Raw genomic sequence first — 222940 nt, forward strand, 5'->3', positions numbered from 1 at the left:
CCGCAGGAACGACGCCCGGCCCTACGGGCCGGAACCGAATTCCTCCGGAATTCGGTCCTGAATTCCTCCGGAATTCAGGAGCAATTCCTCCGGAATTGCTGAATGTAATTGCTCCGCAATTACATTTCTCATCTGCGGGTTGATTTCGTGTTGTTCGGGTGTGTGACTGTATCGCCTGGGTTGGCACCTCGTCAGGGGCTGGCGGTCGGGCACCTGACGGGGTGCCGATCGGAATTCTTAATGCGTCTTTGTGTGTTTCTTCCGAGTTTTCACGGCTTATTGTCTTTTGCTGTTTGTGTCTACGGGGGTTTCCGGTTGAGTGGAGGTTTCGTGGCGCGGGGTCACGCGTAGGCGCATGCGCCGGGGCAGCAGGGTTGTTGCCAGCGTCTTGGGGCGGGGGTCGGTTTGCGGCTCGGGGGTGAGTCGCCAGCGGCTGGCGACGGTGGCGAGTGTGAGGGTGGCTTCGGTCATGGCGAATTCGTCGCCGATGCATTTGCGGCCGCCGTTGCTGAAGGCGGCGAAGGAGCCGCGCGGCAGGGCTGAGGCGTGTTCGGGTAGCCACCGGTCGGGGCTGAACTCGTCGGGTTGGGCGTAGACATCCGGCCGGTGCTGGACGGTGCAGGGGCTGATGAGGATGAGGGAGCCGGGCTCCAGCACTTGGCCCGCGATGGTGGTGCGTGTGGTGGTGGCCCGGGTGAACACCCAGCCTGGCGGGCGCATCCGTAGGGCCTCGGTCACTACACGTCGGGTGTAGGGCAGTTGGGGAAGGTCGGCGAAGTCTGCGGGGCGGCCGTGGAGGACTTGGTCGACTTCGTCTTCCAGTTGTCGCTGGGCCGTGGTGTTTCCGGCAAGTAGCAGGAACATCCAGGTTAGGGCGGCTGCGGTGGTGTCCGTGCCGGCGCTTAGGAAGGCGATCGCTTGTTCGCGCAGCTGGTCGTTGGTCAGGGGGCGGCCGTCCTCGCCGTGGGCGTCGAGCAGCAGCGCTAGCAGGGAGGCGGGGTGGGGGCGGACGCGGTGTTCTGCCACGAGGCGGTCCATGGCGGTCAGGAAGGTTTCGCGGGCCTTGGTTTGCCGGCGTATGACGGGCAGGGGGAGGGTTTGGATGACTTTGGGAAGCAGGAGGTCTACGGCCAGGCCGCGGGTGAGGGTGGCGATCGACTGTTGCACGGTGGTGGCTGCCTCGTTTGTGCAGCCGGCGCCGAAGATCATGCGCATTGCTGTGTTCGCGCTCAGGCGGAAGAAGGTCGGGAATGCTTCGAAGGTGTGTCCGCTGTGCCAGGAGGCGGTGAGTGCGGTGATCTGCTGTTCCATGATGGCGCCGTAGGCTGCGATGTTGTCTGCGCCGAAGGCGGGTTGCAGCATGCGGCGTTGGTGGCGGTGTCGGGCGTGCGGGCAGAGACCTAGGCTTTCTCCGAAAACTTCTCGGGCTCGATCGTAGAGTGGGCCGCCCTTGTCGAAGGTGCGGTAATCGACAAGCATGTGGCGCAGGATCTCGGGGTGGCAGGGTACGTGGGCCTGTCGGGGGCCGAGGCGGATGGTGACCAGGTCGCCATGCCTGGACAAGGAGCCGAGGAACTTCAGGGGGTTGCGCATCAGGTGGGGGGCGTGTCCTAGCATGGGCAGGGCGCCGGGGGCTGTGGCATGGGTGAATTCGGTGCTGGTGTTCATTGTGTGACCTGTCTTTCACGGGCGCTGGCGGCGGATGGAGCGCGGGTCTTTCCTGTTTCCCGGCCGATCGAGTGAGCGGGCTGGGGCACCAGTGTTTGGAGGTCATCTCCGCGGCCGGTGGATGTGGATGCTCATTTCGTGGGCGGTGGGGGTGGCCGGGGGCGCCACGAGTGGTGTATTTCTCAGGAGTTGTTGGCTCGCAAGAAGATGGCAGGGAGCTGTGGCGGGGTTTTTGTGGGGAGAGGCTCGGTGAGGATGGCAACGGGCTGTTGTGGTTTCGTGCCGCCGCGGATTCTGGGTACCGGCATCAGGTTGGGCCGGCTCGGGGGTTGAGGCCGTAGGTGGGGTTTGCTGCGCGCATGTCACACTGCTTCGCCTTGTCCGCTGCTCTGGCCCGGTCGGAACCGGGCGGCCGCGCGTTTGTAGTGCTGTACGAACAGTGGATCGGCGACGCCGCCTTTGGTGAAGCGGTCACCGAATCGTTCGGCGTATGCGTGGAAGCATCTGGCATCGTGGTGCAGGAATAGGATGTCGTGGAGTGCCATGTTTCTGATCGCGATGAGTGGTACCGGCGACTGGGACACGGGGAAGGTGTGGTTTCGCGCTGCGGATTCCGCGCAGTGTTCGTGGAATTGGCCCATCATCACGCCGCGGGTGGCGAGTTCGGGTTTCAGGTCCGCCTGTGTCTGGTCGAGCTGTTGGCAGCCAGCGCGGCTCAGCTGCGGGAGCACGAGGACGAGGGAGTGCAGCGATTTGTTCCCGTGGTCCCATGTTCTGTTGCGGAACTTCGCGACTGCGCCGAGGATCAGGCGGCGTAGTTCGGCGGGGTTTTCGCCGTCGATGTCTTCTGCGTGTTCGAAGGCGATCGTGCCGGCCCGGTGCGCTGGTTCGACGAATGGGCAGACGGGTCCGGTGCGGCCGAGTTCGGGGTGGTCGCGCATCAGGTAGGTGCGGAACCATTCTGCGACGAGTTCCTCGGCTTTGTGTGGTCGGCCGAGGGTCAGTACGGCGCCGCCGGGCAGGGGGGTGTGGTTCGCCACGTCGAGGCCGCTGGAGTGGAGCAGCTCGGTCATTTCCTGTGTGTTGCGCTCGCGTCCCCCGGCGAACAGGCACATCATGTAGAGGTCCATCACGGCCGCGTCCCAGGCCCGTTCGTCCTGGTGTGCGCCCGTTTCCGGTGCGGCCATTTCGATGAGGGCGAGTCTGCCGTCGGCTCGCAGGGCGCGCCGGCATGCACGGAGGACGGTGGCCGCGTCGTCGTCTCCGAGGTCGTGCACGATGTGGCGGAGCAGTACCAGGTCCCCGGTGGGCACGTCGTCGGTGAGGAAGTCCCCCGCGTGGAAGGTGAATCGGTCGGCGAGCCCGGCGCGTTTCATTCGTGCGGTGGCGGGTTCGCGGGATTCCGGGCGGTCCACGAGGACTCCGCGGGTGCCGGGGTGGTGGGTGAGTATGTGTTCGAGCAGTGCGCCGTCGCCGCCGCCGACGTCCACGGCGACTCCGGGCGGGGTGGGGCCGAGGGCGGTGAGGATTCCGGGTAGTTCGGCGTGGAGTCCGGCGGCTTGGGAGGCGTCGAATACCGATCTGAGGGGCTGGTTGTCGCTGAGGTAGGGGAAGAACGGGGTGCCGGTGATCTCCTCGAACGCGGGCTTGCCGGTGCGGACGGCGTGGGTCATCCCGTCCCATGCCTGGCCTACGACGTTCGCGGCCAGCAGTGCGGTCGGGTGTGCTGTGCGGGGGGTGTCCGAGCGCAGTTGGTGGCCGAGTGGTTCGAGGGCGAAGGTGTCGTGGGCGGTTTCCTGGACGACTCGGAAGGCGGCCAGTGCTCGCAGCAGGCGGCGCAGTGAGGTGGGGTTGGCGCCGACGGACTGCGTCAACTGTTCGAGGGGGTGTTCCGCGTCCCGCATCAGGTTGGGCAGGTCGAGGAGGACGAATGTCTGCACGGCCTTGGACACGATTTGCCCGTAGATCAGGTGTCGGACGTCCTCAGCCGTCATCGGTCGCCCGCCTGGTCGGCGAGCAGGCGCTGGAGCTCCTCGATCCGCTCGGCGAGTTCGCGGTTGCGTCCGGTGACCATCATCCAGATCATGCGGAGGTCGCCGGAGAATGCGGCTTTGGAGTCGGTGAATCCGACCGGCATGTTGCGTTCGAAGATGAAGTGGCTGGGCCAGGCGATGGAGAAGAACACCGGCACGCCCAGCAGTGTCCGGCGCAGGCGCTTGCCTTTCGGGGCTGTCACCGGGGTTGCGAGGGCGGCGCCCATGGCGACGACGTGGCCCCACCGCGTGCTGGCCTTGGTGTGTGCCAGGAGGTAGCGGTCGAAGCTCGACAGTTCCAGCGGGGCGGTTGTGGGCGTGGTGGTGTTGTTGTTGTCCACGGCCGGCTTCGGCTGGTTGATCGTTGTCATCGTCGTGTCCTTCTGTTTCGTTGTTTGGTGTCGGTTCGCAGTCGGCGTTTCGTGTTCTGGTGCGGCTCAGTGGGGTTGGTGGACGCGGACGGGGAGTCCGGCTTTGGGCCGCAGTGCCGCGAATCCGTCGAGTCGGGGTGGGCGGTTGTCGGCCAGGGTGATGTCTCCTGCCTGTAGCACGGCCGCGAGTACTGCGGGCACGATGACTGCGGCCATGCCGCTGCCGGGGCACCTGCGGCGTGGGGAGCCGTAGGGGAAGTAGGCGGCGGGCGGGACGGCGGCGGTTGCGGTGCCGGTCCTGTCCCACCGGTCGGGGTCGAATCGTTCGGGGTCGGGCCAGGAGTCGGGCGAGCGGTGGGAGGTGAACTGGCTGAGCATGAGGCGGCTGCCGGCGGGGATGTGGTGGCCGTGGATTTCGAATCCTTTGACGCAGTGGCGGGCGCTTGCCACGACTGGTGGGTGGACGCGGATGGCTTCCGCGACTACGTGGCCGAGGTACTTGAGCCGGCGCGCGGTGGCGGCCCGTACTGGTTCGTCGCCGAGTTCGCGGGCGACTTCGCGCTTTGCCTCGGCCAGGACTTCCGGGTTGGCCAGCAGGCCGTACAGTGACCAGCCGAGCGCGGAGCTGGTTGGGTCGTAGCTGGCGATGAGGAGGCTGACGACCGTGTCGCGGACTGTGTGGTCTCCGGCCGGCAGCTCGGGGTAGATGCCGGGGCGCAGCAGGAAGCCGATGGGGTCGATCGGGTCCGGTGTGGGTGTGGCCCCGGCGCGCCTGCGGGTGATTTCGGCGTGCACGACCCGGTCGATGCGGCTTAGGGGCTTTCGTAGCCGCAGTCGGCCCAGGCGGGGGGCGTTCCACACCAGCAGGGTCAGGATGGAGGAGCGGTTCAGTACGGTGTGGAGTTGTTCGAGGGTGGTGTCGAGGGCGTTGCCTTCGCGGTTGAGGACGCCGGGGCCGATGAAGGAGTCGACGGATGCCAGCCGTACTGCGAGCCGTAGTTCGGCGTAGGCGTCCACTGTCGTGCGTTGGGGCCAGGCTGCGAGGCGGTCGCGTACTCGGTCGAGGACGCGGTCCGCGTAGGCGTCCACGTGTTCGCGGTCGAACAGTGGGCGCAGGAGTTGTCGCATGATGCGGTTTTCGGCGTTTGGCAGGGCCACCAGGGCGGTGTCGCCGGCGATGGCTTGGAGGCCGCCGTAGGAGAATTCGAAGTTTTCGGTGTTGCCCAGTACCAGGTCGTTGGCGTCGGTGCCGAACAGGAAGGTCCAGCGCAGTGGTCCGACGCCGAGGGCCGCGACGGGTCCGTAGGTGTGGTGCAGGTGGCTCATTCCGGCGGCCACGGAGTCCCGGAAGTTGTCGAGGGCCGCTGCGACTTCCCGCGGCGTCCGTGGGCCCGGTAGGCGCGGGCGTCGGCCGCCGGGCGCGGTCACCGGACCTGACAGGTGTGAAGTCACGGCATTCTCCCATCGGTTGGGGTGGGGCGGGGGGGCGGCCGCCCGGGGTTCAGCCCGCGGTTGTGCGGGTGAGGTTGTTTTCGCGGGAGTCGACTCGGAGGGCGTCGACGGCGACCATGAGCAGTGCCGTGGCGGCGAGCGCCGGTGCGGTGACCGCGGCGGGTGCGGAGAGCGCGAGGACCAGGGCGATGAACAGGAAGGTGAACCACATGTCCTGTTTCAGGACGCTGTTGGCGTGTGTGCCGACGGCTCGGGCCATTCGGATGGCCTGGAGTAGGGCGAACGGCACGGCCGGTACCAGCAGCAGCCATCTGAGGCTGCCCGTGCCTTCGTTTCCGTGGGCGAGGAAGGTGAACAGCGGGGCGACCAGGTGCACGCCGACTGTTGCGGTGCCGGCTGCGATCGCGGCGGCCCGTCGGGTGGGGAACACGGTGGCCGAGGTGCGCAGTCCGGTGCGCTTGTCACCGTCGTAGTCGGGCACGTTTTTCACCAGGCCTTTTGCCACGAACCACAGTGTGATGAGGGCGAGCAGCCATAGGAGCGCGGCGGGGTTGGGTGGCGGGTCGACCTGGCCGGTGGCGGTGCAGGCCACGGCGTATCCGAATATGAGAGGGCCGTAGCCGGCGAGGGCGAAGCCGAGCAGGCCGGCGACGGGCTTGGCTTTGAGTCGCAGCGGCCGGTAGGAGTACTGGTGGGAGCCTGCCAGTACGAGCAGGAAGATGCCGAGGGGGCCGGGTCCGAGCGGTATCGACGACAGCACCACTGCCGCGCTCCAGATGGCCAGGGTGGTGCGGTAGCGGCGCCAGCCGATCTCGCCGACCAGGCCGAGCCGGCCGGGCATGTTGACGCTGTCCTCGTCGAGGTCGGTGTGGACGTTGTAGAGGTTGGCCAGCATTCCGGTTGTCAGCATCAGGAAGGCGCCGAGCCAGAACTGCCAGCGGACTTCGCTGGCGACGATGCCGTAGCCGAGCGCGAAGATGGTCAGGCTGGGCGTGCATGTCCGCGGTCTGCTCAGGGCGATCAGCAGGCGTGCTGTCCGCGCGGGGCCCACGGTTCCTGGGCTGCTGCGGACGAGGATCACCAGTTCGTGTGGCGGCAGCGTTGTCCAGTTCTGGGGGGGCTGCCGGTGCGTCGGCTCGGCCTCGGACAGGGTTTCGCCGTCACGCGGCGCCATGGCCGCTCTCCTGCTCCGCGGCGAGCCGGGTGTGCGGTGGGTCGAGTTGGCCGGGGGGCCGTGCGGGTGCGAGGTATCGGCCGAGGGCGATGACGGGCATTGCCTGGACGATCGCCGGATAGCCGAAGTAGATTTCGCCCGGCTGGCCGGTTGCGGTGAAGACTTCTTCGTCCCATGAGCCGTCGGGGCGCTGGTGGTCGGCCAGCCAGGTGAACGCCGCTCGCACCTGCTTGTCGTCGGCGCCGACGCCGGCGGCGTGCAGGGCGAGCAGGGCCCAGGCGGTCTGCGAGGGGGTGCTTCGGCCGCGGCCGCGGTGGGCTGGGTCGTCGTAGGACCGGCAGTCCTCGCCCCAGCCGCCGTCCGCGTTCTGGTGTTGGCGCAGCCAGTCCACTGCCCGTCGGATGTGCGGGTCGCCTGGGCCGATTCCGGCGGCCGCGAGGCCGGGGACGGCGCTTCCGGTTCCGTAGATGTGGTTGACGCCCCAGCGGCCGAACCAGGAGCCGTCCGGTTCTTGCTGGGCGAGGAGCCATTCGGCCGCGGCCGACGGCCTTCGCGCTCCGCCTTCTGGTGCGGCGGCGGTGAGGGCTTCGAGGACGTGGCCGGTGACGTCGGCGGTGGGTACGTCGAGCATCGGGCCGTGGTCGTTGTAGGGGAGGCGTTGCGAGAGTTCGGTGAGCGGCGACAGGTCGCCGGATTCGTAGGCGGCCCATCCTCCCTTGCGGGACTGGAGGCCGGCGAGCCAGCCGCGGCCGCGTTCGACCGCTGGTGCCACGGCGGGCGGGAGTTGTCCGTTGCTGTCGCGGAGCCGGGTGAGCGCGGTGATGGCGATGGCGGTGTCGTCCAGGTCCGGGTAGTTGTTCAGGCCCGGGGAGAACGGCCAGCCGCCGGGAGGTACCCGGGGCCGGTCGCGTTGCCAGTCGCCGCCGCTGGTGGACTGCTGGGCGATGAGCCAGGTGCAGGCGCGTTCGATCGCCGGGTGGGTGGGCTCCACCCCGGCGTCCAGCAGGGCGAGCAGTGAGTAGGCCGTGTCCCATACGGGTCCGGGGCAGGGGACGATCCGGCGCGCGGCCCCGTCCGGGGTTTCGACGGGTGCGCCGAAGCCGTCCAGCGCGGCGAGTGCGGAGCGGTAGGCGTTGTTGTCGGTGGTGTAGCCGAGGGCTTTGAGGGCCAGTGTTCCCAGCGCGGTGAAGAGGAAGACGTGGAACCAGGAGCCGTTCGCCTGCTGGTTGCGCAGCAGCCATAGTTCCGCCCGTGCCAGTGCCCGGCCTCGCAGTGGGCGCAGCGGGTGTTTGTGGTAGGCGCGCATGACCCGTTCGGCTTTGCCGGGTGGTGTGGTCTCGGCGGGGGATGCGGGGTCGTACAGTTCTGGCAGGTCGAATCCGGCGGGCCAGGTGGGTCGCTGGGCTGCGATGACCGATAGTGGTGTGAGCAGGTGCCGTGACCATACGCCCAGCGAGCGCACTGCGACCGGGGTGCCGGCCGGGAACAGGATCTGTTCGGGCAGGATGGGCGGAACGCGGTCCCACGCGTGGATGCCGAGCACCGCGAGCCAGAAGTGGGTTTCGGTGCGTGCTGCGCCGAGCCCGCCGTGGCGGCGGCAGTATTGCGCGGCGGACTGCATGTGCGGCTTGTCGGGCGGGTCGCCGGCCAGCCGTAGCGCGAGGTATGCCTCGGCGGTGACGGACAGGTGCCCCGGCCCGCCGGGGAACATGGGCCAGGATCCGTCGTCGTGCTGTCCTCGGCGTACTCGCAGGGCGGTGCGTTCGAGGGCGGCCGTGTCGGTGATGCCCAGGCAGTGCCGGGCGATGATGTCGGCCGATTCGGCGCTGACGTTGGTGTGCGGTCCTTCGTACCAGTGTCCGTCGTCGAGTTGGCGCGCCAGGAGGTTGTCGATTCCGCGGGCGAGGGTGTCGTCGGCGTGGATGTCGTTCATGGGGCGACCGGGCCCCCTTTCCGGTGGGCCGGTCGGTGCACGCACCGTTGTGGTGCTCGTTGCGGTACCAAGAGCCTTTGCGGAATGAGCGCCAAGATCGCTTCCTTCTGCTGGGGCAGACTTGTGCACCGGGGTAACGCGCCACGGGCGGCTTTCCGCCACGTGCGCGGCCAGGTACCCCTTGCTTGTCTGCCGTCTCGGGCAACGGCTCTCAGGTGTAGCGCAGGCCGGTCGGGACCGGTCGCGCCTGCGGAGTGGTAGCCGCGTCCGGCGGGCGGGAGCGCGGAGACTGCCGGACTTGGCCGAACTGCCTTGCTTGTCAGGGTCGTTCGGGGTGGGGGCGGGAGGGCTGGAGGGGCGTCCGCATGGTGGGATGGGGCCGAATCCGCTGATGTAGAGGAGCGTGAGCATGAGCGAGAGCGCGTCGCGGCCCATCGACACGTCGGTACCGCACTCGGCCCGCATCTGGAACTACTTACTGGGAGGCAAGGACTACTACGAGGTCGACCGGGTGGCCGGCGAGGCCTATCGGGAGGCGTTCCCGGGCATTGTGGACATCGCCCGTGGGCAGCGGTATTTCCTGGATCGGGCGGTGCAGTTCCTGGCCGGTGAGGCGGGGATACGGCAGTTCCTCGACATCGGGACGGGCCTGCCCACCCAGGACAACACTCATGAGCTCGCGCAGCGCGTCGCGCCAGAGGCGCACATCGTGTACGTGGACAACGATCCGCTGGTGCTCGCCCACGCGGGGGCGCTGCTGACGAGCTCGCCGGAGGGCCGCACGTATTACGTGGAGGCCGATGTGCGTGATCCCGACGTGATCCTGGCCGCCGCGGCCGAGCGGCTGGACTTCTCGCGCCCGGTCGCGTTGACCATGCTCGGCGTGCTGGGGCACATCGGTGATGAGGAGCAGCCGCACGCCATCGTTCGTCGCCTGGTCGAGGGGCTGCCCGTGGGCAGTTATGTGGCGCTGGCCGACGGGACGGACACGAACCGGGAGTTCGCCGAGGCGCAGCGCCGGTACAACGAGGGTGGTTCGGTGCCGTACACGCTGCGCAGCCCGGACCGGATGGTGGCGTTCTTCGACGGTCTGGAACTCGTCGAGCCGGGGGTGGTTCCGCTGCCGCAGTGGCGTCCCCAGTTCGCCGAGGTGGGGGCGGCGACGGACATCACCCATGAGTTGTGCGGGGTGGGCCGGAAGCTCGCGTAGGCGCGGGTGGTGTCCGGGGGCGTTCGGTAACGGCCGTGCGCCCCCGGGGGCCGCTGTCCGGCGGCGATCCTTCGGCGTCAAGGGCGGGGAGGGGCGGGGTCGTTGGCGCGGGGGGAGCCGGTGGGCGGGGCCGTCGCCGGTCTCGGTGGCGGCGGGCCGCCTGGGGGTGCAGCACGGTGTTCCGCACCGCTGTACGATGGGGCGCCCGTCTCGGGCCGGATTCCGGACGGGCGTTCGGGGGCGGGGGCGTCTTGTGAAACGTGCGCGTCGTCGGAGGGCCGGGATCGTTCCCGGGGCGGTCGCCGTGGCCGTGGCCGTGCTGGGCGGGTGTGGCGGCGAGGGGGAGCCGCCGGCCGACGGGGTGCCCGCGGTGCCGACCAGCCCGAAGCCCCGCGAGATCCCGACGCCGCCCAGGCCGCCGGAGACCAGGGACGGCTACGACGCCTGTGGCGGTGACCCGTTCGACGCCGGGGCGGTGGTGGCCTACTCTCCGGACGGCCCGGCCTGGAGCGGGCCCGGGCCGCATCCGGCCGTGCTGTTCCGGCCGGGTTCTATTCCCGAGGTGGAGGTGCCGCAGCTTCCGCAGGAGTGGTCGCCGTCGGCGCCCTACGACTTCACCCAGCTGGTGGTGTGCGAGTACGCGGACGACGAGTTCGAGGGCGAGAAGGTCGGCGACTGCAGTTACCTGGGGGGCGCCCCGTACGGGGATCGCAATCCGGAGGTGTTTTCCGAGCGGTACGTCTACCGGGTGTTCGAGGCGAAGACGGGCGAGCTGGTCGCCGAGTTCAGCCTGGACGGTACGACCAGCCCGGACGAGAGCTGCCCGGAGACGTCGTACGCTCCCCCGTCGACGTATTGGCAGCGCGTCGAGAGTGACGCGCTGGAGGAGGAGCTGCGGCCGCTGGTCGAGGGGAACGCGCCCTGAGCGGTCGGCTCGGGTGCGCGATGCGGTGCCGGGCCCGCGTCAATCCGGTGGCGCTGTTCCGCCCGTCCGCGTCATGATCCGGTGATGGTCGAGAGCCTGAACGACGACGGCCGCGCGGGGATCGACGCGGCGCTGGTGAAGCGGCTGATCGCCGTGCAGTTCCCGCAGTGGAGCGGTCTGCCGGTCGAGCCCGTGCCGGTCGACGGCTGGGACAACCGGACCTACCGTCTCGGCTCCGGGATGACGGTGCGGCTGCCCACCGCGGCGGGGTATGCCCCGGCCGTGGAAAAGGAACACCGGTGGCTGCCCGTTCTGGCGCCGGCGCTGCCCGTGCCGATCCCGCCGGTGCTGGCGTTGGGCGAGCCGGGAGAGGGGTATCCGTTCCGCTGGTCGGTCCGCGGGTGGCTGGCGGGCGACACGGCGCGGCCGGACCGTATCGGCGATATGGCGGGCTTCGCGACGTCGGTCGCCGAGTTCGTGCTGGCGCTCCAGCGCATCGACGCGACGGGCGGCCCTGCGGCCGGTGCGCACAGCTTCTACCGCGGCACGCCGCCCGGCCACTACGACGGGGAGACCCGCCGGGCGCTGGCGGCGCTTGCGGGCCGCATCGACACCCGGCGGGCGGCGGCCGTGTGGGAGGCGGCCCTCGCGGCGGGCTGGCGGGGCGCGCCGCTGTGGTTCCACGGGGATATCGCGGGCGGCAATCTGCTGGTCAGGGAGGGGCGGCTGGCTGCGGTCATCGACTTCGGCACGTCGGGGGTGGGCGACCCGGCCTGCGATCTGGTGATCGCGTGGACGATGTTCCGTGGGGAGAGCCGGGAGGCGTTCCGCGCGGCCGTCGGGCAGGGCCGGGGGATGTGGGCGCGGGCCCGGGGGTGGGCGCTGTGGAAGGCGTTGATCTGCCTGGCGGCCGACATCGATGCCCGTCCGGCTCCGGCGGCGGAGCACCGCCGTGTCATCGGTGAAGTCCTCGACGACCACGACGAGTTCGGCTGAGTGGGGCGTTCGACCGGCTGGGGCGGGCAATATCGCGTGCGGCCTGGCGTGGTGGTGGGGGAGCCGGTACGGTCCCGCCAGGCGCGTCAGATCATGGAACGTGACGGAATCCGGGCCGGAGCGCGGTGCCGCGGACGTGATGTCACGGGCCGGGCGCGCCCGTGCACTCCCAGGAACCACCCCTCGCCCCTGGAGCCGACATGTCGAAAAGACGCTGGGCAGGTCCTGCCCTGCTCGCTTTGTCGCTGACGCTGATCGCCCCCCTGACGGCGTCCGCCTCCCCACCCGTCGCCCCCTCCGCGGTCTCCCCGTCCGCCGCCGGTTCGGACGGCGCCGGGCCGGCGGCGGAGGCCGCCGCGGTGCCCCTGGAAGAGGTGACCGCAAGCGCCACCCAGGTGGCGTCCGGCCTGCGGCGCCCGACCGCGCTGGTCGGGCCCGACGACGGAACGGGCCGGCTCTTCATCGTGGAGAAGAGCGGAACGGTCCGCGTCTACCACCCGGACACCGGTCTTGAGCAGACGCCGCTTCTGGACATCACGTCCGCGGTGGACGAGTCGGGGAACGAGCGCGGGCTGCTCGGCATCGCGCTCGCGCCCGACTTCAACGAGAGCCAGGAACTGTACCTGGCGTACACGGCGTTGCCGGACGGTGCGGTGACGCTGGCGCGGTACGGGCTGGAGGACGCGAGCCTGGAGCCGCTGCTGTCGCAGGAACACGCGGAGTACAACAACCACAACGGCGGCCAGTTGGCGTTCGGCCCCGACGGGTACCTGTACTGGGCCATCGGGGACGGCGGCGGCTCCGGTGACCCGTTCGACACCGGGCAGCGGCTGGACACGCTGCTGGGCAAGATTCTGCGCATCGACGTCGGCGGGGACTGCGGCGGCCTCGGCTACTGCGTTCCCGAGGACAACCCGTTCGTGGGCGTGGCGGGCGCCCGGGAGGAGATCTGGATATGGGGGGTGCGCAACCCCTGGCGGTTCTCCTTCGACCCGGCGGACGGCTCGCTGTGGATCGGCGACGTGGGTCAGGGCCGCTGGGAGGAGATCGACCACCTCGGGCCCGCCGAGCAGGCGGGGGCGAACCTCGGCTGGTCCTGCTACGAGGGCTCGGAGGTATTCGACGAGGCGCAGTGCGACCCCGGCACCGAGTACACCGACCCGGTCTTCACCTACTCCCCGCAGACCGGCGGCTGCGCCGTCATCGGCGGACGCGTGTACCGCGGTGAGGAGTTCGCGGATCTGGTCGGCGGCACCTACATCGCCACCGACTACTGCTCGTCCACGGTGTGGGCGCTGCGCGAGGACGGCGCGGGCGGCTATCTCCAGGCGGAGATCGGGGAGATGCCCACGCAGGTGACGGCGTTCGGCACCACGGCGGAGGGCGAGTTCTACGTCGTGAACGACCTGCCGGGCGGCCTGCACCGGGTGTCGTTCGAGCGGACGGAGCCGACCTGCCGGGTCGAGGCCACGGCGAATGCCTGGGGCGGCGGCATGACGGTCGACCTGACCATCACCAACTCCGGTACCGAGCCGGTCGACGGGTGGTCGCTCACCTTCCCGTTGCCCGCGGGGCAGACGGTTCTGTCGGACTGGAACACCACGATCACCCAGAACGGCGACATCGTCACCGCGACGAACGCCTCGCACAACGGCGCGATCGCGCCGGGCGCGAGCGTGAGCATCGGCTACCTCGTCAGCCATTCTGGGGAGACGGCGGTGCCGGGCAGGTTTGCCCTCAACGGGGCGAACTGCGGCGTCGGCGGCTGACCCGGGGACAGGAGAGGAGGTGCCCTCACCTGCCGGTACGGCGGGTGAGGGCACCGGGCCGTTCGGCGGGCCCCGGGCGGGACCGGCGGTCGCGGCAGGCTTCGAGGAAGGCCAGGACGCGCAGGTGGTACTGGCGGGCGGCGTGCCCGAGGCTGATGTTGTGACCGGCACCGGCGAGGCGCCCGGTGTGGACGAAGGGGGCGGCCAGACGCGCGGCCATGGCGTGCACGGCATCGTGGTCGCAGGTCCAGAAGTGTTCGTGCTCGGCGAAGGTGAGGCTGACCGGTATCCGGATGCGGCGGGCCAGCCGGGGGTATTGCCGCGGCCAGCGGAGCATCTCGCCGGCTTCCCTGGGTGGGATGGGGCCGACGAGGTGCTGGGCCAGGCGGAAGGTGCCGGGCGGGTAGAGCGCGAGCGGACCCCAGTGGAGACGGTGGGTGTTCCGGGGGCGGGCGAGGCGGTCGGGGGGCAGCGCCCACCGTTCGCCGACGCCGGAGACGTCGACGCCGAGGAGGTCATCCTCGGCGGCGCCGGCCGCCGTGGTGAGGGCGAGTTTGCCGCCGAGCGAGTGGCCGACCAGCAGGAAACCGGCGCCGGTCGGGCGGGTCGCGGCGTAGCCGCGCAGGGCGGCCCGCAGGCAGGTCGCCTGTTCGGCGAGCGTCGCGCCGTCGGGGAAGGCCGCAGCGGAGGCGCCGTAGCCGGGGCGGTCGATGGCGAGGGCCGCGTATCCGGCGGCGGCGGCCAGGGTCAGCAGGGAGGTTGCGGGATCGGCCCGGCCGTGGAAGTAGCCGGCCCGCATGCCGCCGCCGTGGAGGGCGACGAGGACGGCACGCGGCTCGTGTGTGGCGGGCTCGGCGAGCAGGGCCGACAGGCGTGCCCTTCCGGCAGGTAACTCGACCTCGCGGGCCGTGGCCGGCTGCGGCATGGAGGACTCCGTCCTTCAAAGGCGTGGTCGCGTCGGGTGGCAGGACACGGGAGCCGCCCGGGGGGCCGGCCGCCCGCGGCGGCCCCCGGGCGGTGCGGTCAGGGCAGGTAGGGGCTGCTCGCGCGGGCCCGGCGCAGGGCCTCGGCCCACCAGGCCAGTTGGTCGAAGAACTTCTTTGCCGCGGCCTCGGCGTCCGGCAGCGCCTCGTCCCCGTCGAAGGCTCCCCAGGCGTTGTGGAAGGAGAGCATCTCCCTGATAGTCATGGCGTGCACCTCGGGAAAGACCTGCCGCAGGTGCTCGGCAGCCCGCAGGCCGCCGCCCATTCCGCCGTAGGAGACCAGGCCGACGGGCTTGGCCGACCACTCCGTGAGATGCCAGTCGATAGCGTTCTTCAGTGACGCGGGGAAGGAGTGGTTGTACTCGGGCGTGACGACGACGAATGCCTCCGCGGCGACGAGCCGCGGGGTGATGGCGTCTTTGACGCGCTGCACCTCCTCCGCCACCGGCTGGCCCATGCCCGCCACGGCGAGCGGCAGGGGGTGGTCGGCGAGGTCCACGACGTCCACGTCCCACTTCGCGTGCAGGGCGGCCTGAGCGGTGACCCAGCCGGCCACCTTCTCCCCCATGCGGCCCTCGCGCACGCTCCCGACCACCACCGCCAACTTCAACGGCTCGTTGCTCACGCCGGTTTCCTCTCTGAAGGGCTGCCCGGGGCAGCCGTCGGCCGATACCCGTACTGCGTCTCGTGCGGGAATTGTTGCAGTCGGCGGCGCTCGCGGATACCGAGCATGGCCGGGCCCGCGGCCCGCTGCCGACGTGAATCTCCCGGCCAAGATGCCTGTCAGCAAGGGCGGTTGAGGCACATGGTCAACCAAGGTGTCATCAACCCCTCGGCGCGCGCCGTTCCTGTGAAAGGGTCTCGGTGAACGGCAATGCGCCAGTGAATCCCCGTTCTTCTGACGGCAAAATTGCAGGAGGATTTCCGTGCGGCACCAGACGCAGCACGATTCCACGCAGTTCATGGTCGCGGGACCATTGCAGGATGCGCATTCGTGGCAGATCCTCGTGGTCGAATCCGACGAGCGCGCCGCGCGCAGTCTGTGCAGGCGCCTGGAGGAACACGGACACCGCGTGCGCTGCGTGCGGACGGGCATGGAGGCGCTGCGGGCCCGTCAGGGCGCGGACGTCATCCTGATGGACTTCGAACTTCCCGATGTGGACGGGCTGGACATGTGCCGGTCGCTCACGGCGACGTCCCAAGTGCCGCTGCTCGCCGTGACCGGGCGGTCCGACGAAGCGGACCGGGTGCTCGGTCTGCGGGCCGGCGCCGATGACTACCTGGTCAAGCCATACGGATTTCAGGAGCTGCTGGCCCGTATGGAGGCGGTGATGCGCCGTTCCTCCCCCACGCGCAGGGAGCAGCGAGTCGTGCGGATGGGGCCGTTGAGCGTGAATCCCGCCGTCAGGACCGCGGTGCTGTCCGGGCAGCCGCTGCGGCTCACCCGCAAGGAGTTCGACCTGCTGCACGTGCTGATGGCGCGGCCCGGTGCCGTGGTGAGCAGGGAACAGCTCATGCAATGCGTGTGGCAGGAATCCGACACCGTTCACAGCCGCACGCTCGACACGCATGTGTCCGGGCTGAGGAGAAAGCTCGGATCGACCGGCTGGATCGTGACCGTGCGCGGTGTGGGATTCCGGCTCGCGCAGCCATGACGGGGCCCGTCGTTCTCGGAAAGGACCGCTATGCCGGTACAGCACGCGGAATGGGAATGCGTGGGGTTTTCCTGTTCGAGCCGTAAGGCGGCCGGGCGGGCGCCGCGAAGGGCCGCGGCGGAACTCCGCCTGTGCCGCTCCTGCCGCGAGGGGCTGACGATGCACCTGTCGGAGGCGGCGCACCTGTATGCCGAGTGCGGTGAACTGCTGGCGCGTCAGGCCCCGCGGCAGCTGCGGGAGAGAACCAGCGGCGGTGGCGCGTCCACCGGTATCCGGCTCAACGAGGCCGCGGCGCGGGTGCGCGGTGAGCTGCTGGCGCTGGCCGGCTCCTGGAGCGCGCTGGTGGCGCAGGAGCGGTCCGTCGGGGCGCCGCCGCGCGACATGGCCGCTCGGGCCGCTTTCCTGCGGGCGCACGTGGGGTGGCTGGCCGGCCATGCGGCGGCGGCCGAGGTGTGCGGGGAGTTCGCCCTGGGCGTGCTGGCGGCGCGGCGCGTCGCCAGGCCGGGTGAGGGTCCCGGCCGGCTGCATCTGGGCGCGTGCCCGGAGGCGGGGTGCGGCGGGGAACTGGTCGCCACGGCGCACCCCGCGGCCGAGGCGGTGCCCGATCTGGTGACGTGTACGGCGGATGCGGGCCACCGGTGGCCGAGCGAGCAGTGGACGCGGCTCGCCCGGCGGCTGCCGGCCGCGGCCGGGGCGGGCGGTGCGCGCCGCGAAGGGCCCGAGCGCTGGCTGAGCGTGGAGCACGTCACCCGGCTCTTCCGCATTCCGTCGGGGTCGGTCTACCGGCTCGCTTCCGAGCACGGGTGGAGCAGGCGGCGCCGAGCGGGCCGGGTGTACTACCGGGAGGCCGAGGTGCACGACAGCTTCGCCCGGCGCGCCGGGGAGGCCGGCGGGGGCTTGCCGGCCCCCGGCGATGCGGCCGGACGGGGGCTCAGTTGATGCCGCGCACGATGTGCGACTCGGCCGCTTCGGAATCGTCCTCTCCGGCAAGGAGCGGCTGTGGCGGCCCGGGAACGGCCGCGGGCTGCGCGGTGCGGCCCGGCCGCGAGGCGGTCGCCCCGCGGCGGCGCGGCGTGCCTGCGACGGCGGCGAGCCAGCCGAGGGCCGCGACGGCCAGGACGGCGGTGAGGGCAGGGGCGCGGCCGGGCAGGGGGTGGGCGGGGGCGGTGGGCAGCAGTGCGGCCGTGCCGGCCACGGTCAGGGCGGCACCGATCTGGACCGCCGTCTGGTAGGCGGCGCCGGCCCTGCCCTTGTCGCGATCGGGGATGCCGGCGGTGGCCTGGGTGTTCAGGGCGGCGAACGCGAGGACGAAGCCGGCGCCGACGGCGAGCAGCGCGGGCAGCAGCCCTGTCGCGTAGGGGCCGTCGAGGCCCTGCTGCCACAGCAGCGCGAAGCCGGCGAGTGCCGAGGTGAGGCCGCAGGCGATGAGACGGCGCGGGCCGAAGCGTTCGACCATGCGGCCGGAGTGGAGGGCGCAGAGGGCGAGGGGCGCGGCGGCCGGCAGGAAGGCCAGGGCGGTCGGCAGCGGGCCGAGGTCCCGCTGGGTCTGGAGGTGCAGGGAGGCGGTGAGCAGGGCACCGAGATGGGCGCCGTTGAGCGCCGCGGCCACGAGGGCGGCGCGGACGAGACCCGGGCTGCGCAGGACGTGGGCGGGCCACAGCGGTCGGGCGGCGGTGCGTTCGCGCAGTACGAGAAGGCCGGATGATACGGCGCACAGCAGCAGGAGGGCGGTGCCGCGGCGGCCCGCCCAGCCTTCGGCGGGGACGTGGGAGAGCGCGCCGATCAGCGCGGCGATGGCGGCGGTGAGCAGGAGGGCACCGGGGATGTCGGGGCGGCCGGGGGCGCGGTGCCGCCGGGGGCCGTCGCGGGGGATCAGGCGGGTGCCGGCGGCGAACAGCGCGGCGACGACGGGGGCGGGGAAGGCGAGGGTCAGGCGCCAGTGGGCCTCGGTGAGCAGGCCGGACAGCAGCAGGCCCGTGGTGAAGCCGACGGCGCCGAAGAGGACGTACACGGAGACGGCCCGGCGGCGGGGCGCGCCGTCGCGGAAGGACGAGGTGATGATGGCCAGCCCCATGGGGGCGGTGAGCGCGGCGCAGCAGCCCTTGACGAAGCGGGTTGCGACCAGGAGGGCTGGGTCGCTCGTCGCGGCGGCGGCCAGCGAGGCCGCGGCGAAGACGGCCAGGGCCGCCAGGTATACGGGGCGGCGTCCGAAGCGGTCCGCGAGTTGAGGGCCGAGCAGGAGCAGGCCGGCGAAGCCGAGCGCGAACCCGCTGAGCATCCACTGGACGCCGGCGGGTGCCAGGTGGGACTCGGCGCCGATGGCCGGCGCGGCGATCAGGAGGGCGGAGACCTCCAGGGCGTCGATCAGCATGTTTCCCGCAAGGACGGCGAGCAGGGCCCACGGCCGCGGCGCGGCGGCGGGCCCTGGGGCCGCGGAAGTCGTCATGGTCCTTCTCTCCTCGGGTCGTGCGGCGGGCCCGGGCCGGCGGCGCGTCGCCGGCCCGGGCCCCGGGGTTCAGCCCAGCAGCGTGCCGCCGCTGGCGTCGACGAAGGAGCCGGTGATCCAGCGGGCGTCCTCGCCGGCGAGGAACGCGACGACGTCGGCGATGTCCTCGGGCTCGCCGACGCGGTTGAACGCCGAGAGTCCCGCCATCTGTTCGACGGCCGCCGGGATGTCGAACGCCGGGTTGCTGTTGCGGGTGATGCCGGGCGCCACGGTGTTGACGGTGATGCCGCGTGGTCCGAGGAGCTTGGCGAAGTGCAGGGCGAGCTGTTCGACCGCGCCCTTGGTCATGGCGTAGGCGATCTCGTCCGGGTTGGCGAAGTGGGTCAGCCCGGAGGAGATGTTGATGATGCGTCCGCCGTCGGGCATGTTGGCCAGGGCGCGCTGGATGAGGAAGAAGGGCGCTTTGGCGTTGACGGCCATGAGCGTGTCGAACGCTTCCGGCGTGGTGTCCTCGACGGAGAGGCCGCCCATGCGGCCCGCGTTGTTGATCAGGATGTGGAGGTCGGTGCTGCCGGTGCGCTCCTTGAGTCCTGCTTCGAGGCCGAGGAAGAGTTCGTGCACGTCGCCGGGCATGCCCAGCTCGGCTTGGATCGTGAACGCGCTGCCGCCCTCCCCCTCGATGGTCGTGACGGTCTCCTCGGCCGCGTCCCGGCCGGTGGCGTAGTGGACGGCGACGAGCGCGCCCTCGCGGGCCAGGCGGACGGCCGTGGCGCGTCCCATGCCGCGGCTTGATCCGGTGACAAGCGCGGTCTTTCCGGTGAGTTTGCCCATCGGGTTCCTCCCGTTCGTGCGGTCGGTGTGGCGGGTCGGGTTCGCGCTGTGCCTGCGGGGTGCGGTCCGCGGGGCGGCCGGGCCGAACCAGCGGTTCAGGGCCTCGGCCAGCCCGTGCGTCCCGTCGCCGGCCCATGCCACGTGCCCGTCGGGACGTACCAGGACGGCGGGGGCGGCGGGCGGCGGGCCGGTTGCCGGGCCGCGGGCGGGGGTGATCCGGTCGGTGCGGCCGGCGGCGGCCCGGTGCAGGGCCGCGGCCCGTTCCTCGTCGCCGTCGAGGCTGAGCAGCAGCCCGCGGCCGGTGCGGAGCAGTTCCGCGGACGTGGTCGGCCGGCCGTCCGCGGCGAGGAGCGGGGTGGGCGGCAGGCGGGCGCCGAGCAGGGGGTGGCCGGGGCCGAGGTCGTAGCGGACGCCGAGGCCGGAGATCATTCCGGCCAGGTGGGCCCGGGCGGCCTCGTGCGCGGTGAGCTCGGCCATGACGGCTCGTACGGGCGCAACCTGCGGCCCGTCGAGCAGCAGCGTCGCCTGGGCGCGGATGTTGGCCAGGACGTGGGCGCCGACGGGGTGCCGTTCGGCGTGGTAGGTGTCCAGGAGTCCGTCGGGGGCGTGGCCGCGCAGGTGCGCGGCGAGCTTCCAGCCGAGGTTGACGGCGTCCTGGAGGCCGAGGTTGAGGGCTTGTCCGCCGATCGGCATTTGCCGGTGTGCGGCGTCGCCCGCGAGGAAGATGCGGCCGCTGCGGTAGGCGGCGGCCTGGCGGGAGGCGTCCCCGAACGAGTTGACCCACAGCGGGGTGCCTTCGGAGATGTCCTCGCCGGTGACGCGCCGCCAGGCGTCGGCCAGTTCGGCGAACGCCGGTTGTGCGGTGCGGGTGCGGGCCGGGGCGCCGAACTCGTGGACCATGACGCGGGTGACGCCGTCGCCGCGGCGGGCAGCGATGGCCAGGCCCCGTGCGAGGCGCTGGAAGCGGCGGTCGGGCACGTCGATGCCGGTCACGTCGGCCCGCAGGAGTTCGCGGGCGGCGTCCCGGCCGGGGAAGGCGATGCCGGCCAGGCTCCGCACGGTGCTTCGTTCGCCGTCGCAGCCCACGACGTAGCGGGCGCGCAGGCGCACCGGGCCGCGGGCGGTTGCGATCTCGGCCTGGACGTGGTCGCGGTGCGGATGCAGGCTCCGCAGCCGGTGCCCGCGGTGCGGCCGGGCTCCGAGCCCGGCCGCCCAGGTGCCGAGCAGTTCCTCGGTGCGGGTCTGGGGCACCTTCCACTGCCCGGGGTGGGAGCCGGGCAGGGTCAGGTCGAGGGGAATTCCGCCGAAGTGGCCGCGTGGCTCGGCCGGGACGGGGCCGAGCGGCGCGAGCAGGCCGCGGGCGTCCAGGATCTCCATGGTGCGCGCGTGGAGGGTGGAGGCCCGGGATTCGGTGGTGGGCCGCTCGCGCCGCTCGACGACGACGATGTCGGCGCCGCCCAGCCGGAGTTCGCCTGCGAGCATGAGGCCGACCGGGCCCGCGCCGACGACGAGGACGTCGGTATCGGGTGCGGCGCCCATCTCAGCGCTTGGCCTCGGCGTATTCCTTGGCGTGTCGGAGGGTGGCGCGGCTGTTGGTGCCGAGCGCGCCGCGCACGTACTCCTTCGCACGGGCGGCGTCCGCGTCCGGGCCGAGGACTGTGACGATGGCGTCGGTGTTGATGACGACGGTGTGCCGGGAGGTGGCGGCCACGCCCCGCGCGGTGTCCTCGAACGTCCACAGGCCGGTGTGCAGGGCCATCAGCGCGGGGAGCGTGACCTGCTTGTAGGCGATTTTGCGGTGGGGGAAGCACACGCGGTGGGATTCGGTGGTGTGCGTGGAGCCGTCCTTGGCTCGGGTCTCCATCCGCAGGGTCTGCAGGCCGGGGGACGGCTCCGCCAGGTGGACCTGTGCGACGTGCGGCAGCCGCTCGGACCAGCGGTCGGCCTCGTTGACGAAGTCGTAGACGTCCTTGGCCGCTCCGTCGATGTGCACGGTGTCCTCGAAGGAGAAGGTGAGGTCCCGGGCCGCGTGGGCGAATTCGATGGTCTTCTTCAGCGCCGCCAGCTCGGAGCGCGAGTTGCGGTCGACGGCCCGGTCGATCCACTCGAGCGAGGCCGGGTCGTCGTCGATGGCCCGGTAGTCGTGCAGGAGGCGGATGCGGCTGGTGCCGGCGGGCAGTTCCTCGATGATCCATGTGCCGCCCATCGCGGCGACGGGCGGGGCGGAGACCTCCTGGCGGAAGCCGATGCGGCGGGTTGACTCGTCCAGGGTGCGGTGGGAGGTCCAGTTCTTGGGTTCGCCGTTGGCCGTGGCCCAGATTCGGATTCGTTCGTTCCGTTCGCTGCGCTCCACGTGGTCGACGAAGATGGCGGGGGGAAAGATTGCCGGCCAGTTCGCCACGTCGGCGATCAGGCGGTAGACGGCGGCGGCCGGGGCAGAAACGGTGATCTCGTGCTCGACCTCGCGCAGTGCGGACAGCGGCATGCTCGGTGCTCCTCGGTCGGTGGGGCTCAGAAATTGCCCAGGCCGCCGCAGACGTTCAGCGCCTGGGAGGTGAGGGACGCGGCGGTGTCGGAGGCCAGGTAGCCGACGAGGCCGGCGACTTCCTCGGGTGTGGAGTAGCGGCCCAGCGGGATCTTGGCGCGGAACCTGGTGAGGACCGCCGCCTCGTCGGTGTCCCAGGCCGCGGCGTAGCCCGCGCGCACGCGCTGGGCCATGGGGGTTTCGACGTATCCCGGACAGACCGCGTTGACCGTGATGCCGGTGGGGGCCAGCTCGTTGCCGAGCGCTTTGGTGAAGCCGACGACTCCGTGCTTGGAGGCGGAGTAGGGGGCGCCGAGTACCACGCCCTGCTTGCCGGCGGTGGAGGCGATGTTGATGATGCGGCCGCGGCTCTTGAAGCGCATGCGGCCGGTGTTGAGGACTTCCCTGGTCATGCGGAAGACGCTGTTGAGGTTGGTGTCGATGACGTCGTGCCACAGGTCGTCGGCGAGGTCGGCCGTGACTCCCCCGCCGCTGCGGCCCGCGTTGTTGACGAGTACGTCGACGCTTCCGTGGCGGCCGACGGCCGCGCGGACGAACGCGTGGACGCTGTCGTCGTCGCGGACGTCGAGTTCCGAGCCGTCGGCGTCGATCCCCTCGGCGCGCAGCTGTTTGACGGTCGCGGTGACATTCTCGGCGGTGCGGGCGCCGAGGAAGACGGTGTGGGCCTGCCTGCCGAGGATGCGGGCGGTGGCCAGGCCGATGCCGCTGGTGGCACCGGTGACCAGGGCGAGGCGCGGGGCTTGGGGCATGGGAACTCCCAACGTCGGGGGCGGTGTTCTGCGTCCGGTCGCGGTCAGGCCGCGGCCGTGCCGATGTGCGTGTTGACGGCGTCGATGAGGCCGCGGGGGGTGGCGGCGTCGGCGAGGGCGGAGTCGTCCAGGGTGATGTCCCACTCCCGTTCGATGCGTCCCCCGGTCTCCAGGAGCGCCAGCGACTCGTAGCCGAGATCGGTGAACGGCGTGTCGAGGATGTCGGCGTCGAGGTCGACGCCCTCTTCGGTGCCGGCTCCTTCCAGGAGGATGCGTTTGAGGTCGTCCAGGGTGAATGCGGCAGGCACGTGTCTTCCTCCGTGGTGTGTGGTGGGGCGGGCGGCGGCCGTCAGCGCGGGGCGCGCAGTACGGCGGCGGAGTTGAATCCGCCGTGGCCGCGGGCGACGACCAGCGCGCAGCGCAGCTCGGCGGCGCGGGGGCGGCCGGTGACCAGGTCCAGGCCGTGGGCCGGGTCGGGACCGGTGTTGACGGTGGGCGGGATGACTCCCTCGGTCAGGGCCAGCAGGGCGGTGGCGACATCGAGGGGCGCGGCGCCGGAGTAGAGGCGGCCGGTCATGGTCTTGGGCGCGGTGACCGGAACGCCGCGCTGGCCGAAGACGGCGCGCAGGGTCCGTGCCTCGTCCCGGTCGAGTGCGGGCACGGCGGCGGCGTCGGCGAAGACGACGTCCACCTCGGCGGGCTCGGCGCCCGCATCGTCGAGGGCCAGTTCAATGGCGCGGCGCAGGCCGCTCTCCGCACCGCGGCCCGGGGCCGGGGCCGGGTCGAACGTGGCGGCACAGCCGTCGAGGGTGCCGTAGACGCGGGCGCCGCGGGCTTGTGCGGCCCGCGCGTCCTCAAGGATGAGGATGGCCCCGCCCTCGCCGGGGACGTGCCCCGCGGCGTGCCGGTCGAAGGGGAGGTAGGCGCGTTCCGGCCGGTCGCTGCTGCTCAGGCGGCCGCTGGTCAGCAGGGCGGCCCAGCCCCAGGGGCAGATCGAGGCGTCGACGGCGCCGGAGACGACGAGCCCGGTGCCCTTGCGGACGGCGCGGCGGGCCTGCGCGAGGACGTCGAGTCCGCCGGCACCGTCGGCGACGAGTACGCCGCTGGGCCCTTTCATTCCGTTGCGTATGGAGATCTGGCCGCTGTTGACCGCGTAGAACCAGGCGAACGACTGGTAGGCGCTCACATGCTGGCTGCCCAGGCTCCAGAGTTTGCGCAGTTCGTTCTGGCCGAATTCGAAGCCGCCGGAGGAGGCCGCGGTGATCACTCCCATGCCGAACGCGTCCCGCCGGGCCGGGTCGACGTCCGCGTCGGCGAGCGCCCAGTCCGCGGCGGCCAGGGCCAGGCGTGTCATGTGGTCGGTCTGCGGCAGCAGCCGGCTCGGCAGGTGCCGCGCCGCGTCGAACCCGGGCACCTCGCCGGCCAGCACGGCCGGGTAGCCCTCGGCGCGGAAGCGGGTGACCGGGCCGATGCCGCTGGTCCCGGTGCGGATGGCGGCCCAGTAGGCGTCCTTGCCGAGGCCGTTGGGTGCGGCCACCCCGAGTCCGGTGACGGCGACGGTTTGTGTGGCGGCACTCACGCCGCGCTCCGCCGGGGGCGGGTCAGCACCATCGCGGACTGGAAGCCGCCGAAGCCGCTGCCGACGGTCAGCACGGTGTCGGTGCGGTGTCCGCGCGCGGTCAGCGGGACGTAGTCCAGGTCGCACTCCGGATCGGCGGCGTGCAGATTGGCGGTGGGGGGCACGGTGTGGTGCTCCATGGCCAGGGCGCAGGCGGCGATCTCGATGGAGCCGATGGCGCCGAGCGAATGCCCCACCATGGACTTGATGGAGCTGACCGGCACCCGGTGGGCGTGCTCCCCGAGGCTCCGCTTGAACGCGGCGGTCTCGTGCCGGTCGTTCTGCTTGGTGCCGGAGCCGTGGGCGTTGACGTAGTCGATGTCGCCGGGCGCGAGCCGCGCCTCGGCGAGGGCGGCACGGATGGCCTCGGCCATTTCGGCGCCGTCGGAGCGCAGTCCCGTCATGTGGTAGGCGTTGGACCGCGTGGCGTAGCCGGCGATCTCGGCGTAGACGTGGGCCCGGCGGCGGTCGGCCGACGCCAGCTCCTCCAGCACGAAGAACGCGGCGCCCTCGCCGAGCACGAAACCGTTACGGGAGGCGTCGAAGGGGCGCGAGGCGCGCCCCGGTTCCTCGGTGCGCGGCGTGGTCGCCTTGATCGCGTCGAAGCAGGCGAGGGTGATCGGGGAGATCGGCGCGTCGGAGGCGCCGGCCACCATCACGTCGGCGCTGCCCTCCCGGATCAGCTCGACGGCGTGGCCGACCGCGTCGATGCCGGAGGTGCAGCCGGTGGAGACGACGGCCACCGGGCCCTGGGCGCCGGAGGTCCAGGCGACCTCGGCCGCGAAGGAACTGGGCACCAGAGCGTCGTAGAGGTGGGGCGGCGCGTAGCTGTGGTCCACCAGTTCCAGACGCCCGCCGTCGCTGACGACGCGGTACTCCCGGTCCAGGGTCATGGTGGCGCCGACGGCCGTGCCGACGACGGCGCCGGTGCGGCAGGGGTCGGTGCCGGCGTCGGCGATCCTGCTGTCGGTGAGCGCTTCCCTGGCGGCGACGACGGCCAGTTGGGCGGCCCGGTCCATGCGCCTGATCTCCTGGGGGCCGAGGCCGTGCTCCTCCGGGTCGAAGTCGATTTCGGCGGCCACCCGGGAGCGGAACGGCGACGGGTCGAAGAAGGTGATGCCGCGGGTCGCGGTGCGGCCCTCGCTCAGCAGGCTCCAGAACGGTTTCACGCCCACGCCGCCTGGGGCGACGACGCCGATGCCGGTGATGGCCACGCGCCGTCCGGTCACTGTCCGGCCTCCCAGGCGTAGAAGCGGGTGGCCATCGCGTCCTTGGGGGAACGCCAGGTCGCCGGGTCGTACGCCTGGACGTACGGCTTGAGGTCTTCGCTGATGCCGACGAATCGGGGGTCGGTCCTGGCGTCCTGGATGCGTTCCCCGCCGTCGTTCTCGTCGAAGTCCTGGAGGTGGAAGTACAGGCCGCGGTAGAAGAACAGCTGGCGGCGGCGGGTGCCCATGCGGTGGGGCATCTCGGTGCCGTCGAAGGCGTCGAACAGCTCCGCGATCTGCCCGGCGGAGTCGGGTGCCAGCCGCGCCACGATGAGAGTGCTGTGCATGAGTGGTCTCCTGGGGTTGCGGGTCAGGCGGCGGCCCGTGCGGGGCCGAACCACCGGGCGAGGGACGTAGGGAGGTCCTGATGGCTGCCGGGCGCGACCCAGGCGACGTGGCCGTCGGGCCGCAGCAGGACGGCGGAGGTGCGGGGGGCGCCGGCTGCGGGCTGCCGCGGCGCGGCCGTCACGACGTCGACACGGTCGTCCCAGCCGGCGGCGCGCCGGCGCAGGTGGGCGTTGTCCTCCAGGTCGAGGAGCACGCCACGGCCGCGGCGCAGGAGCGCGGTGCTGCGGGTGTCCCCGCGCGGCCCGGACAGTGGCAGGTCGGGCATGCGGCGGCCGAGGAGCGGGTGGCTGCCGCCGCCGACGTCGTAGCGGATCTCCAGGCCGGAGACCATGGCGGCCAGGTGCCGGGAGACGTCCGGGTAGCGGATCAGTTCGGACAGGACGTCGCGCAGCGGCTGGACCTCGGCGCCGGAAAGGAAGAGGAGCCCTTGGGCGCGGGTGTTCATCAGCAGCCGCTCCCCGACCGGGTGCCGCTCGCCGTGGTAGGTGTCCAGGAGCCGTTCTTTGGCGCGTCCCCGCACGACGGCGGCGAGCTTCCACCCGAGGTTGACGGCGTCCTGGATGCTGACGTTCATGCCCTGGCCGCCGGCGGGCAGGTGGATGTGCGCGGCGTCGCCCGCGAGGAGGACCCGGCCGCGCCGGTACTCGGTGACCTGCCGGGTGGCGTCGCCGAAGGAGCTGACCCAGACCGGTTCGCCGTGGGAGATGTCCTGGCCGGTGACGCGCTTCCAGCCGGCCACGACCTCCTCGTAGGAAGGGGAGTCCGTGCGGCGCTGCGGCGGGGTGCCGCGTTCGCACAGGATGAGGCGGGTGACGCCGCCCGGCAAGGGGCCGACCATCACCATGCCGGCCTCGTAACTCCTGCCGATCATGCGGGGTTCGAGGTCGAGGCCCTTGACGTCGGCGAGGAACATCTCAAGCGTGGCCGGGCTGCCGGGGAAGTCGAAACCTGCCGCTTTGCGCACCGTGCTGCGCCCGCCGTCGCACCCCACGAGGTAGCGGGTCGTCAGGCTGCGGGGGGTGTCTTCCGGGGTCTTGACCCGGAGGGTGACGTGGTCGTCGCCGTCGTCGAGGGAGAGCAGTTCGTGTCCGCGGCGCAGGTCGGCGCCCAGCTCACCCGCCCATGCTTCGAGGACGGCCTCGGTGGCCGACTGCGGAACGGACTTGGCCGCCTGGTGCGCGCCCGCCAGGACACCGAAGTCGACGGGCAGGCCGCCGAAGTGGCCGACGTTGCTCGTCTCCACCTCGCCGAAGCGGCTCAGCAGGCCGCGCTGGTCGAAGACCTCCATGGTGCGGGCGGTGAAGCCGAGGCCGCGGGACTCGCCGGTGCGGTCGGGAAGCTTCTCCAGTACGACGACGTCCACGCCGGCCAGGCGCAGTTCGCCGGCGAGCATCAGCCCGGCGGGGCCGGCGCCCACGATTGTCACGTCAGCGTCCATCTGCTTGGTCCTCCTCGGGATGCGGGGCGCCCGTGCGGGGCGGCGCGGGAGCACGCACAGGGCCCCCGGTGCCCGGAGCGCGTGCTGCTCGCGTCCGGCCGGGGGCCATGGCTGTCGTTCGGGGTTGGTGGTTTCTGTTGTCGCGTCGCGGGCGGGGCCCGCCCGGGGGTCAGCGCGACACGGCGTCCGCCAGGAGGTACCGCTTGCCGCCTATTCCGCGCACACCGGGCATCGACAGGGCTTCGAAGCACTCCTTGGGCCGCTCGCTCTGCATGAAGCGTTCGTGGGCCTCCTCGTCGACCCACTCGGCCCAGTTGAGGACGCGCGTGCCGTCCTGGCTGAGGTGGAAGTGGGAGCCGACGAGGCCGGGGAACGGCGTGCCGAGCGGGCCGTCGAGCAGATTGTCCGCGGAGCGCCGCTGCCGGTCGCGGCCGTCCACGTCGAAGACGGGCGGAACGAGCAGGCCCGGGGTGCTGCCCGGTTCGAGAACGCGCCCGCGGTACAGCGTGTAGCGCACGGGCTCGGTCGCGTCCGGGTCCTCCGCGCCGCGCCCGGCGTCGTGCGCGAAGGTGCGGTAGGCCGCGTCGGAGGTCCACTGCGCGTACGTCAGCACGTTCTCCGCCTCGGTGCAGGTGAAGACGTTGACGGACAGCATGCCCTCGGGGAGGGCACCGCGCCGGTAGGGGGCCAGGACGCGCTCGGTCTCGGCGCGCTGTGCCTCGGCGGAGCCGACGTACAGGGGGGTGACCAGCACGATCCCGGCGTCGGGGCGGCTGACGTCGGGGAAGGGGACCTTCGGGTGCGCCATATGCGGAATCTCCTTGTGAGACTGACTGATTGACGCGACGTCAGAACTTGGGTGCGGCGAAGTGCCTGGCGTCTTCCCGAGGTTAACAACCGTGGGTGACGGTTTGGTGGCTCGGCGCCGGGTCAGCGGCCGAGGCCGCGGTACAGGTGGTAGCGCTTGAATCCGATCGGTCTGACCCCCGGCGTCTCGTGGGTGGCCTTGAGGTTGCCGTGCCGGCTGGCGCCGTCGAGGAACGCCAGATGCGCCTCGTCCGTCGTCCACTCGGCGAAATTGGTCACGCGGCTGCCGTCGAGGCTGAGGTGGAAATGGGAGGCGATCAGGCCGCGGCACTCGTCCGCCGGCGCGCGCCGGAGCCGGGCGGCGATGGAGTCCGCGATGTGCCGTTGGCGTTCGGCACCGTCCACGTCGAACATGGCGGTGACGAGTGCGCCGGGCGGCGCTGCCGAAGGGGCGAGCACCACGCTGCGGTACAGCCGGTACTCGACGGGCTCGGTGCGGGCCGGTCCGGGCGGAAGCGCGCGCAGGAACGGCCGGTAGGCCGCCGGGTCGGCGCACTGCGCGTACGTCAGTACGTTCTTCCCGTCCGCGTCGAGGTAGCAGGCGAGGCCGAGGACGCCCGTCGGCCAGGGCCCGGCCGCCCACGCGGCCAGGACCTCGTCGAGCTCGGCGCGGCCGCGTTCCGCGTCCCCCGCGTACCAGTGGGCGGTGAACACCGCGTGCGCGTCGGGGCGCGGGATGTCCGGCGGCGTGGTGCCGGCCGGGGCGGGCAGCGACGTGGGGGCGCCGAGGTGGCGGCCCAGCGCCGCTTCCAGCACGTCCCCGGAACCGGCCGTCCAGGCCACGTAGCCGTCCGGTCGCAGGAGGAGCGCCGCGGTGCCGGGCGCGGGGCCCGCGGGCCGGGCGCGCACCACGTCCAGTCGGTCGGCCCAGCGGCGCGCGGTACGCCGGGGCCCGTCGTCGCCGTCGTCGCCGTCGAGGAGGAGGAGCACGCCGCGGGCGGTGTGGAGCAGGTCCGTGGTGGTGGTCCTCGAGCCGTCGGGCAGAACGAGTCCGGTCTTCGGCATGCGCCGGCCGAGCAGCGGGTGCTCGCCCGGGCCCACGTCGTAGCGGATGTCGAGTCCGCTGATCAGTCCGGCCAGCCGGCGGGCGGCCTCCCGGCCGGCGAACACGCCGGTGAGCACCTCGCGCAGCGGCTGCATCTCCTCGCCGCCGAGGAACAGTGTCGCCTGGGCGCGGGTGGTGCGGACCAGTTCGGCGCCGACGGGGTGTCGTTCGGCGTGGTAGGCATCGAGCACGCCGTCGGCGGCGCGGCCCGTCGCGACGGCGCCCAGCCGCCAGCCGAGGGCGACGGCGTCCTGGATGCTGACGTTCATGCCCTGGCCGCCGGCCGGAAGGTGCACGTGCGCGGCGTCGCCGGCCAGCAGGACGCGTCCGCGGCGGTAGGTGTCGGCCTGCCGCGCCGCGTCGCCGAAGGAGCTGACCCACAGTGGGGTGGCCGAGGAGATGTCGTCGCCGCTGACCCGCTTCCAGGCGTCGGCAACCTCGGCGTAGTCGGGCGGGCCGGAGCGCGGGCGGGGGGCCCGGCCGTGCTCGTGCACGACGATGCGCATCACGCCGTCGCCGAGCGGGGCGGCCAGGAGCATGCCCCGCGGGCGGCGCGCGCCCGACCACAGCGGGCCGAGGTCAAGGCCCCGCACGTCGGCGAGCAGCAGTTCGGCGGTGGCGTCCGTGCCGGGGAAGCCGAAGCCGCAGGAGCGGCGCACCAGGCTGCGGCCGCCGTCGCAGCCCACCAGGTAGGGAGCGGTCAGCCGCACGGTGCCGTCCGGGGTACGGACGGTGGCCCCGACGCACTCGCCGTCGTCGACGTCGACGGAGAGGACGCGGTGCCCGTGGCGGATGTCCGCGCCCAGCTCCCGGGCCCACTGCGCCAGCACCTGGACGGTGCGCGCCTGCGATACGCCGGTGACGGCGGCGTGCGTGCCGTCGCCGACCGCGAAGTCGACGGGGACGCTTCCGAAGTGGCCGCCCGGCGCCCGTTCCAACGTCCCGAACCGCTCCAGCAGTCCGCGCTGGTCGAAGACTTCGAGCGTGCGGGCGGTGAAGCCCATACCGCGGGACTCCGTGCTCGGCCCGTCCTCCTTCTCGAGAACGGTGACACGTGCGCCGGCCAGCCGCAGTTCCGCGGCGAGCACGAGTCCCGCGGGGCCCGCGCCGACGACGATCACGTCGCTGTCCATGCCTGTCTCCACCTCCGTGGCGTGCGGTGTTCAGGTGGTGCCGGCTCCGGGGCCGGTCACGGTGATGGCACCGGCCGGGCAGCACTCCGCTATCTCCCTGAGCCGTTCCGGTCCGGCCGCCCGGTCGCCCGCGGGGCGGGCGACGGCGTAACCCTCGTCGGTCAGCGAGAACACGGCGGGCGCCATGGCCTCGCACAGTCCCGTGCCGTAGCAGAGGGTCCGGTCCACGCGGACGGCGGCCCGCATCACGCGTGCCGGGAGGTCGACGTGGTGACCGGCAGTGAGGTGAGGCGCCTGATGGCCCAGTTCTCGATGTACCGCACCCTGTCCCTGGGCACGGCGAGCGCCAGGGTGGGGAACCGGGCGACCAGGGCGGGAATGGCGATCTCGCCCTCCATCCTGGCCAGCGCCGCGCCGATGCAGTTGTGCAGTCCGTGGCCGAAGGCGACGTGCCGCGGGCTCTCGGCGGTGATGTTGAGGCGGTCGGGCTCGGTGAAGCGCCGCGGGTCGCGGTTGGCCGCCAGCAGCCCGGCGATGACGGGGGCGCCCGCGGGCAGCCGGGCGCCCGCGAGCTCGACCGGCTCCGTGGTGACGCGGAACAGGGCGGTGCTGAGGGCGCCCTCGTAGCGCAGCAGTTCTTCGACGGCGCTCCTGGCGAGTTCCGGCTGGGCACGGAGCCGGTCGCCCTGCCCTGGGTTGTCCAGCAGCGCGAGGGCGGCGTTCCCGATGAAGCCGCGCACGGTGTCGCTGCCGCCCATGATGAACGCGGCGACCAGGCCGGTCAGTTCGTCGCCGTCCAGGCGCGTTCCCTCGTCGGTGGCGTCGATGAGTGCCGAGGTGAGGTCGTCGGCCGGGCGGCTGCGCTTGTCGTCGATGAGCTCGGCGGCGTAGGCGCAGATCCTGCCGAACGCGGCGGGCACGCGGTCCATCAGCGCGGGGTCGGAGGGGAACGCCTCGTTGAGCGCGGTGACCAGCTCACGGTGCCGCTCGATGCGGAAGCCGAGGATGGCGCCCAGCACGCCCGCGGAGACCTCGCCGGCGTAGTCGTCCATCACGTCGAAGGCGCCGCGGCGCTCGCAGTCGTCCAGCGCGCGTTCGACGACCGCGTGTACGGTGCCGCGCCACTGTTCCACCCGGCGGGTGGTGAACGCGCTCATCGCGAGGCGGCGCAGCCGGGGGTGGTCCGGCGGGTCGATGACGGCGATGCCGCGTTCGAGGATGGTGCCCGCGGCACTGACCAGCCCTGCCGCGCGGAACTCGGCGTTGCCCCAGGTGGCGCCTTCGGCGCTGAACCTGGAGTCGGCGAGCACGGCCCTGACGTCCTCGTAGCGGGTCACCATCCAGGTGCGGACGTCGCCCACGGGGAAGGGGAATTCGTGCACGGGGGCGTGGTCCCGCAGCCAGGCGAGGGTGGGGAAAGGATCTTGATAGTACGCGGGGGTGAAGAGCGCCGGGATGTCCGGTGCCACGGTTGACGTCATGTCCTGTCCTTTCTCGTTGCGGTGCCCAGACGGTTCCACCGCTCGGTGGCGGGCGCGAAGAAGCCGCGCAGCGGGCCGGGGAACGCTCCGGCATCCGCCGCCCTGTTGACCAGGCCGTGGACGAAGGCCGCCAGTTCGCCGGTGCGGGCGGTGCCGAGGGCCGCGTAGGGCCCCCGGTCGAGCCGGCCGGTTTCGCGTTCGACGGTGTCCCGCAGTGCGGTGCCGCGTGCGGTCAGGCGCCCGTCGACGTCGACGAGACCCCGGTCCGCCAGCCGTTCGGCGGCGGCCGACCACTCTTCCTGCCGCCAGCCCCGCTGGGGCATGACGATGTCCTTGGACATGCCGTGCCCGCTCGCGCAGTCGATGACCAGGGCCTCGATGCCGGTGAGTTCGGCGTGGCCGAGGACGGCGATGTGCCCGTCGCCGCGGTGCTCCCGCAGCAGCGTGGCGGCGTGCCAGAGGGCTGTGTGGGGTTCCTCCGGTGCTTCGACGGCGGTGTTCGCGGCGTACAGGGGCCGGCCGGGCAGGGCGCCGGCGGTGGCGGCCGCGGCGGCGAGCCGGGCTGCGTCCGCCATGGCGCGGGAGGTGGTGATCTCCTTGCCGATCAGGCGTTCCAGTGCCCGGCCGATGGCCTTCTGGCGTGCCGCGACCGCCTGCCGCGGGGTGATGTGCCCCCACAGGGCGGGCAGGCGGGCGGCGATGAGGCCGGGCGCGAAGGCGTTGAACGCCGCGGTCACCAGCTCGGGCCCGGCCGCGCCCAGGGGGGAGGCCCGGCCGGCGAGGTAGATGCTCGTGTGGTCGTCGATGCCGAAGGTTTCGAGTTCGCCGGCGAGGTCGGGGGTGAAGTAGAGGAGTGAGTGCAGGGAGTTGAGTGCCTGCGCGCAGCGGCGTGCGGCGGCGGTGGCGTCGTTCGGCGTCGGATGCATGGCGGCCTCGGGCGTGCGCGTGTCGGGTCCTGGACGGTGGTGCGGTGGGGCGTCCGAGCCGGGCGTGCCTTCCCGGGGGACGGCTCGGTGCCGGGTCGTGCCCGGTCCCGGACGCCCGGCGCCTCAGTGGTTCTGCGCGGTGCGGTGATGCGCGGTCAGCCGCTCCAGTGCGGGCACGATCTCCGGCGGCGAGGGAGCGGCCAGCCGGTCGGCCTTGAGTCGGGCGGCGCCCTCGCCGAAGGCGGGCTCGTCGAGGACGCGGACGAGCTGGCGGCGCAGCTCGCGCGGGGTGAGGCCCTGCGGGTCGACCAGCGGTCCGGCGCCGCGCAGGGCCGCGTAGCGGGCCGCGACCCGCTCGTCCCAGGTGGGGACGGGCAGGATGACCTGGGGGACCCCGTGGGTGGCCGCGACGGAGAAGGTGCCCCAGCCGCCGTGGTGGACGATGGCGGCGCACGAGGGCAGCAGCTGGTTGAGGGGGACGAAGTCCACCGCGCGCACGTTCTCGGGCAGCGGGCCGATGCCGGTGAGCTGGGCCCGGTTGAGCGTGGCGACGACCTCGATGTCGAGACCGGCGGCGGTCTCCAGCGTCTCTTCGAGGGGGAAGCCCGTGTCCTTCCCGAACAGGGCGCGCGAGCTGACGCCGAGAGTGAGGCAGACGCGGGGGCGGGCCGGCGGTTCGCGCAGCCAGTCCGGCAGGACGGCGGCCTCGTTGTAGGGGACCCACCGCAGGGGAACGGTGCGGGTGTCCAGTGGCAGCCGGGCGGCCTGCGGGACCAGGTCGAGGCTCCACTGGCCGAGGATCAGGTCTTCGCCGAAGTCGAGGTGGTGGCGTTCGAGCAGCGGGGTCAGCCACCGCGCCATGGGGTCGCGGGCGGCGGACCGGCCGCTCACCTTCTCCCAGCCCCAGCCCATCTTGTCCTGGCCCCACAGGATGCGGGCGTGGGCGGCTCCGGTCACCCTGGCGGCCACCGCGGCGGGCAGGCACAGCGGGTCCCACAGCACGAGGTCGGGCCGCCAGGAGCGGGTGAACCCGATCAGCTCGGCGACCATGCCCTTGTCCGGGTCCCCGAGCGGGTAGCACTGGCCGATGATCGCCATGAGGCGGGCCTGTAACTGCTCCCAGTCCCCCGGACCGCTGCCCACGACGTCGAGGGCGAAGGCGTCGGGCGGGATGTCGAGCCGGCTGCCCTCCTCCTCGGTCCGGTCCTCCTGCTGGGCGACCACCGTGTCCCCCACCGGGACGGCGATGAGACCGGCGCCGGTGACCGTTGCGGCCATGTCGTCCGACCCCATGCCGGGGTGACCCACCACGCACACCTCGTGGCCCGCGCTCTGCAGAGCCCAGGCGAGCGGTATGACGGGGTACAGGTGCGACGTCGACGGGAACGTCGCGATCATCACGCGCATGTCGTCTCCTCCTCTGCCCACGGGCGGACGTGCCTCACCCGCGGGTCCCGATGAACATGCCGCGGCCGTTGGGGCCGCCCTCCTGGAACTCGGCTTCGACGCCCGCGCGCGCGAATCCGGCAAGGTACTCCTCGCGCGAGAACAACGAATGGATCTCGGTCTCGGTGAAGTCCCGGATGCCCTGCGCATTGGCGACGGTGTAACGGACGGTCATCCGGCTCCTCCCGCCCTCCCTGACGGAGTGGGACACGCGGCTGATGACGTGGCCCCGTTCGTGGGTCACGGCTCCGGAGACGAATCCGTCGAGGAATTTCTCGGGGAACCACCAGGGCTCCGCAATGACGACTCCGCCCGGATTGACGTGCCGCACGAGGCTCGCGATGGCCTCGTGGAGCTGCCCGACCGACGTCATGTAGCCGAGCGAGAAGCACATGCACGTGACGACGTCGAAGCGCTGCCCCAGGTCGAAGTCGCGCATGTCACCGGCGTGAATGGTGACGCCCGGAAGTTTCCGTTGCGCCAGCTCCCGCATTCCGGCGGAGAGTTCGAGGCCCGCGACCGTGGTGAAGCGTTCACGGAAACGCCGCAGATGCTCCCCCGTTCCGCAGGCCACGTCGAGCACGGAGTCGGCTCCGGGGCGTTTTGCCACGGCGATGTCCGCGATCGAGTCGGCTTCCGCGGCCCAGTCACGGCCTCGTCCGGAGTGGATCATGTCGTAGATGTCGGCGTGCTCTCGGCTGTAGGCCATTGATTCCACGGCCGGGTCGACGGTCATCAGGGATCTCCTTCTGCCACTCGGGACTTTCCCGTTCGGGCGAGCAGCCTGGGCGGTGAACGTTCGGGCCGTAGCCGTGGCGGACCGGCGCCGCCGGCCACCCCCGCCTGGTCATCCGGCGGTAATCGGGCGGGAATTCCGAATCCACGCAGGACTCATTCGCGCCCACTTCCCGAGTAACCGCTCTGGCGTTCAGGAACGACCCTTTCCTCCGCATGCACACGTGTTACCGGCTACGGGCGCACCGGGTGGTGCGCACAGCCCTGCACGTGAATTCAGCGGTCGATCCCGCCGCTGCCCAGGGCACAATACCCGCCTGGCGTACGGCACATGCCGGGGAATTCTTCCGGGCCGGGAACGCCTGCCGTCCGACGGCCCGCATTCCGCACGGCTCACGGCGCATTCCTGCCCGCCTGAGGGGCCGGCGCCGGCCCGGCCCCTCAGGCGGGCACCTTGACCCGGGTGTGGTCGCCGACGAACAGCCGGTGGTGAACGGCCCGTTCCGGGGCGGGGCCGACCGTGGCCCCGCGCCCGATCAGCGAGCCGTGCAGGCCGGTGACGTGGGAGATCCGGGCACCGTCGAGGACGATCGAGTAGTCGATGTGGGTGCGGCGCAGCTCGCAGCCCTTGCCGAGGGAGGTGTGCGGTCCGATGTGGCTGTCCTCCACCACGGTCTGGGCGCCGATGGCCGGACCTTCGATACAGGAACGGGTCACGCGGGCGCCGGCCTCGATCACGACCGGCCCGCTGAGGCGGCTGGCGCCGTCCACGCTGCCGTTCAGCGAGGTGCGCAGGCCGCCCAGCAGGTGCCGGTCGCACTCCAGCACGTCCTGGACGCGCCCGGTCTCGCGCCAGTAGCCGGTGTACCGGCTGACCTCGACGCGGGCGCCGCCGTCGAGCAGCCGCTGAACGGCATCGGTGATCTCCAGTTCACCGCGCGCTGGGGCCGATGGCGGCGACGGCCTCGTGGATGGCGGGCGTGAAGAAGTACACGCCGACGAGCGCGAGATCGCTGCGCGGGGGTGCGCGGCTTCTCGACCAGCCGCAGCAGGGTGCCGTCCCCGTTCAGCTCGGCGATGCCGAACGCCTCAGGATTCCGCACCGGGTGGACGACCAGTTGGGCGTCCGGCCGCCCGGCGCGGAAGGCGTCCGCGACGCTCTTGACGCCCTCGGGCAGCATGTTGTCGCCGAGGTGGAGCACGAAGTCGTCGTCGCCCAGGAAGTTCCGGACGAGCCGCACGCAGTGCGCGAGCCCGAGGGGCGCGTCCTGGCGGATGTACTCGACCTTCAGGCCGAAACGGCGGCCGTCGCCGATGGCGGCCATGATCTCCGGGGCCCGGTCGCCGACGACGATCCCGGCTTCCGTGACGGACAGGTCTGCGATGTTGGCGAGGACGTGTTCGAGGACGGACTTGTTGGCAACCGGAATCAGCTGCTTGGGCATCGAGTAGCTGAAGGGGCGCAGGCGCGTGCCCGCGCCCCCGGACAGCACGAGGGCCTTCATGGCGTTCCTCTCCGCCGCACGCGCGGCGTGCGGCGGGCCGCGGCGGCTCGGGGACAGCAGGGGCTGCCGCCCGCATGCGGCGGGTGGCAGCCCCTGCGAAGGACAGACGTCGGGTTCAGCTCTTGGCCGGCTCTTCTTGCAGGCCGGGGGCCGCGGGTGACGTCTCGGCGCCCGCGGCCGGCTCGGCCGCCGCCTCCTCCTCGGCCGCCGCCGGCCTGATCTGACGCAGCAGGAACGACACGGCCAGTGCCATCAGCAGCATCAGCGGCGCGGCGACGAACGAGTTGACCTGGAGGCCGCGGGCGAAAGCCTCGCGCGCCGCGGCGGCCAGCGTCTCACCGGCCTGGTCGGGCAGCCGGGCGGCGGCCTCCAGGGCGGAGGCGAGGGTGTCCTCGGCTCCCGCCGGTACGCCGTCGGGGTAGTCCTGGTCCATCTGGCCCCGGTACACCGCGGTACCGATGCTGCCGATGACGGCGATGCCGAGCGCGCCGCCGAACTCGTTGGACGTCTCGGAGATCGCGGCCGCGGGTCCGGCCTGGTCGGGTGGTGCGGCGCCGACGATCATGTCGATACCGAGGGCGGAGACGGGGGCGAGCCCGGCGAACATCAGTACCGAGGCGAACATCACGAGGCCGGGCCCGGAGGATGCGGAAACGCCCCACAGCACGGCGAAGCCGGCGGCCGCGAGCACCATTCCGGCGCCGAACACGTACGCCGGGCGCACCTTGCCCACGATGGCGGAGGCGGCGAGGGCCGCCACCATGCCGGAGAGCACGGCGGGCAGCAGCCACAGGCCGGCCCGGAGCGGCGAGAGTTCCAGGACGCTCTGGAGGAACTGCGCCACGACGAACTGGACGCCCATCAGGAACATGACGGTCAGCAGGAGCGTCGACAGCGAGGCGCTGAACGCCCGGTTGGCGAAGAGGCGGACGTCCAGCAGCGGGTGTTCCAGAGTGCGCTGGCGGCGGATGAACACGTAGCCGACGAGCACCCCGGCCAGGATGGCCGCGCTGGGCACGGGCTGGAGGCCGTGCTTGGCGACTTCCTTGAGGCCGTAGATCGCGGCCAGGACGGCGGCCAGCGACAGCAGAGAACTGGCGAGGTCGACGCGCCCGCCCTCGGGGTTGCGGTACTCGGGCAGCAGGAAGGGGCCGAGGGCGAGCAGCAGCACCATCACGGGCACCGCGAGCAGGAAGGCCGAGCCCCACCAGAAGTATTCGAGGAGCACGCCGCCGACGACGGGGCCGAGCGCCCCGCCCAGCATGAAGCTGGTCGACCACACGGTGATCGCGGTGGTGCGCTGGGCGGGCGAGGGGAACATGTTGCGGATCAAGGACAGGGTGGAGGGCGCGAGGCAGGCCCCGGCGATGCCCAGGATGGCGCGGGTCACGATCAGCATTTCCGGCGTCTGGGCATACGCGGTGAGGACCGAGGCAATGCCGAACGCCCCCGCGCCCCACATCAGCAGCCGTCGCCGCCCCACCCGGTCGCCCAGGGTTCCCATGGTGACGAGGAACCCGGCGATGAGGAAGCCGTAGATGTCGGTGATCCATAACAGCTGCGAGCTGGAGGGGTTCAGATCTGCGCTCATCTGCGGCACGGCCAGGTGCAGCAGGGTCAGGTCCATCGTGACCAGCATGGACGGAAGCGCGAGAACGGCGAGGCCGATCCATTCGCGTTTCGTGGCCCGCGGCGGGCTCTCGGACATCAGCAGTGTCTTCCTCTCCTCGACGGCCGAACGGGCTCGGCCAGGTGGACGCTCAAGACCCTAGAACTTCAAGGCGAGTTGAGGTCAAGTGCGGGTCCCTGGAGAGGCGGTGGGCCTGCCCGGCACGCCTCCTGCGTCCCGCTCCGCCGCCGGGATACCGGCCGTGCCGCGGGCTGTGGAGCGCCCCGACGCCGTGCCGTTCCATTCGGGAACAACACACCGGAACGTACTCACCACTTTCTTCGCCGCGGTGCAGGGATTCAATCCCCGCTATGTCAGGTCTTCGCGAAGTTGTGCAATGTCTCGGCCGGATACGCCACGCGCCGTCAGTTCTGCGCGCCGCCGAGGGCCGAGGGCACATGACGCGGCAGCAGCCCGACCGATGCGGCTTTCGACACCGCGTCCAGCCGGGAGACAGCCCCGAGTTTGCGGAACACGACGTGCAGGTGCCGTTTGACCGTTCCGATGCTGATGTCCAGGCTCCGGGCTATCTGCTTGTTCGACAGCGCCTCGGCGGCGAGGGCGAGCACTTCCTGCTGACGCGGAGAGAGCGTCACCCCCTGGTGGCGGGACGGCTCCGGCGCGGGCGAAAGCTCGCGCACGGCACTGAGCAGGGCGGCCTGGCCGGCGCCCGCCGGCAGGCACCGGTGGGCCCCCGCCGCGAGGAGGTGCCCGCGATTGACCCCGCGCGTCGCCAGGACCAGCAGCGCGGCACGCGGGACGCGGGCACGCAGGGCACGGATGACGCGAACGGCCGCCAGCGGTGGCGGCCACGGTTCGAGAAGGATGACGTGGGGTCGCAGCTCGGCGGCACGGCGCAACATCTCGGCCTCGCCGGCGACCGCTCCCAGCACGTGCATGTCCTGATGCGCGGCGAGAAGCTGGAATACCGCTTCTTGGAGCAATTTGTTCTCGCCGGCGAGAAGCACACGGATGACGGGCATGGCTTCGCCTTCCTCGTGAATGTTCCCGGTGCGTGTCGTGGGAATCGGCCGGGCGGCCGGCTCGGGTGACCGGGGGGCGCGGGTCGGCCGGAGGCGCCCGTTCCTCATGGGCGGGGAGTGGAGTCACGCAACAAGCCGGATAAGGCGGACCGCCGTGGTGTGCGCATTGCTTCGCCCCGCGCCGCGCCGTTCGAAGTCCCGGGCGGCGCGCCATCCGCTTGCGCCCTGCCGCAGGAAGCGGTGTCAGATTCCGGCACCGCCGACCGGTCGGCGGGCGGCTTCCCGGAATCTCTTCGCACCGGACGTGGCCCGGCCGCGAGAAGTCGTCCTTCGCGTCATGGCATCTCTCCCCCGTGCCCCCGTAGCAGTTCCCCCTGCGTCCGCTGTGCCGACGGCCCCCGAGGGCTTCCCGGTGCCTTCCGGACCGACGGCGCGGTCACCCGTGCACGACACCGGATATCGAACACAGGTACACGCCCAGTCATGGTGGGGCAAAGACATGAGTGCTGCAACGCCGTTGAACAAGCCAACTTCACCAGCAGGTCATGGCAGCCCAGTGCGGATTACTGCCGATAAAAGCGCCGATATCGCCTTCAGGGGCTTTTTCTTGCACAGGAACGGTCACCGCGCGGCCCTTCCGCGGCCCGTCCGGCGCGCCCCGGCCCGCCCGGTGACCGCGTCTGAGGAGTCGGTTCTCCGCATGCCGCACGCGGTGGCCGGAGCGGGCGCCGCCGCTCCGGCCACCGCGGCAGCGGCGGGTGGACGGGCGGCGCGCCGGTGTCCGCAGCACGTTGCCTTTCCGTACGCGACCGCATGCCGGGCAGGTCAGTGGCGTGGATGCCCGCAAACGGGCGCACGAGCGGCGCGAATCGTATACGTGGCCGGTTGGTGCCCGTCCCCGTGCGGTCCCGGATGCCCGTCAACACCGGGACCGCGCGGGGACGGACCACCGACCGCCACCGGATTCGCGCGCTAGCGACGCCCGCGCAGCCGACCGAGCAGGCGCCTGGCCTGCGCACGCTTCCTCGGGTCCGATGCCGCCCGGCGCGCAGAGGCGATCGCCCTGCGCCCCTGGGGCGTGCGGCTGAACTGCCTGATCCGCTGTATCAGTCGGGGCATCGTGCCCTCCGGTCCTTCCGTCGTGAAGCAGCCGTACTTCCCGGACGCTTACCCGTTGATGAGCCGACGATGCCTGCCCGATGGGCGCACGGTCAGCAGCGGGCACCCATCGCCCGGGCCACCACCGCGGGCGAGGACGCCCGAACCGCACACGGGCCGGGCCCTCCCGGCGTCAGATGTGGGCGAGGGCGTCGATCTCGACGAGCATCGCCTCGTTCGGCAGCTCGACGAACACCGTCGTCCGGGAGGGCAGCACCCCGCTCGGGCAGTGCTCCCCGACGAAGGCGCCGTACGCCTCGTTCATCGCGGCGAAGTCCTCGCGCCTGGTCAGGTAGACGCGGAACATCAGCACGTCCTCGATGCTTGCGCCGCCCGCGTCGAGGACGGCCTTCACGTTCTCCAGCGTCCTGCGGGTCTGCGCGCCCACGTCCCCCGGGTGCAGGTACGCGCCGGTGGCCGGGTCCTGCGGGCCCTGGCCCGAGACCTGCACCAAAGGCCCCTTCCGCAGGCCCTGGGAGAAGTTCCAGGCAGGTGCGGGAGCTGCGTCGGTGTGGATCTGCACCTTGTCGGCCATCGTTGTGCCTCTCTGGTTCCCCGGCAGGTACTGCCGTCCGGTCACGCGTGCGGGGCCGGGAACGACGGGCCGCCGCACCCCCGTTGACCTGCGCAAGTCGGCGATGCTACAACCGCTGCGTTGCGCGGCGCAATCGCCGCCGCGCGGGCGCGGCGCGGGAAGGCGGAGGCATGGGCGGCGGGGCACCAGAACCGGCGCGGCGCTGATGGCCGACCTCGTCATCCGCGGCGCCACGGTCGTCGACGGCACGGGAGCCCCCGGTCGGGTCGCCGATGTGAGCGTCACCGACGGTCTGATCGAGTCCGTCGGCGGCCCGCTCCCCACCGGCCGCCGGGTCGTCGACGCGGCCGGGCTCGTGCTCTGCCCCGGATTCATCGACATGCACGCCCACTCCGACCTCGCCCTGCTGACGGACCCGGCGCACGAGGCGAAGGTGAGCCAGGGCGTGACGTGCGAGGTCCTGGGGCAGGACGGTCTCTCCTACGCCCCGGCCGACGACGTCACGCTGCCGCAGATCCGCCGGGCCGTCGCCGGATGGAACGGCGACCCGCCCGGCTTCGACTGGAACTGGCGGAGCGTCGCCGACTACCTGGAGCGGCTCGGCCGCGGCACGGCCGTCAACGCCTGCTACCTGGTGCCCCAGGGATCGGTGAGGATGCTGGCGATGGGCTGGGCGGACCGCGCGCCGACCGGGGCGGAGCTGGACCGGCAGCGCGAACTGGTGGCCGCCGCCCTGCGCGAAGGGGCGGTCGGCATGTCCAGCGGGCTGACCTACGCCCCCGGCATGTATGCCGGTAAGGACGAGCTGGTCGAACTGTGCCGCGTCGTCGCCGCGTTCGGCGGCCTGTACGTGCCGCACCACCGCTCGTACGGCGCGAGGGCGCTGCCGGCGTACGCGGAGATGATCGATGTCGCCCGCAGGTCCGGCTGCCGCCTGCATCTCGCACACGCCACCATGAACTTCCGCGTCAACGAAGGGCGTGCGCCGGAGCTGCTCGCGCTGCTCGACGCCGCGATCGACGCCGGCGCCGACCTGTCTCTGGACACCTACCCCTACCTGCCCGGCTCGACCACGCTCGCCGCGCTGCTGCCGAGCTGGGCGGCCGAGGGCGGACCGGCCGCCACCCTGGACCGGCTGCGCGACCGGGCCGCACGGGAACGCATCCGGCACGGTCTCGAGGTGGTGGGCTCCGACGGCTGCCACGGCGTCCCCGTCGAGTGGGAAACGATCCGGATCTCCGGCTCCCGCGACCCGGCCGCGGTGGGCAGAACCGTGGCCGAGATGGCCGCCGCGTCGGGACGTCCGCCGTTCGAGGTCTGCCGCACCCTGCTGATCGCGGACGAGCTGTCCACGACGGTCCTCCAGCTCGTCGGGAACGAGGAGAACGTCCGCGCGATCATGCGGCATCCCGCGCACACCGGCGGCAGCGACGGGCTGCTCGGCGTGGCCCGGCCGCACCCGCGGGCCTGGGGAACCTTCCCGCGCTACCTCGGCCATTACGTCCGGGAGCAGGGCGTGCTCGGGCTGGAGGAGTGCGTCGCCCACCTGACGGGGCGCGCCGCGCGGCGGCTGCGGCTCAGGGGCCGCGGGTTCGTGGCGCCCGGATACCACGCCGACCTGGTGCTGTTCGATCCCGGGACGGTGCGCGACACGGCGACGTTCGAGGAGCCGCGGCGCCTCCCCGAGGGCATCCCGCACGTCCTCGTCAGCGGGGTGTCCGTCGTGCAGAACGGCCGGCACACCGGCGCGCTCCCCGGCCGCGCGCTGCGCCGCGCACCGGATGGCACCACCCGTTGAGCAACGCCCCGCGCCGCACCCGGAATGCGCCGGTACTACGCCGCCGCGCCCGTGGCCTCCTCGCAGGCCGCCGCACCCGCGGAATCGTCCGGCACGGCCGAGATGAGGGTGTCCAGCGCGTTACGTGCCGCCAAAAGATCGGACATCGCGTCGTCGATGCGCTCCCGTTCCCGTTGCAGGTCGGGGCCCATGCCGGCGCAGACGGGAACGAGCCGCCCGTCGTCGTCGGCCATGCACGGAAGCAGCTGGGCGATCGTCGCGGTGTTGAGCCCGGCGGCGAGCAGGGTCCTGATGCCGCGCACGGTCCTGACGTCCTCCTCGGCATACGTGCGGTATCCGCTCGGCAGCCGCTTCGGGCTCAGCAAGCCCTGCTCCTCGTAGTACCGCAGCAAGCGCTCGCTGACCCCCGTTCTGGCGGACAGCTCTCCGATGCGCATGGGATCGATCACCACTCACCGAGTTGACTCTCACACTGATGTGACAGTCTAACTTCGCCGGCATGACAACTCGGATCATGAACGAACGACCGGCGCCCCCGTCTCCGTCTCCGTCTCCGTCTCCGTCTCCGTCATCGGGCTCGGGCCGATGGGCCACGCACTTGCCGAGGCGCTCCTGGCACGCGGGCACGTCACCACCGTCTGGAACCGCAGCCGCGAGAAGGCCGACGGTCTCGTCTCCCGGGGCGCCCGCCTCGCCGAATCGGCCGCCGCGGCCGTGGCCGCAAGTACCGTGAGCCTCGTCTGCCTGAAGGACTACGCCACGATGTACCGGGTCCTGGACTCCCTCTCCGGCGCTCCGGACGGCCGGGCTCTGGTACACCTCAGCTCGGGAACGCCTGGCGAGGCCCGCGCCGCGGCCGACTGGGCGGCGGAGCGGGGGTACGGCTATGTCGACGGCGCCGTGATGGTGCCGCCGGCGGCGGTCGGGCAGCCCGACGCGGTGCTCCTCTACAGCGGCCCGGCGGACGTCTTCGACCGGCACCGGGAGACGCTGACGGTTCTCGGGACACCCCGGTACCTCGGCACCGACCCGGGATTGGCGGTACTGCACAACGCGGCGCTGCTCGACCTGATGTATGCGTCCCTGAACGGTTTCCTGCACGCGGCCGCCCTGGTGGGAACGGTGGACGGCCTGCTCAGTGACCGACGGTGAAGTGCTGGTGCTCGCGGGGGTTTTCGAGTTCGTCGAGGACGGCCACGGCGAGGTCTTCGGCTGAGATCCGGGATGTGCCGTCGGCGCTGGTGATGAGTGTGGTGGTGCCGCGTCGGTACGTTCCGGTGCGGTGGCCGGGTTCCAGTACGGCGGGCGGGCTGAGGTAGACCCAGTTGGCCGGGTGTGCTCGGCACGCGTCCAGCTGAGCGGCGCTGGCGGCCGCGAGGGTGCGCCATTCCCGTGGCACGTACTCCGGGCTGTCGACGACGAGCCGGTCGGGGCGTCCCGGAACCCGCAGAGGGGCGGCGCCGCCGACAACGAGGATACGCACCCGGGCTGTTGCGGCCGCGTCGAGCAGCGCGGTCGTGGTCGTGACGGCGGTGTCCTCGTGCCCGGGGGCGGGACGGGTCGCGGCCACGGCCGCGTCGGCGTCCTCGAGCAGCTCGCTCATGTGGCGGGGATCGTTCGCATCGCCCTCGACGGCCGTCACGCCGGGCGGCAGGAGCGCCGGCCTTCCCCTCCGGAATACGGCGATGACGCCGTGTTCCCGGCTTGCGGCCTCGCGAACGACGCGCGAGCCGACCATTCCTGCGGCTCCGATCACGGTGATCCTCATCGAGGTGTCCTTTCCGGCGTGGGGTGGGAAACAGAAGGGGGCGAGCGGATGGGTTCGGGAAGCTGCCCCGCGACGATCGCGGCGAGTGACAGCGCGAACCCCAGGAGCTGGATCAAGCCGAGGGTCTGACCGAGCAGGGTGGCGCCGAGTACCGCGGCGACCAGCGGCGATATCAGGCCGAGAACCGCGACCGAGGTGACCGGCAGTGTGGTGATGCCGCGGAACCACAGGATGAACGTGACCAGGCCGCCGACCAGACCGAGCCAGAGGTAGCCGAGGGCCGCGGTCGGGCCGATTGCGGGCGGGGGGCCTTCCCCGAGAAAGGTGAGGGGCAGCAGGAACAGACCGCCTGCGGTGAGCTGCCAGCCGGCGAATGCGGTGGGACCGACGTCGGCGGGCCGTCCCCAGCGCTTGGTGAGCGTCACCCCGAACGCCATGGCGGCCGCGCCGGCCAGGCCGGCCACGAGGCCGACGCCGTCGAACGCCGCATTCGGGCCGATCACCACCAGGCCGACACCTGTCGCACCGACCAGCCCCCAGATCAAGCGCCGTGCGGAGAGGCGTTCGTGGAGAACGGTCACGGCCAGGAGGGCGACGACGAGCGGCTGCGTAGCCGCCAGGGTCGCGGCAACGCCTCCCGGCAGGCGTTCGGCCGCGACGAACAGCAGGGGGAAGAGCAGGCCGATGTTCAGCACGCCGAGCACCGCGGCCTTGCCCCACCACGCTCCGCGCGGCAGCGTCCGGGTGATCGCCAGCGCGATCAGGCCGGCGGGCAACGCGCGCAGGAGTCCCGCGAACAGTGGGTGCCCCGGCGGGAGAAGCTCGGTGGTGACGACATAGGTCGTGCCCCACACCGCGGGAGCGAGCGCGGTCAGAGCGGTGCGAGACAGATCTCCACGGAGTGCGCCCCGGCCGGCTCCGCCGGAAGCCCTCGGTACGGCTGGACTTGTCATATACGGAGTCTCAACGCGACGCGATCAATGAGTCCAACACATGTTTGTCATCTCATCGATCTCGATACAAGATGAATTGATGGAGCTCCAGCAGCTGCGCTATGTCCTCGCCGTCGCCGAGACCAACAGCTTCACCCGCGCCGCCGAACGGTGTCTCGTGGTCCAGTCCGCCCTCAGTCACCAAATCGCGCGCCTGGAACGGGAACTCGGCGCGAGGCTCTTCGAACGCACCAGCCGCCGCGTGCGGCTGACGCCGGCCGGTGAAGTGTTCCTCCCGGCCGCGCGCCAGTGCCTGGACGCCGCCGAACGCGCCGTGGCCGAGGTCGCCGCGGCCGTGGGAGAGGTGCGCGGGCGGCTCGCCGTGGGCCTGATCCCTACGGTTGCCGCGGTCGACATCCCGGGCGCGCTGCGTGACTTCCGCCGGCAGTACCCGGACGTGCGCATCAGCCTGCGGGTGGGCGCGAGCGAGGACCTCGTCGAGCGGGTCGAGCAGGGAACCATCGACGTGGCATTCCTCGGGCTGCCGACCACGGCGCGACCCCGAGGTGTAGCCGCCCGTGAACTCGCCCGTGACCGGCTCGTCGCCGTGGTCCCGCCGGACCACCCACTCGCCGGTGAAGCAGCGGTCACCCTGGAGAGGCTCTCGTCCGAGGTGTTCGTGGACCTTCCGGCCGGGACAGCCGGACGTGAACAATCCGACCAAGCCTTCTCGGCCGCCGGTCTCGGCCGTGACGTCGCCTTCGAGGTGACCACCGCGGACTTCATCGCCCGACTCGTCGGGCAGGGCCTCGGCGTGGGCATGCTCCCCTCCGCCTACGCGCCCCAGCTCACCGGAGTCATCACCATCGAGGTCGCCGACGCACCGGCCCGCGTCGAGTACGTCATCTGGAGCCGCTTCACCCGCACGCCGGCGGCGACCGCGTTCCTCGACGTTCTCGACATCACGGCGCAGAACCGGCATGACCCGTAGAGCGCCTCGGCCCCCGTGATCCGCGCCCGTGCCGATCGGCCACGGACTCGCATCACTCGCGGGCGGACGCGCGGCGGAGGTGGCGTTCTCGTCGCCGGAGCTTCTTCTCGCGTCTGGCCGACTCGGCGCGCTCGTTCAGCAGGGCGTGGGCGAGCGCGGCGGGTGCACGGACCCGAGGGGCGCGCCGTCGGGCGCTCGGCGTCCGCCAGGGCTTCGGCGGTCTTTGCCCGTCGCCGCCGCCGGTCAGGGATTTCAGCGCCCGATCCGTGACGTCGGTCGGTGTCCTGCTCTCCTGGACGGGCAGGCCATGCCGCTCGATCGAGGGCGGGAAACCGGCCGCGAGCGGGGTGGCGCGACGCCGTCCTTTCAGCCGATGAGCGTCTCCTTCGGCCGCACGACGCAGAACTCGTTCCCCTCGGGGGCGGCCAGCACGGTCCACGACTCCTTGCCGGTCTGGCCGATGTCCACTTTTTCGGCGCCCAGCGCGATGAGGCGGTCGATCTCGGTATCGCGGTCGCCGGCGGTCGTCGTCAGGTCCAGATGCAGGCGGTTCTTGGTCTGCTTGGTCCCGACGGCCGGCATGAAGCACATGCCGGCCGGCGCCGCCTCGTCCGGCCCGATCACCACCTCCCGCTCGCGCTCGGACAGCACGCGCCAGCGCAGCGCCGCGGCCCAGAAGCGGGCGAGGGACGGCAGATCGTGGGCGTCGACGACGATGTGGTGCACGGAGAGAGGCATGGCCGCCAGTATGCGCCGGGGCGGCCCCGGCCCGCGCGCCGTTCCCCCGCACGCATTGCCGCCGACACGAACGGTAGGGGATCCGTGGGCAAACTGTGACGCCCGGCACGTGACGCCGGTCACCTACGAAACGGCTTAGGGGGCGCGGTGCCGCGTCGGCCCTTGCGGCGCGCGGATCGCGGGGCGGGCGGGCGGGCGGGGCTACGGGGCCCGGACGTAGGTCACGGCTTTGTCGGGCCGCTCCGGCCCCGCTAAGAATGGCCGTCGTCCGCATTCGCGGCATTCCCCCTATTTCGAAAAGGTGCGTCTTACATGTCCGCAAGCAGCACCCATGGCCCTCGCCTGACCAGGACCCGCCGGGTCTCGATCGCCGGCGTCGTCGCCGCAGGCGCTGCCGCGGCGGCCGTCTCGCTCGTCCCCGACGAGGCCGCCGCCGCACAGACGACACCGTCCGTCGCCCCCTCCCCCGTCGCCACCGGCACGGTCTCTCCCGTCGCCTTCACCGCCGAGGCCCAGGGCGCGCAGGTCAGCACGGTGCGCGACGGCATCGGCGGGAAGCAGTCCGCGCTCCTCCCCACGCCCGCTCCGGCGCAGCAGCCCGCCGCGGAGGAGGAGAGCACCTCGGAGAACGCCGAGCCGGAGAACGAGCCGGAGAACGAGCCGGACTACCCGAACACGCTCGACGGGTGGATTCGCGAGGCCATGGCGATCATGGACAAGCACGACATACCCGGCTCCTACGAGGGCATCCACCGCAACATCATGCGCGAGTCCAGCGGTGACCCGAACGCGATCAACAACTGGGACATCAACGCCCGCAACGGCGTCCCCTCCAAGGGCCTGCTCCAGGTGATCCAGCCGACGTTCGACGCCTACCACGTCAAGGGCACCGAGTACGACCTGTACGACCCGGTCGCCAACATCGTCGCCGCGTGCAACTACGCCGCCGACCGCTACGGCTCCATGGACAACGTCAACGGCCCCTACTGACCGGGCCGTCCGGAACGCGGCGGGGTGAGCAGGCCCGTGGCCTGCTCACCCCGCCGCATTCGCACGGGCTCCGAGGGACCTGCGCCCCGCGGCGCGCGGCCGCTCCGTTACGGTGACACGCATGCCGTCCTCCCCCGTCACCCCGGATGCCAGTCCGCGCGCCGAAGCACTCCTCGACCTGCTGTACCGGCTCGGCGGCCGGGCGCTGCTGACCGGCCAGCACAATCAGCCGGTGCACGGCTCCGCGTGGACCGAGCGGATCACCGAGCTCACCGGTGTCGTCCCTGCCCTGTGGGGGCAGGAGATCGGTTTCTCCGCCCCGGGCACCCTGGACGGCATCGACCGGCGCGCGGCGAATGTCGCCGAGGCGGTCGGCTGGCACCGGCGCGGTGCCGTCGTCACGTACACGTGGCACGCGGTCTGTCCGGCCGACGACGAGCCGGTGGAGTTCCAGGGCGGCATCATCCGGGACCTGTCCGAGGCGGACTTCGACGCCGTCCTCGACCCGGGCTCCCCTCTCCATTCCCGCTGGTGCGCGCAGGTCGACGATGCCGCCGCCGTGCTCGGCCGGCTCCAGGACGCGGGCGTTCCGGTGCTGTGGCGGCCCTACCACGAGATGAACGGCGGCTGGTTCTGGTGGGGCGGCCGGCCGGAGCGGCTGACGCTGCTGTGGCGGCAGTTGTTCGACCGGCTGGTGCATCACCATGGCCTCAGGAACCTGATCTGGGTGTGGAGCCCGAACGCCGCCTACGACAGCGCGCAGCCGTTCGCCCCCTACTTTCCCGGGCTCGACGTGGTCGACGCGCTGGCCATGGACACCTACGGCGGGCACTACGAGCCGGAGCACTACCGCGGCCTGCTCGACCTCGCGGAAGGGCGGCCGCTCGGGCTCGGCGAGGTGGGCGAGCTGCCGTCGGACGAGGTGCTGGCCGACCAGCCGCTGTGGGCCTGGTTCATGGGCTGGCCCGACGTGGTCACCGACGCCAACGATGCCGCCCGCGTCCGCGCCCTCTACCGGCACCCGCGCGCCCTCGGCCTCGACGGCCTCACGGGGCCGCCGTTCGGCGGCTGAGGCGGCTCCGGCGGGAACCGGGGGTGCGGTCGGTCGGGGCCCAGGGCGGCGTTCTCGGGCGCGCCGCGCCGCGGGCGAGGCCCGTTGGTGGCAACTCCTGCCGGACCGTGGTGAGCAGCCGTCGCCAGGCGGTGACCCGAGGTGGCGGAGGCCGGTCAGGGGGCGGCGACCTCGACGGTGCACAGCGGGTCCGCGTGGAACGGCCGCAGCTGCTCCTCGGTCGCCGAGGCGTCGGTGATCAGGGTCCAGCGCCGGTCGAAGGTCGCCCACCAGTGGGAGTTGGCGCGGCCGAGCTTGCCCGAGTCGGCCAGGACGCAGACCTCGCGGGAGCGGTCGATCATCAGCTGCTTGAGCGCGGTCTGTTCCGGCCGTGCCTCGCAGATGCCGCGGCCGGCGACGACGCCGTCGGCGCCGAGGAACGCCGCGTCCGCGGTGAGGCGGGACACGGCGGACTCCGCGAGCGGGCCGACCATGCCGAGGCTGAGCTGCCTGACCGTGCCGCCGAGCACGATCAGTTCGATGCCGGGCACGCCCGCCAGTATGTTGATGGAGGTCAGCCCGGTGGTGGCGACGGTCAGGCCGCCGCGGGCGGCCAGCCGCCCGGCGAGGGCACCGACCGTGGTACCGGCGTCGAGCAGCACCAGGCGGCACTCGGCGGCGTGCGGCTCGGCGGTGCGGGCGATGGCCGCCTTTTCGGCTCCCGCGAGCTGTTCGCGTTCCCGCAGGGGCTGTTCCTCGGCCGTGCCGGAGGAAAGCGCGCCGCCGTAGGTGCGCACGATCTCCCCCGACTCGGACAGCCGGGCCAGATCGCGCCTGATCGTGGACTCCGAGACGTTGTACCGCTCCGACAGCTCGGCGACCGCGATGGGCCCCACCCGGAGCAGGTCGCGGATCTCGCGGCGCCTGGCCGCCCCGTTCATCATCAGTCGCCGCCTCCGGGGGCCAGCTCGGTGGCCTGGCGGAGCGCCTCGACCATACTCGCCTCGTCGGCCCGGCCGGTGCCGGCGATGTCGAACGCCGTGCCGTGGTCCACGCTGGTGCGGATCACGGGCAGGCCGACGGTGATGTTGACGCCCGCGTCGAGACCGAGCACCTTGACCGGGCCGTGGCCCTGGTCGTGGTACATCGCGACGACGAGGTCGAAGTCCCCGCGCACGGCACGGAAGAACACGGTGTCGGCGGGCAGGGGGCCCTGCGCGTCGATGCCGTCGGCCCGGACCGCCTCGATGCCGGGCACGACCTTCTCCTCCTCCTCGCCGTGGCCGAACAGGCCGTTCTCCCCGGCGTGGGGGTTGATGCCGCAGACGGCGATGCGCGGTGTGCTCACGCCGGCGGCGGTCAGGGTGGCGTGGCCGCGCCTGATGGTGCGCTCGACCAGGCCGGGCTCGATCTTCGCCACCGCGTCGACCAGGCCGATGTGGGTGGTGACGTGGATGACCCGCAGCCGGGGCGCGGACAGCAGCATGGACACCTCGGGGGTGCCGGTCAGCTCGGCCAGCAGCTCGGTGTGGCCGGGGTACTTGTGCCCGGCGGCGTGCAGCGCCTCCTTGTTCAGCGGGGCGGTGCAGATGGCGGCGACCCGGCGTTCCCCGGCGAGCCGGGTGGCGGCGGCCACGTACTGGTAGGCGCCCTCGCCCGCCACGGCGGAGAGACGGCCGAACGGCAGGTCCTCGGGGATGTTGCGCAGATCGATGCAGTCGACGGTGCCGGGCTGCCAGGCGGCCTCCTCGGGCGAGCCGACGGGGTTGACGTCGAGTGGGACGCCGGTCAGCTCGACCGCGCGGCGCAGCCGGGCGGCGTCCCCCACCACGAGGGGGCGGAACGGCAGGCGGGCGGCGTCGCCGGCCAGGGCCTTCACGACGACCTCGGGGCCGACGCCTGCGGCATCTCCCATGGTGATCGCGACAACGGGGTGGGACATGGGGGCCAGCTTTCCTGAGGAGGTGCGGGGGAGACAAATCAGGGCCGGGAAGGCCCGGTTGCCGCGGGCGCGGGCCCCGGCGGCGCGGAGGCGGCGCGGACGACGCGCAGCAGGGTGCGGGCGTCGCCGAACGCACCGGCCTTGGTGATGACGGACAGTCCGGCGGGGGTGCGCAGGTGGACGACGCCGGGTTCGGCCTCGCCCTGCACGTCGAGGGCCACAACGCCCGCGGCGAGCAGGACGGCGCGGGCCGTCTCGCCGCCGGTGACGACGAGCGTGCCGGCCGCGTCGAGCGCGGGCCGCAGGACGGCGGCGAGGCCGGCGGCGACGGCCGCGGCCCGGTCGGGGCGGACGGGCTCGGCGGGGTCGGGGAAGGCGACCACGGGCCGGTCCGCGGCGAGTTCGGCGGTGATGCGGGCCCCGGCGGCGGCCGCGGGGGCCGGCGCGGAGGGCACGGGCACGGCGAGGGCGGGCAGTTCACCGGTCAGGGTGCCGCGCTGGGCCTCGGCGACCTCGGTCCTGCTGCCGATGCAGACGAGGAAGGGACCGGCAGGGCCCGCCCGGTCGTCGGGCCGCCCGGCCGGCGCGGGCGGGCCGGGCAGGTGGTGGGCCAGGCCGCCCGAGCCGACCAGCAGCGCGGGCAGCCCGGCGGTTGCGGCCACGACCCGCGCGAGGTCCTCGTCGGTCACGGCGTCCACGACGACGGCGTCCGTGTGCGGCGCCGCGGCGGCCAGCGCGGCGGCGGCCCCGCCGTCGCGCAGGGTGGCGAGGCCGAGGGCCGCGACGGTCAGCCCCGCGGCCGTCAACTGTTCGGCGAGCGGCCTGCGTTCCTGATGGCGCGCCTCGACGGGCTCGCCGTCGATGAGGACGCGGCCGTCCCGCACGGTGCGGCCGGTTGCGGGGAACGCCGGGGCCACGACGGCGAGGTGGCGTCGGCCCGCGCGGCCGCGGAGCGCGGCGAGGGCGGCCGCCGTCTCGGGGCCGATGTTGCCGCGGAGGGTCGAGTCGATCTTCTTGTAGACGAGGGTGCCGGGCCCGGCACGGCCGACGGCCGCCCCGACGCGGGCGGCGGCGTCCGGCCCGGGCAGGTAACGGCTGTCGGTGTCGGCGGCGATCACCGTGGCGTCGGGCCATGGCGCGGCGGCGTCCAGGACGACGGTGGTGCGGGCGCGGGCGGCGAGCGCGACGGCGCTGTCGGCGGCTCCGGAGAGGTCGTCCGCGACGATCAGGACGGCGGGGTGGGCGTTCATGCGCGTCCGGTCCTGTCGACGGGCCGCTCCCGTTCTTGCGCGTTTCGCGCATCGTCGGCGGCGGGGCTCGTACCGTCTGGGTCCGTGTCGTCCCGGCCCGGGCCGGGTTTCGCGGGCGCGGGCGGCGCGGGTCCTTCGGCCGCGTCGAGTGCGGGGTCCGAGGGGTACTGGTCGGGGTGACGCCGTGGCAGGTGCCGGTAGTAGGCCAGCGTGATGACCGGCACCAGGAGCGAGGTCACGACGACGGAGGCGGCCACGAGCACGGTGGCCTTCTCCGCCGCCGCCTCGTAGGCCGGGTTGGCGGCGGCGACCAGGGCCGGCACGGCGGCGGCGTTGCCCGCGGTGGAGGCCGCGGCGAGGCCGGCCAGGCCGCTGCCGCCGACCATGCGGTCGGCGACGAAGAGGGTGCTGCCGCTGACGACCAGGACGAACAGGCCGAGCCCGACGCCGAGCAGGCCCGCCGTCCACACGGTGCCCAGGTCGATGCCGGAGCCGAGCGCGAAGCCGAAGAAGGGGATGCAGACGGGGACGGCCGGGGCGAGGAAGGCGCGCATCTGCGGGTCGAGGTTTCCGATGAGCATGCCCACGATCAGCGGCAGGATCGCGCCGAGCATGGTCTCCCAGGGGAACGCCGCGAGGCCGGCGACGCCCAGGGTGAGCATGGTGAGGAACGGCCCCGACTCCAGGCTCATCAGGGAGTACGCGGCCGCGTCCTTGGACCGCCTGAACTGGCCCATGAGCGCCATGTACAGGCCGCCGTTGGTGTCGTTGAGGGCGGCGACGACGGCGAGTGTGGAGATGCCCGCGAACGCTCCGCCGTCGACCGGGGCCTCCCCGATGAAGTGGCCGAGGACGACGCCCACGACGACCGCGACCCCGGCCTTGGTGAGCAGGAGCGTGCCGCCCTTCTTCAGAATGTAGGGCGTCGTCCTCACGTCGATCGTGGCGCCCATGCAGACGTAGAACACGGCCAGGATCGTGAGGGAGCCGGAGAACAGCGCTCCGGTGAAGGAGCCGAAGAACTCCCCGGTCCCGTCGTGAATGGTGTTGATCACCGCCCCGAGGAGGAGCGGTACCAGCATCATCCCGCCGGGTACGCGCTCCACGCTTGCCTTGATCGGAATTGCCATGGCGATCTGCCTTCCATCCACGTCCTCGTAGACCGGCCCTCGGGGAGTCGGCACGTCGGCGACCCTACGACTGTGTGCGCGTTTCGCGCAAGCTGCTCAGTTCACGCACTCAGGCGCGAGGCCACCGCGGGCGGGGCAGGACGGGAAAGGGCAGGAGTTCAGCTCAGGACGCCGGCTCCGGGCGACGGCTCAGAACGTCAGCTGAAGAGGACGTCGCTGCACAGGAAGTGGAACTCGTCCTGGTCGGCCAGCTTCCAGACGGTGAGAACGACGGCCGGGCCGCTGTGGTCCGTGGAGGCGTTCGTCCAGACCGTGTTGGTGCGGCCGGGGAGGTGGGGCTCGGGCGACGGCGCGCCCCAGTCGGGTCCGTAGCTGCCCGTCGTCAGGGTGAGTTCCAGATCGTCCCAGCTCAGCGGCTCGGTGGTGGGGTCGTAACCGGGCCGGCTGACGTAGATCCAGTAGTAGTCGGCACCGTGCATGGCGGAGTCGTGCACGGACACGGTGACGTTGTCCCAGGGGTCGGTGATCACGGTGGGGTGCCAGGAGCCGACCGCGTCCAGCGAGTCGTACCGGCCGCCCGCCGCGCCGCCCGCGCTGCACAACTGCCCGTCGGGGACGTTCCAGTTGTTGTACGGGCCGAGCCCTGCGCCGGTCTTCGACACCTGGTCCCACAGCAGCAGCGCGTCCGGGTCGTCCTGCCACGCCTGCCAGCACATGGGGTCCTGCGCCGCCAGCGCCGGGTTCTGCCAGTCGTCCGCCCACCGCAGCCAGCAGCTGTAGTTGCGGGAGGCGGGGTCGATGACCGTGCCGTGGGCGTGCGCCGGAGCCGTCCACGGCACCGTGCACAGCGCGGTGGCCAGCGCGACGACGGCGCCGCGCGACAGCCAGGAGCGGGATCTTGCAGGGTCGGCGGGTCTCATGCGGGAGTCCTCCCTCGATCGGCGGGACCACCGGCGGTGCCCGCCCGTGCCCGACAGTGTGCGCCGGGGGCCGGAAGCCGGTCAGGGTCCTTCCCGCCAAAACGCGGCGCCGGCACCGACCCGCCGAGAAGGCCGAGGCTCCGGGCGAACGGCGCGGCATCGGCGGCATGCGCACCACGCGCATCCCGTGGCCCGCCGCACCCTCCGGCGCGCCCGCCCGCTCGCCGCTGCGGGGCGGGACGGCCCGCCCCCGGACGGCCGAACTTCGTCGGCGCCGCGGCCGGCCCGCCGCCCCACCGCGCTACGGCCTGGGGGTGCCGTCCCACCGCCACGTGGTGAGCCGCGGGCGGCCGGGAAGCTCGCCGCGACCGGTGGCCCACCGGAGCGTGGGCCATGGGCCGGTGCCGGCCGGGGCATCGGGGAAGAGGCGGGCGAGGACCGGCGCGCACAGGTCGGCGGGCGGGGACCAGGGCAGGCCGAGCCCTTCGGCCAGGTCGTGGGTGTGGACCAGAATCTCCACGATCCCCATGGCTGCGAAGCCCTCCGGGTCCGAGACGCCGTTGCTGTGGTAACTGCGGACGTGCGGCGGCGTCGTGCGCACCATGGCGGCCAGGAGGGCCCCGCAGGACTCCAGGACCTGGAGCAGGCCCGCAGACCCGGCGGAACGGTCGGCGCGCACGCTGGTCGCGGGGCCGCCGGGTCTGCGGCTCCCGGTCACGAACGGCACCTCACCGTCCAGCGGCGGCGTGCGGGGACCCAGTTGGACGGCGTAGGCGAACAGGTCGTCGGCAAGGTGCTCGGCGGTTTCCCAGCAGGTCCACTCCAGCCCGCCGGCCTGGCGCTCCCAGTCCGCGCCGGACGCCTCGGCGAGGGTGGTGACGGCGAGCCGCACGGCTCGGGCGACATCGTCGGCGGTGACGGGGAGCGGGGGTGGTTGCGGCGTTCCTGGCATGGAACGCCACGCTAGCGCCCGCGGCCCGCCCGGCGGGCCCGCGACCAGGCGCCGGCCAGCAACGCGGCGGCCAGCGGCCAGCAGAGGAAGAAGGCCGGCCAGGCGGCCGTGCCTCCGGACAGCTGCGGTGTCAGCAGGACCGTCAGCCCGGTCACGGCGGCGAGCGGGCCCGCCGCGTACCAGGTGCCGGCCAGGGCCGGTCCCGAGGCGCCGAGCATGCCGCTGTGCAGGACCCAGCCGGGGAGCACCGGCCGGTGCACCGCCATCAGCGCGCCCGCGGTCAGCACCGGCGCCGCGGCGAACAGCAGGGAGACCGCGGGAACGCCGGTGGTCAGGGCCAGCGGTACCGCGAAAGGCAGTCCGGCGAGCAGCAGCACGGCGGTGGGCACCACGGCGTGGGCGAGGGTGAGCGCCGCCGCCGAGCGGGGCCACCACAGGGCCGCCCGGCGCGGGTCGTCGGCGTCGAGGCGGGCCGTTTCCACCAGCCGGGCGGCGGCCGCGTGTCCGAGGCAGGCGGCGAGGGCGGTCGGCACGAGGGCGGCGGCACCGGAGACCGCGGTGGTGGCGGCTGCCGCGGTGCACGCGGCGGCGAGGAGCAGGAGCGCCGCCGCCGGGCGGCGAGGGGCGCCGAGCAGCGCGACGGTGTCGCGCCACAGCACCGCGAGCCACAGCCGACGGGGCGGGCGCAGGCGGCGGGTCAGGCGGGCGAGCCGTCCGGGCGGGCCGGCACCGTGGGCGGCGCCCGTGGCGGCGTCCGCCATCGCGAGCCGCACGGTGCGCAGGTCCATGGCGAGCAGCCCGCCGGCGACGCGCCCGACCGCGCGGGAACGCGTGCGCAGCACGGCGGCGGGCATGCCGCTGACCAGCCGCGGCAGCGGAAGAAGGGCCACGGCCGCCGCGGCGGCGAGCAGTGCCGCGGCGACCTGCCAGTGCGGGGGGTGCGTGCCGGCCGCCGCGAGCGCGGGCTGTGCCGCCCAGCCCCACGGGCCGGACCACAGGACCGCGGTGCGCACCGCGTCGGGCGCGCCGCCGCCCGGCTCGGCCGCGTCCCGGGCGGCCAGCACGGCGAGCAGCAGCGCACCGAGCAGCGCGGGGCCCGCTGCGGCGCGTGCGAGGCGGGCGGCCGTCGCGAAACGCTGGACGGCGACGGCTCCGGCCGCGGCCAGCAGGGCGAGGCAGACGGCGGGCCCGGTGCACGCCAGGATCAGCGGGCCCGGATCGCCGAGCCGTGCCGCCGCGAGGACGAGCCCGAGGCCGAGCCCGGCGAGCAGCGCGCCGAGGCAGAGCAGGCCGAGCGACAGCAGGAACCAGGGCCGCAGCAGCGGCCACCGGGGCACCGGCATGGGCAGCAGCCAGTCGGCGTCCGGCCGGGGCAGCAGCACGGGCCCGCGCCACAGCGCGTCGCCGAATATCAGGCACAGGGCGACGAGCCCCGCCGCCACGGCGCCGAACGGCAACGCCTCGCGCACCGCTTCCTCGTGCGCGGGGAAGGGGCCGCCGTCCCTGCTGATCTGCATGGCCAGCCCGATCGCGTACAGGCCGTACCAGCTGGTGAGCAGCACGAGGGTGACGTAGGCGGCGTAGCCGGACGTGCGCCGTCGCGCGGCGCCGCGCCGGGCCCGCAGCCACAGGAGCGCCTCCGGGGCGGTCATGTCGTGTCCCCGTCGGCCTCCTCGGGCAGGACGTGCCCGGGCGGACCCTCCGCGGTGACCACGCCGCGGTCGAGCACGAGCACGCGGTCGGCGACGGCCCGGGCGAGGGCGCGGTGGTGGGTGGCGAGCAGCAGGGTGGTTCCGGCCGCGCGGCGTTCGGCGAGCCGTGCGGCCAGCCGTTCCCTGGCCGCGGGGTCGAGCCGCTGCTCGGGCTCGTCGAGCAGCAGCAGGTCCATGGGCCGCAGCAGCGCGGCGGCGAGCAGCATCTCCTGGAGCTGGCCGGAGGACAGCTCGGCGGGCAGCGCCGCAGCGCGCGCGGTCAGCCGGTGAGTCTGCAGGGCCAGGTCGATGCGCGCCTGCGGTTCGGGCACGCGATGGCCGACGGCGACCAGCTCCAGGTGCTGGCGCACGGTCAGGTCGGGGTAGCAGGCGGGTGGGTCGCCGACGACGGCGACCCTGGAGCGGATGTGCGGGTCGTCCTCGCTCATCGGCAGGCCGTCGAACGCGACGCGCCCCGTGGACGGTTCCTCGCGCCCGGCCGCGAGCCGCAGCAGCGTGGACTTGCCTGAGCCGTTGCGCCCGAGCAGGGCGACGCACTCCCCCGCGGAGACGTCGAGGTCGAGTGGGCCGAGCACCTGCTGCTCGCCGTAGGCGCGGCTGACTCCCGCAAGGCTCAACACGATGGGCCTGGTCCCCCTGTACACGGTCCCGGCGTGCTGCCGGGCGGCCTTCACCGTACGTCAGGGCGCGGCGGGCAGGGCGTTCGGGACCCGGCGGCCGGGCGGGCGTGACCGCCCGCGGCGCGGGCGTACAGGTCGTACGGGTCGGGACCGAAGCTGCTCGACGGCATGGCGACGGTGAGTCCCGCGGCGCGGGCCTCACGGGCCAGACGGACCATGTGCGTGGCCTGGCGCACGCCCGCCCAGGCGCGGCCCGTCAGGCGGAAGGCCGCCCGGCCCGCGGGAGCATGCTCGCGCGCGTACGATCGGGGGATCACCCGTCCCGACCCGCCGTGTGGAGTCGCCGTGTCCGAGGGCCCGTTGACCGCCGACTTCTGGTTCGATCCCTCGTGTCCCTACACGTGGCTGACGTCGCGGTGGATGCTGGAGGCGCAGCGCGTCCGGCCGGTGACGGTGCGGTGGCGCGTGATGAGCCTTGCGGTGCTCAACGAGGGCCGCCAGGACAATCCCGAGGGCGAGTGGGGCGACTTCCTGTGGCGGCCGGTGCGCATCTGCGCCGCGGTGGCCGAGGAGTTCGGCGAGGAGGCCCTCGGCCGGCTGTTCACGGCACTCGGGGCCCGGCTCCACGAGCGTGGCGAGTGGGACACGGCCGGGGCGGCGCTCGCCGAGGCGGGGCTGCCCGCGCGGCTGGCGTCGGCAGCCGACTCCTCCGTCTGGGACCCGGCGGTGCGCGCCTCGCATGCGGAGGCGATGGCTTTGGTCGGGCCCGAGGTCGGCACCCCGGTCATCGCGGTCGGTGGCGAACGGGGCGGCCGGGCGGCGTTCTTCGGCCCCGTCGTCGCCCCGGTGCCCCGCGGCGAGCAGGCCGGACGGCTGTGGGACGGGGTGCTGCTGCTGGCCGGGGAGCCGGGATTCCACGAGCTGAAGCGCTCGCGCCCGGAGCAGCCGCCGACCGGCTGAGCCGGCGGTCAGCCGCCGCGCGCCGGCCCCGGGGCGGCCAGCGAACCGAGCAGGGCCAGGGCGTCGGCGGAGGGGCTGCCGGGCTCCGCGTGGTGGACGACGAGCCGCTGGCCGCGCGCCCCGTCGACGGTGAACGTCTCGCAGTGCAGGTCGAGATCGCCCACCTCGGGATGGTGGAACAGCGCGGTACCGCCCAGCCTGCCGCGCATGTCGCCGCGGGCCCACAGCGTGCGGAACTCCTGACTGTGCACGGAGAGTTCGCCGACGAGCCGCACGAGACCCGGGTCGTTCGCGCAGGTGTCCGCCGCCTGCAGCAGCAGAGCGGCACACGCCGCGGCGCTGCGGCTCCAGTCGCGGTGGACGTCGCGCGCCGCCGGGTCGAGGAACGTCATGCGCGGCAGGTTGTCGGACCGGGTGAACGGGGCGTGCAGGGCGTCGGCGAGCCCGTTGCGGGCGAGGATGTCGCCGGTGCGGCCGAGGACGAAGGCGGGTGTGTCGCACCAGGTGTGGATCATCTGCCGCAGGCACCGGTCCACCCGTTCGGTGCGCACCGTGCGGGGGACGCGGCGTGCGGTCGGGGCCAAGCTGCGGAGGTGGGCCGCATGCCGCGCGTCGAGGCGCAGCGCAGCCGCCACCGCGTCGAGGACCTGCGCCGAGGGGTGCCGTTCCCTGCCCTGTTCCAGGCGCCGGTAGTAGTCGGTGCTCACTCCGGCCAGCAGGGCGACCTCTTCACGGCGCAGTCCCGGCACCCGGCGGCGGCCGGTTGCGGGCAGTCCGGCGTCCTCGGGCCGCAGCGAAGCTCGCCTGGTGCGCAGGAAGGCGCCCAGCACGTTGCCGGGGGCGGGCTCGTCTTCTCCCATGTCATCGAGGCTAGGCCGGGAAAGGGACGCCGTGGGTGCCCGAACGTGGCCGTGCGGGAACCAGGATTGCCAGGACCCGGCAGCCGCCGGGGTATGGACCGGCGGATAACACGGACATACGATGTCCCACGTCCGGCCGTACGTCCCTGGGGAGCCGATGCACGCACTCAACTCCGGGAGCCTGGCGGGTGTCTGGTCCACCGTGCTGCTGCCCGTCGTCCCGGACGAGACCATCGACTTCCGCCGCCTGGAAGCCGCGCTGGACGCCGTCCTCGGGGCGGGGGTGCACGGCGTCTACACCAACGGCACGGCCGGGGAGTTCCACACCCTGGAGGAGTCCGAGTGCGACCGGCTGCACGAGATGGTCGCCGCGCGGTGCACGGCTGCCGGCCTGCCGTTCCAGCTCGGGGCGGGCCACCCCAGCGGCCAGGTGTCGCTCGGGCGCATCAGGCGCGCCGCCGCGCTGCGGCCGGGCGCCGTTCAGGTCGTGCTGCCCGACTGGCTGCCCCTCTCCCCCGACGAGGTGCTGGACGCACTGCGGCGCATGGCGGGGGCGGCCGACGGGGTGCCGCTGGTGCTCTACAACCCGCCGTACGCGAAGACGCAGGTGAGCCGGGCGCTGCTCGCCCGCATCGCCGACGAACTGCCCGAGGTGATCGGCCTCAAGGTGCCGGGGGCCGAGGTCGCGAGCGGGCTGACGGAGCGTTTCGCGGTGTTCGTCGCGGGCCACACGCTGGCCTCGGCACGGCGCGAGGGGGCGGCCGGGTCGTACTCGAACGTGGCCTGTCTGAGCCCGGCGGGCGCGGTGCGCTGGTACGAGCTGATGACGGCCGACCCGGCGGCGGCGCTCGACGTCGAGAAGCGGTTGCGGGCCTTCCTCGACCGGCACGTCGCGCCGCTGGCGCGTGAGGGGTTCAGCGATCCGGCGCTGGACAAGGCGCTGTGCGCGGTCGGCGGCTGGGCCGAGGTCGGCACCCGCGTCCGCTGGCCGCACCGGTCGGTGCCGGAGGCGGCGGTGCCCGCGCTGCGCGAGGCGGCGGTGCGGGCCGTTCCCGAACTTCTGGCGGACCCGGTGGGCAGCCGCTGACGCCCTGGTCGCGGCGCCGCGCCGGACGGCCGTGGGGAGGGGAGGGCCCCGGCCCCGGCACGCATTCGGTGACCCGTGCGGCGGCGATTGCGTTCAGCGGCATCGCGAGGCAGGCGCCGCATACCGATTGCCCCCGGGCCCACGTCCGTGACGGGCACCCGCCCTTTTCCCGCTCCGACGCGCAGCCGGGCACACAGGTGAAAGCGGGTGCGCGAGGAGGCCATCACCCACCCCTCGCGCACCCGCGGTCCATGCGCGGGCCGGCTCAGCGGAGCCAGGGATAGCGGCGGACGAGCGCCAGCCGCTCCCACGCCCGGCCCAGGCCCCAGACCCGGCCGGCGGAGGTGGCCGCCACGACGATCATGGCGACGGCATACACGAGGTGCTGATCGACCAGCGGGTTGGACGAATTGCTGGGCGTGCCGTCCGACAGGTGCCGGGCCGGCGGGAACTCCCCGGCCCACAGGAAGAGCATCATCAGCGGGCCGGCGAACGCGGTCACGCGCAGTCCGACGCCGGCGACGAGAGCCACCCCGATGCCGAGCATGCCCGCCATGTACATCCAGTCCACCCACGTCTGACCGGCCCACGCGTTGAACGTGGACTCCATCGGGCCGCCCGACACGCTGCCCAGGTAACCTCCGGCCGGCGAGCCGCCGTTGACCCAGGCGTTGCCGGACGCGGTGGCGTAGCCGAAGCCGAAGGTCTTGTCGAGGAAGGCCCACAGGAAGATCGCACCGGTGGCGAGCCGCAGCACGGCCAGCGCCTTGCCCGCCCCCGTCGGGAACTGGACCGGCACGGGGGCCGTCCGCGGCACGGCGGGGCGCGAGTCCGCGGCGGTCAGTGAGGGGTTTCCGGTGCTCATGGCGTCACTTCCCGGGTCGTGTCCGTCCGGTGTTCGGCGGCCACCGCCGGGGGCTCGGTGCCCCAGAGCAGTTCACCGCCGTCGTACAGCGTGATGTGGGCGGCCCTGGCGGACGTCTCGCCGGCGTCCGGGTAGGACCAGTCGTTGCCGGGGTCCCAGCCGGCGCCCCCGTCGATGCGGAACTGGACCTCGGCGCGGTGCTGGGACTGGCCGCCGGGATAGATGAGCCGTCCCGAGCAGTCGATCTCCGCGTAGTAGAGGTCGTCCGAGACGTGGTGTACGCCCGCCTCCAGGCCGGGGCACTCGGAGTAGTTGCTCGTCACCGTCACCCCCGCCGGGTCGACGCCCGGCTCCAGCGTGAACCAGTAGCGCAGGGAGGCGCCGTCCAGCGACCGCGCCGGCCAGGCCGACTGGTTGCGGACGGTGGCCTTGATCTCCGTGAACGTCGCACCCGACGCGTTGAGCTCGCCCTCGACGTACAGCTCGGCGTCGTCGGGCTCCTCGGCCGGCGGGAAGCCGGCGAGCGGGGTGCCGCCATAACGCGCCGTCAGGTGGGCGAGGGCGCCGGAGAACGCCGCGTTGTAGTCGGTGGCCACCTCGTTGGCCACGTAGTCCTGGCGGCTGTCGGTGTACCGGTCGTCGGCCGAGCCGGGCCCGCCGACGAGCGCGCCGTACAGCACGTGCCGCGTCTCCTCCGGCGCGGTCAGCTGATCGGTCCAGGAGCCGTGGGCGGTGCGGTGGTGCGGGTTCTGCGGCGGGTTCTCGCCGAAGCCGACTACATAGCTGGACTCGCGCGGGTTGTCACCGAGGGCGTAGTTGATCTGCCGCTCGCCGAACTCCCGGTAGCGCTCGGCCCGTTCCGCGTCCGTTCCGGCCAGCCAGTCCGCGTAGAGCAGCGCGACGAAGGAGGTGTTGGCCGCGTACCGCAGCGACCCCCAGGTGTCCAGGACCGCCTGGCCGCCCGGCGAGTACGGCACGCGCTGCCCGTTCACCCCCGTCGTCCAGTAGTCGAGCCAGCGGTTCGCGTCCTCGACGTAAGTCTGGTCGCCGGTCTCCATGGCCAGCAGGGCATAGGCACCGTACTGCTTGTTGTCCCAGGCGATCGTCCACCGGTAACTGCGCGTCGAGGTCTGCGGCTCGGTGCCCAGCAGGTCGTATTCGCTGACGGCCTTGGCCAGGTAGGTGTCGTCGCCGGTCGCCTTGTACAGCCAGTACGCGCCCCAGACGAGCTCGTCCTGGTAGCCGGACCAGGAACGGTAGAAGTCGCCCGCGGGCACGCAGTCGGAGTAGTTGCCGCGGTGGGTGTCCGCGAACGCGTACAGCTCCTCGGCATGGCGCACCAGCGTGGCCGCGTAGCCCGGGTCGTCCCCGGCGAACAGCAGGGAGGCGGACGCCATTGCGGCCGCGGTCTCGGCCGCCACGTCCGAGCCCGGGCACTCGGCGTCGACCCGGTAGGCCGGCCGTTCCATCTGCATGACCTCGGCCGGGCCCCACCAGCGGTGGTCCTCGTGGCCGTCGCCGACCTGCGCGTAGAGCACGTCGGGCTCGGGGTGCGCCCTGATGAAGTAGTCGTTTACCCAGCGGAGATTGCTCTTCAGGTGCTCGAGCTGGCCCGCCTGCTCGTAGCCGTCCTCGGCGGCGAGGGCGCCCCAGGCCAGCATCGTCGCGGAAAAGGCCATCGGCAGGCCGAACTTCACGTGGTCACCGGCGTCGTACCAGCCGCCGGTCAGGTCAAGACCGACGTCCGCACCGTCGTTCAGACCCGAATCGCCGCGCCAGCCGACGCGGTTGTCGTCGGGCAGCGCACCCGAGCGCTGCGCCTCGTAGAAGAACATGGACTTCTGGAGCGCCTCGGCGTAGTTGTACGCGGGCACCTGTACCTGGGGCTGCGCCTGGGCGCCGCCGGAGGCCACCGGTACCAGCAGCCCGCCGCAGAGCACCGAGGCGGCGAGGACCGGGGCGAGGCCGCGGCGGAGGCCCGTGAGGCGCAACCGTCTGCGGGTTCCTGCGGGTGGTCGGTCAGTAATGGGGGGTGACATCGGTAGGCCCTTCTCCCTGCTTCGCAGTCAATGCGAGAACCGCCGCCGGGTGGTGACTGCCTCAGCACCCCGGATGGGTGATCGGCAGTCGGGTTGGGAGCGCTCCCACCCGGCGGCGGCGGCTTTATCGTCCGGAGCCGACATGGCCCCGTCAATACTCTGATCGCTTTCGACTTCGAACGGTTCACGCCCGGAGTCGCCGCACCCGCCCCGGATGACTTCACGACCCGTCGACACGGTCATCCGGGGCGGGGGTCCGTTCCGCACCTGTTCGTCCCTGACAGGCGCGGAACGGGCGGCACCCGCTGCCCACCGGACACCCCCTCCCGCAGGGGGTCCGGAGCGGCTGACACCACGGCAGGAAGCGGGGGCTGCGATCAGCTGCCGGCGCGCGTCCCAGGCGGTGACGCGCGCCGCGGGTTCACAGTCCCGCTCCCCGGCTGCGCCGGTTGAACGAGCTGCGACGGTTGACTTCCTGTATCCGCGTGCGGAGCGGCGGACGCCGATCCGCGGTGCTCCTGTCGTCCGGCCGCGGACACTGGTCCGCGGCCGCGTTCTCCTCCGGCCCGGCCCGGCCCTCGCGTCCGGGCGGCCGGCCGCCACGCCAGGCGACCTGGCAGACGGCGGAAATGCCTTGGGGGGGTGGCATGTTTGCGGCCCTTCTCGATCCTGTGCATGGGTACGAGAACCACCGCCGAGCGAGAGCGAACCGCACGGCCAATGGGAGCGCTCCCACTCAGCGGTAATGTCCCTCATAGTGGGAGCGCGTCAGGCTTCCGTCAACACCCGGCGCATTCCTTTTTCAAACAGAGAAACCGCCGGGAGGGCCGCGCCGATCCGCGCGGCCACAGGGAAGTGAACGGGCTCGGGCCCCAACAGGGTTGTTTACGCACGTGAGCGGGCCGCCCGGCTTCGTTGGTTGAACCCGGCCGGCCGGGGCCGGCGGAGTTATGCCGGACGGGGTCGCGCGTTCCGCAGCCTGATGCCGCTGAAGCCGAGGGTGCTCGCGGTTACCGCTTCCCAGAACTCCCAGAGGTTGTCCAGCACGCGCAGTTGTATCCCGGCGTCCCGGTGAAGCGCGAGGAGATCCCCGACGGGCTCGGGCGGACCCAGGGGGTGGACGCTCCGCGTCGCGACGACCGCGTGCGGCACCGGTTCGCCGATGGGCCGGAACGGGCCCGCGGGCAGCCGGTATGCGAACAGCCGCACGGTGCGGAGCCGCTCCAGCCAGCCGTACTCGATGGCGTGCACCCGACGACCGCCGCCCGGGCCCACGATGCGCAGCAGGTCGTCCTCGGTCGTGCCGGGGACGGCCCACGCCATGGCTCTGGGGCAGGCGCGCGGGAACCAGTAGCCGGGGGCGCGTGCGGCATCGACCGCCCAGACGTACGCCTCGGAACCGCGGCTGGTGGCCGCGACGTGCGGGTGGAAGAGGGTGAGGGTGGGGTCCTCGGAAAAATGGAGGACTTCACCGGGGCGCGGGCGCATGTCGGAGTTTGTACCGCATGCGCCGCAGCGGCCGACACGAACGCTGCCGCAGCGGCCGGAGGGGCAACGGTGCGCCGGACGACGGCCCGGCAGGGCGGCGCCGGGTGACGGGAACGCGCCGGGCGCGCCCGCCCGTGGCCGCGGCGCGGCGGGCGGCCGCCGCAATGCTTTTCGGCGCTTTGCAGCGAGGCTTGCCGACGATTTTCGGACAGCCGCCCGGCGTGCGCCGCCGCGTGGACAGTTCATACAATCAGCACGTCACGGACACACTCGGGTGGGTGGCGAAAACCGCGCATGCCCAGGAAAAACCCGTTGATTTTCGGCACGAACGGCCGTGACTCTTTCCAGGTTGCCCAGTTCCACCTCGCACTGACTCTGGGATGTCATGCACATTCGCGATCTTCCGCATACCGACCCCGGCGACCCGGACACGCGATCCGGGTTCCGGTTCCTGGTCTGGTTGTTCCGACGTCAGCTGGGGGGTCAGCTCAAGGCCCTGAGCTGGGGCACCCTGCACATGGCGTGCATCGCCATGCTTCCGATCAGCATGGGCCTGGCGGTGGAGTCCGTGGTGGACGAGTCCGGCGGCCGGCTGGCCATGACCGGACTTCTGCTGCTCGGCGTCACGCTGGTCATGGCGTTCGCCGACACCATGCTGCACCGTTCCGCGGTGACCAACTGGATCACCGCGGCGGCCCGCGTGCAGCAGCTGCTCGCGCGCCGCACCGCCGAGCTCGGCGGCGTGCTGACCCGGCAGGTCGCGGCCGGTGAGGTGGTCAAGGTGTCCACCGGGGACGTCGAAAAGATCGGCTGGTTCGTCGAGTCGTTCTCGCGTTTCGCCGCCGCCGTGGTCGTGACCCTGGGCGTCTGCGCAGGGCTGATCGTGTATGAGCCGCAGCTCGGGCTCATCGTGCTCGCCGGTATCGCGGCCGTGGTGCTGACCGTCTGGCCGCTCCTGCCCGCCGCGACCCGGAGGGCCGACCGGGAGCGCAGCAAGTCGGGGCGGGCGACGGAGCTGGCGTCCGACACGGTGGCGGGGCTACGGGTGCTGCGCGGCATCGGCGGCGAGGAATTGTTCCTCGACCGTTACCGTCGCGCCTCCCAGGAGGTGCGGTCCGCCTCGGTGCACAACGCCCGGATGTGGTCGCTGATCGACGCGCTCCAAGTCGTCATGCCGGGACTGCTGATGATCGTGGTGGTGTGGCAGGGTGCCCGGCTCGCCCTGGACGGTCGGCTCTCCGCCGGCGAGCTGGTCACCATCTACAGCTCGGTCAGCTTCCTGCTGTTTCCGCTCCGGCTGTTCCAGGAGGCGGCGATGGCCTTCACCTTCTCCCGGCCGTCCGCGAGGCGCGCGGTGCGCGTCCTCGGCCTCGCCCGCGAGGCGGGCCGCGGTTCGGCGGGCGGCCAGGACCGGGCGGGTCCGGCCGAGCCCCCGAGCGGCGACATGCACGATCCGGCCACCGGACTGCTGGTTCCGGCGGGACGGCTGACCGCCGTGGTGTGCGGCGATCCGAACTTCGCCGAGCGGCTGGCCGGCCGGCTCGGCGGGCACCCGGTCGAGGGCGGGGGCGAGCCGTCGGCGCTGCTCGGCGGCGTGGCCCTGGACGAGGTGCCGCTCGCTGTGGCACGCACCGCGGTGCTGGTGCAGGACAAGGACCCGGTGCTGCTGTCCGGCACGCTGCACGAACTACTGTCGGTGCCCGCCTCGGGCCGGGTGTCCGCGGGTGAGGCCCTGCGCACGGCGCAGTGCCACGACGTGCTCGCGGCGCTCGCGCGTGCCTCGGCGGACGGCAGCGGCGACCCGATGCGCACCCGCATCACCGAGCGGGGCCGCTCCCTCTCCGGCGGCCAGCGGCAGCGCCTGGCGCTGGCCCGTTCGCTGCTGACCGACCCGGAGGTGCTGGTGCTGGACGAACCGACGTCGGCCGTCGACTCGCACACGGAGGCCAGGATCGCGGAGAGCCTGCGCGGTCTGCGGTCGGGCCGGACGACCGTGGTGTTCACGTCGAGTCCGCTGCTGCTGGACCGCGCGGACCTCGTGGCCTTCGTGCACGAGGGTGCGGTGTTCGCCACCGCGTCGCACCGCGAGCTGCTGCGCAGCACCCCCGAGTACCGCGCGGTGGTCACGCGCGAGCCCGAGTCCGCTCAACTTGCCGAGGAGACCGCGTGATCGGCTTGAAACCGCCGGAGTACGACCCGGCCTCCACCGAGCATGCGACGACGCTGCCGGTGGCCGGCCGGACGACTGTCCGTGCCTACGTGGGCGAACTGATCCGCCGGCACCGGCGCGCGTTCCTTGTCCTGGTGGGCGTCAACTCGATCGCCGTGCTGGCATCCATGATCGGCCCTTATCTGCTGGGCGGAGTGGTCCAGGACCTCTCGGACGGGGTGCGGGAGCTGCATCTGGAGCGGACGGTCGCGGTGTTCGCGGTCGCGCTCGCCGTGCAGGCGTTCTTCGTGCGCATGGTGCGGCTGCGCGGCGCCGTGCTCGGGGAACGGATGCTGGCGGACCTGCGGGAGGACTTCCTGATCCGGTCCGTGGGGCTTCCGCCGGGCGTACTCGAGCGCGCGGGAACGGGCGATCTGCTGGCGCGGATCAACACCGACGTGGACCGCCTGTCGAAGGCGATGCGCGAGGCCGTGCCGCAGATGTCCATCGCGGTGGTGTGGACCGCGCTGCTGCTGGGCGGCATCGTGGTGACGGCGCCCCCGCTGATCCTGGCCGTGGTGCTGGCGGTGCCGATCCTGCTCGTCGTGTGCGTCTGGTACTTCCGGCGGGCGCCGGCGGGCTACCGTTCCGAGTCGGCCGGCTATGCGGCCGTCGCCGGGGCGCTGGCGGAGACCGTCGACGCCGGGCGGACCATCGAGGCGCATCGCCTGGAAAGCGCACGGATCGAGCTGTCGGACCGGCGCGTGGCCCAGTGGACCGCGTGGGAGCGGTACACCTTGTGGCTGCGTTCGCTGCTGATTCCGGCGATCAACATTTACCACGCGCTGACGCTGACCGGCGTGCTGCTGATCGGCGGCGCGTTCGTCCTCCAGGGCTGGATGACGGTGGGCCAGCTGACGACGGGTGCGCTGCTCGGGCAGATGCTGGTCGAGCCGGTGGGGATGATTCTGCGCTGGCTCGATGAGCTCCAGGTCGCCCAGGTGTCGTTGGCGCGGCTCGTAGGAGTGCGGGAGATCGAGGACGAGGGGGGCGACCTGTCGGTGTCGCCGGAGGGGCGCGACCTCGCGGCGGATCAGGTGCGCTTCGGCTACCTGGCCGGGTCGGACGTGCTTCACGAGGTGTCGCTCGGTGTGCCGCCCGGGACGCGGATGGCGCTGGTCGGCCCCTCGGGCGCGGGCAAGTCGACCCTCGGCCGGCTGCTGGCGGGGATCTACGCCCCGCGGGTCGGCGCGGTGACGCTGGGCGGCGCCCGGTTGTCGGGCATGACGGCGGAGCGGGTGCGGGAACACGTGGCGCTGGTCAATCAGGAGCACCACGTCTTCGTCGGGCCGCTGCGCGACAATCTGCTGCTGGCCAGGACCGACGCCACCGACGCGGAACTGTGGGCGTCGCTGACGGCCGTGGACGCACACACGTGGGTGCGGGAGCTGCCGGACGGACTCGACACGGAGGTGGGCTCGGGCGGGCTGACCGTGTCCCCGGCCCAGGCACAGCAGATCGCGCTCGCGCGGCTGGTGCTCGCCGACCCGCACACCCTGGTGCTCGACGAGGCCACCTCCCTGCTCGACCCGCGCGCCGCCCGGCATCTGGAGCGGTCACTGGCCCGGGTGCTGGAGGGGCGCACGGTCATCGCCATCGCCCACCGGCTGCACACGGCACACGATGCGGATGTGATCGCGGTCGTGGAGGACGGGCGCATCAGCGAACTGGGCAGTCACGACGAGCTGGTGGCCGCCGACGGCGCCTACGCGGCGCTGTGGCGGTCCTGGCACGGGTGATCCGCGCCGCCACGGCGCAGGCGGGTGCGGCCCGGCTCTTTGCGGGGCCGGGCCGTGCTCGCCCCGGATCAGGCGCCCATGACGACGGCGCCGACTCCGCCCGCGGCTCCGAGGATCATGAACGCGGGCATCAGCACCCGGTTCTCCACCCAGGCTCCGGCGCGGAAGCGCATGAAGCGGGGCGGGCCTATGGGGTACCAGCGCCTGCCCGCTATCGGCAGCGGCCACAGCATCGGGCAGCCGGATATGGTCAGGGAGTCGCCGAGGGTGTGGACGATCGAGCCCAGGATGATGGGCAGGCCGAGCCACAGGTAGGGCTCTCCGTCGAAGAGCCAGTCCGAGCCGTTGCCCGGCTGGTCGAGCACGCCGGCCAGGAGCCAGGCGCTCGTCGCGCCCAGCAGCCACACCAGGACGTCGCTGGAGACGCGGGCCATGCGCCACAGCAGCCCCTCGACGGCCAGCACCATGTGAATGAACAGGATGATCAGCACGGCCCAGCGGCCCCAGGTGATGGCGGCGAAGGAGAAGCCTGCTCCGATCAGCACCGCCCATATCCACGTGTGGGTGAGGGTGCGGTGGCCGCCGGTGCGGCGGCGGTCCTTCCTGCCGCGGGTCGCGTTGTAGACCCGCTCGGAGATCTTGTCGATGAGCCCGGCCAGGAGCTTGGATATGGGTCCGAAGGCTCGGGAGATGGTGGCGGATTTCTGATCGAGGTCGGGGGCGAGCGCCGCCCCCGCACAGATCAGCGTGCCCGCCACGAGTACCGGCCAGGGCATGGCATGGTCCGCCCATGCGGCGGCGGCCCCGACCCCCAGCCAGGCCATTGCTCCGGACAGTGAGTGCGCCGGTCCCATCATGGCTGCGGCCCCGCCCCTTCTTCTGTTCTGTGCTACCCCGTCGGCGGCACAGCGTAGTGCCAGTCGATCTTCGCCGTACGGGCCGGTTCCCCGTCGGGGGCCGGGTGCGGGCAGTATGGACCGGTGACCCTTATCGATCAGATGCCGACGGCCAGCGACCCGGATGCCCTTTTCGACGCCTTCTCGTCGTGGGCGGAGGAGCGGGGGATCTCCCTTTATCCCGCTCAGGAGGAGGCGCTGATCGAAGTGGTCTCCGGGGCGAACGTCGTCCTGTCCACTCCGACGGGCTCGGGGAAGTCTCTGGTGGCGGCCGGCGCGCACTTCGCGGCTCTCGCACGGGACGAGGTGACGTTCTATACGGCTCCGATCAAGGCCCTGGTCTCCGAGAAGTTTTTCGATCTGTGCAAACTCTTCGGCACGGAAAACGTCGGGATGCTCACCGGTGACGCCTCCGTCAATGCCGATGCCCCCGTGATCTGCTGCACCGCCGAGGTCCTCGCCTCGATCGCGCTGCGGGACGGCGCGCAGGCCGACATCGGCCAGGTGGTGATGGACGAATTCCACTTCTACGCCGAGCCGGACCGGGGCTGGGCGTGGCAGATTCCGCTGCTCGAACTGCCGCAGGCGCAGTTCGTCCTGATGTCCGCCACGCTCGGCGACATGTCCCGTTTCGAGGAGGACCTGACGCGCCGTACCGGGCGGCAGACGACGGTGGTGCGGTCGGCCACACGTCCGGTGCCCCTGAGCTACGAGTACCGGACGACGGCGCTGACCGAGACGCTGACGGAGCTGCTGGAGACGCATCAGGCGCCGGTGTACATCGTGCACTTCACGCAGGCCCAGGCCGTCGAGCGGGCCCAGGCGCTGACGAGCATCAACATGTGCACGCGCGCGGAGAAGGACGAAATCGCCGCGCTCATCGGCAATTTCCGCTTCACCACCAAATTCGGCAGGAATCTCTCCCGGTACGTGCGGCACGGCATCGGGGTGCATCACGCCGGGATGCTGCCGAAGTACCGCAGACTGGTGGAAAAGCTGGCGCAGGCGGGTCTGCTGAAGGTCATCTGCGGGACCGACACACTCGGGGTCGGCGTCAACGTCCCCATTCGCACAGTGCTGTTCACCGCGCTCACCAAGTACGACGGCAGCCGTGTCCGGGTGCTGCGGGCCCGCGAGTTTCACCAGATCGCCGGGCGGGCGGGGCGGGCGGGGTTCGACACCTCCGGTTTTGTCGTGGCGCAGGCGCCCGAGCACGTCGTGGAGAACGAGAAGGCGCTCGCCAAGGCGGGCGACGATCCGAAGAAGCGCCGCAAAGTGGTCCGGAAGAAGCCGCCGGAGGGCTTCATCAACTGGAGCGAGGACACCTTCCAGAGGCTGATCACCGCCGATCCGGAGCCGCTGACCTCCCGTTTCCGCGTCACCCACACGATGCTGCTGTCGATCATCGCGCGTCCGGGCGATGCCTTCGACGCGATGCGGCGGCTGCTCGAGGACAATCACGAGCCCCGTCGGCAGCAGCTGCGGCACATCCGCCGCGCCATCGCCATCTACCGCTCGCTGCTGGACGGCGGGATCGTGGAGCGCCTGGAGCAGCCCGACGAGCAGGGCCGCATCGTGCGGCTGACCGTGGATCTCCAGGCCGACTTCGCGCTGAACCAGCCCCTGTCGACGTTTGCGCTGGCCGCGTTCGAGCTGCTTGATCCGGAATCTCCTTCCTATGCGCTGGACATGGTCTCCGTCGTGGAGTCCACGCTGGACGATCCGCGCCAGATCCTCGCCGCCCAGCAGAACAAGGCCAGGGGCGAGGCGGTGGCCGCCATGAAGGCCGAGGGCGTCGAGTACGAGGAGCGGATGGAGCGGCTGATGGACATCAGCCATCCCCGCCCGTTGGAGGAGTTGCTCTTCCACGCCTTCGGCGTCTACCGCAAGAGCCATCCGTGGGTCGGTGACCACCCGCTCTCCCCCAAGTCGGTCGTGCGTGACATGTACGAGCGGGCCATGACGTTCTCCGAGCTGGTCTCGCACTACGAGCTGGCACGCACCGAGGGCATCGTGCTGCGCTACCTCGCCGGCGCCTACAAGGCCCTGGAGCACACCGTGCCGGAGGACCTGAAGTCCGAGGACTTCCAGGACATCACCGCCTGGCTCGGCGAGCTGGTGCGCCAGGTGGACTCCAGCCTCCTCGACGAGTGGGAGCAGCTGGCGAATCCGGAGAGCGAGGACGCCACCGAGGCTCAGGACCGGGCCGACCAGGTGCGGCCGGTGACCGCGAACGCCCGCGCCTTCCGGGTGCTGGTGCGCAATGCCCTCTTCCGCCGGGTGGAGCTGGCGGCGCTGGACCGGACCGGCGAACTGGGCGAGCTGGACGGCGAGTCGGGCTGGAACGCGGACGCCTGGGCGGCGGCGTTGGAGGACTACTGGCAGGAGTACGACGAAATCGGCACCGGCCCGGACGCCAGGGGCCCGCGGCTGCTGAATATCGAGGAGCGGCCCGAGGACGGCCTGTGGCGCGTGCGGCAGACCTTCGCCGATCCGGCGGGAGACCACGACTGGGGCATCTCCGCCGAGGTGGATCTGACCGCGTCGGACGCGGAGGGACGTGCGGTGATCAAGGTCATGGACGTCGGACAGCTCTGACCGCCGCACTGGCCGCCGACTGCACGGCGCGGGCCGCGGCCAGGGCGTCGAGGAGTGCGGCGCAGTACTCGCGGGCTTCGACGGGGTCGGCGGCGGTGAGCAGCGGGGCGACGACGTCCTGCTGCTCCGGGCTGAGCCGCCCGTCGATCAGCGGGGGGCGCAGCCGGAACAGCAGGCTGCGCTCCTCGGCGTCCGGCACCGCGGCGTCGAGGGCGGGGGGCTCCAGCACCGCGGCGAGTGCGGCGGCCTTCTGCCAGGGGTCCTCGGCCTGCCCGGCGAGCAGTGCCGTGCGGCGGCGGCGCCAGCGTGGGGGCCTGAGGTCCGCGCCGTGGCGCAGCAGGTCGCGCAGCTCGGCCGGGGCCGGCCCCTTGAGCAGGGCGGGATACTGCTCGGCAAAGGTCAGCAGCTCCTCGGCCGGATAGCGCCAGACAATGACCCAGTGCCGGTTCAACCGGATGTCCACCGGGTCGAAGCAGCCGACGCGGGCCAGGCGGGCGAAGCGTGCCGCGCCGATGCGCAGGAGCTCCGCGCCGCCGGTGGCGTTGACCAGCGGGAAAGGATCGCCCGGGCCGCCGGGCCGCACGTGCCGCTTGGCCGGGGCGGGCTGTGCAGCCGGGGCGGGCCGTGTGGCCCGGGGACGGGGCATCCGGGCGGCGGGCCGCCGTCCGGGGACGACGGTGTCCGGGCGGTCCGCGGTGCCGATGCCGGTGTGCGTGACATTCATCGGGGTCTCCCTCAGCGGCGATTACTCTGTGTAATCACCCTAGCGGCAGACCCCACACAGCGCAACCCTCTGTAATCACTCAATGACGAAGAGTCACGTGGAGTCGCGCGCGGCGAGCCCCATATGCTCCCCCACCTTGTTCACCAGGAGAGTCATCTCGTAGCCGACCTGCCCGATGTCCGCATCGGCGCCGGCCAGCACGCACAGACAGCTGCCGTCGCCCGCGGCGGTGACGAACAGCACACCGTCATCGAACTCGATCATGGTCTGACGGACATCGCCACACCGGAAGTGCTCTCCGACCCCCTTGGCAAGGCTGTGCAGTCCGGAGGCGACCGCCGCGAGGTGCTCCGCGCTGCTCCGCTTCAGGCCCCGGCTCACCGAGGTGACCAACCCGTCGCTCGACAGGAGCAGCACGTGCCGCACGCGCGGCAGCCGTTGCGCCAGGTCGTCCAGCAGCCAGTCAAGCGTGGTACTCAGTGCCATCCCCAGCTCCCCCTTCTCGTAAGGCGACTGCTGTGTCAGCCTTCCCCAGTAAGAGGCTGTGGGCAACCACCTGTGCGGTACCGCTATCCGGAAGGGACCGTACCGTTTCTTCTGGTCAACCCCGTCACCGGGGCGGGCAGAACGCGCCGGGCACGGCAGCCGCCCCGACCGCGGCTGCGGTCGGGGCGGCACGGCCCGGATCAGCGGCCCAGCTCCTTGCGCCCCGCCCGCCGCAGCCGACGCCGCTGTGGCGCGTCGAGCAAGAGGTAGGCGGCGGCGGGAACGCCGAAAATGACGAGCGCAGCGATCCAGAAGTTGGTCAGCGCCCACAGCACGAGGCCCGCGGCCACCGCACCGATGGCCACCTTTCCGCCACGAGACATCCTTGCTACCTCCTTAGCGGCGGCAGCCGCCGCGCCGATGGGTGAATGTTCTTCCAGTGTCCACCGTTCCGCGCGGAACCGTCCCGTTACGTCAGTCCTGCCGCAGCGGGGCGCCGACCTCGTGCATGTGGCGCAGGGCCTGCCGGTAGGAGTCGACCAGCCCGGTCTCGGCGTACGACACGCCGGCCTCCTGGCAGTACCGGCGCACGGCGGGCTGGGCGAGGCGCAGGTGCGGGCGCGGCATGCTCGGGAACAGGTGGTGCTCGATCTGATAGTTGAGGCCGCCCATGAGCCAGTCGGTGACCGGCCCACCGCGAACGTTCCGCGAGGTCAGGACCTGCCGGCGCAGGTGTCCCCAGCGCTGGCCGCTGTCCGGGGCGGGCATCTCCATGCCTTTGTGGTTGGGCGCGAAGACGCTCCCGAGGTGGAGACCGAACAAGGCATGGTGGACCAGCGCGAAGACGACGGCCTTGCCCGGGCCCATGGCCATGGCGAGCAGCGTGACGTAGGCCACGAAGTGCGCGACGAGCAGGAGCCCCTCGACGGCGCGGGCCCGGCCCTGCCGCTCCCAGCCGCGGGAGGAGACGACCATCTGGATGCTGGAGACCTTCAGCGCGATGCCCTCGAGCAGCAGCAGCGGGAAGAACAGCCATGCCTGGTTGCGGGTGAGCCAGCGATTGAAGCCGGCGCGCCTGGCGGCCTGGGCCTGAGTCCACACCAGGACGCCTTCCCCGACGTCCGGGTCCTTGTCGAGGTGGTTGGGGTTGGCGTGGTGCCGGTTGTGCTTGTCGTTCCACCAGGCCGAACTCATGCCGAGCAGCAGATTGCCGAGGAACAGGCCCAGGAGGCGGTTGATCCGCCGCGACGACGCTATCTGCGAGTGACCCGCGTCGTGGCCGAAGAACGCGGTGCGCGTGGAGAACAGCGCGAGGGGCACCGCGAGCGCCACCGTCCACCAGGAATCGCCGACCAGCAGCACGCCGGCGACGAGCGCGGCGAAGATGACCAGGTTGACCGTGATCGCGGCCGCGTACCAGCCGGTGCGGCGGGCGAGCAGCTCCTGCCCCTTGATCTCCCGGAGCAGCGGGGCGAATTCATCCGCCGGTTTTGGCCTGGAACGAGGTGTTGCAAGGGCGGCGGAAGCTTGGGGCATGTCGTCTCCGGAAGGGTGGATGGAACGCTCCTGAGCAGCCTAGAAGCGGAACCGAACCCTCACCATGGCCGCAGCCCCCGCCCCAGGGGTGTACTCAACCCCCCTATTCGTGCGGCATTTGCCCGTTTTGCGGGGTCCATTTCCGGATCGCCGGACACCTGAGGTACCCTCGGCGGTCGCCTTGCCGCTAGTCAAGTTTGAGGAGTGGGTCAGCGCTGTGACATCCGGCCCGGCCGCCCCCGCCCGTCTTCCCGCACTCACCTCCTGCGCGGCCGTCTTCCTGCCGGCCGATCCGCCCCGCGCCTCGCACGTCGCCTTCTGGCGTCCCGACGGCAGCCCCCCCGTGCCGGGCGAGGAGCCCTCCGGGGACCTGGCCGTCGCGCTGCCCGACGCCGACGGTCAGGTCCGCGTCCAGGAGGTGCCCGCACTGCTGCTGCCCGTGGCGGCGGCCGTGCCCGTGCTGACCAGGGCCCGCACCGCGGCGGGTGCGCACCCCGCCACGGCCTGTTGGGGCGCCGCAGCCGTTCTGGCCCTGCAACTCGCGGCCCGCGGGCGGCTGTTGCCGGGGATCAGCCCGGCCGACCACGACGCCTGGCGGCTGGGCCCGCTGGACACCCCCGACGCGGCGCGGCTGCGGGAGCTGGCCGAGGCCATGCCGCCGCACGCTCACGCGGTGCCGCTGCCCGGCGAGGCGGCCGACGGCGGGCCGCTGCTGCCGCGCCCCGAGGCGCTGCTGCGTGCCTTCCTCGACGCGGTCGCGGACGGGCTGCCGCGCACCCCGGCCGCGGCGTCGGCGGCGGGCGGGCCCGCGTTCGCCGCGGCGGCGCCGCGCCGGTTTCCCGGGCACCGGCCGTGGGCGGAGGGCGTGGCCGCGGGCCACGACGCGGGGGTCCGCCTCTCGCTTCGTATCGAGGCGGGGCTGCTCTCGGCCGGCGGGCCACCGGAGGAGGGTGCCGCCCCCGGCTTCCGCGCCGTGCTCCAACTGCACAGCGTCGGCGATCCGGGCCTGGTCGCGGACGCCGCCGAGGTGTGGGCGGGAACGTCCGCGGCGACCGGCTCGTTCGGGCCCCGGGTGCGCGCCGACACACTGCTCACGCTGCGCCGCGCGGCGGCGGCCTGGGGGGCGCTGACCCCGCTGCTCTCGGCCGCCGTGCCGGACGCGGTGGACCTCGCCGACGACGAGATCGGCGAGCTGCTCGGCGTCCCCGTCTCCCGCGCGCTCGCCGCGGCCGGGGTCGAGGTGCACTGGCCGCGCGAGCTGGTGCGCGGGCTCACCGCGCAGGCCGTGGTGGGCCCGGAGGCGGGCGCGGCGGACGGCGGACGGTCCTCCGCCCGGCCGGCGCTGCTGTCCCCCGGCGCGCTGCTCTCCTTCGACTGGCGTTTCGCCGTGGGCGGGACGGAGTTGACCCGTGAGGAGCTGAATCGCCTCGCGGAGGCGGCCCGGCCCGTGGTGCGCCTGCGCGACCAGTGGGTGCTCGTGGCGCCCGAGGAGGTGCGCCGGGTCCGCGACCGGCGGGACGGGAAGGTCACCGCCATCGAGGCGCTGGGGGCCGCGCTCACCGGTGCCGCGGAGATCGACGGTGAACGGGTCGAGGTGACCGCCACCGGCTGGCTGGCCGTGCTGCGCGACCGGCTGGCCGACCCCGAACGCGCCGATACCGAGCCGGTCGCACCGCCCCCGGCACTGGCCGCCACGCTGCGGGACTACCAGCTGCGTGGCCTGACGTGGCTGCACCGGATGACCTCGCTCGGTCTCGGCGCCTGCCTGGCCGACGACATGGGCCTGGGCAAGACCGTGACACTGATCGCGCTGCACCTGCACCGCCAGGCGGATGCCGGGACGGCGGGGCCCGCGCTCGTGGTCTGTCCGGCCTCACTGCTCGGCAACTGGCAGCGGGAGATCGGCACGTTCGCCCCCGCAACCCCGGTGCGCAGATACCACGGCGCCGCGCGTGACCTGGAGGAACTCGGACCGGACGAGGTGGTGCTCACCACCTACGGCACCATGCGGCGGGACGCGCCGCGGCTGGCCGGCGCGGCGGACTGGTCCCTCGTGGTCGCCGACGAGGCACAGCACGTGAAGAACCCGCACTCCGCCACCGCCCGTCAGCTGCGGGCTGTCCCCGGCCGGGCCCGGGTGGCGCTCACGGGTACTCCGGTGGAGAACAACCTGTCGGAGCTGTGGGCGATCCTCGACTGGACCACGCCGGGGCTGCTCGGCGGCCTCGCCACGTTCCGCAGCCGTCATGCCGACGCGGTCGAGAGCGGCGCCGACCCGGCGGCGGCCGACCGGCTCGCCCGCCTGATCCGGCCGTTCCTGCTGCGGCGCCGCAAGTCCGACCCCGGCATCGCGCCCGAGCTGCCGCCGAAGACGGAGACCGACCGCGCCGTCGCGCTCACCGCCGAGCAGGCCGGGCTGTACGAGGCCGCGGTCCGCGAGGGCCTCGCGGCCGTCTCCGGTGCGGACGGGCTGGCCCGTCGCGGCCTCGTGGTCAAGCTGCTCACCTCGCTCAAGCAGATCTGCAACCATCCCGCGCAGTTCCTCAAGGAGGAGAACGCCCCGCGGCTCGCGGGCCGTTCGGGCAAGCTGGAGCTGCTGGACGAGCTGCTCGGCACGATCCTGGCCGGGGATGCGAGCGTGCTGGTGTTCACGCAGTACGTGCGCATGGCGCGGCTGCTGGAGGCGCATCTGACCGCGCGCGGCATCGGCGCCCTGCTGCTGCACGGCGGCACCCCGGTGCCGCGGCGCGAGGAGATGGTGCGCAGCTTCTCCGCGGGCGAGGTGCCGGTGTTCCTGCTGTCCCTCAAGGCCGCGGGCACCGGGCTGAACCTGACGCGCGCCGAGCATGTGGTGCACTACGACCGCTGGTGGAACCCCGCGGTCGAGGAACAGGCGACCGACCGGGCCTACCGGATCGGGCAGGACCGTCCGGTGCAGGTGCACCGGCTGATCGCGGAGGGCACGGTGGAGGACCGGATCGCCGCGATGCTGGAACGGAAGCGGGCGCTTGCGGACGCGGTGCTCGGCTCGGGCGAGGCGGCCCTCACCGAGTTGTCGGACGCCGAGCTCGCGGAGCTGGTGGCCCTGCGCGGCACCGAGCGGCTGGGGAGCGCATGACGAACCGGGCAACATCGGAGGAACTGGTTTTCGAGGCCCTGCCGCCCGCCCGTGGACGCGGCTTCGCGACCACCTGGTGGGGCAGGAGCTGGCTGAAGGCGCTGGAGGACACCGCGCTGGACGGCGGACGGCTGCGGCAGGGCAGACGGCATGCCAGGGCGGGCGCGGTCGGCGCCGTCTCGGTGCGGCCCGGCCGGCTGACCGCCGTGGTCAGGGCGGGCGACGGCACCGGCCACCGTGCCGACGTGCTGCTGCGGCAGCTGTCCGACCGCGAATGGGACCGGTTGCTGCACACCGTGGCCGGGGAGGGCGGGCACATCGCCGCGCTGCTCGACCGGGAGATGTCCCCCCAGCTGGTGGCGGACGCCGCGGCGGCCGGGGTCGATCTGCTCCCCGGCATCGGCGATCTGGAGCCGGAGTGCGAGTGCGGGGAGTGGGACCACTGCGCGCACACCGCGGCGCTCAGCTACCAGGTGGCGCGGCTGCTGGACACCGACCCGTTCCTCCTGCTGCTGCTGCGCGGGCGCGGGGAGCAGGAGCTGACGGACGAGCTGCAACGGCGCAGCGCCGCCCGGGCGGAGCCGGCCGGGAACGCCGCGGCGCAGCCCGCGGGGGTGCCGGCCGCGGAGGCGTACGCGCGGTGGGCGGCCGGTCCGTTGCCGGTGCCCGCCCCGCCGCCCCGCGTCGCCGAGCCGGGCACCGGCCCGGCGCTGGGCGGCGGGGTGCCGCCGGCGGACGGACTTGACGTCGGGGCGCTGGAGTTCCTGGTCGCGGACACGGCGGCGCGGGCCGCGAGGCTGCTGGCCGCCGCCCTCGGACCGGGCCACGCGCAGGAGGCGCCGCCCGCGGGTCTGGGCGAGTGGCAGGACGCGGTGCGGATGGCCGCAGTCGGGCCCGCCGCGCACATCACGGCGCGGCTCGCGGCCGGCTGCGGCCGTTCCGCGCTCGACCTCGATCTGGCCGTGCGGGCCTGGCGGTACGGCGGGCGCCCCGCACTCGCCGCGCTGGAAGAGGCGCCCGGCGAGGTGCCCGCCGCGGCGCTCGGTCAGCTCGCCGCGGCCTGGGCGGGCGAGGAGTCCCGCCCGGTGCTGCGCGGTGGCGACGGGCGGTGGACGGTGGTGGGCGAGGGCGTGCAGCTGCGCTGGGGCACGGACGGCCGGTGGTGGCCGTTCCTGAGGTCCCGGGGGCGGTGGTGGCCCGCCGGGCCTGGAGAGACGGAGCCGGCCGCCGCCCTGGCCGCCGCGCGGGGCGGCGGGGGCGGCGGCCGGTCCGTTGCGGTGGATGGCGCGGAAGCGGCGGAGCCGCGTCAGGCCAGATCCTCGAACACCGCGTAGTAGCCGCCGGACTGACCGGCCGCGGTCGGATGGTAGGAGTCGCCGATCGGCCAGGTGACGCTGTGCAGCCACGCGTCACCCGAGCAGATCTCATGCCCGGTGAAGGCGGGGCGCACATCGCCGTAGGTGAAGCCGTGATCGGCGGCGCGCTTGCCGATGACCTCGCCGAGGTTGTCCGCGGCGCCGTTGATGGCGGCCCTCGACTGCTCGCTGATGCCCAGCAGGCAGCTGCCGTCGAGCTCGTACATGCGGGGGTAGCCGAGCACCACCACCTCGGCGTTGGGGGCGCGGGTGCTGATGGCCTCGTACACCGTGTCGAGACGGCCGGGCAGGGTGCCGGTGATGTAGCTGTTGGCGGTGTCGACCGCGGACAGGCAGGCGCTGGTGCCCTGGAGCACGCACGTCAGCATGGTGTCCGCGAAGCCCGCGTCGTTGCCGCCGATGCTGATGCTGACGAGGGTGGTGCCCGCGTCGAGTGGGCCGAGCTGGTTGTCGAGGACGTCGGTGGTGCGCGCGCCGGAGCAGGCGGTGAAGTCGAATGAGGCGGGCGCGTTGGCGTCGGCCCACAGTTCGGGGTAGGCGACGGTGCTGCGGCGGCAGTCGCCGCTGCCGCCGTCGTAGCTTCCGGCACCGACGCCGGAGGAGTAGGAGTCGCCGAGGGCCACATACTCGACGGCGGCGGCAGGGATCTCCTGGGCCGAGGCCGTCGCGGGGCCGAGGGCGGATACGCCGAGGGCGACGACCGCGGTGGCGGCCACCGTCAGACAGCGGCGCAGCTTCATGGAACCTCCCAAGGAAGGTCTTCGGGGGATGAGTGGTGCATGAGCGCTTTACCCTCGCCAAGTCGTGTCCATGCCAAGGGTGTTACGGCTTCGTGAACACGAACGAGGGGGGCGCTCCGCGGTGACGGCCGCGGCTGTTTCCTCACCGGCCCGCCACCCGGGATCACCCGCCCGGAGGGGGCTTGTCGGAAGCCCCGGCACGTTCTAGCGTGATCAAACAACGAAGCACAGATATCAACAGCTCGACGTCGGCGGCCCGGCCCGCCGGCCGCACCCGCACGTCAGAGGAGACTCATGGACACCCGGCCCGAGGACGACCGGCTCCCCTACTACGAGGACCCGTCGCCCGGCAGCGGCTCGCTTCCCGCCCGCGCCTGGTACGCCGCGTCCGATGCCGCCCGCCTTGCCCTCAACGGCACCTGGGCCTTCCGGCTCTCCGGCACCGCCGAGGAGGCGGACACCGGATTCACCGCGGACGGAGCGGACACCGCGGGCTGGTCCGAGGTAACCGTTCCCGGGCACTGGGTCCTCCAGGGGCACGGCGCCCCGGCCTACACCAACGTCCGCTACCCCTTCCCCGTCGACCCGCCCCGGGTGCCGACCGAGAACCCGACCGGCGACCACCGCCGCGTCTTCGACCTCCCGGCCGACTGGCCGGCCGACGGCGAGAGCGTGCTGCGCTTCGAGGGCGTGGAGTCCGCCGCGCGGGTGTGGCTCAACGGCGAGGAGCTGGGCACGTTCCAGGGCAGCCGCCTGCCCCACGAGTTCGCCGTGGGCGCGCTCCTGCGCCCCACGGGCAACGTGCTGGCCGTCCGCGTCCACCAGTGGTCGGCCGGCAGCTACCTGGAAGACCAGGACATGTGGTGGCTGCCCGGCATCTTCCGCGAGGTCACGCTCCTGCACCGCCCGCGGCAGGCACCGGCCGACTTCTTCGTCCACGCCGGCTACGACCACACCACCGGCCGGGGCACCCTGCGCGTGGACGCCGAGCCGGGCGGCCGCGTCACCGTTCCCGAGCTGGGCGTCGACCTGGCCACCGGGGAGGAGACGGCCGTCCCCGTCCAGCCGTGGACGGCCGAGATTCCCCGCCTGTACAACGCCGAACTGGCCACGGCGGGCGAGCGCATCCCCCTGCGCATCGGCTTCCGCACCGTCGGCATCGAGAACGGCGTGTTCAAGGCCAACGGCCGTCGCATCCTCTTCCGCGGGGTCAACCGGCACGAATTCCACCCGCAGGCCGGGCGCGCGGTCGACGAGGCCACCATGCGCCAGGACATCCTGCTGATGAAGCAGCACAACATCAACGCGGTCCGCACCAGCCACTACCCGCCGCACCCCGCGTTCCTCGACCTGTGCGACGAGCTGGGCCTGTGGGTCATCGACGAGTGCGACCTGGAGACCCACGGCTTCTGCTTCTTCCCCGACTGGCGCGGCAACCCGGTCGACGACGAGCGCTTCACCCCCGCCCTCCTCGACCGCGCCCGCCGCATGGTCGAACGCGACAAGAACCACCCCTCCGTCGTGATCTGGTCGCTGGGCAACGAATGCGGCGCGGGTGCGGGCCTCGGCGCCATGGCCCGCTGGATACGCGACCGCGACCCGTCACGCCCCATCCACTACGAGAACGACTCCGACTACCCCGACAGCGACTTCTACTCCCGCATGTACGCCTCGCACGAAGAGGTCGAGCGGATCGGCCGCAGGGAGGAGCCGCCGCTGGCCGATCCCGAGCTGGACGCGCACCGCCGCTCGCTGCCGTTCCTGCTGTGCGAGTACGCCCACGCCATGGGCAACGGGCCCGGCGGCCTGTCCGAGTACCAGCGGCTGTTCGAGACCTACGAACGGCTCCAGGGCGGCTTCGTCTGGGAGTGGATCGACCACGGCCTGCCCAAGCAGACACCCGACGGGCGCACCTACTTCGGCTACGGCGGCGACTTCGGCGAGGAGCTGCACGACGGCAATTTCGTGTGCGACGGCCTCCTCTTCCCCGACCGCACTCCCTCCCCCGGCCTGATCGAGTTCAAGAAGGTCATCGAGCCCGTCCGCATCACCGGCGACGCCGGTGCCGGAACGGTCACCGTCACCAACGGGCACGACTTCGCCGACACCTCCCACCTCGCCTTCGAATGGGTCCACGAGGTCGAGGGCGAGCGGCTGGCCGAGGGCCGGCTGAACGTGCCGCCGCTGGCGCCGGGCGAGTCCGCCGACGTCAAGCTGCCGCCCGCGCCCGGCGGAACGGACGGCGGCGAGGCCGTCAGGACCGTGCGCGCGGTGCTCGCCCGGGACACTGCCTGGGCCGCGGAAGGACACGTCGTCGCCTGGGGGCAGGTGACCGCGGGCGGGGCCGAGCCGCGGCGCGCCCCCGCCGCCCCGGCCGTGCCGGGCCGCCGTGCCGGGAATCGGATCGACCTGGGCCCGGCCTCGTTCGACGCGGCCCACGGCCGTCTGCTCCGCCTCGGCGGCCTCACGCCCGCACAGGCACCGCGCCTGGACGTCTGGCGGGCGCCGACCGACAACGATCTCGGTGCGTCCTGGCAGGAGGACGCCAGGTACGGCATGCGCTGGCGCGAACTCGGCCTGGACCGCATGCGCCACCGCATCGACGGCGTCGACCTGGCCGGCGACGCGCTCACCGTGCGCACCCGGGTCGCCCCGGCGGGCGAGGAGCTGGGGCTGCGCGCCGACTACCGGTGGACGGCCACGGACGACGAGCTGTGGCTGACCGTGTCGGTCACGCCGGACAGCGCATGGCCGTGCCCGCTGCCGCGGCTCGGGCTGCGCCTCGGACTGCCCGCCGCGTTCTCACAGGCCGCCTGGTACGGCGGCGGCCCCGGCGAGGCGTACCCCGACACCCGGGCCGCCTCCCGCCTCGGCCGGTACGCGTCCACGGTCGACGCGCTCCAGACGCCGTACGTGCGCCCCCAGGAGAACGGCGCGCGGGCGGACGTGCGCTGGGCCGAGCTGCGGGACGGGGACGGCCACGGGCTGCGGATGACCGCCGGTTCGGCGCCGTTCTGGTTCACCGCCCGCCGCTGGACCTCCGAGCAGCTCGACGCCGCGGAGCACACCACGGACCTGGCGCCGGGCGACACGGTGTGGGTGAACCTCGACCACGGCCAGCACGGCATCGGCAGTCAGTCCTGCGGTCCCGGCCCGCTGCCGCAGTACTACCTGCACGCGGGCACCGCCGAGTTCTCGCTCGGGTTCCGCGAGGTCACGGCCGGGGGCTGACGGCCGGGAGCGGTGTGCCGCCGACTCCGGCCGACGGCACACCGCGTCCCCGATGGGCCGGTCAGCGCTTGACGCCGACGCCGCAGTAGAAGCCGAGGCCGTGCAGCTCCGGGTCGTCGGGTACCGGGCTCTCCGGCTGCCAGAACGGCGGCTGGACCAGGCCGGGCGGGTCCAGCACGTCGAACCCGTCGAAGTATGCGGCGACTTCGGCGCGCGGACGCAGCGTGAGGCTCGCCGTGGCGCGCGAGTACACCTCGCGCACCGCCGCGATCTGCTTCTCGTCGTGGAAGTCGAGCGTGCCGTGGCTGAGGACCAAGCAGCTCCCCGGGGGCAGCGGCTCGGTCAGGGCGCGGACGATACCGCCCGGGTCCGCGGCGTCCTCGATGAAGTGCAGGATCGCGACGAGCAGGAGCGCCACCGGCTGTTCGAAGTCGATCAGCCTGCTGATCGCGGGGCTCTCCAGCACGGCCTTCGGGTCGCGCAGGTCGGCCAGGGCGAACGCGGCGTTCCCGTCGTTGACGAGCTTGGCGCCCGCGTACGCGCTGACGATCGGATCGTTGTCGACGTACGCGACCCGGACGTCCGGGGTGATGGACCGGGCGACCTCGTGGGTGTTGGGCGACGTCGGTATGCCGGTGCCTATGTCGATGATCTGCCGGATGCCGCGACGGGCGACGGCCTTGGTGGCGCGGTGCAGGAAGCTGCGGTTCTCCCGCGCGGCGAGCTTGATGTCGGGCAGCAGCTGGATGACGCGCTCGGCTGCGGCCCGGTCGACCTCGTAATTGTCCTGGCCGCCGAGATAATAGTCGTACATACGGGCCGGGTGGGGCCGGCTGGTGTCGATCTGGTCGGCCGTGAAGCCCGCTTCGCTCACACCGTGCTCCGTCTCTTCGTCCGTGTCGTGCAGGCACGGTGTCCGCCCCCCCGTGGGTGGACACCGTGCCTGCTCTCCTGCGCGGTCATACCAGCAGGAAATCGGCCTCCCCTGATTTCACGCCCTGGATGAATCGCTGGATCTCGTGATGCGAGCAGATCAGTGCAGGTCCGTCCGGATCGGTCGACTGCCGCAGGGCCACCCGCCCGTCCCCGAGCCTCATCACCTCGACGCAGCTCCCGCCGTTGCCGCCGCTCCACGGCTTGGCCCAGCCCTCCGTGCCGAGGTGTTTCGCGGGCATGCCGTTGTAAATGCGATCCATGGTTCAGATCTCCTTGCGAATACCACTGAGGATGGCCTCGGTGCGGTGCACTGGCGCAGCTTGCGCGCACATCCGGTCCAGCGCCTCCCGGAACGCGGACACGTCGTCGCGTTGGTCGAAGTAGGCGGCGCCGGCCAGGCTTTCCGCGCACGCGACGTCGGACAGCTCGGGCAGCGGGAACCGGAAGAGGTGGAACGGCCCGTACATGGCGGGATGCGGCCCGGCCGAGAACGGCATGATCTGCAGCCTCACGTGCGGCGAGGCGGTGCTCTCGATCAGGCGGGTGATCTGGTCGCGCATCACGTCGGGCCGGCCGATGGGCCGGCGCAGCACGGTCTCGTCCAGGACAATCCACAGCAGCGGCGGCCGTTTGCCGGTGAGCAACTCCTGGCGCGCCAGGCGTAGCGCGACCAGTCGCTCGATCTCCTCGGCGGGCGCGTGCGGCAGTCCGGCGCGCAGCACGGTCGCGGCGTACGCCTCGGTCTGGAGCAGGCCGGGTACGTAGTGCGGCTCGTAGGCACGGATCTGGTCGGCCTCGGCCTCCAGACTGACGAACGCGGTGAACCAGTCGGGCAGCACGTCGCGGTAACGGTGCCACCAGCCGGGCTGGTTGGCCTCGCGGACCAGGTGCAGGAAGCCTTCGATCTCCTCCTGGTCGGTCACCCCGTAGATCCGCAGGAGCTTCTCCACGTACGGGATCTTCAGCCCGACCTGGGCCTTCTCCATCCGGCGAATGGTGGCGTGCGTAACGTCGAGGGCCCGCGCCGCCTCGTCGAACGAGACGCCGGCCGCCTCGCGGAGGTCCTGAAGTCGCTTGCCGAGCACGAGCCGCAACACGGTCGCCGCTCCGCTGGCCTGTCCGCCCGCCACTAGCACCCCCCTTCAACTGCCGCCATGGTCAAGCAGTGTGCCATGCCATCAGCGTGCTCGACAGTCTGCTACCGACGATTTTGTAATTTGCAGGATGCCTCTTGCCGGATGAGAGGGACAGCCCGCACAGTAGGACGGTGGTTTTCTCCTCACACCCTCAGCCGCTCATGCGAACGGGGAGCGCGGTTCAGTCGAACGAGCGACTCCGGTTCCTCCTGCCGGCGGTGGACACCTCGGCAGCCGAGGCCCGCAGGCGGGCGCACCGTCAGCTCGTCGCCTGGCGGACACCCGAGGAGACCTGCGAGAACGCCACGCTGATCCTGTCCGAGCTGGTGACGAACGCGCTGCGGCACACCGCGAGCGAGATCGTCGGCTGCGAGCTGCGCATCGACGGCCCGCGCCTCCGGGTCGCCGTGACGGGGGCCGGCAGCGGACCGGAGCGCCGGGTGCGGCGCGCGGGCGAGGACGAGGAGGGCGGGCGCGGCCTGCTGCTCGTGTGCGCGCTCGCGCAGCTGTGGGGCGTGCGCCCGGGGAAAGCGGGCGAGGGACACATCGTCTGGGCCGAGCTGCCCCTGGGTCCCGCCCACGCCTGAGCGCGGTGCACGGGGGGGCGCGCGACAGGGGCGAAAATGGCACAATCCCCTGGATGCCGAACGGCGTTCACCATATCGAACGGGCGCGGTCCGGCCGCCCCTGCCGTACGCGTCGAGAGGCCCGCCGCATGTCCACGACTCCGCACCGCCTGTGGTACCCCCGACCGGCCCGCGCATGGCTCGAGGCCCTGCCCGTCGGCAACGGCCGGCTGGGCGCGATGGTGTACGGCGGGACCGCGACGGAGGAACTCCAGCTCAGCGAGGACACCGTGTGGGCCGGCGGCCCGCACGTCTTCGACAATCCCGGGGCGCGCGAGGCGCTGCCCGAGATCCGCCGCCTGGTGTTCGCGGGCGAGTGGGACGCGGCGCAGCGGCTGATCGACGCCGAGTTCATGGGCATTCCGGTCAAGCAGCCGCCCTATCAGACCGTGGGCAGCCTGCGGCTGGCCTTCCCCGCGGGCGAGGACGAAGGTGTCTCCGGCTACCGGCGCGAGCTGGACCTGGCCACCGCGGTGCACGCGGTGGAGTTCTCCCGCACCGGTGTGCGGCACCGGCGGGAGGTGTTCGCGACCGCGGCGGACCAGGTGATCGCCGTCAGGCTCACCGCGGACACGCCGGGCGCGGTCACGTTCACCGCCGCCTTCGGCAGTCCGCTGGCCACCGGCACCTCCTCCCCCGACGCGGCCACCATCGCGCTGGCCGGACGCGGCGAGGACTCCGGCGGGGTGGCCGGGCGGGTGCGGTTCACCGCGCTGGCCCGCGCGGTCGCCGAGGGCGGCACGGTGACCTCCCGCGACGGCGAACTGCGCGTGGACGGCGCCGATGCGGTGACGCTGCTCGTCTCGGCCGGGACCAACTACGTTTCGTGGCAGGACCTCGGCGGCGACCCGCAGGCGCGGGCCGACCGCGATCTGGCGGCGGCCGGGTCCCTGACCTATGCCCGGCTGCGCGAGCGGCACGTGGCGGACCACGGCGAGCTGTTCGGGCGGGCCGACCTCCAGGTGCCCGCGACCGACGCGGCCGCACTGCCCACGGACGAACGGATCGCCGGTTTCGCGGACGGGGACGACCCGCAACTGGCCGCGCTGTGCTTCCAGTACGGCCGCTACCTGCTGATCGCCAGCTCCCGGCCCGGCACCCAGCCGGCGAACCTCCAGGGCCTGTGGAACGACATGACCGACCCGCCGTGGGGCTGCAAGTACACCATCAACATCAACACCGAGATGAACTACTGGCCCGCCGGGCCCGCCAACCTGCTGGACTGCTGGCAGCCGCTGTTCACCCTGCTCCGGGAACTGCGGGAGTCGGGGGCGCGCACGGCGCGCGACAGTTACGGGGCGCGCGGCTGGGTCGCGCACCACAATACGGACGCCTGGCGCGGAACGGCCCCCGTGGACGGCGCGTTCTGGGGCATGTGGCCCACCGGCGGCGCCTGGCTCGCGATGTCGCTGTGGGAGCACTACCGCTTCACCGGCGACATGGCGACCCTGCGCGAGCACTACCCGGTACTTGCGGACGCGGCCCGTTTCTTCCTGGACACGCTCGTCGAGGACCCCGGCAGCGGGCACCTCGTCACGTGCCCCTCGGTGTCCCCCGAGAACGCACACCACCCGGGCGACGGCGGCTCGTTGTGCGCGGGTCCGACGATGGACGGGCAGATTCTGCGCGACCTCTTCGGCGCGGTGGACGCGGCCGGGCGCCTGCTCGGCGTCGACGAGGAGCTGCGGGCCGAGGCGCGGGCGGCGGCGCGGCGGCTGCCGCCGATGCGCGTGGGCGCCCGGGGACAGTTGCAGGAATGGCAGCAGGACTGGGACGCGCAGGCCCCCGAGCAGGACCACCGGCACGTCTCGCACCTGTACGGGCTGCATCCGAGCAACCAGATCACGGCGGACACCCCCGAGTTGTTCGAGGCCGCCCGGGTCACGCTGGAACAGCGCGGCGACGCGGGCACCGGCTGGTCCCTCGGCTGGAAGATCAACTTCTGGGCGCGCCTCGCCGACGGCGACCGCTCGTTCAAGCTGCTGTCGGACCAGCTGACCCCCGAGCGCACCGCGCCGAACCTCTTCGACCTGCACCCGCCGTTCCAGATCGACGGCAACTTCGGGGCCACCGCAGGCATCACCGAATGGCTGGTGCAGAGCCACACCGGCGAACTGCGCCTGCTGCCGGCCCTGCCGGGCGCCCTGCCCGAGGGGCGGGTGCGCGGCCTGCTGGCGCGTGGCGGCTTCGAGGTGGCGCTGAACTGGTCGGGCGGCGCGCTGGCCGAGGCCCGAGTGACGTCCCGGCTCGGCCGCGTCGCCCGCGTCCGCTCGGCGGCCGACCTGGAGGTGGAGAGCGGCGACGGCACACCGGCCGAGGCCACGCGGCCCGCACCGGGCCTGCTGGAATTCCCCACGCGCGCGGGCGCCGACTACGTGCTCAGGCCGCGTCGGTGAAACGGGCGGTGGCCAGCGCCCGCAGCCGGCCAAGACCTGACAGCGCGACGACGAGCCCCGCACAGCCGCAGCCGAGGGTGAGCGCGTAGGCCCAGCGGGCGCCGTGGGCCTCGATGACGAGGCCCACGGCGAGCACCCCGAGGGCGCGGCCGATGCCCACCGCGGTGGACATCCAGGCCATGCCCTCGGTGAGCATCCCCGCGGGCATGCCCTGCCGGACCAGGCTGTATCCCGCAATGACCGTGGGGGCGATGAGCATGCCGGAGAACAGGGAGAAGATCCACAGCGCGGCCACGCTCGGCATCGCCCACAGCGGCCCCGTGCCGAGCACGACGGCGGCGAGCGCGAGCAGGAACTGGCGGTCCAGCGGCAGCCGCCACTCCCGCGTCCCGTACCACAGGCCGCCGACCGCGCTGCCCAGGGCGTAGGTAGCCATCACGCCGCCGACCATCCAGGGCTCGCCGTGCTCGTCGACGAACGCCATGGTGCTCAGCTCCCACCCGGCGAACATCGCGGCGGTGCACACGTACACGCCGCACACCAGGCGCAGCCCGGTCGAGGAGAGTGCGCGGCCGCCGACGGCGGGACGCGGCAGCACCGGGGGCTCGGTGCGGCGCTGGGCGGCCAGCAGCAGGCAGCCGGTCACCCCGAAGAGCGTGACGGTCACCACCCCGGCCGCGGGGTGGATCAGCACGACGGCGGCGATCAGCAGCGGGCCCACGACGAAGATCAGCTCGTCGGCCACCGACTCGAAGGAATAGGAGGAGCGCAGCAGGGTGCCACCGGCGTCGCCGGCCGCGAGATGGCTCCAGCGCGCCCGCACGAGTGCGGACAGCGGCGGCATCAGCGCGCCGAACGCCGCGCCGGAGGCGAACAGCAGCCAGCCGGGGGCGGCCAGTTGGGCCGCGAGCACGAAGAGCGTGCCGGCCAGGCCGAACGCCGCGGCCACCGGACGCAGCACCCGCCGCTGGCCGAACCGGTCCACGGCGTAGCCGAGTTGGGGAACGACCAGCGCGTAGCACAGGGCGCCGCCCGCCGCGACGGCCCCGGCCGCGGCGTAGCTGTCGGTGACGTGTGTGATGAGGAAGACGGTGCCGAGGGACAGCGTCGACATCGGCAGCCGGCCGACGAGGGTCGCACCGACGAACGCCCGGGCGCCCGGTATCCGGAAAATGTCACGGTAGAGCCGCAGCCCCGCGGCAGGTTGCCCCATGAGGCCCGATCCTGCCGGTCGGCCCGCCGCCCCGCACTCGAATAACGCGCAGGCCCGTAACGCGCGAGGCCGGGCCGCGGCCCGCGCCGTGGGCATCACCGGCGCGTCACGCCGGACGTTCCGCGATGTCGACCAGGGTGGCGCCAGCGTGCGCGATCAGGGCGGCCGGGGACAGTGGGAACACGGTGTGCGGGGTGCCGGCCGCGCCCCACACGACCTCCTCGCCGAGCAGGCCGCGGTCGGCCAGCGTGCGCAGCGGGGTGACGTGGCCGAACGGTGGAACACCCCCAATGGCGTAGCCGGTGGCCGCGCGCACGGTGGTGGCATCGGCCCGGCGCACCCGGGCGGCGCCGAGCTCGGCGCGCAGGCGCTCGGTGTCCACGCGGGAGGCGCCGTCCATCAGCACCAGTACGGGTTCCTTATCCGCTTCGAACACGAGCGACTTTACTATTCCATTAAGCTTGCACCCGATCGCCTCGGCCGCCTGGGCCGCAGTGCGGGTCGCCGCTGGGAAGGAACGGGTCTCGATGCCGTTCAGCCCAAGGGCGGCCAGGGCTGCGGCGAACCGGGGATGAGTGGTGGCGGACGCAGTCATGAACGGGGACCCTAGCGGCCCTCCGATGTGCCCTGCCAAGCATTTCGCCGGACAGTTTGATCGAACGGAAGCGGAAGACCGGAGGAACAGTGGACGTCTCGTTGACCATGTGGGTGCTCACGGTGCTGGTGCTGTGTGCACTCATCGCCGTCGACTTCTTCTTCGGGCGCAAGCCCCATGAAGTGTCGCTCCGAGAGGCCGGGACGTGGACCATCATCTGGATCGTGCTGGCGGTGTTGTTCGGCCTTGCGCTCCTGCTCATGGAGGGTGGCACGCCCGCCGGTGAATTTTTCGCGGGCTATGTGACGGAGAAGTCCCTGAGTGTGGACAATCTCTTCGTCTTCGTGCTGATCATGACCAAGTTTGCGGTGCCCGCGCAGTACCAGGCGCGTGTGCTGCTGATCGGCGTGCTCATCGCACTGGTGCTGCGCGGCGCGTTCATCGCCGCGGGCGCCGCCCTGATCGCCAACTTCTCCTGGGTCTTCTACATCTTCGGCGCCTTCCTCATCTGGACCGCCTGGAAGCTGGTCAAGGAGGCGCGCAGCAACGAGGAGGACGAGGAGTACGAGGAGAACCGCTTCCTCAAGATGGTCGAGCGGCGCGTGCCCTCCACCGACCAGTACCACGGCACCAAGCTGTGGATCGAGGAGAACGGCCGTCGCCTGATCACGCCCATGCTGATCGTGATGCTGGCGATCGGCAGCACCGACATCCTCTTCGCGCTGGACTCCATCCCGGCGATCTACGGCCTGACCGAGGACGCCTACATCGTCTTCACCGCCAACGCCTTCGCGCTGATGGGCCTGCGCCAGCTGTACTTCCTGATCGGCGGCCTGCTCCAGAAGCTGGTGCACCTCTCCTACGGCCTGTCGATCATCCTCGGCTTCATCGGCGTGAAGCTGGTGCTGCACGCCCTGCACGAGTCCGGGGTGCACGTCCCGGAGATCAACACCTTCGTCTCGCTGGGCGTGATCTGCGTGGTGCTGGTCGTCACCACGGTGACCAGCCTGATGGCCTCCCGCCGCGAGCAGGAGCGCGCCAAGGCGTCGGAGAGCAATTCATAGGGCAACCGAGGTGGCGTGGCCCGGCCGGGCCACGCCACCGACGACAGGAACCACGGGACCCCGCGAGGCGTTGACCTCGCGGGGATTCCGCGCATCTCGGGTGGACGGGAGACAGCTCATGGGCACCGATCCGAAGGGCGAGAACGACCCGCAGCGCGACGAGTGGGACGACGTGGTGCTGGACGAGAGCTTCGTGCGCGACGCGGAAGTGCAGGAGCCGACGGCCAGGACCCGCATGCTGAGGGAGCGCTGGAAGGACGGCGGCCCCGCGCCGCAGCCCTGGCGGTCCGACGAGCCGCCCGCTGGCTGGGTGCACGGTTCGGGGCGCAGGCGCGAGCGGCCGCCCCGGCAGCGCAAGCGGCGCTGGTTCCGCAGGAAGAAGGACGACGGCGACGGATCGTGAGCCGTCGGTGAGCAGGAGCGATCACGTGCATCCGATACTCACACCCGCCGCGGTCGATTCGGGAACGCCGCCGGACGCCGCCGGGCCGCCGCTGCTCCTCGTCCACGGCTGGGGCGGTGACGGCGGCGACCGGGCTCCGCTCATGCCGCTGCTCGGCCCGCACCGCCGGCTCCTCGTCCCCGACCTGCCGGGGCACGGCGGCACCCCGCGCCGCACGACCGGTGCACCCCGCGGGACGTCGCGGCCGATCTGGCCGGGTGGCTGAAGGACCGGGGCACCGGCCCGGTGATCGCGGTCGGGCATTCCATGGGCGGGCAGGTGGTGACGGCGCTCGCCGTCGAGCACCCGCATCTGGCGCGGTCCCTGGTCACCGTGACCGCCGGCTACGGCGGCGACTTGTCCGAGGCGGCGCGGCTGCCGGCGGAGCAGGAGGCGCTGCGCCGCGAGGGGGCGTCGATGGCGGTGGCGTTCGTGCGCCGTGCCTGCGGCGGCACGACTCCGCAGGCGGTGCGGGAGCGGCACGAGCGGCCGATGGCCGCGATGGACGCGGAGCTGCCGGCCCGCTACCGCGAGGGGATGTACCTGGCGCCCGGCGCGTTCGGGCTGCGCCCCGCCGCGGAGGCGTACCGGCGCCGCCGCAGGTGCCCGCGCTGTCCGTACACGCCTCCCCGGCAGCCGCCGCATGGGAGCGCACCACGGTGGCACACCCCCTGACCCGCGTGGTGCTGTGGCAGGGCCGCGGCCACTACCTGCACGAGGAGCGCCCGGCCGGGCTGGCGGCGCTGCTGCGGGAATGGTGCGCGGACCCGCGCTGACCTTGCGCGGGCCGCTCGGGCGGTGCCAACCCGGTCCCCCCCTGCCCTCCTGGACCTCCTGGCTCCGCTCGCCCCGCCGGCCCTCCGCTGCGCGGCCGGGCCCGTCGCGTCCGGCGCGGGCGCGCCGACCGATGCGGTCCCCACCGCGGTGGCCGAGGGCGGCAGCCGCACCACCCCGAAGGCCCGCGGCCTGCGGCTCGCGGGCGATATGCCGGGGCACGAGGGCGATGCCGAGGCCGTGCCCGAGCAGGTCGAGCAGGCCGTGCACGTCGTTCGCCTCAAGACCGACCGTGCGGCTCACCCCGGCCGCCGCGAACGAGCGGTCGCGGAGCGCGCGGGCGCCCCAGTCGGGGGCGAAGTCGATGAAGGTCTCGCCGCTCAGCTCCGCCCACTCGGCGCGCTCGCGGCCACGGAGGGCGTGGCCCGGCGGACACACAGCAGCACCATGGGACACCCGGCGGCGGCTGACGCCCGCACAGCGCGACGAAGGCGAGGCCGAGCCGGCCGGCCGGCCGCGACGTCCTCGGCCGGCGACCGCGAGCCGCCCTGCCGGCCAGGGTGCGCCGGGCCCCGATCAGCTCCACGCTGCGCGTGTTGCGCAGAACAGCCGGGCGCCCAGCCCGCGTTCGAGCGCGCGCACCGAGGCGGACAGACCGGCGCGGGTGAAATGACGCTCCTCCGCCACGGCGATGACGTACTCCCGCTGCCGGATCTCCACGATTGAGAAGGTCAGGCGATCAGTCGGTGCACCTTCTTCTATTGGACAGATGGAAGCCGCGGGGTGAGGATCGCCTGGTGCCCGCCCCGAGGCCGGCACGGTCCGTGAACCACTTCTTTGCGAAAGGGCTTTCCCATGCAGACGCGTCGCATCGGCTCCGTCCAGGTCAGCGCGATCGGGCTCGGGGCAATGCCCATGTCGATCGAGGGCAGGCCGGACGAGGCCCGCTCGCTGGCGGCCGTGCACGCAGCGCTGGAGGCGGGCGTGACGTTCATCGATACCGCCGACGCCTACCACATTCACGCCGACGAGGTCGGCCACAACGAACGCCTCGTTGCCAAGGCCCTGGCGACGCACCCCGCGGGTGCGGACGTGCTGGTGGCCACCAAGGGCGGCCTGCGGCGGCCGGGCGACGGGACCTGGCAGAAGCACGGCAGGCCGCAGGACCTGAAGCGCGCCTGCGAGCAGTCCCTCGCCCGGCTCGGGGTGGAGGCCATCGGGCTGTACCAGTTCCACCGCCCGGACCCCGAGGTGCCCTACGCGGACTCCATCGGGGCACTCGCGGAGCTGCTGGACGAGGGCAAGATCCGGCTGGCCGGTATCTCCAACGCCGACCCCGGCCAGATCCGCCAGGCGCAGGACGTGCTGGGCGGCCGGCTGGCCGGCGTGCAGAACCAGTACTCCCCCGCGTTCCTCTCCAGCCGCCCCGAACTCGACCTGTGCACGGACCTCGGCGTGGCGTTCCTGCCCTGGGCCCCGCTCGGCGGCATCACGAACGCAGGTGAACTCGGCGAGCGGCACGCCGCGTTCGGCGAAGTGGCGGCGGAGCTCGGAGCCAGCCCGCACCAGGTCTGCCTGGCCTGGATGCTGGCCGCCTCGCCCGTGGTCGTGCCGATCCCCGGTTCGAGCCGTCCGGAGACGGCACGGGACTCGGCCGCGGCGGCCGGACTGGCCCTGTCGGCGGACCAGCTCGCGCGGCTCGACGCGGCGGTCTTCGGCGGTCCGGGCGCGGATTCCCCCGCCGCCCCCTGAACCCGGCCGGCAATTTCCGCATTCGCGAACGTGCTGAAATAGCGCCGTTTCGCCCGGACTTCCCCCTTCGCCGTTCGGTATTTCGAGCGATGGCTTTCTTTATTTCGGGGCCGCCGTCACTGCCACTCCCCGGGTCTTCACAGTCACTTGGGGCGGCATTAACGTAAGAGAAGCCTGCCACTCGGCCGATATTTCGGCGGGCCTTCGCGCGATATCCGAAAGTTTCGGGCCCTCGCCGGGCGAGAGGGGTTTCGCATGGTCCGTGCCACGGGATCGGGTGGACCCACCCTGGCGGTCGTGGCCAGAGAGGCGGGCGTCTCCGTGCCCACGGCCTCCAAGGTCGCCAACGGCCGCCAGGATGTGGCACCGGAGACCCGCCGCCGGGTCACCGAGGTGCTCGACCGGCTCGGCTACGTGCGCCGCCAGCGGCCGCCCGCGCACCGCCGGCCGGACCTCGTCGACCTGGTGGTGCACGACCTGGCCGGTCCGCGGGCGGGCGCCGTCCTGCATGGCGTGGACCAGGCGGCGCACGAGGCCGGGCTCGGCGTGGTGATCTCCGCGGCACTTACCGGCGCGCGCGGCGACGGGCCCGGGCGCGGCTGGCTGGAACGGCTGTCGGCGCGCGGCCCGGCGGACGGCCCGGCGGGGGTGCTGCTCCACGTGAAAGAACTGGATGCCGCTCAGCACGCGTGGCTGGAGCAGCGCCATATCCCCTGCGTCATGATCGACCCGGTGGCCGATCCGCCGGCGGACATTCCCTCGGTCGGCGCCACCAACTGGCAGGGCGGGGTCAGCGCCACGGAGCACCTGATCGGCCTCGGGCACCGGCGGATCGCGGTGATCGGAGGCGCCCGGCACCGCACGTGCGGCGCCGGGCGCGTGGCGGGCCACCGTTCCGCCATGTCCGCCGCCGGGCTGCAGGTGCCACCCGAGTACGTGCGGTACGGGTCGTTCGACGAGGCGGGTGCCGGGCGGCAGATGCTCGATCTGCTGGCGCTGCCCGAGCCGCCGACCGCCGTGTTCGCGTGCTCCGACGCGATGGCGCTCGGAGCGGTACGGGCGCTGGGCGAACGCGGCCTGCGCGTGCCGCGGGACGTGAGCGTCGTCGGCTTCGACGACCTGCCGCAGGCGGTGTGGGCGACGCCGGCCCTGACGACCGTGCGGCAGCCGCTGTCCGAGATGGCCGCGGCAGCGCTGCGGCTGCTGCTGCGCCTCCTGGACGGCGACCGCCCCGAGGGCATGCGGACCGAACTGTCGACCCGCCTGGTGGTGCGGGACAGCACGGCGCCCCCGGCCGCCTGACCGGGGGCGCTCGCGCCGGCCCTCCCGCGTCAGCCGCGGGCGGCCAGCAGGTGGTCGGTCGCCAGCTGGTCCAGGGCCTCGAAGGCCATGCCGCGGCGGCCGGCGGCCTCCGGGTCGAACTCCTCGAACGCCGAACGGTCGGCGAGCAGCGCCGCCGGGCTTTCGCCCGGCTCCAGGGTGGGCCTGGCCAACTCGTCGAGGCGCGACGCGCGCAGCGCCTCCTGCACGGCCGGGTCGGCGCGGAAGGCGGCGGCGCGCTCCTTGAGGATCAGGTAGTTGCGCATGCAGCCGGCGGCGGAGGCCCACACGCCGTCGAAGTCCTCGGTGCGCGGCGGCTTGAAGTCGAAGTGGCGCGGCCCTTCGTAGCCGCCCGACTCCAGCAGGTCCACCAGCCAGAAGGCGGATCGCAGGTCACCGGCGCCGAAGCGCAGGTCCTGGTCGTACTTGATGCCGTTCTGCCCGTTCAGGTCGATGTGGAACAGCTTGCCCGACCACAGGGCCTGGGCGATGCCGTGCGGGAAGTTGAGCCCGGCCATCTGCTCGTGGCCCACCTCCGGGTTGACCCCGAACAGCTCGGGCCGCTCCAGCCGTTCGATGAACGCCAGGGCGTGGCCGACGGTCGGCAGCAGGATGTCGCCGCGCGGCTCGTTCGGCTTCGGCTCCAGCGCGAAGCGCAGCCCGTAACCCTGCTCGGTCACATACTCGGCCAGCAGGTCGAACGCCTCCTTGAAGCGGTCGAGTGCGGCCCTGACGTCCTTGGCGCCGCCGGACTCCGCACCCTCCCTGCCGCCCCAGGCCACGAAGGTCTCGGCGCCCAGTTCGGCGGCGAGGTCCAGGTTGCGCATGGTCTTGCGGAGCGCGTACCGGCGCACGTCGCGGTCGTTGGCGGTGAAGGCGCCGTCCTTGAAGACGGGGTGCGTGAAGAGGTTGGTCGTGACCATCGGCACGACGATCCCGGTGCTGTCCAGCGCCTGCCGGAACCGCTTGATGTGCCCCTCGCGCTCGCTCTGCGAGGCGCCGAACGGGATCAGGTCGTCGTCGTGGAAGGTGACACCGTAGGCACCGAGCTCGGCCAGCCTGGTGACGGACTCCACCGGGTCGAGGGCGGGGCGGGTGGCGTCCCCGAACGGGTCGCGGCCCTGCCAGCCGACGGTCCACAGACCGAAGCTGAACTTGTCCGCGGGTGTGGGCTGGAATGACATGGCGGCTCCTCGGCTCCCCAGTATTTCGTCATGGCCGTTGACAAATTAGTATGCACAGGCACGCCTGGGGAATCCAGGCCCCTACACCGGCCTGTCAGAGAGGACCGCGCTCATGGCTGCACCGGATGGACCCCTCGTCGTCGGCGTGGACAGTTCCACGCAGTCCACCAAGGCGCTGGTGGTGGACACCGCCACCGGCGCCGTTGTGGCGCGCGGACAGGCGCCGCACGTGGTGACCGACGAGCACGACAGCGACCCGGAACAGTGGTGGCGGGCGCTGGCCGAGGCCGTCGGCCAGTGCGGCCCCGCCGCCCGGCAGGCCGCCGCCGTCTCCGTCGCCGGGCAGCAGCACGGCCTGGTCACGCTCGACGCGGACGGCCGCCCCGTGCGCAATGCGCTGCTGTGGAACGACACCAGGTCCGCACCGCAGCGCGACCGGCTGATCGACGAGCTGGGCGGGCCGGCGGAGTGGGCACGGCGCACGGGAAGCGTGCCGCCGCCCTCGTTCACCGTGACGAAGTGGGCCTGGCTGCGGGAGAACGAGCCGCAGGCCGCCGCCGCCACCCGGGCCGTGCGGCTGCCCCACGACTACCTGACCGGGCGGCTGACCGGTCAGGGCTTGCACGGCGGCACCACCGACCGCGGCGACGCCTCGGGCAGCGGATGGTGGTCCACCGCGACCGAGAGCTACGACGAGCACATCCTCGGCCGGGTCGGCCTCGATCCCGAACTGCTGCCCCGTGTCGTGGGCGCGGGCGAGCCCGCCGGCACGGTGGCCAAGGGTCTGCCCCTGCCCGAGGGCATCCTCGTGGCCGCGGGCACCGGGGACAACATGGCCGGCGCCCTCGGTCTCGGCCTGGCACCGGGCCGCCCGGTGCTCAGCCTCGGCACCTCCGGCACCGTCTACGCCGTCAGCGAACAGCGGCCCGCGGACCCGAGCGGCATCGTGTCCGGCTTCGCCGACGCATGGCGCGGCTGGCTCCCGCTGGCCTGCACCCTCAACTGCACGCAGGCCGTCGACCGGTTCGCCACCCTCCTCGGCCTGGACCGGGAGGCCACCGAGCCCGGCGGCTCCGCGGTCGTGCTGCCGTTCCTGGACGGCGAACGCACCCCCGACCTGCCGTACGCCACCGGCCTGGTGCACGGGCTCGTGCACGCGACCTCCGGCGGTCAGGTCCTCCAGGCCGCCTACGACGGCGCCGTGTTCGCGCTGCTGAGGGCCCTCGACCTGGTGCTGGACGACTCCGCCGACCCCGGCGAGCCCATCCTGCTCATCGGCGGCGGCGCTCGTGGCACGGCCTGGCGGGAGACCGTACGCAGGCTCTCCGGCCGCCCGGTCAAGGTCCCGCGCGCCGACGAGCTGGTGGCCCTCGGGGCCGCCGCGCAGGCTGCCGGGCTGCTGCTCGGCCGCGACCCCGCCGCGGTCGCGCGGGAATGGGACACCGCAGCCGGTCCCGAATACCCGGCCGTCGCCCGCGACGAGAAGGCGCTGGCCAGGCTGGACGCCGCACTCAGCGACGCGGACGCGCTGCTGCGGCGGCGCTGAGGAACGCCGTGGCCCAGCCCGCGCCGAAGGCGCAGCACGAGATGCGGCAGCGCAACCTCTCCCGCGTGCTGCACACCCTGGCCGCGGGCGGGCCGCTCTCCCGCGCCGCCGTCGCCGCCGAGATCGGCCTGACCAGGGCCGCCGTCTCCACGCTCGTCGACGAACTGCTGCGCGGCGGCCTCCTCGTCGAGCAGGGTCCCGGCCGGTCGGGAAGCGTGGGCAGGCCGGGTACCCAGCTGCTCCTGACCGACCGCGGCCCGTGCGGCGTCGGCGCCGAAATCGGCGTGGACCACCTGGCGGTGTGCGTCATGGACCTGCGCGGCGACGTGCGCGTGCGGGCCGTGCACGCCACGCGCAACCAGGGCAGCGACCCCGCCGTCGTCCTGCACGCACTGGGCGGCATGCTGCACACCGCGGCCGAGCGGGCCGCGGGCCTCGGCCTGCGCCCGGCCGGGCTGACGGTGGCCGTGCCCGGCCTGGTCGCCCGGGACTCCGCCACCGTGCTGCGCGCGCCCAACCTCGGCTGGCACGGCACGGACCTGGCCGCGGCGCTGCCCACGGATCTCGGCCGGGTCACCGTGGAGAACGAGGCCAACCTCGGCGCGCTGGCCGAGCTGTGGTCCGCCCACCACGTGCCGCCGGAAGGCGGGCCCGACAGCTTCGTACACGTCTCGGCCGAGATCGGCATCGGCTCGGCGCTGGTGCTCGACGGCGAACTGCTCCGCGGCGCCCACGGGTTCGCGGGTGAGCTGGGCCACCTGCCGGTCCGGCCGGAAGGCAGGCCCTGCTCCTGCGGCGGCCGGGGCTGTCTGGAGACCTACGCGGGCGAGGAGGCGGTGCTGCGCGCCGCCGGACTGGAACCTGGTCCTGGCGTCCGGCTCGGCGCGCTGACCGAGCGCTGCGAGGCCGGCGACCGGGACGCGCTGCGCGCAGTCAAGCAGGCGGGCACCGCCCTGGGCATCGCGCTGTCGGGCGCGGTCAATCTGCTCGATCCCCGGCAGGTGGTCATCGGCGGCTCACTCGCCAGGCTCGCGCCGTGGCTGCTGCCGCCCGTCGGCCGGGAGCTGGCCCGGCGCACCGCGGTCGCCGCCGGCGGCCGGAGCACACCGGTGCCGGTGACGGCCTCGCCGCTCGGCCCGGACGGGCCGCTGCTCGGCGCGGCGCGCTTCGCCGTCAGGGCGGCCCTCGACGAGCCAGCCGGGCTGCTGCGGAGCTGACCCCGAGGCCGTATCCGACCCCCGCCTTCACCCGATCAGGCGAATTACCGGCAAGAGCCTCATGCCGCACACGGCGTGGGCGCAGGATCGCCCCGTGAAGAAGAGGCTGCACGCACTCCGGGCGGGCGCCGGAGCCGCCTGCGCCGCGCTGATCGTGGTGGGCGCGGGGCCCGGAGCCGCATCGGCCCAGCCCGCACCGGCTTTCGGCGACTGGCCCTGGCCACCGCCGTTCCCGTGGCTGCCGCCGTGCCCCATACCCCCGCCGCCGCCCGTGCCCACCCCGCCGCCCGTGCCCACCCCGCCGCCGCTCCCGACTCCGCCGCCGGAGCCGACGCCACCGCCCACGCCCTCTCCCCCGCCGGAGCCCGAGCCCGAGCCCGAGCCGCCGAGTCCGCCGCCCGCGCCCGAGCCCCAGGAGCCGGAGCCCGCGCCGGCAGCCCCGCCGCCCGCGCCGCCGCCGCAGCCGGAGCCGGAGCGGGAACCCGAGCCGTCCCCGGAGCCGGAGCCGGAGCCGTCTCCGTCACCGCCGGCCGCTCCCGAACCGCCCCCGCCGTCCCCCTCGCCCGCCTCACTGTCCGCTGCCCTGCGGCTTCCGGTGGACGACGAGCCACCCGCCGGGGACGGCTCGCTCACCGCCCGCACGCTCCTGATCGTGGCCCCCGCCGTGCTGGCCGCGGCGGCGCTGCACCCCCGTTCCCGTTCCGGCCCCCGCTCCGGCGGCTCCTAGGAGGTCCCGGTGTCCGATTGGCTCATGCTGACCCTCGTGGTCATCACCACCTGCCTGGTCGTTCTGGTCGCCGTCGTGATGCGGCAACGGCGGGCCGGGGATGACGACGATCCCTCGGAAACACCGGACGTCATCGAGTACATGACGATGATGATGGGCGTGGTGTACGCCATCGTGCTCGGCCTGGCCATCGCCGGCGTCTGGGAGGCGCGCGGCGCGGCGGACGAGTGGGTCCGGCAGGAGGCGCAGGCCCTGCACGAAGTCAGCGAACGCGCCGCGGTGTTCTCCGCCGGCATACGTGACGGCATCCGCTCGGACGTGGACGCCTACGTCGCCCACACGGTGGACGACGAGTGGTCCTACATGGTTGACAACGGCGAACTGACCGAAAAAGGCGACGAGTTGCTCAAGCAGCTGCGGGCCTCCGTACTGGGCCAGGAGCCGGAGACCGTGAGCGAGATCCAGGCCTACCAGGGGATGATCGACCAGGTGGCCGCCGCGGACGAGGCCCGGGTCGGCCGCGGGCAGAGCGCCAAGCCGACGATGCCTGTCGTGGTGTGGATCGGTCTGATCGCGGGCGCCGCGGTGGCGGTGGGCATGGTGTTCGCCCTCCAGATCCAACGCTCCGGACGTGAGCTGCTGCTGGCCGGAATGTTCAGCGCGCTGATCGCCTTTCTGCTGTTTCTGGTCTGGTACTTCGACAATCCGTTCGCCCACGGCGTCGGCGACTCCGGAGAGGCGTTCCGGGCGCTGTTTCCGCAGGCCGTCAGCGGCGGATGAGCCGACGTGGCCGCGGCCCCAGGCTCTAGCATGATGCGAATGAGCGCACTGTTTCCGGAGCTGGCCGACGGTTCGGCCAAGCCCGCCCTGCACTTCGGCGACCAGATACTCAGCCACGCCCGGCTACACGCGGCGGCCGTCGCCCTGGCCCGGCGGCTGGCCGGGCACGGCCGCGTCGCGGTGTGGGCCACCCCCGCGCCCGAGACCGCGGTGGCTGCCGTCGCCTGCCTCCTGGCGGGTGTGCCCGTCATCCCGGTCAACCCGAAGAGCGGCGCCCGCGAGTTGCTCCACATCGTCACCGACAGCGCGCCGTCGCTGGTACTCGCGCCGCCGGGGGCCGTGCTGCCCGAGGCTCTGGCCGCGCTCCCCCGGCTCGACACCGCCCTGGCACCCGGGGAGGAGCCGGACGGCGGAGCGCCGCCCGAGCCCGGCCCCGAGCACCCGGCGCTGATCGTGTACACCTCCGGGACCACAGGACCGCCGAAGGGGGTCGTCGTCCCCCGCCGCGCGGTGGCCGCCACGCTGGACGCGCTGGCTGACGCGTGGCAGTGGACCGGGGAGGACGTCGTGGTCCACGCACTGCCCCTCTTCCACGTGCACGGGCTGGTACTTGGCGTGCTGGGACCGCTGCGGCGCGGCGGCACCGTGCGCCATCTCGGTCGTTTCTCGCCCGAAGGCGTCGCCGAGGCGCTCTCGGACGGCGGCACCATGCTGTTCGGTGTGCCGACGATGTACCACCGGCTCGCCGAAGCCGCCGGGGCGGACGACCGGATCGCCGCCGCGCTGTCCGGCGCGCGGCTGCTGGTCTCGGGCTCGGCGCCGCTCCCGCGGACCGACCACGAGCGGATCGAGGCTGCTACGGGGCGGCGGGTCATCGAGCGGTACGGCATGACCGAGACGATGATGAACACGAGCGTCCGCGCGGACGCGCCGCCCGCGACCGGCACGGTCGGGGTGCCGCTGCCCGGGGTCGAGGTCCGCCTGGTCGACGAGTCGGGCCGGCCGGTGACGGGCGGCGACGGCGAGACGGTGGGCGAGATCCAGGTCCGCGGGCCGAATCTGTTCACCGAGTACCTGGGTCGGCCCGACGCCACCGCGGAGGCGTTCGACGGCGACTGGTTCCGCACCGGCGACATGGCCACGCGCGATGCGGCCGGGTGCTACCGGATCGTGGGCCGCAAGTCGACCGACCTGATCAAGTCCGGCGGCTACAAGATCGGGGCCGGGGAGATCGAGAACGTGCTGCTGACCCACCCCGGTGTCGCCGAGGCCGCCGTCACCGCGGCCCCCGATCCGGACCTGGGCGAGCGCGTCGTCGCCTGGATCGTGCCGCGGGACGAGACGAGTCCGCCCTCCGCGCAGGAGTTGACCGACCACGTCGCGGGGCAGCTCGCCTCCCACAAGCGCCCCCGGGAGGTCAGGTTCCTCGCCGTGCTGCCCCGCAACGACATGGGCAAGGTCCTCAAGAAGGAGCTGGCGTGACAGCGGCCGTCACCGGCCGGGCCGTTCCGGCGCGGGAGCTGATCGCGGCGCTGACGCCGGCGTTCACCGAGCTGCCCAGGGCCGCCGAGGCGGCCGCGGCCGACGGTCCGATCGGCTGGCCCGGCTACGGCGAGGCCCGGGCCCGGGCCCGGGCGCGCACCGGCGAGCCGGAGTCGGTGGTCTGCGGGATCGGCGATGTGGGGGGCACCGAGGCGGTGCTGATCGCCTTCGAGTTCGGTTTCCTCGGCGGCTCCATCGGCGAGGAAACCGGGGCGCGCATCGAGAACGCCTTCATCACCGCCCGCGACCTCTCGCTTCCGGTGGTGTCGCTGATCGCCAGCGGCGGCAGCCGCATCCAGGAAGGCATGTGCGCCCTCACCCAGTTGCAGCGGATCGCGCGCCAGATGGTCCGGCTGCGGGCAGCCGGGCTGCCGCACCTGGCGGTGCTCGCCGGGCCCGTCACCGGTGGCGGGTGGGCCACTCTCGGCGCGGGCGCGGACGTGCGGGTGGCGCTGCCCGGGGCCCAGATCGGCTTCGCCGGGTCACGGACCAGGCCGCCCGGGGCCGATGCGGACGCCTACACGGCCGAGGCACAGTTCGCCGCGGGCCACGTCGACCAGATCGTGCCCGCCGCCGGTCTCGGGACCGTTGCGGCGCGCTGGCTTCGGCTGCTCACCACGCCCGCGGCGGGACCGGTGACGCCGCCCAGGGCGCTGCGGGCCGTTCCGCCCCCGGACAGCGGCTGGCAGGCCGTACGGCGCGCGCGGGAGGCGGACCGCCCGGGCGCGGAGGCGTACCTGGGGGCGTACTTCGCGGAGCGGGCGCCACTGGGCGGGACCGATCCGGGTCTCCTGTGCGGGTTCGGGATGCGCGACGGCCGCAGCGTCGCGTACGTCGCGCAGTGCGGCGCCGCCACCCGGCCGGCCGGGTTCCGCGCGGCGTCGCGCCTGGTGACGCTCGCGGACCGGCTGTCGGTCCCGGTCCTCAGCCTGGTCGACACCCCGGGCGCGGCCAACGACGCCGAGGCCGAACGGGACGGGGTGGGGGCGGCCATCGCGGAGACCATCACGGCCGTGGCCGGCTGCCGCATCCCGGTGACGACGTTGCTCGTCGGCGAGGGCGGTTCCGGCGGTGCCGTGGCGCTCACCTCCCCGGGGCACACGTGGGTGACGCCGGACAGCTACTACTCGGTCGTCGCTCCGGAGCGGGCCGTGGCGATCCTGAAGCGCGGGCCGGACGACGTACCCACGACGGCCGAGCAGTTGCGGCTGCGCCCGCAGGACCTGGTGGACCTCGGCATCGCCCGCGGGATCGTGCCCGCCGAGCCGGCCTGACCTCCGGCCCTCGGCACCGCCCGGCTCCCCCGGTCCTCCGTTCGACATGCTGCGGAACGGAGGACCGGTCGGTATCTCGGCCGCGGCGGCGCGGAAGTGGCCGGTGAGCCCCCTGTCCGTCCTTCGGCACGGCACCGGCATGCGGCTCCATCGGCCGGGGCCCTGTCCGGCGCCTCGGGCCGGCGGCCTCGTCCGCGGAGCGCTGGTCCGGCTGAACGATCGACCGCGCCAGGTCCTCGATCACGCCACACGCCACCCGGCCGGACCGGTACCGGCAGCGGCAGCGGCAGCGGCAGCGGCAGCGGCAGCGGCAGCGGCTCCTGTCCGCCGCCATTGTTACCATGGTCGGCATGGCACGAGGTATCTGGTCGCAGAAGGTCCGTTCCGCCCGCTGACGGCGGCGCCTTCTCCCTGTTTGAATCTGCGCTCGCCGTCCCGGTCATGTCCGGGCGGCCGTTTTCTGCTGCCCGGCTCCACTGCGAGCTGCGGAGCACCGTTGACCCTCTCCCCAACCCCCGAAGCCATGTCTCTGCCCGCCGAGGCGGGCGGCAGTGCACACGTCCGCGCCGAGGGCGTCACCCTCACGCGCGGGTCCCGGCGCGTCCTGAACGACGTCTCGGTCACCGTATCCGCCCGGTCCCGGGTCGCCGTCGTCGGCGAGAACGGCCGTGGCAAGACGACGCTGCTGCACGTCCTCGCCGGACTGAACACGCCCGACGCGGGCACCGTGCACCGGGCCGGCACCATCGGCCTGGCCCGCCAGGAGCTGTCCGCGCGCGACGGTGAGACCGTCGGCACCTTGACCTCCGAGGCGCTGGCCGCGTCGCTCGCGGCCCTCGGTGCGCTGGACGAGGCGGCCCTGGCCATGGCCGAGGGCGATCCGGCTGCCGACGACCGCTACGCCGCCGCGCTCGACGCCGCCACCCGGCTCGACGCGTGGGACGCCGAACGCCGCGTCGACGTCGCCCTCGAGGCCCTCGGTGCGTGCACCGAGCGCGGCCGTCCCTTGTCGACGCTGTCGGTCGGGCAGCGGTACCGGGTCCGGCTGGCGTGCCTGCTCGGCGCGCGGCACGACGTTCTGCTGCTCGACGAGCCGACCAACCACCTCGACGCCGGCGGGCTGGACTTCCTGACCCGCACGCTGCGCGAGCACGACGGCGGCCTCGCCGTCGTCAGCCACGACCGGGCGCTGCTGCGCGATGTCGCGGACCGGTTCCTCGACCTCGACCCGACCCGCGACGGGAAGCCGCGCCTGTACGCCGGCGGCTACGACGCATGGCAGGACGCCCGGCGTCGTGAGCGTGAGCGCTGGGAGCACGACCACGACGAGCAGCAGGCCGAGCACCGGCGACTCCAGGACGCGGTGTCGAAGGCCCGCGACCGGCTCTCCACCGGGTGGCGGCCGGACAAGGGGACCGGCAAGCACCAGCGCCAGTCCCGCGCGCCGGGCGTCGTGCAGGCCCTGAGCCGGCAGCAGGAGGCCCTGGACGCGCACCGGGTCGACGTGCCGGCGCCGCCGCCGACGTTGCGGTGGCCGGATCTGGCTGTGCGGCCGGGGGCGGCGCAGTTGCGGGCCCACGGCGTCGCCGTGGACGGGCGGCTGGCCGGTCCGGTCGACCTCACCCTCGACGGCGGCGACCGGCTGCTCGTCACCGGACCGAACGGCGCCGGGAAGTCGACGCTGCTCGCGGTGCTGGCCGGTTCGCTCCAGCCCACGGACGGGTACGTCCGGACGGCGAAGGGGGCACGGGTCGTCCGGGTCACCCAGGAGACCGCCGAGCAGGACCCCGCGCTCACCGCCCACGAGGTGCACGCCCGCCACGTGGGACGGCTGGTGGCGCGCGGGGCGCTGCGCGATGCCGACGCCGTTCCGCTCGGGGCGGTCGGGCTGCTGGACTCCGACGCGATGCGCACACCGGTCGGGCGGATGTCGCAGGGGCAGCAGCGGCGCCTCGACCTGGCGCTGGCGCTGGCCGGGCGGCCCGGGCTGATCCTGCTCGACGAGCCGACGAACCACCTGTCGTCGATCCTGGTCGACGAGCTGACCGACGCGATCCGCGTCACGAGCGCCGCCGTCGTCGTCGCGACGCACGACCGGCAGCTGCTGCAGGACCTCGCGGAGTGGCCGCGGCTGGAGGTGCGCACGCGAGAATCTCGATCGGCCCCGCGGTAAGCCGCGGCAGCGGCGGCGGTTCCCCGGCCGGTTCTGGACCCTTGCCTATGCGGTAGTGGCGCCCGGTCCCAACTCGGACGGGGCATCCGGTCGCCGCTGCGACGCGGCCGGCTGTCCGGCATCACTTCCTCGGCCACCGCACCCTCATCCGCGCGACCGGGCGCGGCTTCAAGGCCGACCGGACGATCACGCCTTCTCCTGCGGGCCTGTCCGGCCCGCAGGAGACCGGGACCCGGCTTGGACCGCGTGCCCGCGCGTGCCCGTCGTCGTGCTGCTCCTGCCGCCCCTTGCGCCGATGTGCTCCGCCACCCGGTGCGTCTTCCGCGACGACCCCCTAGATCGGTGCACGACCCGGCCGTGGCGAGCGCCTCGACGAGACTCCTGGTCCCGGCCAGCAGGGCAAGTCCGATGGGGACATTGACGAAGAAGACCCCCGCCAGCTGAGGACGTCGGTCAGTATGCCGCCGAGCGGCAGGCCGACGGCGGAGCCGATCCCCGCCATGGCCGCGTACACGCCCATCGCCCTGTTACGCGGCTTGCCCTCCGGGAAGGTCGTGGTGATCAGCGCCAGGGCGCTGGGAGCGGCCAGCGCGGCCCGACGCCCTGCAGCACGCGCGCGCCGATCGGCAGCGCATCGTTCGGGGCCAGCCCGCCCAGGAGCGAGGCGAGCGTGAACACCGCGATGCCGGCCTGGAACATCCGACGCCGCCCGAACAGATCCCCGGCCTGCCCGCCGAGCAGCAGCCCGCCGAAGGCCAGGGCGCAGGAGTTGACGATCCACGCCAGATTCGCGCCGGAGATGCCCATGTCGGTCTGGGATGCCGGGGAGGGCGATGTTCGTGATCGTGCCGTCCCGGCGGTCATAGGTGAACCCCAAGAAGCGAGTCGAACATGCCCCGGAGGTGAAAATGGGAATACAGAAGGAAATGCAAGGGGAAACCGTTTTCCGCTCCGGGGTGGGGGCGCCGGAAAAGGGAAACTCGCGTACGCCGGAAGCCCGGTGCACCGAAACGGCTGCCTGGACCGGGCGCTGATGACCCTAGCCCGACGCGGCGGGATGGCGAGGAACGGGTACTCCCCGTGTGATCATTCAGCACTTGACTGCGCCGACGGACTCGTGGCTCACGAATTCCGGGGAGCCCCTTCTCCCACAGAGGGCTCTGCCGTGCCGGGTCGAGAGCGCACACCGGACGGAAAAGGCAAATTGAATCCCCGGCCACTTCTCGGGCTGCTGCTCACCATTCAAGGGAATCGTCAAAACCTGAGGGAATCGGTGCCCAGCGGACGCGGGGCACCGATGCGCCGCTGGCCGCTTCGGGCCGGGCCGGACCGTCCTCCTGCCCCTGCGGCGCCTCACCTCGGATCGCGGGCGGCCAGCGGGTCCCCACCGGGGGTGGCCGAGCGGCGGCCGGACGCCGGCCAGGACCGGTCCGGGAGCCACATCACGAACGTGCTCCCTTCGCCGACGGCCGAATAGAGGGCAACTTGCCCGTCGTGGCCCTCCGCGATCTGCCGCACGATCGCCAGCCCCAGGCCGCTGTGCCCGGCGGCTCCCCCTCCCGAGCCACTGAAGAACCGGTCGAAGACCCGTTCCCGGTCCGACGCGGGGATTCCCGGGCCTTCGTCACGCACGGCCGCCCAGGCCCAGCCGTCCTCGCTCCCGTACCCGATGGTCAGCGTGCTGCCCACCGGTGCCAGGCGGACGGCGTTGGACAGCAGATTCCCCAGCGCCCGTGACAGCGCCTGCGGGTCGCCCGAGACCACGGGTCCCGGTCCCCCGGGGCCCGGAGCCGGCAGCCGTTTCAGCCGCAGCCCGCGCTCTCCGGCGGCCGAGGCGTACTCCTCGGCCACGCCGTCGGCCAGCACCGCAAGGTCGATCTCGGCGTCGACGAACGCCGGCGAGTTCCGCCGCGAGGAGGCGAGCAGGTCCTCGATGAGCCGTGTCATCAGCGCCGTTGCACGCACCACCGCCGCGCTCGCCCTGGCCCGCTCGTCCGGGCTGACGTCGTCGGGGGCCAGCACCGCTTCCACCGTCGTCCTGATCACCGCGAGGGGATTCAGCAGTTCGTGGGAGGCGTCCCCGACGACCTGTCGCTGCGCCGCGAAAGCTTCCTCCAGCCTGCCCAGCATCGAATCCAGGGTTTCGGCGAGCGTGCGCAGTTCGTCGCGCGGGCCGTCGAGCGCGATGCGACGGGAGAGGTCGGTCGCCGAGATGTCCCGGGCGGTAGAGGTGATTTCGCGGACCGGACGCAGCGCCCTGCCCGACAGCCACCAGCCGGTCACCAGGCTCGCCAGGAACAGCACGCCGATGGCCTGGAGGGACAGCGAACGCAGCAGGCGGAGGGTCTTGTGGTACGACGCCTTCTCGACGCTTTCGAAGTCGGCGGCCCGGAAGGAGGCTCCCTCCTCGATCACCCACCCTGTCTGGTCGTACGAGAGGTCCGGCACTTCGATCGGGTCGAGCGGCTGGGCGTCCAGCGTCGCGCTCAGTGCCAGGTAGACCGTGAGCACCACCAGTGCCGCCAGTCCGAAGAGCACCGCGGAGTACGTGACGGTCAGGCGAAAACGAATGGTCTGTGCCCACCCCGGCACCGGTCGGCCGCCTCCGCTCACGGCCGGTCCTTCAGCCGGTAGCCGCGCCCGATGACGGTCTCGATCAGCGGGCGCGATCCGGCCGACGTGATCTTCCGGCGCAGAGTCCCGACGGTGACCCGCACGGACTCGGTGAACGGATCGGCGTTCTCGTCCCACACGTGTTCCAGCAGTTCCTCCGCCGGGACCACATGGCCCGGCCGGCACATCAGGTAACGCAGCACGCCGAACTCCTTGAGCGTCAGCGCCACTTCCTCTCCGTCCCGCGTCACCCGGTGCCGTGCGCTGTCCAGAACGAGCCCGCCCACCGTGAGGACCGCCGAGCCGCCGCCCGCGTCACGGCGCAGCAGGGCCCGCACGCGGGCGAGCAGTTCGGGCAGGGCGAACGGCTTGGTGAGATAGTCGTCGGCCCCCAGGTCGAGGCCACGTACCCGGTCGGCCAGGCCGGTGCGGGCCGTGAGCATGAGGATTCGCAGGGCGGGCCCCGCGGCGCACAGGAGTTCACCGCGCCGCACCGCGCCGCACAGCGACAGCCCGTCGGCGTCGGGCAGCGCAATATCCAGGATCATCACGTCGTACGCCGTCACGGCCAGTTTCTCCTCGGCCGCGGCGCCGGTGAACGCCGTGTCGACCGCGTATCCCGCCCTGACCAGACCGCTGCGCAGGGCGTTCACAAGATCTTCTTGGTCCTCGACCACCAGTACACGCATCGCACAACGCTAGCCACGGGCCCGGTGCGCGCTCACGGGCGGGGCGCGATCTCCAGCAGATCGCCCCAGCCGTCCTGCTCCATCACCATTCTGGAGATCTCCTGGGCCCCCTCGTTGATGTCCGCGAGGAACTCCATGCCCGGACCGACCAGCCGGAGCGGCCGCTGCCCGTGCGGGGTGCGGACGACCGAGGCGACGGCATCGGCGATTTCCTGCGGGTTCGTCGAAGCGCCGCCCGGCTCCAGGTGGAACTCCGGCCGCTCGGCCAGCTCGCCGTACTGCCGCCGGCGGTGCGCGTCCTGGCGGGAGAGTCCTTGCAGATACTCCCGGTAGTAACGCCGCCCGTTCGGCTCCAGGAACTCAGTGACATACCCGCCGGGTTCGACGACGACCACCTCGACGCCGAACGGCGCCAGCTCGTACCTGAGGGACTCGGTCACCCCTTCGAGCGCCCACTTGGCGCCGACGTAGGGGCCCATGAAGGGCAGGACGAACCGGCCGAGCGCGGTCGACATCTGGATGACAAGACCCTCGCCGTGCTCGCGCATGGCCGGCAGGACCGCCCGGTTCATGCGCAGATGGCCGAACAGATTCGTGTCGAAGGACTTCTTCAGGTCCTCGATGGTCAGCGTCTCCAACACGGCCGGGCTGAAGACCCCGGCATTATTGAACAGCACGTCGATACGGCGCGCACGCCGCTGGACGAATTCCACCCCCCGCTCCACGGACCGCTCGTCCGTGATGTCGATGTCGACCACCTCGATCGCCAGGTCCTCGTCCCGCGCAAGCGACAGCAACTCGCGTGCAACACCCGCGTTGGCGGTGCGGGTGTTGCGCATCGAGGCGAACACCCGGTGCCCCGAGCGCGCCAGCGTCATCGCCGTGAGGTACCCGAAGCCGCTGCTGCACCCGGTGATCAGCACCGTCCTGGGGTCGGGGCGCCGCCCGGCCGCGGACGAGGCGCGCTCCGCCGCCGCGGCCTCACCGACCGGCATGGCCGCCGCCCCGGCGACCACACCGAGACCGACGGCCGCGCCGACCACGGACCGCCGGCTCATTCCGTTCACAGACATCTGACTCCCCATTCGCACACTCGACGTCCGGACATCGGTCACGCTAGGCACCGGGAGCGAAAATCGAGCGAAGCCGCGAGCGGGCCTCCGCGGCGCCCCGGGCCGTCCGTTCTCGGCGTACCGGGGGCCAGGGGCCGGGGCCTATGCCAGATAGCCGCCGTCGATCGTCAGCGTGGTGCCGGTGATGAACGACGCGGCCGGAGTGGCCAGGAAGGTGACGCCCGCGGCGATCTCCTCGGGGCGGCCGTAGCGGCCCATCGCGTTGGCCGTCCGCTGGACGTCGGCCTCCGCGCCGTCCGCCGGGTTCATGTCGGTGTCCACCGCGCCCGGCTCGACGACGTTGACCGTGATGCCGCGCGGCGCCAGGTCGCGGGCCGCGCCCCGGCTGTACCCGGCCACCGCCGCCTTGGTCGCCGCGTACTCCGCCACGGCCGTGAATCCGGCGCGGGAGCCGAGGGTCGAGCCGACCGTGATGATCCTGCCGCCCTCGCCCAGTACCCGGCTCGCGGTCCTGACGGCGGCGAGTACACCGCCGAGGTTGACCGCGAGCTGCCGGTCGAACGCTGCGCGTTCGCCGGCGTCGACCGGGCCGCGGACCGAAACGCCGGCGTTGTTCACCAGTATGTCCAGGCGGCCGAACTCCGCCGCCACCGTTTCGACGAGGCTCTCGACCGCCCGCTCGTCGCTCTGGTCGGCCCGGTGCGCCGTCGCGCGCACCCCCCGGCGCGCGAGGGCGCCCACGACCTCCTCCGCCTGCTCGCGCGAGGACGCGTAGCTGATCGCCACGTCCGCACCCTCGTCCGCGAGCGCCAGGGCGATCGCCGCGCCGATGCCGCGCGAGCCGCCGGTGACCAGGGCCGTTCGCCCCGCCAGTACCGTTCCCATGGTTGTTCCCTCCTACTTCTGTACCGCTTGGTACTCAACTCGAAAGGGTACTATACCTATCAGTATGAAATTCAGGGAATCAGGGAAGGTGACCCATGGCGGTGGGACGGCCGCGTGCCTTTGACGTCGAAGAGCGGCTCGACCGGGCCCTCGACGTGTTCTGGCGTCAGGGCTACGAGGGCACGGCACTCTCCGACCTCACCGAGGCCATGGGGATCAACCGGCCCAGCCTCTACGCCGCCTACGGCAACAAGGAGGCCCTCTTCGGCCGGGTCCTCGACCGCTACCAGGACGGGCCCGCCCGCCATCTGCGCACCGCGCTGGAGGAGCCCACGGCCCGCGCGGCGGCCGAGCATCTGCTGCGCGGCTCCGTCGCGGTCGTCACCTCCGCCCGCAACCCCGGGGGCGGCTGCCTGCTCGTGCAGGGCGCGCTGGCCACCGGAGAGCAGGGCGAAGCCGCGCGGGCCCGGCTCGCCGACGGCCGCCGCGCCGCGGAGACGGCGCTCCGCCGCCGTTTCGAACGGGCGCAGGACGAAGGGGACCTGGCGCCGGACGAGGACGCCGCCGACCTGGCCCGTTACATCGCCTCCGTCTCCTTCGGCCTGTCGGTGCACGCCTCGGACGGCACCGGTGCCGAGGCGCTGCACCGGGTGGTCGACCGGGCACTGGCGGCCTGGCCCGGATAGCACGACGGCGCGACCCGGCGGACGGGGCGCGGCCCGGCGGGCGCGGGCCCGGGCCGGGGCTCAGGTGGCGGCGGCGCCGCGGGGGGTGAGTCCGGCGAGGCGGGCCAGCCTGCGGTACGAGTCGAGCCGGTCGGTTTCGTCGTGGGCGGCGAGGGTCAGCATCAGCTCGTCCGCATCCGTGCGGTCCACGAGTCGGCCGAGGGTCCGCGTCATCTCCTCCTCCGTACCGGACAGCTGTCCGGCACGGGCCTGGGCGAAGTAGCGGCGCTCCCGCTCGGTCAGCTCCCTGCCCAGGACCTCCCCCGGCGGGTCGAGGGGCGGGAAGACGCCGCGGGTGCGGGACCACACCGTCGCCCACGCCTCGGGCACCTGAAGCAGCTCGGCCGCTTCGCGGGTCGCGGCGACCGCCGCGTTCACGGCGACGATCACATACGGCCGGTCGCCGTGCCGGGACGGGGCGAAGTCCGCACGGTAACGGTCGAGAGCGGCGCGCATCCGTTCCTCGTCGCTCAAGTGGGCCATGACCAAGGGCAGTCCGTGTGCGGCGGCGATGCCCGCGCCCTCCCCCACGGCCAGGACGTAGGCCGGCACCCGCAGCCCCTCGGCGGGGACGGCATGTACCGGCCCGCCGGGCTCGAACCAGCCGAGCAGCTCGGACAGTTGCTCGTCGAACCGGTCGGCGGCGTCCTTGTCGGCGCCGAGGGCCCGCCGCACCGGGTCGATGAATCCGACCGAGCGGCCGAGGCCCATGTCGACGCGGCCGGGGAAGAGGGACTCCAGGACGCCGAACTGCTCGGCCACCACCAGCGGGCGGTGGTTCGGCAGCATGACGCCCCCGGTGCCCACCCGGATGCGCTCGGTCACGGAGGCCACGGCGGCGGCCAGTACGGTCGGCGCGGACCCGGCCACGCCGGGCACGCCGTGGTGCTCGGCCACCCAGAACCTGAAGTAGCCGAGCTCCTCGACCTGGCGCGCGAAGCGCACGGTGTCCCGCAGCGCCTCGGCGGGCTGCTGTCCCGAGCGGATCAGCGCGCGGTCCAGAACCGACCAGCGCACCGATCGCAGTCGTGCCGTTGAGTCCACACCGGTGTCAACAGCGCGGCGCGCCGAAGATTCCCGCGCCGGGCTCACGTGCCGGGCTCACGCGCCCGGCTCACGTGCCGCCCGGGAGGCGGGCGTCGTGGGCCAGCAGGGCGATCTGCACGCGGTTGTTGAGGCCCAGCTTGGCCAGGATGCGCGAGACGTGGGTCTTGACCGTCGGCAGGCTCATGTACAACTCGGCGGCGATCTCGGCGTTCGACTTGCCCTCCCCGATCGCGACGGCGACCTCCCGTTCGCGCTCGCCGAGTGCGTCCAGGCTGCGGCGGGCGCGCCTGGCATCGCGGGACGAGCCGGTGACGTGGGCGATGAGCCGCTCGGTGACCGCCGGGGAGAGCACCGGATCGCCCGCGGCCACGCGTCGCACCGCGTCGACGATCTCGCCGGGCGGGGTGTCCTTGAGCACGAAGCCCGCCGCCCCGGCACGCAGCGCGCGCAGCACGTGCTCGTCCGCGTTGAACGTCGTGAGCATCACGATCTCGGGCGGCTCGGCGAGGCCGCGCAGCCGTTCGGTCGCGGCCAGGCCGTCGATGCCGGGCATCCGGATGTCCATGAGGACGACATCGGGTCTCAGCCGTTCGACCAGCTCCTGCACCTCGGCGCCGTCCGCCGCCTCGCCCGCGACCTCGATGTCCTCGGCGGCGCCCAGCATCAGCCGCAGGCCCGAACGGACCAGGGGATCGTCGTCGACCAGGAGCACACGGATGGTCATGCAGGTCACGGTAGCGGGGCGGGGCGGAACCCGCGGCCCGGGTCCCGCGGTGGCGCCGGGGGGCGGCGCGTCACGCCGTGGCGGGAACGGCGGGGAAGTCGAGCACGCGGTCGCACCAGCGGCGCAGCAGCACCCGGTCGTGGCCGACCGCGAGGAGCGCGGCGCCGTTCTCACGTCGGTAGTCCTCGACGACCGCGACGAGGGCCGCGGTGGTGGAGGCGTCGAGCATGGCGGTCATCTCGTCGCAGATCAGCAGCGAGGGACGCAGCAGCAGGGCGCGCGCCAGGCAGGCGCGCTGGAGCTGGCCGTCGCTCACCTCGTGCGGGCGGCGGCCGAGCAGCTCGGGCCCGAGCCCGACCTCCGTGGCCAGCGCGGCGGCCCGCTCGGCCAGCTCCTGGCCGCGGCCGGTGGCGCGGGCCGGCTCGGCGATCAGGTCGCGCAGGGCGAGCCGGGGGTCGGCGGCGAGGCGGGGCTGCTGGAAGACGACGCCGATGCGGGTGCGCTGGGCGCGCGGGGCGCGATAGCGGAAGCCGCGGACGGGCTCGCCGGCGAGGCGAACGGTGCCGGCGAAGGGGCGGTGCAGCAGGGCCGCCACCTTGGCCAGGGTGGACTTGCCGCAGCCGCTGGGGCCGAGCAGCCCGACCGCCTCGCCGTCCGCGACGGTGAGGCTCAGCTCGCGGACGACGGGCTCGCCGCGGACATAACCGGCGGTGATGTGCTCCAGCTCAAGCATCGACGGCCTCCGACGCGTGGTGGCAGGCGACCCCGCCGGTGAGGGCGGGCAGGGTGGTGCAGATGTCGGTGGCGCGGTCGCAGCGGGCGGCGAACGCGCAGCCCTCGGGGAGGGCGTCCAGCTCGGGCGGCAGCCCCGGGATCGGCGCGAAGGCGCGTTCGGGAAGGGCGTCGAGCAGGCCGCGGGCGTAGGGGTGGCGGGGCCCCGCGGCGCCGAAGAAGTCGGCAGCGGTGGCGACTTCGACGATACGGCCGGCGTACATGACGGCGACGCGGTCGGCCATGCGCGCCGCGGCAGCCAGGTCGTGGGTGATGACGAGCAGGCCGTGACCCTCGTCGGTGTGCCGGCGCAACTCGTCGACGGTGCGGTCGACGAGGTCCCGGTCGAGGCCGGTGGTCGGTTCGTCGGCGATCAGCAGCGGGGCATCCGCGACGAGGGCGAGGGCGGTGGCGGCCCGCTGGGCGAGGCCGCCGGAGAGCTGATGCGGGTAGCGGTCGAGGTGGTCGGCGGGGAACGCGGCGCGGGCGGCAGCGGCCTCCGCGGCGGCCCGCAGGGCGCCGCGGCGGGTGTCGCGCAGCTCGCGGACGGTCTCCTCCAGTTGCGAGCGGACCGTCCGCACCGGGGTGAGATGGGCGGCCGGGCTCTGCGGTATCAGCCCGGCGCGCCGGCCGCGCACCGTGCGCGCGAGGGTCGTCTCCTCCGCGCCGAGCAGGTCGATGCGGTCGTCCGGCCCGAGCAGGGCGGTGCCGCGGGTGCGGGCGTTGCCGGGCAGCAGGCCGAGCAGCGCCGAGGCCAGGACCGATTTGCCGCAGCCGCTCTCCCCCACCAGGGCGAGGCATTCGCCGGCGGCCAACTCGAAGGAGACCCCGTTGACGGCGGCGACGTGGCGACCGCCGGGCATGAGGAAGCGCACGGACAGCTCGTGGACGGCCAGCAGCGGCGGGCGGGCGGCGGATGCGTCGTTCACAGGACCAGCTCCGATCGGCGGCGCGGGTTGATCCGTTCCCTCCAGGCACCGGCGAGCCCGGCGATGGCGAGGGTGGGGATGACGATGAACAGGCCGGGGAAGAGCGTCGGCCACCACTCCCCGGTCACCAGCGAACCGCGGGCACCGTTGATCATGGTGCCGAGGCTGGCCTCGTGCGCGGGGATTCCGAGGCCGAGGAACGACAGCGCGGACTCGTGCCAGATGGCGTGCGGCACCATCAGCACGGCCGCGAGTCCCGCCTGGGGAAGCACCGCGGGCACCAGGTGGCGGGCGGCGACCCGCAGCCGCGAGGCGCCGCCGGAGATCGCGGCGTCGACGAACGGGCGGGCGCGCAGCGACAGCACCTCGGCGCGCACGATGCGCGCGGTGGACACCCAGTGGGTGAGTCCGACGGAGGCGACGACGGGCCAGACCCCCGGCCGGAACATGGCCACGATGAAGATGCCCATCAGCAGGTGCGGGACAGCGGTGAACGTGTCCACCAGGCGCATCACGACCCGGTCGGTCCTGCCGCCGAGGGCCCCGGCGGCACACCCGACCGCGAGGCCGATGCCGCTGGCCACGAGCGCGGCGACGAGTCCCACGAGCAGGGAGACGCGCAGGCCGTAGACGCTGCGCAGCAGCACGTCGCGGCCGACCTCGTCGGTGCCGAAGAGGTGGTCGGCACCGGGCGCCGACAGTTTGGCGGTGAGGTCGACGGCCTGCTGGTCGAGGGGGAAGAGGGGCGGCACGAGCAGCACGGCGAGCGCGGCGGCCGAGACCAGGACGGCCGAGACGACGACGCGTGCGGTGCGAGTGCCGCGGCGGGTGGTGCCGGGGGCGTGCCAGGGCTGTTCGGCGGCTGAAGCGGTCATGGGTTCACATCTCGTCGTGGTCGACGCGGGGATCGGCCAGTCCGTACAGCAGGTCGGCGAGCAGGTTGCCGGCGAGCACCGCGAGCGCGGAGAGCACGGTCAGGGCCGCGAGCAGCGGGAAGTCGGTGGCGGTGGCGGCCCTGACGGTGGCGGAGGCGATGCCGGGCCAGCTGAAGACGGTCTCGATCAGCAGTGCGCCGGTGATCAGCTCGGGTATGCGGGTGCCGATCAGGGTCAGAACGGGCAGCAGCCCGGAGCGCAGGGCGTGCCCGACGAGCACGGTGCGTTCGCTCAGACCGCGGGCGCGGGCGCCGCGCACGGGGTCCTCGTGGAGGGCGTCGCCGACGCCCTGGCGCACGTACAGCACGAACCAGGGCAGCTGGGAGACGGCGAGCACGCCCGCGGGCAGGACGAGATGGCTCAGCAGGGCGCCGGGGGTGACGACGTCGGAGCCGGCGTCGGTGAGGCCGCCGGCCGGGAGGACGTCGAGGCGCAGGGCGAAGAGCCAGATCGCCAGGAGGGCGAGCCAGAACGGCGGGGCCGCCTGGAGGGTGTAGCTGAGGGAGGTGACGACGCGGTCGAAGGTGCTGCCGGGGCGCCGTGCGGCGAAGACGCCGAGGGTGGTGCCCAGCAGCACGGCGATGACGAACGCGACGGCGCACAGCAGCGCGGACCAGCCGAGCCGTTCCGCGATGACCTGGTCGACGGGCTGCCGCAGGGCGAGGGACTGGCCGAGGTCGCCGGTGACGGCGGAGCGCAGCCAGGCCCACCACTGTTCGACGAACGTGCCGCCGGCCTCCAGGTTCTCCCGCAGGGCGTCCAGCGTCTCCTGGGAGGCGCCCACGCCGCCGTCGCCGATGTAGCGGCGCACCGGGTCGAACGGCGAGGCGGCGGCCACCGCGAACATGCCGAGAGTCACCAGGGCCAGCACCGGGACGGCGGCCAGCAGCCGCCGTCCCGCGAGCCTGGCCATGGCGGCCCAGGGAAGGGTGGTCACGAACGGACCGTCCAGTCCTCGACGTTCCACCAGGGGCCGTGGCCGAGGCCGTGGTCGTGCGGCTCGACCTGGGTGGAGACGCCGTCCCAGTGGTCGGCCATCACGTAGACGTGGTCGATGTGGGTGAGGAAGGTGTAGCCGGGGTTGTCGGCGAGTTCGCGCTGCACCGCCTCGTAGGCGGCGGCCCGCTCCTGCTCGTCGCCGCTGCGGCGGCCGATGTCCAACTGCTCGTCGACGGCCGGGTTGTCGTACTGGCCCATGTTGTTGTAGCCGTTGCCCGCCAGATCGGACTTGAGCAGCGTGTACAGGTCGAAGTCGGGGTCGGCGGGGCTGCCGCCACCGGCGAGCACGGCGTCCTCGGTGAGGCGTTCGTCGATGACCTCCCAGGAGCCGGATTCGACCGTGGCGTCGATGCCGATCTCCTTGGCGTCGGAGGCGTAGGCCAGTGCGTGCTCCTGCCGCAGCCGGTCGCCCGCCGGGTACCAGAGGGTGAACTCGGCGCGCTGGCCGTCCCGCACCCGGATGCCGTCCTCGCCCGGCTCCCAGCCGGCCTCGTCCAGCATGCGCCGCGCGGCGTCCGGGTCGTGGGCCCGTTCGGTGCCCTCGGCGAACCACGGGCTGCTGGCCGGCACCGGCCCGTGGGCGGCGTGCCCGGCGCCCTCCAGGATGCGCTCGACCATCAGCTCGCGGTCCACCGCGATGTCGAGGGCGCGGCGGATGTCGCGGTCGCCGGTGACGGGGTTGCCCGTGGGGAGGGTGACGGCCCGGAAGTCGGCGCTCTCCGCGTTCATGGTGACCAGGCCCTCGTCCTCGGCGAACGTGTCGGCCAGGTTGGGCGGCAGCACGGCGGCATCGAGGTCGCCGGACCGCAGCCGGGTGGCGCGCACGTCGTCGTCGGGGATGATCGCCATGGTGAGGCGTTTGACCTCGGGCTCGCCGCCCCAGTAGTCGGGGTTGGCCTCGAAGGTGATGCGCTCGCCGCGGCTCCATCCGGTCACGACGTAGGGCCCGGTGCCGACGGGCTCGGAGTTGTAGTCCCCGGTGTTCACGTCCTGCCCGCCGACCGCCTCGGCGGAGGCGATGGGCAGCACGGTGCGTTCGGCGAACGGCGCGTAGGGGTAGGCGAGGGTGAAGACGACGGTGTGGTCGCCGTCCGCTGCGACGCTGTCGAGGGCAGCCAGGTCGTCCTTGGCCGGATTGTTCGTGCCGTCGTCGAGGATGGTCTCGTAGGTGAAGACGACATCCTGCGCGGTGAACGGCTGCCCGTCGCTGAACTCGACGTCGTCGCGGAGTGTGTAGGTATAAGTGAGCCCGTCGTCGCTGACCTGCGGCAGGTCCGTGGCCAGGGCGGGCTGGAGCTCCAGGTTCTCGTCGTGGCGCAGCAGCCCGTCGAATATTTTGGAGTTGCCGTCCTTGCCGTAGCCCAGGAGCGGGCTGAGCGACTCCGGCTCGTTGGCTATGCCGATGACGAGCGCGTCGTGGCCGCCGCCCTCGTCGTCGCCGCCGTCGTCACCGGGGGCGGAACAGGCCGCGGCGGCCAGTACAGTTACCACCGCCGCCGCGGTCATCCCACTGCGTAGCGTCCGGGCCGTCATGAAGCACACCCCTGCCAGACCTTGTCGGTAATTGCGAAGCAGTCGCAATTAAACAGGAGGGGCGGCAGTCCCTGTCCAGAGTTTGTGATCAGCGGCTCAACCCTGCGCGCCGAGCCCCCCGCCGGCCAGCCAGTCGAGCTGGACGACCGACTGGGAGGCGCGCCCGCCGCCGTGATCGCCGAACTCCCAGACGGTGATGTCCTTGTCCCCCGCGTACCCGTTGTAGGCGGCATAGACGGTGCTCGGCGGGCACACCGGGTCCATCAGGGCGACACTGAACAGCGCGGCGGCGCTCGCCCGCGGCGCGAAGTGCTGGCCGTCGAAGTAGTTCAGGGTCTCGAAGACGCGCGCCGGGTCGACGCGCTTGTGCACGCCGAGGTAGTGCACGAGCTCGCCGTACGGGCCGGCGGACGAGACGTCCGCGCCGCGCCGGTAGTGGCACAGGAACGGCACGTCGACCAGGGCCGCGGCCACCGTGTCCCCGGCCAGCCCCGCGGTGGCGAGCGCCAGCCCGCCGCCCTGGCTGCCCCCGTGCACGACGATCCGGGCCGCGTCGACGGCCGGGTGCTCGCGCAGGGCGTCCACGGCGCGCACGCAGTCGGTCATCAGGCGGCGGTAGTAGTGGTCCGCCGGGCTCTCTATACCCCGCGTCATGAACCCGCCGACCCACTGCGGCGCGGGCACCGGATCGGGGTCGGGGGTGTCGTGGCCCTGGCCGCGGCTGTCGACCACGAGGTGGGCGTAGCCCGCGGCACTCCACAGCAGATGCTCGACCGGCAGCCCGCGGCCGCCGCCGTAGCCCTGGTACGTCACCACCGCGGGCAGCGGCGCCGCGGCGCCGCGCGGCACCAGCAGCCAGGCGGCGACCGGCTGCCCGCCCCAGCCGGGGAAACGCACGTCGTACACGTCCACCGAGGCCAGCCGCACCCCCGCGACCGGCCGGTACTCGGCGGTTCCACCGCCCGCGGCCCGGGCCGCGGCGAGGGTGCCGGCCCAGAAGTCGTCGAAGTCCCGCGGCTCGGGAACGCCGGGGCGGTAGGCCCGCAGTTCTTCCAGCGGCATATCGGTCAGTGGCATGACGAGGGCCTTCCTTCGGTCCGGGCCCCCGCGGGGCGCAGCAAGCGTTTTCCGCCGAGAAGCTAGCCGAGCCGACATCCCAGGTCAACGGCGTACACCGGGCCGGTGGGCGGGCCTGGTGGTAGTGATGGAGCATGGACTGGATCGCAGCCCCCGACGCCTGGCTGAGCCGACTGGTGGTCCAGCGCGGCGTGGCCGTGATCTACCTGCTGGCGTTCCTCGCGGCCCTGCGGGAGTTCCGCGTGCTCGCCGGGGAACGGGGACTGACCCCCGCCCCCGCTTTCCTGCGCCGCGTGCCGTTCCGCCACGCCCCCGGTCTTTTCCAACTCCACTACTCCGACCGTGCGTTCGCCGCCGTCGCCTGGCTCGGCGCGGCGCTTGCGGCGGCGCTGGCCGCGGGGGCGGGTGACGCGGTGCCCCTGGGGGCCGCCATGGCACTCTGGGCCGCGGTGTGGCTGCTCTACCTCTCCGTGGTCAACATCGGGCAGACCTGGTACGCCTTCGGCTGGGAATCGCTCCTGCTCGAAGCCGGCTTCCTGATGATCTTCCTGGGCAACGACGACATCGCGCCGCCGACTGTGGCCCTGTACCTCGTGATCTGGCTGGTCTTCCGCGTCGAGCTGGGCGCGGGCCTGATCAAATGGCGCGGAGACCCGTGCTGGCGGAAGCTGACCTGCCTCTACCACCACCACGAGACGCAGCCGATGCCCGGACCGCTGAGCTGGTGGTTCCACCATCTCCCCCGCCCACTGCACCGGGCGGAGGCCGCCGCGAACCACGTGGCCCAGCTGATCGTCCCGTTCGGACTCTTCCTGCCGCAGCCGGTGGCGACCTGGGCGGCGGCCGTCGTCATCGTGACCCAGCTGTGGCTGGTGGCCTCCGGAAACTTTGCCTGGCTGAACTGGCTGACCATGATCCTCGCCGTCGCCGCCGTGGACGGCGCGCTGCTCGCCCGGCACCTGCCGCTGCCCGGCCCGCCCGCGGAGCAACCGGACGCCCCGGCCTGGTTCACGGCAACAGCTTTGACCGCGGCGGCCATGGTCGCCGCCCTGAGCTACTGGCCGGTCCGCAACCTCCTCTCCCCCGCCCAGCAGATGAACCGCGCCTACAACAGCCTCCACCTGGTGAACACCTACGGCGCGTTCGGCAGCATCACCCGCGAACGGCACGAGATCGTGCTGGAGGGCACCGCCGAGCCCGAGCCGGGCCGGGACACGCAGTGGCGGGAGTACGCCTTCCACGGCAAGCCCGGCGATGTCCGGCGCCTGCCCCGCCAGTTCGCACCCTTCCACCTCCGGCTGGACTGGCAGATGTGGTTCGCGGCGCTGAACCCGCACGTTCCGGCCCCGTGGCTGAGGGCCCTGGTCACCCGCCTCCTCGACGCCGACCCCGCCACCCTGAGGCTGCTGCGCACGAACCCCTTCCCCGACGCTCCGCCCCGCCACATCCGCGCACGCGTGTACCGCTACCGCTTCACCACTCCCCGCGAACGCCGCGACACCGGCACCTGGTGGCACCGCACCCCGGCCGGCGAGTACCTCCCCACCCAGCACGGCTGAGCGAGCACCCTCACGGATGCGGTATGGTTCTCGTGCACGGCAACGGGGGGAAACTCCCTGATCAGACCGGCACCGGGACGTGGCGCAGTTTGGTAGCGCACTTGACTGGGGGTCAAGGGGTCGTGGGTTCAAATCCCGCCGTCCCGACGGTGAATTGGCTCTGCCGCAGGTTATCTAGCCTGCGGCAGAGCCTTTTTCGCTGCGTTGCTCGGGGTTGCCCGGGGTTTCTCGGGGTTCCCCTGGCAAGATCATCTCCCAGTTCTCTCCCGGCGAGCAGCGCGGCCCCCCTCTCCGCGAGGGGGGCCGCTCGACGCCGGAGCCAGAGGGGGGCCATCCCGAGCAGCCCCGGCGCGCTGGGTGAATACTGGCCAGTCTGGCCGGTTTAGACCACTCTACGAGACGATGTGTGCTCATCACACCCGTTTCTCATGATCCAGAAATGTACCTGGTCAGGTACAGCCTTCATGATCTTGGTCGGCTGACGTGGCGTTGTGCAGCCGCAGCCCCTCCCGCCCGACCCGCTCCTCCCCCGTCGGCTCGCCGTCGGTACCCGCATCCGGGAGGCGCGACTGCGGGCGAACTGCACCCAGGAGCGCCTGGACGACCTGACCGGCATCGACCGCAAGACCATCTCTCGCGTGGAGAACGGACACACCACGCTCACCATTGACCAGCTGCTCGATGTGGCCGACGCGCTGGGCGTCTCGCCGCGGGACCTGCTGCCGGAGCGCCCCCCGTCCGCGCCGCCCGAGTAGCGCCGCGCCACTGCGTCGCGGAGCCTGGGCGTATGGCTCGTCCTCGCATCGTGGTGTACCCGCCGAGTGGGGGTGGCCGGCGGGTGCGTGTGGATGACGCGATCCTGGGCCGGGCCCGCGGACTGGGGGAGCTGCTGCGGCTGCTGCGGCAGGCGGGGATCACGCTGGATGAGGTGCGGCTGGGGGACGACGCGTCGATCGAGTGGCGGGGTGGCGGTCCGACGGCGTGGGAGTAGTGGGCGGCGGCGGGGCTCTGCGGCCGGATGGGCCGGTGGTGTGGCTGACGCTGCCGGACGGCCAGGTGGTGTCTGCGGTGGTGCGGGCCCGCAGGCGGGAGCCGGGCGGCTGGTGGTACGCGGTGGAGGTGCCGCTGTGGGCGCGGGTCGAGCTGGCTGACGGCCGCGTCGTGGCAGGCGTGGACCCGGCGGTGTGCTGGGCGCCCGCGACCGCGTGCGAGCCGGTAGAGGGCGAGGACTACAGCGCGGTGCCGACGGAACGGCCGAGGCGCGGGCAGCGGTGACCGCGGTGTCAGCGGCGCCTGCCACGATGGCCTCATGACGAAGCGCATCGTGCATCTGACCGGTGGCCCGCTCGACGGTCTCACCATGGACGCGACCGACTGGACGGACGAGGAAGTCGCGGGAGGCACGTACCACGTGGTGCACGGCTGGGAGGAGCGGGCGGATTACGCGACCGAGCCGGGCGGCGACCCGTTCGTGTGGCACTACCGCGGGCCTGTCGTCGTCTGACCCCGCACGCACCTGCGCCCCGCCCACTCGGGCGGGGCGTCAGTCTGCGAGGTGGGCGAGCCAGCGGGCGGTCGTGGCCGCGGCGGCGAGGGAGCCGCCCGCGGCGTGCTCCACGATCAGCGGCAGCACCGCGGCGATCGCACTGGCGTCCCACGGCTCCCCGGGGCCGTCCGGGTCTGTCAGCACTCGCACCGCTGCGGTGACCTGCTCCAGCCGCACCCCGCGCGGCAGGCCCGCGGCCATGACCGCCAACTCCGCGCTCATGGCCGCAGGATCGCACGCTGGGTGGTGGGGTGGCTACCGGCTTCCAAGGATGCGTTCCGCGCGCTCACGGCGCTTCTGCTCTTTCAGCGCCCCGCGCGCCCGGGCCGCTTGCTGGCGCGCATACTCTCGGGCGTCGGGGTCCAGGAGCCGGGCGACTGTGGTCGGGTGCCACTGGCCGCCGCGCTTCGATCGGTGGCCGGCCGCGTTGAGGCGCCGGGCGATTTCGCGCACGCCTGCCCCTTCGTCTCTCCAGCGCTGCGCGAGAGCCTCGATGTCGCGCTCGGTGGCGTCGTCGACCAGGGCGCCGTCCTTGGCCGCTTGGCCGAAGCGCGGGGCGCCGTAGGCGTAACCGCCCTTCTCGCCCTTGGTCTCTCGCCCTTCGCGGAGTCGCTTCCGGATGAGGCCGCGGTCGAGTTGGGCGAAGACGCCGCGCATCTGCCGCATGGCGGTGCGCATGGGGTCGGTCTCGTCGTCTTCGAGGTGTTCGCCGTGGTCGGCGGTGTAGACCCGGCCGCCGAGGGCCCAGACGTAGGAGAGGACGGCTTCCTGGACGGTGAGTTCGCGGGCGAGTCTGTCGAGGTTGGGGGCGAGGATGCCGTCGGCGCGTTGTTCGCGGACCCACTCCATGGCCTCCATGAGGCCCTCGCGTTCGTCGATGGTGGATTTGCCGGTGAGGGCTTCGTCGGTGACGACGTGGACGATGCGGTGTCCGCCGTCGGCTGCCTCGCGGTTCCAGCGTCGGCAGTCTCGCTCTTGGGCGTCGAGGCCGTATCCGTCGGTGACCTGACCTGCTGTGGAGACGCGTCGGACGATGACCAGTCGGAGGGCTGACGTGCGGTGTTGAGGGGGCGTCACCCCTCGTAGTGTACACATCTATAGGTATAGATGTAACGCGCCTGATCAGGGCGTCGGTATGGCATGTTATCGAGGGAGAGGTTCGCGGGCGTCACCCGCTTGCCAACTTCGACACATGTGTGTCATAGTTGGGGTGTGAGGCCGAGGGAACAGCCCACGGCCCCGGAGAAGGAGTGAACATGGCCACCACCGCCATCTGGTCCGTCGTCCGAGGCGAGTCCCCCACCGCCCGCGCCATCGAGCCCGAGCCCCACGGCATCGCCATCCCGGACGCCATCCTGGACTGGGCCGAGGAGCACGGGCTCAGCATCAGCGACCCCGACGTGTACCTCCTCGTCACCCCCGCAGATGAGGCAGGCGAAGTCGCTGGCGAAATCGCCTACCGCGAGCACCCCATGCCCACCGCAGACCTGGACACCCTGCGGGAAGCCCTCACCCATGCCTGACCCGACCAACGAGGAACTGTGGCTCATCGGGCGCGTCATGGAGCACCTCGACGTGCGGACCCGGTCCGGAGCACGGACCTTTCTACGCCGCGCAGGCATCCAGACCGTCGACTATGTCACCGGGCCCACCGGGCGCCCCGAGGCGCGGTACCAGGCTGACGCCGTCCGAGATGCGGCGGCCATGCGTCCCGGTCGTGGCGCGCGAACCGATCTCAACCGTGACGCCTGAGCCTGATAGGTTCCTCACCTCATCGCCCCTCAAAGGGACCCCATCCGCTTTCTGCGCGAGGTGTCGCGATGCCCGCCCGCCGTCTCACCGCCGAGCAGGTAGCCGCCGCACGCCGCCGCTACGCCGCACGCGACGCCACCTGGGCCCAGCTCGGCGCCGAGTTCGATGTCGCGCTGTCCACCATCAAGGCCGCGGTCACCGGTCGCTCCTGGGCCCACCTGACCGAGCCGCCGCCCGTGCGGCGCGGCACCCCCACCCCCGGCGGCCCAGGCCGGGCACGGGCACTGACTCCGCTGTCCGTGCGGGACATCATCCGCACCCGGCGCGAGACCAGCCTGACGTGGCAGCAGATCGGCGCCTTGTATGGGGTGCACGCCAGCGTCGCCTACCGGGCCTACCGCGCGGCCACCGACGCGGGCCGCACCGTTCCACCAGTCCCCCGGCCGCGCCGCAGCACGCGCACGCGCGCCGATATCGCCCGGGACCGCGACGCGGCGCGTGCCGAGCTGCGGCGCCTGTGGTCCACGGCCACGTCCGCACGCGAGGTCGCCCGCGCGGTCGGCCGCAGTGATGCGTGGGTCTCCCGCACCGCGCGGGACATGGGGCTGCCGCCCCTGCGGGCGGCGCGGCAGCCAGCCTGACCCCGCGCACGCCAGAAGCGCCCCACCTCGCCGTCGTGGCGAGGTGGGGCGCGTTGGGTCGGTCCGCGGCAGCATGATGCCACGCCGGTCTGACACGGACGTGTGTTACACACGTCCGTCCCGCTGACCTGCAACATCTGCGGCCAGCCACGGCAGGATGGGGGACTCTGGCAGGCCACCGCCCACCGTCGGGCCGTCGCCGTGCTCGGCGAGCGTCGCCGCGTCCGCCAGCGGAGGGGCGGCTGGCACGAACCCGTGCCGCACAGTACTCGTGTCGTCCACGGTCACCTCCATCACCACTGCCTGCGTGCCGGGTCGAGCGCGGCGCCCAGACCGCGGGTGGGATCGTCGGGAACGCCCGTCGGGGCACAGGCGTACTCCGTGCTCCCGGCCGTGACCGGCGTGCACCGGTACGTCGTGCCGTCCGGTCCGGTCCACGTCCAGGACGTCGGCGCGGGGCCGGCGGGTCCGCGGTCACCGGCCGGGCCCTGCTCGCCTGCCGGGCCTGCGGGCCCTGGCTCGCCCTGCGGTCCGGGGGGCCCGGCGGGTCCTGCGGTGCCGTCCGCCCCTGCCTCTCCGGCCGGGCCGTCCGCGCCCGCGGCACCGGGGTCCCCCGGCGGCCCGTCACCGCCATCCTGCCCGTCGTCGCCCGGGGCGCCGCCCGGACCGCGGACACCCATCGGGCCACGGTCGCCCGGCGGACCGGGCGGGCCCTGCTCGCCCACCGCGCCCGCCTCCCCGCGGCTACCGGGCGGACCGGCCACCGGGGTCCCGCCGAGCTGCTGCACCTGCTCGGCCAACGCGTCGCGCGCGTCGTTCGCCGCCCGCAGATCCTCCGCGAGGCCCTGCATGGTGATGACCACCCACGCGAGCGCGGCCACGGCGGCGAGCACGCCGAGCGCGTACCCGAAATCAGCCGGTCGTCTCCACTTCATGCAGCACCAGCTCCCCGCGCGGAGAGCCACACCTGGAGCAGCAGCAGAAGCACGGGCGCGACCAGCGCGGAGAAAGCGAGGCGCCGGTCAGCGCGGCGCCGGTCTTCAAGTGCACGCCGTTCGGCATCCTGCTGCTCTCGCTCCCTGTCACGCGCTTCCTCGATGCCCTTCACGCGTTCGACCAAGAGGCGCAGCGCCTCGTCTCGGGCCTGCTGCTCCAGCTGGTAGCGCTCCATGGAGACGCGGGAGTCGAGCCGCCCGGCGAGGTCGCGCACGTCCTCCTTGAGGTCCGCATGCACGTCGGCCAGTCGGCGGGCGATCTCGCCCAGGGTCGGCTCATCCAAGGCTCACCCCGTCAGACGCGAGGCGCGACCGACGCGCTGTCCGGGTTGCCGGAGAGTCTGGCGAGGAGCCCCTTCAGCAGGGACCCCGCCGCGGCTATGCCCGCGGTCGCCGCGCCCTCCCAGAACGAGACCGTGAACATGTCGGCCGCCTCGGCCGCGACGAACACGCCGCCCAGGGCGACAACGAACGTGGCCACGACCCGCTCGGCCAGGTCCACGACGAACGTCCGCGCCGTCTTGGCGCTGGGGAAGTTGATGCTCATGGTCGGTCAGTCCTTCCAGACGTGCAGCTTGAGTTCGGCTCGCTCGATCACCAGCGGGCCGGAGTTGAAGTGGGCGAGCATGACCTTCGCCTTCCGCCCGGCGGTCACGCGGCCGGTCAGCGGGACGGCGGGGAACGTGCCGCCCGCCGTGCCGACGCCCTCGATCGGCGGCAGCTTCTTCAGGTCTTCGCCCTCGGCCTCGACGACCCGGACCTGTATCTCCCGGCCAGGCTCCAGACCGGACAGTCGCAGATACAGCGCGCCGGTGTAGTTCGTGCCGGCCGCGGCGAACGACTGCGCGCCGTCCGGGTGCTCGCCGAGCGGGTCGGCCCAGTCGGTATCGAAGGGGAGGGACACCCATACGTGCGGGGCCTCGATGGTCAGGGGTCGGGTCAGGCCGAGCGCGAGCAGGCGGGGCACGTCATCCTCCTCGGACGGGGGGGTGGGGTCGGAGCCGCCCGGGCTCCAGGACGGTGGGTGAGCGAGCCGTTCGGCAACGCGCCGGCGCACGTCGGCCATGGAGATGCCGGGCCCGCGGGGGTCGATCTTGCCCGGCTGCCACTCCGAGTGGCCGATCACCGAGGTCGTGCCCTGCTTGCCCCAGCCGTGCGCCCGGCACAACGCCGCGGAGGCTCGCACGATCGCCTCGACCTGCGCGGCCGGCCACGGGTCCCGGCCGTTGCCCAGGTTGATGGCCTCGAAGCCGTAGAAGTGGCGGTTGCCGTCGGTGTCCGCCTGGTTGTCGGGGGGCAGCGGGCGTTCGGCCCGCACCGCCGCGAGCACGTCCCGGTCGCCGCTTCCGGCGTGGTTGGCCCGGCCGTGCCCGACGAGGTGCACCGTTCCGTCCTTGGCGATGACGCCGTGGCACAGCGGCCCAGGCAGCGTGGAGTGCCCGCGGTAGCAGAGGTCCACGCTCGCGTCGGTGCCGGACGTCACGGTGTGGTGGATCATCACTCCGTGCACGGGGCCCCAGGACCCGACGTGATTCCGGGAGTGCGTGCGCCAGGACCGGTGTTCCTCGATCCGGACGCCCTCCGCGCGTAGGGCCGCGAGCAGTCGGTCAGCCGACAGGGGCGTCGCCATCCGGCACCTCCTCAGGCGGCTCGGGCGCGGGCTGGTCCGGCGGCGTGCCGCCCAGCTCCTCGACGATCCGCGCGATCTCCTCAGGGGACAGTGGCGTTGACATCGCCGCTCCTCTCACGCGATGGGTCCGGCGTAGCTGATGACGATGGACGGCCGCACGCTTCCGGTCGCGGTGTTGATGCTCGCGCCCGAGTTCTGGAACGGGCACAACTCGATGTAGTCGGCCGCCCCGTCGAACACCACGGGCAACTCAGGCGCAGGGCAGGTCACGTAGGTGTCCGCGAGCGCGGTCGTCACCTGCGTCCGCGCGGTCCCTGACGGCGGGAGCGTGCCATTGAACCGCCAGCTCACGCCGCGGAGAGTGCCGGCGGACGCGCCGTACTCGTCGATGCTGGCGGAGCCGAGGCACTGGTAAATGCCAGGGATCGGCGGCCGGAACCGAGTCGGCTGGCTCGGCGACCAAGCCCCCAGGAGGTCGAGCGTGACGTTGTCCCACTGGAGCGCGTTGCCGACCTCCCCGACCGTGGTCGAGGTGATCGCCTGCGTGGCGTCCCGGTATGCCGTGAACACCGTCCTGCCGATCAGCAGCGCGGCGTTGAGCCGGTCCGCGGTGACGCGCTGGCCGGGCAGCAGCCCAGGCGGCGGAGTGGTCACGAATCCCTCCTTACAGAGCGATGATCATGGGGTTGGCCAGACGCACGTCCGCCCCGGCCGCGTGCGGTTTCACGATGCCGTTCACCGAGCGGTCGACGGTCATGAACTGGGGGTTGCTGATCTCGAACGCGCTGAACGAGAACTGCGCGTCGGCGTTCGTGTTCGACGCCAGCCGTGCGGCGGTCACCGCGAGCAGGCCCGTCGTGATCTGCCCCGACGTGACGGTCCAGTCCACGAGCCAGCCGCCCGGCTCCGGACGCCCTACAGGCCACACCCGGCCACGGATGCGGTCACCGTCGACACGCATCCGCATCCGAAGCGCCGTCCCGGCGGTGTACGTGAGCCCGGTCGGCAGCAGCCCGGACAGCGACGTGCCGGAGCGCACGGCCTCGATGCCGACCGCGCCGCTCGTGCCCAGGTCCAGGCGCACGGCGTAGTAGTCGGACCCGGTGATCCTGGCGACCAGCATGCTCGTCAGACTCGCCCCGGTGGCCAGCGCCGCGGGAGTGACCGTGACGGCCATCTCCAGATCGGGCACGGACCACGGCGACAGCATCTGAAAGCGTGTCGGCCCCGCGGTGCCCACCGTGACGATCCCCTGGCCACCCGACACCGACCGCTCCGCGGCCAGCCCACCCGAGGGCACCCACTCCGGCGTCGGTGTGATCCCGGACGGCGTGACGCCCCAGCCGCCCGTTATCGACCGATCGAACGTGTCCCACGCGAACGGCTCGACGCTCGTGGCGGTCACGACCTCGCCGGCCATCACCAGGTCCACCGGCAGATCACCCGCCGCCGCAGACGGCGCGGGCCCCGCCGAAGTCGTCCACGGCAGGCCCACCGTGGTCTGCACGATCAGTCCCGTCGCCGTCTCGTCCACGTCCGCGTCCAGCTCCGAGCCATCCGTATCGACATGGGTGGGCGGCTCGTCGCCGTCGGGCTCGGGCTCGCCGATTTCGCCGACGGCCCACACGCCGCCGGGCGACGCGTTGGCCTCGACGCGCCACCGGGTGGGGGTGATGGTCTCGGCAAGCCCCTCCACCATCAGGTCGACCACGTCGGTGGGGTGCTGCGGCGGCAGGTTCACTACCTGCAAGCGGTCGCCCTCCAGCCGGTCGAGCCACGCGTCGATCGTCTGCGGTGCCAGGTCCAGGCTCGTTGTGACGGCCGGGTAGCGCATGCCGGGCCATGTGCCGCGGTGGAGTCGCCACCCGGCGATGCCCTCCAGCACGCCATCCGTCGCGACGTTGAGGGTCACGGAGTCGTCGTACAGGCCCACCTCGTTGATGGACCCCTCGTCGACGGCACGGGCCGACGAGCCGCCGGTGCGGCTGACGGTGATGTCGTTCCGCAGCCGCTGGTCGTCCAGGATCGGGGCGAACGGGTTGTCGATCTCCGACCGGCGTGCGTCCAGCACGAGCCCAGGCGCCTGGTTGTACAGCGTGTACCGCGCCCGGTAGCCGAGCCCGATCGTGTCCCGCAGCTCATACAGGATGCCGCCGTCCGCGTCCGCGCACTGCTGGAGCAGCTCCAGCAGGGTGGCCTGCCCCTGCGGGCCCATCTGCGGCGACTCTGCGGCATCGCCGAGCACGGAGATCGGAAGGTGTTCCTCTACGGCCAGGCGCCGCATCCGTGCCAGCGCCCGCTCCCCGTCGTATGCGGCCTCCGGGCCGCGGGACCCGGGCCGGTACACGTCCAGCGACGGGTCGTTGACGTAGGTGATGTGGCCGACCGGCAGCCCGGCGAGGCCCGCGGTCCATCGGCTGTCGATCCTGACCGGCCTGATGTATGGCATCGGGCCGACTGCGGACGCCGTGGCCACGTACCAGTTCTGCGACTGGCCGACGGGTGTCCACCACATGCGGTAGTCCCAGCCGCCGGAGATAGGGATGCCCACCAGCCGGACCCGGCACCATCCGGCGGTCGCCGCGGCGAGTGCCGTGGCGTCGGTCCAGAACTGCTCGGCAATGACGTTGCCGTCGACATCATGGACACGGATACGGGCCTCGCCGGCGCCGAGGTATCCGGTGATGCGCGCGGCTCCCCCCGTGGTCCACACCCGCCACAAGCCGTAGCTCGTGTCGGGCATCTCGTCCATGAAGTAGACCAATTCGGCGCGCCAGCCGAGCGCGGTGTTCGGCAGGCTGGGCAGCGACACGCGGAAGCTGCCGCCGTCCTGGCTGACCTGCGGCAGTGGCGCGCTGGAGGGCAGCGAGGAGTTGGCGGCCATGTCGAGTCCCTCGATCGCGCCGACGCGCGTCCCGGGAATGACGGGCGCCGCGGAGGTGGCGTTCGGGCCGTCCTCCAGCGGCCAGTACCCCAGCAGCCCATCACCCTGCGGGATCGCCCTGCGCAGCGTGCTTTGCAGCGCTTTGGCTCCTTGGCCGAGCCTGCGGAGGATGCCGCTGATGGTGATGTCGGTACGCGCCTCCCCGGGCCTCTCTGCTGGCCGGGACGGGTCGGATAGGTCACCCCACGGCCACGTCGGCGCCCACTCATCCACCGTGCCGACCATGCGGGTGCGCCAGTCCGTGATCTCCGCGGCGCCCATCACCTGCCACGTGCGGCCGACACTGTCCGTCCACGACGTGGCCCCGGGCTGCTGTGCGGTGAAATCGGCGTCCGCGACCAGCGGCCCATCGACACCGTCACGCAGCACCGCGCCGTAGTAGCGGCCGGCTCCGCGGGCGAAAGTGAGAGAGAAGATGTCGCCGATGTCGAGGTCGGCACCGCCGGCCGCGTTGAGGCTGGTGGTGCCGGGGCGCGCGATCGGGTCCCCGAGTACCGACCACGGGCCCGTGATCGAGGGCGCCGTGTAGAACGTCACCGTGTGGCCGCCGTCGCCGTTGTCCGGGTCGAGCGTCACACGGAGCGCCCATCGCTGCCCGGCCGCATACGGCACCACATCGGTCGAGAGCACATCGATGAAGTCGGCACCCGTGGTGGACCACGTGACCTGGAGTCCGCCCGTGACCGTGATGAACACGCGCCACATCCGCGCGCCGTTGGTGTTGTAGCGGCCGATGACCTCCGTCTGGTACGGCTCCCACGGGCTCACGCTGAAACCCGCGACCCCCAGCTGCGCAGGCAGCCGGTCCAAGGCCAACTCCACCGCAACATCGAGGGCGCTCACGTTCAGCGCCGCCGTCGTCGCGACCCTGGCCCGCGCTCCCACCGCATTTCGTATGGATAGATGCGGCCCTCCGGCCTGCACGCTGATCCGCGCCGGGACTCCCTGCCGCACATACGGGTAGTACGCGCCCAGCGGATGCCCAGGGGTGTAGTCGCTGCGGTTGTTGACGAGTCGCGGGGATGCGGACGTCGGCGATGGCTGGGCGGCTTCGTCCGCCCGGCCGCGGCCAATTTGGATCTCGGCCTCGCGGTCGAGGTCTGGGGACACGTCCGTCCATGCCCATACGCCCGGATCGGCTGCGGGGTCGGCGCCGAACGCCAGCTCCAGCCGCACGGGCAGCCACCAGGGGCGCTCGGGGTAGGCCATCACACCTCCATCTCGGCGAGCAGGGCGCGCGTCCGGTTGGGGTGTCCGGCGGCGTGCCGGTAGCGGCGGTAGAGGGCGCGGGACGCCAGCGAGCCCCAGCGGCGGGAGTCACGCGCTTGGGGTGGGTGCCACAGGTGCCAGAGGGGCGCGTCTCCCCGCCATGGGGGCCCGGCGAGCGTCCGCAGTGCGAGCGCGTGCGATTCGTCTTCCTGCCCCCACCCGCGGTATCGCGGGTCGAGCGGGACCTGTTCATACACCTGGCGGGGCAGCACGGTGATGCCGCCGCCCTCGAACCCCCGGTACGCAGGCTGGACGAGCCCACCGCCGAGGGGGGCGCCGGCGAGGACCGCGGCCGTGGCGTCCTGGTCGAGCCGGTGCACGTCCCCATGGGGGATGCCCCATGGCCAGCCACTGCGCACCGCATCCACCGCGGCCGGGATGCCGCCCGTCCACACGTCCGCGTCCGCGATGACCAGCACGTCTGCGCCCGTGTGGCGCAGCCCGTCGGCGACCGCAGCCGCTTTGGACCACGGCCCGGGTGGGGCTTCGGCGAGGATCGGTTCGTGACCGGCGCGGCGCCAGCGCGGCAGCAGCCACGCCAGCGACGCCTCCCGGTGCGGGCAGCCGCCGCGCCACGGGATCACGACAGCGACTCGACCACCTGCACCCATGCCGCCAGCTCCTCCCGCGGGTCAAGCTCGACCGAGCGCTTGAGCGCCGCGGTGGATGCGGTCTCCCACTCGACCGGGTCGAGGAGACGCCGGATCTGGCGCTCCCAGCCGCCCAGATCGCCCCGCTCCACGAACATCCCGGCGTCGCCGAGCGCTTCGCGCAGGCCGGGCGTCGGCGCGGCGATGACCGGGATGCCGCTCGCCATGGCCTCGACTCCGGCCATGCCGTAGGACTCGTAGATGCTGGGCATGATCAGCAACCGGGTGCGCGGCCACACGTCGCGCCGCATCTGGGCGGTGTGCTGGATGATCTCGACGTTCGGGAGGTCGCGCACGATCTGCGGGCCGTGGCCGCCGACGACCCCAGCGAACTGCATGTCTGGCATCCGGTCGGCCAGCCGGTACAGAATCTCGCCGCCCTTGTCCCGGTTGAGGTTCACCAGCGTCACCGCGTCGCCATGCTGGTCGACACGGTGTTCGTCCGGCCAGACCGGCGGGTGCACGACCAGCGTCCGGGAGCCGGGCGGGATGGCGCGGCGCCGGGCGAAGTGCTCCCGCACCCACACCGTGTTGAACACGAGCAGGTCAGGGCGCCAGCGGCGCGTCACGGCCAGGCTCGCAGGGAACGTGTTGTGGGCGACGTGCGCAACGGCGGGGGCCGGTTCGCCGCGGCGTCGGGCCCGCGCCGCGTAGTGGGAGGCGTGGGGCGCCTCCTGGTGGTGGCTGACCAGCACGTCGGCGCCGATCGCGTCCAGGATTGCTGGCACCGGGCGTCCGCGGACCGCGCGCCGCACCCGCACCCCCTCATGCACGTACTCGTCCGGCCCGCGCCGGTGCTCGGTCACCACTGCCTCGACCTCGTGCCCGGCCACGGCGAGCGCCCGCAGCATGGCGTGCAGCATCGTCTCCGACCCGGCCATGTAGTGCGGCACGTAGTAGTGCACCAGGGCCGCGATCCTCACCGCGACCACCACCAGCGGCCCAGCACCTCGCCGCGGAAGCTGTCGCATCCGCCCATCAGCGCGTCCATCTCCTCCCACGACCAGTGCGCCAAGTGCGTCTCGTGCGGGTTGCCGTGGACGGCCCCCTGCTCCATGCAGATGATCGGCACGGACACCATCACGTGGTCGGCGCACTCCATCAGCTCCGCGAGCAGGCGGCGCGCGTCGTGCTCGGGCAGGTGCTCCACTACATCCCCCAGCAGCACGGCTCCGTCCGCAGGGAAGGGGAAGCCGCGCACGTCGCTGACGTGCACCTGGTCGTATTTCTCCGCGAGGTTGAACCGCTCGACGTAGGGCTCCCAGATCTCCACGCACTCCCAGCGCGCGTCCGGGGTGAGGTGCCGCATCAACATCGAGTAGATGCCCTCACCGGGCCCCACATCGATGACCAGTGCGGGCCGGGCGGCCTTGAGCCGCTCGGCCACCCAGTCGCGGCCTTCGTGGTGCGAGACGGGCACGCCTTCTCCTCACCGAGCGCGTCCGAGGCGGGTGACATCCCCGCCGAGCTGGGTGCGGACCATTTCCTCCAGCCACGCCCGTAGATGCCGGTCTCCGGCCACGATCTGCACCACCGCTGCGGGTGCCGCGGCGCGGCCCGTGGGGACGGTGGCGCGCACGGTCGGCAGCATGTCCTCCAGCCGGTCGAGCGGGATGACGGCCTCGTCCTGCCCAGCCTCGCCGATGAGGGCGAGGGTCCCGCCGCGGCGAGCCTGCACGATGCCACCGGCAGCCAAGTACGGCACGTTCGGGGTGCTCAGCGTGAATGACGGCACAGAGACGCCGAGGAACGATCCGCCTCCGACCGTGAAGCTGAGCCCGTTCCATCCGCGGATGATGGCGTTGATGCCGCCGCGGAAACCGCCCCCGATGGTGTCGGCGATGTCGCCGCCCAGCCCGGAGAACCACCCCAGTACCTTGCCGGGCAGGTCGGCGAGGGTGTCCCACCAGCCGGAGACGGTGTTGACTCCGTCCTCGACGCGGGCGCCGATCCAGTCCATCGCCGTGCCGATGGCCCCCTTGATGGTGTCCCAGTGGGAGATGATGATGCCCGGCAGCGACCACGTCATGAACAGGTCGACGATCCACTGGACGACGCCTCTGACCTTGGCGTACACCCAGTCCCACGCGGCCGTCGTCGCGGCCACGATCTGGTCCCAGTACACGATGACCAGCGCGACCGTTCCGGCCAGCAGCGCCACGCCCGCCACCACGCCCAGGATGATCCACGTGATGGGGTTCGCGGCCAACGCGAGGTTGATCGCCCACACGGCGGCCGTCATGATGGCAAGCGCGGCCGCGACACCGATCACGGCCAGCGCAACGGCTTGGAACAGCGCGGGGTTGGACGAGGCCCAGTTGCCGAGCGTGGTGAGCACCGGCATCACAGCCTGCCCAAGCGTGGCACCCAGGGTGCGCAGCGCAGCGGTGAACTGCTGGCTGGGGTCGTTGGCCATAGCTGTCGTCACGCCGGACGCGGCCCCGGACACGTCGTCCAGACCGGCGGACGCCGCCGACGTCGCCGGGTTCATAGCCAGCAGAGCATCAGCGCTCTCACCAGCCATGTCACCGAACAAAGCGACGGCCAGCTCGGCGCGTTCCGCGGGGTCTTCGACTCCGCGCAGGGCCTCCAGGGTGTCGCCCATAGCGGCTGCCGCCTCGGGGCCACCGGAGTGGATCGCCGAGAGCATGCCCTCCGCGTCCAGCCCTAGCCCCTGGAACGCCTCGGCCGCGGCGGCGGTGTCCTCGGCGGTGATCCGCGCGAACTCGTGGATCACGTCCGCCGCTTGGTCGATATCCCGGCCGCCGGCCTGCACGAACTGGCTCATCAGCCCGAACGCGGTCGCCCCGTCCAGGCCGAGCCGCTGGAACTGCTCGCTGTACTCCTGGACCACGGCGGGGATGTCCCCACGCATGCTCGCAGGCAACGCCTGTGCAGCGGCGACGAGCAGGTCGAACGCCTCCTGCCCCGTCCCAGCGAGCCCGTTTTCGATCGCGGTCCCGGCCGCGGTGGCGGCCTCGCCGACGTCCCACTCGAACACATCGGCCATGGCCAGGGCCTGGCTGGACAGGTCGTTCAGCTCGGTGTCGCTCGTCGAGCCGAGGTCCACGACCGAGCTGGCCACGACACCCACAGCCTGTGCGGCATCGTCCATGGAGGCGCCGAACCCGGCGGTGAACACGTCGCCCGCAACGGCGCCGACGCGCTCCGCCTCGGCCTCCGTGAGTCCCAGCTGCGCGCTCACGCGCGCGTTGGCCGCGCTGGTGTCCATGGCGTTGGCCAGCCCGGCGCCGAACGCCAACGCGGCGATGCCGCCTGCTGCGGCGCCTGGGCCCGCGAGGCTCTCGCCGAGGCCGGACATGCGGTCGGCGAACGAGCTGTTCATGGCGTCGCCCGCGGCGTCGCCTGCGTTGTCGCCAGCCCGCGTGGCGGCCCGGGTCAGCTCGTCCGTCATCCCGGACTGGATGCTGCTGGCGAACCCGCGGAACGAGGGGGTAAGCGCGATCCAGGCAGTTCCGACTTGGGGCCCGGCAGGGGTGGTCACCGACACACCCCCTCGGCTGGGTCAGCGGCGTGGTGGCCGTGGTCGCTGGCGGCGCAGCAGCGCCCGCCCGCGGTCGATCAGCTGCTCGCGCGCATGCCCGCGCAGCGCCTCCACGCGAGACGGGCGCGCCACGGGCTTGGGCGCCGACCCGGCGTTGCTGCCCTTCTTGCTGCGCTGCCAGTTGGCCATGGCGAGGGCATCGAACGCACCGGCGGCCAGCTCGATATCGATGGGGTACACGCCGCGCTCGCGGGACTTCGCCCACGCCAGCGCGCTGGCGCTGGTGGCTGGCTGCACCCGCAGGATGCGGCCCAGCCGCCCCCACGTGAGAGGGTCGGTGCCGATGTCGCCGAGGTCCACGCCGATGCGCAGCAGGTCGTACTCGATCTCCCCGCCGTACTCGCTCAGGAGGTCGGCGAGGGCGAAGATTCCCCCAGGTCATCGACGCCCTGCGCCTGCTTGTACTCCTCGATCAGTAGTAGCAGGTCGTCTGCCCGGCCTCCTGCGGCGGTGAATGCCTCGTACTGTTTGGTGCCCATCAGCTTGCGCACGAACGGGATGTCTCCGGTGTGCCGCGAGTTCTTCGCGGCCTCCTTGAGTTCGTCGGGCCAGAATCCGGGTGCGGGGATGGAGTAGGGCTTGCCGTCGACGGTGACGGTGAGCTTGTCGCCGCCCTTTCGCTGCGCGGCCCGGCGCCGCAGCTCCTCCAGATCGAACGTCGTCCTGCTCATGCGCGGTCCTTGATGTCGGCGTCCAGGCTGTTGATGACCTCGACGCGGTCGGCGTAGAGCGTGAGCGTCACGCTCGGGATCTCGTCGGGGTCGACCGAGAGGTGAACGTCATCGCGCCCAACGATGTAGGGGAAGGGTTGGCCGTCGACCGTGATCGACGTGTCGTTGCCACGACGCTCGACGCAGATCAGCTCTGGGAGGGTGGGTTCCATGCGCGGTCTCCAGTGGAGAGGTCAGCTGCCCGGCATGATCATGGCGGGGTTGTTTGTGTTCTCGATCAGCGCGACGCCGCGCGTCACGCCGTCCACTTCCATCTCGTGGACCTTGGCGAGCAGCGTCATCTCGTACATCGTCAGCTCTCCCGCGGTGTGCGGGACGTCGCCCATCTCGTCCACCACCAGCGTCGGGATGTAGATCCTCTTCCAGGTGCCGCCGTCGACGAGATCGAGGCACCCGCTCCTGACGTCCTCGCCGGACTGCTGCACGACCACGGTCTGTGTCAGGTCGCCGGTCGTGGTGATGATGCTGTCGGGGTAGCGCAACTGCTGCACGACCCAGTTGTCCTCCAGGGCTTGCACCTGGACCGTATGGTCGTCCTCCGTCACGGCGGTGCGGACGATGCTATTGCCCTGCCAGCCGCGGAACCGCTCGACGGTGCGCTCCCGGCCCTGTGTCGGGCCGTCCTCGGACAGCCAGCCCAGCTCGTAGAACTCGTCACCAGGCGGCTGAAACTGGCCGTTCTCGTCGTAGATCGGGGGCAGCGGGAACGCTGCGACGGGCTCGCCCGGCATCGTCACCCACAGCCCGGAGTCGTAGCCGTACCAGGCCCTGGCGTTATCTGAGTTCTTGGCCACGGCGCATCTCCTTTCAGGGTGTCGGGACCGCGCCGCGGACCGACAGCACAACGGTCATCAGCGCCCGCGGTACATCCGAGGGCGCGTCGGGGATGAGGGTCGGCCCGGTCTCCTCGGCCGAGACACGGACCTCGGGCACGTACTCGGGCATCCGCGCCAGGTGGTAGCGCGCGGTCTCCGCCAGCTCGGCGGCGCGCGGATCGGTGGCGGCCCACACCTGCACGTCGAGCCGGGCGTTGTCGACGATCGCGTTGCGGCGCGGACCACCCAGGCGCCGCAGCAGCACCATCTCGGGCGGGCGTTCACGCGGCACCTCCGAGCCGACGTGAACCGGAGCGAGCAGCGGACGCAGATACGTGGTGGCCAGCAGCGTGGCGTCCGGGAACCTGACCGCTGGCGCGGGCATCAGTTGCCTGCCGCGTCGATCGCGCGGCCGAGGAACCGGTGCCGTGCCTCCGCGTACAGCACGCCCGGATGCCGGGCGGTGACAATTCCCCGCACGCGGTCTCGGCCGACCCGCGTCGTGGCGTCCACCACGATCGCACCCTCCTGCATCTCCGGCACCGCAGCCTGCGCAGCAGCACGCACCCGCTCGGCTCGGCGCTGAAGATCGGCCCGCAGATCGTCACCGGTCGCCAACCTGCCGATGCCGCCGTAGTCGACATCGATCCGCACGCGCGCACGCGTCATGTCAGCCCTCCATGCGAGTCAGCAGAATCTCGGTATGGGCCAGGCGGCCCGTGGGCCCGCGCCAACGGTCGACGTCTCCGTCGATCACCCACGTGACGCCGGCCCACTCGATCCGGTCGGTCGTCTCGATGTCGGCGCCGATCGGCCCGAACGCGCGCCGGTTGCGCTCCAGCCCGTCGCGGGGGATCGTCTCGGCTGCCGTCTGGCGCGAGCCCTGCACGGGCTGCACCCGCCAGCCGGTCAACGTCGTGCGCACGGCCGACGCCCAATCCCGCACCGGATCGCCGTAGGGGTTGGTGACCAGCGGGGCGCGGACGCGGGTGACGCTGTCACGGAACCAGGGGAACGGCACGAGCCACCCCCTACGGCCGGTTGGCCAGCCGGTACCGGTCCAACACCCGCCGCTCGGCACCCGTCAGCATTCCGCCGACGCCCGAATCCTCCGAACCGCCGGACGTGGCGTATGAGACCGACTCGCCGCCGGCCTGCTCCGACGAGACCCCGACCGGGGCCGTCGCCGTCCGCGCCGCCAGAGCGACCAGCACGGAGCCGACCGCGCCCGGCGGCTCCTCGTACCCCGAGTCCATCTCGGCGCGCACCCGCCGCGGGCCGTCCGACCAACAGCCGCACCGCCACAGCCAGCCGCCCTCCGACCAGTCCCACCCGCCAGCCACGGCCGTCCAGGCATCCAGCCCGTGGTCGTACTGCGGGCGAGTCTCCACCGCGGTGACCGCGTGCAGCATCATCGTCGGCAGGCCGGCCACCGGGCCGCCGACCGTGTCCACCGTCACCGTCTCAGTCTCGCGCGGCCACACCCGCCAGCCGCAGTAGTCCCGCACCGCGTCGGCGGCCTCGTCCAGCAGGTCATCGGCCTGCTCGTCGGTCAGGCCTTCCATTCCTGGCCGGCGCCGCAGCCGATCCCGCAGCTCCTCCATCGTCGGCATCGTCAACCGCCTCCATCGCGTCGGCGACCGCCCGGAGGAAGTCGGCGTAGTCGCGCTGCCAGGTCTCGGGGGTCGTGACGACCTCGCCGACCTGCGCCTCCGGGCGCCCCCAGCGCGCATCCACACCGGCAGGCGGATTTCGCCTTCCGGGGCCACGTCAGGCCGTCGCCTTGTTCGCGGGCTGCTGGGCCTTGTTGGCGACGGTGCGCTGCTTGCGCTTCGGCGCCGCGTCCATGGGGACCGGTTCCGGCACGTTCACTGGCACGCCGCCGAGTCTCTCGGCGTCGGCCGCGTTGAGCCGCATCCGCGTCGTGTAGCCGTCGACCTGCACCTCGTAGAGCTGTAGCGGGCCCATCGGCGCCTCCCTCAGGATGAATCCCATGTCAGAGCCGGGTGCCCCGCACGCGAACCCGTGGGTGCCGCACACGGGGCACGCGGCCCTCTTGCTGCTCACCTGGCCCCGCTGCGGCGGGGCATGTCAGCTCCCGGCGCCGAGGTCGATCTCGACGAACGCGCTGGGCTGGAGCACGCCGAAGGCGGCCCGCATCTCAGCGAGGATCGCGACCATGTTGCGGATGAAGAAGTCCGCGTGCGAGTCGCTGACCGTGATGGACGCCTGCTCGCGGTCCCAGAGGACCGCCTTGCGCCAGTCGCCGATGTAGCCAGTGCCCGGCTCCACGCCCTCCGACTGGATGACCGGCAGGCTCCACAGCGGAGCGGTGCCCCCGAAACCCATGCCCGATTGAGAAGGGCCGCCGAAGTAGTAACGGCCCTCGTTGTCCTGGAGCAAGTCCAGGGCCTCGACGTCCAGCGGGTGCAGGACGTACCCGGTCGGCACGCTGCGCCCCACCGTGTACACCAGGGTCTTCGCCTTGCGGGTGGTGGTGAGCAGGTCGGTGTCGAACGCCTGCTGCTGCACACCGGAAACGCTGGCGAGGCCCTCGAAGTTCTCGCCTGTGCCGTCGCCGGAGATCATCTGGTCTTCGAGTTCCTCCTCCAGTCCGTACTGGAGGAAGGCGTCGATCAGCGTGCGGATCTGCGCCGCGTCGCTGAGGGCGCGCTTCGTCACCGGAATCCAGTGGGCGATGGTGCGGACCGGCGTCGTCACCCGCGCCGCCGCCAGCCCGGACTCCGGCTTCGTGCCGGACGTGCCAGCCGTCGCAGTGGCCTCCGGCACCGGGGCGGCGTTGTTCGTGACGCCGGTCATCCGCACGTACTCGACGGTGTCCGAAGAGGTGGTCCCGTTGGTGACGAGATCCCGCAGCATCAGGGGGCGCTGGAACAGGTCCAGGCCGACCTGGAGGCCGCGGTAGTCGGGCTGCACGAGCGCGCCTGCGCTGGTGTCGGAGCCGCCGGTTACCAGGTCCTTCTGTCCGCTGGCGCGGCCGACGAGGCGCTCGAACCCGACGGGCCTGCTCTGGACTCGGTGGTCCTTGCCGAAGACGCCATTCGGGGCGCTGGCAAGCAGTTCCCGGTACTCCTTGGAGCTGGTGAAGTGCTGGCCGAGGGACTTTCCGTCGGGGACGATCAGGCCGGACGGAGTGCGCTGGGCGCCCTTCTCGTTCTTCTCGATGAGACCGACGCCGTCGCCGAGGTCAGCGATCGCGGACCGCATCTTTTCGTCGGCCTTGGCCTGGTCGAGCTTCTTCTTCAACTCGGCGGCCTCGTTCATCTTGGCCTGGATCTCGGCGCGTTCGGCGTCGGTGAAGTCGCGGTCGCCGTCCTCCTCGGCCCGATCCGCGATGTCGCGGGCGGCGCCGAGCGCGGCCTTGACCTGTGCGACGAGTTCGTCGGTCCTGCTGGTGGTGGTCATGTCTCCTCATTCCGTGAGCATGGAGACCTCGGCTGCGAGTAGCGCGAGGTCGGCGCGCAGACGGGGCGAGGCGGGTTCCGACCGGGCGCCGCGGCTCTCCTTGGCCCCGTGGGGCTCCTCGGGGGCGGCGGGCGGGGTGGGCTTGGCCTTCTCGTCGTCGCTGGTGTCGTCGGTTTCGTCGCTGTTGGCGACTGCCGACAGCACCTCTTCGATGTCGTCGGCGGCTTTCCGCAGTGCGTCGCGTGCGGACTTCAGGGTCGTCTCGTTCTTCGCGCTGAGGACGCGGCCGGCCTTCGCGCCGCGGGCGTGGCGTTCGCCCTTCACGTCCAGCAGTTCCGTCGCTTGGTTGGCGCCGATCAGGGTGGGGCCGACCTCGTAGAGCTTCAGGCGCCGCAGCTCGTAGTACGGCTCGCCGTCCTTCTGGTCCACCCACGAGCCTTCGGTGATGTCGTAGGCGAAGCTGAACTGAGTGACCCTGCGGCCCTTCAGCAACCGGTACACCTTCGCGGCCTTCGAGCCCTCATCGAGGTCGAGGCGTGCCTTCACCCACAGGCCCTCCGGCCGCTCCTCCGCCTGCAGCACCTCACCGATGTGGTAGTCCGGGTCGGCCGACATGTGGGACCACAGCACGGGGATCGGGTCGCCGCGCCCCTTCCACTCAGCGAGGGTCTCGGCGAACGCGCCGGGCACGATCCGGTCGCCCACCGAATCGGTGTTGTAGGCGGCGACGATCGCCTCGAAGACGCCGTCCTCGGTGCCCTCGTTCTCCCCTGCGGCCTTGATCCGCACGGGGCAGCTCTTGAGCCGCATGGTCACTCTCCTTCGCCCGCTCCCGGGCAGCACAGACAGGCCCGTGGCCGGGCAAGAGGTAGAGGTCGTCTCAGATGTCGAAGGAGACTTCGACGTCGCACTGGCAGCCGGCACGCTGGAGCGGATCGAGCCTGGAGTCGGCTGGCCAGCGGGCGCCGTTGCTGAAGGTATCGTCCAGCTCGACGGTCTCGCCGTCCATCCGGCGGTGCGCGGGGCGGGGGTTGCTGCTGCGGACGCGCCACGTCTTCGTCGCCTCGCCCCCGGTCTGGGCGGCGAGGCCGCGAGCCGCCTCCGTCGTGCCGAAGCCGCTCATAGCCGTGGCCTCCGACTGAGCGAGAGACAACACTCGCTGCCCGAGTGCCACCACGAACACCGACGACAGAGCGCCCTGCATCTCGTCGTCTGGCTGCTCCAGCGCGGCGGCCAACTGCTCCTCAGTCGCCTCGTTCACCGACTCCGACACAGCCGCGGCGTGGGCGGCGAGCCACTCCAGCGTCGCGTCCTCGTTGTACGTCTCCGGGTCCGCCTCCAGAGCCTCCAGCGCTGCCGCTGCCGCGGCAGCCGAGGCGGCGAGCCCCAGCGCGTACAGGTCGGCAGACAGCTCGGAGACCCACCGATCACGGTCGAACACCTCGGTGATGGACGCCTTGGTCATCGCTCCCGCGCACCGCTTGGCGGCGCCGGCCCGCGACATCACCGAGCGCTGCTGCCGCTCGAAGAACGCCGTCAATGTCTCCTCGTAGCGCCGCTCGTACTCGGCGGGCGCCCGCGCCTTGATCCGGAGTCGACGATGCTTCGAGCGCCCAACCCGGGACGCCTGCCCCTCAGGGGCTGCGGACGGGGGCGGTGCCGAATCGCGCGGGGACGCCTGGCCACCCTCCGTCACGTTCAGCGGGGTGATCAGCTCGTCCCCGCCCTCGATCTGCGGCAGGTTGAACCGGGCGCGCTGCTCGTTCCGGGTCATCCACGGGCCGCCCGTCGCGGTGCTCGCCGCCGCAGCCTGCTCCTCGAAGGAGCCCGACATCTTGCTGGCGATGTTGAACTCGACGTACACGTTGTCGGAGTCCGGCAGGTCGGAGAGCAGTTGGAGTTCGATCTCCTCGGCCAGCCACGTCAGCCAGGGGCCCAGCGTGTCCTGGTAAAGCTGGCGGTGCTGCTCGCGGATGTTGCTGTAGGTGGCGTGGTCCAGGATTCCGACCATAGGCAGCGGGATGTGGTAGGCGCTCGCGACTTCCTCACGGGTGAGCTTCCGGGTCTCCAGGTACTGGGCCTGCTCCGGCGTCATGCCGCCCTGGTGCCACTGCATCCCGTCTTCCAGGATCGGCGTCCCCCCGGCCATCTGCCCGTCGCCCGTGTACAGGCCCCGCCAGTCGGCCCGGAACCGCTCGCGCCCCTTGTCCGACCAGGCAGGCGCCTCGGACGGACGGGAGATCCAGCCGGACATCCGGGCGCCGTTGCGCCACAGCTGCTCGCGGTACGTCTGGCTGCTGAACCCCTCAGCGAGGATGCCGCGCAGCGTCTCCATCGGCGACAGGCCAAGGCGCGAGGTGCTGGGGTTGTAGCCGCGGAAGTACACCACCCGGTCCCGCGGGATCGTGACGACGCCGGCCGAGCCCTTCACCTCGAATCCGCCGGGCTCCATCCAGTCCCCGCCGACCGGCTTCGTGCGGTCCATCGGGAGCCGCACCAGGCCGCCCACGTCGTTGCCCGCGTCGGTCGGCCGAACCCGCGCCCACACCGCCATGTCGTACACGGCGATGTCCTGCACCAGCGCGTTGATCAGCCGGTACCGCGTGGTGTACAGGTTCGGCTTTTTCAGCAGCCGGGCCAGCGGGTGATCCGTCAGCCGCTCCCGATCCGTGTCCGACACCCGGCGGAAGACATGCAGACCCAGTTGCGCGATGTTGCGGCCGAGGAAGTCCACCACCGTGCGGACGTGGGGCTGCGACCGGTAGATGTCGACGTAGTCCATCGTCACGTCGCCCGACAGCCGCACCTGCTGCGGAGCCAACGGTGGCGGGTCGCGGTCCACGCGCGCGAGCTGGCCCGCGCTCACCACGAACGGCATGTCACCTCACCGCCTGAACGAACAACACCTGCGATCGCTCCACCAGCAACTCGCCGTCCACGCGAGACGGCTCGGACGACGGCACCAGCAGCGTCGCGTCGCCCAGCACCAGCAGCGTGCGATGCCGCCGCAACAGCACCCCGTCCACCGCGCTGCCGTCTGACAGGTTGACCACCACCCGCTGGCGGACCGCGACCCGCGCCTCCGCCAGCCACACGCCAGCGAACGCCGCCACCACGGCGGCCAGTAGGACGAGTGCCAGGCTCTGGACGACGATCACACGACCTCCAGTCCTCGCTCCTCGTACACGCTCGGCCCAGACACTTCGCGGTTCCATGCCCGGTCCAGGCCCATCACGGCCGCGGGCACGCCGTCGATCTTGTCGGCCGCGTTCCTCTTGTCCGGCTTGACGTTCTCGCTCGCGTCGGTAGCGACCGCGAGGTTGTCGATCATCCAGCGCATCACCGGATTCCCGCCGTGCCGGAACAGCGGCTTACGCTCAGTGCCCTGCCGTAGCAGCCTGCCCAGCTCTTTGAGCGGTGGCGACATGGACCGGTAGCCCTGCCGCATCTCTTCCATCGGGGCGTCATCCGCCATGAGGTCGGTGATGCACTGGGTGGAGTTCCACGGGTCGAAGGCGATGGCCCGCACGTCGAAGAACTCGCGGTCGGTGGCGATGTCGTTCCGGATGTAGTCGTAGTCCATGACCTCGCCCGGCGTCACCGTCAGCCAGCCCTGGCGAACCCAGACCTCTGCCGCCCCGGCGGTCCGCTCATTCAACCGGGGCAGGTTCGCCTCCGGAGTCCAGAACCGCCACAGCGCGTCGTAGCCGGCGGCGTCATCCGGGAAGACCCACGCGAGAGCGGACAGGTCTGACGTCGCCGCCAAGTCCAGCCCGCCATAGGCCTCGCGGCCCTTCAGTGCGGCCCGGTCCACCATCCCCGCGTTGCGGTCCCACACCTCCAGCGGTATGTACTTCGTCTGCTGCTTGGTCCGGATACCCAGCCGTAGACGCAGGTAGGAGGCCAGCTCAATGGGGTTCTGCCGCGCCTTTGCCGCGGCTTTCTCCATACTTTCCATCGTCGGCGAGTCCCCAGCCGCCAGCCCTGGGTTGGCCTTCAGCCACGTGGCCGGGTCGAATGGGTCGTCGCCCTTCTCCGCGGCGAACACCACGCCGTAGAAGGTGGGGTCGGTCAGCACACTGCGGGCCAGCTTCTCGCAGTACTCCCGCACCTCCGCATACGGGCTGAACGGAGTCCCCGCATCGGCCGTCGTCGCGTACATCACCAGCGGCTGCTCGCGGGCACCCGTGCCCGTCTCCACTGCCTCGATCAGCCCGCGGTCCTTATGCAGATGAAGCTCATCGACGAAACCGCCATGAGGACTCGTGCCGTGCATGGCGTCGGCCGCCGACGACATCACAGAGAAAAACGAGCCGGAGCGGGGATGCTGAATCTGATCCCGAAGCGCCTTCACGTGTCCCTTCAGGTCCGGGGCCTTCGCCGCAAGCAACCGGACCGGATCGAAGCACAGCCGCGCCTGATCCTTTCGGGTGGCAAGGGCGTACACCTCGGCACCCTGCTCGCCATCCGCGCAGGTCAAGTAGATGCACTGACCGCCACCGATCGTGGTCTTCGCGTTCTTCCGAGGGATGTCCAGATACTGGGTCTGGACGATCCGCACCGGGCGGCCGTCCGACGTGGGCTTCACCCAGCCGTAGGTCGGGCCGATCAGGTAGGCGATCTGCCACGACCTTAGGGTGATCGGGCGCCCCGCCCACTTGCCCTTGGTGTGCCGGAGTCGCCGGAAGACATCAACGACTCGGTCGATACGCTCCGGATCGAACCAGGCGCCAGGCACATCCCGCGGTTCTGGCGTCTTATACAGGGGCGGGCAGTTCGGCAGCTCGTAGCCGCGGTCCAGCAGGTACCAGGCCACCTCGGGCGACAACTTCAGGCGATCCAGCTCGCGCTTCCCAGGCAGCTTCACCGTCACGCCGCTCACCCCCTACGCGAAGGGGTTCGCCTCCGTCGCCTCGTCCTTTGCTGGCATCCGGGCCCGCGCTGCGAACGACATCCCCAGCTGCTTCGCGTACTCCAGGAACAACTGCGACTGGCTGCGCATCTCGGACCCGGCCGGGTTCTTCTTCGCCGTCCCACCGTGCGCCGGGTCATCCAGCACCACGTCGCCGCCAGCCAGCGCGTTGCCAGCCTGACGCGCCGCGAGGAAGTGGCGCAGCGCCAGCTCAACGGTCGGCCCGTCGGCCGGAGTCAGGAGCCCGGCCCGGTCCAGCTGGGGCACGATCGCGTCCCACAACTCCACCATCTCCGGGTCGCCGTCCGGGAACCCAGGCGGCCGAGAGGGCGCCGAGGCGTCAACGCGCTCGGCGACTGTCCCGGCCGCCTGCTCGCCAGCCGGGACGGACTTCAAGTGCTTGGGGATCTTCAGGGGGCCACGTGCTCCCATGATCACCCCCGGTCACAAAAGGGGAGAACCCCTGGCGAGAAACTTTTCACCACCTGGGCGGTCTCCGGTATGTCCGTTTTAGGTGATGTAGACGCCCTTACCCTTTGGCCCATCCACCTGGAGAGGTCCGAGCCGTCCACCGGTCATGGCATGCCTTGCATAGTCCTCGTCCGTGATCAGGATCGTGGTCATCGAGCCCCTGCTCGCGCAGCTGGCGCTTGGTGAGGGGCCAGTGGTCGGCCACTGTGCTGAGCTGGTCGCAGTCGCCCGGCTCGTGCACCGTGTAGCCGTGAGGGGTGCGGCAGGTCTGGTCGCAGGTGCAGACCGGATCACGGGCGAGCACCGCGGACCTGAACCGGCCGCGGTGCCGCCTGCCATAGCCTCGCCGGTGGGCTGACCCCCGGCGCTGGTCTACCCCCCGGGCAGCCCGGGGGGTGCACCCCGGGCATGGCGTCCCCGGGGGTATCGGCTTGCGGCAGCCCATGCAGATGCGGGGAGGGCGAGAGGGCATGTGCTGCTCCTCTCGCCCGTTAGTTCCCGCCAGGGTCGGGGCAGTTCATCGTGTCGTCGAGGTCGGGCCAGTCGGCTCGGCAGACGATCACGGCGGCGTCTTCGGTGCGCACGACTTGCACGGTGACGGCTTCGGGTCCGTCGATGGTGTCGGCGTAGTCGCGGATCGCGGCTTCGGCCGTCTCGACGGTGGCGTCGGGGATGAGTAGTTCGGCCTCGCCGATGCCGCCGTCCGGGAGGTCTTCGGTGATGATGCTGTACTCGGGCGCGGGCTCGTCGCTGGCGTTCTCGGCGTCGTCTCCGTCGTCGTCGCTGCACCCGGCGGTGAGTGCGAGTGCGAGGGCCATGGTGGCGAGTAATGCGGTGCGGGCTCTGTTCATGCGGCGATCATGTCGGCTGCGCGGACCACGTGCAGTAGGTGTGACCGTTCCGTGATGACTCGCTGTTGGCTAACGCTGCGCCCAGGGCGGCAGAGGAAGCTCTGCGCGACGCCGGGTGGTCACGGCTTGGCCGTGGTCGTCGCGCTGAATCTCGCTGTACTCGACGTCCACCGTCGCCGCATGTCCGCGCCTGACGGCCTCGAATCCGTCGTCGGCGACGTCGGCGGGGTCGATGTTGTTGGCGTGGAGCCACGCGTTGATCGCGGCTCGGTGCTCGGGTGTGCTCGCGGTGGCCATGCGCTCATCCTCTCGCATGCGACGCCGTGATGGTGGCTCCCCGCCCGTGCCCGGCGGGCGGGGAGCCTGGGGCGCTCTACGCGGCGCGGGGAACGGCGGCGGAGCTGCCCGTCTGGGGGCGCCCTGGGAGCGGCGGGGGATCGCCGTGCGACAGGATGACGCCGGTGTGTGCGTCGCGGACGCATCCGGGGATCTCGTCGAGCCGGTAGCGGACCCGGCCGCGGCCAGCGCCGTACCGGCCGATGCGCCCTTCGGCTGCCCACCGTCGGATGGTGGAGCCGGGGCGTCCTGCGCGGTAGGCGGCCATGTCTTCGGTGATGAGGATGGGAGGCATCTCACCTCCCTCGGGCATGCGAAAGGGCCACCCGGTTGGGTGGCCCTGACGACAGAAAGATCCAGTGAGACGCACTGTACGCTCGCCCAGGTCAGGGCGTCAAGTGCCCTCGTGACCTGCGTCGCCGAGGTTGTCGGCCCATTCGCGGAGTCGAGCGTCTGCTTCCTCCACGGTGAGGCCGCCCTTGGTAATCAGGGTGGCTTGCGTGTCGGCGACGGCCTCACGGAGGCGGGTGGTGTCGACGGTGCCGTGGATGATCACGTGAGGGCCGTCGCTCATGGTGTCCACTCCTGCCGGTAGTCGGGGTGGTCGGCATAGGGCAGAGCAAGGTGACGGCAGGCATCCCAGTACGCAGCGCGAAGGGAACTCAGCGACCTGGCGTGTTGGCCCTCAACCTCGAAGGTCTCACGGTCCAGCCGCTCATGGTCCTCGTACAGCTTCGCGATCCGTCGCTTGGCATCCACCTCGGCGAGCACGCGGGCCGGGTCGTGGCGGCCCATGTGGTCAATCCGCGCTTCGGCGGACGGGCCCGTGGCCAGCGACTCCACCACCGCCCGAGGCGGCTTTCGAGTCTCGACGGTGTAGTAGATGTTCTCCCCGTCGGGGGTCTCCTCGGTCATCGCGCTCCAGGATTCCGCGCCCGCCGCCCGCGCCACCGCCTCGTCCTCGTCGAGCCTCGCGCGCAGGAACGCGATCAAGTCGTCCATCCGTTCATCCTCGCAGATGCGCGCGGGGCGCCCCGGCGTTCGGGGCGCCCCGCTGGTCACATGACGGTGCTCTCGCTGCCGTCCCGGTCGACGACGGCGAGGCGGGGGGTCAGGTCGTAGCCTCCGCGGCTGCGGCGACTGCCCCACGGAGCGTCTGGGCCGTCTTCCCGGCGGCGTCGATGTGGCGCGCGAGATCCCTGTGCCCGCGTCGGCGGCCCTCGCTTCCTAGGGCGGCGAGGTAGATCTCGATGTCGACGAGGTCGCCGTGCAGTTCGACGAGGCCGGGCTGGAATCCGAGCGTGCCGCCGTCGATGCGGCGGGCGCCGAGTTCATGGAGGTCTTGGCCCTCGTTGCGCACGCGCCGGGCTTGGGCGGTGAGGGCTTCGCGCAGGGCGCGCTGGCTGGTGTGGGCGGTGGTCTTGCCGCTGAGGCGGTGGACGAGATCGCGGATCATGAGTCTCCTCAGGTTAGATAGCGGTGACGGGGATAGTGCTGGGAGTGCTGGCGATGGGGGGGCGCGGTGGTGACGACCTCGATCACCACACCGCGACGGGGGACGCGCCGGGCGTGTCGGCCTCGGCTGGGGTAGCGACCCAGGTGTCGCCGCGGGTTTCGATGACGGCCCATCCGGTCCAGGGGTCGAGGACGTGGCAGCCGAATCGTGGGCAGAGCGGGTCGGGGCAATTCGCCGGGCACAGCCCGTACACGTCGCGCAGGGCCTTTCCGCAGAATTCGCGCGTCCAGCTGGACAGGGCGGCGATGATGCGGCGCCGGTCGTGGGTGCCGAATATCCAGGTGTCGCCGTCCTCGGCGGAGGCGATGGGTACGCCGTAGTAGGTGCCGTCTACGTGGATTCCGCTGTCGAGGGAGGTCACAGCGCCTCCCAGGCGGGCGGCGCGGCGGTCTGGCCGTCCATCACGCCCCTGCCTTTCGGGCGTTGTCGGCGGCGGTGCGGAGCATGTCGAGCACCTGCGGCTTGGTGCGCCAGCGGTTGTTCTGCCAGTTCACGTAGTCGATACCCCCGCCGAGCTGGCGGTTGAGCCAGTCCCCGGCCTGTCCGGCGATGGCGCGGTCTCCGTAGCCGAGGTGGACGGCGAGGGATTGGGCGCCGACGATGCAGCAGCGCCGCTGAGCGTCCCAGCGGGTGTGCTGGGCCCAGCCGTAGACGGTGATGATGCGCACTACGGCGTCGAGGTGGCCGGCGACTCCGACTTGGGTGGGTGTGGGGCGCCGTCCGAGGATGCGGCGCTTGGGGCGCGGCGCGGGGCCGGTGATGATGCCGGCCTGCTGGATGAGGGCCGCGGCGTCGAGCCGCCCGGCCGGGGGCGGCGCGGGTGCGGCCTGCTGGGCGAGGTAGGCCGCGATATCGGCGTGGAGCTGGTCGTACTCGCGGCGGCTGATGGGGATGTCGAGCAGCGCGACGGGCATGATGGTGACACCTCCGTGTCTCGTAATGGATGCGGGTGGTGCGGGGGCGCCCCGGTGCTGTCCAGGCGGGAGGGGCGCCCCGGGCTCGGTCACCAGGTCGAGCGGAAAGGGGTTCCGGCAGTCGCCTGCCGGACGCGCTCGTGATGGCCCTTGGAACCGAGGAACGCCGCCTCGAACTTGACTTCGTCTTCGGCACTCTCCCGCCAGGTGGGGAGGCTGCGGATCGCCGGGTGGCCGCGGTCGTTGTAGACGGGGCCGAACTCGACGAAGAACCGCTCAGGTGAGTACGACCCCCACATCAGGCCGACGAACGCCTTCTTCGTGAACTGAATTTCGCCGACACGGAGAGCCGTCTTGACGCCCCCCGCCTTCTCGACCACGTAGTAGGTGCGCCCGGGCTGGGCGCTGCGGGCGAACGCTTTTGCGTCGCGGCGGAGCTGCCGGTATTCGGCGGCGGTGTAGTGGGCCATAGGTGTCTCCTCAAAGGGTTGATGCGGATCTGCTTCTGATAGCGGTGTCAGGACCAGGTGGAGGGGTTCCAGTTGCCGGACTGACCGTCGACGCACACGCAGGACTGGGCGCCTGCGGTGCCGGGCTCGCAGTCGTCCGAGCCGACGGTCGGGCAGTCGTCTCCCTGGTGGCAGGCGGGGCAGATCCACCCGGTACCGCCGCAGCCCTCGCGGTCGAGGGTGTCGTTGGCGTGGTCGGTGCGGCACACCGTGGGGATCGGGCGGACATCGACCTCTCGGATCGATCCGCCGAACAGCAGGGTCTTCTTCACGGGTCTCCTTCAGCGTGTGGGTACGTGGCGTTGCGCGGGGTCGTGGTCGGCGTGGTAGGAGGCGGCGAGGATGGCGCCGGACCCACTGCGGTAAGGCGTGGCCTCAAGGTCTGAGCAGCCGGAGCAGACCACCCGGAACGCTCCGGTGGAGCGGTCGGCCTGCGCGAATACGAAGGCGCCGTCCGGGCTTTCCAAGATCTTGCTGATGCGCTCCCAGGCCATGCCGGGCTCCTTTCAATGGTTGGTTGGTTTGCGGTGGTTTGTTTCGCTGCTCAGTGCTGCTCAGCGGCTCGTTTCCGCAGGTCACAGCCGCTCAGGGTGCCGCTCAGGCGCTGCTCAGACGCTCAGGTTGAGCACCCGCTGAGCAGGGCCTGAGCAGCCTCTGACCTGCGGCGGAGCACCGCTGAGCAGGGCCTGAGCAGCGGGCATTTCGGGATGAATCACAGGGCGTCGCGCAAGGCGCCGATCTTGTAGCCGCGGGGGTTCGAGAGCCCGTCGAGCGGGCCGAGCGTGACCGGCGCGCCGGCCCCGCCCTCGCCGAGTAGGCCCCGCAGGCTCTCGACCGTCAGCCCTCGGTAGACATCCGGCGAGCGGGCGGCGAGCGTCTCGACGAGCCGCTCGGTCCGCATCCGGTCGACCCCCTGCTCGTCCATGGCTGCGGCGGCGTCTCGGACGGCCGCGCGCGCCGGGGTGTCCGGCGTCACGGCCTTTGCGGGCGGGTCGGCCTCGCACAGCCGCAGCAGCTGCTCCCAGGTGAGCAGCTCGACCGGGGCTTCCTTCTTCAGGTTGCCCTCGACGTCGTACTCGGCCTCGACGTAGTCGGGCAGGTCGACGCTGGCCATGGCTTGGAGCGAGTCGGCGTCGGGGTCGAGCAGACCGGCGTCGCGCCGCTCCTCGGCGAGCCGCGCGAGCTGCCCCTTCGGGTGCTCGTGGATCTTGTACTCGACGGGCGTGTCCTGCGCGCCGGGAACTCCCTTGGCGTAGACGTGCCCGGCGTCGCGGGGGTCGGTATCGGTGGCCGGGGACAGACGGTGCGGGAGCCACCCCTCGGCGACCGACCCTTCACCCATCACGGCCCGGGTGTCACCCACCTTGCAGGGGCCCATGATCTGCATGGCCAGCATCTGCGCGATGGACTCCCCCAGGTAGGTCTTCGTGCCGCCCTGGCTGGCCAGGACCACCCACACACCTTCCTTGCGTCCAACGAGGAGCAGCTCGAACGCGAGCTTCTTCGCCAAGGCGCTGGCTTTGGGGAACTCGTCGAACAGGACGACCAGCGCCGGGTGCTGAGGGCTGGTGATCCACTTGCGGCCCATGCCGAGCTGCTTCCGCAACCGCGCCCGGGCCTTGCACAGCATCAGCAGGAACAGCAGGGCGTGCTCAATCTGCTCGTGGGTGCGGCCCTGGAGTCGGGCGGCCGGGCCGAGGTCCTCCAGGCCGTCGCCGTGCGGGTCGAGGTCGACCGTGATCGCGTCGCGGCACGCGGTGGTGACTTCACCGAGGGCTTGGAGGATGCCGGTCTTGCCGCCGCCGGAGGAGGCCACGATCGCGGCCATCACTCCGGCGAGGGTGACGAGCAGCGGGTCACCGTCGATCGATGAGCCGATCCGAGCTTTATCGGTGACGCCCATCGACTTCGGCGCCCGATACTCGGGGGCTGGCGCGGTCGCGAACGGGTCCGACTGGACGAGGCGCAGCCGCGCGCAGGCCCGGCGCTCAACGAGGGGTTGCGGCCGGACGGCACCCTGGGGGAGGTCGAACGCCGTCTCCAGATCCGCCGCCTTCGCGATGATGGCGGCGGGGGTGCCTTCGGTGACGCGGACGATGCACTGCCAGCCCCAAGGCTTGCGCTCAACTTCGGAGATGTCGCCGACGGGGATTCCCTCCTTGGTCAGCGCCCGCAGGATGCATTCGGCGGCCTCGGCCGCGGTGGTGGCGCGGGCGATCGGGTGGGGCTGACCGGTGCCGAGCTGCTCGGGGCTGTAGACGCCGCCCTCGCCGAACGCCGGTGAAGGGCCTTCGATGGCGCTTGGCTCGCCCGCAGCGATGAGCGCGGCGCGCTGCACCGCGGCTTCGATCTCCCCGCGGCGCTTCTCCTCCCGCCGTCCGGCCCACCATGCGGCGCCGCCTCCGACGGCTGCGGCTCCTGCGGGGACGACGAGGCCGACCATCACCGTGGCGACGAGGAGAGCGACGACGGCGGCACCGCCGGCGCCGAGCCCGGCGAGGGTGGCGTTCTCGCGGTGCCGGGCGTGGATGGCCTGGTGGCGGGCGACGCGGATCTGCGCGATCTCGTTGCTCAGGGCGCGGCGCCGCTCGGGGTCGGCCTCGATGGCGATCATCAGCTCTGTCTCGCGGATCTGCTGCGCGAACTCGGCGCCCTGCTCGTATCGCCAGACGCGGCGTGCGGGTGTGGCGACGCCGAGTGCGGTGAGTCGCGCTGCGGAGGTCCCGTGGCGCCATACCCATGCGGCGCCGGTGGCGTGGGCGGCGCGGCCGAGCCGCTGCCGGATCGTGGGCCGCGGCGCCGCATCGGGCAGCTGCTCCACACCGTGCTCGCCACCGAGCCGGATGGTGCCGACGGACGTGTCCGCAGGCATCGCGCGGCGGTCCGACAGTCGCACAACCGTCGCGTCGCCCGCGGGCTGAATCGACTCCGCGCTCACTGGTCCACTCCGCTCTTCTCGATCGCCTTCTTGGCAGTGATGGACGCCTGGTTGCGGGCGCCCCGCGAGTGCTTCGGGGAGTCCCCCGGCCGCCGCGTCGCGCGCTGCTTCGGGCCCGGCCTCTTCGGGCGGGGCATTTGAGATGCGACCTGCGACGACACGGCCGTTGCGACACGGTTCACGGGGGTGCCGGTGCGGGCGGCTTCGACACGGTGCGCGGCCTGGTTTCGCATGCGGATCGTCTCGACATCCTCGCCAGGCGGGGCGCCCTCAATGTTTTCGTGCGCCTTGTTCCAGATGGCGTCCGTAACGGTGGTCTCACCGAGGGCCGCGGCGAGCTTCACGGCGTGCTTCCACACGTCGGGGTAGAGCTGGGCGCGCTGCTCGGCGAGCACCTTCGCCGCCTGCTCCGCAGCCTCCTGGGCGGCCTTCTTGTCCGCCTCCTGCTTTGCTGCCCTCTCGGACTCTTCGGCGCGCCGCTTCCCCTCGTTCTTCTCGCGCTGCTTGCGCTGCCGCCGAGTCTCGCGGCCGTCGCGCTTCGCGATGCGGCCGTGCTCGTGGAGGTCCCACACCCCGGGCCCAGCGATCGAAGCGAACGCAGTCGCCCAGGCAGTCGCGGGGTCGAACGCGTGCAGGCCGTGCGACAGGTTGACGGCGGCGGCCACGAGGGCGAGGAGCCACACGATCGTGCGGTAGTGCCATGCGGGCCGGCCATTCGCGACGGCGGCGGCAGCACCCCTGTGGACCACCCAGGCGCCGAGTTCGAGCATGACGGGGGCGGCCACGAGCCAGGGCGCATCCTCGTTCCAGAAAGCGGCGAGCTGCACGGGGAGCGCGACGATGCCGCACAGGATCGCGAACCGCTTCGCGTACTTCCGCCACTTGGCGTCGGCCTCGGCGACGCTCTTGTGTTCCTGTTCGGCCTGCTGCTGCTCGGCCTCATCGGCGCGGCGCGCTTGCGCGGCGGCGCGCATGGTGGCCTCGCGCTCGGCCTCGGCCTTGGCGATCTTCGCTTCCTGCTCGGCGCGGGTTCGGCGCTGCCGCAGCTCAACCGTCTCGTTCGCGAGGCGCTGCTTCTCGGCCTCCTCTTGGGCCTTGATGCGGGTGGCTTCGGCGTCGGCTTCGGCGCGGGCGCGTTCGGCGTCCGCGGCGGCTCGGGCGGCGATGAGGTCGGTTTCCGCGCGGGTCTCGGCTTCGCGGCGGATGGCCTCGGCGCGGGCGGCGGCGACGAGGTCGACGTCGCTGCCGGTGCCGTTGACGTGGTCGATGGTGGTGGTCATGACTTCACCCGCTTCCGGGGCTGGTAGTTGACGGCCGCGGTGAGTGCGCGGCGGATCAGGACGAGGACACCGCCGGTGGCGGTGAGGGGGACGGCGACGAGGCTCACCGCGACCAGGAGCAGCACGACCAGCGGCAGCATCACCGGGTGTACTGCGTCCAGGCGCCTGGCCATCAGGCCGGCCAGCCTCGCCACATCGGCGGTAGACATCAGGGGTCCTTCCGGGAGGTCAGGGGGTCAGGGCGATGGCGAGCGGCGCGGCGATCGCGAGCAGGTGGAAGGCGCGCATCACCGGACCGCCTTGTCGATCGCGCCCCACAGCCGGTCGGACGGGCCCCAGGCGGGGTCGATGAGAGCGAGGTGCGTGGCGCGCTGGATCTCGTCGATCGCGGCGGGGTGCACGCCACGCCAGATCCCGCGCAGGTGCCGGGGCGGGATGTCTCCGCCGAAGTCGGTGTGCGGCTCCCCGTTGCGGCGGGTGACGACGATCGGCTTGCCGCCGGTGGACGCGATCAGCCCGTCGCGGCGCGCGGCGGCGAGCAGGCGCCCCAGCAGGCGGGGGTCGGCGATCCAGCCGTCGACGGCGGCGCGCTGCTCCCACCATGCGCGGCCGGAGCCGGGGCCGACGCCTCCGGGCTGGGATTGGTCGGTGACGTACCCGGCGCGGTTTGCGGCGGCGAGGGTGGGGATGAGGCTGCGGGTCTCGGCGGCCGGGGTGTCGTACCCGTTGGGGTGGCGGCGGAGGCCGCCTTCGAGCCAGAGGGCGGTGGCGTGGCCGAGGTCGGTCAGGGTGCGGGCGTCGCGCCACTGCCGATCGAGTCGTGTCATGAGCATGTCTACTCCTCGGGTAGGGGTGTGCGGTGCGGGTGTGTCTGGCGGATCTCCACCCGCCCCGGATGGGCGTCCGGGACGCGTGGGCTACCGCCGGGCGGCGGTCAGACGGTGCGGGCCTGCCAGTAGATGACCTGGCAGGTCACCTGCCGGGCCCCGACCTGCCGGGCGAACTGGCGGGCCAGGTCCTCCGCGACGTGGTCGCGGACCTGCGCCTCAGTGCGCCCGACGTCGGCATACGATGTCCCCGACGTGCGGAAGCGCGCCCCGCTGACGACGAGCTCGATCTCCCACTCCCACCGGTACTGGGTCCGGGCCATGCGTGTCTCCTCCTCAGTGCTGGACGACGGGTCGGGTCAGGTCGCGGTGGGTTTGGCGCACGCGGACTCCGGCCGCGCTCACGACCGACCCCCGGGCTGCGCGGTGTTCTGCGCCGCGAGCGACGAGGCATTGCGGTAGGCCGCCTGGTAGTGCGGCAGGCTGCCGGCCGACGGGTGATCCGGCCTGGACTGGATCTGGTCGATGTAGTCCGCAAGGTTGTCGGCCCGCTCCTGCTCCGTCTGCGCCAGATGCTCACTCGGTTGCTGGCTGCGTCCCATCACCGGCCACCTCCCAGCGGCCCGTGCTCGCGGGCGAGCTGCGCGGCATCCCGCAGCAGCCAGCACACTTCGGTCCAGCTGCGGCCGGCGCGGCGCCCCCACGCGTCGAGATTCACCGGGCGCGGCGCCCCGCTACGGGCCTGCAACATCAACTCGACCAGCGCCTTCGCCGCGGTCCACGCCGCCAGGTCGCCGCCCGACTCGTCGATCAGCGCCTCGACGACGCCGTTGAACTCCGTGGGGCGCCAGCCCTCGGCCTCCAGGTGCCGTCGCGCCGCGACCAGCAGGTCGGCGATCTCGCGGCCGGTGAGGACACCGCCGTGGGCGCCGCTCCACAGCCGCTGCTCGTCCGCGAGCCGCGCGGTCTCCTGCCGCCAAGTCTCGGCGCACGGGAGCGCCCGGAGGGTGGTGGCGGTCAGCATCGGGTCGTTCATGCGGCGGCCTCGAACGCGTCGCCTTCGACGGCCGCGAACAGCTCGTCCAGCAACGACGGCTCGTCGGGGTTGGCGGCGTCGCACTCGCGGGCGACGGCCGCGTACTGGACCTGGTCCAGCGGCGCCGCGGCCGACACGCGGCCAACCAGCCACTCCAGCAACTCCGCGCGGTGCGCCGCCTCCGCGTCCGCCACCGAGACGCGCGCCCGGCGGTAGCGGTCCAGCTCGGAAACCGCGGCGGCGTCACCGTCGGACAGAGAGGTACTCTTCACGTTGATCTCCTTCATCTCTCACAGGGGTTGAGGTTGATCACCAGGCCCTCCGTCGTCACATGGCGTTGCAGCGCCGACGAACGGGGGGTCTGACCGTGCCCCGGGCGCGATTCGATCGCGCAGCATCACGCCACCACCGGGGCTGAGAGCTAGCTAGACGGCGAGGCGCTTCTCGGTGGTGCGCCGGACGGCGGCGAGGACCTCGTTGGCGAAGTCGATCAGCTGACCGGCAAACCGCTCGGCACGGTCGCCGGGGAGCGCCAGCATGTCGCCGGCGTGCCCAATGAGAACCTCGGGCTCGCTGTCCACCGTGTAGTCGTCGGCGGCGACCGCCACGGACAGCAGCTCCGCGCGCTCTACGTCCAAGCCCGTCGGGATCGGCAGGTGGGCCTTCGCGGACATGTGCTCGCCCGGGAACTCGCTGGGGTGGTCGCACCACGAGAAGCACGGGCTGGCGGGCGGGGAGGTCAGCGCTTCGTACTGGTCCGCCAGTGCGTCGAGGCGCGTGAGGCGGTCCCGGGCGGCGGCGATCTCAGCGCGCAACTCCTCGGGAGTGCGGGCCTCGTAGGACGCGCCGTTGGCACTCACGACCAGCTCGGGCCGCCCCGTGTCGGCGCACGTCAGGATCTCCGCCTCAATGCTGAGGGCGACGGGAGCCGGGGACGGAGCGGAAGGCGAAGGGGTGGAGGAAGTGCTCGCGGGCTGTCCCGCAGGCATGGCAGTATCAAGCACAGCCGGTCTCCTTGGTTGAAGCAGGGAGTTCGGTTAGGCCCTGGCCTGGGAGTGGAGTCCCAAAGCTGGGGCCGTTTACATGCCGGAGCTGGTGGAGCAGCCCGAGTGGCACTCCACTAACGTAGCGCAGTCCATAGACGAGTGGCAAGCCACTATGGAAAGATTCACCCATGCCAGCAGGAGTCCACCTCAAACCAGCGCGCACGTACCGGCCCGACCCAGACCTGCACGCTCGGGCCAAGCTTGCCGTCGCCGAGGTCGGCTCCGACATGAACTCGCACATCAACGGCTTCTTGGTATGGCTCGTTGGGGACAGCGACGAACTTCCACCCAGGCCGAAGGACTCGAAGACCGAAGGGGCGACCTCGGCTCCCCCGGGGACGACGTGAATTTTCATGTCGCCGAGTCAACGCCGGATGACGCGCAGTAGCCATGAGGTTCCGGGGCGGGCATAGTGCAGCGGGTACAGCGGCAGTGCAGTCCTAGTGCAACAGGCCCGTCCGGGCGGGGTGGGAGGCCGAGGATGGACGTCGTCGAGACGTGGACCGGGCGCACAGCCCGGGCACTCCAGGACGCCCTCCGCATGACCAACGAGGCGTTCGCTGCTCACCTTGGCATCGCGGTGCGGACCGTCGCCACCTGGAATTCTCAGCCGGAGATCATCCCGCGCCCCGACATGCAGCAGATGCTCGACACGACTCTTGAGAGGGCAGGTGACGCGGTGAAGCGACGGTTCGCGCTGATGTCCCGGCCGCCTGCCGCCGTCACCGCGCAGGTCCTCCGGGTCGCCATCGCCGTCGTCGTCCGCCCCGGTGAGGTGCTGCTCGTCTGTCGTCGCGACGGCGAGACGCTCCGCTGGCAGTTCCCGGCCGGAGTGGTCAAGCCGGGCGCCGACGCGGAGGCCGTGGCTGTGCAGGAGACCCACGCCGAGACCGGCGTCCACTGCGCCGTCCGCCGCCAGCTCGGGCAGCGGCTCCACCCAGTGACCGGCGTTCTCGCCGACTACTTCATCGCCGACTACCTCGCCGGCGAGGCCACCAACCGCGACCCCATCGAGAACACCGACGTGACCTGGGTGCCCATCTCGGCGCTCACCCGATTCATCCGGACCGACAGCCTGTACCCGCCCATCCTCGCCGCCTTGGAGACCGCGTGACCGACCAGACCACCGAAGAGAAGCCCGGCATCAGCGCCGGGATCGTCGTCCAGGGCGGGCGCGTCCTCATGGTCCGGCGGCGTGTCAAGGAGGGCGAACTGAGCTGGCAGTTCCCGGCCGGCGGCATCGAGGCCAGCGAGACCGCCGAGGAGGCTGCCGTCCGCGAGACGTTGGAGGAGACGGGCCTGAACGTCGAGGCCGTCAAGCTCCTCGGCGAGCGCATCCATCCCAAGACCGGCCGGGCCATGTCGTACACCGCCTGCCGCGTACTCGATGGCGAAGCGGTCGTCGGCGACGAGGAGGAGATCGCCGAGATCGCGTGGGTCGCGCACGGCGAGATCGCCGAGTACGTGCCCTACGGGCTGTACGAGCCCGTGCAGGTGTGGCTCGACGAGGAGTTGCGACCCGCCAACGGGTAGCGGGCGCCACCCCTGCGACCAGGGGCGCTGATCCAGCGTCAGCTCAGCGCGCAAGCAGCCGTTCTTCGATAGTGATGTGCACGGGCTGATCGCGGGCCTGGATCTGCTGCAGGCTGTCCAGGATTGCCTCGTACACGAGGCTAGCCATGGTGGCTTCCATCGCGTTCCCACTGCGACGCAGACGCCGCATCGCCTGGACGATAGCTGCGAGGTCACGCCCCGAAAGAGTGACCTCGCACAGGTCACCGTCGCGGTCGAACGCCGGGTTCATGCGCCACTCGATCTGTTTCCGGACCTCGCCAAGGATGAACAGCCAGGTGTCGAGACTGCAGGTCAGGAATGCCGCTGGCGCATCGTCCGCGTCTCGGATGGCTCCCCAGTCTTCGGCGGCTGCGTGGATCGCCTTCTGCATGTAGTTCCAGAACGCGAAGTCGGTTTCGGAGTCACCGGTTTCTCCGGCTGAGAACTCGGCGTACCGCTTGCAGACGATGACTAGATGGGTTGCCGTCTGGGGGTCGTAGACGCTCAGATCGACGACATCAGTGTCGACCAGTTCCCCGCCGGAAAGTTCGTGCGCAACGCGGAGCGGCAGGCTCAAGAGCGTCGAACGGAGTTGCCGCTCAAGGGCGGTGGGCAACCGGTCCGGTCGGCGCCCTCCTAGGAAGGCCATCGCGCGCCCGTGTGGCCATCCCAGCGCTTCAGCCACCTTCGAGAGGCTTGTCGGCACACGCCTGAAGGGGGTGCCTTGCTCCAGGTTCATGACGCTGCCACGCGAAACACCTGCGGCGTCGGCGAGTTCTGCCTGGGTCCGCCCGCTCGCGACTCGGGCATCGCGGAGCGCGTTACCAAGGGCCTCGAAGTCCCACATCTCATCCATGCCGCCATTGTGCATGGATGGACTTTCGTTGCGCAATGTTGAGCGAGTGTCTAATATTAGGTCTGCGCCCGGCGGCTACCGGGCGCAGACCCATTGATCGACTCCGCGTTTCCGTAGCAGGAGAGAGGAGTGGACCATGTCCATGGTCCCACGGGGGGATGGCTCCCCGTTTGATGCCCTACGACACACCCGAACGGACGGCTCCGAGTATTGGGTGGCCCGGGAGCTGATGCCGTTCCTGGGGTACGCCCAGTGGCGCCGGTTCACCGAGGCCATCGAGCAGGCTCGGGCGGTCATCATCGCGGAACAGGGGAACGAGGCAGCTGACCTGGCTCTTTGCCGGTACCGACAAGAAGGGACCGGCGGTGCGCCGCGCGAGGATTATCAGCTCTCCCGCTACGCCGCCTACCTCACGGCCATGCGTGGCGACTCGCGGAAGCCGGAGATCCGGGAGGCGCTGGTGTACTTCGCGGTGAGGACCCGGGAGGCCGAGACGGCACCGGCCCTGCCGGACCTGTCCACCCCGACGGGTGTCCTCGCTCTCGCCGAGCACTACGTCGCGACCGCTCGGCAACTCGTCGAGGCCGACACGAAAATTCGCGCACTGGAGCCGAAGGCGCTGGCGCACGACACGCTCATGGCCGCGCAGGACGGTGACGTGCTGGTGCGGCAGGCCGCGAAGCTGCTCGGCTGGGCAGAGAAGCAACTCCGCGTGTTCCTGATCGACGAGGGCCTGGTGTACCGCCGTCAGGCCACGTGCGGGGCGGCGCAGTACGACTTCTACGCGGCGCACGCCGACTGCTTCAACGCGGTCGAGCGGGTCGTCGAGCACACGTGGGGCTCGTGCGCCCACTACACGCTGCACCTGACCCCGCGCGGGATCGCGTTCGTGCAGATGCGCATCGAGAAGCGCCGCGCCGAGATGGCCGCCGCCATCGAACAGGCGGGCTGACTGCCGAAGCAGTTACCAGTAATGGTAATTGCTCACCGCCCCGACCCAACTGCCATGGGTCGGGGCGGCGGCGTGTCTACGGCTGGTCGCCCTCCGGCGGATTGCTGTCGGGCACGGGGAGCGCTCCGCCTTGCTGGAGGTCGATGTCGATGGTGATGCGCTTGGCCCCTGGGCCCTGGTCGGATCGGGAGGCGTCGTGGATGCCGAGGCGGAGGGACTGGTAGAGGGTGTTGGCGAGCGCCCAGTCGCCTACCAGTTGGTCGCGGCTTCGACGGCGCCGGAGTTCCCAGACAGCCGTGATGGCGGCGATGAGGGAGCGCCCGGAGAGTGCGACCTCGACGCGGCCCTCGTCGAGTTCTTTGACATCGCCTGGGACGCGGAAGTGCTGTTCGGCGGCGGCGTGTTCGATGAGGAACGCCCACAAGTCGCGATGAACGACGATCTTGGCCGAGGAGACGCGGCCGGCGATGAGTAGGAGGTCGTGGTACTCCCCGACGTCATTGCGGTCGGCGTCGGGGCGGCTGGGTTCGCTCGATGGAGTGTTCGCCGTGGTTGGGTGTTCGCGTGGTGGGGAGCCGTCGGGCGGCAGGGCGCTCGGATTCTCGCCGGCCGGGGTGGCTGGCTGGGTGGCCGCTTCGAGGGCCCGGCGGGTGACCTCAGCTTCGGCGCGGACGGCGGCGGCTTCGGCCTTCCATGTGGCGACCTCTGTTCGGAGGTTCGTGATTTCGCGGCGGATCGTCTCGCCGTCGGAGCTGGTGAGGGTGTTGGTCTGGATGATGTGGAGGCGTGCTCCGATGGCGTCGATCTTCGTGTTGAGGTCGGTGTGCGCCTTGGTGATGGCAGCGGTGACGTCGGCTGCTCCCTTGCGCACGGATTCGCCGAGCGCGCTGATGGCGGTGCCGATGCTGCTGAGTGCGTCCGTCGCGTGGCTCCTGCCGAATGCCATGTATCGCCCCCTGTGTCGTCGCCGTGTGTGGCGCGTCCATGCCTCCCCGTGTTCGACGGTCCTGACGCGGCGGTTTCCGGACAAGGCAGCAGACCCAGGCCTGCGACAGGCGCATAGCGCCCGGGGGCGAAGCAGGGTGACGGGGCTCATCGGGGGTTTCGGAGTGTCCTAGACCCTACTAACTCAGTAGGGTCTAGGACGGGCTGGCGTCCTTCTTGCCTGCTTTCGGGTTGTTTCGCAGGGGGGTTCGATGGGGTACCGCAGTGCGGGCACGGCGCACGTGCAGGTGTGGCGCGCTACCCTCGGATGGAATTCAACACTCAGGGGAGCAGCGTGATGAGCGGCGGGCCGTGGACGATCGAACGGATTTGCGAATCTCTCGGTAATCCGGTCCTGTCGAAACGCTTCTTGTCGCAGATCAATCGCGCGCCTGCGGACGAACTGCTCGAAGTGTTCGCCCGCTGGCGGAAGGCCGCGGAGGATATGCAGGCCGGTGTGGCAAAGGCGCAGGCGCTCGCCGAGGCCGAGCAGCATGGCGAGCCGTTGCCGGGCGAGTGGACCGATGTAACCGAACGGGTGCGCGACGAGGCACAGCGGATTCAGTCACGCGGCGCCGCCTGATCACCCTTAAGGCTAACGGACTGCTACAGATCGACTACGCTGAACGGGCCTTGGAGAGGCCCGAATGGTGTCCGGGTCAGACGCCACCCAACCGAGGAATGCGGCGTGACCTATCGACTGAGCTACGACCCGGAAACCGAACCGGCGCAGGACGCGCTGCCCCCATCTGTGAGCGAGGCCCTGACTGTGGCCCTGACGAACGCATGCGACGATCCGCTCGGCGCCACGCACCCCTACGGGATGGCCGACTTCACCATTCGCCAGGTGATCGTGGACGGCGCGTATGCCGTGCTTTACGTCTCGCACCAGTCGAAGACGCTGCACGTCACGCAGATCGCGCCACTCCCCTGACGCCAAACGCGACGAAGTCCCCGCCGACGGCCGGCGGGGACTTCGTCATGCATCAGTACCGTTCGGCGTCCTCGCCGAGCGATATCTCCAGTTGCTTTACTTTGCCGTTGGTGCTCAGCTCGGCGTAGACGGGGCGGTCGCCGGGGGCGTCGGCGGCCCGTGCCAGCTTCACGAATTGTTCGATCTCGTCCAGCGTCATGTCTTTCGACTCGCCGCTGAGCTTCAGCATTTGAGGCATGCGCCGATTCTGCCAGGCCCAGGCGGGGGCTTCGTCACGCCGCTGCCGCTGCCATGGCCCTGGGTGCGAGGGGGAGCCGCAGCACGTCGTCGTGCCCGTACCGGGTGCCGCAGGTGCCGCAGGTGGCGCTGGGGGTGGAGGCGCCGACGCGCAGGAGGCCGCCGCAGGGGCAGGCGACGGTGACGCGCCGTTCGCCGCGTTCGCCGGTGGCGCGGCTGTGCGCGTGCTGGTGCACCTGCTGGATGTCTCGCAGGGAGTCGCCGACGCCGGGGTGCATGCCGCATGCCCAGTCGAGGTGCCAGCGCAGCCAGCGGCACAGCGCCGCGAGCCGGGCATCCGGACCGGCCGGCCATTCCGGGGGCGTGAGCGTGCCGCCCGCGTCGCCCTCGCGGGACGTCTCCACCCAGTCCCGCACGCAGGACACGAGGGTGGCGATCACGCCGACACGCGGGTCGGTGAGGTCCATGACGTCGAGGTCGGCGGGCGGCCGTGGCCCGTAGGCGCCGCGGGAGCCGACTACGTGGGCGCCGCGGCCGGGGGTGAGCACGTCGGCGAGCTGCCGGTGCAGGGTCGGCAGGTCGGCGAGCTGCTGAGCGGCCTGCTGCTGGCATCCGGCGCAGGCCCACCTCGTGGCCTCGATCGGGTGCAGCGCCCGGTGACAGCTGGTGCAGGACGGGGCTGCGTCGTCGTGCTCGTGCATCGGTGGCTCCTCGTGCGGTGTGCGGGTGGGGCCCGGCCGGTCGGTGCCGGGCCCCTGGGGGTGCGTGGGGGTCACGCGGCGGAGGCGAGTTCCTCGTGATCGGTGAAGCGGAGGTCTGCGCCAGGGCTCTGCCAGCACGTTCCCCAGGGGTGTTCGACGGGGATCAGTCCGGCGTCGGCGGGCTGGATGCAGTGGCGGTCGATGCCGTAGCGGCCCTTGCGGTGCTTCTCGGCGGCGGAGTCGGAGTTGAATGTTTCGTGACATACGGGGCAATGTGCGCGGCGCAGACCGGTCCGGTCTTGCCGCATTCGCCGTGGCTGATCATGGTTCGCCTTTCAGGGGTAGGGATGGCGCTGCCGGGGTCGGACTTGGGGGCGATGGGGCCGATGGGTGCCGAACGGGCCTCAGGCCGTCTGAGCGCGACTATGTCGGCGGGAAATGGCATCTCTGCTCGATGGGTCGGTGCGGTCGGGTGGGTGGTGGCCCGGCGCTCGGCCGGGCCACCGGGGTTACGGCTTGGGGGTGTCGTCGGTACCTGTGGCGCCCTGCTCGTCGAGGTGGGCTAGCCGCGCGGTGAGCGCAGCGGCGAATTCGGGGCCGATTCGGGTGGCGAGCGCGACGAGTTCGGAGATGAGCGCTGCCGCGCCGTCGCCGTTGAGGAGGAAAAGCACGCTGGCGCGGTCGCTGCTCTTGTTGATGCGGCCGGAGAGCTGCATGGCCAACACGGGTCCTTGGCGGCCGACTTCGACCTGCGCCACGTGGGACTCGTTGAGGAGTACGGCGTGGTCGGTGTCGATGATGACGCCGTGGCGGTCGTGGGGTCCGCCAGGGCCGACGATGCTGCCGCCCAGTCCGCGCGGGTCGGTGACGGCCGGCGCCGGGTCGTCCCAGACGATGCGGGTGTGGCCGCCGTGTCCGTGGATGGCCATGACGTCGTCGGTGGAGTCGTAGATGGCGGTGGAGCGGGTGTCGGTGAGCCAGCGCAGCGCGACGCGGCCGTCGCTGAACTCCAGGCCCTCGACAATGCGGCCGGTGCCAGCGACACCGGTTACGTCCTGGCGGCGGAGGAGGTGGAAGCGTCGGGGCAGGGCCACGATCAGGGCTCCTTCGGGGTGTTGGTGGCGTCGAGTTCGGCGCGGATTCGGTCGGTGGCTTGGGTGTGGGCGGTGCGGGCGACGGGCGACAGGTACGGCGCCTCACTGTCGAGTGCGTCCAGTTCGGCGCGGACGGCGCGCAGTTGGGCCTCGGCCCGGTCGGCGCGGGCGCGCTGGTCCTCGACGGCCGCCGCGGCGGCCTCGGCGATCGCGGTGAGCTCGGGTCCGATCGCGGCGAGCACGGCGTCTGTGGCGCGGGCGGCGTCGAAGTCGTCGAGCGCGGTCTCGATCCGGTCGCGCAGCCCGGCGGCCGGGGTGGGGGCGATCGCGCAGGGGCCTCCCGCGCAGGCGCCCGTGTCGCCGCACTCGCGGCACTCGATCGCCTGTGCGCCCTCCTGCGGCCTCGAACGCGCGTCCGGCGTCTCCGTGCCTGCGTGGGTGGCTGTGGTGGCGTCCTGCGGGCCGTGGAGCGGCACGGCGGGGGCGAGGATCGCGCGGGCCACGGCGAGCGCGTCATGGGCGTCCTGGTCGAGTGCGCCGTCCTGGAACTCGTCGCCGAGGTGCCGCTGCACCTCGGCCGTGCGCCCTGCGGCCCGGTGCAGCCACGCGGCGATCGCGCGTCCGACGCCGGGGTGCATGGTCGCGATGTACGGCAGGTCGGCGCGCTCGGCGGGGTCGTCGGTACCGCTGCGGTCGGCAACGATCATGTCGTCGGCGCAGCGGATCACGTGCTCGTCGGTCACGGTCCACGGCTCGGGGGACGCGCGGTGCGCGGAGGTGGCCGCCGTCTCCAGCCGCTCGGCGGCGGCGGTGAGGGTTTCGGCGGGCGTGGGCTCGGTCATCGGTCGGTCTCCTCGGTGGCGGTCGGCGCCCCGGCAGCCACGGCGTTGATGGCGGGGTACAGGTCGGCGAACGAGAAACAGGCGTCGATCACCTGGGTCAGCACATCGCCGTCCTTGGGGTGCGGATCGCCCTCCGGGTGGCGGCGCCCCTGGACGTAGCCCATGACGGCGGCGTCCCGGATGAGGGCCCGCTCGCGGTCGGTGAGCCGGGCGAGGACGTTGTTGATGGCGTCGGCGCGTTGCTGGGCGCGCTGTTCCAGGTAGCGGACGAGGTAGTCCGGCAGGACGTCAGGCACGGCGGTTCTCCTCGGTGGCGGGGGCGGGCAGGGCGGCGGTGCGGCGCGCGGCGCGCTTGGCTGCTCGGCGTGCTCGGCGGTTCGCGCGGGGCGGCTCGACGCCGTCGGGCAGCAGCTCCTCGCCGCCGAGTACGAGCTGGGTCTCCCACGCGGCGCCGGGGGTACCGGGGCGCTCACCACGCGGGGCGCTGGACGGGCCGGCCATCACGCCTCACCCCCGGCGTGGGCGGCGCGGTGCCGGGCGCGGATCGTGGCCCACACGGCGTCGCGCTCCTCGTCGGTGGTCGCGGCGTGCATCGCGAGCGCATCCGCGACGGTCCAGCCGTTGACCGTCACCGACGGCGCGGCGGCGAGCGCCAGGCGCAGCGCGGTGCCGAGGTCGAAGCGGTGATGGTCGAGCCACTCGTCGGTGCGCTCGGATGGGACCGACTCGTAGGACCAGGTGCCGTCGGCGCCGAGACACTGGCCGTGGCGGACGACGGCCCACCGGTCCCGGCCGCGGTACTCCACGGCGAGCGCGAAGGAGTGGCCGTTGATGTCGTCCTCGGGCAGGCAGTTGACCTCGTAGCGGGTCGGCTGGATACGGGCGGGGGCGCTCACCGGGCACCCCCGGCGGCGGTCAGGCGCTCCAGTTCGGCAGCGATCGCGGCGCGCTCGACGTCCGAGTCGTGCATCGGCCGGTTCCAGTGGCACCGGCCGCACCAGAAAGCGGACGGCTCCGGCTGCTCGACGAACGAGGTGCACAGCGGGCGCGGGTTGTTGGGCACGTTCCGGGCGGCGGCCTCGGCAGCGCGGGCCGCGCGCTCGGCCCGGGCGGGGGTGGTGCTCATCTGGTCCTCCAGGTCGGTGGTGTGGTGTGCTGTCGGGGCGCCCGGGCCGGTTGCTGCGGCCCGGGCGTCCTGCGTGGTGGTCACGGGGTGGCGGTCTGGTTCAACTCGGCGTGCTGCTCGGGGGTGATCAGGCCGGAGGTGAGCCAGTCGTCGGTGATGTCGCCCTGCCCGGGCAGGGGGGCGACGCAGGAAGAGCACAGGCGCCCGGCGGGCGCGGTGTCGGTGGCGCCGGCGGGGTCCTTTCGGCCCCAGCGGCAGCGCCGTTCGCCCGCCGCCTCCGCTTCGGCCTCCAGCGCCCGCAGCCGGGCGGCGACCTCCGGGTAGAAGAACTCGACCTCGTCCAGCTCTCCTGGCTTGGCGTAGGCCCCGCACAGGCACTCGCCCGACATGTGCAGGTGCTCGGTGACGGGATTGAGGGGCAGCGCATCCGGCGTGCACAGCCGGTGCTCGGCGTGGTCGTGCTGTTCCTGGCAGCGGTGGCGGGCGCGGTACTCGCGCATGTGGGCGTCGGTCCAGTGCACCAGCGGCGAGACCCACACGATGGACCCGGCTGGGTCGATCGCCTCGGCGTTGCGGAACCGGCGGTCCGTCTCGTCCCAGCGCATCCCGCCGAGGTAGATGATCCGGCGGCGCTCGGCGCGGGGCAGTCGCCGCTGGTCGCCGAGCACGGAGTTGCGGAACGCCATGAGCGGCTGGTCCTTGAGGTGGCGGTACATCACCTTGTGCCCGGCCGGGCCCGGGAAGCCCTTCCAGACGGGCCGCACGCCGGCGTTGGGGCCGGTGGAGGCGATGACCCGGCCCATGACCAGGTCCTCGTAGCGGTTGCGCGGCTGGAGGACGTGGAGGGTGTCGCCCCAGGCGTCGGCGACCTCGCGGACGTGCTGGGTGGTGTCCGGGATACCGGTGCCGGTGTTGACGTGGAGCACCGCGTCGTACCGGCCGCGCAGGAGGTGGCCGACGACGACGGAGTCGTTGCCGCCGGAGAACAGCCAGAACACCCCGGCGGCCTCCCGGAAGCGGGCGAGGGCCTCGTCGAGGATTTCGTAGCTGCGCCCGATGGCCTCGTCCAGGGTGCGGGCCTCGTGCTCGCTCTCCCCGGCCTTGGGCGGCTTCTTGGCGAGCACATCGGGCATGCCGGGGAACATGTCCCCGGGCGCCCGGCGGGGGCTTCGAGCGGTCATGGGGTCGGGTCTCCTGTCGGTAGCTGGGGCTGGAGGGGGATCGCGGTCTGTCCGGTCACGCGGCCGTGGGCGCCGTCCGACACGGCCACCGCCGCGACCGCCGCGGGCTGCGGGGCGGTGTTGCGGCGGCAGATGGGGCCGATGCCGGCGGCGCGGGACGCTGGGGCGCGAAGGGGGTGCCTGCACACACGGCACACGGCGGCGGCGGTCATCGGCCGGCCTTTCGGCGGGTGTCGGCGATGAGGGTCGCGGCGTCGGGGTGGGCGTCGACTGCGGCGCGGAGTGCGTGCCACCAGGTGTCGGCGTAGTGCTGCTGTTCGCGTAGGTCGCGGAGTTGCTGTTGGACGCGTTCGAGGCGGGCGCCGAGTTTGTCGCAGGTGCATTCGGCGTCGGGGTCTTGGACGCGGGCCATGCAGCCGGGCATGAGGCAGAGGGCGCCGTCGGGGTCGGTCCACCAGTGGCATCCGGTGGGGATGGTGTCGGGGGTGGTGGGTGTGGGGTTGTCGCGGTCGCCGAGCGCGGCCTGCACGGCGGTCATGGGGTCTCGCCGTTGATCGGCAGACGGCCCTGCACGCCGGTGCGCGCAGCCTGCTTCGCGGCGCAGCGTCGGCACGGCTCCTCGAAGTGGATCGGGCCGGAGCCGAGCGCCCATGCCTTCTGCGACTTCACGAAGTCGGCGAGGGTGCCGGCGGCTGCCATGTCGTCGATGGCCTCGTCGGTGGGCCATGGCTCGTCGAGTGGGTCGTGGCAGCCGCAGGGGCAGCCGGGTTCGCCTCCGATGCCGAGGGCGGTGGTGTGTGCCCAGCACGCGTGGTGCCGGTGGCGTTGGCAGGGCGTGCAGATCGTGGTGTGGGTGCCGAACGGCACGATGGTCTTCCTGCGGGTCATGAGGCGGCCTTCCCTTCGGTGTCGGTGCGGCTGGGGTGGCTGGTGGGGAGCACGCGTCCGCGGCGTCCGGTGCAGCGCCAGCCGGGGCGGGCTGCGCACCACGGGCAGGCGCGGTCCAGACCCGGCGGACGCGGGCGCCGCGGGGCGGCTGGGGCGGTCACGAGGCGGCCTCCCAGCGCTGCCGGGCAGCCTGCGCGCGCTCGCGGTGCGGCCCGGCGGTCCGCGGCCGTCCGGACGGGAGGCGGCAGCCCTTCCCGATCGGGGTCTGGCAGCGGGGGCACACGACCGACATCGCCCCGGGCGCGCGCCGTTCGGCCGGTATCGACCGGCCGACCCCGGAGACGAGCGCGGCGACCGGGCGCGGCTGCTCAAGCCCGCTGGCGGCGCGGACACGCTGCCCGCGCAGGGCGGCGAGGTAGGCAGGCACGTCGTCCGGGTCGGCGTCCGGCACCTCGGCGGACAGGCCGGGGCCCACGAAGTCCGAGGCGGCGGCAGCGCGGCGTTCGCGGACCGCGTTGCGGATGTCGGAAATCTTCACCCACTGCTGGGTGCGGATCAGGTCGGCGGCGGCGGCCATGCAGTCCCGGTACGGCAGGTCACCCAGGGCGGCGTGCCACACGTCGGGAGTGCGGTCGTCAAGCCGGTTGAGGACGTTTGCTGCGGAGAGAAGTTCCAGGAGATCGGCGGTCTGGTCGAGGTTCATGAGGTCTGCTCCTGTGCGCGGGCGCGGAAGCGGGCGATCACGGATGCGTTGTGGCTCGGCGGTGGGGGTGCAGCGCCGACAGCGGCCGGGAGCGGGGAGCGCCCAGCCGCCGGGGCGTCCGGGAGGGCTCTCCAAGCCGGCAGGAAGTAGCGGGCCGACCGGGGAGCGGTGCGCGCGCCCTGTGCCGACGCGACTGCTGAGGCGACGAGAGCGTCGATGCCACACCGCTTGATCAGCGCTTCGACGACGAACCAGTCGGTGGTCCCGAGGTCCCATCCGACGCCCCGGATGCCTGCCGCGCCGATGGCGTCGACGAGCGGTCGGGAGTTCGCAGGGATTCGGGGGCGGTCCCCGATACGGGCATCCGGCGCGCCGTCGGGGCTAGCTTTCTTCTCCTCCGTAGGAGGAGAAGGGGAGGGGACGGGACGGGCTGGGTTGGGGGCAGCGTCACCGTGACGGCGCGTAGACGCGTCTACATCCCCGTCTACCTCAGATTGCTCCGGGGGCGTGATCTGCGTCTTCTTCTTGTTATCCCGCCATCGCTGCTGTCGTTCTGACTTGGCTTTGCGAGCCAAGTCGACGTCAACTCGACTCGGATTGCGTTCCAGATACTGATGAATGCAGTACGAGTTGGCATCGAGTTCGGGGCACGACTCGCAGTCGTGGTCCTTCTGGTGCCACAGTCCCGCGTCCACCAACGCCTTGATCATTCGCGGGGTGCCGTACAGCCTGGCGATCTGCTTGGGCACCACGCCGTCGGTCGCCTGCTGGGCAGCCCACGACCCGCAGCGGACGTACAGGCCGATCGCGGGAGTCCCGGCTGCGAACACCTTGGGGTGGCAGTGGAACCCGTCGTCGATCTTGAACCACGGCATGTGGTGCTCCTACTGCTGCGTCTGGGGGGTGGATTGGGTGTCGCGGTCGCGGGCGAGGCGCCAGCGGTCGTGGCGGGTGAGGCCGCCGCGGACGCCCCACCGGCGGTCCGGGCCGCACCCGGCCTCCTCGGCCATGGCGGCGGCGAGGCAGGCGCGGCGGACGGGGCACCGGCCGCAGATCGCGACCGCCTGCGCGGTGTCGGCCGCGAACCACAGCTCCGTGTCGACCTGGCCGCAGGCGGCGCGGTCGGCCCAGTGGCCGGCCATCACGCCGCCTCCCGCTGCTGGCGCTTGCGTGCGCGGGAGATGGCTTTCTGGACGCCGTCGCGGGTGACGCCGAGGCGCTCCGCGGCCTGGGTGCGGGTGTAGCCCTGGCGTTCGAGCCATTCGGCGTCCTCGGCGACCGCCAGGTAGCGGGGCGTTGCGCCTGCGGGCTCGCTCTCGGGCGCGTCAGGGTCGTCGATGCCGCCCCAGTCCTCCCACCACGTCGGGTCGGGCCATCCGCCGCGTGCCGCGCGATTCACGGCGCGCACGTTGCTGCCAGGGGCGGTTGCGAGCTGGTCGTAGGCGGTGGTGATCCGGTCGGCGACGGAGCGGGATACCTCAGCCGTGCGGGCGTTGACGAGGGCGTGGATGACCGTGTGGTCCACGCCTGCGGTGTCGCCGATGATCTTGCATGTGTGGCCGGCGGCTTGGAGGGCGCGGACGCGGCGGATGCTGCCGGTTGCGTCGGTGGTCCGCCGTCCTGCGAGGACGGTGGTGAGCTCCAACGCGAGGATCTTGTCGGCGGTGGCGCGGCGGACCCGGGGTGTGGTGCCGTTGAGGATGTTGGAGATGGTGGACGTGGAGCAGTTCAGGGCGGTCCGGATCTGGGTCCAGCCGGCTCCGTCGGCCATGAGTGCGCGGAGGTGTTCGGCGGCCGGTGCGGCGGGGACGGTGAGGGTGTCACCGGTGCCGTTGCGCAGGCGGCGCCACTTGTCGTAGCGGCGGGCCGCGGCGGCACATCGGTCGCATCCGCAGCCGGAGATGCCTTGCTGGGGGCGCCCCTTGGCACGGGCGGTGGTGCCGTGCGGGGCGAGCGGGGACCTGAAGCCCTTGTTCCTGGGCGCGCGTTGGGCGGTGGTGGTCATGCTGCCTCACCGTCCCGGGCGGCGACGCCGATCCATTGGCGGCAGGCGGACGCCTTGGTGGTGGCCCTCTTGGAGGGGGCGTAGCCGTGGGCGCGGATGATGCCGCAGCGGGCGGCGATGGAGAGTTGGGGGCCCCACTGGTGGTGGTCGGCGGGCTCGTCGACGAGGCCCTCGCGGACGAGGTCGGCGGCCTGGAACGGGGTGCCGCGCGCGGCCATGATGGCTATGGCGGCTTGGCAGGCGGCGGCCCATGAGGGGGCGGTGCGCTGCTGGGCGCGGGCCATGCCGCGCTGCTTCGCGCGTTCCCCAGCGGCCGGGTTCACCGCGCCCTGCACGACGGCGGGGAGCTGGAGCTGCTGGCCGGTCACGACGCCGCTCCGTTCTGCTCGCGGAGGGCGAGGCGGGTGATGCCGGTGACGGTGATCAGAAGCGAAGCCACATCGTCGACGTGCCGGTCGCCGTCGTTGACCGAGGCGTTGAACAGGGCAAGGGGGGTGTCCTTGTCGCCGTTCGCGTAGGCGATGAGGAAGCGGCTGGCCCACGTGCTGGACTGACTGTCCCGCCCGGCGTTCGGGAGGGTCTGCATGGCCCACATGTCGCCGCGCGAGAGGTCGGGGGCGTGCTCCCCGTAAAGGCTCCTGAGCGAGTTGGTCCCGGCGGCGGCGAGAGCGCAGCACACGCCGTACATGCGGTCGGGGGTGCTGGACTCGCCGATCTGCTGGAGTAGATCGGCGGCCCGCGCGGTGTCGTCGGCGACGGCGGCGGCCAGCATGTCGAAGACGAGATGCGCGTTGTGCTTGATGTCGTCCATCTGGTGCTCCTCGGTATGGTCGGGGTGGCCGCCCCCGCTGCTGCGGGCGGCGGGGGCGGCCCGGGGGTCAGGCGGTGGCGAGTGCGCGCTGGGCAGCCGTCTCGCGGCGGCGGGCGCGGTACGCGTCGCGGCACGGCCCGCAGGCGGGGATGCGGTGGGTGCGGTGGGCGTAGTAGCCGGACGGGGTGCCGCACTGCCCGGTCCAGTCCGGCTCGGGCGCCGGGTCGTCGATGGTGTCGTCGTCCCAGGCGCCCATCGGGGCCCACCGGCGGTCGACGGCCATGCGGCGGGCGCGGGTGATGCCGCCCGGGCTGGCGCCGTGCTCGGCCGGGTCGGCGAGGCACAGCCGGTCGTAGAGGTCGCGGACCGCGCGGGCGGTTCCGGCAGTCACCCGGAGCGCCCGCAGGAGGGGCCCGAAGTTGGCGCCGGTCATGCCGAGCTGCGCGGCGAGGTGTGCCTGCGGCCATCCGGCGGCGACGAGCGCCTGGAGACGGCGGACCGTGCCGACCGCCACAACCGGCGTGCCGGGGGCGATCGTGTCCCGCGTGGGCTCGACCGCGAGGACCGCGGCGGCGAGCGCGGGCCGCACCTGCGCCTGAGGCGGGGTACCGCGCTCCGGGCGCCCGCGGAGGAGCGCCTGGAGCCGTTTCCGGTCGATGCCCGCCGCTGAGGCGATGGTGCGCAGGCCGACGCCGCAGGACTGGAGCACCTGGATGTGCTCGCGCACCGGGGCGGCGTCCGTCCAGGGCTGCCAGGTGCCGGCGGTGATGGCCATGGTGCGGCGCCGGTCGTATTCGGCGCGGGCCCAGGCGCAGGTGTAGCAGCGGCAGCCGTCGAGGCGGTATCGGGCGTATCCGTGGGGGCGGTCGCTCACCGCGCGCCTCCGCCGGTCATGCCGCCGAGGTCGTCGCCGTCGCCCTGGACGGTCGGGGTGGGCGTCGGGGCGTGGGCCGCCGTGTCGCACCCGGCCAGCAGCAGCGCGGCGGTGAGCAGCGCGAGCGCCGCGGCGAGGGGGCGGCGCGGGATGCCGCAGGTGCACGTCTCCATGTCGCCGCCGCACACGCCGCAGCCGCGGAGCACCGCCCTCACGACGACGCCCCGGCGGTCAGCATCGTGACGGCGGTACCGGTCGGGTACTCGTCGTCGTCCCAGTCGAAGTACCAGTCGTAGTCACCGATGTCGTCCGGCGTGGGGAGGCGGAACGTCGCCCACCGGTGGTGGACGGTGAGGGTGTGCAGGTCCGCGCCAGCCTCACGCGCGTGGGCCACGGCGGCGGCCAGAGCGCGCCGGTCGTGCCCGAGCGCCAGCACCTCGCCGGCGCCCGGGGCCAGGGTCGGGGTGTCGTAGTAGTGGCCGCCCCCAAGCGAGCGGGCGATCGTGTCGGCCGGGTCGAGGCTAGTGATCGTGTCCATGTGTGTCTCCAGGTGTGTTGGGGGTGCCGCCGCCCGGCCTGTGGTCATCCGGGCGGCGGCACCGTGAAGCGGGTCAGAAGGGGGGTTCGTCGGAGTAGCCACCGCCGCGGTGGCGGTGCGGGAGGGGCAGGATGAGCCAGCGGCGGCCGGGGTTCCAGCACTCGCACAGCACGGTCTCCGTGCCGCTGTACTCACCCAGCTCGTCGGCGTAGTCGGACTCCCAGCCGCCCTCGCCCGCGCAGTGCGGGCACCGCGGGTCCGCCACCTCCGCCAGTTCGATCCCCGGGCGGGGCCAGTGGGCGCGCTGGAGTCGCAGCCGCGGCCACCACCGCCGGCGCGGCGGCCGGTCCGTCACCGCGGCCTCAGCCAGCACCGCAGCCAGCTCCAGCCGGGCCAGCTCGGGCCCGTACTCGCGGGCGAACTCCTCCTCCGTCACCGCGCACCCCCGGTCTGCTTCAGCGCGGTGCCGCGGGCCTTGATGAACTCGCCCAGCGAGGTGGGCGTCTCGCCGTCCAGGTAGGGGGAGGCCAGCAGGCCCCGCGCTTCGACCTCGCCGTACAGGGCCAGCAGCCCCTCGTAGGTCGCGTCCGGCGCCTGCGCCCGATCCAGGTACTCGGCCGGGTCCGCCGCCGGGGCGCCGTCCTCCAGCCAGTCGAGCAGCTGCTTCGCGACGTGGCCGCCGTCGGGCTCCTTGACGATCTGCTTATGGAGGGCGGGGCAGCGGGACTTCAAGAACGTCAGCGTGTTGTCGACGTCCATCGAGCCGACCACGTCGAACTCATACTCCACGCCCTTGCGCTGCTCGGCGCGCATGCCCATCTGCTTGGGCTCCTTCTTGCCCCGCTCGTTCTCCTGGAGCACCCACTCGGTGTGGGACCGCATCGTGGCGACGACGTGCCCGGGGTAGGTGAGGAGGGCGTCGATCATCTGGTTCTGCATCGGGGTGCCCTCCTTCCAGCCCGCGAAGGAGTTGTTGCCGTACCGCCCCTTGGCCCGGTCGACCTGCTCCAGCGTCCCGTCGGTGCCTTTCCAGAAATGGCTAAGGCTGTCGATGAGGACGGCGTCGTATCCGGCCTTCGCTGCGGCGGCCAGAGCCTTCACCAGGTCCCGCGGGTCGTAGCGGTACATCTGCAACGTGTCGAACTGGACGCCGTTGATGCCGACGTACTTGCTGGCGGAGCCGCGCTCGGTGTCGATGACGGCCAGACGGCCGCCAGCTGCGAGGCCGTTGGCCATCGCCAGGCCGGTCCAGGTCTTCCCGGACCCGGAGACGCCCATCAGCGCCACGCGGGCCTTGGCCTGTTCCTTCGTCGCCGGGCGGAACACGAACTCGCCGTCGCCGAACTCGTCCGGCTCGGGCGCCGGTCGGGCGGCGCGCTTCGGTGCGGGCAGCGTCATGACAGGTACTCCCGTGCGTCACGGTCAGCCGCCCACGGCGGCAGGGACAGGTAGCGGGTGGTCTCGCTGTAGCCCGGCCACTCGCCGGTGCGGGTGCACTCGGCGTAGACCTCGCGAGCCCGGCGGTTGCGGGCCGCCCCGAGCTGGAGCGCGTCCAGCGGCAGCTGGACCGTGTTCACCAGGTAGGGCGCGTCCTTTTCCTGAAAGATGAACTCGAACTTGGCCTCGACACGTAGGACTTCGAGGGCTCCCGCCTGGTACCAGTCGGCCTGCTGGTGGTAGGCCCACCGGTAGACGGCCTGCTGGATCGCTTCGTCCGAGGCGTCCGAGCACGTCTTGTAGTCGGCGATAGTCAGCCCGTCGGGGCCGAGCGGCGGCAGCCAGTCCACCCGGGAGCGGCACCACACTCCGGTGGCCTCGTCGCGCCAGATGAATGTCTGCTCCGCCTCGCCGACCGCCAGCAGTTCGGCGGCCCGCGGGTGGCGCCGGACGGCTGCGGCCATGGCGTGGGCCCGGTCGTATTCGGCTGGCAGTAGCGGCACCGCGCCGGCGGCGCGGATCTCCGCCCGCTCGGCCTGGGCGGGCTTGGACCGCCAGCTGTCGTAGTCGACGCACACGATGTTCGGTCCGTCGCCGAGCACGATGGCGTGCGCCGCGGTGCCGAACTCCATGGCGTCGGTCTGAGGCGGAGGGCCAGCGTCGCGGTCGTGGGCGAACTTTGCCGGGGCCTTGAGCAGGGTGCGGGCGCCGGTGGAGGACAGGGAGCCGCCGGGTACCGGGTCGGCGTGGTACTGCTCGGCGGGGATGTCGTAGATGCCTGGCACGATGTCGGGGTTGTTCACTTCGGCCCCCAGGTGTGGTTGAGGGCGGCGACCATGGCGGCGAGCGCGATGGCGACGGCGGCGAACATCAGCAGCACGATCACTGCGCACCGCCTCGGTGGACGCGGGCCCGCAACGTGCCGGAGCAGCGTCGGCAGCGCCGCACGGCCCGCTTCATCCACGACGGGTGCACAGTCACCATGTCGGCGGGGTGCTGCTGCTCGGCCTCGGCGTCGCATCCGGGGCATGAGTCCTGCATGAGGACGTACCCGTGCGCGCAGCTCACGCGGTCGTCACCCACGGCCCTCACCCCCGGCGATGGCGCGGGCCGCCGCTGTCAGCACGGCCAGCACCTCGCTCCGGGTGCGGCCCGGCTCGTCGTTCCACGGCTCGATGTGGGGCGGCAGCGGGGAGCCGATCCTGTGCCGTACAGCCACGCTCGCCTCGGCGAGCACGGCGGACTCCGGCCTGCCGCCCACCTCGATCGGGACGCCATAGGCGGCCAGGTACAGGGCGCCCTGGAGATCCAGGCGGCCGTCAGTGGTGCTCCAGCAGCCCTGGGTCCAGCCGTGCGTCGTGATGGCGTCGGCCGCCCGGCGGATCAGCTGGCGCACCTCGGCGGGGTCTGGGCGGCGGGTGGTGCTGTACACCTCAGCCACGGCCCTCACCCGCCTCGGTGTCGGCGGGGTCGACGTGGGTGAGGGCGATCGCGGCGGAGTGGCCGTCGATCATCACCACGGGGGTGTGGCCGCCGAGGACCCACGCCTGGGAGCGCGTCACGGTGTCGAGCCGCTCGCCCTTCGGGTCATCCTCCGGGCGGCACCCCGGGTACGCCACCACGCGGGTGCCGACCGGGTGTGCCTCGTTCCAGGACTCGGCCTCGGTGGCGTCCATCAGCCCGGCCACGGCCCGGCGCCCCGGCGAGCTCAACGGGGCGCTGTCGGCGTCGGCCTCGTCGGCTCGCTCACGCAGGCGCCGGGCGGCGTACATCTGGCCGCGCTCGTGCTCGGACCGCTCCCGGGTGATCGGGGTGGCGATCTCCTCCAGCCAGGCCGCCTCGGCCCGCAGCACGTCGGCGCGGGTGGGGCGGGCGGCCAGCTCGGCGACGCGGGCGTGCAGTCCGCCGATCTGGTCGCATGCCTCACGCAACGCCACCCGCAGGTGGCCGACCTCGTCGGCCAGCGTGCGCCCGATCTTGGCCAGCGTGGCCTCCGCCGCGCTGCCCCCGTAGGACGCCGTCGACCACGTCGGCGCCGGGCGCTCCTCGTACTGCCGCAGACGGGCCATCGCCGCATCCGGCGTCAACGGGGCGCTCATGCCGCCACCTCCGTGCCCGGGGTGGCGAGGTGCCGGTACGCCGCGTCGGTCGGGTCCAGCTGATGCCGCTGCTCCAGCAGGCGCCCCGCGGCCAGGTCGGCAGCGCGGGCCTTCCGGCGGCGCGTCCCAGCGGACGAGCGGCGCGGGCGGCTGGTCGGGTTGGCGCCGACCGCGGCCTGAGAATCGGGCGTGCGCCCGGTGGTCTGGGATGATGGAGCCGTCACGGCTCCTCCTCTCGTAGCTGGGTGGGTGGTGCTGTGGCTCGGTCGGCGCCGGTGTCTCAGGCCGGTGCTGGCCATAGGGGCGCTCAGGCGGCGGCGGGGACGCGCTTCATCCGCGGCTTGGTAGCGGCCTTGCGCGTGAAGCGGGACGGCGTGACCTCGCCCTCGGCGGCGATGGCCCTGATGTGGTCCGGGGTGAGCCGCGGCGACTTGCCGACGTAGGTCCGCGGAATCCTGTTCTCCTGGATCGCCTCGACGACCCAGTTCTCGGTTTTGCCGAGGAGTTTCGCCGCCTCGGCGGGGGTGTGCAGCTTCAGGTCGGACGCCTCCGTCGCTGCGGCGAGCGCCTCAAGGGCGGCGGTCAGTCGCTCCAGCAGGGTGAGCAAGGTCGGCGGGTCCGGGGTGTTCAAGTTCATGTGTCATCTCCCTCGTTATGGCGGCGACTGGGACGTCCAGCGCCGTGGCGATGCGGTGCAAGGTGTCCGGGCTCGCTCCCCGTTGGCCGGATTCGATCCGGCACAGGAAGCCCCGGTGTCGCCCGATGAGGTCCGCGATCCGCCCAAGGCTGAGTCCACGTGCCTCACGAAGTGCCCTGATTGCGGCCCCGTGCGGTGTCACGAGAAAGACGCTACACCCATCAATGGGTGTACGCCAGGCATTGCTCGGGGTTTCTCGGTCTTCCGCGGGTGCTCGATGGGTGTCAAGGGCGCACCACGGGCGCAACGGCGCACACGATGAGGCAACAGTCAATCCCGGTTGATACTGGTCAGAGTGGGTGACCGCCAGGTGCGCGTTGCCTGCACGTGCGGCATGATGGCCCCATGGATAGGGACTGGGCGCGACTGGCCGAGGCCATCAGGCAAGCGCGAGCCACGCGCGGATGGCGGCAGATCGATCTCGCCGACGCCGCTGGCGTTACCGAATCGACCATCCAGAACCTCGAAGCCGGCACGCGGACGTACACGCGCCTACCACAGTCACTGAAGGCCATCGAGCGGGCCCTCGGCTGGGCCCCCGGGTCCGCAGTCTCCATCGTCGACGGCGGCGACCCGACTCCGCTGTCCAGCCCGGAGCAAGCCCCAGGGAGCGTCCTCCCCGTCGACATCCCGCTGCGAGTCCGCCAGGAGCTCCAGCAGGGGCACGTCGTGGACACGGAGGTTGTCGACCTCTCTCGGCCGGGCTCTAAGTCGACCGTCCTCGTTCTATGGAAGAAGGGCGACAGCGCCTCCGCGGTCACGGCTGAAGAGGTGGCCGAGTGGACCCGCATCCAGCGCGCCGTCCGCGGCATCCCCGACGGAGATACGCCCGCAACCTGACGTTTCATCAGTTATGTACTGGTTGTTTACGCAGTGAGCGCCATGTGTAAGAGTTCAGTCACCTACGAGGGGGGCCACCGCTCAATGGTGAGTAGTAAGGGGGCGCTATGCGGGTGCAGTCCATCCGTGTGCCTGACCTCCCCGGCGGCGCGTCATGCATCATCGACGACCAGCCGGGGTCGGTCATCATGTGGCTACGAGACGACCTGACGGCCGAGGATGTAGCCGAGTTGATGGCCGCGGTGTGGGCAGCGAACACATCGCAGGGGTTTTACGAGCGGCAGCCGCCGATCCTGACGGCTGCCTGACACCCCCGACGCCTGCGTACCCCCACCGCCCCATCCGGGGCGACACGCAGGCCCGGGTCGGACGACGAGGTCATATGGCGTTCACAGAGCAGCGTGTCGGCCGTGACGGAGTGACGTACTACCGGGGCCGCTACAAGCGCCCCGATGGCAAGTACGGCACGGTCCTCGGCAGTGATGGGCGCGCGGTGAGGTACCCGACCAAGCGGATCGCCCTCAGGGAGGCCCGCGAGGCCGAGCACGAAGCGAACGCGGCCGCCGGCCGCGGGCGTTGGGTGGCCCCAGAGGTCGAGCGCACCACCCTGCGGGCGTTCATCCTTGGCCCTGGCGGCACCGGCGTGGACGAAGGGTGGCTGGCGGCCCAGGATCTCGCGGCGTCGAGCGAGCAGAGCTACGGCCACTACATCAAGCGCATCCTCGACACCGACTTCGCCGATGACCCGATCGCCGACATCGACGGGGCGGCGATCGACGCCTGGGAGAAGAGGGAGAAGCAGCGGGGGGCGGGATCAAGTGCTGGCACATACCGGCGCGTGCTGCACCTCATCCTTGAGGACGCCGTAGAGCAGAGTCTGCGCACGACGAACCCGGCGAAGAAGCGACGGAACCGCGGCCGGCGCGCCGGCCGCTCGACGGCTCGCGGCCCGGAGCGGAAGATTACGACCGCCCTGGGGCTCCTGTTGATCGCCGAGCGCGCAGCGATCCTCGCTGGCCGGGACGACGAGTTCGTGGAAACCGTCATGACCGGCTACACCGGGATGCGGTGGGGTGAGGGTGTCGGTCTGGAGCCCGAGTATGTCCGGGAGGAATCCATCCAGATCGAGTGGCAGCTGTACGAGCTGGACAGCGGTGAGCTGGTGCGCTGCCCCCCGAAGGACGACAGCTACCGGACCATCGACTCACCGCGGTTCCTCACGCGCCTGCTGCGCGAGCAGATCGCCCGCTCCCCCAGCCCCTGCGCCTGCCACGGCCTGCGCTACGTGTACCGCGGGCGTGCGGGTCGGGGCGTCGAGAGGCCTTCGCTGGCGACCGTGGCGCGCGCTGCGAGCGTGTCAACCGGCACCGTGTCGAATGTGCTCAACCGGCCCGATCGTGTGCGAGCGGCGACCCGCCAGCGCGTGGAGCAGGCCATCGCGGACCTCGGCTACGCCCCGGGCGGAGCTGGTGGCCCGGAGGCCGCGCATTGGCGGCGCTCAGGGCACGCGGCATGGATCTGGACCCCAGCAGTATCCGGCTGGTACCCGAAGAAGGCGCCGCGGGACGCCCGTCCGGTGCCGCTGCTGGCCGAGCCATGGCCCGGTGTGCCAGCTCGCGGTCGGGGTGCCGCCGCAAGGGCGACCGCTTCGTGGGCACCGATCCAGACGGGCATGACGCGCCACGGCCGGCGGCACGCCCACCGCGCGCTGATGGAGCAGCTCGGCACCCCGAAGGTTCTGATGGATGAGCGTATGGGGCATGCTGACTCGTCGATGTCCGCGCGCTACTCTCATGTGACGGCGCCGATGCGCCAGGCGCTCGTCGCCGGGCTGACGGAGTTGTGGGAGACGTCGCTGGTCGCCCGGCTCGCGATGTGGCCGACGTCCCCGGTGCCGGCTCTGGAGCGACTGCTGCGGGAGCGCGAGGCCGCCCGAAATTCCAAGATCGTCTCCCAGCCTCCTCCCCAGCGCGGCCGTAAAGCCGCCGGCATTGCCGTGACCAGCGCGGTTCCTTAGCTTCGGCCTTGACTGGGGGTCAAGGGGTCGTGGGTTCAAATCCCGCCGTCCCGACAGGAACATATGGTTCCGTCGCAGATCAGGGCCCTGTCTCACACAAGTGAGGCAGGGCCCTTCTCATGCCCGCAGGCCCGGCCTCTCACAATCCCTCACAAACGACGATCCGGCGCCCAGCGCCTCTCACCGCCGCCGCAGCACCTCATCCATCCGCTCGGCCGCCGGGCGCAGGTGCTCCACGCTCGGGTGGACGTAGACCCGCTTGGTGAACGACAGGTCCGCGCGCCCGGCCCAGGCCGAGACCACGACATCCGGCACTCCGGAGGCGGCCAGCCATGTCAGGCAGGCGTGCCGCGCATCGTAGGGCCGCACCCGCCGCAGCCCGCTCCTTCCACCAGCGTGTAACAGCGGCGCCGGAGCCAGTCGGGTCTTCACCGCCCCGCCCAGCTCGTCCGCCACGCCCCGGCCCGACGCCATGCGCTCCCGGCGCTGCACGCGTCGGAGATCCTGCAGCGCCGCAAGCACCACCTGCGGGAGCGGGAGGGTCCGCCGGCCCGCCTCGGTCTTCGGGGCCTTCTCCACCACCTTGCGCTCCACGCTGGTACGCGTGATCGCCACCGTGATGGTCCCGGTGTCCAGGTCGACGTCCGTCCAGCGCATGCCGCGGACCTCGGCCGACCGCAGTCGCATGGGGGCGTACAGCCGGTCGGTCGCGATGTGCCGCAGGAACGGCACCCGCTTCACCTTCGCCGCCGCCGCTGCCTCCCGCGCGTGGCGCGGGATCGTGACGTACTGGGCCAGATCGCGCGCCACCAGCTGCCGCCGCACGGCCATGTTCAGCGCCGCCCGAAGGCGGCCGAGCGTCAGCCGCACCGAACGGATCAGATCCCCAGGCCCGTGCCCGGCTTCCCGCCCCGGACCCGCCCGGAGGTCAGCATCCAGTCGACCAGGCCCTCGACGTCCTCCTCCGACAGCTTCTGCAGCTGCTTCTCTGCCTCGGGACGCACGCCGAGGTCCTTGGTGGGATGGGACGAGCGCCTCGCTCATAGAGTCCCCCGTTGCTCGCCGTTGACCGCCTTCAGATGTGGAGGGCCGACCGGGCGGCGTCGACAAAGGCTTCCCGCGCCCGCCCGAGGTCCCCCAGCGCTTCGTTGGCGCGCAGGCCGTTGAGGAACCCCCGTGCCGCTCCGGCGACGGCGTCCGGCCCTTCAAGGTCTACCGCGCCGAGGGCCTGCTGAAGGTCGGCGCGGGCACTCGCCTGCCCGTCGCCTGTTCGCCGCGCCAGAATCGCGCCCTCCGCGGCCTCGAGGAACCGCACATACGTCTGCCGCCGCACGTCCTGTACGCGCGCGTCCCGCTGTTCTCGCAGGGTCATCCGCACCGTCTCGAGCAGCGCGTCGGCCTGGCGGTCCCCCGCGTGGCGCGCCGCCTCGGCCTGCCGGCTGCCCGCGGCGCGCGAGAACCAACCGGTGATCAAGCTGCCCGCGAGCGCCGCCCCCGCCGCGATCAGTGCGATTCCCCACTCACCCATGGCCCCATTCTTCACGTCAACGCCCACACGCGCTGACCGATCGGGAAGATCATCCCACACTCGAAATCCCTCAAAAATGGACGAATACCTCAGCTGTACCATCACCGCATGCCCATGAACCGTTCCTGCGCACGACTGCTGAGCTGCAGAGACAGCACACGTCCGGGAAGTCCTGGGCTACAATGATGAGTTGGGCGACGGGCGACGGGCGACGGGCGACGGGCGACGGGCGACGGGCGACGGGCGACGGGCGACGGGCGACGGGCGACGGGCGACGGGCGACGGGCGACGGGCGACGGGCGACGGGCGATACTCTTCGCCGCCCGGTCCGCGACCGCGCTGAACCGACTTCTGGACGTCCTTCCGGTCTTCGCGGGGGACGACCGCGTCGAGCGAGCCTTCACCCTGGTACCCGGCTCCGACTTCGGCCTGGAAGCGTTCGCGGCCGTCGAGAAGGCCGGTGGGCGCACCGTCTCGTGGGACGAGGCCAGGCGGCGCGAGCACGACCTGGTTCTCGCGGCGAGCCCGAAGGGACAGTTGGGAGTCCTGCGCGGCCCTCGCGTCCTGCTGCCGCACGGGGCCGGCTTCGGCAAGTCGATCAGCAACGAGGGCACTCCCCACGCCGCCTCGGGTCTTGACACCGCCTACCTCGCGCCCGGCGACCGCCCCTTGGCCTCTCTCCACGCGCTCGCCCACCCCGACCAGATCACTCGCCTGGCCTCGATCAATCCTCACGCGGCCTCTCGCGCCAGCGTCGTCGGTGACCCCACCTTGGAACGAATTCTCGCTTCCGTCTCGCACCGCGATCGCTACCGCGCGGCGCTGGGGACCGGCGCGCGCGCCTTGATCGCCCTCACGTCCACATGGGGACCGGAGTCGCTGCTGCGGCGGCACCCCTCGTTGCCATTGGATCTCGCCACTCACCTCCCTTACGACTCCTTTCAGTTGGCGCTGATCCTGCACCCCAACGAATGGGCCCTCCTTGGCACCCTCGATCTGGTGGAGTGCCTGAACCCGGCGTTGGAGGCGGGGATGCTGCTGGCGGCCCCGTTCGAAGAGTGGGCCGCCGTACTCGTCGCCGCGGACGCCGTGGTCACCGACCACGGCTCGACGGCCCTGTACGCCGCCGCGCTGGACCGTCCGATCATCGCCGCGTACGACGGGGGCGACGAGCTGATACCCGGCAGCCCGATAGCGCGGCTCCTCGCGTGCAGTCCCCGCCTGGACTCCTCCGCGCTGGAGACGGCCCTCGCCGCACACCGCCCCGGAACAGCGCGGGAGATCGCGCGGTCGGCGTTCGCCGAGCAGGGCAACGCCCTGGAACGACTCCGCGCCGCACTGTACGAACTCCTCGAGCTCCCCCCACCACCCGCACCCGTCGAACCCCGGCCGCTGCCGCCCCCGACTACGCCTCGCGCGCCCGCCGCCTTCGCCGTCGATATCCGCATCGACGGCTCCACCGTACGCGTGGAGCGGCTGCCCGCGCACACCACCACCTCGGCCGTGCACCACCTCGCCGCCGAGCACGGCACGGCAGGGGAGCGACAGGCCCGCAGCTCCGGAGTGCTCTACCGCCGAGCGCGCCCACCCTCCGAGGCGGCCCCGCACCGTTCGGTATGGACCGTCGACGGCTGGACGGCACACATTCTCGACGACTATCCCGGATGCCGAACGGCGGCGGTCATCCTGTCACCCACGCAGTGCGTGGCCCGCACGCGCTCCGGAACGCCCGTGTCGGTACACATCGAGCCACGGACGGAGAACGGGCGCGTCCTGTACGCCGATCCCGCCGCCGTGCTCAGCGCTGTCCACGCATGGCTGCTCGGATACGATGACCTTCCCGCCGTCCTGACCTGCGTCTCGGGCGGCCGAGGTTTCGCCGTGAGCCTCGCCCCGGCCACCGCCGGCGAGGGCACGCGCGAACTCTAGGCGGGCCGGCCGTTCCTCGCGCGCAAAGCGCGGGCCGCCTCCCGGTGCGTCGTGGCCTCGGCCTCGTGCCCGCTCTCCTCGGCCAGCCCGGCGAACGCGTCGAGGATCCTGGCCTCGTCGAAGCTGGACCTTCGGTCCCGGGCGCTGTCCAGGGCGGCCTCGTACAGCTCGCGTGCCTCGTCCCTCCTGCCCAGGGTGCGCAGCACCCCGCCCAGGGCGAAGCCGGTGCGGGCGGTCATGCGCGTGCGCTTCAACTCCCGGGCCGAGTCGTGCGCTTCCCTCAGATAGGCCGCGGCGCGCTCCGGCTCGCCGAGCGCGGCAACGGCCTCGCCCAGCCGGTAGGTCTGGAGCATGATGCCATACGCGTTCGGAATCTCCTGGTGCACGCGGCGGGCCCGCTCGTACGCGTCCGCCGCCGCCTCCCACCGGCCCTGCGCCGCGTGCAGCATGCCCCGGGCCTCAAGGGCTGAGGCCGCCACTTTGCGGTTCTCCTTCTCCGGGCCCAGGGCGCTCGCCGCGCTCAGCGCCTGCTCCACCTCGCCCAAGGACTCCTCGTAGCGTCGCAACTCCCACAGCGGGCGGGCCAGCTGGGTGCGCATCCGGGCCAGGGCCTGAATATTCTCTTCCCGTTGCGCGGCCGACACTCCGATCCGGAACACCTCGATGGCGTCGACGTGGTCGGGGTGGTCGAGGAAGTGCGTCCACAGCGGCTCGCACAGGGCCCACGCCTCGGCATCCCACCCCAGCGCATGAGCCAGCCGCACGCACGCGTACAACGCGTGCCGTTCATCAACCAGCCACGCATACGCCCGCCGCTTCACCGTCATGTCCTCGGGCCCGTCGAAGGGGACGTCCGGGGTTCCGGGGAGCTCAGGGACCGGGCGAGCCAGCGTCAGACGCGTCCCCGCCGCCAGCAGATCGGCCCGCTGGGCCTGCCGCAGATACCACCGCACGATTCGCCGCAGCGCGTCGTCGCGCTCCCGCTCGCCACCGTCCTGCCGGGCACGACGTCGGGCATGCCCCCGCAACAGTTCCGGCAGCCGCATCCTCCGCTGCCTGCCGTCCAGCAGCCCTGCCCCCTCCAGCTCCTCGAGCGCATCGTCGGCGGCTTCCGAGCCCCGGCCGAGGAGGGCCGTCGCCACATCCGAGGTGAACGTGGCCCCCGGGACATCCGCAAGCAGCCGATAGAGCAAGGCCCCGTTGACGCTCAACTCCTGGTAGGCCGCGTCCCAGACGTTCTCCACCTTCGACACCCCCTTCTCCTCCAGCTCCCGCTCAAGGTCGGCAAGCAGCCGGGACAGGGGACGGCGAGGGAACTTCCGTACCCAGCGGCCGGCGACATGCACCGCCACGGGCAGCCCGGAACAGAGCCTGACAATCCCCGCCACGGCATCAGGCTCGGCGGTGAACCGGGGATCGTCGACCACCAGGCGACGCAGCAGCTCAGCGGCGTCCTCCCCCTCCAGAGGGGACAGCGGAACGTCCGTGCCACCGTCCAAGTCGTACAGACGGCCCTGGCTGATCGCCACGAGCAGACTCGTCCCTGAACCGGGCAGCAGCGGCGCCACCTCAGCCCCGGAGCGCGCATTGTCCACGATGACCAGCAGCCGCTTGCCCTCCGTCAGCGCCCAGTACTGCTCGCGGCGATCCCTGAACTCCCACTGCCGCCACTCCGGCGACACATCCAGCCCGCGCAGCAACTCCCCCAACGCATCAACCGTGTCCACGGCCCCATCCCAGCGGAGCTCGTCGAGGTCGACATACAGCACCCCATCCGGATACCGGTCCCGAAGCACGCGGGCGATGCGGAAGGCCAGCTCCGTCTTCCCCACGCCGGCGACACCCAAAAGCTCCACGCAGGGCGCCCGGGAGGACAGCCGCCAGCCCTCGACCAGGCTCGCGACCCGGGCCAACTCCTCCCGTCGATCGGCGAAGTACACCGGCTCGGGCGGTACCTGAAAGGGCATGGGCACGGACTCCGGAGGTGACGTTGGCTCAACGCGGCGTCGGCAACAGATGATCAGTCCGCTGCCGGATTCACCCTATGCGCACCCACCGCCACGAACCAGACCACGCCCATAAGACCGTGCCCCTGCTGAACACCGGCATCCTCATCGTGTCCATCGGGTCCGTGGGGCCGTCGACGGCGGAAGCGAGACGTTCGAACTGTAAGCAGCCGCCAAGGCCGTCATCCGCACCCCCGGCCTCGTCCACGCGGTGGGGGGCTCCTCCTCGGCCGACACGGTTCTGGAGGTGGCTGGCGACGCGGTGCCCCTCGGCCCCAGGGGTGACCCGGACGAGATCGCCGATGCGGTGTTCTTCCGGGCCAGCCCGCTCAGCGCCTACATCACCGGCCCCAACCTGTACGTCGACGGCGGACCGCCCAGATCTGACGGGCTCCGGATTGACGCCTGCCCGTGTCAATGTGCGCAGTCTCCCAGTCAGCGCGAATCCGCGGGTCCACGGCAGCGAACGACTCGTCCATCGGCGGGGATGCTCAGCCTGTGGGCCACGGCTCCAGCGATGGCCACGCGTTGCCGCATGCCACAGGACAGCTGCCACGGACAGGAATCAGGAACGTCGGCGAGCCCCACGGCACCCTCGACGGCGAGATCGCCTCAGCGACTTCCCGAGAGGCTCGGTGTCCGGTGCTTCGGTGCGGGCGCCGTCGACATGGGTGCCTGAGCGGTCGCGGCAGATCACCTCCACGCCGGGGTGGTCGGCCAAGCAGTCGATGAGGGTGACGGCCTCACGGTCGAGGAGAACGTCGACGGGCCGGTGGGTACGTCGATCGACCTCGGGCACCCACGTCCGTGGCTGAGGAATGCGTGCGCAAGTCAGGGACGGTCGCCGTCGGGGAGGAGGGCGGACAGCAGGGCGCGCAGGGCCTGGTGGGAGGGGTCGGGCGGGGGTGGTCGGCCCCCGGCCTCGGCCCGGTAGCGGGCCAGTGCGGGGAACTGGGCAGGAGTGATCCTCTCGGTCAGGCGTGCGCGTTGAGTGGGGTGGCGGACCGGGTGCAGGGGGTGTTCCGCCAGCAGCTCGCCCAGGATCAGGTACCAGCAGGAGCGGAACGCGGACATCGCCTCCGTCGGGGCAAGCCCTGCCGCCAGGAAGTCGGCGACGCAAGCGTCGGCGAAGAAAAAGGCGTTGTGGGCGACGAGTTCGCCTCGGATGAGGATATGCAGCACCCAGATGTGGTCCGCCATGTAGTCGTGGGCGCCCGCGAAGCGGGCGAGGAGCCGGGCCGCCGGGCTCTCGCCGGGCACGGCAACGGGCAGGCCCGCCGCGACCTGCTCCAGGATCGCCACCAGGAGCGCCTCGCGCCCGTCGACATGGCGATAGAGCGAGGCTGCCGCCGTCCCCAACTCGGCGGCGACGGTGCGCATGGAGAGGGCATCGAGTCCGTCACGCTCGATGATCAGGCGCCCGGCGGCGACAACGGAGGCCGGAGTGAGACCTGGCCTGGGGTGTCGCCGCTGCGTCATGGGCTCATCGTTTCACGCGCCGCGGACCAGCGCTGCTCGCGATTCACGTAGGTAGGCGTACCTTAGGCGAACGCTGAACGCAGCGGGGAGGCAGCATGGCCAAGGCGGAGGCGGAGCCCACCGCGCTGCGGTGGAACCGTGGCGCGGGCGGGAATGGCGCTGGCCCCGGTCTGCCTGTGCCAGCTGGGGGTGGCACAGGACATCAGCGTGGCCAATGTGGCCCTGCCCGAGATCGGCCGGGATCTGGGCTTCGCACCCGGCGATCTCTCCTGGGTGGTGAACGCCTACACCCTGGTCTTCGGCGGCCTGCTGCTTCTCGGAGGCCGCGTCGCCGACCTCTTCGGGCATCGGCGTGCCGTAATCGCCGGGCTCCTCCTCTTCGGAGTGGCCTCCCTGCTGGGCGGCTTCGCCCAGACAGCGGCTGACCGCCAGGCCGCATGGCTCGACCACGACAGGCCGCTGCCCATCGTCGAGGGCACCGTCATCCGCCTGATCGCGGAGAAGCTGCCCAGCGGCGGGGTCAACAAGCCGGTCTGGCTGTGGTGGTCGCGCACCGGCGCCACCGAAGCGGACGTCGACCGTTGCTGGCAGTCCTTCCTTCGCCGCTTCGACATCGAGGACACGTTTCGCCTGTTCAAGCAGACCCTCGGCTGGGCCAAGCCCCGGCTTCGCAGCTCGGAAGCGGCCGACAGGTGGACCTGGCTGGTGATCGCCGCCTTTGCCCAGCTCCGGCTCGCCCGCCCGCTGGCCGCCGACCTCCGCAGGCCCTGGGAGAAGCCGACCGCGCCGGACAAACTGACCCCCGCCCGCGTCCGCAGAGGGTTCAGAAACCTGCACACGAAGACCGGCTCGCCGGGCCGGTGCACCGAAACCGTCCCGGCCCGGCCCAGGCAGGCCGCCCCGGGCTCGAACAACCGACGCCCGGCCACCCGCCACGACGTGGGCAGTCCTCGCCACCGGCGAGGCGTACGCCCGGCCCGCCCACCACAAAGTCGGCACAAAACCGCGACGCGTAGCATGAACTGGCAGCTCAAGACCTATGACCATGTGCCTCTCACCAGGCAAAATGAGCGGCATGGTCAGCGAGGGGAACACCGGTTTCACACTGCCGCGAGGCGCGACGGGCTTCTTCCGGCCGAAGGACGGCCCGCTCCCGAAGACTGAACTGCGGGCGTTCCGCGCCGCTCTGTATACCGCTGCCCGCCTCGCCGAAGGCGAAGTAGGCGAGGTGGAGGAACGGGTGTACCCCCGGACCTTCCATACCGCAACGGTCATCGGACGCGAAGGCGAGAACACTGTCCTGTGTCACGCTCACCACCCCTGGGTCGCCTTCGCCAAGACACGGCGGGACTGGTACGGAGAGGACTTCCTCTCGCCGCCGTCGTGGGCTCACGCCTTCACCAACGCGGGCTTCACGGTCCTGAGCAGCGAACGACTCGCCACACCACTCTCCGACGTGGACACCTCAGTGCTCACACAGGGCGAGTGGCGTGCGGTCCGCTTTTTCAACATCACCACGTTGGGCGGAGTCCTCTTCAACGCGTGGGACTGACATCCACGCAAGAGGCGCCATTCGACGCTCGACCATAAATGACTTCCCAATGAAAATGTCAAGCGGCGATGGCGACTTCTGGTGGCGCTTGGTAAGGGCTGTCCCGCTACTCGGCCCCGGACAGCCTGCGGGGTTGAGTCCTGAGGCGATGGGCCGATGCTGGAATGGGCTTCCTGGTTCTCAGCGACGGTAGCTGCTGGCATGATGATGTTCATGTCCATGTACCGAAAGGCCGATGCCGCGTAAGCGGCCCGGCGCGCTGCGCGCTGAACAGTCTCTCCGTGTCGCGTGGAGCTTGCCTCCGGACCGGATTCACAGCCTCTCTGCCCGAACCAGTGTCGCGATAGATCGGGTAGAGAGACTCTCGGGCGACTACTACGTCTACCCTGGCGCCACCGACCGTGCGCTGCGGCGGTATCGAGCGTTTCTGCAACCACCGGGACGACGGCCCCTTTATCCGCAGGATGCGGAGTGTTCGTGCCGCGGCTGTTCCTTCGACGACGTGCGGCACGCTCGCGACGTGCTTGAGGACGTCCTGCGGCAGTTGCCTCGCAGGCCCCGCGCCGAGCTTGAACGCCGAGTGCGTGTCCTGGATACCAGGTACGTTCAGCGCACGCTGCCGGATCCGTTTGCCACTTGTCTGCAGTGGCGTTCCGACCTCTGGTGGCGGCGCCGTCTGGGCGGCGGACGGGAAGCTGGATGAGGAGCTCAAGCTGCGGTGAAATGATCAATGCGTGGCTGGTGTGATCACGGCGTCGCAGCCGTCCTGGATAGGCCCGTTCACTGGGCTGAGCCCGCGCTGCTTCGGCAAGCTGGTGACCGCCCTGCGCCGTGAGGGAGCGGACGCGGCATACTGGCGCACGAACTTGACACTGCGCCAGCTCGCGCAGTTGTTTGGAATCTCGAAGTCTGCGGCCGACCGCATCATCAACCGCCTCGCACCGCTGCTCGCGCTGCGGTCGCGCCGACGGTTCCGCAAGGGCACCGTGCTTATCGTGGACGGCACCTTGGTTCCCACGCGTGACTATGCGATGGCCGAGCAGTCGAAGAACTACCGGTACTCCACCAACCACCAGGTCCTCATCGACGCAGATACACGGCTGGTCGTCGCAGTTGGCCGGCCTCTGCCTGGCAACCGCAACGACTGCAGGGCATGGGAGCTGTCCGGAGCGAAGGCCATCGTCGGTAATACCACGGTGATCGCTGACGGCGGCTACCGCGGCACTGGCCTGGTGATCCCGCATCGCCGCGAACCCGGCCAGGCCGAACTCCCGGCCTGGAAAGAGGAGCACAACCGCTCACATCGCAAGGTCCGTGCCCGCGTCGAGCACACCTTCGCCCGCACGAAGAGCTGGAAGATCCTCCGTGACTGCCGCTTGAAGGGAGACGGCGTTCATCACGCCATACTTGGCATAGCCCACCTGCACAACCTTGCGCTCGCCGGATAGACCGGCCCAGGTGGGCATCCCCGATGCTGACCGTGTCGAGTCAGTTGATCATTATGGGACAGCCCTTAGGCCCCGCATTCGTCACCCGATCGAAGGTGTGGATAGATGGTATTCACGCAGGGCACTTGGGGCGGGAAGTAGTGGAAAGAATTCACACCGAGACTCGGGCAAGCGTGGGCTCGATAGAGACGAACTACGGTGGCACCTGGGTTCTCCCTCCCAGCGACTCCCGATTCCTGCTGTCCGTTGAGGATTCGATAGACGCAAGGGCGGATTTCTGGAACTTTATCGCCAGTCGCTTTGCGATGGAATTCACTTATGACTCCATTTATGGCGGCGAAGGATATCGGCTCCGCTATCGCGACATTGCCCTCGATTGAGGAGAATACGCCAGACCTATCGATACCCCATCAGATTCGATGCCCTCGCTCCCTTGAGGAGGTGAACGCTGGCCCCGAGGACGCGCCCCCCGCCACCTCCGGCCAGCACTCCCCCTACTGACACCCGCGGCCGATCGGTGGTGACATGTGTGAGGAAAGCCCGCGCCAGTTTCATGCAGACCAGCACCCGCAGAGGCACTGCCGCCGCCTGGACGAAGAAGACGACGGCGACCGGCCCGACCAGGCAAACCGGATGGCCTTCACAGCCCGATGCCTGATCCGCAGCAGAGTCCCCGCTGACAAAGTTTCCCTGCGCATCCGGGTGCACACAGTCTCGTAACCGCGCACCGAGCCGCCCGCAGCCAGCACACCCCATGTCTCGGGCCGACGATCGAAGGCAAGGCAGCCCAGCCGCTCATACAGCGCCCGGGCCCGCACGTTGTCCTCTTCTACGCCCAGCTCCGTACAACGCAGGCCCGCGGTCCTTGATCCGCTGTTCAGCCACGCCAATGAGCAGCGTGCCGATTCCACAGGAGGGCAAGGCGATATGAACAGCCAATTGCCAGAGCGTCCCAGCGCCCTCCGCAGCCCGGTAGTCGATGCCGCCCACCGCCACCGGCATGTCCGTCCACGGACGTGATCACTGGCGAGCCGGATGCAGGGGAATTGGCCCGTTCCGTTCGGGAAAGGGGAGTCGGAAAGGGACACGCGCCACGGGCACCTGGCCGACGGCCTACGTCCCTCCGAGGGGCGGCGCATCGCTGCCGCGCCGCCCCTCCCCACCGGAGCCCGGTTACCCGACCAACATGGCTACGGAGTCACCGTGAGGGTCACAGGGGTGGAAGGCCCATAGGCGATTTCTCCGTTTGGTGTGACCACAGCGGCGCTGAACTCGTGCCCGTCCTGCTCGGCAGCAGACGTGAACATGTACTCCGGGCCGGTCGCTCCGGGAATCGGGACGGCCTCCGCGGCATCCGGCGCCTTCTCGAACCACTGGTAGGCCGTCAGCACGGTCCCGTTCTCGACCTCGGCGGTTAGCGTAGCGGTGTCACCCGCGGCGTACGCCGTCTCTCCTGCCACGATAACCGTCTGGCGGGGCGGGGCGCCGTGGTCGTCGACGTGGATGGTCACCGGGTCGGCCGTGATCGGGTCCGCAGCGCCGTTGCCGAAGGTCAGGGTCGCTCGCACCTCGACACCGTCCAGCGCCTGCTCGGCGACCAGCGAGTGATCGAGTCCGGAGGCATCGGGGAACGCACTCCACCTCTCGGCATCGGGCCACCTCCACTCCCAGTCGACCGTGTCCCCCTCACTGATCGGCGGGTCGGCGATCAGTGAGAATTCAACGGAGTTGCCCTGGTGGTAGTGGTCGGCAAGGTTGGCGAAAGCAAGGATCTGCTCGTCGGCTGGAGCGTCGGTCACCCGGAGCTGTACGGCTTCGCGGATGGTGACATTCCCCTTGGTGATGACAAAGTACAGCGACTGGCCGTCGTCGGCCATCGTCATCGTCTTTTCGAACGACAGGGCCTCGGGGCCGGTGCCTTCCTCGAGTACCGTCTCGTAGGGCATCCGCCAGGAGTAGGTGGCACCCTCCAGCTCGGGGTAGACCGAGGCGTTGATCTGCAGCGTGGTGCCCTCTCGGTAGAGCGACTGAAGTCCTTCGAACAACACCTCGCGCTCGTTGATCTCGACTGGCACCGGGCGCGACTGCGCAACGGCGATGCCGTCCCTGACCACGCGGATGGCGTACTCGCCCTCCATCGCGATTGCGGAGGTCACGACTACACGGTCGGGTTCGGGGAAGGACACCGTGCTCTGGCCGTCCGCCGCATCGAACCACGGGCTGTCCCATCGTTTGACCAGTTCCAGCGTCTCGCCCTCGGCAGCGCCTCGGCCCGAGATGGCCAGCTCGAACGAGTCCCCGGCGTAAATCGGCCCCTCGTCCGCACGGGTGAGCACTGGCACGTCGCCGTCCGGCTCGACCGCGATCGGCGCCCACGCAGTCTCTGCTTCGACGGTTCTGCCGGTGAGCAGCTGCGCCTTGATCTCATATCCGTCATCCGAGGCGGACAGGGCTCGGACAAGCCGCGGCCCCGAACCGGCGACGTAGCCGCTGGAGGTCGAGCCGACTCCGCGGATGACCCAGCGGAAGCTCTGATCCTCCTCGGCGGTGACACCCACGGCGTCGGCCACCAGTTCGTCACCGGGCCGGTAGGACGCCGCCACCCCGTCGATGCGGAACGGCTCGCCGCCCGGCTCGGTCACGTCGATGGTGACCGGGGCCGATGTCGACGGCTCGGCCAGGTTCGCCACCTCGGGCACGAAACGCGTGGTCACGGACTGGCTGCCGAGGCCGAGTGCGTCGGTGGTCATCGTGGCCTTACCGTCAACCACCAGCTCGTGGCCGAGCACGGCATCACCGGCACGGAACTCCAGGAAGCCGCTGACCGATGCCGGACTCACCGACGCCGCCAGATCGACGCTCTCTCCGAGCGTGAGCCGCGTCGCCGACGAAGTCAGGGTGGAGCTGGTGGCAACGGTCTCGGGGAGATCGCCGACGACGAACGTGTACGTGGCAGTCGCGCTGACGGGATCACCGGAGCGCAACGCCTCGGCCTCGACTGTGAGGTGGTAAGTACCGGCCTGGGTGAATGCCCAGTTCGCGTGCTTGTGAGCCCGCCCGATCTCGAACGAAGCGTAATCCTCATCCGAGGACCACAGCCGGTCGACGGAACCGGGCCCGTCCGTGGTGAACAGCTCCACGTCACCGGGCCCGTCGACCTCCTTGAGGGTGAACGTGGTCCGGTCGTCGTCAAGAGCGCCGGCCGGTACCGACTCTGTGGAGAAACCGGGCCACAACTGGCCGGCTCCGGGGTTCGCTTCCGGCGCCAGCCAGACGGGGGCCCCTTCCGGTGCGATGAACTCGAAGCCCTCGGGGACCGTCGCCGCCGAGTCATCGTCGATGTGGAACCACACCTCGTCTGCCGCGAATCGCGTCCCCATGCCCTCGGGCACATCTGCCTTGCTGCCAAGGCTTAGGGTCGAATCGTCCATGAATGTCGCGACCGCATCCGCATGAAGATCCTGCAGAACTCGATACTCCTGCGGTTCAGGGGCCGACCCGTCGGCCGCCAGCGCCGGCGCGCTCTGCAAAGTGATCACTGTGGAAACGACCGTCACGGTCGCCAGACATGCCACAGCACGACGCATGAGCCCGGATATCAACAGGCGCTCCTTTCTGTCCTGCCCTCAGGAGTGCGGGCAGGACAGTGGGATCGGAGCCTCAAGGCACACAGGGGGCGGGGGCGCCGCCACCCGAAAGAGAGACCCCTAAATGAAAACGATTACGCTTACCAACTGATGGTATGGGCAGCGGCTCCCAGGGACAAGATCCGAAGCGGCCCTGTCATTCGCGGCCAGGCCTCAGGCCCGGTGGTCGTGTTCACGGAGCGTGCGCTCCTCCAGTTCGCCAACGCTGTTGAGCCAGCGCGGCACGTTCTGGGGAACGGACGACGCGCCCCTCGGAGAGGACGCCGCCATCGACAGCGCCAAGCACGGCCGCGATATCCGCCGACGTTGCCGTTCGTTCACCTTCACAGGTGGTTCTCCCGCCGTCCGCCGAGGGAGAGATCGTGCGCATGGAAGTGCTGGTGGCGCGCGGGCGGCGCGTCCCATGCCGGGAAGGGGTCGACCAGCCGGGCCCAGGCCTCGGGGCCCGAGCGCCACTCACCCTCGTCCAACAGGCAGGTCGCCAACGCCGTACGCAGCTCTTCCTGAGCCAACTCGGTCCCGATGAAGACGAGTTCCTGACCATCGGAGAGGCCGCCAGCGGCGGGTGCGGCGCGGACGCCCGACGGCTCGAACCGCGCCACCGAGCCCGCCTGCGACCACAGCCCGATCAGCGTGGGCCGAGACGCCAGCCAAAAGAACCCCTTGGAGCGGAGGATCACGCCGAACGCGCCACCGTCCATCTGTTCGGTGACGAACCGCCACAGTCGACCAGGATGGAAGGGACGATCCGCGCGGAAGAGGAGACTGGAGATCCCGTACTCTTCGGTCTCCGGCACATGGTCACCGTTCAGCTCCGCCAGCCACCCGGGCGCCTCCTGGGCCCGCGCGAGGTCGAAGGCACCGGTGCCGAGGATCTCGCCGACCGGGATGCGCCCATGGGAGGCACGCAGGACCCGGGCCGCAGGGTTGAGTCGGCGCAGGGCCGCCTCCAAGCGGTCGGCCTCGTCCGCCGGGACAAGGTCGACCTTGTTGAGCAAGAGGACGTCCGCGAACTCGACCTGGTCGGCGAGCAGGTCGCTGACGGTTCGCTCGTCCTCCTCGTACTGGTCGAGTCCGCGCTCGACCAGGGCGTCGCCGCGCCCCAGTTCGATCAGGAAGTTCGCGGCGTCCACCACGGTGACCATGGTGTCCAGGCGGGCCAGGTCACCGAGCGTCGCCCCGTCGTCGCGAGGGAAGGAGAAGGTGGCGGCAACAGGCATGGGCTCGGAGATCCCGCTCGACTCGATCAGCAGGTAGTCGAAACGGCCGGTTCGCGCCAGCCGTTCCACCTCCTCCAGCAGATCGTCCCGCAGCGTGCAGCAGATGCACCCGTTGGTCATCTCCACCAGCCGCTCCTCGGTGCGGGAGAGCGACCCTCCGTCGCGGACCAGGGCGGCGTCAATGTTGATCTCGCTCATGTCATTGACGATCACCGCGACCCGCAGTCCCTCGCGGTTGCCGAGCACATTATTGAGCAGGGTGGTCTTGCCGGCGCCGAGGAAACCGGAGAGCACGGTCACGGGAAGCCGGGAGTCCGCTCCCGCGCGAGCGGTTGTCGCTTCCGCGGTGCCGGGACCGCCGACCGGGCCGGGTTGGTGCATCGTGAACCCCTTATTGAAAATGATTGCCGTTTGCGTATAGTACCGCCATGACTCGCGACGCCCTCCCCCTGCCCGAGCAGCGCCCGACCGCGACCGTCGGCGACCTCTTTCCGACTTATGTCGAACGCGAGGTCTCCCTTGCCACCGACCCGTTGACCACGGCCGTGGCCCTGTCCGCCGCGTCACTGGAGCCCTATCTGCTCTACGAGCACGGAGGCGGCGTGACCTGGGTCGAGGGAGAGGCCGGAGTCGCGGAGATCGGCCCCGGTGGCCCCTCGGTCACCGTCGCGGGCGAGCGCGTCCAGGTAACGGACGGCATTGCCCCGTTGGCCGCGGTCGGCCGGGTGCTCGACGCGATGGGGCTGCCGGCCTACGGCTGGGCCACGTATGAGTTGAGCTGGCTCCTCCACGACACACGGCCCGTGACCGGCCCCGTCCTTCGGCTGGCGCTGCCGCGCCGGGAGGCCCGGTTCCTGGAGGGCGGCGTCGTGCGGCTCCGGGCCGAGTCCAGCCGTGCCCTGGACGCCTTGGTGGACCAGCTGACGGCCGCCTCGACCGTCATGCCCGCGCACCATGACGAGCGGGTGGCCGCGGATTTGGACCAGTACGGGGCGGACGACTACCGCAAGGCGGTCGCCGCCGCGATCGACGACATCCAGGCCGGACTTCTGGAAAAGGTCATCGTCTCCCGGCGGGTGCCCGTATGGGAGGCCGTGGATCTCCCCGCCAGCTATCTGGTCGGACGCCGGGCGAACGACCCCGCACGTTCTTTCCTGCTGCGCTCGGGTGGCTGGGAGGCGGCCGGTTTCAGCCCCGAGATTGTCACGCAGGTTACGGCCGACGGCACCGTGCACGCCCAACCTCTCGCCGGTACAAGGGCGTTGAACGGGGACCGGACCGCCGATCTGGCTCGGCGTGCCGAGCTGTACCGGGACGCCAAGGAGGTGTACGAGCACGCCGTCTCGGTGCGGACCGCCGCGGAGGAGCTGGCGCACGCATGTTCACCTGGCTCGGTCCGGATCGACGACTTCATGTCGGTCAGCGACCGGGGCAGCGTACAGCATCTCGCCTCCCACCTGACCGGCCGCCTCGCCGGGGGGAAGACGCGCTGGGACGCACTGGCCGCACTCTTTCCCGCCGTCACCGCGTCCGGCATCCCCAAGCGGCGGGCCTGCGACTGGATAGACGAGGTCGAACCGACCGAACGGGGCCTGTACAGCGGGGCGGTGATCGCCGCGGACGGCGAGGGGGCGCTCGACGCGGCGCTCGTGCTGCGCAGCGTCTACCGACGCGACGGGCAGACCTGGCTGCGCGCGGGCGCCGGCGTGGTCGCCCAGTCCGACCCCGAACGTGAACTGGAGGAAACTCGCGAGAAGTTGCGCAGTGTAGGCCGCCATCTCATGCCCCAGTCCTCGCCGGAGCACCCTGGCCGCTGACCCGGGTACGACGGTCTCAGCGGGGGCCTCCGCCCGTCGTAGCGGCTTGCTCTCCCGTGATCACCCGTCCCTCCGTCAGCGTCACCACCCGGTCGGCCGCAGCGCGGACCTCCGGGTCGTGGGTGATCAGTACCATGCCCAGCCCCGCCGTGTGCCGCAGCTCCGTCAGCAGTTCCAGCACAGAGTCGCGGGTCTCCGTGTCCAGGGCGGAGGTCACCTCGTCGCAGACCAGCACCCGAGGGCTGGCTGCCAGAGCCCGCGCCAGGCTGACGCGTTGCCGTTCCCCGCCGGACAGCTCGTGGGGCAGCCGCCCCAACAACACCGGCGACAGCCCGACCCGTTCCAGCAACCGCACCGCTTCCTCTTCGAGGACGCCGTTCCCGCCCTCGGCCAGCGGGCGCAACAGCGCCCTGCGCACCGACTCACGCGGGTTGAGCGCCGCCACCGAGTCCTGGGCCACCAGTTGGAGCGCTCGGCGCTGGGCCCGGGTGCGCCGGCGGAAGTCCGCCGGGACCGGGGCGCCCGCCAAGCGGAGTTCACCGGACCAGGAAGGGTGCAGTCCGAGCAGGCAGCGGGCGACCGTACTCTTACCCGCGCCAGACGGCCCGACCAGAGCCGTGCAACCGCCGGCCCGGACGGTCAGGGAGACCCCCTCGACGGCGACGCGGCGGCCGTGCGTGGCCCGCAGGCCGTCGAGTTCCAACAGGGGAGGCCCAGCCGGTTCGGGCGGGCTTGCCAGCCGTGGGGTCGGCCGGGGCATGGTGTCGGAGCGGCGCCGCGGTTCGAGCCGTCCCTCTTCGGTCCGGAGGACCCGGTCCGCGAGCGCCTCGATCAGCTGCCTGTCATGGCTGACCAACAGCATCGCTCCGCCGGCCTGGCGGTGACGCTCGCTCAGGCGTGCCGTCAGGTCCTCGGCGAGGCCCGGATCGAGTCCGCTGGTCGGCTCGTCCAGGACCAGCAGCCGCGGGTCGCCGATAGTGGCGACCGCCAGGGCGAGGCGCTGTGCCTGGCCACCCGAGACCTGGTGGGGATAACGCCGGAGGAAGGCGGGGTCCGTCGGCAGTTCCACCTCGTTCAGGGCAGCCCGTATCCGACGCTCCCGCTCGGCCCGGTCCGGCACACGCCGACCCGAGGGCACGACCAGAGCGGCGGCCTCACGCAAAGTGCTGCCCAGCCGCCGCGCCGGGTTGAGCGCGGACGCCGGGTCCTGGCCCAGGAAACCCACCAGTCGGCCGCGCACCCGCGACCGTCCCGCGGGGGTGAAAGGGTCGAACCCGGCGACCCGCACGCTCCCCGAGCGCAGGGTGAGCCCCTCGCGCACCCGCCCCAGCAGGCTCAGCGCGAGGGTCGTCTTTCCCGAGCCGGAACGCCCCACCAGAGCCAGCACCTCGCCGGTGCGCAACGTCAGGTCGACCCCGTCCAGGACCGGTCGCTCGCCGACGCCACGCTCGACGACAAGCCCACGGACCTCGGCCAGCACCGTCGATCCGGTGGTCGGTTTCACGAGTCGCTCCTCGCAGAGTCAAAGTGCCTCATACGTCCGGCCACACGGTCGGCGAGCAGGTTCACCGCGACCGCGAAGGCGGCCAACAGCGCGGCGGGCAGCAGGACGGGCAGTGGATTGAGCGCGGTGCCGGCGAGGTTTTCGCGGATCATGCGCCCCCAGTTCGCGTTCGGCGCCCCTCGGCCCAGGCCGAGGAACCCGGCCGTGGCGGTGAGGTGCACGGCAGCAACGAACCGAATGCCCGCATCGGCCAGCACCGTGCCCGCGATGTTGGGCAGTACGTCATACCGGACCACGGCCGGCCAACTGTCGCCCCGCGCCCGCGCGGTCAGCACGTACCCCGTGCCGGCCACCTGACGCGTGGCGGCCCTGACCACGCGCAGGGAGAACGGCGTAGAGGCGAGTCCGACCGCCAGCAGCACCGCCGCATCGTTGTCGGGCGCCCCCGTGGCCAGCAGCATCAGGAGCAGCAACGAGGGGAACACCGCGAGCAGGTCCACCCCGCGCATCACCATCTCCCCGCCGCGCTCCGCCGTGAGGCCCAGCCAGACCCCAGCCCCCGCCCCCAGCAGCGTGGCCAGCGCCGTGGCGCCGACGGAGAGCGCCAGCACCACCCAGCCACCGTGCAGGAGCCGGGTCGCGACATCGCGACCCAGAAAGTCGGTGCCGAGCGGATGGCCGGGGCCGGGGGCAGCGAATGGCGGTCCGACCTGCTCGGTGGGGGAGCCGGTGGCCAGCAGCGGGCCGAGGAACGCGACCGCGAGCACCAGCAGGCAGACGCCCGCACAGCACCAGGTGAGAAGTCCGGACGTGTCGCGCGAACGCCCCTCGGAAAACGCGGGCCTCACCGTGCGCTCCCGCGCCGTGGGTCCAGCGCCCTGGCCGCGATATCGGCCAGAAGCACGGTCGCGAGGGTGATCGCGCACAGGACGAGGGCGATGCCCTGGACCAGTGGGACATCCCGATGGGCTACGGCCTGTTGGAGTTCCAGCCCGATGCCGGGATAGCCGAAGACGGTCTCCACCACGATCGCACCGCCGACCAGGGCACCACTCACCAGGCCGAACGCCTGGGTAGCGGGCGCCAGCGCGCCGGGCAGCACATGGCGCACCGCCAGACGCGTCCCGGCGATACCGCGTAGGCGGGCAGCCTCCACCCAGGGCGAGGCCGCCACCTCGGCGCCGGCGGAACGGACGAGCCGGGTACCCACGGCGATGCCCGAGGCCGCGAGCGTCAGCACGGGCAGGACAAGGATCTCCGGTGTGCCCAGCGGAGTGCCGCCCAGGGGCACCAGGGACACCTGGGGAAGCAGGTCCGCCTCGGCGGCCATCAGCCACAACAACACGGTGGCCAGCACAAACTCCGGCAGCCCCGCGACCAACAGGACCCCGGTCGAGACCACGCGGTCGCTACGCCGACCGGCTCGGGCCCCGGCCAGCAGGCCGAGGGTGACCGACACCGGGACCGTCACCAGAAGGGCCAGCCCAGCCAACAGGAGGCTGTTGGGCAGGCGGGACCCGATCAGCTCGGTCACCGCCCGCCCGCCTGTATAGGCCGTTCCCAGGTCCCCGCGCAACGCGCCGCCTGCCCATTCCAGGTACCGCGTCACGGGGTCACGGTCGAGCCCCAGCCGGTCGCGGACGGCATCGCGTTCGGCCTCGGTGGCGCTCGGGCCGGCGATGGCACTGACCGCATCACCGGGGAGCAGCTCCGTCGCCCCGAAGACCAGTGCCGACAGGGCCCCCAGTGTCGGGACCGCGACGGCCAGGCGCCGCAGGAGGAAGGGGCCCCAGCTCACGTCAGGGTGGCCCGGCTGAAGCCGGGGAACTGCTCGAACAGATCGTCGGCAACGCCGGAGACGCCGGGCACCTGCGCGGTGGTGAACGGCTTGAAGACGGGGGCGATGGTGTTGCCTTCCTCCCACAGCGCGCGCTGCGCCGCGAGCCCTGCCTGGGCCGACTCCTCCCCCGAGGTACCGCGGGCCGTGGCGACCAACTCGTCCACATCCGGCCGGTCCCAGCCCAGCGCCGCGGGATTCTGCCCCCCATAGGACATCTGGTAGAGGGGCAGTGCCGGGGTGGGAACGGAGAAGCTGGCCGCCAGCGGGAGCCCGGTATAGGCGGGGTAGTCAGCGAAGAGTTGTCCCGCCGGGAGTTCCTCCAGCGTGGCGTCCACGCCGACCGCGACCAGGTTCTCCACGTACAACGTGGCGACCTCCACCATTCCCGGGGTCTCCGGGCCGGTGGTGAGGGTGACGCTCATCCCCTCGGCCCCCGCCTCACGCAGCAGCTGCCTGGCCCGGTCCGGGTCGTAGGCGCGCTGCTCGATCTCGTCCGCGTAGTCAGGAAAGCCCGGTGACAGGAGGTCGTTGCCAACGGTGGCGTCGCCGAAGAAAACCGATTCGACCATGGCCTCGCGGTCGGCCGCGAGCTTGAAGGCCGTGCGCACCCGGTTGTCCTGGAACGGCTCGTGGGCCAGATTCATGCGGAAGAAGAGGCCGGAGACGTAGGGCGGGGTGGTGCTGGTCACCGTGAAGCGCTCGTCCCCGCGCAGGGTCCTGGCGGTGATCGGGGACAGGTCATGGGCGAAGTCCACCTGCCCACCGGTGAGAGCCGCCGCGCGCGCCTCGCTGTCGGGCAAAGAGCGCAGCTCCAACCCGTTCAGGTAGGGCGCCTCGTCGAGTTCGGGGTGGGCGAACTCTTCGTTGCGGGTCAGCAGGCAGCCCTCGCCGGGCGCGAACTCCTCCAGCCGGAACGGGCCCGAGGTGGCGGCCTCCGGTGAGAAGTCGCTGTTCTCCTTCACCACCAGGTAGTTGCCCTGGCAGAGCACCAGCCTCCCGTCGGCGACCGGTGCCAGTGTGGGCAGGACCAGCGTGTGGTCGTCCTCCACCCGGGCGCCGGCGAAGTCGAAGGTACTTGCCGGGTTCTTGTAGACCGGCAGCGACGCCGGGTCCTCTGCAGGGGAATGCAGCGACCACAGCACGTCACGCGCCGTCAGTGCCGAGCCGTCGCTGAAGGTGAGGCCGTGGCGCAGGCGTAGCGTGTAGGCGCGCAGTTCGTCGTCGACTTCGATGGTTTCCAGCACTCCGTACCGCACGCCGTCCGGCGCCGACGGGTCGAGGTCGCCCAGGGTGGCGTGCAACGCGCGCGCCCTGACCATGTCCATGGCTGTTCCGCCGATGAAGTGGTTGAGCGTCTCACCGGCACCGGCGCCGGTGAAAGCCGCGCGCAGCGTGCCGCCGCGCCGGGGGGTTCCGTTCGAAGGAGCAGAGGTCTCCTCTCCCGAGCCGCATCCGGTCAGCAGGGCGGGCCCGGCGACGGCGGTCATCGTCGCCAGCAGGCCGGAACGCAGCAGGGTGCGTCTCGCCAGAGGCTCCATGGGTGTTCTCCTTACACTCGTGCCGGCGCCCGCGAAGGGCGTCGGCGAAGAGCGCCGCACGGTGCGCGCGCTCAGATGTCCCGCAGGGTGATCGCGCCGGCCGGACAGCCGTCGACGGCGCGCAGCACTTCGGCTGTCTCCGCCGGGCTCGGCTCGGCGTGCAGGAGGACGACGAGCCCGTCGTTCTCCCCCTGGTCGAAAAAACGGTCGGCAGCGAGCACGCACTGCCCGGCGCCCACGCAGACGTCGGGTCGCACCTCGATGCGCACGGTCTCCTCACCTCGGCTCCCGTGTGATCCACCGATCCGGGGACCGGTGGGAATGGTCAGGGGTGGGGCCCGTCAAGCCAGGGCGGTCAACGCTCGCTTGTCGATCTTGCCGACGGCGGTGAGCGGCATCTCCTGGACGATCCGCACACGGTCGGGAGCCTTGTAGGCGGCCAGGCCTCGTTCGCGCAGGAAGGCGGCGACCTCCCGGGCGCCCGGCGGGGAACCGGTGCACACCAGGAACGCGACCGTGCGCTCGCCGAGTTCGGGGTCGGGAGACGCCACCAGAGCGGCGGAGACAATCCGGGGGTGGGCCAGTAGATGTTCCTCGACTTCGGTTGCGTCGATCTTCTCGCCGCCGCGGTTGATCTGGTCCTTCACCCGGCCCACCACGCGCAGGTGGCCGCTGGGCAGGCGGCGGACGAGGTCACCGGTGCGGTAGTAGCCGTCCTCGGTGAAGTGGGTGTGTGCGTGCCGTGGCGAACGGTAGTAACCACGCAGGGTGTAGGGCCCTCGGGTGAGCAACTCCCCCACGTCGCCGTCGGGGAGGGGACGGCCGTCCGGGTCGGTGACGAGCACTTCGTCGTCGGGAGAGACCGGTCGGCCCTGGGTGGTGCAGATGAGCTCGTCCGGATCGTCGAGCCGGGTCAGGTTGAGCAGCCCTTCCGCCATACCGAACACTTGTTGGAGGCGGCAGCCCAGCTCCGGGCCGATCCGCCGCGCCGACTCGTCCGGCAGTCGTGCGGCGCCGACCTGGAGGACTCGCAGACTCGTCAGATCCGGCCGGCTGTCCCGGGCCTCGGTGAGCCAGTGGGGCACCAGCGGTGGATTGACCGCCGTGATGGTGACCCGCTCGCGCTCGATCAGCTCGAAGGCGCTGGCCGGGCTGGGGTTGGGCGCCAGTACGACGGTGCCTCCCGCGTGCAGCGTCCCCAGGATGCCGGGGCAGCTCATGGTGAAGTTGAAGGCGATCGGCAGTACGGCGAGATACACACTGTCCGGGCCCAGTCGGCAGATCTCCGCCGCCGCTCGGGCGTTGTACGCGTAGTCCTGGTGGGTACGCGGGACGAGCTTGGGGCTACCGGTGGTACCTCCCGACAGCAGGAGCAGCGCCAAGTCGCCTGGGGCGGGCGGCTTCCCGCCGGGATCGGCCTGGCCGCCTCGCCGGAGGTCCTCGAAGGGGACCAGGTCGGCGTGGTCGCCGACGTCACCGACGACGATCACCCGACGGACGGCGTTCTCGGCCTCACGGATCTCGACGGCCAACGACCGGTGGTCGAAACGGGCGTGGCGATCTGGCACGACATAGGCGACCGCGTCCGTTTGCCGTGCCAGGCGGCTGATCTCGGAGCGGCGGTGCCCGGGCATGGCGTGGATCGGCACGGTGCCGAGGCGTTGCAGTGCGAACCAAGTCAGCACGAACTCGGCGACATTGGGCAGTTGGACGATGACTCGGTCTCCGCGCCGGAGCCCGAGCCCGTGGAGCGCCCGCGCCACTGTCGTAACCTCGTCTTCCAACGCGGCGTAGGTCCACCGGCGTCCGCCGTCCACCAGGGCCGTCGCCCCGGGGCGCAGCGTGGCCTGCCGCCGTGGGATGTCGCCGAGCAGTTCGTCTCCCCAGTACCCGGCCGAGCGGTAGCGCAACGCGGCCTCCGGCGGCCAGCCCGGCCATTCCGGCGAGTCGCCGGGGGCCCGCCGGGACGGTGTCCTGTCCATGCCTGTCGGCTCCTTTCATCGCGCCGCGGGGATGTCCTCGCCTGCTGGCATCCCCCGGCCCAGTCTTGAACATGATTATCATCTTTACATAGGCTTCGGGCGGCGCGGGGCTGTCTCGTTCCGTGAGCACCACGACCCATCCAGCGGACCGGCCGTACTCGCCGCTCGCAAAGGAGGCATTCAGCACCCGTGACCGACGCATCTGGAACCGAACGAGCGACAACCGGACCCGACGTTCACGCGATGGTCGCCGAGCTGCTTGGGATGTCGGCGGACGACCTCGGCCCGAAGGCAGATCTGTTCGAGCTGGGGCTGGACTCCCTGGGGCTCATCCGGCTCACCGGCGAGTGGCGCCGACGCGGGTTCATGGTCAGCTTCGAGCAGTTGGCCGACGCGCCCACAGTGAGCGACTGGGCGCGCATTCTGGCCACGGCCGCCGGAGCTCGACCGCCGGCCGAGCCCGAGAGGGAGCGCCCGAGGGCACGGACCGATACCAGCCGCGCGGAGCCCGACGATGTCTTCCCGCTTGGCCTGATGCAGCACGCCTACTGGATCGGGCGCCAGGACGAGCAGCCACTCGGCGGTGTGGGCGCCCATTTCTACGCCGAGCTGGACGGGACGGCCGTGGAGCCCGAGCGCTTGGCCGTCGCGGTCACCGCGCTGCGCCGACGCCACGAGATGCTGGGCGTCACCGTGCTGGACGACGGACGCCAGCGCGTGATCGACCGCGAGGTCGAGCCCGCCATCACCGTGCACGACCTCCGCGACCACACGGCCGAGGAGGCGCAGGCGGTTTTGGCCTCGGCGCGCGACCGCCTCACCCACCGCCGCATGAACGTCGAGGAGGGAGAGGTCTTCGACGTCACGCTCTCCCTGCTCCGCGGCGGGGTGACCCGGCTGCACCTCGACCTCGACATGATCGCTGCGGACGCCGCGAGCATGAGAGTGCTGCTGGCCGATCTGCAGCGCCTCTACACCGACCCGGCGGCCGAACTCCCGGCCATCGTCACCCACTACGACGAGTACCTGCGCCGCACCAGGGAGGAACGAGCCGAGGAGCGGGAACAGGCCCGCGCCTGGTGGGCCGAGTGCCTTCCCGCTCTCAGCGCTCCGCCCGCGTTGCCGACCGTGGTCGACCCGCAGAGCCCGGAGTCCTCGGCGGAACACTTTCGCCGTACCACCCGCCTGCACCACTGGTTCGACGCGGACCGTACGGCGAAGCTGCACGCCGCGTCCCGCCGGCACGGACTGACCCCCACCGCCGTGCTGGCCACGGCCTTCGCCGAGGTGATCGCCGCCTGGAGCGCCGAGCCCCGGTTCTTCCTCAACCTCCCGCTCTTCCACCGCGACGCCGCGGCACCGGACGCCGACCTGCTGGTGGGCGACTTCAGCAGCTCGGTCCTGCTGGAGGTTGACCTCGGTGCCCCGCGCCCGTTCGCCGAGCAGGCATCCGACCTCCAGTCCCGGCTGCGCGCCGCTATCGCGCACGGGGCGTACTCCGGCGTCGAGGTGCTGCGGGACCTGGCCCGCGCGGGCGGTGGCACGCCGGTTCTCGCACCAGTCGTCTACACCAGCGCCCTCGGACTCGGCGAGGTCTACGACCGTCCGGTGCGGGAGACCTTCGGCGAGCCGTCCTGGATCATCTCCCAGGGGCCCCAGGTCTGGTTGGACGCCCAGGTCACCGAACTGGACGGGGGACTCCTGCTCAACTGGGACGTGCGGGAGCATGCCTTCGCCCCCGGCTCGATGCCGGCCGCGTTCGACGCTTACCTGACCCTGGTCGGCGGCCTGCTCGACGAAGAGGAGAGCTGGCGGCGGCCCGTGGGGCCCCAACTGCCCGTCACCCAGCGCCGAGTGCGCGACCGGGTCAACGACACGGCCACTCCCGTCGAGCGGGTGCGCCTCCACCAGGGCTTCCACCGAACCGCCACCGAGTTTCCCGAGCGGGTGGCCCTGGTCGACGAGGTGGGCAGATCCCGCACCTACGGCTGCCTGGCCCGCTGGGCCGAGCAGGTCTCGGCGCTGCTGGTGACCCAGGGGGTGCGCCCCGGTGATTCGGTGGTCGTGAGCCTACCGAGGGGGGCCGCACAGGTCGCCGCCGTCCTGGGCGTTCTCGGAGCGGGCGCCACCTACGTACCCGTCGGCGTCGGGCAGCCCGAGCACCGGGCCGCGCTCGTCCTGAGAGCAGCCGAGGCGAACGCCGTCCTCACCGACGAGCGCCACCGAAAACGGTGGCGCGGCCTGGCCGGTAAGACGGTCGCGGTCCTGCCGATCGAGGGTGCCGAACGCCTGGTCCCGGCGGAACCGGTCCTCGACCGCCCCGATGACTCCCCCGCCTATGTCATCTTCACCTCGGGCTCCACCGGACTGCCCAAGGGGGTCGAGGTCTCCCACCGGGCCGCCATGAACACACTGGGGGCGATCAACGCCCGGTATGGCATCGGTCCGGGCGATCGCGGCCTGGCGCTGGCCGAGCTGGACTTCGACATGTCCGTCTACGACCTCTTCGGACCGCTGTCGGCGGGCGGTTCGGTTGTCCTGATCGGCGAGGAGGCCCAACGTGACGCGCAGCACTGGGCCTCGCTGGTGCGCGAGCTGGGTGTCACCGTCGTCAACTGCGTACCCGCGCTTCTGGAGATGCTGCTGACGGCGGCCGAATCGGGCATCGGTCCGGGCACCTCGCTGCGGCTGGTACTCCTCGGCGGTGACTGGGTGGGCCTGGACCTGCCGGGGCGGTTGCGCGCGCTGGTGCCCGGGGCCCGTCTGGTCGCCCTGGGCGGCATGACCGAGGCGGCCGTGCACTCCACGGTCTTCGACCTGGACGAGGTGGAGCCCGGCTGGTCCTCCGTTCCCTGGGGTGTGCCGCTGCCGAACATGCGCGCCCGGGTCGTGGACTCCAGGGGCCGAGACTGCCCGGACTGGGTGCCGGGGGAACTGTGGATCGCCGGCACCGGCCTGGCCAACGGCTACCGCGGTGACCCCGAGCGCACGACCGAGCGGTTCGTCGAGCACGCCGGCCACCGCTGGTACCGCACCGGGGACCGGGCGCGCTACCGCGATGACGGGCTCCTGGAGTTCCTCGGCCGGACCGACCACCAGATCAAGCTGCGCGGCCACCGCATCGAACTCGGCGAAGTGGAGGCCGCAGCCGTCGCACACCCGGATGTCAAGGCGGCGGTCGCGCTGGTGACCGGCAGCCCCGCCCGACTGGTGCTCGTCGCCGCCGGGGAGGCCGAGCCGGAGGAGGTACTGCGAGCCCTGCGCTCCCACCTCCCCGCCTACATGATGCCCGGGCAGGTGACCGCCGTGGACGCCCTGCCGCTGACCCGCAACGGCAAACCCGACCGCACCAAGGCGGCCGAACTGGCCGACCATGAGCGCGTCATGGGGTCCGGCGCCGCGCCCTCCGGGTGGGCGGAAACCGTCGTCGCGCGTGTGTGGTCGGAGGTGCTGGGCATCGCCGACATCGGGCGCGAGGATTCGTTCTTCGCCCTGGGCGGTGACTCGCTGCTGGCCACCCGGGTGATCGTCGCCCTGCGACGGGCCGGGGTGGGCGACGCCGGTATCGCCCGGCTGTTCTCCCGCCCCCGGCTGGCGGACTTCGCCGCCGACCTCACCCGGGGACTCGCCGTTGACGACGTGCTGACCCAGGGCGACCCGGAACGGCGACATGAGCCGTTCCCGCCCACGGACGTGCAGCGCGCCTTCTGGATCGGGCGCGACGACCGCCTCCCCCTGGGCGGCGTCGGCACCTACCACTACAGCGAGTTCGACAGCGACGACATCGATCTGGACCGCATGGAACGGGCCTGGCGCAGGCTCGTCGAACGCCACGAGATGCTGCGCGCCGTCTTCGACGAAGACGGGCGGCAACGCATCCTCCCCACGGTGCCGCATCAACCGATCACCGTCACCGAGATCACCGCCGAAGAAGCCGCCGCCGAACTCACCCGGCTGCGCGAGGAGTCCTCGCACCGCCGACTGGACCCCACCAGGTGGCCCCTGTTCGACATCAGAGCGGTGCGCTACCCGCACCATGGACACACCCGCACTCGCCTCGCGATCGGGCTCGACTACATCGCCCTCGACGGCGCGTCGATCATCCTGCTCTACGGCGAACTCGACACCCTCTATCGCGAGCCTGAGGCAGCTCTGCCGCCGATCGACATCTCCTTCCGGGACTACGTCCTGGAGGTGGTCCCCGACACCGAAGCGGTGCGGCGCGCACGCGCCTACTGGCTGGACCGGCTGGAGGCGCTCCCCCACGCCCCGGCGCTACCGCTGGCCAAGGACCCCTCGACCATCGCCCACCCCCGGTTCACCCGCCGCACCCGCCCTCTCGCCGCCGACCGCTGGGCGCGGCTGCGTGAACGGGCGGCCCAACACCAGCTCACCCCGTCCGTGGTGCTGTTGCTCTGCTATGTCGAGGTGCTGGCCGCCTGGAGCGACCGGACCGGAGTGACGGTCAACCTCACGCTCTTCAACAGGCTGCCGGTGCATCCCCATATCCACCGTGTCGTCGGCGACTTCACCTCCGTCTCGCTCATCGGTCACCGTCCCGCGCCGGATGAGGACTGGCCGACCGCCGCGCACCGTCTCCAGCGTGTGATGGGCGAGGATCTCGATCACCGCGAGGAGTCCGCGATCTGGCTGATGCAGGAGCTCGCGCGGCGCACGGGAACGGTCGAGGCCGCGATGCCGGTGGTCTTCAGCAGCTCGGTCGGGGTAGGCGACCGGGAGGTGAAGGACCTCTCCGAGACCTTCCCCGCCAAGGTGTTCGGGATCTCCCAGACGCCTCAGGTGATGCTGGACAACCAGGTCACCGAGGCGGCCGACGGCATCGTCGTCAGCTGGGACGCGATCGAGGACCTCTTCCTCCCCGGTGTCCTCGATGCCATGTTCGCCACCTACTGCCGGCTGCTCGACCACTTGGTGGACGAGGAGTGGGCCGGTCCACTTCCCGTCGCGCCGCCTGAGGAACAGCGAGCGCGGCGTGCGGAGTTCAACGCCCGGCGGGCCACCGATCCCGTCGAGACGCTGCACGCGGCCTTCTTCCGGCAGGCCGTCGCCGCCCCCGACCGCACGGCGCTGCTCCTCCCCGAGGGCTCCCTGACCTACGGCGCGTTGGCCGACCGTGCCCTACGGGTCGCGGCGGCACTCGCCGCACGCGGCGTGGGCGCCGGCGACATCGTCGCCCTGGCGCCGGCCGCCGGGCAGGAACAGGTGACCGCGGCCCTCGGGGTGCTGCGGGCCGGTGCGGCGTTCGCCCCCCTCCGCCCCGACGACGGCCCCGACCGGCGCCGGGCCCGGTGCCTGGTCGCCGGCGTCAAGCTGATCATCGCCGACTCCCCCCAGCCGGAAGGGCCGTGGCGGGTCGTGACGCCGGCCGAACTGCTCGCCTCGAACGACGTCCCTCCGCCTATCGACGCCGAGGACCCCGACGCGCCCGCCCACTGCGTTCTCACCGGCGGCGACGGAGCGCCCGCACGGGCTGTGCTGTACGGACACCGCGCCACGGCGGGCCCCCTCGTCGAGCTCCGTGAGCGCCTCGGCGTCGACCAGGACGACAAGGGACTCGCCCTGCACACATTGGACAGTCCGCCGGGCCTGTTCGATGTCTTCGGTCTGCTGGGCGTCGGGGCCGCACTCGTGCTCCCGCGCGCCGACGAGCGCGACGCCCCGGATGCCTGGCGGCGGCTGATCGGTCGCTACGAGGTCACCGTGTGGAACGGCACCCCCCGGCAGCTCGACGCGCTGCTGGGCGACGGCCGGGAGGAGCCCGACGGCACCACCGGCCGACTCCGCGCGGCCTTGCTCCACGGCGACCGGATTCCGCCGGGCCTGCACGAGCGGTTCCGCGAACGGGCGGGCGTCGATCACCGCTTCATCGCCCTGGGGACCGTCCCGGGTGCCCCCACGGGAGCGGGCCTGCTCATCGTCGACGACGAACCCCGGCCGGGGTCGGCGTTCCCGCGCGGGACTCCGCTGGCGAGCCAACACCACCGCGTGGTGGACGCCCTCGGCGGGGACTGTCCGGACTGGGTCACCGGGGAGATTCACCTCGGAGGCTCGGGAGCGCCCCTGGACGTGCGCGAGGACATCGGCGACGGTCCGCCGACGCTGGTGACGCACGGCGGGGAACGCTGGTACCGCACCGGGATGCGCGGCCGGTTCCGCCCCGACGGGACGATGGAACTGCTGGGTACCCCCCAGCGCCGGGTGACCATGGCGGGCCGCCCGGTGGAACTCGACGAGGTCGAGGCCGCGTTGGAGGCACATCCCGCCGTCGCCCACGCGGTGGTGCTGCCCCTCGAAGCGGCGGCCGGGCACAGGTTGCGCGCGCTCGTCGTACCCCGCGGCCCCGAACCGGTCGGCGCCGCCGACCTGACGCGGCACCTCGGCACGCTGCTGCCGCCGCACGCGGTGCCCACCGACCTCGAGCTCATCGACCGCCTTCCCATGACCCCCGACGGCATGACCGACCGCGCCGGCCTGGCCGCCGCCGCAGCCGCCGGGACGGGGCAGTCCGGCCCGCCACGCACGGACACCGAGAAGGAGGTCGCGGCCCTGTGGGCCGAGACGCTCGGACGCCAGGTCACCGACCGGTACGCCAACTTCTTCGCGGAGGGCGGGGACAGCCTCGCGGCGCTGCGCCTGGTCGCCGCCGTCAACGCGGTCCTGGGCGTGGACGTGCCCGTGCGCGACTTCCTCGCCGCCTCCACCGTCGCCGACCTGGCCGCCCGGGTCGAAAGCTCCCAGTCGACGCACATCCTGGAAGAGAGCGGAATCATATGAAGGTCCAGCAGATCGTCTCCGACCTGGAGAAGGACGGCATTCGGCTCTGGGCGGAGGACGGACAGCTTCGCTTCCGCGCGCCCCGGGGGGCGTTGACGGAGGAGCGGCGCGCCCTGCTCCGCACCCACCGGGACGAGGTGCTGACCCACCTGACCGAGCGTGCTCACGCGGCCCGGATCGCCCCCGATCGCGCCGCCGCCCACGCGCCCTTTTCGCTCACCGACATCCAGGCCGCCTACCTCGTGGGCCGCGGCGAGGCCTATGGCTACGGCGGGGTGGCCTGCCATGTCTACCTCGAAATGGCCTACCCGGTGGCGATGGACGCCGACCGGCTCAACGACGCCTGGTGGGCCGTCGTCCGCCGTCACGACATGCTGCGCGCCACCGTGCACCCCGACGGCTCCCAGGAGGTGCTTCCGGAACTGCCCGAGCCGCCCATCGACCTGCGCGACCTGCGCGGTGCGCCACCCGATGCGGTGGAGGAACGGGTCGCCGAGGTGCGCGAGGAGCTTGCCACCCGGGTGCCACCTACCGACGAACCGCCCCTGTTCGCCGTGCGGTTGACCCACTGCGACGACGCCCTGATTCTCCATCTGTCCATGGACCAGCTGATCGTCGACTATGCCAGCCTGCTGCTGGTGCTGGCCGAACTGGAAGACATCTACCACGGCAGGCCGCTGCTGCCGCTGGACATCGGCTTCCGCGACTACGTACTGACGCGTCGGCAACAGAGTCTCACCTCCGAGTACGACCGCCACCGCGACTACTGGCTGCGCCGCCTGCCCGACCTGCCCAACGCCCCCGAACTCCCCGTCGCCCCCGGCACCGAGCGGCCCGGACCCTTCAGCCGCTTCGAAACGGTGCTCGACCCCGACCGCGCACGGGCGTTTGCCGACCACGCCGCCGCTCACGGACTCACCGTCTCGGCCGCCGTCCTGGCCGCTTACGCCGAAGTCATCGGCCGGTGGAGCGGCAACCCACGCTTCACCCTGAACGTGCCCACCTTCACCCGCCTCCCCCTGCACGAGCAGGTCGACCAGCTCGTGGGCGACTTCACCACGGTGGAACTGCTGGCCGTGGACCTGGGCGAGGAACGCGGCTTCGCCGAGCGGGCCGGTGCCCTGAGCGCCACGCTGTTGGAAGACCTCTCACATGGGCTGTTCACCGGCAGCCAGGTGCTCGCCGAACTGAGCCGGGCCGGCCAGTCCGGACCCCTGCTGATGCCGGTTGTCTTCACCAGCACTCTCGGCTCGGCCACTACCAGGCGGCCGGAGGGCGTGGTGCGCTACGCCAGAACGCAGACGCCTCAGGTCTGGCTGGATTGCCAGGTGATGGAGCGAGCCGACAGGCTCGCGCTCAGTTGGGACGTGCGCCGGGGAGTGCTCGCCGGCTCCACGGCGGAGGACATGTTCGAGGCGTTCGCCAAACTGGTGACCACCCTCGCCGACGACAAGGCCGCCTGGCGGTCTCCGGCCCGCGTGGAACTGCCCGCGAGCACCAAGGCGGTACGCGAGCGGGTCAACGACACGAGCGCCCCCGCGCCCCGGGCCCGGCTTCAGGACGGTGTGGTGGACACCGCGCGGCGTCTTCCTCAGCGGATCGCCGTGTTCGCCCGCGACAGGTCCCTGACCTACGGGGAGCTGATCGAGCACGCCCAGGGAGTCGCCCGCGCGCTCCGCGCGGCCGGTGTCGGCCGCGGCGACCTCGTCGCGATCTCCCTGGAGAAGGGCTGGGAGCAGCCGACGGCAGTGCTCGGCACCCTTCTGGCCGGCGCCGCCTACCTGCCGCTTGACACCAACCAGCCCAAGCTCCGCCAGGCGGCGATCCTCGCCGACGCCAAGGCCGCCGCCCTCCTCACCCAGTCCTGGCTCGCCACCGAACGCGATCGGCCGGACGGCTTGCCGGTGATCCCGGTGGACTCCTGTCCGCCTTCGCCCGAGCCTCTCGACGACGCCGGGACCGCCCCGGACGACTTGGCGTACGTGATCTACACCTCCGGTTCCACCGGCGCCCCCAAGGGCGTGATGATCGGTCACGCCGCCGCCCTGAACACGGTCGCCGACATGAACCACCGCTTCGCGCTCACCCCCGAGGACCGGGTCTTCGCCTTGGCCCAGCTCGGGTTCGACCTGTCCGTCTACGACATCTTCGGTCCACTCGCCGTGGGTGCCGCGATGGTCATGGCCGATCCCGTGCGCCGGGGCGACCCCTCCAGCTGGGCCGAGATCGTCCGTGAGGACGGCGTCACCATCTGGAACTCCGTCCCCGGCCAGCTTCAGATGCTGCACGATTACCTGCGGGCCGACGACCCACCACTGCCCTCGCTGCGGCTGGCTCTGCTCTCCGGTGACTGGATTCCGCCCAGGCTGCCGGCCGCGGTGGCCCGTTGGGCTCCCTCGGCCGAGGTCCACAGCCTGGGCGGCGCGACCGAGGCATCCATCTGGTCCATCCACCACGCCGTACGTGCCGAGGACGCCGAACGCCCCAGCATCCCCTACGGCAGGCCGCTGACCAACCAGACCTTCCACGTCCTGGACCAGACGATGCGCCCCCGCCCCGACCTGGTGCCGGGCGAGCTGTACATCGGCGGTATCGGGCTTGCTCAGGGCTACCTCGGGGACGCCCCACGCACCGCCGAGCGCTTCCTCCTCCACCCGGGCACCGGCGAACGGCTCTACCGCACGGGTGACCTCGGCCGCTACCACCCCGACGGCACCATCGAGTTCCTCGGCCGCGACGACCAGCAGGTCAAGATCCGTGGGTACCGCATCGAGCTGGGCGAGATCCAGTCCGTCCTCGAGGGCCTGCCGGCGGTAGGCGCCGCGGCCGTGGTCGTCGCCGGCGGCCGGGGCGACGCGACCACCGGGGGCTCACGCTCCCTGGCCGCCTTCGTCGAGCCGGCACGCCACGAACTCCCCCAGGACCCGGACCCGGTGTGGCGCCAGGCCACCAACCGCGCCATGGACGAGGCACTCGCCGAGGTGGACATCGACCGGCTCGCCGCGTTCCGCGCCGCCCTGGCCGACGCCGCGCTTCACTCCACCGCCGAGGCACTTGCGCCCGCCTTCGACGGAGCGAGAGGACCGCTCGACGCGGCGCGAATCTGTGCTGCCCTGCAAGTACTTCCCGCGCGCCGGCGCCTGGTGCGCAGGTGGCTGCGCGGGCTCGTCGAGGCGGGGTTGCTCACCCGGACGCCGGATGGCGAGTATCAGGATCTCCGCGCGCCGGGCGAGGCCGCCGCCGAACGGTGGGAGCGGGCCGAGGCCCTGGAACGCCAGGTGGGGTGGAGCGGCGAGCTGTTCGCCACCGTGCGCGACAGCGCACGCATCCTGTCCCGGCTGCTGACCGGCCGTCACGACGAGGCGGAACTTCCCTTCTCCGGTGCCTCCTCCGAGGCACTGGCCGCCGCCTACCGGGACAACGCCCCCGCGCGTGTTCTGCACCGGGCGCTGGCCGCCGGGGTCGCCGACCTCGTCCGACGCCACACCGGCCCGGAGCCGACGCGCGTCCTGGAGGTCGGTCTCCGCGGCGGAAGCGCGGCCGGCCCGGTGCTCGCCGCTTTGGAGGAATCGGACGCCATCGACTACCTGGCCACGGACCCCTCGGCCCGTCGGCGGGCCGCGGTCGAGCGCCGGTTCGCGGACGATCCCCGGGTGCGCACCGCGTCGTTCGACCCCGATGCCGAGCCACGGGCCCAGGGGTTCGCGCCCAACTCCGTGGACGTGCTGGTGTGCATCGGAGTACTGGACAACCTCGGCGACGTGCCTGCCGCCCTGCGCCGGCTCACGTCCTTGGTGGCGCCCGGGGGCTGGCTCGTCCTGGTGCAGAACACGGACGACGACGACCCGGCGGTGCGTGTCTCCACCGAGTTCCTGCCCGAGCACGCCGGGCCGTTCACCGACCTGCGCGAGGCGGACGAGCAAACGTTCCTGGAAGCCGACCAGTGGGCTGCGTTCCTCACCGAGGACGCGGGCCGGATCGTCGCCGAATACCCCTCCCCGGGCCCGGTGGCCGAGGCGTTCGGGCAACGGCTGTATTTCGCACAGCCCAAGCCCGACCGCGTGCCGGTCACCCCGACGCAGCTGACCGGTCACGCCCAGGAGCGACTGCCGGAGTACGCGGTGCCCACCCGCTGGCAGATCCTCGACGACCTGCCCCGCACCACCAACGGCAAGATCGACCGCGCCCTGTTGGAACGCTGGGCCGAGGCCGCCGAGCAGGGCTCCGCGGCACCCGGATCGCAGCAGCCCCGTGATGACCTGGAGCGTGCCCTGGCCGGGCTCTGGTCAGAGCTGCTGGGCCAGGAACACGTCGGCCGCGATGATGACCTCTTCGCGCTCGGTGGTGACTCCCTGCTGGTGGCCCGGATCGTGGGACGCCTCAGGGAGGGCCTGGCGGGCGTGGAGAACGGCGAATGGGACCTGGAGTGGGAGGTCGTCCTGCGCCACCTGCTGCGCCGACCCACCGTCGCCGGGCTCGCGGCGTACCTGCGGGAGGTCGGCCAGGGCGAGGACGGGGGCAAGGCGGTAGAGGCCACGCCCGTCGTCTCCCTGCGCGAGGCGTCCGGGCCCGCCACCGTGCTGGTCCACGCGGGAACGGGCACCCTGCTGCCCTACCGTCCGCTGATCACCCGGCTCCGTTCCGCCGCGGCGGGGGACAACGCCCTGCTGGGGCTGGAGATACCGGAGCTGGACGCGTTCCTCAACGCCGACGCCACCGGGCTGATCGACCGTCTCGCCGCCCGCTATGCCAGGGCCCTCCTGGACGCCGGGCACGACCGGTTCGACATCGTCGGCTACTGCGTCGGCGGGGTCATCGCCACCGAGGTCGCCCGGATGCTGGGCGAGTCGGGCGCCGAGGTGCGCAGCCTCACCGTCATCAGCAGCCACAGCCCCACCTTCCGGATCGACGACGAGTTGCTGTCCGAGTACTCCTTCGGCCTGATGATGGGCATGGACCTGGCCCACGTCGGGTTCCCCGCCGACCAGGACCGGGTGGGCGCGGCCGTGGGAACCGTCCTGGAACGCTCACCCGACGCCATCTCCGACGGGGCCGTCGCCTCACTCGACGGCGAGTACGCCGACATCGGGGACGCGTTCGCCACCATGGAGTCCCTGCCCCGGATGGCCCGCGTGACCAGGATGGTCGAGGCGCTGCCGCCCGAACTCGCCGGCACCTACCAGCCCGAGGGACTGCTGCGCGCCCTGCGTACCTACCAGCAGTCCACGTTCGCACTCAGCCGGCACCGTGCCGAGCCCTACGCCGGGGACATCACTTTCCTGCGTCACAACGGCGCCTATCCGTTCCCCGGCAGCGCCGACACCATCACCGACCACTGGGCGAAGATCTGCCTGGGTGAACTGTGCACGCGCGACATCCCGGGCGAGCACTTCACCTGTATGACCGGCGACAACATGCCCACGGTCTTCAGCCACCTGACCGAACTGATCGAGGGTATCGAGGGGATCGAGGGGATGAAGTCATGATCGCCGTTCTGGGAGCCTCCGGCGAGGTCGGCCGCCACGCGGTCGCCGCGCTGGCCCGCGACAGGCCAGGACCGCTGCGCCTGGGGGCACGCGACCCCGGGGCCATCACCGTCAACGCCACCTGGCGGGACGTGGAGGTCACCGCCGTGGACGCCACCGACCCGGCCTCGCTCGCCGCCTTCTGCCGGGGGCAGCGCCTCGTCCTCAACTGCGCCGGCCCCAGCTACCTCCTCAAGGAGACGGTAGCCAGGGCCGTCCTGGCCGCCGGCGCCGACTACGTCGACGTTCTCGGGGACGACCCGGTGGCCGAGGCCCTCGTCCGTGCCGGTGCCCCGGCCGACGGCCGTCGGGTCGTCCTCTCGGCCGGCACCGTCCCCGGCCTTTCGGGCCTGCTACCGCGTCACCTCGTCGGCCAGGACACCGCCGGGTCGACCGCCCCCACCGCACTGACCGTCCACGCCGGCGGCCTGGAGAGGGCCACCCGCACGGTCGCCGCCGACATCCTGCTCTCCCTGCGGGCCGGGGGCCCCGACGGGGAGCCCTACGGACACGCGTTGGCCATGTGGCGGCGGGGGCGGAGGGAGACCAGGGCACTGCGCGTCGAGGAGGACGCCGAGGTCCCGTTCTTCCCCGGACGCGTCACGACCCAACCCCTGCTGACCGCCGAGGTCCAACGCCTCGCCGCCGCCCTGGGGCTGGCCGAGGCCCGTTGGTACAACGTCCTCCCCGGCGCCCGGATCAGAGCGCTGTTCGCCACGCTGCCCACGCTGCCGGTGGAGACCGACGAACAGCGGCAGGAGGCCATCGACCGGATCATCAGGGCGAGTGAGATCGATCTGGCGGGTCGCGCCCCCTACTACCGGCTGGTCGTGGAGCTGTCGGGACCCGAGTGGTCCCGCACCGTGGTCGTGCGCGCCGACGACAGCTACCGACTCACGGGCGCCGTGGCCGCGGTCACCGTGCGGGAGGTGCTGGACGGTCGGGTCGCGCCCGGTCTCCACTTCGCGGCGCAGGCGCTGCGGCCCCCCGAGGTGCTGGCCGCCCTGGAGAAGACGGGCGCGGCGGAGTTCGCCGTGTTCACGACCGCTGCCCAGGACGGGGCGACGCGCGTGGGCGCGTTCGAGGACGGTGCCCTGTGACCACGGTCCCCGGCCCCGACCGGCCCCTGCGCACCGTGGTGGCGGGCACCAACTTCGGCCGCTTCTACCTCGACGCGGTCCTGGCCCACCCCGCCTTCGCCCTCGTCGGCATCCTGTCCCAGGGCGGGCCGCAGTCGCGGGAGGCGGCCGACCGGCTGGGAGTGCCCTGCCACAGCGCGGTCGACGAACTCCCCGACACGGTGGACGCCGCGTGCGTGGTGGTGCCCTCCGCCGTCATGGGCGGCTCCGGCACGGAACTGGGCCAGGCCCTGCTGAAGCGCGGGGTACACGTTCTCCAGGAACACCCGCTGCACCCGGACGAGTTGGCTGACTCGCTGCGGCTGGCGCGCACGGTCGGCAGGCAGTTCCGCGTCAACACCCACTATCCCCATGTGCCCTCCTCGCGGCGGTTCCTGCGGGCCGCCACCGGCCTGCGGGCGAGGCAGCGGGTGCTCTTCGTGGACGCGGCCTCGCCCGTGCACGTGCTGGCACCGTTGGTGGACATCCTCGGCCGGGCGCTGGGCGGGCTGCGCCCCTGGCGGCTGGGCGATCCCGCGCCGGTCCCCGACGACGTCAGGGCCGCCGCCGACGGTCGGGCGCCGCTGCGGCTGCTGCACGGCGCCGTCGCGGGCGTGCCGCTGACGCTCCGCGTGCACAACCAGCTCCATCCGGGAGACCGCGACAACCACGCCCTGTTCTGGCACCGCGTCAGCATCGGTACGGAGGGCGGCGTTCTCACCCTGGCCGACACCCACGGGCCGGTGCTGTGGCATCCCCGGCTGCACTCGCCCAGGGACGAGGGGCACCGTCTGGTCTTCCGGGCGGGGCCGGGAGCAGAGGGGCTGGCGTTGCCCGTCAGCCAGACATTCGATGACGACTCGCCACCGCCTCGTTTCGAGGACGTCTTCTCCGCGTGGTGGCCGGAGGCGTTCGGTATCGCGCTCACGGAGTTCGCGGACGCGATCGGGGCAGAGACCGACCCTCTGCGCGCGGCCGGCCCTGATCTGGCCGTCTTCGGCATGTGGCGCGACCTCATGGCGCGGCTGGGACCGCCGGAGCTGATCCGACCGGCCACGCCCACTCCGCTGGCCGCCAGGGACCTCCTTGAGCGGCCCGCGGTCTCGGCCCGTCGGCCGGGTTCGTCGGCTGACGCGCCACCGCCCGTCAACGAAGACACACCGGGCGCCGGTTATGACCAACCCGCTGAGTTCTTCGACCTGGGGGCGAGGGAACACACCGCGCGCACCGGGCCCGCAGTGGTGGCCGCGCTCGACGGCATCGACCCCTCGGTCGGCCCCCTGCTCGACATCGGAGCGGGCACCGGCCTGGTCACACGGCAGATCGCGGACGCCTACCCCGCCTGCGAGATCATGGCCACCGAGCCAGCCGCCGGGATGCGCGCCGTTCTCACCGCCCGGCTCGCCGAACGCACCGACCTCGCCCGGCGCACCACCGTGCTGCCCGAAGCGGCCCACGAACTGGTGCTGCCCGAACGCCTCTGCGGGGTGGTGCTCTGCGGGGTGCTGGGGCACCTTCCCCAGGACGCGCGCGGGGCCCTGCTCAGGGAACTGGCCGAACGTCTGCCCCCCGGCGCCCCCATCGTCGTGGAGGTGATGGGCCTGACCAGCCCGGTGTCGATGCCCCCGACTCGCCTGCGGAGCGCCACCCTCGGGCGGCTGCGGTACGAGTGGTGGATGGCCGGCGAGCCCTCGGGCGAGGAACGGATGCGTCTGGACACCACGTGGCGGGTGTTCGACGACGAGCGGCTGGTGCGGGAGGTACGGGACCACTATCACTGGCACACCGTCAGCCTGCAACGGCTGGCCGACGAGAGCGGTCTCACCCTGCACCGCCTCCCGGCCCCGCACAGCACCCTCGTTCCGCACCTCGGCGTGCTGCGAGGTGCGGAACGAACCGAAGTCACCAGGTGACGGGCAACTGCTCCGGGCCGAAGGCGATGCCGTCGTGACGGAAACGGATCTCCTCCGGGTGGACGGTTGACCGGAGGGTGGGAACACGGTCCAAAAGGGTGCCGACAGCTATGTTGAGTTCAAGGCGCGCAATATTCTGACCCACGCACTGATGAACGCCGTAGCTGAATGCGACGTGCTTTTTTTCGGCACGCCCGAAATCAATGCTATCGGGTTCACGAAAAACGTTGTGGTCATGATTCGCTGCAGCAAGCAGGGGGATAATTCCGTCTCCGGCGGGAATGATGTGCCCGCCGATGTCGAGGTCCTCGGTCGCGGTACGCAACGCGATCGAGTCCCCGACGGACAGGGCCCGGAGCAGCTCCTCGACGGCCGCGGGCAACAGGGAGTAGTCGGCGCGCAGCTGCTCCCAGAGACCCGGGTGATGGAGCAGAGCCAGCACGCTGAGCGCGATCTGGTTGGTAGTGGTCTCCCAACCGGCGACGATCAAGATCGCGATGGTCGTGACCAGCTCCTCACGGCTCACCAGCCCCGGGTTCAACTGCTCGACCACCAGTCGGCTCAGCAGATCCTCACCCGGTCGCGCCGCGCGTTCGGCGATCAGGTCATCGACCACCGAGGAGAGCGCCCCTACGCCTTCGCTGGCCCCCTCGGCGGTGCTGGAACCGCCTCCGAAGACCTGCGACCCCAGCGTCCCGGTGACGCGCCGGAACGCCGGGTCGGCCCGCCGCACGCCGACCAGCTCGCACATCACCGTGCTGGAGACGGCATGGGCGAAGTGCCTGACCAGGTCGGCCGGCGGACCGAAGGCGAGGAGTTCGTCGACTCGCTCGTCCACGACACGCTGGATGTCCCGCCGCATCCGGCGCGCCTTGCGGACGGTCATCTCCGCCAGCAACATACGCCGGAAGCGCGTATGTTCGGGCGGGTCCATCCGGATGAAGGGCCGGGACTCGGCCCCCACCTCCTGCTCCCCCTGCACCAGTGCAGGAAAGTTCGGGTGGCGGACGTCGGCGCTGACCCTGGGGTCCGCCAGCACCGCGCGGACCTCGTGGTAGCCGGTCACCACCCAGGCCGCCCTCCCCGTAGGCAGGGTCACTCGGGTCACCGGCCCCTTTTCGCGCCACTCCCGGTAGGCCTCCGGCGCGGCGAACGGGCAGCCCCTCGGGACCGGGAACGCCTGTGGGCCGAGGCCCTCCGTGTCGAACTCCGTCATGTGTCCTGCACCTTCCTTCGGTGACGTCCGAGCGAGACCGTGCACACCTCTCCACGTATTCGCTATAGCGAATACACGCCCTCTCGGTAACTTGGCGCGCGCACCCAGGGATGTCCCCTTGTTTGCGTGGAGATGACAACTGCATTCATAATACTTCGTGTGTCCCTGAAATGGTCGGGAGAGACCAGGCGAGCAGGAATGGACAGGAATACTCATGGCGTTGGAACACGCTGACCTCAGCCCCTGGTTGAGGCGTTCCTCTCTCCGCCCCCGGGCAAGGCTGCGCTTGGTCTGCCTGCCACACGCGGGAGGTGCGGCGTCCTCGTTCCGGCCCTGGCAGAGCCTTCTGCCGACGGAGGTGGAGGTCCTGACGGTCCAGTACCCGGGGCGGGAGGACCGTTTCCACGACGCGCTGGTGGACACCATGGACGAGTTGGTCCGGGAGGTGGTGGCCGCTGTGGGCCCCGTTCTCGATCGGCCCTACGCGCTGTTCGGTCACAGCATGGGCAGTGCCGTCGCCTACGAGGTTGCCCTGGCACTCCGCCGGATCGGGCAACCGCCTCCCGTCCGCCTCGTGGCCTCGGGGCGGCCCGCGCCACACCGCACTCCCGGCGGGAACGTCCATCTCAGGGACGACGACGCGCTCGTCGACGACATGGTGAGGCTCGGCGGCACCCCGCGCGAGGTGATGGCCGACCCTGACCTGCGTGCCATGGTGTTGCGCTATGTGCGCAACGACTACCGACTGATCGAACGGTATCGCCCCGCCACCCCCCGCACGCTGCCCTGCCCGGTGAGCGTGTTCGTGGGGGAGGACGACCCCGAGTGCGGACGGAATGAGGCACAGACCTGGTCCGAGGTCACGCCCGAACCGCTCAGCGTGAGCGTCTTCGCCGGCGGCCACTTCTTTCTCGCGCCCCAGCGGGAACGAGTCGCCGAGGCCATCTGCCGAGCCCTGGCCCTGCCCGCGCCCCGCCCGGCCAGGGCTTGGCCCAGCACCCCCTGAGCCAAGCCCC

At 72.0% G+C, this 222940-nt stretch carries 224 protein-coding genes, 1 tRNA gene and 7 pseudogenes; 63 read left to right on the plus strand and 169 right to left on the minus strand.

Features of this window, described 5'->3' with window-relative positions:
* Positions 1-276: 276 nt before the first annotated feature.
* The 6 genes from STBA_RS00005 to shc form a co-directional block, all read right to left on the minus strand.
* Positions 277-1668, minus strand: coding sequence for a cytochrome P450 (locus STBA_RS00005; protein ID WP_077057254.1), 1392 nt, complete (start codon positions 1666-1668; stop codon positions 277-279).
* Between the two features lie 362 nt (positions 1669-2030).
* Positions 2031-3662, minus strand: a complete 1632-nt coding sequence (locus tag STBA_RS00010; RefSeq protein ID WP_077057255.1) for a DUF6875 domain-containing protein — start codon at positions 3660-3662, stop codon at positions 2031-2033.
* On the minus strand, positions 3659-4072 hold the full coding sequence (locus STBA_RS00015) for an Mpo1-like protein (RefSeq protein WP_077057256.1): 414 nt from the start codon (positions 4070-4072) through the stop codon (positions 3659-3661). Before STBA_RS00015 ends, STBA_RS00010 begins: the two co-directional genes overlap by 4 nt.
* Positions 4073-4138: 66 nt before the next feature.
* Entirely contained in the window at positions 4139-5524 is a 1386-nt protein-coding gene (locus STBA_RS00020; RefSeq protein WP_143659375.1) for a cytochrome P450, read from the minus strand.
* Positions 5525-5573: 49 nt separating this feature from the next.
* Positions 5574-6698, minus strand: coding sequence for a UbiA family prenyltransferase (locus STBA_RS00025; protein WP_077057258.1), 1125 nt, complete (start codon positions 6696-6698; stop codon positions 5574-5576).
* Positions 6685-8631 carry a squalene--hopene cyclase gene (gene shc / locus STBA_RS00030; protein ID WP_077057259.1) on the minus strand — a complete coding sequence of 649 codons (1947 nt, stop codon included), beginning with the start codon at positions 8629-8631 and terminating at the stop codon, positions 6685-6687. Before shc ends, STBA_RS00025 begins: the two co-directional genes overlap by 14 nt.
* A gap of 409 nt (positions 8632-9040) precedes the next feature.
* Here shc and STBA_RS00035 point away from each other — a divergent pair, with 409 nt between their 5' ends.
* From STBA_RS00035 to STBA_RS00050, 4 genes are all read left to right on the plus strand, one after another.
* On the plus strand, positions 9041-9841 hold the full coding sequence (locus STBA_RS00035) for an SAM-dependent methyltransferase (RefSeq protein WP_077057260.1): 801 nt from the start codon (positions 9041-9043) through the stop codon (positions 9839-9841).
* Positions 9842-10211: 370 nt separating this feature from the next.
* The gene (locus STBA_RS00040; protein ID WP_171987610.1) at positions 10212-10766 is read left to right on the plus strand and encodes a hypothetical protein; all 555 of its coding nucleotides are present in this window, start codon (positions 10212-10214) and stop codon (positions 10764-10766) included.
* Positions 10767-10850: 84 nt separating this feature from the next.
* Positions 10851-11762: an aminoglycoside phosphotransferase family protein gene (locus STBA_RS00045; RefSeq protein ID WP_077057262.1), complete on the plus strand. Its 912-nt coding sequence runs from the start codon at positions 10851-10853 to the stop codon at positions 11760-11762.
* A 200-nt stretch (positions 11763-11962) separates the two neighbouring features.
* Entirely contained in the window at positions 11963-13531 is a 1569-nt protein-coding gene (locus STBA_RS00050; protein WP_077057263.1) for a PQQ-dependent sugar dehydrogenase, read from the plus strand.
* A 25-nt stretch (positions 13532-13556) separates the two neighbouring features.
* Here the strand turns inward: STBA_RS00050 and STBA_RS00055 are convergent, their stop codons facing one another.
* Together STBA_RS00055 and STBA_RS38490 are read right to left on the minus strand one after the other, a co-directional pair.
* Positions 13557-14456 carry an alpha/beta fold hydrolase gene (locus tag STBA_RS00055; protein ID WP_077057264.1) on the minus strand — a complete coding sequence of 300 codons (900 nt, stop codon included), beginning with the start codon at positions 14454-14456 and terminating at the stop codon, positions 13557-13559.
* Positions 14457-14554: 98 nt separating this feature from the next.
* Positions 14555-15139, minus strand: a complete 585-nt coding sequence (locus tag STBA_RS38490) for an NAD(P)H-dependent oxidoreductase (protein WP_077057265.1) — start codon at positions 15137-15139, stop codon at positions 14555-14557.
* Positions 15140-15440: 301 nt separating this feature from the next.
* Between STBA_RS38490 and STBA_RS00065 the strand changes: the two genes are divergently transcribed.
* Together STBA_RS00065 and STBA_RS00070 are read left to right on the plus strand one after the other, a co-directional pair.
* Positions 15441-16169, plus strand: a complete 729-nt coding sequence (locus STBA_RS00065) for a response regulator transcription factor (RefSeq protein WP_253194467.1) — start codon at positions 15441-15443, stop codon at positions 16167-16169.
* A gap of 159 nt (positions 16170-16328) precedes the next feature.
* Positions 16329-17108 (plus strand): hypothetical protein, encoded by a 780-nt coding sequence (locus STBA_RS00070; protein WP_077057266.1) that lies wholly within the window; start codon positions 16329-16331, stop codon positions 17106-17108.
* Here the strand turns inward: STBA_RS00070 and STBA_RS00075 are convergent.
* The 20 genes and pseudogenes from STBA_RS00075 to STBA_RS00170 form a co-directional block, all read right to left on the minus strand.
* A complete protein-coding gene (locus STBA_RS00075) occupies positions 17101-18615 on the minus strand; it encodes an MFS transporter (protein ID WP_077057267.1) in 1515 nt (504 codons plus the stop codon). The genes STBA_RS00070 and STBA_RS00075 overlap by 8 nt on opposite strands.
* A gap of 69 nt (positions 18616-18684) precedes the next feature.
* Entirely contained in the window at positions 18685-20985 is a 2301-nt protein-coding gene (locus STBA_RS00080; RefSeq protein ID WP_077057268.1) for an SDR family oxidoreductase, read from the minus strand.
* Between the two features lies 1 nt (position 20986).
* Positions 20987-21931: an aromatase/cyclase gene (locus STBA_RS00085; RefSeq protein ID WP_077057269.1), complete on the minus strand. Its 945-nt coding sequence runs from the start codon at positions 21929-21931 to the stop codon at positions 20987-20989.
* Positions 21932-21957: 26 nt separating this feature from the next.
* Entirely contained in the window at positions 21958-22740 is a 783-nt protein-coding gene (locus tag STBA_RS00090; protein WP_077057270.1) for an SDR family NAD(P)-dependent oxidoreductase, read from the minus strand.
* A 44-nt stretch (positions 22741-22784) separates the two neighbouring features.
* Positions 22785-23048 carry an acyl carrier protein gene (locus tag STBA_RS00095; protein ID WP_077057271.1) on the minus strand — a complete coding sequence of 88 codons (264 nt, stop codon included), beginning with the start codon at positions 23046-23048 and terminating at the stop codon, positions 22785-22787.
* A gap of 41 nt (positions 23049-23089) precedes the next feature.
* On the minus strand, positions 23090-24319 hold the full coding sequence (locus STBA_RS00100) for a ketosynthase chain-length factor (protein ID WP_077057272.1): 1230 nt from the start codon (positions 24317-24319) through the stop codon (positions 23090-23092).
* Positions 24316-25587: a beta-ketoacyl-[acyl-carrier-protein] synthase family protein gene (locus STBA_RS00105; RefSeq protein ID WP_077057273.1), complete on the minus strand. Its 1272-nt coding sequence runs from the start codon at positions 25585-25587 to the stop codon at positions 24316-24318. The genes STBA_RS00100 and STBA_RS00105 overlap by 4 nt, the downstream gene beginning before the upstream one ends.
* A complete protein-coding gene (locus STBA_RS00110) occupies positions 25584-25913 on the minus strand; it encodes a TcmI family type II polyketide cyclase (RefSeq protein ID WP_077057274.1) in 330 nt (109 codons plus the stop codon). The genes STBA_RS00105 and STBA_RS00110 overlap by 4 nt, the downstream gene beginning before the upstream one ends.
* A gap of 23 nt (positions 25914-25936) precedes the next feature.
* Complete coding sequence (locus tag STBA_RS00115; protein ID WP_077057275.1) at positions 25937-27412, minus strand: FAD-dependent monooxygenase; 1476 nt, start codon at positions 27410-27412, stop codon at positions 25937-25939.
* Positions 27413-27581: 169 nt separating this feature from the next.
* The gene (locus STBA_RS00120; RefSeq protein ID WP_077057276.1) at positions 27582-28220 is read right to left on the minus strand and encodes an antibiotic biosynthesis monooxygenase; all 639 of its coding nucleotides are present in this window, start codon (positions 28218-28220) and stop codon (positions 27582-27584) included.
* A gap of 122 nt (positions 28221-28342) precedes the next feature.
* On the minus strand, positions 28343-30457 hold the full coding sequence (locus STBA_RS00125) for an FAD-dependent oxidoreductase (RefSeq protein ID WP_079251606.1): 2115 nt from the start codon (positions 30455-30457) through the stop codon (positions 28343-28345).
* 30 nt (positions 30458-30487) lie between these two features.
* Complete coding sequence (locus STBA_RS00130) at positions 30488-30685, minus strand: ferredoxin (protein ID WP_253194468.1); 198 nt, start codon at positions 30683-30685, stop codon at positions 30488-30490.
* A 17-nt stretch (positions 30686-30702) separates the two neighbouring features.
* On the minus strand, positions 30703-31938 hold the full coding sequence (locus STBA_RS00135; RefSeq protein WP_077057278.1) for a cytochrome P450: 1236 nt from the start codon (positions 31936-31938) through the stop codon (positions 30703-30705).
* Positions 31935-32864 carry a hypothetical protein gene (locus STBA_RS00140; protein WP_077057279.1) on the minus strand — a complete coding sequence of 310 codons (930 nt, stop codon included), beginning with the start codon at positions 32862-32864 and terminating at the stop codon, positions 31935-31937. The genes STBA_RS00135 and STBA_RS00140 overlap by 4 nt, the downstream gene beginning before the upstream one ends.
* A 123-nt stretch (positions 32865-32987) precedes the next feature.
* Positions 32988-34271: an activator-dependent family glycosyltransferase gene (locus tag STBA_RS00145; RefSeq protein WP_077057280.1), complete on the minus strand. Its 1284-nt coding sequence runs from the start codon at positions 34269-34271 to the stop codon at positions 32988-32990.
* A 34-nt stretch (positions 34272-34305) separates the two neighbouring features.
* On the minus strand, positions 34306-35046 hold the full coding sequence (locus STBA_RS00150) for a class I SAM-dependent methyltransferase (protein WP_079251607.1): 741 nt from the start codon (positions 35044-35046) through the stop codon (positions 34306-34308).
* 440 nt (positions 35047-35486) lie between these two features.
* Positions 35487-36550, minus strand: a pseudogene (locus STBA_RS00155) (glucose-1-phosphate thymidylyltransferase).
* A gap of 115 nt (positions 36551-36665) precedes the next feature.
* Positions 36666-38258, minus strand: a complete 1593-nt coding sequence (locus STBA_RS00160) for an MFS transporter (protein WP_077057281.1) — start codon at positions 38256-38258, stop codon at positions 36666-36668.
* A gap of 326 nt (positions 38259-38584) precedes the next feature.
* Entirely contained in the window at positions 38585-39202 is a 618-nt protein-coding gene (locus STBA_RS00165) for a response regulator transcription factor (protein WP_077057282.1), read from the minus strand.
* A gap of 1291 nt (positions 39203-40493) precedes the next feature.
* On the minus strand, positions 40494-40895 hold the full coding sequence (locus STBA_RS00170) for a RidA family protein (protein WP_077057283.1): 402 nt from the start codon (positions 40893-40895) through the stop codon (positions 40494-40496).
* 205 nt (positions 40896-41100) lie between these two features.
* On the opposite strand from STBA_RS00170, the gene STBA_RS00175 reads away from it, so the two are divergent.
* A complete protein-coding gene (locus STBA_RS00175; protein WP_077057284.1) occupies positions 41101-42693 on the plus strand; it encodes a D-aminoacylase in 1593 nt (530 codons plus the stop codon).
* 35 nt (positions 42694-42728) lie between these two features.
* On the opposite strand, the gene STBA_RS00180 is transcribed toward STBA_RS00175, so the two are convergent.
* On the minus strand, positions 42729-43130 hold the full coding sequence (locus STBA_RS00180) for a MerR family transcriptional regulator (RefSeq protein WP_077062997.1): 402 nt from the start codon (positions 43128-43130) through the stop codon (positions 42729-42731).
* Between the two features lie 133 nt (positions 43131-43263).
* On the opposite strand from STBA_RS00180, the gene STBA_RS00185 reads away from it, so the two are divergent.
* Positions 43264-43845: an NAD(P)-binding domain-containing protein gene (locus STBA_RS00185; protein ID WP_290443976.1), complete on the plus strand. Its 582-nt coding sequence runs from the start codon at positions 43264-43266 to the stop codon at positions 43843-43845.
* Here the strand turns inward: STBA_RS00185 and STBA_RS00190 are convergent.
* Entirely contained in the window at positions 43829-44461 is a 633-nt protein-coding gene (locus STBA_RS00190; protein ID WP_077057285.1) for an NAD(P)H-binding protein, read from the minus strand. The genes STBA_RS00185 and STBA_RS00190 overlap by 17 nt on opposite strands.
* Complete coding sequence (locus STBA_RS00195; RefSeq protein ID WP_077057286.1) at positions 44458-45414, minus strand: EamA family transporter; 957 nt, start codon at positions 45412-45414, stop codon at positions 44458-44460. Before STBA_RS00195 ends, STBA_RS00190 begins: the two co-directional genes overlap by 4 nt.
* A 79-nt stretch (positions 45415-45493) precedes the next feature.
* On the opposite strand from STBA_RS00195, the gene STBA_RS00200 reads away from it, so the two are divergent.
* Entirely contained in the window at positions 45494-46384 is an 891-nt protein-coding gene (locus STBA_RS00200; protein ID WP_077057287.1) for a LysR family transcriptional regulator, read from the plus strand.
* Between the two features lie 366 nt (positions 46385-46750).
* On the opposite strand, the gene STBA_RS00205 is transcribed toward STBA_RS00200, so the two are convergent.
* Positions 46751-47122 carry a VOC family protein gene (locus STBA_RS00205; RefSeq protein ID WP_077057288.1) on the minus strand — a complete coding sequence of 124 codons (372 nt, stop codon included), beginning with the start codon at positions 47120-47122 and terminating at the stop codon, positions 46751-46753.
* A gap of 312 nt (positions 47123-47434) precedes the next feature.
* Between STBA_RS00205 and STBA_RS00210 the strand changes: the two genes are divergently transcribed.
* Positions 47435-48112 (plus strand): transglycosylase SLT domain-containing protein, encoded by a 678-nt coding sequence (locus tag STBA_RS00210; RefSeq protein ID WP_077057289.1) that lies wholly within the window; start codon positions 47435-47437, stop codon positions 48110-48112.
* 121 nt (positions 48113-48233) lie between these two features.
* Positions 48234-49184: a glycosyl hydrolase gene (locus STBA_RS00215; protein WP_077057290.1), complete on the plus strand. Its 951-nt coding sequence runs from the start codon at positions 48234-48236 to the stop codon at positions 49182-49184.
* A gap of 155 nt (positions 49185-49339) precedes the next feature.
* Here STBA_RS00215 and STBA_RS00220 read toward each other — a convergent pair whose 3' ends face one another.
* From STBA_RS00220 to STBA_RS00260, 9 genes are all read right to left on the minus strand, one after another.
* Positions 49340-50107: a DeoR/GlpR family DNA-binding transcription regulator gene (locus STBA_RS00220; protein ID WP_079251609.1), complete on the minus strand. Its 768-nt coding sequence runs from the start codon at positions 50105-50107 to the stop codon at positions 49340-49342.
* On the minus strand, positions 50107-51105 hold the full coding sequence (gene pdxA / locus STBA_RS00225; RefSeq protein ID WP_077057291.1) for a 4-hydroxythreonine-4-phosphate dehydrogenase PdxA: 999 nt from the start codon (positions 51103-51105) through the stop codon (positions 50107-50109). Before pdxA ends, STBA_RS00220 begins: the two co-directional genes overlap by 1 nt.
* A gap of 38 nt (positions 51106-51143) precedes the next feature.
* Positions 51144-52355, minus strand: a complete 1212-nt coding sequence (locus STBA_RS00230) for a four-carbon acid sugar kinase family protein (protein ID WP_077057292.1) — start codon at positions 52353-52355, stop codon at positions 51144-51146.
* Positions 52352-53539, minus strand: a complete 1188-nt coding sequence (locus tag STBA_RS00235) for a 2-keto-3-deoxygluconate permease (RefSeq protein ID WP_216355892.1) — start codon at positions 53537-53539, stop codon at positions 52352-52354. The genes STBA_RS00230 and STBA_RS00235 overlap by 4 nt, the downstream gene beginning before the upstream one ends.
* Before the next feature lie 143 nt (positions 53540-53682).
* Positions 53683-54405 carry a lytic polysaccharide monooxygenase auxiliary activity family 9 protein gene (locus tag STBA_RS00240; RefSeq protein ID WP_077057293.1) on the minus strand — a complete coding sequence of 241 codons (723 nt, stop codon included), beginning with the start codon at positions 54403-54405 and terminating at the stop codon, positions 53683-53685.
* Between the two features lie 301 nt (positions 54406-54706).
* The gene (locus STBA_RS00245) at positions 54707-55357 is read right to left on the minus strand and encodes a maleylpyruvate isomerase N-terminal domain-containing protein (protein ID WP_077057294.1); all 651 of its coding nucleotides are present in this window, start codon (positions 55355-55357) and stop codon (positions 54707-54709) included.
* 11 nt (positions 55358-55368) lie between these two features.
* Positions 55369-57009 carry a hypothetical protein gene (locus tag STBA_RS00250; RefSeq protein ID WP_077057295.1) on the minus strand — a complete coding sequence of 547 codons (1641 nt, stop codon included), beginning with the start codon at positions 57007-57009 and terminating at the stop codon, positions 55369-55371.
* Positions 57006-57689 carry an ABC transporter ATP-binding protein gene (locus STBA_RS00255; RefSeq protein ID WP_253194469.1) on the minus strand — a complete coding sequence of 228 codons (684 nt, stop codon included), beginning with the start codon at positions 57687-57689 and terminating at the stop codon, positions 57006-57008. Before STBA_RS00255 ends, STBA_RS00250 begins: the two co-directional genes overlap by 4 nt.
* Before the next feature lie 50 nt (positions 57690-57739).
* Complete coding sequence (locus tag STBA_RS00260) at positions 57740-58006, minus strand: hypothetical protein (protein WP_077057296.1); 267 nt, start codon at positions 58004-58006, stop codon at positions 57740-57742.
* Positions 58007-58034: 28 nt separating this feature from the next.
* Here STBA_RS00260 and STBA_RS00265 point away from each other — a divergent pair, with 28 nt between their 5' ends.
* Positions 58035-58649, plus strand: coding sequence for a DsbA family protein (locus STBA_RS00265; protein WP_077057297.1), 615 nt, complete (start codon positions 58035-58037; stop codon positions 58647-58649).
* Positions 58650-58657: 8 nt separating this feature from the next.
* Here STBA_RS00265 and STBA_RS00270 read toward each other — a convergent pair whose 3' ends face one another.
* A complete protein-coding gene (locus tag STBA_RS00270) occupies positions 58658-59509 on the minus strand; it encodes a helix-turn-helix transcriptional regulator (protein ID WP_077057298.1) in 852 nt (283 codons plus the stop codon).
* Between the two features lie 157 nt (positions 59510-59666).
* Here STBA_RS00270 and STBA_RS00275 point away from each other — a divergent pair, with 157 nt between their 5' ends.
* Positions 59667-60596 (plus strand): dihydrodipicolinate synthase family protein, encoded by a 930-nt coding sequence (locus STBA_RS00275; RefSeq protein ID WP_077057299.1) that lies wholly within the window; start codon positions 59667-59669, stop codon positions 60594-60596.
* A gap of 265 nt (positions 60597-60861) precedes the next feature.
* Here the strand turns inward: STBA_RS00275 and STBA_RS36155 are convergent, their stop codons facing one another.
* The 3 genes from STBA_RS36155 to STBA_RS00290 all read right to left on the minus strand — a co-directional run bounded on the left by STBA_RS36155 (position 60862) and on the right by STBA_RS00290 (position 64988).
* Positions 60862-61461, minus strand: a complete 600-nt coding sequence (locus tag STBA_RS36155) for a hypothetical protein (RefSeq protein WP_216356058.1) — start codon at positions 61459-61461, stop codon at positions 60862-60864.
* Positions 61458-63452 (minus strand): glycoside hydrolase family 9 protein, encoded by a 1995-nt coding sequence (locus STBA_RS00285; protein WP_077057300.1) that lies wholly within the window; start codon positions 63450-63452, stop codon positions 61458-61460. Before STBA_RS00285 ends, STBA_RS36155 begins: the two co-directional genes overlap by 4 nt.
* Before the next feature lie 996 nt (positions 63453-64448).
* On the minus strand, positions 64449-64988 hold the full coding sequence (locus STBA_RS00290; protein ID WP_077057301.1) for a DUF6886 family protein: 540 nt from the start codon (positions 64986-64988) through the stop codon (positions 64449-64451).
* A 385-nt stretch (positions 64989-65373) separates the two neighbouring features.
* Here STBA_RS00290 and STBA_RS00295 point away from each other — a divergent pair, with 385 nt between their 5' ends.
* Positions 65374-67158, plus strand: a complete 1785-nt coding sequence (locus STBA_RS00295) for an ABC transporter ATP-binding protein (protein WP_077057302.1) — start codon at positions 65374-65376, stop codon at positions 67156-67158.
* Complete coding sequence (locus tag STBA_RS00300) at positions 67155-68936, plus strand: ABC transporter ATP-binding protein (RefSeq protein ID WP_077057303.1); 1782 nt, start codon at positions 67155-67157, stop codon at positions 68934-68936. Before STBA_RS00295 ends, STBA_RS00300 begins: the two co-directional genes overlap by 4 nt.
* 68 nt (positions 68937-69004) lie before the next feature.
* Here STBA_RS00300 and STBA_RS00305 read toward each other — a convergent pair whose 3' ends face one another.
* Entirely contained in the window at positions 69005-69793 is a 789-nt protein-coding gene (locus STBA_RS00305; RefSeq protein WP_077057304.1) for a metal-dependent hydrolase, read from the minus strand.
* A gap of 123 nt (positions 69794-69916) precedes the next feature.
* Here STBA_RS00305 and STBA_RS00310 point away from each other — a divergent pair, with 123 nt between their 5' ends.
* Positions 69917-72430: a DEAD/DEAH box helicase gene (locus tag STBA_RS00310; protein ID WP_077057305.1), complete on the plus strand. Its 2514-nt coding sequence runs from the start codon at positions 69917-69919 to the stop codon at positions 72428-72430.
* Here the strand turns inward: STBA_RS00310 and STBA_RS00315 are convergent.
* The 4 genes from STBA_RS00315 to STBA_RS00330 form a co-directional block, all read right to left on the minus strand.
* Positions 72408-73154 carry a DUF6397 family protein gene (locus STBA_RS00315; protein WP_077057306.1) on the minus strand — a complete coding sequence of 249 codons (747 nt, stop codon included), beginning with the start codon at positions 73152-73154 and terminating at the stop codon, positions 72408-72410. The two genes, STBA_RS00310 and STBA_RS00315, sit on opposite strands and share 23 nt — an antisense overlap.
* Before the next feature lie 93 nt (positions 73155-73247).
* Complete coding sequence (locus STBA_RS00320) at positions 73248-73640, minus strand: roadblock/LC7 domain-containing protein (protein ID WP_077057307.1); 393 nt, start codon at positions 73638-73640, stop codon at positions 73248-73250.
* 200 nt (positions 73641-73840) lie between these two features.
* The gene (locus STBA_RS00325; RefSeq protein ID WP_077057308.1) at positions 73841-74023 is read right to left on the minus strand and encodes a hypothetical protein; all 183 of its coding nucleotides are present in this window, start codon (positions 74021-74023) and stop codon (positions 73841-73843) included.
* Positions 74024-74114: 91 nt separating this feature from the next.
* Positions 74115-75176, minus strand: coding sequence for an acyl-CoA desaturase (locus STBA_RS00330; protein ID WP_077057309.1), 1062 nt, complete (start codon positions 75174-75176; stop codon positions 74115-74117).
* A gap of 217 nt (positions 75177-75393) precedes the next feature.
* On the opposite strand from STBA_RS00330, the gene STBA_RS00335 reads away from it, so the two are divergent.
* Positions 75394-78294, plus strand: coding sequence for a DEAD/DEAH box helicase (locus STBA_RS00335; protein WP_077057310.1), 2901 nt, complete (start codon positions 75394-75396; stop codon positions 78292-78294).
* Positions 78291-79628, plus strand: coding sequence for an SWF or SNF family helicase (locus tag STBA_RS00340; protein ID WP_077057311.1), 1338 nt, complete (start codon positions 78291-78293; stop codon positions 79626-79628). Before STBA_RS00335 ends, STBA_RS00340 begins: the two co-directional genes overlap by 4 nt.
* Here the strand turns inward: STBA_RS00340 and STBA_RS00345 are convergent.
* Positions 79601-80410, minus strand: a complete 810-nt coding sequence (locus STBA_RS00345) for an SGNH/GDSL hydrolase family protein (RefSeq protein WP_077057312.1) — start codon at positions 80408-80410, stop codon at positions 79601-79603. The two genes, STBA_RS00340 and STBA_RS00345, sit on opposite strands and share 28 nt — an antisense overlap.
* Positions 80411-80704: 294 nt before the next feature.
* Between STBA_RS00345 and STBA_RS00350 the strand changes: the two genes are divergently transcribed.
* On the plus strand, positions 80705-83641 hold the full coding sequence (locus STBA_RS00350) for a glycoside hydrolase family 2 TIM barrel-domain containing protein (RefSeq protein ID WP_077057313.1): 2937 nt from the start codon (positions 80705-80707) through the stop codon (positions 83639-83641).
* Positions 83642-83702: 61 nt separating this feature from the next.
* Here STBA_RS00350 and STBA_RS00355 read toward each other — a convergent pair whose 3' ends face one another.
* The 3 genes from STBA_RS00355 to STBA_RS00365 form a co-directional block, all read right to left on the minus strand.
* Positions 83703-84515 (minus strand): SAM-dependent methyltransferase, encoded by an 813-nt coding sequence (locus STBA_RS00355; RefSeq protein WP_079251612.1) that lies wholly within the window; start codon positions 84513-84515, stop codon positions 83703-83705.
* Between the two features lie 85 nt (positions 84516-84600).
* The gene (locus tag STBA_RS00360) at positions 84601-84837 is read right to left on the minus strand and encodes a DUF397 domain-containing protein (RefSeq protein ID WP_077057315.1); all 237 of its coding nucleotides are present in this window, start codon (positions 84835-84837) and stop codon (positions 84601-84603) included.
* Positions 84838-84840: 3 nt separating this feature from the next.
* Positions 84841-85707 carry a helix-turn-helix transcriptional regulator gene (locus STBA_RS00365; RefSeq protein ID WP_077057316.1) on the minus strand — a complete coding sequence of 289 codons (867 nt, stop codon included), beginning with the start codon at positions 85705-85707 and terminating at the stop codon, positions 84841-84843.
* 224 nt (positions 85708-85931) lie between these two features.
* Here STBA_RS00365 and STBA_RS00370 point away from each other — a divergent pair, with 224 nt between their 5' ends.
* Positions 85932-86300 carry an ATP-binding protein gene (locus STBA_RS00370; RefSeq protein WP_253194470.1) on the plus strand — a complete coding sequence of 123 codons (369 nt, stop codon included), beginning with the start codon at positions 85932-85934 and terminating at the stop codon, positions 86298-86300.
* A 128-nt stretch (positions 86301-86428) separates the two neighbouring features.
* The gene (locus STBA_RS00375) at positions 86429-88735 is read left to right on the plus strand and encodes a glycoside hydrolase family 95 protein (protein ID WP_077057318.1); all 2307 of its coding nucleotides are present in this window, start codon (positions 86429-86431) and stop codon (positions 88733-88735) included.
* On the opposite strand, the gene STBA_RS00380 is transcribed toward STBA_RS00375, so the two are convergent.
* Together STBA_RS00380 and STBA_RS00385 are read right to left on the minus strand one after the other, a co-directional pair.
* Complete coding sequence (locus STBA_RS00380; RefSeq protein WP_077057319.1) at positions 88719-89948, minus strand: MFS transporter; 1230 nt, start codon at positions 89946-89948, stop codon at positions 88719-88721. The two genes, STBA_RS00375 and STBA_RS00380, sit on opposite strands and share 17 nt — an antisense overlap.
* Before the next feature lie 106 nt (positions 89949-90054).
* Positions 90055-90543 (minus strand): YbaK/EbsC family protein, encoded by a 489-nt coding sequence (locus tag STBA_RS00385; RefSeq protein WP_077057320.1) that lies wholly within the window; start codon positions 90541-90543, stop codon positions 90055-90057.
* An 89-nt stretch (positions 90544-90632) separates the two neighbouring features.
* Between STBA_RS00385 and STBA_RS00390 the strand changes: the two genes are divergently transcribed.
* The 3 genes and pseudogenes from STBA_RS00390 to STBA_RS00405 all read left to right on the plus strand — a co-directional run bounded on the left by STBA_RS00390 (position 90633) and on the right by STBA_RS00405 (position 92724).
* Entirely contained in the window at positions 90633-91607 is a 975-nt protein-coding gene (locus tag STBA_RS00390) for a TerC family protein (protein ID WP_077057321.1), read from the plus strand.
* Positions 91608-91725: 118 nt separating this feature from the next.
* Entirely contained in the window at positions 91726-92010 is a 285-nt protein-coding gene (locus STBA_RS00395) for a hypothetical protein (protein ID WP_079251614.1), read from the plus strand.
* A 142-nt stretch (positions 92011-92152) separates the two neighbouring features.
* Positions 92153-92724 (plus strand): annotated as a pseudogene (locus STBA_RS00405) (alpha/beta fold hydrolase).
* 279 nt (positions 92725-93003) lie between these two features.
* On the opposite strand, the pseudogene STBA_RS00410 reads toward STBA_RS00405, so the two are convergent.
* A pseudogene (locus tag STBA_RS00410) lies at positions 93004-93216 on the minus strand (LysR substrate-binding domain-containing protein); the annotation flags it as partial.
* 145 nt (positions 93217-93361) lie between these two features.
* Positions 93362-93543 (minus strand): annotated as a pseudogene (locus tag STBA_RS39185) (LysR family transcriptional regulator); the annotation flags it as partial.
* A gap of 135 nt (positions 93544-93678) precedes the next feature.
* On the opposite strand from STBA_RS39185, the gene STBA_RS00415 reads away from it, so the two are divergent.
* Both STBA_RS00415 and STBA_RS00420 read left to right on the plus strand, forming a co-directional pair.
* The gene (locus tag STBA_RS00415; protein WP_077057324.1) at positions 93679-94575 is read left to right on the plus strand and encodes an aldo/keto reductase; all 897 of its coding nucleotides are present in this window, start codon (positions 93679-93681) and stop codon (positions 94573-94575) included.
* Between the two features lie 255 nt (positions 94576-94830).
* Complete coding sequence (locus STBA_RS00420) at positions 94831-95877, plus strand: LacI family DNA-binding transcriptional regulator (RefSeq protein ID WP_077057325.1); 1047 nt, start codon at positions 94831-94833, stop codon at positions 95875-95877.
* Between the two features lie 29 nt (positions 95878-95906).
* Here STBA_RS00420 and xylA read toward each other — a convergent pair whose 3' ends face one another.
* Complete coding sequence (gene xylA / locus STBA_RS00425) at positions 95907-97079, minus strand: xylose isomerase (RefSeq protein ID WP_077057326.1); 1173 nt, start codon at positions 97077-97079, stop codon at positions 95907-95909.
* Between the two features lie 112 nt (positions 97080-97191).
* Between xylA and xylB the strand changes: the two genes are divergently transcribed.
* The 7 genes from xylB (at position 97192) to STBA_RS00460 (ending at position 106338) form a co-directional block, all read left to right on the plus strand.
* A complete protein-coding gene (gene xylB / locus STBA_RS00430; protein WP_077057327.1) occupies positions 97192-98625 on the plus strand; it encodes a xylulokinase in 1434 nt (477 codons plus the stop codon).
* A gap of 41 nt (positions 98626-98666) precedes the next feature.
* Positions 98667-99842 carry an ROK family transcriptional regulator gene (locus tag STBA_RS00435; RefSeq protein ID WP_077063002.1) on the plus strand — a complete coding sequence of 392 codons (1176 nt, stop codon included), beginning with the start codon at positions 98667-98669 and terminating at the stop codon, positions 99840-99842.
* 94 nt (positions 99843-99936) lie between these two features.
* The gene (locus STBA_RS37515) at positions 99937-100569 is read left to right on the plus strand and encodes a hypothetical protein (protein WP_171987611.1); all 633 of its coding nucleotides are present in this window, start codon (positions 99937-99939) and stop codon (positions 100567-100569) included.
* A gap of 9 nt (positions 100570-100578) precedes the next feature.
* Positions 100579-101349 (plus strand): DUF4239 domain-containing protein, encoded by a 771-nt coding sequence (locus STBA_RS00445; RefSeq protein ID WP_077057329.1) that lies wholly within the window; start codon positions 100579-100581, stop codon positions 101347-101349.
* Positions 101350-101388: 39 nt separating this feature from the next.
* Positions 101389-102831 (plus strand): acyl-CoA synthetase, encoded by a 1443-nt coding sequence (locus tag STBA_RS00450; protein WP_077057330.1) that lies wholly within the window; start codon positions 101389-101391, stop codon positions 102829-102831.
* A complete protein-coding gene (locus tag STBA_RS00455) occupies positions 102828-104165 on the plus strand; it encodes a carboxyl transferase domain-containing protein (RefSeq protein WP_077057331.1) in 1338 nt (445 codons plus the stop codon). The genes STBA_RS00450 and STBA_RS00455 overlap by 4 nt, the downstream gene beginning before the upstream one ends.
* 523 nt (positions 104166-104688) lie before the next feature.
* On the plus strand, positions 104689-106338 hold the full coding sequence (locus STBA_RS00460; protein WP_253194471.1) for an ABC-F family ATP-binding cassette domain-containing protein: 1650 nt from the start codon (positions 104689-104691) through the stop codon (positions 106336-106338).
* A gap of 334 nt (positions 106339-106672) precedes the next feature.
* Here STBA_RS00460 and STBA_RS38500 read toward each other — a convergent pair whose 3' ends face one another.
* From STBA_RS38500 to STBA_RS00485, 6 genes are all read right to left on the minus strand, one after another.
* The gene (locus tag STBA_RS38500; protein WP_253195196.1) at positions 106673-106927 is read right to left on the minus strand and encodes an MFS transporter; all 255 of its coding nucleotides are present in this window, start codon (positions 106925-106927) and stop codon (positions 106673-106675) included.
* Positions 106900-107145, minus strand: a complete 246-nt coding sequence (locus STBA_RS38505) for a hypothetical protein (RefSeq protein WP_253195313.1) — start codon at positions 107143-107145, stop codon at positions 106900-106902. The genes STBA_RS38500 and STBA_RS38505 overlap by 28 nt, the downstream gene beginning before the upstream one ends.
* Positions 107146-107691: 546 nt before the next feature.
* Positions 107692-108951 (minus strand): HAMP domain-containing sensor histidine kinase, encoded by a 1260-nt coding sequence (locus tag STBA_RS00470; RefSeq protein ID WP_077057333.1) that lies wholly within the window; start codon positions 108949-108951, stop codon positions 107692-107694.
* Positions 108948-109640, minus strand: a complete 693-nt coding sequence (locus STBA_RS00475; protein WP_077057334.1) for a response regulator transcription factor — start codon at positions 109638-109640, stop codon at positions 108948-108950. The genes STBA_RS00470 and STBA_RS00475 overlap by 4 nt, the downstream gene beginning before the upstream one ends.
* Positions 109641-109672: 32 nt before the next feature.
* The gene (locus tag STBA_RS00480; RefSeq protein ID WP_143659376.1) at positions 109673-110713 is read right to left on the minus strand and encodes an SDR family oxidoreductase; all 1041 of its coding nucleotides are present in this window, start codon (positions 110711-110713) and stop codon (positions 109673-109675) included.
* A 141-nt stretch (positions 110714-110854) separates the two neighbouring features.
* Positions 110855-111598, minus strand: a complete 744-nt coding sequence (locus STBA_RS00485) for an SDR family oxidoreductase (protein ID WP_077057335.1) — start codon at positions 111596-111598, stop codon at positions 110855-110857.
* A gap of 95 nt (positions 111599-111693) precedes the next feature.
* Here STBA_RS00485 and STBA_RS00490 point away from each other — a divergent pair, with 95 nt between their 5' ends.
* Positions 111694-112284: a TetR/AcrR family transcriptional regulator gene (locus tag STBA_RS00490; protein WP_077057336.1), complete on the plus strand. Its 591-nt coding sequence runs from the start codon at positions 111694-111696 to the stop codon at positions 112282-112284.
* 60 nt (positions 112285-112344) lie between these two features.
* On the opposite strand, the gene STBA_RS00495 is transcribed toward STBA_RS00490, so the two are convergent.
* The 8 genes from STBA_RS00495 to STBA_RS00530 form a co-directional block, all read right to left on the minus strand.
* The gene (locus STBA_RS00495; protein WP_079251617.1) at positions 112345-113340 is read right to left on the minus strand and encodes an MsnO8 family LLM class oxidoreductase; all 996 of its coding nucleotides are present in this window, start codon (positions 113338-113340) and stop codon (positions 112345-112347) included.
* Between the two features lie 97 nt (positions 113341-113437).
* Entirely contained in the window at positions 113438-114094 is a 657-nt protein-coding gene (locus STBA_RS00500; protein ID WP_077057338.1) for a response regulator transcription factor, read from the minus strand.
* A gap of 70 nt (positions 114095-114164) precedes the next feature.
* Positions 114165-114827 carry an ATP-binding cassette domain-containing protein gene (locus STBA_RS00505; RefSeq protein WP_077057339.1) on the minus strand — a complete coding sequence of 221 codons (663 nt, stop codon included), beginning with the start codon at positions 114825-114827 and terminating at the stop codon, positions 114165-114167.
* Positions 114820-115728 carry an ABC transporter ATP-binding protein gene (locus STBA_RS00510; protein ID WP_079252329.1) on the minus strand — a complete coding sequence of 303 codons (909 nt, stop codon included), beginning with the start codon at positions 115726-115728 and terminating at the stop codon, positions 114820-114822. Before STBA_RS00510 ends, STBA_RS00505 begins: the two co-directional genes overlap by 8 nt.
* Positions 115729-115790: 62 nt before the next feature.
* Positions 115791-116669, minus strand: a complete 879-nt coding sequence (locus STBA_RS00515) for an ABC transporter permease (protein WP_077057340.1) — start codon at positions 116667-116669, stop codon at positions 115791-115793.
* A gap of 4 nt (positions 116670-116673) precedes the next feature.
* Positions 116674-117642 carry an ABC transporter permease gene (locus STBA_RS00520; RefSeq protein ID WP_077063005.1) on the minus strand — a complete coding sequence of 323 codons (969 nt, stop codon included), beginning with the start codon at positions 117640-117642 and terminating at the stop codon, positions 116674-116676.
* Between the two features lie 20 nt (positions 117643-117662).
* A complete protein-coding gene (locus tag STBA_RS00525; RefSeq protein ID WP_077063006.1) occupies positions 117663-119261 on the minus strand; it encodes an ABC transporter substrate-binding protein in 1599 nt (532 codons plus the stop codon).
* 96 nt (positions 119262-119357) lie between these two features.
* Positions 119358-120338, minus strand: a complete 981-nt coding sequence (locus STBA_RS00530) for an acetylxylan esterase (RefSeq protein ID WP_077057341.1) — start codon at positions 120336-120338, stop codon at positions 119358-119360.
* Between the two features lie 134 nt (positions 120339-120472).
* On the opposite strand from STBA_RS00530, the gene STBA_RS00535 reads away from it, so the two are divergent.
* The 6 genes from STBA_RS00535 to STBA_RS00560 all read left to right on the plus strand — a co-directional run bounded on the left by STBA_RS00535 (position 120473) and on the right by STBA_RS00560 (position 123401).
* Positions 120473-121897, plus strand: coding sequence for a lipase maturation factor family protein (locus STBA_RS00535; RefSeq protein ID WP_077057342.1), 1425 nt, complete (start codon positions 120473-120475; stop codon positions 121895-121897).
* A 73-nt stretch (positions 121898-121970) separates the two neighbouring features.
* Positions 121971-122044 (plus strand) — tRNA-Pro (locus STBA_RS00540).
* 344 nt (positions 122045-122388) lie between these two features.
* The gene (locus STBA_RS00545; RefSeq protein WP_077057343.1) at positions 122389-122652 is read left to right on the plus strand and encodes a helix-turn-helix transcriptional regulator; all 264 of its coding nucleotides are present in this window, start codon (positions 122389-122391) and stop codon (positions 122650-122652) included.
* A gap of 83 nt (positions 122653-122735) precedes the next feature.
* Positions 122736-122888: a hypothetical protein gene (locus STBA_RS00550; protein ID WP_366510713.1), complete on the plus strand. Its 153-nt coding sequence runs from the start codon at positions 122736-122738 to the stop codon at positions 122886-122888.
* Entirely contained in the window at positions 122879-123172 is a 294-nt protein-coding gene (locus STBA_RS00555; RefSeq protein WP_143659377.1) for a hypothetical protein, read from the plus strand. The genes STBA_RS00550 and STBA_RS00555 overlap by 10 nt, the downstream gene beginning before the upstream one ends.
* A gap of 34 nt (positions 123173-123206) precedes the next feature.
* Positions 123207-123401, plus strand: coding sequence for a hypothetical protein (locus STBA_RS00560; RefSeq protein WP_077057346.1), 195 nt, complete (start codon positions 123207-123209; stop codon positions 123399-123401).
* A 39-nt stretch (positions 123402-123440) separates the two neighbouring features.
* Here STBA_RS00560 and STBA_RS00565 read toward each other — a convergent pair whose 3' ends face one another.
* The gene (locus STBA_RS00565) at positions 123441-123665 is read right to left on the minus strand and encodes a hypothetical protein (protein WP_143659378.1); all 225 of its coding nucleotides are present in this window, start codon (positions 123663-123665) and stop codon (positions 123441-123443) included.
* A gap of 33 nt (positions 123666-123698) precedes the next feature.
* The gene (locus STBA_RS00570; RefSeq protein WP_253194472.1) at positions 123699-124520 is read right to left on the minus strand and encodes a recombinase family protein; all 822 of its coding nucleotides are present in this window, start codon (positions 124518-124520) and stop codon (positions 123699-123701) included.
* Between the two features lie 179 nt (positions 124521-124699).
* Between STBA_RS00570 and STBA_RS37520 the strand changes: the two genes are divergently transcribed.
* Positions 124700-124966, plus strand: coding sequence for a hypothetical protein (locus STBA_RS37520; RefSeq protein WP_077057348.1), 267 nt, complete (start codon positions 124700-124702; stop codon positions 124964-124966).
* A gap of 297 nt (positions 124967-125263) precedes the next feature.
* Positions 125264-125836 (plus strand): hypothetical protein, encoded by a 573-nt coding sequence (locus STBA_RS00585; RefSeq protein WP_077057350.1) that lies wholly within the window; start codon positions 125264-125266, stop codon positions 125834-125836.
* Positions 125837-126129: 293 nt separating this feature from the next.
* Here the strand turns inward: STBA_RS00585 and STBA_RS00595 are convergent, their stop codons facing one another.
* The 46 genes from STBA_RS00595 to STBA_RS00820 all read right to left on the minus strand — a co-directional run bounded on the left by STBA_RS00595 (position 126130) and on the right by STBA_RS00820 (position 158440).
* Positions 126130-126771, minus strand: coding sequence for a hypothetical protein (locus STBA_RS00595; RefSeq protein ID WP_079251619.1), 642 nt, complete (start codon positions 126769-126771; stop codon positions 126130-126132).
* On the minus strand, positions 126768-127115 hold the full coding sequence (locus STBA_RS00600; RefSeq protein WP_077057353.1) for a hypothetical protein: 348 nt from the start codon (positions 127113-127115) through the stop codon (positions 126768-126770). The genes STBA_RS00595 and STBA_RS00600 overlap by 4 nt, the downstream gene beginning before the upstream one ends.
* 11 nt (positions 127116-127126) lie before the next feature.
* The gene (locus tag STBA_RS00605) at positions 127127-127378 is read right to left on the minus strand and encodes a hypothetical protein (RefSeq protein ID WP_077057354.1); all 252 of its coding nucleotides are present in this window, start codon (positions 127376-127378) and stop codon (positions 127127-127129) included.
* Positions 127379-127384: 6 nt separating this feature from the next.
* Positions 127385-128461: a peptidoglycan recognition family protein gene (locus STBA_RS38510; RefSeq protein WP_077057355.1), complete on the minus strand. Its 1077-nt coding sequence runs from the start codon at positions 128459-128461 to the stop codon at positions 127385-127387.
* Positions 128439-128564, minus strand: a complete 126-nt coding sequence (locus STBA_RS39190) for a hypothetical protein (RefSeq protein WP_290443656.1) — start codon at positions 128562-128564, stop codon at positions 128439-128441. The genes STBA_RS38510 and STBA_RS39190 overlap by 23 nt, the downstream gene beginning before the upstream one ends.
* A gap of 11 nt (positions 128565-128575) precedes the next feature.
* The gene (locus tag STBA_RS00615; protein WP_077057356.1) at positions 128576-129115 is read right to left on the minus strand and encodes a hypothetical protein; all 540 of its coding nucleotides are present in this window, start codon (positions 129113-129115) and stop codon (positions 128576-128578) included.
* 10 nt (positions 129116-129125) lie between these two features.
* Entirely contained in the window at positions 129126-132614 is a 3489-nt protein-coding gene (locus STBA_RS00620; protein WP_077057357.1) for a hypothetical protein, read from the minus strand.
* Positions 132614-133258 carry a hypothetical protein gene (locus STBA_RS00625; protein ID WP_079251621.1) on the minus strand — a complete coding sequence of 215 codons (645 nt, stop codon included), beginning with the start codon at positions 133256-133258 and terminating at the stop codon, positions 132614-132616. Before STBA_RS00625 ends, STBA_RS00620 begins: the two co-directional genes overlap by 1 nt.
* Entirely contained in the window at positions 133255-134259 is a 1005-nt protein-coding gene (locus tag STBA_RS00630; RefSeq protein ID WP_253194473.1) for a glycosyltransferase family 4 protein, read from the minus strand. The genes STBA_RS00625 and STBA_RS00630 overlap by 4 nt, the downstream gene beginning before the upstream one ends.
* Positions 134244-134744 (minus strand): class I SAM-dependent methyltransferase, encoded by a 501-nt coding sequence (locus STBA_RS00635; protein ID WP_077057360.1) that lies wholly within the window; start codon positions 134742-134744, stop codon positions 134244-134246. Before STBA_RS00635 ends, STBA_RS00630 begins: the two co-directional genes overlap by 16 nt.
* A gap of 9 nt (positions 134745-134753) precedes the next feature.
* Complete coding sequence (locus STBA_RS00640; protein WP_077057361.1) at positions 134754-136739, minus strand: phage tail tape measure protein; 1986 nt, start codon at positions 136737-136739, stop codon at positions 134754-134756.
* A 111-nt stretch (positions 136740-136850) separates the two neighbouring features.
* Positions 136851-137189 carry a hypothetical protein gene (locus STBA_RS00645; RefSeq protein ID WP_077057362.1) on the minus strand — a complete coding sequence of 113 codons (339 nt, stop codon included), beginning with the start codon at positions 137187-137189 and terminating at the stop codon, positions 136851-136853.
* Positions 137190-137233: 44 nt separating this feature from the next.
* Positions 137234-137560, minus strand: a complete 327-nt coding sequence (locus STBA_RS00650; protein WP_077057363.1) for a hypothetical protein — start codon at positions 137558-137560, stop codon at positions 137234-137236.
* Complete coding sequence (locus STBA_RS00655; RefSeq protein WP_077057364.1) at positions 137557-137772, minus strand: hypothetical protein; 216 nt, start codon at positions 137770-137772, stop codon at positions 137557-137559. The genes STBA_RS00650 and STBA_RS00655 overlap by 4 nt, the downstream gene beginning before the upstream one ends.
* Before the next feature lie 21 nt (positions 137773-137793).
* Positions 137794-138414, minus strand: a complete 621-nt coding sequence (locus STBA_RS00660; protein ID WP_077057365.1) for a hypothetical protein — start codon at positions 138412-138414, stop codon at positions 137794-137796.
* A 13-nt stretch (positions 138415-138427) separates the two neighbouring features.
* Positions 138428-138820, minus strand: coding sequence for a hypothetical protein (locus STBA_RS00665; RefSeq protein ID WP_077057366.1), 393 nt, complete (start codon positions 138818-138820; stop codon positions 138428-138430).
* On the minus strand, positions 138820-139104 hold the full coding sequence (locus tag STBA_RS00670; RefSeq protein ID WP_077057367.1) for a hypothetical protein: 285 nt from the start codon (positions 139102-139104) through the stop codon (positions 138820-138822). The genes STBA_RS00665 and STBA_RS00670 overlap by 1 nt, the downstream gene beginning before the upstream one ends.
* A gap of 1 nt (position 139105) precedes the next feature.
* The gene (locus STBA_RS00675; protein WP_077057368.1) at positions 139106-139456 is read right to left on the minus strand and encodes a hypothetical protein; all 351 of its coding nucleotides are present in this window, start codon (positions 139454-139456) and stop codon (positions 139106-139108) included.
* Between the two features lie 10 nt (positions 139457-139466).
* Complete coding sequence (locus tag STBA_RS00680; RefSeq protein WP_143659380.1) at positions 139467-140048, minus strand: hypothetical protein; 582 nt, start codon at positions 140046-140048, stop codon at positions 139467-139469.
* A gap of 157 nt (positions 140049-140205) precedes the next feature.
* Positions 140206-140403: a hypothetical protein gene (locus tag STBA_RS00685; protein WP_077057370.1), complete on the minus strand. Its 198-nt coding sequence runs from the start codon at positions 140401-140403 to the stop codon at positions 140206-140208.
* A gap of 123 nt (positions 140404-140526) precedes the next feature.
* The gene (locus tag STBA_RS00690) at positions 140527-141861 is read right to left on the minus strand and encodes a phage major capsid protein (protein WP_077057371.1); all 1335 of its coding nucleotides are present in this window, start codon (positions 141859-141861) and stop codon (positions 140527-140529) included.
* A 6-nt stretch (positions 141862-141867) separates the two neighbouring features.
* Positions 141868-142671, minus strand: a complete 804-nt coding sequence (locus STBA_RS00695; RefSeq protein ID WP_077057372.1) for an HK97 family phage prohead protease — start codon at positions 142669-142671, stop codon at positions 141868-141870.
* A 70-nt stretch (positions 142672-142741) separates the two neighbouring features.
* Positions 142742-144739: a phage portal protein gene (locus STBA_RS36170; RefSeq protein ID WP_077057373.1), complete on the minus strand. Its 1998-nt coding sequence runs from the start codon at positions 144737-144739 to the stop codon at positions 142742-142744.
* Position 144740: 1 nt separating this feature from the next.
* Entirely contained in the window at positions 144741-145019 is a 279-nt protein-coding gene (locus STBA_RS00705) for a hypothetical protein (RefSeq protein WP_253194474.1), read from the minus strand.
* Positions 145016-146734 (minus strand): terminase TerL endonuclease subunit, encoded by a 1719-nt coding sequence (locus tag STBA_RS00710; protein ID WP_216355893.1) that lies wholly within the window; start codon positions 146732-146734, stop codon positions 145016-145018. Before STBA_RS00710 ends, STBA_RS00705 begins: the two co-directional genes overlap by 4 nt.
* Positions 146735-146746: 12 nt before the next feature.
* Positions 146747-147064, minus strand: coding sequence for a P27 family phage terminase small subunit (locus tag STBA_RS00715; RefSeq protein ID WP_171987612.1), 318 nt, complete (start codon positions 147062-147064; stop codon positions 146747-146749).
* 671 nt (positions 147065-147735) lie between these two features.
* Positions 147736-148095, minus strand: a complete 360-nt coding sequence (locus STBA_RS00725; protein ID WP_143659382.1) for a hypothetical protein — start codon at positions 148093-148095, stop codon at positions 147736-147738.
* 69 nt (positions 148096-148164) lie between these two features.
* Positions 148165-148392: a hypothetical protein gene (locus tag STBA_RS00730; RefSeq protein WP_077057376.1), complete on the minus strand. Its 228-nt coding sequence runs from the start codon at positions 148390-148392 to the stop codon at positions 148165-148167.
* Positions 148393-148468: 76 nt separating this feature from the next.
* A complete protein-coding gene (locus tag STBA_RS00735) occupies positions 148469-148726 on the minus strand; it encodes a hypothetical protein (RefSeq protein ID WP_077057377.1) in 258 nt (85 codons plus the stop codon).
* Positions 148727-148825: 99 nt separating this feature from the next.
* Positions 148826-149005, minus strand: coding sequence for a hypothetical protein (locus tag STBA_RS00740; protein WP_077057378.1), 180 nt, complete (start codon positions 149003-149005; stop codon positions 148826-148828).
* Positions 149002-149433, minus strand: coding sequence for a DUF6221 family protein (locus STBA_RS00745; protein ID WP_077057379.1), 432 nt, complete (start codon positions 149431-149433; stop codon positions 149002-149004). Before STBA_RS00745 ends, STBA_RS00740 begins: the two co-directional genes overlap by 4 nt.
* Positions 149434-149542: 109 nt before the next feature.
* Positions 149543-149887, minus strand: coding sequence for a hypothetical protein (locus tag STBA_RS00750; protein WP_077057380.1), 345 nt, complete (start codon positions 149885-149887; stop codon positions 149543-149545).
* Positions 149888-149969: 82 nt separating this feature from the next.
* Positions 149970-150308, minus strand: a complete 339-nt coding sequence (locus tag STBA_RS00755; RefSeq protein WP_077057381.1) for a hypothetical protein — start codon at positions 150306-150308, stop codon at positions 149970-149972.
* A gap of 40 nt (positions 150309-150348) precedes the next feature.
* Positions 150349-150861: a hypothetical protein gene (locus STBA_RS00760; protein ID WP_077057382.1), complete on the minus strand. Its 513-nt coding sequence runs from the start codon at positions 150859-150861 to the stop codon at positions 150349-150351.
* 89 nt (positions 150862-150950) lie between these two features.
* Complete coding sequence (locus tag STBA_RS00765) at positions 150951-151331, minus strand: hypothetical protein (protein WP_077057383.1); 381 nt, start codon at positions 151329-151331, stop codon at positions 150951-150953.
* A 47-nt stretch (positions 151332-151378) separates the two neighbouring features.
* Positions 151379-151642, minus strand: coding sequence for a hypothetical protein (locus STBA_RS00770; RefSeq protein ID WP_077057384.1), 264 nt, complete (start codon positions 151640-151642; stop codon positions 151379-151381).
* Between the two features lie 9 nt (positions 151643-151651).
* Complete coding sequence (locus STBA_RS00775; RefSeq protein ID WP_077057385.1) at positions 151652-151864, minus strand: hypothetical protein; 213 nt, start codon at positions 151862-151864, stop codon at positions 151652-151654.
* Positions 151865-152082: 218 nt separating this feature from the next.
* Positions 152083-154242 (minus strand): hypothetical protein, encoded by a 2160-nt coding sequence (locus tag STBA_RS00780; RefSeq protein WP_143659384.1) that lies wholly within the window; start codon positions 154240-154242, stop codon positions 152083-152085.
* Between the two features lie 62 nt (positions 154243-154304).
* On the minus strand, positions 154305-155588 hold the full coding sequence (locus tag STBA_RS00785) for a hypothetical protein (protein ID WP_077057387.1): 1284 nt from the start codon (positions 155586-155588) through the stop codon (positions 154305-154307).
* Complete coding sequence (locus tag STBA_RS00790) at positions 155585-155797, minus strand: hypothetical protein (protein WP_077057388.1); 213 nt, start codon at positions 155795-155797, stop codon at positions 155585-155587. Before STBA_RS00790 ends, STBA_RS00785 begins: the two co-directional genes overlap by 4 nt.
* Before the next feature lie 78 nt (positions 155798-155875).
* Positions 155876-156415 carry a hypothetical protein gene (locus STBA_RS00795; protein ID WP_143659385.1) on the minus strand — a complete coding sequence of 180 codons (540 nt, stop codon included), beginning with the start codon at positions 156413-156415 and terminating at the stop codon, positions 155876-155878.
* A 107-nt stretch (positions 156416-156522) separates the two neighbouring features.
* A complete protein-coding gene (locus STBA_RS00800) occupies positions 156523-156738 on the minus strand; it encodes a hypothetical protein (protein ID WP_077057390.1) in 216 nt (71 codons plus the stop codon).
* A 78-nt stretch (positions 156739-156816) separates the two neighbouring features.
* Positions 156817-157017, minus strand: a complete 201-nt coding sequence (locus tag STBA_RS00805; protein ID WP_077057391.1) for a hypothetical protein — start codon at positions 157015-157017, stop codon at positions 156817-156819.
* Positions 157017-157451 (minus strand): hypothetical protein, encoded by a 435-nt coding sequence (locus STBA_RS00810; RefSeq protein WP_143659386.1) that lies wholly within the window; start codon positions 157449-157451, stop codon positions 157017-157019. Before STBA_RS00810 ends, STBA_RS00805 begins: the two co-directional genes overlap by 1 nt.
* Positions 157448-157723: a hypothetical protein gene (locus STBA_RS00815; protein WP_143659387.1), complete on the minus strand. Its 276-nt coding sequence runs from the start codon at positions 157721-157723 to the stop codon at positions 157448-157450. The genes STBA_RS00810 and STBA_RS00815 overlap by 4 nt, the downstream gene beginning before the upstream one ends.
* 153 nt (positions 157724-157876) lie before the next feature.
* Entirely contained in the window at positions 157877-158440 is a 564-nt protein-coding gene (locus tag STBA_RS00820) for a DUF3618 domain-containing protein (RefSeq protein ID WP_143659388.1), read from the minus strand.
* A gap of 538 nt (positions 158441-158978) precedes the next feature.
* Here STBA_RS00820 and STBA_RS00825 point away from each other — a divergent pair.
* Both STBA_RS00825 and STBA_RS00830 read left to right on the plus strand, forming a co-directional pair.
* Positions 158979-159611: an NUDIX hydrolase gene (locus tag STBA_RS00825; protein ID WP_077057395.1), complete on the plus strand. Its 633-nt coding sequence runs from the start codon at positions 158979-158981 to the stop codon at positions 159609-159611.
* Positions 159608-160030, plus strand: coding sequence for an NUDIX hydrolase (locus STBA_RS00830; protein ID WP_077057396.1), 423 nt, complete (start codon positions 159608-159610; stop codon positions 160028-160030). Before STBA_RS00825 ends, STBA_RS00830 begins: the two co-directional genes overlap by 4 nt.
* 43 nt (positions 160031-160073) lie before the next feature.
* Here STBA_RS00830 and STBA_RS00835 read toward each other — a convergent pair whose 3' ends face one another.
* The gene (locus STBA_RS00835; RefSeq protein WP_216355894.1) at positions 160074-160907 is read right to left on the minus strand and encodes a helix-turn-helix domain-containing protein; all 834 of its coding nucleotides are present in this window, start codon (positions 160905-160907) and stop codon (positions 160074-160076) included.
* Positions 160908-161136: 229 nt separating this feature from the next.
* Here STBA_RS00835 and STBA_RS00840 point away from each other — a divergent pair, with 229 nt between their 5' ends.
* The gene (locus tag STBA_RS00840) at positions 161137-161859 is read left to right on the plus strand and encodes a phage antirepressor KilAC domain-containing protein (RefSeq protein ID WP_216355895.1); all 723 of its coding nucleotides are present in this window, start codon (positions 161137-161139) and stop codon (positions 161857-161859) included.
* A 76-nt stretch (positions 161860-161935) separates the two neighbouring features.
* Here the strand turns inward: STBA_RS00840 and STBA_RS00845 are convergent, their stop codons facing one another.
* On the minus strand, positions 161936-162805 hold the full coding sequence (locus STBA_RS00845; protein ID WP_077057398.1) for a hypothetical protein: 870 nt from the start codon (positions 162803-162805) through the stop codon (positions 161936-161938).
* Between the two features lie 306 nt (positions 162806-163111).
* Between STBA_RS00845 and STBA_RS00850 the strand changes: the two genes are divergently transcribed.
* Both STBA_RS00850 and STBA_RS00855 read left to right on the plus strand, forming a co-directional pair.
* On the plus strand, positions 163112-163426 hold the full coding sequence (locus STBA_RS00850; RefSeq protein ID WP_253194475.1) for a secretory pathway Sec39 family protein: 315 nt from the start codon (positions 163112-163114) through the stop codon (positions 163424-163426).
* A gap of 105 nt (positions 163427-163531) precedes the next feature.
* Positions 163532-163777 carry a hypothetical protein gene (locus tag STBA_RS00855; protein WP_077057399.1) on the plus strand — a complete coding sequence of 82 codons (246 nt, stop codon included), beginning with the start codon at positions 163532-163534 and terminating at the stop codon, positions 163775-163777.
* 52 nt (positions 163778-163829) lie between these two features.
* On the opposite strand, the gene STBA_RS00860 is transcribed toward STBA_RS00855, so the two are convergent.
* The 31 genes from STBA_RS00860 to STBA_RS39390 all read right to left on the minus strand — a co-directional run bounded on the left by STBA_RS00860 (position 163830) and on the right by STBA_RS39390 (position 179152).
* Positions 163830-164015 carry a hypothetical protein gene (locus STBA_RS00860; protein WP_077057400.1) on the minus strand — a complete coding sequence of 62 codons (186 nt, stop codon included), beginning with the start codon at positions 164013-164015 and terminating at the stop codon, positions 163830-163832.
* Between the two features lie 34 nt (positions 164016-164049).
* Positions 164050-164715 carry a hypothetical protein gene (locus STBA_RS00865; RefSeq protein ID WP_077057401.1) on the minus strand — a complete coding sequence of 222 codons (666 nt, stop codon included), beginning with the start codon at positions 164713-164715 and terminating at the stop codon, positions 164050-164052.
* Positions 164716-164786: 71 nt separating this feature from the next.
* On the minus strand, positions 164787-165023 hold the full coding sequence (locus STBA_RS38220) for a hypothetical protein (RefSeq protein ID WP_077057402.1): 237 nt from the start codon (positions 165021-165023) through the stop codon (positions 164787-164789).
* A 201-nt stretch (positions 165024-165224) separates the two neighbouring features.
* Entirely contained in the window at positions 165225-165809 is a 585-nt protein-coding gene (locus STBA_RS38225; protein WP_077057403.1) for a hypothetical protein, read from the minus strand.
* Between the two features lie 2 nt (positions 165810-165811).
* Positions 165812-166651 (minus strand): hypothetical protein, encoded by an 840-nt coding sequence (locus STBA_RS00880; RefSeq protein WP_077057404.1) that lies wholly within the window; start codon positions 166649-166651, stop codon positions 165812-165814.
* Positions 166648-166947 carry a hypothetical protein gene (locus tag STBA_RS00885; RefSeq protein WP_077057405.1) on the minus strand — a complete coding sequence of 100 codons (300 nt, stop codon included), beginning with the start codon at positions 166945-166947 and terminating at the stop codon, positions 166648-166650. The genes STBA_RS00880 and STBA_RS00885 overlap by 4 nt, the downstream gene beginning before the upstream one ends.
* Positions 166940-167152, minus strand: coding sequence for a hypothetical protein (locus tag STBA_RS00890; RefSeq protein WP_077057406.1), 213 nt, complete (start codon positions 167150-167152; stop codon positions 166940-166942). The genes STBA_RS00885 and STBA_RS00890 overlap by 8 nt, the downstream gene beginning before the upstream one ends.
* A complete protein-coding gene (locus tag STBA_RS00895; RefSeq protein WP_077057407.1) occupies positions 167152-167547 on the minus strand; it encodes a hypothetical protein in 396 nt (131 codons plus the stop codon). Before STBA_RS00895 ends, STBA_RS00890 begins: the two co-directional genes overlap by 1 nt.
* Positions 167544-167861: a hypothetical protein gene (locus tag STBA_RS00900; protein WP_077057408.1), complete on the minus strand. Its 318-nt coding sequence runs from the start codon at positions 167859-167861 to the stop codon at positions 167544-167546. Before STBA_RS00900 ends, STBA_RS00895 begins: the two co-directional genes overlap by 4 nt.
* The gene (locus STBA_RS00905; RefSeq protein WP_143659389.1) at positions 167858-168958 is read right to left on the minus strand and encodes a phosphoadenosine phosphosulfate reductase family protein; all 1101 of its coding nucleotides are present in this window, start codon (positions 168956-168958) and stop codon (positions 167858-167860) included. The genes STBA_RS00900 and STBA_RS00905 overlap by 4 nt, the downstream gene beginning before the upstream one ends.
* On the minus strand, positions 168955-169170 hold the full coding sequence (locus STBA_RS39385) for a DUF6011 domain-containing protein (RefSeq protein ID WP_366510714.1): 216 nt from the start codon (positions 169168-169170) through the stop codon (positions 168955-168957). Before STBA_RS39385 ends, STBA_RS00905 begins: the two co-directional genes overlap by 4 nt.
* Entirely contained in the window at positions 169167-169496 is a 330-nt protein-coding gene (locus STBA_RS00910; protein WP_077057410.1) for a hypothetical protein, read from the minus strand. Before STBA_RS00910 ends, STBA_RS39385 begins: the two co-directional genes overlap by 4 nt.
* Positions 169493-169846 carry a hypothetical protein gene (locus STBA_RS00915; RefSeq protein ID WP_077057411.1) on the minus strand — a complete coding sequence of 118 codons (354 nt, stop codon included), beginning with the start codon at positions 169844-169846 and terminating at the stop codon, positions 169493-169495. Before STBA_RS00915 ends, STBA_RS00910 begins: the two co-directional genes overlap by 4 nt.
* Before the next feature lie 157 nt (positions 169847-170003).
* Positions 170004-170549, minus strand: a complete 546-nt coding sequence (locus tag STBA_RS00920) for a hypothetical protein (protein WP_077057412.1) — start codon at positions 170547-170549, stop codon at positions 170004-170006.
* Positions 170546-171424 carry a hypothetical protein gene (locus tag STBA_RS00925; RefSeq protein ID WP_077057413.1) on the minus strand — a complete coding sequence of 293 codons (879 nt, stop codon included), beginning with the start codon at positions 171422-171424 and terminating at the stop codon, positions 170546-170548. Before STBA_RS00925 ends, STBA_RS00920 begins: the two co-directional genes overlap by 4 nt.
* Before the next feature lie 9 nt (positions 171425-171433).
* On the minus strand, positions 171434-171691 hold the full coding sequence (locus STBA_RS00930) for a WhiB family transcriptional regulator (RefSeq protein WP_077057414.1): 258 nt from the start codon (positions 171689-171691) through the stop codon (positions 171434-171436).
* Positions 171691-172554 (minus strand): hypothetical protein, encoded by an 864-nt coding sequence (locus tag STBA_RS36175; RefSeq protein WP_077057415.1) that lies wholly within the window; start codon positions 172552-172554, stop codon positions 171691-171693. The genes STBA_RS00930 and STBA_RS36175 overlap by 1 nt, the downstream gene beginning before the upstream one ends.
* Entirely contained in the window at positions 172551-172922 is a 372-nt protein-coding gene (locus tag STBA_RS00940) for a hypothetical protein (RefSeq protein WP_077057416.1), read from the minus strand. The genes STBA_RS36175 and STBA_RS00940 overlap by 4 nt, the downstream gene beginning before the upstream one ends.
* Positions 172919-173365: a hypothetical protein gene (locus STBA_RS00945; protein WP_077057417.1), complete on the minus strand. Its 447-nt coding sequence runs from the start codon at positions 173363-173365 to the stop codon at positions 172919-172921. Before STBA_RS00945 ends, STBA_RS00940 begins: the two co-directional genes overlap by 4 nt.
* Positions 173366-173432: 67 nt before the next feature.
* A complete protein-coding gene (locus tag STBA_RS39195; RefSeq protein WP_077057418.1) occupies positions 173433-174239 on the minus strand; it encodes a hypothetical protein in 807 nt (268 codons plus the stop codon).
* The gene (locus tag STBA_RS00955; protein WP_143659390.1) at positions 174236-174454 is read right to left on the minus strand and encodes a hypothetical protein; all 219 of its coding nucleotides are present in this window, start codon (positions 174452-174454) and stop codon (positions 174236-174238) included. Before STBA_RS00955 ends, STBA_RS39195 begins: the two co-directional genes overlap by 4 nt.
* A complete protein-coding gene (locus tag STBA_RS00960; RefSeq protein WP_077057420.1) occupies positions 174451-174777 on the minus strand; it encodes a hypothetical protein in 327 nt (108 codons plus the stop codon). The genes STBA_RS00955 and STBA_RS00960 overlap by 4 nt, the downstream gene beginning before the upstream one ends.
* Positions 174778-174850: 73 nt before the next feature.
* On the minus strand, positions 174851-175213 hold the full coding sequence (locus STBA_RS00965) for a hypothetical protein (protein WP_253194476.1): 363 nt from the start codon (positions 175211-175213) through the stop codon (positions 174851-174853).
* Positions 175210-176175 carry an ATP-binding protein gene (locus STBA_RS00970; RefSeq protein ID WP_077057421.1) on the minus strand — a complete coding sequence of 322 codons (966 nt, stop codon included), beginning with the start codon at positions 176173-176175 and terminating at the stop codon, positions 175210-175212. The genes STBA_RS00965 and STBA_RS00970 overlap by 4 nt, the downstream gene beginning before the upstream one ends.
* Positions 176172-177017, minus strand: a complete 846-nt coding sequence (locus tag STBA_RS00975; RefSeq protein WP_253194477.1) for a PD-(D/E)XK nuclease-like domain-containing protein — start codon at positions 177015-177017, stop codon at positions 176172-176174. Before STBA_RS00975 ends, STBA_RS00970 begins: the two co-directional genes overlap by 4 nt.
* Positions 177014-177178: a hypothetical protein gene (locus tag STBA_RS37525; protein WP_171987601.1), complete on the minus strand. Its 165-nt coding sequence runs from the start codon at positions 177176-177178 to the stop codon at positions 177014-177016. Before STBA_RS37525 ends, STBA_RS00975 begins: the two co-directional genes overlap by 4 nt.
* Before the next feature lie 111 nt (positions 177179-177289).
* Complete coding sequence (locus tag STBA_RS00985; protein WP_143659391.1) at positions 177290-177655, minus strand: hypothetical protein; 366 nt, start codon at positions 177653-177655, stop codon at positions 177290-177292.
* Positions 177648-178313, minus strand: a complete 666-nt coding sequence (locus STBA_RS00990; RefSeq protein ID WP_143659392.1) for a hypothetical protein — start codon at positions 178311-178313, stop codon at positions 177648-177650. The genes STBA_RS00985 and STBA_RS00990 overlap by 8 nt, the downstream gene beginning before the upstream one ends.
* A complete protein-coding gene (locus STBA_RS00995) occupies positions 178310-178537 on the minus strand; it encodes a hypothetical protein (RefSeq protein WP_077057425.1) in 228 nt (75 codons plus the stop codon). Before STBA_RS00995 ends, STBA_RS00990 begins: the two co-directional genes overlap by 4 nt.
* 83 nt (positions 178538-178620) lie before the next feature.
* On the minus strand, positions 178621-178950 hold the full coding sequence (locus STBA_RS01000) for a helix-turn-helix domain-containing protein (RefSeq protein ID WP_143659393.1): 330 nt from the start codon (positions 178948-178950) through the stop codon (positions 178621-178623).
* The gene (locus STBA_RS39390; protein ID WP_077057427.1) at positions 178883-179152 is read right to left on the minus strand and encodes a helix-turn-helix transcriptional regulator; all 270 of its coding nucleotides are present in this window, start codon (positions 179150-179152) and stop codon (positions 178883-178885) included. The genes STBA_RS01000 and STBA_RS39390 overlap by 68 nt, the downstream gene beginning before the upstream one ends.
* A gap of 203 nt (positions 179153-179355) precedes the next feature.
* Between STBA_RS39390 and STBA_RS01010 the strand changes: the two genes are divergently transcribed.
* The 3 genes from STBA_RS01010 to STBA_RS01020 all read left to right on the plus strand — a co-directional run bounded on the left by STBA_RS01010 (position 179356) and on the right by STBA_RS01020 (position 181867).
* On the plus strand, positions 179356-179850 hold the full coding sequence (locus tag STBA_RS01010; protein WP_077057428.1) for a helix-turn-helix transcriptional regulator: 495 nt from the start codon (positions 179356-179358) through the stop codon (positions 179848-179850).
* A gap of 107 nt (positions 179851-179957) precedes the next feature.
* Positions 179958-180158, plus strand: a complete 201-nt coding sequence (locus STBA_RS01015) for a hypothetical protein (protein ID WP_077057429.1) — start codon at positions 179958-179960, stop codon at positions 180156-180158.
* Between the two features lie 74 nt (positions 180159-180232).
* A complete protein-coding gene (locus tag STBA_RS01020; protein WP_077057430.1) occupies positions 180233-181867 on the plus strand; it encodes a LacI family DNA-binding transcriptional regulator in 1635 nt (544 codons plus the stop codon).
* A 180-nt stretch (positions 181868-182047) separates the two neighbouring features.
* On the opposite strand, the gene STBA_RS01025 is transcribed toward STBA_RS01020, so the two are convergent.
* The 3 genes from STBA_RS01025 to STBA_RS01030 all read right to left on the minus strand — a co-directional run bounded on the left by STBA_RS01025 (position 182048) and on the right by STBA_RS01030 (position 183395).
* Positions 182048-182737, minus strand: coding sequence for a site-specific integrase (locus STBA_RS01025; protein WP_077057431.1), 690 nt, complete (start codon positions 182735-182737; stop codon positions 182048-182050).
* Between the two features lie 8 nt (positions 182738-182745).
* A complete protein-coding gene (locus tag STBA_RS39200; protein WP_290443660.1) occupies positions 182746-182871 on the minus strand; it encodes a hypothetical protein in 126 nt (41 codons plus the stop codon).
* A 71-nt stretch (positions 182872-182942) separates the two neighbouring features.
* Positions 182943-183395 (minus strand): hypothetical protein, encoded by a 453-nt coding sequence (locus STBA_RS01030; RefSeq protein WP_077057432.1) that lies wholly within the window; start codon positions 183393-183395, stop codon positions 182943-182945.
* Between the two features lie 537 nt (positions 183396-183932).
* Between STBA_RS01030 and STBA_RS01040 the strand changes: the two genes are divergently transcribed.
* A complete protein-coding gene (locus tag STBA_RS01040) occupies positions 183933-185324 on the plus strand; it encodes a translation initiation factor 2 (RefSeq protein WP_366510715.1) in 1392 nt (463 codons plus the stop codon).
* On the opposite strand, the gene STBA_RS01045 is transcribed toward STBA_RS01040, so the two are convergent.
* Positions 185321-187291: a tetratricopeptide repeat protein gene (locus tag STBA_RS01045; protein WP_077057435.1), complete on the minus strand. Its 1971-nt coding sequence runs from the start codon at positions 187289-187291 to the stop codon at positions 185321-185323. The genes STBA_RS01040 and STBA_RS01045 overlap by 4 nt on opposite strands.
* Before the next feature lie 250 nt (positions 187292-187541).
* On the opposite strand from STBA_RS01045, the gene STBA_RS38520 reads away from it, so the two are divergent.
* The gene (locus STBA_RS38520) at positions 187542-188009 is read left to right on the plus strand and encodes an SDR family oxidoreductase (protein ID WP_077057436.1); all 468 of its coding nucleotides are present in this window, start codon (positions 187542-187544) and stop codon (positions 188007-188009) included.
* A gap of 152 nt (positions 188010-188161) precedes the next feature.
* Here STBA_RS38520 and STBA_RS01055 read toward each other — a convergent pair whose 3' ends face one another.
* The gene (locus STBA_RS01055; RefSeq protein ID WP_077057437.1) at positions 188162-188809 is read right to left on the minus strand and encodes a TetR/AcrR family transcriptional regulator; all 648 of its coding nucleotides are present in this window, start codon (positions 188807-188809) and stop codon (positions 188162-188164) included.
* Positions 188810-188962: 153 nt separating this feature from the next.
* Between STBA_RS01055 and STBA_RS39205 the strand changes: the two are divergent.
* The 5 genes and pseudogenes from STBA_RS39205 to STBA_RS36980 all read left to right on the plus strand — a co-directional run.
* A pseudogene (locus tag STBA_RS39205) lies at positions 188963-189160 on the plus strand (MFS transporter); the annotation flags it as partial.
* Positions 189161-189238: 78 nt separating this feature from the next.
* Positions 189239-189754 (plus strand): annotated as a pseudogene (locus STBA_RS39210) (transposase); the annotation flags it as partial.
* A gap of 130 nt (positions 189755-189884) precedes the next feature.
* Positions 189885-190361: a hypothetical protein gene (locus STBA_RS01070; RefSeq protein ID WP_366510717.1), complete on the plus strand. Its 477-nt coding sequence runs from the start codon at positions 189885-189887 to the stop codon at positions 190359-190361.
* A gap of 734 nt (positions 190362-191095) precedes the next feature.
* On the plus strand, positions 191096-191809 hold the full coding sequence (locus STBA_RS01080; protein WP_077057440.1) for an IS5/IS1182 family transposase: 714 nt from the start codon (positions 191096-191098) through the stop codon (positions 191807-191809).
* A 23-nt stretch (positions 191810-191832) separates the two neighbouring features.
* Complete coding sequence (locus STBA_RS36980) at positions 191833-192189, plus strand: hypothetical protein (RefSeq protein WP_143659394.1); 357 nt, start codon at positions 191833-191835, stop codon at positions 192187-192189.
* 306 nt (positions 192190-192495) lie between these two features.
* Here STBA_RS36980 and STBA_RS38530 read toward each other — a convergent pair.
* The 3 genes and pseudogenes from STBA_RS38530 to STBA_RS01090 form a co-directional block, all read right to left on the minus strand.
* Positions 192496-192817, minus strand: a pseudogene (locus tag STBA_RS38530) (GNAT family N-acetyltransferase); the annotation flags it as partial.
* A 182-nt stretch (positions 192818-192999) separates the two neighbouring features.
* Positions 193000-195411 carry a choice-of-anchor M domain-containing protein gene (locus tag STBA_RS01085; RefSeq protein WP_079251624.1) on the minus strand — a complete coding sequence of 804 codons (2412 nt, stop codon included), beginning with the start codon at positions 195409-195411 and terminating at the stop codon, positions 193000-193002.
* Between the two features lie 368 nt (positions 195412-195779).
* Positions 195780-197057, minus strand: coding sequence for a GTP-binding protein (locus STBA_RS01090; protein WP_079251625.1), 1278 nt, complete (start codon positions 197055-197057; stop codon positions 195780-195782).
* 47 nt (positions 197058-197104) lie between these two features.
* Here STBA_RS01090 and STBA_RS01095 point away from each other — a divergent pair, with 47 nt between their 5' ends.
* The gene (locus STBA_RS01095; protein ID WP_079251626.1) at positions 197105-198493 is read left to right on the plus strand and encodes a salicylate synthase; all 1389 of its coding nucleotides are present in this window, start codon (positions 197105-197107) and stop codon (positions 198491-198493) included.
* Positions 198494-198509: 16 nt separating this feature from the next.
* Here the strand turns inward: STBA_RS01095 and STBA_RS01100 are convergent, their stop codons facing one another.
* From STBA_RS01100 to STBA_RS01125, 6 genes are all read right to left on the minus strand, one after another.
* Positions 198510-199997: an ATP-binding cassette domain-containing protein gene (locus STBA_RS01100; RefSeq protein WP_077057442.1), complete on the minus strand. Its 1488-nt coding sequence runs from the start codon at positions 199995-199997 to the stop codon at positions 198510-198512.
* Complete coding sequence (locus STBA_RS01105) at positions 199994-200845, minus strand: ABC transporter permease (RefSeq protein WP_077057443.1); 852 nt, start codon at positions 200843-200845, stop codon at positions 199994-199996. The genes STBA_RS01100 and STBA_RS01105 overlap by 4 nt, the downstream gene beginning before the upstream one ends.
* Positions 200842-201795 carry an ABC transporter permease gene (locus STBA_RS01110; protein WP_077057444.1) on the minus strand — a complete coding sequence of 318 codons (954 nt, stop codon included), beginning with the start codon at positions 201793-201795 and terminating at the stop codon, positions 200842-200844. The genes STBA_RS01105 and STBA_RS01110 overlap by 4 nt, the downstream gene beginning before the upstream one ends.
* Positions 201792-203375: an ABC transporter substrate-binding protein gene (locus STBA_RS01115; RefSeq protein ID WP_077057445.1), complete on the minus strand. Its 1584-nt coding sequence runs from the start codon at positions 203373-203375 to the stop codon at positions 201792-201794. The genes STBA_RS01110 and STBA_RS01115 overlap by 4 nt, the downstream gene beginning before the upstream one ends.
* Positions 203376-203446: 71 nt before the next feature.
* Positions 203447-203644, minus strand: a complete 198-nt coding sequence (locus tag STBA_RS01120; RefSeq protein WP_077057446.1) for a ferredoxin — start codon at positions 203642-203644, stop codon at positions 203447-203449.
* A gap of 72 nt (positions 203645-203716) precedes the next feature.
* Positions 203717-205357, minus strand: a complete 1641-nt coding sequence (locus tag STBA_RS01125) for a (2,3-dihydroxybenzoyl)adenylate synthase (RefSeq protein ID WP_079251627.1) — start codon at positions 205355-205357, stop codon at positions 203717-203719.
* A gap of 189 nt (positions 205358-205546) precedes the next feature.
* Here STBA_RS01125 and STBA_RS01130 point away from each other — a divergent pair, with 189 nt between their 5' ends.
* From STBA_RS01130 to STBA_RS01145, 4 genes are read left to right on the plus strand one after another with little or no spacing between them, the layout of a single operon-like run.
* Positions 205547-212152: a non-ribosomal peptide synthetase gene (locus tag STBA_RS01130; RefSeq protein WP_253194479.1), complete on the plus strand. Its 6606-nt coding sequence runs from the start codon at positions 205547-205549 to the stop codon at positions 212150-212152.
* Positions 212149-217638 carry a non-ribosomal peptide synthetase gene (locus STBA_RS01135; protein WP_077057448.1) on the plus strand — a complete coding sequence of 1830 codons (5490 nt, stop codon included), beginning with the start codon at positions 212149-212151 and terminating at the stop codon, positions 217636-217638. The genes STBA_RS01130 and STBA_RS01135 overlap by 4 nt, the downstream gene beginning before the upstream one ends.
* A complete protein-coding gene (locus tag STBA_RS01140) occupies positions 217635-218777 on the plus strand; it encodes a saccharopine dehydrogenase NADP-binding domain-containing protein (RefSeq protein ID WP_077057449.1) in 1143 nt (380 codons plus the stop codon). The genes STBA_RS01135 and STBA_RS01140 overlap by 4 nt, the downstream gene beginning before the upstream one ends.
* Complete coding sequence (locus tag STBA_RS01145; protein ID WP_077057450.1) at positions 218774-220708, plus strand: Gfo/Idh/MocA family oxidoreductase; 1935 nt, start codon at positions 218774-218776, stop codon at positions 220706-220708. The genes STBA_RS01140 and STBA_RS01145 overlap by 4 nt, the downstream gene beginning before the upstream one ends.
* On the opposite strand, the gene STBA_RS01150 is transcribed toward STBA_RS01145, so the two are convergent.
* Positions 220698-221924, minus strand: coding sequence for a cytochrome P450 (locus STBA_RS01150; RefSeq protein WP_077057451.1), 1227 nt, complete (start codon positions 221922-221924; stop codon positions 220698-220700). The two genes, STBA_RS01145 and STBA_RS01150, sit on opposite strands and share 11 nt — an antisense overlap.
* Positions 221925-222138: 214 nt before the next feature.
* Here STBA_RS01150 and STBA_RS01155 point away from each other — a divergent pair, with 214 nt between their 5' ends.
* Positions 222139-222930, plus strand: a complete 792-nt coding sequence (locus STBA_RS01155) for an alpha/beta fold hydrolase (RefSeq protein WP_077057452.1) — start codon at positions 222139-222141, stop codon at positions 222928-222930.
* Positions 222931-222940: the final 10 nt, after the last annotated feature.

Origin of the sequence: Streptomyces sp. MP131-18 (genome assembly GCF_001984575.1) — a bacterium.
GTDB classification, from domain to species: Bacteria; Actinomycetota; Actinomycetes; order Streptomycetales; family Streptomycetaceae; genus Streptomyces; species Streptomyces johnsoniae.

Excerpts from the sequence above, each read along its gene's own strand:
- STBA_RS00005 (WP_077057254.1), bottom strand. The coding sequence starts at position 1,668 with ATGAACACCAGCACCGAATTCACCCATGCCACAGCCCCCGGCGCCCTG.
- STBA_RS00010 (WP_077057255.1), bottom strand. The coding sequence starts at position 3,662 with ATGACGGCTGAGGACGTCCGACACCTGATCTACGGGCAAATCGTGTCC.
- STBA_RS00015 (WP_077057256.1), bottom strand. The coding sequence starts at position 4,072 with ATGACAACGATCAACCAGCCGAAGCCGGCCGTGGACAACAACAACACC.
- STBA_RS00025 (WP_077057258.1), bottom strand. The coding sequence starts at position 6,698 with ATGGCGCCGCGTGACGGCGAAACCCTGTCCGAGGCCGAGCCGACGCAC.
- shc (WP_077057259.1), bottom strand. The coding sequence starts at position 8,631 with ATGAACGACATCCACGCCGACGACACCCTCGCCCGCGGAATCGACAAC.
- STBA_RS00035 (WP_077057260.1), top strand. The coding sequence starts at position 9,041 with ATGAGCGAGAGCGCGTCGCGGCCCATCGACACGTCGGTACCGCACTCG.
- STBA_RS00045 (WP_077057262.1), top strand. The coding sequence starts at position 10,851 with ATGGTCGAGAGCCTGAACGACGACGGCCGCGCGGGGATCGACGCGGCG.
- STBA_RS00050 (WP_077057263.1), top strand. The coding sequence starts at position 11,963 with ATGTCGAAAAGACGCTGGGCAGGTCCTGCCCTGCTCGCTTTGTCGCTG.
- STBA_RS00055 (WP_077057264.1), bottom strand. The coding sequence starts at position 14,456 with ATGCCGCAGCCGGCCACGGCCCGCGAGGTCGAGTTACCTGCCGGAAGG.
- STBA_RS00070 (WP_077057266.1), top strand. The coding sequence starts at position 16,329 with ATGCACCTGTCGGAGGCGGCGCACCTGTATGCCGAGTGCGGTGAACTG.
- STBA_RS00075 (WP_077057267.1), bottom strand. The coding sequence starts at position 18,615 with ATGACGACTTCCGCGGCCCCAGGGCCCGCCGCCGCGCCGCGGCCGTGG.
- STBA_RS00080 (WP_077057268.1), bottom strand. The coding sequence starts at position 20,985 with ATGGGCGCCGCACCCGATACCGACGTCCTCGTCGTCGGCGCGGGCCCG.
- STBA_RS00085 (WP_077057269.1), bottom strand. The coding sequence starts at position 21,931 with ATGCCGCTGTCCGCACTGCGCGAGGTCGAGCACGAGATCACCGTTTCT.
- STBA_RS00090 (WP_077057270.1), bottom strand. The coding sequence starts at position 22,740 with ATGCCCCAAGCCCCGCGCCTCGCCCTGGTCACCGGTGCCACCAGCGGC.
- STBA_RS00110 (WP_077057274.1), bottom strand. The coding sequence starts at position 25,913 with ATGCACAGCACTCTCATCGTGGCGCGGCTGGCACCCGACTCCGCCGGG.
- STBA_RS00115 (WP_077057275.1), bottom strand. The coding sequence starts at position 27,412 with ATGGACGCTGACGTGACAATCGTGGGCGCCGGCCCCGCCGGGCTGATG.
- STBA_RS00120 (WP_077057276.1), bottom strand. The coding sequence starts at position 28,220 with ATGGCGCACCCGAAGGTCCCCTTCCCCGACGTCAGCCGCCCCGACGCC.
- STBA_RS00125 (WP_079251606.1), bottom strand. The coding sequence starts at position 30,457 with ATGGACAGCGACGTGATCGTCGTCGGCGCGGGCCCCGCGGGACTCGTG.
- STBA_RS00135 (WP_077057278.1), bottom strand. The coding sequence starts at position 31,938 with ATGACGTCAACCGTGGCACCGGACATCCCGGCGCTCTTCACCCCCGCG.
- STBA_RS00140 (WP_077057279.1), bottom strand. The coding sequence starts at position 32,864 with ATGCATCCGACGCCGAACGACGCCACCGCCGCCGCACGCCGCTGCGCG.
- STBA_RS00145 (WP_077057280.1), bottom strand. The coding sequence starts at position 34,271 with ATGCGCGTGATGATCGCGACGTTCCCGTCGACGTCGCACCTGTACCCC.
- STBA_RS00150 (WP_079251607.1), bottom strand. The coding sequence starts at position 35,046 with ATGACCGTCGACCCGGCCGTGGAATCAATGGCCTACAGCCGAGAGCAC.
- STBA_RS00160 (WP_077057281.1), bottom strand. The coding sequence starts at position 38,258 with ATGTCCGAGAGCCCGCCGCGGGCCACGAAACGCGAATGGATCGGCCTC.
- STBA_RS00165 (WP_077057282.1), bottom strand. The coding sequence starts at position 39,202 with ATGCCCGTCATCCGTGTGCTTCTCGCCGGCGAGAACAAATTGCTCCAA.
- STBA_RS00170 (WP_077057283.1), bottom strand. The coding sequence starts at position 40,895 with ATGGCCGACAAGGTGCAGATCCACACCGACGCAGCTCCCGCACCTGCC.
- STBA_RS00175 (WP_077057284.1), top strand. The coding sequence starts at position 41,101 with ATGGCCGACCTCGTCATCCGCGGCGCCACGGTCGTCGACGGCACGGGA.
- STBA_RS00180 (WP_077062997.1), bottom strand. The coding sequence starts at position 43,130 with ATGCGCATCGGAGAGCTGTCCGCCAGAACGGGGGTCAGCGAGCGCTTG.
- STBA_RS00190 (WP_077057285.1), bottom strand. The coding sequence starts at position 44,461 with ATGAGGATCACCGTGATCGGAGCCGCAGGAATGGTCGGCTCGCGCGTC.
- STBA_RS00195 (WP_077057286.1), bottom strand. The coding sequence starts at position 45,414 with ATGACAAGTCCAGCCGTACCGAGGGCTTCCGGCGGAGCCGGCCGGGGC.
- STBA_RS00200 (WP_077057287.1), top strand. The coding sequence starts at position 45,494 with ATGGAGCTCCAGCAGCTGCGCTATGTCCTCGCCGTCGCCGAGACCAAC.
- STBA_RS00205 (WP_077057288.1), bottom strand. The coding sequence starts at position 47,122 with ATGCCTCTCTCCGTGCACCACATCGTCGTCGACGCCCACGATCTGCCG.
- STBA_RS00210 (WP_077057289.1), top strand. The coding sequence starts at position 47,435 with ATGTCCGCAAGCAGCACCCATGGCCCTCGCCTGACCAGGACCCGCCGG.
- STBA_RS00215 (WP_077057290.1), top strand. The coding sequence starts at position 48,234 with ATGCCGTCCTCCCCCGTCACCCCGGATGCCAGTCCGCGCGCCGAAGCA.
- STBA_RS00220 (WP_079251609.1), bottom strand. The coding sequence starts at position 50,107 with ATGATGAACGGGGCGGCCAGGCGCCGCGAGATCCGCGACCTGCTCCGG.
- pdxA (WP_077057291.1), bottom strand. The coding sequence starts at position 51,105 with ATGTCCCACCCCGTTGTCGCGATCACCATGGGAGATGCCGCAGGCGTC.
- STBA_RS00230 (WP_077057292.1), bottom strand. The coding sequence starts at position 52,355 with ATGAACGCCCACCCCGCCGTCCTGATCGTCGCGGACGACCTCTCCGGA.
- STBA_RS00240 (WP_077057293.1), bottom strand. The coding sequence starts at position 54,405 with ATGAGACCCGCCGACCCTGCAAGATCCCGCTCCTGGCTGTCGCGCGGC.
- STBA_RS00245 (WP_077057294.1), bottom strand. The coding sequence starts at position 55,357 with ATGCCAGGAACGCCGCAACCACCCCCGCTCCCCGTCACCGCCGACGAT.
- STBA_RS00250 (WP_077057295.1), bottom strand. The coding sequence starts at position 57,009 with ATGACCGCCCCGGAGGCGCTCCTGTGGCTGCGGGCCCGGCGCGGCGCC.
- STBA_RS00270 (WP_077057298.1), bottom strand. The coding sequence starts at position 59,509 with ATGGGAGAAGACGAGCCCGCCCCCGGCAACGTGCTGGGCGCCTTCCTG.
- STBA_RS00275 (WP_077057299.1), top strand. The coding sequence starts at position 59,667 with ATGCACGCACTCAACTCCGGGAGCCTGGCGGGTGTCTGGTCCACCGTG.
- STBA_RS36155 (WP_216356058.1), bottom strand. The coding sequence starts at position 61,461 with ATGAGCACCGGAAACCCCTCACTGACCGCCGCGGACTCGCGCCCCGCC.
- STBA_RS00290 (WP_077057301.1), bottom strand. The coding sequence starts at position 64,988 with ATGCGCCCGCGCCCCGGTGAAGTCCTCCATTTTTCCGAGGACCCCACC.
- STBA_RS00295 (WP_077057302.1), top strand. The coding sequence starts at position 65,374 with ATGCACATTCGCGATCTTCCGCATACCGACCCCGGCGACCCGGACACG.
- STBA_RS00305 (WP_077057304.1), bottom strand. The coding sequence starts at position 69,793 with ATGATGGGACCGGCGCACTCACTGTCCGGAGCAATGGCCTGGCTGGGG.
- STBA_RS00315 (WP_077057306.1), bottom strand. The coding sequence starts at position 73,154 with ATGAATGTCACGCACACCGGCATCGGCACCGCGGACCGCCCGGACACC.
- STBA_RS00320 (WP_077057307.1), bottom strand. The coding sequence starts at position 73,640 with ATGGCACTGAGTACCACGCTTGACTGGCTGCTGGACGACCTGGCGCAA.
- STBA_RS00325 (WP_077057308.1), bottom strand. The coding sequence starts at position 74,023 with ATGTCTCGTGGCGGAAAGGTGGCCATCGGTGCGGTGGCCGCGGGCCTC.
- STBA_RS00330 (WP_077057309.1), bottom strand. The coding sequence starts at position 75,176 with ATGCCCCAAGCTTCCGCCGCCCTTGCAACACCTCGTTCCAGGCCAAAA.
- STBA_RS00340 (WP_077057311.1), top strand. The coding sequence starts at position 78,291 with ATGACGAACCGGGCAACATCGGAGGAACTGGTTTTCGAGGCCCTGCCG.
- STBA_RS00345 (WP_077057312.1), bottom strand. The coding sequence starts at position 80,410 with ATGAAGCTGCGCCGCTGTCTGACGGTGGCCGCCACCGCGGTCGTCGCC.
- STBA_RS00350 (WP_077057313.1), top strand. The coding sequence starts at position 80,705 with ATGGACACCCGGCCCGAGGACGACCGGCTCCCCTACTACGAGGACCCG.
- STBA_RS00360 (WP_077057315.1), bottom strand. The coding sequence starts at position 84,837 with ATGGATCGCATTTACAACGGCATGCCCGCGAAACACCTCGGCACGGAG.
- STBA_RS00375 (WP_077057318.1), top strand. The coding sequence starts at position 86,429 with ATGTCCACGACTCCGCACCGCCTGTGGTACCCCCGACCGGCCCGCGCA.
- STBA_RS00380 (WP_077057319.1), bottom strand. The coding sequence starts at position 89,948 with ATGGGGCAACCTGCCGCGGGGCTGCGGCTCTACCGTGACATTTTCCGG.
- STBA_RS00385 (WP_077057320.1), bottom strand. The coding sequence starts at position 90,543 with ATGACTGCGTCCGCCACCACTCATCCCCGGTTCGCCGCAGCCCTGGCC.
- STBA_RS00395 (WP_079251614.1), top strand. The coding sequence starts at position 91,726 with ATGGGCACCGATCCGAAGGGCGAGAACGACCCGCAGCGCGACGAGTGG.
- STBA_RS00415 (WP_077057324.1), top strand. The coding sequence starts at position 93,679 with ATGCAGACGCGTCGCATCGGCTCCGTCCAGGTCAGCGCGATCGGGCTC.
- STBA_RS00420 (WP_077057325.1), top strand. The coding sequence starts at position 94,831 with ATGGTCCGTGCCACGGGATCGGGTGGACCCACCCTGGCGGTCGTGGCC.
- xylA (WP_077057326.1), bottom strand. The coding sequence starts at position 97,079 with ATGTCATTCCAGCCCACACCCGCGGACAAGTTCAGCTTCGGTCTGTGG.
- xylB (WP_077057327.1), top strand. The coding sequence starts at position 97,192 with ATGGCTGCACCGGATGGACCCCTCGTCGTCGGCGTGGACAGTTCCACG.
- STBA_RS00435 (WP_077063002.1), top strand. The coding sequence starts at position 98,667 with ATGCGGCAGCGCAACCTCTCCCGCGTGCTGCACACCCTGGCCGCGGGC.
- STBA_RS00450 (WP_077057330.1), top strand. The coding sequence starts at position 101,389 with ATGAGCGCACTGTTTCCGGAGCTGGCCGACGGTTCGGCCAAGCCCGCC.
- STBA_RS00460 (WP_253194471.1), top strand. The coding sequence starts at position 104,689 with ATGTCTCTGCCCGCCGAGGCGGGCGGCAGTGCACACGTCCGCGCCGAG.
- STBA_RS38505 (WP_253195313.1), bottom strand. The coding sequence starts at position 107,145 with ATGGGCATCTCCGGCGCGAATCTGGCGTGGATCGTCAACTCCTGCGCC.
- STBA_RS00475 (WP_077057334.1), bottom strand. The coding sequence starts at position 109,640 with ATGCGTGTACTGGTGGTCGAGGACCAAGAAGATCTTGTGAACGCCCTG.
- STBA_RS00480 (WP_143659376.1), bottom strand. The coding sequence starts at position 110,713 with ATGTCTGTGAACGGAATGAGCCGGCGGTCCGTGGTCGGCGCGGCCGTC.
- STBA_RS00485 (WP_077057335.1), bottom strand. The coding sequence starts at position 111,598 with ATGGGAACGGTACTGGCGGGGCGAACGGCCCTGGTCACCGGCGGCTCG.
- STBA_RS00490 (WP_077057336.1), top strand. The coding sequence starts at position 111,694 with ATGGCGGTGGGACGGCCGCGTGCCTTTGACGTCGAAGAGCGGCTCGAC.
- STBA_RS00500 (WP_077057338.1), bottom strand. The coding sequence starts at position 114,094 with ATGACCATCCGTGTGCTCCTGGTCGACGACGATCCCCTGGTCCGTTCG.
- STBA_RS00505 (WP_077057339.1), bottom strand. The coding sequence starts at position 114,827 with ATGCTTGAGCTGGAGCACATCACCGCCGGTTATGTCCGCGGCGAGCCC.
- STBA_RS00510 (WP_079252329.1), bottom strand. The coding sequence starts at position 115,728 with ATGCCCGGCGGTCGCCACGTCGCCGCCGTCAACGGGGTCTCCTTCGAG.
- STBA_RS00515 (WP_077057340.1), bottom strand. The coding sequence starts at position 116,669 with ATGACCGCTTCAGCCGCCGAACAGCCCTGGCACGCCCCCGGCACCACC.
- STBA_RS00520 (WP_077063005.1), bottom strand. The coding sequence starts at position 117,642 with ATGGCCAGGCTCGCGGGACGGCGGCTGCTGGCCGCCGTCCCGGTGCTG.
- STBA_RS00525 (WP_077063006.1), bottom strand. The coding sequence starts at position 119,261 with ATGACGGCCCGGACGCTACGCAGTGGGATGACCGCGGCGGCGGTGGTA.
- STBA_RS00530 (WP_077057341.1), bottom strand. The coding sequence starts at position 120,338 with ATGCCACTGACCGATATGCCGCTGGAAGAACTGCGGGCCTACCGCCCC.
- STBA_RS00535 (WP_077057342.1), top strand. The coding sequence starts at position 120,473 with ATGGACTGGATCGCAGCCCCCGACGCCTGGCTGAGCCGACTGGTGGTC.
- STBA_RS00560 (WP_077057346.1), top strand. The coding sequence starts at position 123,207 with ATGACGAAGCGCATCGTGCATCTGACCGGTGGCCCGCTCGACGGTCTC.
- STBA_RS00565 (WP_143659378.1), bottom strand. The coding sequence starts at position 123,665 with ATGAGCGCGGAGTTGGCGGTCATGGCCGCGGGCCTGCCGCGCGGGGTG.
- STBA_RS37520 (WP_077057348.1), top strand. The coding sequence starts at position 124,700 with ATGGCCACCACCGCCATCTGGTCCGTCGTCCGAGGCGAGTCCCCCACC.
- STBA_RS00585 (WP_077057350.1), top strand. The coding sequence starts at position 125,264 with ATGCCCGCCCGCCGTCTCACCGCCGAGCAGGTAGCCGCCGCACGCCGC.
- STBA_RS00595 (WP_079251619.1), bottom strand. The coding sequence starts at position 126,771 with ATGAAGTGGAGACGACCGGCTGATTTCGGGTACGCGCTCGGCGTGCTC.
- STBA_RS00605 (WP_077057354.1), bottom strand. The coding sequence starts at position 127,378 with ATGAGCATCAACTTCCCCAGCGCCAAGACGGCGCGGACGTTCGTCGTG.
- STBA_RS38510 (WP_077057355.1), bottom strand. The coding sequence starts at position 128,461 with ATGGCGACGCCCCTGTCGGCTGACCGACTGCTCGCGGCCCTACGCGCG.
- STBA_RS39190 (WP_290443656.1), bottom strand. The coding sequence starts at position 128,564 with ATGTCAACGCCACTGTCCCCTGAGGAGATCGCGCGGATCGTCGAGGAG.
- STBA_RS00620 (WP_077057357.1), bottom strand. The coding sequence starts at position 132,614 with ATGGCCTACCCCGAGCGCCCCTGGTGGCTGCCCGTGCGGCTGGAGCTG.
- STBA_RS00640 (WP_077057361.1), bottom strand. The coding sequence starts at position 136,739 with ATGACGGACGAGCTGACCCGGGCCGCCACGCGGGCTGGCGACAACGCA.
- STBA_RS00650 (WP_077057363.1), bottom strand. The coding sequence starts at position 137,560 with ATGAGCAGGACGACGTTCGATCTGGAGGAGCTGCGGCGCCGGGCCGCG.
- STBA_RS00655 (WP_077057364.1), bottom strand. The coding sequence starts at position 137,772 with ATGGAACCCACCCTCCCAGAGCTGATCTGCGTCGAGCGTCGTGGCAAC.
- STBA_RS00665 (WP_077057366.1), bottom strand. The coding sequence starts at position 138,820 with ATGCCCGCGCCAGCGGTCAGGTTCCCGGACGCCACGCTGCTGGCCACC.
- STBA_RS00670 (WP_077057367.1), bottom strand. The coding sequence starts at position 139,104 with ATGACGCGTGCGCGCGTGCGGATCGATGTCGACTACGGCGGCATCGGC.
- STBA_RS00680 (WP_143659380.1), bottom strand. The coding sequence starts at position 140,048 with ATGCCGACGATGGAGGAGCTGCGGGATCGGCTGCGGCGCCGGCCAGGA.
- STBA_RS00685 (WP_077057370.1), bottom strand. The coding sequence starts at position 140,403 with ATGGGCCCGCTACAGCTCTACGAGGTGCAGGTCGACGGCTACACGACG.
- STBA_RS00690 (WP_077057371.1), bottom strand. The coding sequence starts at position 141,861 with ATGACCACCACCAGCAGGACCGACGAACTCGTCGCACAGGTCAAGGCC.
- STBA_RS00695 (WP_077057372.1), bottom strand. The coding sequence starts at position 142,671 with ATGCGGCTCAAGAGCTGCCCCGTGCGGATCAAGGCCGCAGGGGAGAAC.
- STBA_RS36170 (WP_077057373.1), bottom strand. The coding sequence starts at position 144,739 with ATGCCGTTCGTGGTGAGCGCGGGCCAGCTCGCGCGCGTGGACCGCGAC.
- STBA_RS00715 (WP_171987612.1), bottom strand. The coding sequence starts at position 147,064 with ATGGTGGAGTTGTGGGACGCGATCGTGCCCCAGCTGGACCGGGCCGGG.
- STBA_RS00725 (WP_143659382.1), bottom strand. The coding sequence starts at position 148,095 with ATGAACAGAGCCCGCACCGCATTACTCGCCACCATGGCCCTCGCACTC.
- STBA_RS00730 (WP_077057376.1), bottom strand. The coding sequence starts at position 148,392 with ATGGCCACCGCGAGCACACCCGAGCACCGAGCCGCGATCAACGCGTGG.
- STBA_RS00735 (WP_077057377.1), bottom strand. The coding sequence starts at position 148,726 with ATGCCTCCCATCCTCATCACCGAAGACATGGCCGCCTACCGCGCAGGA.
- STBA_RS00740 (WP_077057378.1), bottom strand. The coding sequence starts at position 149,005 with ATGAGCGACGGCCCTCACGTGATCATCCACGGCACCGTCGACACCACC.
- STBA_RS00745 (WP_077057379.1), bottom strand. The coding sequence starts at position 149,433 with ATGGACGACTTGATCGCGTTCCTGCGCGCGAGGCTCGACGAGGACGAG.
- STBA_RS00750 (WP_077057380.1), bottom strand. The coding sequence starts at position 149,887 with ATGATCCGCGATCTCGTCCACCGCCTCAGCGGCAAGACCACCGCCCAC.
- STBA_RS00760 (WP_077057382.1), bottom strand. The coding sequence starts at position 150,861 with ATGCCCGTCGCGCTGCTCGACATCCCCATCAGCCGCCGCGAGTACGAC.
- STBA_RS00765 (WP_077057383.1), bottom strand. The coding sequence starts at position 151,331 with ATGGCCCACTACACCGCCGCCGAATACCGGCAGCTCCGCCGCGACGCA.
- STBA_RS00775 (WP_077057385.1), bottom strand. The coding sequence starts at position 151,864 with ATGGCCTGGGAGCGCATCAGCAAGATCTTGGAAAGCCCGGACGGCGCC.
- STBA_RS00780 (WP_143659384.1), bottom strand. The coding sequence starts at position 154,242 with ATGCCTGCGGACACGTCCGTCGGCACCATCCGGCTCGGTGGCGAGCAC.
- STBA_RS00785 (WP_077057387.1), bottom strand. The coding sequence starts at position 155,588 with ATGACCACCACCATCGACCACGTCAACGGCACCGGCAGCGACGTCGAC.
- STBA_RS00790 (WP_077057388.1), bottom strand. The coding sequence starts at position 155,797 with ATGTCTACCGCCGATGTGGCGAGGCTGGCCGGCCTGATGGCCAGGCGC.
- STBA_RS00795 (WP_143659385.1), bottom strand. The coding sequence starts at position 156,415 with ATGACACGACTCGATCGGCAGTGGCGCGACGCCCGCACCCTGACCGAC.
- STBA_RS00800 (WP_077057390.1), bottom strand. The coding sequence starts at position 156,738 with ATGGCCCGGACCCAGTACCGGTGGGAGTGGGAGATCGAGCTCGTCGTC.
- STBA_RS00805 (WP_077057391.1), bottom strand. The coding sequence starts at position 157,017 with ATGGGACGCAGCCAGCAACCGAGTGAGCATCTGGCGCAGACGGAGCAG.
- STBA_RS00810 (WP_143659386.1), bottom strand. The coding sequence starts at position 157,451 with ATGAACGACCCGATGCTGACCGCCACCACCCTCCGGGCGCTCCCGTGC.
- STBA_RS00820 (WP_143659388.1), bottom strand. The coding sequence starts at position 158,440 with ATGCCTGCGGGACAGCCCGCGAGCACTTCCTCCACCCCTTCGCCTTCC.
- STBA_RS00825 (WP_077057395.1), top strand. The coding sequence starts at position 158,979 with ATGGACGTCGTCGAGACGTGGACCGGGCGCACAGCCCGGGCACTCCAG.
- STBA_RS00835 (WP_216355894.1), bottom strand. The coding sequence starts at position 160,907 with ATGGATGAGATGTGGGACTTCGAGGCCCTTGGTAACGCGCTCCGCGAT.
- STBA_RS00840 (WP_216355895.1), top strand. The coding sequence starts at position 161,137 with ATGCCGTTCCTGGGGTACGCCCAGTGGCGCCGGTTCACCGAGGCCATC.
- STBA_RS00845 (WP_077057398.1), bottom strand. The coding sequence starts at position 162,805 with ATGGCATTCGGCAGGAGCCACGCGACGGACGCACTCAGCAGCATCGGC.
- STBA_RS00850 (WP_253194475.1), top strand. The coding sequence starts at position 163,112 with ATGGAATTCAACACTCAGGGGAGCAGCGTGATGAGCGGCGGGCCGTGG.
- STBA_RS00860 (WP_077057400.1), bottom strand. The coding sequence starts at position 164,015 with ATGCCTCAAATGCTGAAGCTCAGCGGCGAGTCGAAAGACATGACGCTG.
- STBA_RS00865 (WP_077057401.1), bottom strand. The coding sequence starts at position 164,715 with ATGCACGAGCACGACGACGCAGCCCCGTCCTGCACCAGCTGTCACCGG.
- STBA_RS38220 (WP_077057402.1), bottom strand. The coding sequence starts at position 165,023 with ATGCGGCAAGACCGGACCGGTCTGCGCCGCGCACATTGCCCCGTATGT.
- STBA_RS00880 (WP_077057404.1), bottom strand. The coding sequence starts at position 166,651 with ATGACCGAGCCCACGCCCGCCGAAACCCTCACCGCCGCCGCCGAGCGG.
- STBA_RS00890 (WP_077057406.1), bottom strand. The coding sequence starts at position 167,152 with ATGGCCGGCCCGTCCAGCGCCCCGCGTGGTGAGCGCCCCGGTACCCCC.
- STBA_RS00905 (WP_143659389.1), bottom strand. The coding sequence starts at position 168,958 with ATGACCGCTCGAAGCCCCCGCCGGGCGCCCGGGGACATGTTCCCCGGC.
- STBA_RS39385 (WP_366510714.1), bottom strand. The coding sequence starts at position 169,170 with ATGACCGCCGCCGCCGTGTGCCGTGTGTGCAGGCACCCCCTTCGCGCC.
- STBA_RS00910 (WP_077057410.1), bottom strand. The coding sequence starts at position 169,496 with ATGACCGCCGTGCAGGCCGCGCTCGGCGACCGCGACAACCCCACACCC.
- STBA_RS00915 (WP_077057411.1), bottom strand. The coding sequence starts at position 169,846 with ATGACCCGCAGGAAGACCATCGTGCCGTTCGGCACCCACACCACGATC.
- STBA_RS00920 (WP_077057412.1), bottom strand. The coding sequence starts at position 170,549 with ATGAACCTCGACCAGACCGCCGATCTCCTGGAACTTCTCTCCGCAGCA.
- STBA_RS00925 (WP_077057413.1), bottom strand. The coding sequence starts at position 171,424 with ATGCCGTGGTTCAAGATCGACGACGGGTTCCACTGCCACCCCAAGGTG.
- STBA_RS00930 (WP_077057414.1), bottom strand. The coding sequence starts at position 171,691 with ATGGCCGGCCACTGGGCCGACCGCGCCGCCTGCGGCCAGGTCGACACG.
- STBA_RS36175 (WP_077057415.1), bottom strand. The coding sequence starts at position 172,554 with ATGACCACCACCGCCCAACGCGCGCCCAGGAACAAGGGCTTCAGGTCC.
- STBA_RS00945 (WP_077057417.1), bottom strand. The coding sequence starts at position 173,365 with ATGGACGACATCAAGCACAACGCGCATCTCGTCTTCGACATGCTGGCC.
- STBA_RS00960 (WP_077057420.1), bottom strand. The coding sequence starts at position 174,777 with ATGGACACGATCACTAGCCTCGACCCGGCCGACACGATCGCCCGCTCG.
- STBA_RS00970 (WP_077057421.1), bottom strand. The coding sequence starts at position 176,175 with ATGACGCTGCCCGCACCGAAGCGCGCCGCCCGACCGGCGCCCGAGCCG.
- STBA_RS00990 (WP_143659392.1), bottom strand. The coding sequence starts at position 178,313 with ATGAGCGCCCCGTTGACGCCGGATGCGGCGATGGCCCGTCTGCGGCAG.
- STBA_RS01000 (WP_143659393.1), bottom strand. The coding sequence starts at position 178,950 with ATGAACTTGAACACCCCGGACCCGCCGACCTTGCTCACCCTGCTGGAG.
- STBA_RS01010 (WP_077057428.1), top strand. The coding sequence starts at position 179,356 with ATGGATAGGGACTGGGCGCGACTGGCCGAGGCCATCAGGCAAGCGCGA.
- STBA_RS01015 (WP_077057429.1), top strand. The coding sequence starts at position 179,958 with ATGCGGGTGCAGTCCATCCGTGTGCCTGACCTCCCCGGCGGCGCGTCA.
- STBA_RS01020 (WP_077057430.1), top strand. The coding sequence starts at position 180,233 with ATGGCGTTCACAGAGCAGCGTGTCGGCCGTGACGGAGTGACGTACTAC.
- STBA_RS01030 (WP_077057432.1), bottom strand. The coding sequence starts at position 183,395 with ATGGGTGAGTGGGGAATCGCACTGATCGCGGCGGGGGCGGCGCTCGCG.
- STBA_RS01045 (WP_077057435.1), bottom strand. The coding sequence starts at position 187,291 with ATGCCCTTTCAGGTACCGCCCGAGCCGGTGTACTTCGCCGATCGACGG.
- STBA_RS01055 (WP_077057437.1), bottom strand. The coding sequence starts at position 188,809 with ATGACGCAGCGGCGACACCCCAGGCCAGGTCTCACTCCGGCCTCCGTT.
- STBA_RS01070 (WP_366510717.1), top strand. The coding sequence starts at position 189,885 with ATGGTCAGCGAGGGGAACACCGGTTTCACACTGCCGCGAGGCGCGACG.
- STBA_RS36980 (WP_143659394.1), top strand. The coding sequence starts at position 191,833 with ATGCTGACCGTGTCGAGTCAGTTGATCATTATGGGACAGCCCTTAGGC.
- STBA_RS01090 (WP_079251625.1), bottom strand. The coding sequence starts at position 197,057 with ATGCACCAACCCGGCCCGGTCGGCGGTCCCGGCACCGCGGAAGCGACA.
- STBA_RS01095 (WP_079251626.1), top strand. The coding sequence starts at position 197,105 with ATGACTCGCGACGCCCTCCCCCTGCCCGAGCAGCGCCCGACCGCGACC.
- STBA_RS01115 (WP_077057445.1), bottom strand. The coding sequence starts at position 203,375 with ATGGAGCCTCTGGCGAGACGCACCCTGCTGCGTTCCGGCCTGCTGGCG.
- STBA_RS01125 (WP_079251627.1), bottom strand. The coding sequence starts at position 205,357 with ATGGACAGGACACCGTCCCGGCGGGCCCCCGGCGACTCGCCGGAATGG.
- STBA_RS01135 (WP_077057448.1), top strand. The coding sequence starts at position 212,149 with ATGAAGGTCCAGCAGATCGTCTCCGACCTGGAGAAGGACGGCATTCGG.
- STBA_RS01140 (WP_077057449.1), top strand. The coding sequence starts at position 217,635 with ATGATCGCCGTTCTGGGAGCCTCCGGCGAGGTCGGCCGCCACGCGGTC.
- STBA_RS01150 (WP_077057451.1), bottom strand. The coding sequence starts at position 221,924 with ATGACGGAGTTCGACACGGAGGGCCTCGGCCCACAGGCGTTCCCGGTC.
- STBA_RS01155 (WP_077057452.1), top strand. The coding sequence starts at position 222,139 with ATGGCGTTGGAACACGCTGACCTCAGCCCCTGGTTGAGGCGTTCCTCT.